The sequence below is a fragment of the Ancylobacter sp. genome (assembly GCF_965249975.1).
Taxonomy (GTDB): domain Bacteria; phylum Pseudomonadota; class Alphaproteobacteria; order Rhizobiales; family Xanthobacteraceae; genus Ancylobacter.
Map to the genome: position 1 here is coordinate 1 of NZ_CBDFNE010000015.1, position 226,070 is coordinate 226,070.

A 226,070-nucleotide genomic window follows, 5' to 3' on the forward strand; every position below is an offset into this window, starting at 1 on the left:
GCACCACCAGCTCGCTGCCGGCCGGCACGGCCATCGCGCTCGCTTCAAAGGTCGCGCCGGCGTCCGGCAGTGCGGCCGCCGTTCCCTGCGCCACCTCCTGCGAGCGCAGGCCCGGCAGCAGGATCGGCGCGCGGCCGGTATAGCCGGGCGGCGTCACCCAGGCGTCGACGCGGTAAGGCTTGGGCGGCACCAGCTCCGCCCAGTCGAAGGCGGAGGCGATGCGGCGCAGATGCTCGCCCGGCACCATGAAAAAGGTCGCGATCACCCCCAGCAGCACCAGGGCCCGCAGCGCCCGCCCATCGCGGGCGGCGACGCCCGGCGCGGGCATGCCGACGCGCAGGTTGCCGATCTGCGTCGCCATCCGCGCCAGATGCGCCCGCCACAGCGCGGCGCCGACGGGGTCGTCGGGCTTGGAGGCGAGATGGTCGGAAAGGGCGGTGGCCGGCCGGTGCGGCAGATGGCTCTCGCGGTCGAGCCGCGACAGCGCCTCGCCGGCGGAAGGCGGGCGAATACGGAAGGCCGGCACCAGCGCCAGGGCGAACAGGGCGGCGAAAAGAGCGAGGCCGATGATGCGGCCGAGCGGCGGAAGCGCAAGCCACAGGCCGAGCCAGGAGGCGATGAGGAACACGCCGAGCGCCGCCGCGAAGGCGACGATGGCCGGCCAGACCCGCTCCCACAGCAGCACGCCGCGCGCGCGCCGCAGCGCCGCGCCCATGCGCGCCTCGGCCGTGCCGGGCTCGGCTGGGCGAAATTCGTGCGGGCGAGGCTCGTGCGATCGAGTTTCCTGCAGCCGGGCGTCCGCCCGCGCCCGCTCGGCACGCGCGTTCACCTCCGCCGCCGGGCGGCCCTCGCCTTCCGTTCCATCCGGTGTTGCCGTCACGCGGCCGACCTCCGACGCTCTCAGGTCCACACCAGCCCCAAGGTCACCTTAACATGGCGAGGCGGGCGCGCCAGTCCTGCCGCCGGAACGGGCAGGCTCAAGCCATCATCACCTTGTGAGCGGTCGCGGCGGCGAAGGGGACGGGAGGCGCCCGCCGGCCTTCAGGCCAGCCAGCCGGGAATCCGGTCGAGCGCGATCAGCTCATCCACCTCGACACGCGGACGCACGACCGCGAATTCCCCGCCCCGCGCCAGCACTTCCGGCACCAGCGCGCGGGTATTGTAGGTGGAGGCCTGCACCGCGCCATAGGCGCCGGCGGTCATGACGGCGATGAGATCGCCCGCCTTCAGCCCCGGCAGGCGCCGCCCCAGCGCCAGAAAATCGCCGGATTCGCACACCGGACCGACCACATCCGCGACCATCTGCCCCTCGCCGGGCACCGCCTCGGCGCACGGGCAAGATTTCGTGATGCGCGTCATAGAGCGTCGGGCGGATGAGATCGTTCATCGCCGCGTCGACGATGACGAAGTGCTTGCCCTCGCCTTCCTTCACATAGAGCACGCGGGCGACGAGGATGCCGGCATTGGCCACCAGCATGCGCCCAACCTCGAAGACGAGGCCGAGGCCGAGATTATGCGTGTGCCGCTTCACAAGCGCCGCATAGGCCGACGGCAGCGGCGGCTCCGCCTCACCGGCGACATAGGGCACGCCGAGCCCGCCGCCGAGATCGAGATGGGTGAGCGGATGCCCCTCGGCCATCAGGTCGCGCGCGAGTTCCACCAGCAGCGCGGTGGCGTTGTCGAACGGGCCGAGATCGGTGATCTGGCTGCCGATATGCATGTCGACGCCGGTGATGCGCAGCCCCGGCAGGGCGGCGGCGTGGCGATAGACCTCGCGCGCCCGCGACACCGGAATGCCGAACTTGTTGTCGGACTTGCCGGTGGAGATCTTGTGGTGGGTCTTGGCGTCCACATCCGGGTTGACGCGGATCGAGATCGGCGCCGCCACCCCGTGGCTCACCGCGACTTCCGAGAGGGTGAGCAGTTCCGGCTCGCTCTCGACATTGAAGCACATTATGCCGGCATCGAGCGCCGCCGCCATTTCCTCGCGGGTCTTGCCGACGCCGGAGAACACAATCTTGTGCGGCTCCACGCCCGCCGCGAGCGCACGCTTCAATTCGCCGCCGGAGACGATGTCCGCCCCCGCGCCGAGCTTGGCGAAGGTGCGGATCACCGCCTGGTTGGAATTGGCCTTGACCGCGTAGCACAGCGTGGTGCGCATATCGGCGAAGGCGTCGGTGAACACGCGGTGGTGCCGTTCCAGCGTCGCCGTGGAATAGGCATAGAACGGCGTGCCGACCGCGCGGGCGATATCGACAAGGCTCACATCCTCCGCATGGAGGATGCCGTTACGATAGGCGAAATGGTGCATGGCGCTTCGGTGGTCAGAGCAGGCCGTCGAGGATGAAAGGCTGTTTCGGCTTCACCGGGCCGGTATCTTTCGGCACCTTGCCGTCCGGACCGGGCTGCGCCTGCGGCGAACCGGGCGGCGGCTCCAGCGGGCCTTTCACGCCGCAGCCGCCCAGCGCCAGCGCGCCACCGAGCGCGAGCGTAAGAGCGAAGGTGCGGCACAGGCGGGAGAGAGCGCGGGACAAGGAGGCTTCCTCGGCTGGGTCGGATCGGGTTCAGGCGCAACCTATAACGCCGCTTGCGGAAAGGCGAGGCCCGCCGCGCAGGCTCGTCGCCGCCGTCAGGCGTCGAAGGTGGCGATCACAGGCACATGGTCGGAAGGCCGCTCCCAGCCGCGCGCCTCGCGCAGCACGGTGAGCGCGCGGGCGGTCGGCGCCAGCGCCGGCGTCGCCCACACATGGTCGAGCCGCCGGCCGCGATTGGAAGCCGCCCAGTCGGCGGCGCGGTAGCTCCACCAGGTGAAGAGCTTTTCCTGCGGCGGTATGAAATTGCGCATCACATCCACCCAGTTCCCCGCCGCCTGAAGCTTCGCCAGTTTGTCGACCTCAATCGGCGTGTGGCTGACCACGTCGAGCAGCTGCTTGTGGCTCCACACATCCGCTTCCAGCGGGGCGATATTGAGATCGCCCACCAGCACCGAGCGCGCGGCGGGATCCTGCGGGTGCAGGTGCTCCCAGGCGGTCGCCTCATCAAGGAAGGCGAGCTTGTGGCGGAACTTCTCGTTCACGTCAGGGTTGGGAATATCGCCGCCGGCGGGGATGTAGAAATTATGGATGGTGAGCGGCGCGGAAAGACCGGCCTCGCGGCCGAGCACCACCGAAATATGCCGCGCATCGCCCATGTCGCAGAAGCCTTGCCGGCTCACATCCTCGAAGGGCCGCTTCGAGAGGATGGCGACGCCGTGATAGCCCTTCTGGCCATGGATGGCGGCGTGGGGATAGCCGAACTTTGCCGCCTCCTTCAGCGGAAAGCGGTCATCCGGCGTCTTGGTCTCCTGCAGGCAGATGACATCCGGCTGGTGTTCCTCGGCGAGCTTGGCGACGAGCCCGATGCGCAGGCGCACCGAATTGATGTTCCAGGTGGCGATGGAGAGCGTCAAAGCGAGGAAACCTGTCGAGGGGCGGGAATCGGGCGCGACACTAGAGCATGTTCCGCCGAAGGTGAACGGCGCCGCACCGTCATCGCCGCCGCGCACCCTTATCCCACGCCTCCTCATCCTCCACGTCCCTCATCCCCGGGCTTGACCAGGGGACCCAACCTTGCGGCGCGCCGTTGATCGCGAACACATGCCCGGCCTTCAGCCACCTGGGTGCCCGGGTCAAGCGCGGGCATGAGGGAGGCGCGTGCGGCTATCCCCGACCCCTGCCTCGGCTCCCCTCAATTCCGATTGATGACGAACATCATCGGGTCCGGGCGCTGGGAGGTGTCGAGGTTGGAAACCGCGACCGTGGTATCGTAGCCCTGCGGGTCGGTGACGGTCCACTGCTTCAGCTGCATGGTCTTGGCGTCGAACATGATCATCAGCCGGTAGGTGCCGACCATGGGCTGCTTCTCTTCGATGACCACGGTGGCGAAGATGTCGTCCTGATAGACGCCGGTCACATTGGCGTTGCGGGCGAGGTTGAAATTCTCCGACAGCAGAAAGCGCAGCGGCGTCGCCGAGAGCGGCGTGATGTCCTGCGTCTTCAGCCTTTTGTCGCGCACCGCCACCGAGCGCCCGTCGGCCACCAGCTCGATCCGGCTCGGCGCCTCATATTCGAACAGCACCCGGCCGGGCTTGAGGATGTAGAACTGGCCCTGCTGGCGCGTGCCGTCGGGATCGACCTGCACGAAGTCGCCGATCATCGTCTTGAAGCTGTTGAAATAGTCATTGATGCGCTGGACCGTCTCCGCCGCCGCGCGCTGGTTGGCCACCGCCGCGACCTGGATGCCGGCATCAGCCCCCGCCGCCGCAGTCGGGCCGGCCTGGGCGGTGCGCATCGACGCCGGCTTCTTCGGCGGCACCGGCGCGAAGGGCGGCGGCGGCACCTGCGCCAGGGCGAGGCCCGCCGGCAGGAGCAGCAGGGCGGCGGCGCAGATACGGATCATGGAGCGCATGGGGCACATCTCGCTGGAGCACGTCGGGCGCGGCACAAGGCGCGGGGGCCTCGTGCGCTTGTCGGTGTCGGGGCAGCGGGTAGCGCGCCGCTGTGGCGATCCTGTGGCCCGGACGCTGCGTCAGCGACGGGCGAAAACACAGGTGCGGGAGCGGCGGCCGTCATCGGCTCAATAGCCCTCCCCGCCGCCTTCGGTGAGGATTTCGCGCTTGCCGGCATGGTTGGCCGGGCCGACCAGCCCCTCGCGCTCCATGCGCTCGACCAGCGAAGCCGCGCGGTTATAGCCGATCTGCAGCCGGCGCTGGATGTAGGAGGTGGAGCACTTCTTGTCGCGCATCACCACCGCCACCGCCTGGGAATAGAGGTCGCCCCCTTCCTCCGCGCCCATGCCGCTCTTATCGAACACGGCACCGTCCTCGCCCTCGCCGTCGAAGTCGGTCGTCACCTCGTCGAGATAGTCGGGCGCGCCTTGCGCCTTCAGGTGCTCGACCACCCGCTCCACCTCCTGGTCGGAGACAAAGGGGCCGTGGACACGGGAAATGCGCCCGCCGCCGGCCATGTAGAGCATGTCGCCCTGGCCGAGCAGCTGTTCGGCGCCCATCTCGCCGAGAATGGTGCGTGAGTCGATCTTCGAGGTGACCTGGAAGGAGATGCGGGTCGGGAAATTCGCCTTGATCGTGCCGGTGATCACGTCGACGCTCGGGCGCTGCGTCGCCATGATGAGGTGGATGCCGGCGGCGCGGGCCATCTGGGCGAGCCGCTGGATGGCGCCCTCGATCTCCTTGCCGGCCACCATCATCAAATCGGCCATCTCGTCGACGACGACGACGATATAGGGGATGGGCGAGAGGTCCATTTCCTCGCGCTCATAGATGGCTTCGCCCGTCTCCTTGTCGAAGCCGGTCTGCACGGTGCGCACGATCTGCTCGCCCTTGGCCTGTGCCTCAGCGATGCGGGCGTTGAAGCCGTCAATGCTGCGCACGCCGACCTTCGACATCTTGCGGTAGCGCTCCTCCATCTCGCGCACCGCCCATTTCAGCGCCACCACCGCCTTTTTCGGGTCGGTGACGACAGGGGTGAGCAGATGGGGAATGCCGTCATAGATCGACAGCTCCAGCATCTTCGGGTCGATCATGATCAGCCGGCACTGCTCCGGCCGCATGCGGAAGAGCAGGCTGAGGATCATCGTGTTGATCGCCACCGACTTGCCCGAGCCGGTGGTGCCGGCGACGAGAAGATGCGGCATGCGGGCGAGATCGACGATGACCGGCTCGCCGCCAATGGTCTTGCCGAGCGCGATGGCGAGCTTGTGCGCGGCCTCGCCGAAATCGCGGGCGACGAGAATCTCGCGCAGCAGCACCTTGTCGCGCTTGGGGTTGGGCAGTTCGATGCCGATGGCGTTCTTGCCGGGAATGACAGCCACGCGGGCGGAGATCGCGCTCATCGAGCGGGCGATGTCGTCGGCGAGGCCGATGACGCGGCTCGATTTGATGCCCGGCGCCGGCTCCAGCTCGTACAGCGTCACCACAGGGCCGGGGCGCGCATTGACGATGGCGCCGCGCACGCCGAAATCGTCGAGCACACCTTCGAGATCGCGCGCGTTCTGGTCCAGCGCCTCGCGCGAGAGCGCGGGACCGCCGCGCGGCGGCGGCGGCGACAGCAGGTCGAGCCCCGGCATGGCGTAGCGCCGGCGCTGTTCCTCCAGCGCGGCACGCCCGCCCCGGATCGAGCGCAGCGGCGGCGGGCGCTTGGCCGCGCGCGGCACCGGCGGCGGGGGTGCGGCGAAGGCCTCGTCCAGCGCGTCGGGCAGGTCGTCATCGGCGCTTTCGAAGCCGGCGACATCCTCCTCCTCATCGAACGCCTCGCGCCGGCCGAAGCTCGGCTCATGCCGACCGGCGCGCAGGGCCGCGAAATCGTCCTCCTCCGCACCGCCGAAGCCGACGCTTTCGCGCAGCCGTTCCGCGAGGCCGCGCGCGGGGCGCGGGCGGCGGGCGGCGCCGGGGGCGAAGCGCGCCTTCAGCGACAGCACGCCATGGGTCATCATGCCGAGCAGGAAGGCGAGCCAGCCCGGCTCGTCATCCTCGAAGCTGGCGGGCGCGCGGCGCGGGTCGTCCAGCGCCTCCTCCGGCTCGGCCCGCAGCCCGAACCCGACCGCCAGCGGCAGGGTGAGCGCGGCGCCGATGAGGCAGACGACGCCGACCACGGCATAATCGGCGCTGGTCAGCCAGCTTGCGCGTAACGCCGCCGGCACGGCGAGCACGAATTCGCCCAGCACGCCGCCGAGCCCGCTCGGCAGCGGCCAGCCGCCGAAACGCGGCAGGCAGGCGGCGAAGCCGGAGGCGAACACGATGCCCGCCACCAGCGCGATCAACCGCGCCCGCAGCCGGCCGGGATGGCGATGGGTCAGCAGCAGCCAGCCCCATATGCCCATGGGCAGCACCACCGCCAGGGCGGCGACGCCGAAAAGCTGCATCATCACATCGGCGAAGATCGCGCCGGGAAGGCTCAGCAGATTGGACGGCGCGGCGGCGCTGGAGCGGCTGAGGCTGGGATCGTCGGCCGACCAGGTCGCCAGCGCCAGCAGCATCAGCGCGCACAGGCTCAGCCAGGCAAGGCCGACCAGTTCCGCCGTGCGGCGGGAAAGGGCGCCGCGCACCTCCTCGGGCAGGAAGCCGCCCGGCGCGCTCTGCCCGGCCCGGTGCGCGCGCGGGCTCGCCCCGCTCTTGCCAGCCCCCTCCGGCCGGGGCCGGGGCCGGGCGGCACGGGACGGAGCGGCCTCCAGCCGAGGCGTCCGCATCGTCGTCTGCGTCCCCATGTCCCGCCCCGTCTCTTTGCCCCGCCTCGCCAAACGCCTCGCCCCGCTCAGGACAGACCGGCCAGAAGGCGCGGCAGCGCCTCCCGCGTCGTCTCAAGGTCCTGCACCAGCGCGATGCGCAGATAGTCGGCACCGGGATTGCGCCCCTGCGCATCGCCACGGCAGAGATAGCCGCCCGGCACGGTGCGCAGCCCCTCGCGCTGCCACAGAAGCCGCGCCGCTTCCTCGCCGGCGCTGTGCTGCCCGGTGCGCAGCCCGGCGACGTTCAGCCAGAGGAAGAAGCCGCCATCGGGCCGCTGATAGTCGAAATGCCCGGCCAGCACCTCGTCGGCGATGTCGAACTTCGCCTTGTAGAGGTCGCGGCTCGCCGCCACATGCGCCTCGTCGGCCAGCGCCGCGATGCCGACCCATTGCAGCGGCTCGGGCACCTGCGGCGCGGCGACATTGCGGAAATCGGCGAAGGCCTCGATGAAGCGGGCCTCGCCAGCGCAGAAGCCGCAGCGCAGCCCCGGCAGGCTGGAGCGCTTGGACAGCGAATTGAAGGCGACGACGCCGGCGAAATCCGGCCCGGCCACTTCGAGAATGCCGGTGGGCGGGGCCGCACCGAGCCAGATCTCGGAATAGCACTCGTCGGCAAAAATCATCACCTCATGCGCCCGGCACAGCGCCACCAGCCGCTCCAGATAGGCGCGCGGCGCGATGGTGCCCTGCGGATTGGCGGGGGAGGCGAAATAGAGCGCGACCGAACGGTCGAGCAGCTCCGGGGTCAGCGCGTCGAGGTCCGGCAGCCAGCCGCCCCCCGGCGGCAAGGGCAGATCGACACTGGCGCAGCCGGCGGCTTCCGCCCCGGCGCCATAGGCAGCGTAGAACGGGTTGGGCAGCAGCACGGCGGGCTCGGCGGCGCCGATGCGGGCGCGCTTTTGCAGCGAGAGCAGCCGGCGCGCCATCAGCGCGGCGAAGAACAGACCCTCGCGCGAGCCGTTGAGCACCAGGACTTCGCGCTCCGGGTCGGGCGCGCGGGCCAGCGCGTAGCGGCGGGCGAACCAGTCGCCGGCGGCGCGGCGGAACTCGGGCAGCCCCTTGCCGGCGGGATAGCGGCCGAAGCCGTCGAGATGGCCGGCCAGCACCGCGCCGACGAAACCGGGCATGGCGTGGCGCGGCTCCCCGACCGCCAGGCTCAGCGCCGGCTTTCCCGGGGCGAGATCGGCGAGCAGCTCGGTCAGCCGCACGAAAGGCGAGCGCGCCGCCGGCCCCGGATCGGGGACAACGGCCGGTGTCGCGGCGGCAGCGGGGGAGAGGGCATCAGGCACGGGATCGGTCTCGCCTCGGCCACGGAATGCGGCCTCTGCCGGCACAATAGCCCGGCTGCGGTAAAGGCGTTCTTAACCATGCGCGCAGAAGCGCCAAGCCGCCGGCAAAGAAAAGGCCCCGGCGATGCCGGGGCCTTGCGCAGCAAAGAGACCTGGAAACGGCGCGCGGAACGCGCCGCCCGGCGGAGCCGGAGGCTCCGATCAGCTGTGATAGGCGCGCTCGCCGTGCTCGACGATGTCGAGACCCTCGCGCTCCTTCTCCACCGACGGACGCAGCCCGATGAGGACGTTGACCACGTAGTAGAGGATCGCCGAGACGATACCGCCCCACACGAGGGTCACCGCCACCGCCTGGAACTGCACCCACACCTGGTGGCCCATCGCGTAATCGGCGATGCCGGGGCCGCCGAGCGCCGGGGCGACGACGATGCCGGTGCCGATGGCGCCGACGATACCGCCCACGCCATGGACGCCGAACACGTCGAGGCTGTCATCGTAGCCGAGCGCGTTCTTCACCGTGGTGCAGAAGAAGAAGCAGACGATGGAGGCGACGAAGCCGAGCACGATCGCGCCGAGCGGACCGGAGAGGCCGGCAGCCGGGGTGATGGCGACGAGGCCCGCGACCATGCCGGAGATGGCGCCGAGCATGGAGGGCTTGCCCTTGGCCAGCCACTCGATGAGCGTCCAGCCGACGATCGCGCCGGCGGTGGCGACGAAGGTGTTGATCACGGCGAGCGTGGTGCCGGCATTGGCTTCAAGGTTGGAGCCGGCGTTGAAGCCGAACCAGCCCACCCACAGGACGCTGGCGCCGACCATGGCGAAGGGCAGCGAGTGGGGAGGCATCAGTTCCTTGCCGTAGCCGGTGCGCTTGCCGATGATGATGCAGCCGACGAGGCCCGCAATACCGGCATTGATGTGCACCACGGTGCCGCCGGCGAAGTCGAGCGCGCCCATGGCGAACAGGTAGCCTTCCGAGAACCACACCATGTGGGCGATCGGGTAGTAGACGAACGTCACCCAGAGGATGCTGAACAGCACGATGGCCGAGAACTTCATGCGCTCGGCGAAGGCACCGATGATCAGCGCGGGGGTGATGGCCGAGAAGGTCATCTGGAACACGATGAAGATGTATTCCGGAATCTTCACGCCCTTGGAGAAGGTGTCGGCCAGGCTTTCCGTGGTCACGCCGGCGAGGAAGGCCTTCTCGAAGCCGCCGATGAAGGCGTTGCCGGAGGTGAAGGCGAGCGAGTAGCCGTAGAACACCCAGAGCAGCATCATCACGGCGGCGATGACGGTGACCTGCATGAGGACCGAGAGCATGTTCTTGGCGCGCACGAGGCCGCCATAGAAAAGGGCGAGGCCCGGCACGGTCATGAACAGAACGAGGATGGAGGAGACCATCATCCAGGTGATGTCGCCCTTGTCCACGGTGACCGCGGCGGCGACCTCGGCGGTGGCTTCCGCGCCGGCGGCCGGGTTGTCCTGGGCGAAAGCGGCGGCCGCAAACAGCGCCGTCGTCGCCAGCGCAGGCAGGCCCGCGCGTATCCAATTCTTGGTCGTCATGGGTTCAATGCTCCGTCGCAATCGGAAAATGTCGGGATCGGTGACGCAGGCTCAGAGGGCGTCGGCGTCGGTTTCGCCGGTGCGGATGCGCACGGCCTGATCGATCGCGTAGACGAAGATCTTGCCGTCGCCGATCTGGCCGGTCTTGGCCGAGGTGGTAATCGCGTCGATGACCTTGGAAACATGATCGGACGCCACGGCGACCTCGATCTTGAGCTTGGGCAGGAAGCTCACTGCGTATTCCGCGCCGCGATAGATCTCGGTGTGGCCCTTCTGACGGCCATATCCCTTGACCTCCGTAACGGTCAGTCCGTGCACACCAATGCCAGTGAGCGCATCCCGGACTTCCTCAAGCTTGAAGGGCTTGATGATAGCCATGACGATCTTCATGGGTTCTGTCCCCGCTTGGCCCCGAACCGCTGGCGGGGTTCTGGGCGTTTCATGTCGGACTCGCCGAGGTTGTTTTCCGCAACCTGCCGATCCAGCCGGGGAGAGAGAATCAATTCGCGTGCCAACCGTTGCGGATCAACGCTTCCAGTGGAAATGCCGCAGGCAAGCGCCGGCCGATGCAAGGCTGGCAGCCATCGCCCCGCACCCACGCGGCGCCGCCGGATTGCTCAATTCTTGATCGGGACGCTGACCCTTCCCGAGTCACCGCCGCACATTCGCCATCAGTTGACTAAATTCTAGGCAGATGCCTGTGTGGCAGGCGCCCGCACCGGCCGGATCAGCCCTTCCTGGGCCACCGAGGCGACCAGCCGCCCGGCGCGATCATAGATCAGCCCGCGCGCCAGCCCGCGCGCGCCGGCGGCGCTGGGGCTGTCCTGGGCATAGAGCAGCCAGTCATCGGCACGGAAGGGACGGTGCAGCCACAGCGCGTGGTCGAGGCTGGCGACCTGCAGGCTCTCGCCCAGCACGCTGGTGCCGTGCAGCGTCGTTGTCGCTTCCAGGAGCGTCATGTCGGAGGCATAGGCGAGCACGGCCTGGTGCAGCCCTTCCGCGTCGGGCAGCGGGCCCGTGGTGCGGAACCACACCGCCCGGCGCGGCGCGACGCGCTTTTCCCCGAGGCCCACCGGCTTCAGCTCGATCGGGCGCGGGCGACGCCAATAGGCCAGCACCGGCGCCGGCAGGGTGGCCACCACCTCCGGGGGCAGGTCCCCGATGCCCGGCACCTCCTCCGGCGGCGGCACCGCCATGTCGAGGTCGAGCTGGTGTTCCAGCCCCGGCTCCTCGCGATGGAACGAGACCGACATGATGAAGATCGGCCGCCCGTGCTGGATCGCCACCGCCCGCCGCGTGGCGAAGCTGCGCCCGTCGCGCACCCGTTCCACATCGTAGATGATCGGCACCTTCGGATCGCCGGCGAGCAGGAAATAGGCGTGCATGGAATGGGCGGCGAGCCCTTCCACCGTGCGCTGCGCCGCCACCAGCGCCTGCGCCAGCACCTGCCCGCCAAAGACGCGTGTGCGCAACGGCCAGGATTCCGGCGGGTTGAGACCGCGGAAGAGATTGTCCTCCAGCCGCTCCAGATCGAGCAGGGTGACGAGTTCGGCGGCGCTTTGGGTCATGGGCGGGCTTTTCCTCATCGCGACGGAACGGCGGGCGGGGCAGAATGGGATAAGGCGGGGGCGGCACCCCGGCGCATTGTCCGGGGTGCCTAGCTAAGGCATAGGAGGGAGCGCGCACAATGCGCGGATGGTCGAGAGCGGAGGCGGCACGCCATGCAACAGGACCAGCGATATGATGCCGTGATGGCCGGTGGCGGGCTCGCCGGGCTCACCCTCGCGCTCGCGCTGCGGCAGGGACTGGGCGACAGTGCCCGCCTCGCCGTGGCCGACCCGGCCTTCGCCGCCGCGCGCCCGGCGAGTACCGATCTACGCGCCTCCGCCATCGCCGCCGGCGCCCGCCGCCTGTTCGAGGCGCTCGGCGTGTGGGAGCGGGTGGAAGCGCAGGCCCAGCCGATTCTGGCGATGGAAATCACCGATTCCAAGCTCGGCGATGCCGCCCGGCCGGTGTTCCTCTCCTTCGACGGCGAGGTGGAGCCGGGCGAGCCCTTCGCCCATATGCTGCCCAATGCGGTGCTGCAGGACGCGATGACCGACCTCGCCCGCGAACGCGGCGTCGCGCTGCTGCCCACCCGCATCGCCGGCTTCACCCCCGGCGCGGCGCGCGGCGCGCTGCGGCTCGCCGACGGCGCGGAAGCTTCCGCCTCCCTGCTCGCCGCCTGCGATGGCGGCCGCTCCAAGCTGCGGGCGCTGGCCGGCATCGGCGTCACCGGCTGGTCCTATCACCAGTCCGCCCTCGTGATGACGGTCGGCCATGAGCGCCCGCACGAGGGCAAGGCGATCGAGCATTTCCTGCCCGCCGGCCCCTTCGCCATGCTCCCCCTCACCGGCAATCGCTGCTCCATCGTCTGGACCGAGGCGACCGACACCGCCGCACGCCTGCTGAAGCTGCCGCGCGTGCTGCTGCTGGACGAGCTGGAACAGCGCTTCGGGCTGGAACTCGGCGAGATCGACATCCTGGATGAACCGAAGGCGTTCCCGCTCGGCTTCCAGATGGCGCGTTCCTTCATCGGCGAGCGCCTCGCTCTGGTCGGCGACGCCGCCCACACCATCCATCCCATCGCCGGCCAGGGCATCAATATGGGGCTGCGCGATGTGGCGGCGCTGGCGGAAGCCGCCACCGACGCCGCCCGGCTCGGCCTCGACATCGGCGGGCGGGACGTTTTGGAGCGTTACCAGCGCTGGCGGCGCTTCGACACGCTGGCCATGGGCGTGGCGACCGACGGGCTGAACCGGCTGTTCGGCCTGCGCTCGGACGCGGTGCGGCTGGCGCGCGATGTCGGGCTCGGGCTGGTGGAGCGCCTACCGGCGCTGAAGGGCTTCTTCATCCGCGACGCCGCCGGCATTGGCGGGCGCGCCCCGCGCCTTCTGCGCGGGGAAGCGCTGTAGAGCGTTTTCGAGCGACGTGGATACCGGTTCGCGTGAAGAAAACGCGACAACAAAAGGAATGGGATCAGCGCGCCGCCTCTTCCTCGGTCAGCTGCCGCGCCTCGTCGGCGAGCAGGATCGGAATGCCGTCGCGAATCGGGTAGGCGAGACGCGCGGCGCGCGACACCAGTTCCTGCGCCGCGCGGTCATAATCCAGCGGCCCCTTGGTGACCGGGCAAACCAGCAATTCCAGCAGTTTCGGGTCGATCTCATAGCCCGCGCGCGCGGGAATGGGGGATGCAGCGGCCATGGGCAGGAATCTCCCGATCTTCGGCAGGGTCACAAACGTATTCCGGCTATATAACGCAGCAAGCTGACATTCTCACGTCGCCACCTTCCCCGAAGCGCCACGGACCGATGGAATCTTCCCCGCTCGATCTCGCCCTGGAGCCCCGCCTTGATGGCGATACGCTGCAGCAATGGGTGTTCCGCCGCCTGCGCCGCTCGGTCATGGCCGGCCGCTTTCCGCCCGGCAAGGCGGTGACGATCCGCGGGCTGGCCGATGAGCTCGGCGTGTCCTCCATGCCGGTGCGCGAGGCGCTGCGGCGGCTGGTGGCCGAACGCGCGCTGGTGCTGCTCGACAATCGCCGCGTGCGCGTGCCGGAAATGACCGCGCGCCGCTTCGAGGAGCTGATGATGGCGCGCACGCTGCTGGAGACCGAAGCGGCGGCCCGCGCCCTCGCCGTGGCCGACGACGCCTTCATCGCAAGGCTCGACGCCCTCAACGCCGAATCCGACGCGGCGGTGGCCGCCGCCGATACCGAGGCGATGATCGAGACCAATCTCGCCTTCCACGGCGCGCTCTATGGCGGGCGGGCGGACAATGTGCTGCTGCCGCTGATCGAATCGGTGTGGCTGCAGATCGGCCCGTTCATGCGCATGGCGCTGGCGGACCTCGAGACCCACTACCCCGTCGACCGCCACGCCGAAGCGCTGGCCGCGCTGCGCACCGGCGACGAGGCGGCGCTGCGCCGCGCCATCGAGGCCGATATTCGCGACGGCATCGGCCATCTGCTGGCGCAGCTGGGGTAGGCCTACTCGCCCCACCCCAACACACCGTCATGCCCGGGGATGACGTTCCACTGGCCGTCATCCCGGCCGGAGGCAAAGCCGCAGCGCCGGGATCGCTCTCCGCCTGGTAATGATCCCGGATCGGCCTGCGGCCGTCCGGGATGACGCGAAAAGCCCTCAGCCCGCCGCCTTCAGCCGGCCGCCGGCGCGCCGGCGCTCGGCGGCGAGGCGTGCGGCGGCGCCAAAGGCGGTGAAGATGCCGCTGGACAGCTTGTCCTCCCAGAAGCGCCACTCCGGGTGCCACTGGATCGCCATGTTGAAGCCCGGCGCATCCGGCACGCGGAAGGCCTCAATGGTGCCGTCCCCGGCCGTCGCCTCCACCGCCACGCCCGGCGCCAGCGTCGCCACGCCCTGGCCGTGCAGCGAGTTCACCCGCCACGTCGTGTCACCGGCAAGGCTCGCCAGCAGGCCGCCTTCGGTCAGCGCCACCCCATGGGCGGGCGAGTACTGGCCTTCGATGTCGAGGCTGGAATCCTCGCGATGGTCGAAGCGGCCGGGCTGCTCATAAAGCTTCTGGAACAGCGTGCCGCCGAGCGCGACGTTCATTTCCTGGAAGCCGCGGCACACGCCGAACAGCGGCACGCCGCGTTCCAGCGCCTCGCGGATCAGCGGCAGCGAAATGTCGTCGCGGTGCGGGTCGGCCGGCAGCGGCGGGTCGTGCGGCAGGTCGCCATAATGATGCGGGCCGACATTGGACGGGCTGCCCGGCAGGAACAGCGCGTCGACGGCGGCGAGAATCTCGTCGACGACGATCCGCTCCGGCGCCATGGCGGAATCCACCGCCGAGATGGTGCCGGGAATGAGCACCGGCATCGCCTGGGCGCCGCGCGCCACCGCATAGATGTATTTTTCGGTGACGCCATGGACGACATGTCCGTCCCTGGCCTTCACATCGCTGATCACACCGATAACCGGACGCATAATATCTCCTGCGCTCACTGCCGCTGATGTGGCGCGCGCCCCCGGCGGCTGTCAACGGCGCAGCGACGCACGTCCGCCCCGCACGGCGCGCGGCCCTGCCGCTTGCGCCCGATCGCCGCTGCCCCACCGCGCTCCGTACCCAAATGTTTCCGGCGAAGAATCTTCGTGTATGAAGGGCCACCCCCTCGTCCGCAGGCGCCGCCGGAAGCCCATGGTTTTTTCGTCCGTCACCTTTCTGTTCTATTTCCTGCCGGCGTTCCTGATCTGCTATTTCGCGACGCCGGGGCTGCGCGCCCGCAACCTGGTGCTGCTCGCCTTCTCGCTGGTGTTCTATGCCTGGGGCGGGCTCGCCAATGTGGTGGTGCTGGCGGTCTCCATCATCGCCAATTACAGCCTCGCGCTGCTGATCGACACCCGCACCGGCCCGTGGCGGCTGCGCATGCTCGGGCTGGCGGTGGCGCTGAACCTGTCCGGCCTCATCGCCTTCAAATATGCCGGCTTCCTCGCCGAGAACCTCAATCACCTGCTGCCCGACGCCGCCCAGCTGCCGGTGGTGCATCTGCCGCTGCCGCTCGGCATCTCCTTCTTCACCTTCCACGCCATTTCCTATCTCGTCGACATCTATCGCGGGAAGGCGCGGGCCAATGGCCGCTTCGAGGAGATCGCGGTCTACATCACCATGTTCCCGCAGCTGGTGGCCGGCCCGATCGTGCGCTACTCCACCATCGCCCACCGCATCAGGGCGCGACGCACCACGCTCGGCCGTGTGTCGGCGGGGCTGCGCATCTTCGTCATCGGCCTGTCCTGGAAGGTGTTGATCGCCGACGAGGTGGCGCCGCTGGTGAGCGTGGTGTTCGACAACACCACCGCCCCGAACCTCGGCGAGGCGTGGATCGGCGTCTGCGCCTATGCGCTGCAGATCTATTTCGACTTCGGCGGCTATTCCAACATGGCGATCGGCCTCGCGCTGGCCATGGGGCTGAAATTCCCGCGCAATTTCAACCTGCCCTATGGCGCTCTGTCGATCACCGATTTCTGGCGCCGCTGGCATATGAGCCTGTCGAGCTGGTTCCGGGACTATGTCTACATCCCGCTCGGCGGCAACCGGCACGGCCATGTGCACACGGCGCTGAATCTCTGGACCGTGTTCCTGCTCTGCGGCCTGTGGCACGGGGCGAGCTGGACCTTCGTCATCTGGGGCGTGCATCACGGCACCTTCCTGGTGCTAGAGCGCACCCGCCTCGGCGCCGCCCTGCGCGCCGCGCCGCGTATGGTCGGCCATGCCTATGTGCTCCTCGTCGTGCTCACCGGCTGGGTCTGGTTCCGGGCGGAGAGCCTGCCGCAGGCGATGGACCTCTTCGCCGGCCTCGCCGGGCTGAACGGGGTGGGCCCGCTGTCGATCAATCTGCTGGCTGATCTGGAGCCGGTGACGATCGTCATCATGGTGCTGGCCTGGCCGCTCGCCATGTTCGGCCTGCCGCAGCCGGGCGCCAAGCGGCTGCCGGCACATCTGCGCCGCGCCCTGTATGGCGTGACCGACAGCGTCGTGGTGGCGGCGCTGTTCGTGCTGTGCATCCTGTCGGTGGGGGCGGCGACCTATTCGCCCTTCCTGTATTTCCGGTTCTGAGGGGAGCGCGACCATGCCCTTGCTCATGGCCTTCCGCCGCTGGTGGGCGGTGATCTTCGTGGCGCTGCTGTCGCTGCCGACCATTGGCCTGCTGCTCCCCGCCATGCCCGGCCCGATGCGTACCGTGCTGGCGCCGGAGGCGCGCTGGTGGGAACACGCCTCCGAGCGGCTCGACCCCTATATCAACAACGTCTTCGGCTTTCGTGGTCCCGTGCTCACCGCGCATCGCCGCTATCTGCGCTTCATCGGCTCCCCGCCTGGCACCCGTGTGGTGGACGGCACGGATGGCAGCCTGTTCCTGCGCGACAACAACGCGCTGGAACAGTCGATCGGCCAGCTGGTGCGGCTGCAGGGGGTGGAAAGGCTCGCCATCCTCGCCGAGGAACTGCAGCAGAAAATGGCGGCCAGCGGCGGCACCTTCGTGCTCACTCTGCCGCCCAACGCCGCCACCGCCCGCTTCGACAAGTTGCCCGACTATATCCGCGCCCAGCGCCACCAGCCGACCGAATATGACCTCGTCGCCGCGCGGATGAAGCGCGACGGCATCACCTTCGTCGATCTGCGCCCCATCGTCGATGAAAGCACGGCAAGCGACCCGCTCTATTATCGCTACGATACGCACTGGAACGCGCTCGCGGGGCTTCTGGCGTTCAACGCGGTCATGGATGCGGCGGGCCGGCCGGAACTCGCCATCCCGCCGTCGCTGGCGTTCAGCGGCACAAAGCGACGCCCGGGCGGCGACCTCCTGCGGGTGGCCGGCGTCCCCGACCGCGAGCCGGCGGATGTGGACTATGTGTGGAAACCGCCGGTGGGCGGGCCGCACGACACCACGCCGCTCGAGGGCATCGTCGGCCCGCCGCCGCGCGGCACCGAGAATTACGGATTCAACGCCTACACCACCGGCCACGCCGGCCCGCGCATCATGGTGATCGGCGATTCCTTCACCCAGGGCTTCTGGTCCAACCCGCTCGCCTACCGCGCCTCGGCGGTGATCTGGATCCACCATAATGCCTGCGAGTTCGACCGGGGCGTCATCGACCGCTTCAAGCCGGACATCCTGATCTACGCGCCGACGGAGCGCTTCCTCACCTGCAAGAACTGGAGCCGGACGCCCCTGCCGGCAGGGGGCGGCTGAGCCCCCTTCCCCGCCTTGCTCCCAAGCCTTGCTCCACCGCCCCGTGCCGCCCTACAACGCCCTCGTCTCTCTCCGCCGGATCCGCCCCATGCCCCTTTCCCGCGACGATCTCCTCGCCCGGCTCGCCGAGCTCGGGATTCCCACCACCACGGTCGAGCATCCGCCGCTGTTCACGGTGGAGGATTCGCAGGCGCTGCGCGGCGACATTGCCGGCGGGCACACCAAGAACCTGTTCCTCAAGGACAAGAAGGGGAACCTGTTCCTCGTCGTGGTGGAGGAGGAGGCGCGGGTCGATCTCAAGAACCTGCACGTTGCGCTCGGCGCGGCGAGCAAGCTCTCCTTCGGCAGCGCCGAGCTTCTGGAAGAGGTGCTGGGGGTGAAGCCTGGCGCCGTCACCGCCTTCGGCCCGGTCAACGATGTCGAGGGCCGCGTCACCGTGGTGCTCGACGCGGAGCTGATGGCGCATGAGACGGTGAATTGCCACCCGCTGGTGAACACCGCCACCACCAGCATCGCCAGCGCCGACCTCATCCGCTTCCTGCGCGCCACCGGCCATGAGCCGCGGGTGCTGGCGGTGCCCCGGCGCAGCGAGGCGGAGCAGCCCGCCACCACTGAGGTCTGATCGCCCCGTTGCATTCGCGGCGCGGCAGACCATTTTAGACGCCGAGCACGAGACCCGACAGCACCTGCCCTATTGCGAGGACGACCCATGTTGCTGAACCAGCCCTCCTCCCCCGCCGGCAAGGGCGACGCGCCGGGCGGCGACGATCTGGTGATGGACGTCACCACCAAGAGCTTCATGAAGGATGTGGTCGAGGAATCGCGCATCCGTCCGGTGCTGGTCGATTTCTGGGCGCCCTGGTGCGGCCCGTGCCGCCAGCTGACCCCTGTTATCGAGAAGGTGGTGCGCGGGGCCAAGGGCAAGGTGCGCCTCGCCAAGATGAACACGGACGAGCACCCCGCCGTCGCCCAGCAGCTCGGCATCCAGTCGCTGCCCACCGTCTATGCCTTCGTCAACGGCCAGCCGGTCGACGGCTTCATGGGCGCGCAGCCCGAGGCGCAGATCAAGGCGATCGTCGACAAGCTGATCGCCGCGTCGGGCGGCGGCAACGACATCGCCGACATTCTCGCCAGCGGCGAGGCGGCGCTCACGGAGGGGGATCTCGCCGGCGCGGCGGAAATCTTCGCCGCCGTTCTGGGCGAGGAGCCGGAAAACCTCGCCGCCATCGCCGGCCTCGCCCGCACCGAGCTGGCCGCCGGCAATCTCGAACAGGCCAAGGCGACGCTCGCCCTCGCGCCCGCCAGCGCCGCCAACGACGCCGCGCTCACCGCCGTGCGCGCCGCCATCGAGCTGGAAGAGGCCGCGAGCGCGCTGGGCGATGTGAAGGAGCTGGAGGCGAAGGTCGCCGCCAACCCGCTGGACCATCAGGCCCGCTTCGACCTTGCCGTGGCGCTGAGCGCGCGGGGACGGCGCGAGGAGGCGGTGGACCATCTGCTCGCCATCGTCCGCAAGGACCGCGCCTGGAACGAGGACGGCGCCCGCAAGCAGCTGGTGCAGTTCTTCGAGGCCTGGGGGCCGACGGACGAGCACACGCTCGCCGGCCGCCGCCGCCTGTCCTCGCTGCTCTTCGCCTGACGCCGGCGGGGGCGTCCCCCGTCACGGCCGGGATGCGGCACCGGCCTTTCGGGGCCGACACATCGCGCAAGGAACGCCATGGCGATCAACAAGCCCTATGCCGGCCCCTCCGAGCTGGCGCCCATCATCCCGCTGTTCCCGCTGGAGGGGGCGCTGCTGCTGCCGCGCTGCCAGCTGCCGCTCAACGTGTTCGAGCCGCGCTATGTCGCGATGATCGACGCGGCGCTGGCCAGCCACCGGCTGATCGGCATCATCCAGACCGCGCCGCAGCAGTCGGCGCTCACCGTGCCGGGTGCGCCGGACATTGTCGGCGTGGGCTGTGTCGGCCGCATCACCGAGATCGCCGAGAGCGGCGATGGCCGCTACCTGCTCAATCTCAGCGGCATTGCCCGCTTTCGCGTGGTGGCGGAGGTCGATTCCGGCACGCCGTTCCGCCAGGCCAAGGTCGATTACGCGCCCTATGGCGACGACTTCACCCCCAATGCCGGCGCCGAGGCGGTGGACCGCGCCACGCTGCTGCGCACGCTGGCGGATTATCTCGACGCCAACCAGCTGGAAGCGGACTGGAAGAGCATCAAGGACGCGCCGAATGAGGCGCTGGTGAATGCGCTTGCCATGATGGCCCCGTTCGGCCCGCGCGAGAAACAGGCGCTGCTGGAAGCCCCGACCCTCGCCTCCCGCGCCGAGATGCTCATCGCCGTCACCCAGATGACCATGGCCCGTACTGGCGGCGAAGGCGACGGCACGCTGCAATAGCGCGTCGCGCGCCCGCCCTCATGGCCGGGCTTGACCCGGCCACCCAGCCTTCCTGCCGGCGCGAAGCGCAGACGCTGGGTCCCCGGGTCAAGCCCGGGGATGAGGGACGATCGGACCCCTTTTACTCCGCCGCCAGCGGCGGGCGGGGGGTGGAGTGCGGGCCGGCGTCCACCGCGTGAAGCCCCGCGCGCGCCACCGGCGCGGCGGCGTGCTCGTCCGGCTCGTCGCGGGCGCCGATGAAGCGGCCGAAGATGCGCGCCATTAGGTGGCCGAGATCGTCCATCAGCGTGAACACGGCCGGCACGAAGATCAGCGACAGCAGGGTCGAGGCCAGCAGGCCGCCAATCACCGCGATCGCCATGGGCGAGCGGAAATCGCCGCCCTCGCCCAGCCCGAGCGCCGAGGGCATCATGCCCGCCGCCATGGCGATGGTGGTCATGATGATGGGCTGCGCCCGCTTGCGCCCGGCCTCGATCAGTGCCGTGGTCCGGTCCACCCCGGCATGCACCGCCTCGATGGCGAAATCCACCAGCAGGATCGCGTTCTTGGTGACGATGCCCATCAGCATCAGGAAGCCGATCACGACCGGCAGCGTCATCGCGTTGTTGGTGAGCAGCAGGGCGATGAAGGCGCCGCCCACCGACAGCGGCAGCGCGATCAGGATGGTGATCGGCTGCAGCACATTGGCGAACAGCAGCACCAGCACCGCCAGCACCATCATCACGCCCGCCATCATCGCGGTGGCGAAGCCGCCGAACACCTCGCCCATGATCTCGGCGTCGCCGGATTCCTTCAGCACGATGCTGGACGGCATGTTCTTGGCCGCCGGCAGGGCATAGACCTCCGCCAGCGCCTCGCCCAGCTGGGTGTTGCCCGCGAGGTCGGCCTCGATCGCCACGCGCCGCGCGCGGTCATAGCGGTCGAGGCTGGACGGGCCGGTGCCGAAGGAGATGTCGGCGACCGAGAGCAGCGGCACCGAGGCGCCGGCGGCGGTGCGCACCTTCAGCGTCTCGAAGGTGGAGAGGTCGCCGCGCGCCCGCTCGTCGAGCTGCACCCGGATCGGCACCTGGCGGTCGCCGGCGGAGAATTTGGCGAGGTTCTGCGACACGTCGCCAAGCGTGGCGATGCGCACCGTCTGGGCGATGTCCGACACGGAGACGCCGAGCGCCGCCGCTTCGGCGAGCTTGGGCACCACGCGCAGTTCCGGCCGCTCCAGCGCTGCCGAGGTCTGCACATTGGACAGGCCCTTCACCTTCTCGCGAATCTCGCGTTCCAGCTCCAGCGCCTTCGCCTCCACCTCGGCCCCGTCCGAGCCGGAGAGGATGATGGTGAATTCGCGCCCGCCAGGGCCGGCGCCGCCGGAGGCGCCAAAATTGAAGCGCAGGTCGGGAATGCGGGCGATGTCGTCGCGCAGCCGCATCTCGAACTGCTTCTGCGTCGCCGTGCGTTCGGCGCGCGGCACCAGGTTGACGATGATCGTCGCCTTGCGCACCTCGCCGCCGCCGCTGGCCGGCCCGTCGGTGGAGCCGGAGCCGGCGGTGGCGAATACGCTCGCCACTTCCGGCTGCGCCTTCAGCGTGTCGGTCACCTCATCCACCACGCGCCGCGTCGCTTCCAGCGTGGCTCCCGGCGGCAGTTCCAGCGCCAGAACGGAGCGGGACACGTCGGAATTGGGGATGAAGCCGGAGGGCAGCAGGGTGGAGAGCCACATCGAGCCGATGAACAGCAGTATGCCCGCCGTCACCGTGAGGAAACGGTGGCGGATGGAGCGGTGCAGCAGCCCGACATAGGCACGCATCACCCAGCTGTCCGGCGTCTCCCGGTGGCCGTGGTCGCGCATGAAATAGGCCGCGAGCATGGGGGTGAGCAGGCGCGCCACCAAGAGCGAGAACAGCACCGCCACTGCCACCGTGATGCCGAACTGGCGGAAATACTGGCCGGCAATGCCGCCCATGAAGCTGACGGGCAGGAACACCGCGACGATGGTGAGCGTGGTCGCCACCACGGCGAGGCCGATCTCGTCGGCGGCGTCGATCGCCGCGCGATAGGCGGATTTGCCCATGCGCATATGGCGCACGATGTTCTCGATCTCGACGATGGCGTCGTCGACGAGAATGCCGGTCACCAGCGTGACGGCGAGCAGGCTCACGCCGTTGAGCGAGAAGCCGAGCATGTCCATCACCCAGAAGGTGGGCAGGATGGAAAGCGGGATCGCCGTCGCGGTGATGATGGTGGCGCGCCAGTCGCGCAGGAAGACCATGACCACGATCACCGCCAGCACCGCGCCTTCCATCAGCGTGTGCATGGCCGAGGTGTAGTCGGCCTCGGTGTATTTTACCGTGGTGTCGATAAGGGTGATGTCGACTTCCGGATGGCGCTTTTCGAGATCCAGCAGCGCCTTTTCCGCGTTCTCGGCCACCACCACGTCGGAGAAGCCCTTGGCGCGGTAGATGCCGAAGGCGACCACCGGCTTGCCGTCGAGCCGGGCGAAGATGCGCGGTTCGGCGGCGCCGTCGGTCACGGTGGCGAGGTCGGCAAGGCGCACATAGCGCGTGCCCCCGCCGCCGGCGGCGGGCAGCGAGATGCGGGTCTCGGCGAGGTCCTCCACCGTGCTGGCGCCGCCCAGCGTGCGCACGGATTGTTCCTGCGTGCCGATCTCGCCGCGCCCGCCGGCAAGGTCGACATTGGTGGCGGCCAGCTCGCGGTTCACATCCGCCGCCGTCACGCCGAGCGCGGCCAGCTTGTCGGGGTCGAGCGAGATGCGGATCTCGCGCTCCACGCCGCCCTCGCGCTTCACCTGCGCCACGCCGCGCACGCCCTGTAGCGCGCGCACCAGCGTGTCGTCGACGAACCAGGACAGTTCCTCCGGCGTCATCGCCGGGGCGGAGGCGGCATAGGTGACGATGGCCATGCCTTCGACATCGACGCGCTGGACCAGCGGCTCCTCGATGTCCTGCGGCATTTCCGTGCGCACCTTGGTCACCGCGTCGCGCACGTCGTTCACCGCGCGGTCGACCTGCGTTTCCAGCTGGAACTCGACGACGGTGAGCGAGGTGCCCTCGGTGATGGTGGAGGAGATGTGCTTCACCCCCTGCACGCCGGCGATCGAGGTTTCGACCACCTTGGTCACCTGCGTTTCCAATTCGCTCGGCGCGGCGCCGGGCTGGGTGATGGTGACGGAAACGATCGGCACGTCGATGTTCGGCATGCGGGTGATCGGCAGCCGGTCGAAGGTGTAGAGGCCGATCGCGGTCAGCACCACGAACAGCACGATGGAGGGCACCGGCTTGCGGATCGCCCAGGCGGAGATGTTGAGAGCCATCACACACCGCCCTTCGCGGGAGCATCGGCCAGCGGCACGGGGCTCACCCGGTCGCCGTCGCGCAGGAAGCCGGCGGCGCGGGCGACGACGCTCTCGCCCTCGCGCACCCCGTCGGTGATTTCGATATAGCCGTCGCCCTTGAGCCCGATCGTCACCGGGCGCCGGCGCACCGTGTCGCCCTCGACCACGAGCACGAAGGCGCCTTCGGGGGCGAACTGCACCGCCGATTGCGGCAGGGCGACGCCGTCATGGCGGGCGATCTCGATCACGCCGCGCGCATAGGCGCCGGGGCGCAGGCGCGCATCGTCCGGCACCGCCACCGCGACGCGGGCGAGGCGGGTGGCCGGATCGACCTTGGCGCCGACCAGCCGCACCGTTCCTTCCAGCGGCGTGTGGATGCCGGCCGGCGTCACCGCCACCTTCAGGCCGGGCGTCACCCGCGGCAGGGCGGATTCGGGCACTTCGGCATCGAGATCGATGGCGCCGTCCTTGACGATGCGGAACAGCGGCTCGCTATTGGCGGAGAGCACGATGGCGCCGATGCGGGCGGAGCGCGACGAGACGATGCCGGCGAGCGGCGCCTTGATCTCGGTGCGGGCCAGCCGCACCTGGATTTCGTCGCGATTGGCCTTGATCTGGTCCGCTTCGGCGAGCGCCGCCGTCACCATTTCCTGCGCCGCCGTCACCTGCGCAGAGGCGACCTTGGCCGCGCGCTCGCGCTGGTCCAGCACTTCCTGCGAAGTGGCGCCGGTCTTGATCAGGGTGCGGGCGCGCTCCACGGCGGCATTGGCCTCGATCAGCTGCGCCTGCGCCTGTTCCAGCTGCGCCCGCTGCTGCGCGATGGCGGCCTGCGCCTTGGCGCTATTGGCGGTGTTCTGGGCGAGCAGCGTCTCCAGCATGTCGCGCGACAGCCGGGCGAGCACCTGGCCCACCTCCACCCGGTCGCCCTCCTCCACCAGGATCTCGGTGATCTGGTAGCCGTCGATCTCCGGCCCGACCATCACCTCCTCGCGCGCCACCAGCGTGCCGGTGACGGGGAGCTTCTCCACCACCTCGCGCCGCGTGGCCGGCACGACGGAAATGGTGATGCCCTTCACCTCGTTCGGCGCCGGCGCGGCGACCTCGGCCTGAGCCGGTTCGAACAGACCGAGCCCGGTGGCGATGCGGTCGCGGAAGGCGTAGCCGGCGACACCCACCACCACGGCGGTCATGGTGAGGGCAAGGGCGATGCGCCCGCGCAGGGATGGCGGCTTCACGGTCATGATGTGCGGTCCGGTGAAAGGATCGGCGCCGGGGCGGGCGCCAGCATGCGGGCAACGAGGCCGGAAAGGGCCGGCATCATCTTGTCGAGCGGCAGCGTCGGCTCGAAGCCGTGGCGCAGCACCAGCCCGTCGCCAATGGCGTTAATCATCACCATGGCGAGGTCGGGGTCGAGCGCGGGGTCGATCTCGCCGCGCGCCTGGGCGGCGACGAAGCAGGCGCGGATCGCCGCGTTCATCTCGTCCTCGGCGGCGTCGAAGGTCGGTTTCAGCGCCGCATTGCGCGCCGCCTCGGCGTAGATTTCCGGGCCGAGTTCCAGCGACACCATGCGCGTCTCACCGGAGAACAGCGCCGCGCCCATGCGGGCGAGGCCCTCAACGAAGCTGGGGGCGGTTTCCAGCATGTCGACGCAGCTCATCCGCAGCGCCCGCTCCTCGTCGACGATGGCGACGATGATCGATTCCTTGGACGGGAAATAACGGTAGAGCGCGCCCGGGCTCATGCCGGCCTCGGCGCAGATCTGCTGCATCGAGGTGCCGTGGAAGCCGGAGCGTCCGAAACAGGCGATGGCCGCCTCCAGCACCCGGCGACGCGGGTCCCGCCGCTCCTTTTCCGGGCGTGCGGCCGCCGACTTTCCGTCCGGCGTACGGGCCGCAGGGGCGGCGGTCGCGCGGGGAGCAAGGGTGTTCATGCACCGATCCGGGTTGGAGCGAACGTTCATTCGCATTTAGACAGACCCCTGCCCTGAGTCAAGAACGAACGTTCGTTCGCATTTTGCAACACCGGGAAATGACCTGCCGTGCCCTTGGCGGGGATACGCGACGACGGCGGGAACGGATGCAGGCGACGGCTTATCCCACCGCCGCCACCACCGGCTGGAAGGCACTCACCACCTGCTCATAGACCGGCCGCTTGAACGGCACGATCAGCCCCGGCGTGCGCTCCAGCTTCTCCCAGCGCCAGGCGACGAATTCCGGCTTGTGGTGCCCACCGCCGGGATTGAGCACGTCGATCTCGTCATCCGTGCCGGTGAAGCGCAGCGCGATCCATTTCTGCGTCTGGCCACGGTAGCGGCCCTTCCAGGCCTGCCGCGCCAGCGGCTCCGGCAGGTCGTAGGTGAACCACTCCGGCGCGACGGCGAGCGGTTCGACGGAGGAAACATTGGTTTCCTCGTAAAGCTCGCGCCGCGCCGCCTCTTCAGGGCTTTCGCCCTCGTCAATGCCGCCCTGCGGCATCTGCCAGGAATGCTGCGCGTCCACCTGTTCCGGCCCGCCCCGGCGCTCGCCGAGAAAGACGAGCCCGTCGCGATTGACGAGCACGACCCCGACGCAGGGGCGATAGGGAAGCTGGTCGAAAGGGATCATGGGGCCACCGCACAAGCTGGAAACACGCGCCGGCCGGGATCATAGGCAAGCGGCGGCGCGACACCAGAGGCCGCGCGGTGCCGCATGGTCACGGGGTTAACGTGGTGTCGCCAACGCCGCCGGCAAGCGGCCCGGGCCCGGTCAGCACTTCGCTGCGGCCGGTCGCGCCGTCGAACACGGTGATGCTCACGCCCTCATCGCCGCCCTGACTCGGCCGCAGCGCCGGCATGTCGGCGGCGACGCCCATGGTCGGGAAGCCGCTGTCCTCCAGCGTCAGCGGCAGGCCCTGCGGCGCGGCGCCCGCACCGGGCCGCAGCACATAGGCCGCCACCGCGACGCTGATCACCGCGAGGGCGGCGAGGCCGAACACGCCCACCGCCGCATAGTGCCGCGCATGGTCGCGGCTGGCGTCGCGGCCGGGCAGGCTGTCACCGGCGGGCAGCGTGTCCAGCGGGCGGGGCGGCAGGCGGAGAGGAGTCGCGCTGTTCATGCCGCCTTTGTCGCCCCCGACCAAGGCAGGATCGGGGCAGAATCGGGCATTCGTCGCGGCAGCGCAAAAAAGCGCCAGGGCGGCTTAAGGTACAGGGCCGCCAAAAGGAAAAGGCCCGCCTGGGGAAGCGGGCCTTGCTCTGTTTGAAACCGCCACCGGCACGGGGCCGGCGGCGTCCCATCCGGCGCGATCAGTTCGGCACGGCCGCCTTGGGGTCGGCGGGATAGGCGGCGTTCTTCTGCACGCCCTCGATCAGGTCGATCGCCAGCTTGAGCTGGGTGTCGTCCTTCGGGTCCGGCGGCACATAGGCCGGGGAGCCGGTCTGCTCGTCCTCGCCGTTCTTCAGATGGCCCTTGAGCGAGGCCTCGCCGCGCGTGGTCTCGACGCCGGCCGCCTCGGCCTTCGCCTTCACATCCTGCGGCACGTCCTGCACCAGCTCGATGTCGGGCTGGATGCCCTTGGCCTGGATCGAGCGGCCCGACGGCGTGTAGTAGCGCGCCGTGGTCAGCTTGATCGCGGCATTGCCGGAAACCGGGATCACCGTCTGCACCGAGCCCTTGCCGAAGGAGAGCGAGCCCAGCACCGTGGCGCGCTTGTGGTCCTGCAGCGCGCCGGCGACGATTTCCGAGGCCGAGGCCGAGCCGCCATTGACCAGCACGATGATCGGCTTGCCCTTGGCGAGGTCGCCGGGCCGCGCGTTGCGGCGCTCGGTCTGCTCGGGGTCGCGGCCACGGGTGGAGACGATCTCGCCACGGTCGAGGAAGGTGTCGGACACGTCGATCGCCTGGTCGAGCAACCCGCCCGGATTGTTGCGCAGGTCGATGATGAAGCCCTTGAGCTTGTCCTCGCCGATCTGCTTGGTCAGGTCGGCCACCGCCTTCTTCAGGCCCTCGCCGGTCTGCTCGCTGAAGGAGGTGATGCGGATATAGCCGATATCGTCGTTCTCGACCCGGGCGCGCACCGACTTGATGTTGATGATGTCGCGGGTGATCGACAGCTCGATCGGCTTGTCCTGGCCCTTGCGGACGATGGTCAGCTTGATCGGCGTGTTGACGGCGCCGCGCATCTTGTCGACCGCCTGGTTCAGGGTCATGCCCTTCACCTCTTCGCCGTCGAGCTTGGCGATCAGATCGCCGGCCTGCACGCCGGCCTTGGCCGCCGGGGTGTCGTCGATCGGGGCGACGACCTTGACGAGGCCATCCTCCATCGTCACCTCAATGCCGAGCCCGCCGAACTGGCCGCGGGTCTGCACCTGCATGTCGCGAAAATCCTTCGCGTCCATATAGGTGGAGTGCGGATCGAGTGAGGACAGCATGCCGTTGATGGCGGCCTCGATCAGCTTCGAGTCCTCCGGCTTTTCGACATAGTCGGCGCGCACGCGCTCGAACACGTCGCCGAACAGGTTCAGCTGGCGGTACGTGTCGGAAGCGGCCGCCATGGCCGCCGTCGGCTCAATCAGCAGCCGCGGCTGGGTGGCACCGACCGCGATCAGGGCGCCGGCCGCCGCACCGAAGAGAAATACAGACGTCCTACGCATCATCCGCGTACCTTCTCGCTTTCGCTCGTCGCCCACCATGGCGTTGGATCGATCGAGTTACCATCCTTGCGGAACTCGACGTAAAGAATGGGTTGGGCAGTTCCAAGGCCAGCCGACGAGACCAGTTGAGGACCGCGCCCCATGATCCCGACCGGCTCGCCCGACAGCACGAACTGACCCAATTCCACCGTGATCTTATCCATTCCGGCGAGCAGGATATGATAACCATTGCCGGCATTGATAATTAACAGTTGTCCATATGAGCGGAAAGGCCCGGCATAGACCACCCAGCCATCGCTGGGGGAAGCCACCTGGGCCTCGATCCGCGTGCCCAGCGACATTCCCTTTTCCTGCCCGCCATAGCCGTCATCGGCGCCGAAGGCCTTGAGCACCGCGCCGCCGACCGGCAGCTTCAGCAGGCCCTTGGCGTCCTCGAACGGCACGCCGGGGCTCAGCCGGCCAGGGTTCTGCAGCGCCGCCAGCCGGTCCGCCGCACTGCCCCCCGCGCCTTGCGCCGCCTCGCTTTGCGCGGCTTCCTGCGCCGCCTTGCGGGTGGCGGAAATCTCCGTCTCCATGCGCTCCATCAACTCGCGCACATTACCCGCCTCGGCGGCGAGCGCGGCGGCGCGGGTCTTCTCCTCGGCGAGGGCCGCCTCGCCCTGCTGCAGCGAGTTCTTCTTCTCCTCGATCAGCGCGGCGGTGCGGGCGCGCTCATCGGCGAGGGAGCGTTTCAATTCTGCGAGAGCGTCGCGCTCGCGGGCGGTATCCTGGCGCACCCGCTCCTGCGCGGCGAGTTCGCTGGCGAGCAGGTCCGTCTCCGCCTTGAGTTCCGGCAGCACGGCGCCGAGCATCATGGCGGAGCGGATCGATTCCAGCGCGTCGTCCGGGCGCACCATCAGCGCCGGCGGCGGACGGCGGCCGAGCCGCACCAGCCCGCCCAGCACTTCCGCCAGCACGGCGCGGCGCGCCTCCAGCGATTCCTTGATGTCGTCCGCCTCGCGGCTCAGCACCAGCAGGCGCTGCTCGCTGGCGTCGAGCTTGCCCTCGGTCTCGCGCACGCGGATCGCGGTGTCGAGCAGCGCCTCGTTCAGCTTGGCGCGGTCGCCCTCCAGCGCCGCCACCTCGGCGGCGAGCCGCTTCTGCACGGCGGAGGAATCCTTCAGCTCGGCATCGAGCCGCTCGATGCGCTGCTGCTGTTCCTGCTGTTTTTCCGGCGCGGCGGCGGGCGCAACCGCGGCCGGCTTGGTTCCGCCCTGCGTGGCGCCGCCCTGCGTGGCGCCGCCCTGCGCGTCGGCCGGCCTTGCCCACAGTCCGGCCAGCAGCGCCAGCGCGCACGCCGCCGCGACCGCCGCGCGCAAGGGCGGGCGAGATACGGGGGGCGAAGAGGAGCGGCGCGCGGGCATCGGAATAGGAGGGGCCGGCGTGGTTAAGAACGGGTTAGCGCCGCCGCCCGCTCAGGCCTTATGGTAGGGATGGCCTGCGAGGATGGTCGTCGCGCGGTAGATCTGTTCGGCCATCATGACGCGGACGAGCTGGTGGGGAAAGGTGGCGCGACCGAAGGCGATGAGCCGGTCCGCCCGCCCGCGCACCGCCTCGCTCAGCCCGTCCGCCCCGCCAATGACGAAGGTGAGGCTGCGCGAACCCCGGTCGCGCAACGCGGCGAGGTCGGCGGCGATCTGCTCGCTCGTCATCTCCAGCCCGCGCGGGTCGAGCGCCATGACCGCCCCGGCCTCGGGCAGCGCGGCGAGAAGGGCCGCGCCCTCCTCGGCCATGCGGTCCTCGGGGCGGCGCGCGGCGCTTTCCGCGATCTCGGTCACGTCAGGGCCGGAGAGGCCCAGCGCCCGCCCGCCCTTGGCCGAGCGGTCGAGATAGCGGGCGCACAACTCCCTTTCGGGCCCGGCCTTCAGCCGGCCGACCGCGAGAACAATGAGCCGCAAGACGCGCTCAGCCGCGCGTCAGCGTCGACGGCCCGCCGGGAATGGCGGCCGACCACATCTTCTCGATATTGTAAAACCCGCGCACTTCCGGCTGGAAGATGTGGACGATCACGTCGCTCGCATCGATCAGCACCCAGTCGCAGGCCGGCTGGCCCTCGACGCGCACGCCCTTGACGCCAAGGCCCTTGAGCGCCTCGACGAGGTGCTCGGCAATGGCGCCGACATGACGCTGGTTGCGGCCGGAAGCGACGACCATGTAATCGGCAATGGTCGTCTTGCCGCGCAGTTCGATGGAGACGACGTCCTCGGCCTGGTCATCATCGAGACGGGCGAGAACGAGGGCAAGAATCTCCTCAGCGTCTAAACGCGCGTCGGAGACAGGTGCAGACGCCGGGCTGATGTCGGCCGCTGCAAGCGCCATGATGGACAGGGGTCCTGATCCTCTCGTCTTTACCGCAAGCCACGGACGGACCTTCCGCACCGTGCCTGCCCTTCAAGAATAATGCGGATGCGGCCGATCTTCAACCGGGGGCGGTGGGAGCCGCTTGGCTGGGCCCCATCTTTGCCCGCAGCATGGCGGCGGCGTCCGCCTCGGGTGCCTCCAGGATCGACCGATAGAGCGCGATCACGGCGCCGCAGTACGCCTCATTATCGCGGCCCCGCGGGTCGTTCTCCTCGACAAGGGCGCGCTGCTCGCTCGTAAAGGCCGGCTGCACCCGATCCATAGCCTGTGCCAGCATCCGCTTGACCGCGCCTTCGTCATCCTCGCGAGGGGCGCCCGACGCCTCGATCAACCGCTGTCCAATCTTTCGGTATCGCTGCATCAGCTCGGAAGGAAACGAGGACTGAATATTGTAAACAGCTCCGCCCTTCGTGCCGAACCTGGCGCAACGGCTGACATTTTTCTCGCGCAACAGGGCCAGCTCATCGACGAAAAGTCGGCCGAGCTCCACGACCACCGCATCACTCGTCGACCGTATATGACGGTTCACCGCTCTGTATTCGTGATAATTCATTTCATCTTTATGGTCATCAACGGTGCCACCATCGAGATAATTTTTGAAAACGTCGTCGATCATATCAGAGAATTCGTCGGGATATTTCTTCTCAAGCAGTGCCAGAAGAGGACGATTCTCAACAATTCGCTCGGCAAATTCCTCCTTGGTTGCATGGCCGCCCTGTCCTGATATGGCGAACTGCGATCCGTCAGAGACATGCGTGACGACGCCCGCAGCCTGAAGTTCTGCCAGTTCGGGAACCCAGAGATCGTCGTTCGGCGTGGCCAACGCCTTCTCGACAAAAGCCTTGTCGAAGCCGGAGCGGACCAGAACCGCACTCTGGATCTCGTCCCCCGTCGCGCTCCCGACACTGGAGAAGCCCGGCGCCGCCGACGCATGGAACCCCAGCTTGGCATACTCCCCTATCCAGCGCTCGACTCCTCCCGCGAAGGCGATCGTGCACGCCGACGCGCACTTGTCAGACACATAGGTATTGAGGCCGGCGTCCCGGATCACCTTGTTCAACCTCAATCCTTCCGCGACCCGGCCGCCATCGCTGTTGAGGTGGATGGTCTTGATCCGGCGGGAGGCTTTCATCACGGTCAGCAGATCGTCGGTCAGGCCGTATTTGATGCCGCCGGTGATCTCGATCTCGGTGCCGTCACGCATGATCCGCAGGCTGTAATCGGGAAGTATGGGATCGCCCTTGAACGCGATTTGGTAGGTGTCGGCGAGGTCGGGAAGCCCCGAGGTGCCGAAATCGACGATCGAGAAGAAGGTGCTGAGGACAATGGTGAGCTTGGCAATGCCCGCCCAAAACGGCCGTCGGCCGATTGCCCGCCGCTCCTGAATGCGGCGGTTGGCGGAGCGCCAGATGCCGACACAGATCCAGACGGTCAGCGCCCACACGAAAAGCCACATGAAGGCGGTGGCCCAGAACATGAGAGCCGGCCAGTACTCGCTAAGCGCCAGCACGACATAGACCGCGACGATGACGACGAACATCACGATCGTCGCGAGCGTGCCGACCACCCAATAGGACACGCCGAGCGAATAGGCGCCGCGCCAGTGATTGGCGATGGGATTCCAGCCCTTCTTCGGTGGCGGCGGTGGCGGGGGTGGCGCCACAGGGGCAGCGGGCACAGGCGGAGCGGGTCGCGCGACCGCGAACTCAGGCAGCGGCAGGAAGAGCTGATCGGTCGGCTCTGGCGCCGCCGCCGCTGCGGCCCGTGCCTCCCGCACGGCGCGGCGGCGCGCGTCGATGCCAAAGACGATCAGGCACGCGATTTGCGGCGGCGCGTAATGCACCACGCCTTCGACAAAGCCGTCCCCAGAAACCAGTGCGCGCGTCAGCAATACGGCGACGCTGGCGACCACCACATCGAGATAGCGCGGCATATTTCCGCGCAGGCAGGCCAGCGAACCCCATGTGAGCAGGAAGGAGACTCCATAAAGGCCCAACCAGTATCCCACCACCCCGCCAATATACTCAGCCGTCATCCTTGCCCCCGACGCAACGGCAGCATCCTGCCATGGGGGGCACCTGAATGCCACCTCAGGACGCTGGCGGGCGACCTGCAACTGCGGCGTCCGGGCCGGGCATCCGGGGGATGACGGGAGCGAACGCGCTGCCCGCCCCCGGGGGCCTTCAGGCCGAGGCGGAAGCGGTCGCCACCGCCCGCGCCCGCCGCGCCTGCACCAGCCCCCAGCCGAGGCCGAGGCCGACGGCGGTGAGCGAGGCGACCAGCACGCCGAGCTTGGCGGCGCCGAGCAGCGCCGGGTCGGCGAAAGCCAGCGTCGCGATGAAGATCGACATGGTAAAGCCGATGCCGGCCAGCAGCCCCACCAGCAGCACCCCGCCCCAGGTGACGCCCGGCGGCAGGCTGCCCCAGCCGGCACGCACCACCAGCCAGCTGGCGGCGAACACCCCGAGCGGCTTGCCCACCACCAGCGCCACCACCACGCCCGCCATCACGGCGAAGGCATCCGCCCGGCCGAGATCGACCCCGTCGAGGCTCACCCCGGCATTGGCGAGGGCGAAGATCGGCATCACGCCATAGGCGACATAGGGGTGCAGCAGCATCTGCACCCGCGTCACCGGCGGGGTCATCTCGCGCTGGGCGAGGGCGAGGCGGCGCAGCGGCGGCAGCAGGCTGGCGGCCGCGTCCGGCGAACGGGCGGCCCTGGCGCGGATCTCGTCCAGCGCCCGCATGGCCGCATTCAGCGCCGGCTCGCGCCCGCGCGCCGGCAGCACCGGGGTCAGCATGCCGAGCATCACCCCGGCGAGGGTGGGGTGCGCGCCCGCCTGCAAAAGCCCGATCCACAGCACCGCGCCGGGCAGCACATAGGCCCAGGCCGAGCCGATGCCGGCCATTTGCAGCGCCACCACCAAAGCGAGGCCGCCGAGCCCGACCAGCAGCCCCGCCGGGTCGATGCCGCCGGAATAGAACAGGGCGATGATGAGGATCGCCGCAATGTCGTCGATGATCGCCAGCGCCAGCAGAAAGACGCGCAGATTGGGCGGGATGGAGCGCCCCAGCAGCGCCAGCACGCCGACGGCGAAGGCGATGTCGGTCGCGGTCGGCACCGCCCAGCCCTCGATCTGGCCAGGCACCGGGTTCAGCGCGACATAAATCAGCGCGGGAAGGGCGACGCCGCCCACCGCCGCCGCCATGGGCAGCACCGCCGCGCGCAGCTTGGAGAGCGCGCCTTCATGGATTTCCCGCCGGATTTCCATCCCCACCACGAGGAAGAACAGGGTCATGAGTGCGTCATTCACCCAGAAATGCAGCGAGTGCGACACGACGAAGCCGCCAATGCCAAAGCTGAGCGGCGCGTGCCAGAGGTCGTGATAGCTCTGCGCATAGGGCGAATTCGCCCAGATCAGCGCGATCGCCGCCGCGCCCAGCAGCACCAGGCCACTGACGGCTTCGATATGCAGGAAACGTTCGGCGGCGTGGAAAGCGCGCTCGGTGGCGAGGCGCGCACGCGCGCTGGTGCGACGATAAAGGCGTCCGGCCATGCAAACAGGTCCCGCGCGGCGGCCCGACCAGCGCATACCTGCCCCAGCTGCGGGATGCAGCCGACGACACCCGAAGGGGTATTTAGGGCATGACGCTGCGGAAGTCTAGGGGCTGGGGGGTGGGATGGCAGACGTAGGGTCTCTGGAAAGGCAGGTGTAACCATAGGCTGGTTCGAGACAGTCTATGGGTCATGCAACCAAGCCTACCCAGCATCAATCGCCTCAGAAATAGAGATAGAACTAATCGCCATAAATTCCGGTGGAATGGGATTATCCCAATAAGTCATCTGAAAATCCTTGAGGTGACCAGCGCCACCCTTTAACTCAAACCTGCGCTGACGGCTTGTGGTATGAGCAATTAAATCGGCCACTTCTAAGCCGGGCTCGGCGGAATTTTTATTCATAAAATATCCCTCAAAATTGACAGTCCGCCCGTATATATTTCTTAAGTTTGGCGCAGATTTTTCATAATCGCGTCTAACTAAGCCGTCACCACGCCGAGACCCTTCGAATATTAATGCGACGGTTTCTACGTCTAGATTCTCCACGAAACGTGCAAAATACGTATAAGTTACAAGCGAAATCGCTTTATGCGCATCCATCCCATTCGGCAGTATAGTCGTTTTGTCGAGCATCACTCCAAAGCGCCGAAAAGGACGACGCATAAACTCATTGATTCCGCCAATCTGCCGACGTGTCGGTTTTGAACGTTCAAATTCTACCGCATGAAACGGCTTCTGCGATCCGCCGAGCCTCTCGCGCTTAAGTCTCCTCCAGGGTCGCCTGATTATTTCGTCATACTCTGAATATCGGCATCCACATCCAGCCCTCCCAAAAGTTGGATTCCCTGGATCACTGAGATCTTCAACTCCTGTTTCATCTATAAAAACAATAAACGAGTTAACGGGAAGAACAAGATTATCATCCGTCATATCTTCCGCTCACATTTAATGTCCGAAGAGCCGCCTACGCTATATTGTCCAGTGATTATTTAGGAAGAACGGATGGGGCCACCCCTCCCGCCGTCGCCTTTCGCGCGGCGACGGCGGCGATGAGCGCCATCAGCGCCAGCAGCGGCAGGCTGGTGCGCACCGCTGCCAGCAGGCCGGGGCCATCCGCGGCAAGCGCCGCCACAGCGGCGGTCCCGGCGCCGCTTCCCGTTTCCACCCCGAGCCGCCAGGCCAGCATGCTCGCCCCGGCGGCGACGCCGAGGCTGGTGCCGAGCACGCGCATCAGATTGAGCAGCGACCCCGCCGCCCCGGCGAGGCCGGCCGGCGCGGCGGCGAGGGTGGCGTGGCTGTTGGGCGCCACGAACAGGCCGAGCCCGATGCCGATGAGCACGAAGGACACCGTGTCGAGCACATGGTGATAGGGCGAGAGGCCGAAGGTCGCGCCGAGGATCGCCAGCCCCGCCAGCACCAGCCCCATGCCAGCGGGCCCGATCCGGCGGGGGCCGAGCAAGCGGCTCGCATCATGGCTGAACGGCGCGGTGAGCCCCAGCGCCACCGGCACCAGCGCCAACCGCAGCCCGGCCGCGCCGGCCCTTTCGCCATAGCCATGGGCGAGGCCGAAGGACATGAGGAAGAACACGCCATAGAGCAGCCCATAGCCCAGAACCACCGCCAGCGCGCCCCAGCGGAAGGCGCCCACGGTGAACAGGCGCGGGTCGATCAGCGGCGCGGCGGTGCGCGTTTCGCGCCGCTGCAGAGCCCACAGCAGCAGCGCGGCGACGAGGAGGCTCGCCAGCGTCAGCGGCGAGGCGAGGCCCCAGCTGGAGACATGGTTGAGCGTCGCCACAACGAGGATCAGCGCCGGGCCGATCAGCAGCGCCCCGCCCCAGTCGAAGGCCGGCTTGTCGCCACCCGCCGCCCCACGCGGCAGAGCGAGCCAGCCGGCGAGAATCGCCAGCACGCCAAAGGGCACGGTGAGGCCGAAGATCCAGCGCCAGCCGAGCGCCTCGACGATGAAGCCGCCCAGCGCCGGGCCGGCGCTCATCCCCACCGCCTGCGCCGCCGCGAAATAGCCGAGCGCGCGGCCGCGCGCGCCCTCCGGCACCGCCTGCACCAGAATGGCGATGCTGTTGGCGCCGAGCAGCGCCCCGCCCATGCCCTGCAGGAAGCGGAAGGCGACGAGCTGGCCGAAACTCTCGGCCAGAGCGCAGAGTGCGCTCGCGGCAATGAAAAGTGCATAGCCGGCAATGTAGAGCGTCTTGCGGCCATGGATTTCGCACAGCCGGCCGAAGATCGGCAGGAAGGAAGCGAAGGCGAGGAGATAGGACAGCGCCACCCAGCTCACCTGCTGCAGCGGCACGTCGAAGGCCCGCCCCAGCGCGGGGAGCGCCAGCTGCACGATGGTGGCGTCGAGCTGGCCGACAAAGGCGCCGATGGAGACGAGGCCGACGACGAGCCAGGGATGCCAGCTCTGGCGCTCCAGTGCGGCGAGCGGCGCCGGCTCCTGGAGAAGCCGGTTCAGGGAGAACAGCATCAGGCACCGCGAGGCATGGCTGGGGGAGGCAGGGCGGGGGAGGAACGGTGGCGGAGGAACAGGGCACCAGTCTGCCACGCCCCGCCGCCCCTCGCCAGAGCACCGTCCCCGCGCGTCTACGCTTGCGCGCGCAGCTGGGTCGAGGACAGCGGCGATTTCAGCCCGTGCAGGAACACCCAGGCCGGCGGGCGCAGCAGCGGCAGCGCGGCGGCCTCGCTCTCGGGCACGCGCCAGCGCGCCAGCGCCTGCGCCGCCGGGCTCGCCATGGCGGGGAAGGTGCAGCCAGGCCGGTCGATGATGGCGATGGGTACCAGCGCCGCGATCTCCCGCCAGTGCTGCCAGCGGTGGAAGGCGGCGAGATTGTCCGCCCCCATCAGCCAGACGAAACGCACGCCGGGAAAGCGCCGCACCAGCGCCGCCACCGTGTCGAAGCTGAAGCGGGTGCCGAGCCCGGCCTCCAGCCCGGTCGGCACCAGCGCCGGATGGTCGGCCACCGCGCGCGCCTGCGCCAGCCGGGCACTGAGCGGGGGCAGCGCGCGGTTGTCCTTCAAGGGGTTGCCGGGCGTCACCAGCCACCACACGCGGTCGAGCCGCAGCCGCTTGATCGCCAGCAGGCTGACGGCGCGGTGCGCCTCATGCGCGGGGTTGAAGCTGCCGCCATAGAGCCCCACGCGCAGCCCCGGCGCCAGCGGGGGAATGCGGGCGAAGGGCGCCAGCGGGGCGGCGTCAAGGCCACTCACCCCAACCCTCTCCCCCACGGGGAGAGGGGGAGCGTCGTCGCTCTCGCTCACGGCCGGATCTGGCCGGTGCCGCGCACGCGGTATTTGAACGAGGTCAGCTGCTCCGCGCCCACCGGCCCGCGCGCATGCATGCGGCCCGTGGCGATGCCGATCTCGCCGCCGAAGCCGAACTCCCCGCCATCGGCGAACTGGGTGGAGGCGTTGTGCACCACGATGGCGGAATCGACCTCGCCGAGGAAGCGCTCGGCGGTGGCGGCGTCCTCAGTGAGGATGGCGTCGGTGTGGTGCGAGCCATAGGTCTCGATATGGTCGATGGCCTCTTCCACCCCGTCGACCAGCTTCACCGAAATGACGGCGTCGAGATATTCCGTGCGCCAGTCCTCGTCGCTGGCCTCGGTCACCCGCGGGTCCACCGCCCGGGCGGCTTCGTCGCCGCGCACCGCGCAGCCCTCATCGAGCAGCATGGTGACGAGCGGGGCGAGCAGGCGGGAGGCATCCGCACGGTCGACCAGCAGCGTCTCCGCCGCCCCGCACACGCTGGTGCGGCGCAGCTTGGCGTTCTTCACGATGGCGAGCGATTTTTCGAGATCGGCGGCCTTGTCGACATAGACATGCACCAGCCCTTCGAGATGGGCGAACACCGGCACGCGCGCCTCCGCCTGCACCCGGGCGACGAGGCTCTTGCCGCCGCGCGGCACGATCACGTCGAGGTTGCCGCCGAGCCCGGCCAGCATTTCGCCCACCGCCGCGCGGTCGCGGGTGGGCACCAGCTGGATGGCGTCCGCCGGCAGGCCGGCGCTGGTGAGCCCTTCCACCAGCGCTTCATGGATGGCGCGGGAGGAATGGAAGCTGTCCGAGCCGCCGCGCAGGATCACCGCATTGCCGGCCTTGAGGCACAGGCTGCCGGCATCCGCCGTCACATTGGGCCGGCTCTCATAGATCACCCCGATGACGCCGAGCGGCGTGCGCACGCGCTCCAGACGCAGGCCGTTCGGCCGCTCCCAGCTCTCGGTCACCTGCCCCACCGGGTCGGGCAGCGCGGCGATCTCCTCCACCGCACGGGCGATGGCCTCCAGCCGGGCCTCGTTCAGCACCAGCCTGTCCTGCAGCGCCGTGCTCATGCCGGCGGCGCGGGCGGCGGCGAGGTCCTGTTCATTGGCGGCGAGAATGGCGGGCGCCCGGTCGCGGATCGCCTGCGCGGCGGCGCGCAGCCCCGCCTCCTTCACCGCCGCCGGGGCCAGCGCCAGCGTGCGGGCGGCGGCGCGGGCGCGGGCGCCGATCCCGGCCATGACCGCCGCCACATCCTCGCCCTCCGGCCCGCGCGGCGCCGGCGCGCCGGCAACGGACGCGGAGACGGTGGCGGGGCGCAGGGCGGAGGAGGCGGTCATGATGTCACCCGTTCGAGTTCAGAGGGCGTTAAAAGCGGGCGCCCTCTCTACCACGAAGCGGCGGCGGGGCGCCAAAAGCAAATGGCCATCGGCACCGCTCTTTACCATATCGCGCCCGCAAGGCTTGCCATTTGGGCGCGGGCATCCGATGTCACGGCACAATGCCCGCCCCTTGAGGCGATCCGCGAGGAGACCGCCGCTCTTGTTTCGCGCCTTCGACATTGCCTGGGACGCCTTCTGGCGCTTCGTCGAGGATGATGGCTGGGCGATCGCCAGCCACATCGCGCTGTCGGCGCTGATGTCATTGTTCCCGTTCCTCATCTTCGTCACCGCGCTGGCGGCGTTCTTCGATTTCAAGAACCTCGCCGACGAGACGGTGCAATTGATGCTGGAAGCCTGGCCCTCGCAGGTGGCGGACCCGATCGGCCGCGAAATACGCAACGTGCTCACCCAGGTCCGCACCGATGTGCTGACCATCGGTGTGGTGCTGGCGATCTATTTCTCGTCCAACGGCATCGAGAGCCTGCGCATCGGCCTCAACCGGGCCTATGGCATGCGCGAGGCTCGCTCCTGGTACTGGCTGCGCCTCGAATCCATCGGCTATGTCGTGGTCGGCGCCGCCGGGCTGCTGGCGCTGTCCTTCCTCGTGGTGCTCGGCCCGGTGCTGTGGCTGGCGGCGGTGCGCTATGTGCCGGCACTGGAGCCCTTCGGCTGGGTCATCACCTTCCTGCGCTACGCCGCCACCTCGGTGATCCTGATCGTGGCGCTGGTCGTGGCGCATATGTGGCTGCCGGCGGGGCGCCGCACCCTGTCGCAGGTGCTGCCGGGCATATTGGTGACGCTGGCCCTGTGGCTCGCCGCCGGCGCCGCCTTCGGGCGCTATCTCGCCGAATTCGCCGGCAATTACGTCACCACCTATGCCGGCCTCGCATCGGTCATGATCGCGTTAGTCTTTCTCTACACCACCGCCTCGATCTTCGTGTATGGCGGCGAACTCAACGCCGCCATCCGCCGCGCCCGCGAAGGCCGGCTCTAGAGCCTGATCCGATCAGGTTGAATCAACCTGATCGGTGAATCGCCCTCTAACTCTAAGATAGAGAGCGCGTTATCCGATCAGCTTGCGATGCAAGCTGGTCGGCGCGTGCTCTGACGCCACGGCGGAACCTCCCCGCCCTCCTGCCGCTTGACCAAGGTCAAGGCTCCCGGCGCCGCCCGGGTGCCCAATGGCACGGTAAGTTGCGAAGGGAAGGAGGCTCGAATGAGCACCAGCTACGATAAGATCCGGATCGAGCAAGGCGCGTGGGTCGTCGTCTGCGACGGGCGCAAGGCGCTGATCCTGTGCAACAAGGGCGACGCCACCTTCCCCAATCTGCGCACCCACGAGGTGCATGAGCAGGAAAACCCGCCGACCCGCGAACAGGGCACTGACCAGCCGGGCCGCGTGCACCAGTCCGTCGGCTCGGCGCGCTCCTCGGTGGAGCCCACCGACTGGCAGGAAGAGGGCGAGCGCGCCTTCATGCGCGCGGTCGCCGGCCGGCTCGATGCGGCGGTGACGGCGGGCGAGGTGAAATCGCTCATCATCGTCGCCGCCCCGCGCGCGCTCGGCGCGCTGCGCCCGCACCTCACCAAGGCGGTCAGCGACATCGTCGCCGCCGAGGTCGACCGCGACATGGTCAAGCTGCCGGTCTACGAGATCGAGAAGCATCTGGCGGCCTGAGGCCGGCGGTTTCGCCGAAGCCCCGAAGAGGATTAACATTGCCCCGTCGCCGGCCTCCGGCGGCGGGGTTCTGCGTCCGGGGCCCTTGGGCAAGTGAACCCGGCGCCCGCCTCATCCGTAGTGCCTCCGCACGCACCGGCGACGGCGTGCCCGAGCCTTGCAGGAACCGCGATGAAAACCCTCTCCTTCTTCCGCCTCGTCCTCGCCGTCGGCCTGTGCCTGGGCGTCGGCGCGCTCGGCTCGCTCGCCACCACGCCGAAAATCCCCACCTGGTATGCCGGTCTGGTGAAGCCGTCCTGGACCCCGCCGGATTGGGCCTTCCCCATCGCCTGGACGACGCTCTATGTGCTGATGGCGGTGGCGCTGTGGCGGCTGTGGCAGCTGCACGCGCCCTCCCCGGAACGCCGCCGCGCCATCGGCCTGTGGCTCGCGCAGCTCGCGCTCAACGCCGCGTGGTCGCCGATCTTCTTCGGGCTGGAGGCGCCGGGCGCGGCGCTCATCGTGGTGGTGGCGCTGTGGCTCGCCATCGCCGCCACCATCTGGTCCTGCCTGCGGATCGACCGCATCGCCGCCGCGCTGCTGGTTCCCTATCTCGCCTGGGTGTCCTATGCCACCTCGCTGAACGCGGCCATCGTGGCCCTGAACTAACCGCCCTGCCGGCGGGCGCTAGCGGAGACTTTCGATGGATCTCGTCACCATCGCCAAATTCATCGTCCTGCCCATCGCGCTCGGCGCGGTGGCGGTCGTTCTGCTGCTCGGCCTCGCCAATATGGCGCGCGGCGGCTCGCCGCAGCGCTCGCAGAAGCTCATGCAGTGGCGTGTGCTGTTGCAGGCGGTGGCGCTGTGCTTCGTGCTCATCACCATCTTCCTGATGCATCAGGGCTGAGAGGGTTTTCATGGTCGTTCTCAACCGCATCTACACCCGCACCGGCGACGACGGCAGCACTGCGCTCGGCACCGGCGAGCGGCGGCCGAAATATGATCTGCGCGTCGCCGCCTATGGCACGGTGGACGAAACCAATGCGGTGATCGGCGTCGCCCGGCTGCACACCGGCGCGGACCCGGCGCTGGCCGACATCGACGCGGTGCTGGCCCGCATCCAGAACGACCTGTTCGACCTCGGCGCCGATCTCGCCACGCCCGAGACCGGCGAAGACCTCGGCTACACCCCGCTGCGCATCGTCGCCGCGCAGGTCGACAAGCTGGAGCGCGACATCGATACGCTCAATGCCGGCCTTAAACCCCTGCGCTCCTTCGTGCTGCCGGCCGGCACGCCGGCGGCGGCACATCTTCATGTCGCCCGCACCGTCTGCCGCCGGGCGGAGCGCATGGCGGTGGAACTTTCCGCGACGCTGGGCGAATTCGTCGGGCCGGAGGCGGTGAAATATCTCAACCGGCTGTCTGACCTGCTCTTCGTCATGAGCCGCCTCGCCAATGCCCGCGCCGCCGGCGAGGGCGAAGCCGGTGACGTGCTGTGGGTGCCCGCGGCGGGGCGGGAGTGAGCGGCCCGGCGGACGCGCCGTCCACGCGGCCTTGCGTCTTCGGCACGGCGGACAGCGTCTATGTCCGCATCGTCCGCCTGACGCTGATCGAGAAGGGCGTCGATCACGAGCTGGTGCCGGTCGATCCCTTCGCGCCGGAAGGCGTGCCGCCCGCCTACCGCACGCGCCACCCTTTCGGCCGGATTCCCGCCTTCGAGCATGACGGCTTCCGTCTCTTTGAGGCCGGCGCCATCACCCGCTATGTCGATGAGGCCTTCGAGGGCCCTGCCCTCCTGCCCGAAGACGTGAAGGCGCGGGCCCGCGCCAACCAGATCATCAGCCTCGCCGATTCCTACGCTTATCGGCCAATGGTCTGGGGGGTCTATGTCGAGCGGGTGGAAAAGCCGGCGCAGGGCGAGCGAACCGATGAGGCCCGCGTCGCCGCCGCGCTCGCCGAGGCGGATGTCTGTCTCGCCGCCCTTGCGGCGCTCATCGACGGCGGGCCGTTCCTCGCCGGTCCCCGGCTGAGCCTTGCCGATCTCCATCTCGCACCGATGGTCTCCTATTTCCACCAGGCGCCGGAAGGCGCGGCCCGGCTCGCCGCCCATCCCCGCCTTGCGGAGTGGTGGGTGCGCATGATCGCCCGCCCCTCGCTGCGGCAGCTCGGCCTTTCCGCCGGCTGAGTGCCCGTGCCCACCCGATGGCGTTTTCACACGCGAAGCGGCAATGTGGTGCCGCGTCGCGCCCGCGCCGCTTCCCGCGATTCGCTGCGCCGCGCCATGCTCATCCCGTTCAACGACGACAACCCGCTGGAAGGCATCACCCACGCCTATGTCACCTGGGCGCTGATCGCGGTGAATGTGCTGGTCTTCGTGCTGGTGCAGCATGGCTACCGGGCCGAGCTCGACATTCCTTCCGCCTTCGGCTTCGGCGCCATTCCCGCCGTGGTGACGCATGCGGCGGTGCTGCCGGAGGAATATGTCCGCCTGCCGGCCGAACTCACCCTCGTCACCTATATGTTCCTGCATGGCGGCTGGCTGCATCTCGCCGGCAACATGGCCTTCCTCTGGGTGTTCGGCGACAATGTCGAGGATGCGCTCGGCCATGCCCGCTTCCTGCTGTTCTATGTACTGTGCGGCGTCGCCGGCGGCCTCGCCCATTCCCTCGCCGTGCCTGATTCGGCGTCCCCTCTGGTGGGCGCCTCGGCGGGGATATCCGGGCTGGTCGGCGCCTATCTCATGCTGCACCCCAATGTGCGGATCTGGGTGCTGATGTTCCTGCGCGTGCCGCTGCGCGTGCCCGCCATCTGGCCGCTCGGGGCCTGGATCGTCTTCCAGCTGTGGAGCCTGTTCCAGTCCGGCGACGAGGAAACCGCATGGTGGGCGCATATTGCCGGGCTCGTCGCCGGGGCGGTGCTCATCGTCTTCCTGCGCCGGCCGGGCGTGCCGCTCTGGGTGATGACGCGCGATGGCACGCCGGACGGGCGCCCGCCGGTGTGATCGTCCCCCGCGCACGCCGCGCGCGGCGTTGACAGTGCGGGGGCCGAATCCTAGTTTGCCGGCGCTTTTCGCCGGCTGCTCCCGCTCCCCCCAGATCCCCGCCCCCAAGCCCCTTCTTCCGGCTTTCCGCGCGGCACTGGCAGGCGGTGCCGCCGGCGCCGATGGCTGCCAGAGGCGGGGTCGCTGCCCTGCCGGGGGAGACAGGTGATGAAGATCCTCGTGCCCGTGAAGCGGGTGGTCGACTACAACGTCAAGATCCGCGTCAAGGCCGACGGTTCCGGCGTCGAACTGACCAATATCAAGATGTCGATGAACCCGTTCGACGAGATCGCCGTCGAGGAGGCGCTGCGGCTCAAGGAGGCGGGCAAGGCGACCGAGGTGGTCGCCGTCTCCATCGGCCCGGTGAAGACCGACGAGACCATCCGCACCGCGCTCGCCATGGGTGCGGATCGCGGCATATGGGTGAAGACGGACGAGGCCGGCATCGAGCCGCTCACCGTCGCCAAGCTGCTCAAGGCCATCGTCGCCAGCGAGGGCCCGTCCCTCGTCATCCTCGGCAAGCAGGCGATCGACGATGATTGCAACCAGACCGGTCAGATGCTCGCCGCGTTGCTCGGCTGGCCGCAGGCGACCTTTGCCTCCAAGGTCGTGCTCGGCGAGGGCACGGTCCGATGTCACCCGCGAGATCGACGGCGGGCTGCAGACGCTGCGTCTCGCTCTGCCGGCGGTGCTGACCACCGATCTGCGCCTCAACGAGCCGCGCTACGCCTCGCTGCCCAACATCATGAAGGCGAAGAAGAAGCCGATCGAGGAAAAGACCGCCGCCGAGCTCGGCGTCGACCTCGCCCCCCGGCTGGAAATCCTCGCCACCACCGAGCCCGCCGGCCGCACCGGCGGCATCAAGGTGGCCTCCGCGGCCGAGTTGGTCGGCCATCTCAAGCAGGCCGGAGTACTCTGACCATGGCCACCCTGCTCTTCGCCGAACATGACGATGCCAGCCTGAACCCCCGTCACCGCGCGCGCACTCACCGCCGCGCTGGCGCTCGGCGCCCCGGTGCATGTGCTGGTGGCCGGCGTCAATGCCCGCCCCGCCGCCGAGGCTGCCGCGAAACTCGCCGGCGTCGCCGAGGTGCTGCTGGCGGACGATGCCGCCTATGCCCACCGCCTCGCCGAGCCGGTGGCAGCGCTGGGTGTCAGCCTCGCCAAGGAGTATGGCGCGATGGTCGCCCCCTCCACCGCCTTCGGCAAGAGCGTGATGCCGCGCATCGCCGCGCTGATCGACGTGATGCAGGTCTCCGACGTGATCGCCGTCGTCTCGTCCGACACGTTCGACCGGCCGATCTATGCCGGCAACGCCATCCAGCGCGTGCGCGCCACCGATGCGGTGAAGGTGCTCACCATCCGCACCGCCTCCTTCGCCGCCGCCGGCGAGGGCAACGCCGCGCCGATCCGCACCCTCGGGGCCGCCGAAGCCGCCGCCGGCTCCAGCTTCCTCGGCGAGGAAATCGCCGCCAGCGCCCGCCCGGACCTGTCCGCCGCGCGCATCATCGTCTCCGGCGGCCGCGCGCTCGGTTCGGCCGAGCAGTTCCACGCCATTGTCGAGCCGCTGGCCGACGAGCTCGGCGCGGCGGTCGGCGCCTCGCGCGCGGCGGTCGATGCCGGCTATGCCCCGAATGACTGGCAGGTCGGCCAGACCGGCAAGGTGGTGGCGCCCGATCTCTATGTCGCGCTCGGCATATCTGGCGCCATCCAGCACCTCGCCGGCATGAAGGATTCCAAGGTCATCGTCGCCGTCAACAAGGACGAGGACGCGCCGATCTTCCAGGTCGCGGATTACGGGCTGGTGGGTGACCTGTTCGAGATCGTGCCGCAGCTCAAGGCCGAAATAGCTAAGGCAAAAGCCTGACGGGACACTATACTGCCGCCTCCGCAGGGGCAGAACGGACGCAGCAATGGCTTTCGAGATCAAGCGTATCGGCATTATCGGCGCCGGCCAGATGGGCAACGGCATCGCGCATGTGTGCGCACTCGCCGGCTATGATGTCGTGCTGAACGACCTTGAGGCCGACCGCATCAAGTCCGGCCTCGCCACCATCAATGGCAACATGTCGCGCCAGGTGGCCAAGGGCCTCTATGGCGAGGACGAGAAGAAGGCGGCGCTCGCCCGCATCCACGGCACCGACCAGGCCCCCGACCTCGCCGAGGTCGACCTCGTCATCGAGGCGGCGGTGGAGAAGGAAGAGATCAAGCGCCGCATCTTCTCTTCCATCTGCCCGTTCCTGAAGCCGGAGGCGATCCTCGCCACCAACACCTCCTCCATCTCCATCACCCGGCTGGCCGCCTCCACCGACCGGCCGGAGCGCTTCATCGGCATTCACTTCATGAATCCGGTGCCGCTGATGCAGCTGGTGGAGCTGGTGCGCGGCATCGCCACCGAGGACGAGACCTTCGAGCTTTCCAAGGCCTTCATCACCCGACTGGGCAAGACCTATGCGGTGGCGGAGGATTTCCCCGCCTTCATGGTCAACCGCATCCTGCTGCCGATGATCAACGAGGCGATCTACACGCTCTATGAGGGCGTCGGCTCGGTGGACGCCATCGACACCGCCATGCGTCTCGGCGCCAACCACCCGATGGGCCCGCTGCAGCTGGCCGATTTCATCGGGCTGGATACGTGCCTCTCCATCATGCAGGTGCTGCATGAGGGGCTGGCCGATTCGAAGTACCGCCCCTGCCCGCTGCTGGTGAAATATGTCGAAGCCGGCTGGCTGGGCCGCAAGACCCAGCGCGGCTTCTACGACTATCGCGGCGAAAAGCCGGTGCCGACCCGCTAGAGGCGGGGCACGCCGATACGCTGAATGACGGCGGCCCCGCCCGCCTAGCCCCGTCATCCTGAGGTGCCCGGCAAAGCCGGGCCTCGAAGGACGCAGACGGGTGCAGCCCCCTACCCCATCTTCCCCCGCACCCACCGCGCCGGCCGCCCGTCGATCGCCGCCAGCCCCGCCGCGATGAGGGCGAAACCGGCGAATTCGCGCGGCTCCAGCGCCTCGCCCAGCACCAGAGCGCCGAGCAAGATGGCGCTCACCGGCACGAGGAAGGTCACCAGCGAGATGTTGGTGGCCCCATTTCGGGCGACGATGCGGAAATAGAGGATATAGGCGAGCCCGGTGGAGAGCACGCCGAGCCCGAGCAGCGCGCCGATCACCGGCAGCGAGGGCACCGGCAAATGCCAGGGGCGGTCGACCAGCACCGCCACCGGCAGCAGCAGCAGCGTCGAGGTGGTGAGCTGCGCCATGGCGACGCCGAGCGGCGGCAGATGGCGGAAGCGGCGGGAATAGACCGCCGCGAAACCATAGGACACGGTGGCGCCGATGGCGGCGAGCTGCGCCGGCAGATGGTGCCCGCCGAGCTGGCCAAGCAGCGCCGGGCCCATCATGACCGCCACGCCGACAAAGCCGAGGGCGACGCCGATCAGCTTGCCGAGGGTGAATTTCTCGTCATGGGTGAAGGCCTGCGCCACCAGCACGGTGAACAGCGGCGTCGCCGCGTTGAGAATGGAGGACAGCCCGCTCGGCAGATGCTGCTGCGACCAGGCGATCAGTCCGAAGGGAATGAGATTGGCGATCACCGCCAGCAGCAGGAACTCGCCCGCCAGCCGCCGGTTCAGCGGCAGATGTATGCCGCGCGCGCGGGCGATGATCCACAGCGCCAGCGCCCCGACAGCGACGCGGGTGAGCACCATGGTCAGCGGGGGAATCTCGGCGACCGCCACCTTGCCGAAAAAGAAGGAGCCACCCCAGATCAGCGCCAGCAGCGCCAGCGCGCCCCAATCGGCCGGCGCCATCGGCAGCGGCCCGGCAACGGCCGTGGCGAGCCCGGTGCGGTGAACGGGGCTCGACGCGGACATGGCACGCTCCTGCAAGGGGGTGCGGCCTTTTAGCCCTTCCTCGGGCGGCGCGCCACCCGGTTTCGACGCGAAGATGGCCGGTCGACCTGTGCACCCGGCCCGTCATCCTGAGGCGCCCGGCACCGCCGGGCCTCGAAGGACGCAGAAAGCTTCCGCCCCCAGGCCCGGCGAGACAGCGGCCCGGCCCCGCGTGCTTCGAGGCCGGCCTGCGGCCGGCACCTCAGCATGACGGAGCCTCCGGCGAAGGCGTCCTAGGGCGCCTTGCCCGTCTCGGCCAGCGCCGCCTTCACCAGCGCCACCGCATCCGGGCTCGCCCATTCCGCCGGGCCGGCGATGTGGCCAAGCTCGCAGCCCTGCGCATCGATCAGCATGGTGGTGGGCAGGCCGAAGCCGCGCCCGACCACGCGCAAATCCTGGAAGGCCTGCGCCTTCGGGTCGGTATAGAGCGCGAGGTGCTTCAGCCCCGTCTCGGCGAAGAAGGCTTTCGGCTTGGCCGCGTCACGGGTGTCGATGTTCACCGTGATCACCTCGAAGCCCGGCTGACCCTGCGCACCCTTGGTGCCGAGTTCGCCCTGAAGCTGGTCGAGCGCCGGCATCTCCTTGCGGCAGGGCACGCACCAGGTGGCCCAGATGTTGACGAGCTTCAGCCCGTCGCCGCCGACCTGCGACAGCCGGGTCGGCTTCCCCTCGGGGTCGAGGAAGGCGAGATCGGGGATGCGGGTCGGCTTTTCCGTCGGGGCGAAGGCGGCGAGCTCGCCGGTGGCAAACGTGGCCAGCCTTTTGCCGGCCGCACTGGCCGCACTGCACTGACTGTCCACCTCACCGGCCTCATCGGCCACGGCGATCGGCGCCGGCGCGGCCGGCCCGGTGGCAACGGCGTTGCGCGCCCCGCCCCCAATCCCGTATACGCCTGCCAGCCCGACAATGGCGCCCAGCACCAGCGCGGCCGCCAGCACGAGGGCGAAGCGGCCCGCGCGGCGCGGCGGAACCCCGCCCGCCGGTGCGGCGGCGTCCTCAGGTCGTTCGGTCATGGCCGTCCTCGCGGAGAAAAGTGAGCATGAGCAACAAGATGTGGGGCGGCCGGTTCGAGACCGGCCCCGACGCGATCATGGAGGAGATAAACGCCTCCATCGGTTTCGACCAGCGCCTGTACGCGCAGGATATCGCGGGTTCGAAGGCGCATGCCTCGATGCTGGCGGCCCAGGGGATCATCGACAAGGCTGATGCCGAAAAGATCGCGGCGGGTCTAGACACGATCCTGTCAGAGATCGAAGCGGGCGATTTCACCTTCCAGCGGGCGCTGGAAGACATCCATATGAACGTCGAATCGCGCCTCGCCACCCTGCTCGGCCCGGCCGCCGGCCGCCTCCACACCGCCCGCTCGCGCAACGACCAGGTGGCGACGGATTTCCGGCTCTACGTGCGCGACACAATCGACACGCTCGACGGACAGATTCGCGATCTCCAACAAGCACTTGTGGAGAAGGCGCTGATCCATTCCGGCACGGTGATGCCGGGCTTCACCCATTTGCAGACCGCCCAGCCGGTGACCTTCGGCCACCATCTTCTCGCCTATGTCGAGATGCTCGGGCGTGATCGCGGCCGCCTGCGCGACGCCCGCGCCCGGCTCAACGAGTGCCCGCTCGGCGCCGCTGCGCTGGCCGGCACCTCCTTTCCCATCGACCGCTTCGCCACCGCCAGCGCCCTCGGCTTCGACCGGCCGACGGCGAATTCGCTCGATTCCGTCTCCGACCGCGACTTCGTGCTGGAGACACTGGCGGCGGCGTCCATCGCGGCGATGCACCTCTCCCGCTTCGCCGAGGAGATCGTGATCTGGACCTCGCCGCTGGTGGGGCTGATGAAGCTCTCCGACCGCTTCACCTCCGGCTCCTCGATCATGCCGCAGAAGCGCAACCCCGACGCGGCCGAGCTGGTGCGGGCCAAGATCGGGCGAATCGCCGGTGCTTTCAATGGCTTGCTGATGGTGATGAAGGGCCTGGCGCTGGCCTATGCCAAGGATATGCAGGAAGACAAGGAAGGCGCCTTCGACGCGTTTTCCACCCTGTCGCTGATGATCGCCGCCACGGCCGGCATGGTGCGCGACATGGTGCCGGACGAGAAGCGGATGAAGGACACCGCAGGCTCCGGCTACTCCACCGCCACCGACCTCGCGGATTGGCTGGTGCGCGTGCTCGGCCTGCCCTTCCGCGAGGCGCATCACGTCACCGGCCGCATCGTCGCGCTCGCCTCCGCCAAGAACGCGCCGCTGCACAAGCTGACGCTGGCGGAGATGCAGAGCGTCGAGCCCCGCATCACGGCGGAAGTGTTCGGCGTGCTCTCGGTGGCGAAATCCGTGGCCAGCCGCGTTTCCTATGGCGGCACGGCGCCAAAGAATGTCCGCGCCCAGGCCAAGCGCTGGCTGAAGCAGCTGGCGAAGTAGGCGGTTCTTATGGCCACCGTCATCCCGGATCGGCCTTAAGCCGTCCGGGATGATGGCCGGGCGGCGTGCTACCCTTTCCGACCCAACAATCTCAAGGCGTTGGCCGTCACCAGCACGGTGGCACCGGTATCGGCGAGGATGGCCGGCCACAGGCCGGTGATGCCGGCGAGGGTGGTGACGACGAACACCGCCTTCAGCCCCAGCGCCAGCGTGATGTTCTGGTGGATGTTGCGCATGGTCGCGCGCGACAGAGCGATCATTCCCGCGACATCGCCGACCCGGCCGTGCAGCACGGCCGCGTCCGCCGTCTCCAGCGCCACATCCGTGCCGCCGCCCATGGCGATGCCGACCGTGGCGGCGGCGAGCGCGGGCGCGTCATTGATGCCGTCGCCAACCTTGGCGACCTTCAGCCCCTCGCGCTGCAACTCGTTGACGATGCGCTGCTTGTCGGCCGGCATCAGGCCGGCGCGCACCTCGATGCCGAGGGCGGCACCGATCGCCTGCGCGGTGCGCTCATTGTCGCCGGTCAGCATCAGCGTGCGGATGCCCTCGGCCTTGAGCGCGTCAAGCCCGACCTGGGCATCGGCCCGCGGCTCGTCGCGCAGCGCGATCAGCCCCTGCGCCCGCCCGTCCGCGACCAGCACCGCCACCGTCTTGCCAGCGGCGTTAAGCGCCCCGATTGTCGCCTCCTGGTCGGCGCTCAGCGTCGCCCGCGCGCCCGCCGCCTTGGGCGAGCCCAAAAACAGTGCCGCGCCCTCGACCGTGCCGCTCACCCCCTCGCCGCCCAGCGCGACCGCCGCCTGCACGGGCGGGATGGCAAGCCCACGCGCCGCCGCTTGCGCGAGAATCGCGCTGGCGAGCGGATGGGTCGAGCCCGCTTCCAGCGCCGCCGCGCGGGCCAGCAGCCCGGCGTCGTCCCCGGTAAAGGCCACGAGATCGGTGACGGCGGGCTTGCCCTCGGTCAGCGTGCCGGTCTTGTCGAAGGCCACGGCATTGATCGTGCGCAGTGCCTCCAGCACCGCACCGCCCTTGATGAGCAGGCCGCGCCGCGCGCCGACCGCCAGCCCGGCGGCGATGGCGGCGGGGGTGGAAATGACCAGCGCACAGGGGCAGCCGATCAGCAGCAAGGCCAGGCCCTTGTAGATCCATTCGTCCCAGGCCGCGCCGAAGACAAGCGGCGGCAGCACAGCCACCAGCGCGGCGACAACAACGACCAGCGGCGTGTACCAGCGGGCGAAACGGTCGATGAAGCGCTCGGTCGGTGCCTTGCTCTCCTGCGCCTCCTCGACGAGGCGCACCACGCGGGCAATGGTGTTGTCGGACGGTGCGGTGGTGGCGCGCAGGGTGAGCGCGGCCTCCCCGTTCACCGTGCCGGCGAAGACGGCGTCACCGGCCTGCTTGGCCACCGGCGCGCTTTCCCCCGTCACGGGCGCCTCATTCACTGTGCCAGCACCGTCCAGCACCTCACCATCCGCGGGCAGGCGCTCGCCAGGGCGGACCAGGATCACGTCGCCGATCCTGAGGCTCTCGACCGGCACCTCGCGCGTCGCGCCGCCTTCGACGAGGCACGCCGTCTTCGGCACCAGCGCGGTGAGGGCGCGGATGGAACTGCGGGCCCGGCCGGCAGCGACGCCCTCCAGCAACTCGCCGACGAGAAACAGGAACACCACCGCCGCCGCCTCTTCCGACGCACCGATGATGACGGCGCCGACGGCGGCGATGGTCATGAGCGTCTCGATGGAAAAGGGCGTGCCGGAAAGCCCGGCCATGACCGCGCGGCGGGCGATCGGCACCAGGCCGATCAGCAGCGCGGCGATGAAGATCCAGGGGTCAAGGCGTGGGAAGAAATGGCCGAGGCCGTAAGCCGACGCCAGCGCCGCGCCGCAGAGAAGCGTGAGCCGCGCCTTGCCGCTCTTCCACCAAGGCCCATCCAGCGCGAGATGCGCGTGGTCGTGGCCGCCCGCCCCCGGCTGGGCGGCCACGCTGCCGGCGGCGCGCGCAGGCGCGGCATGGGCGGCATGGTCATGTTCATGGTCATGCGCGTGGTCGTGATCGCAGTCGGGTCCGTGCGTGTGCGCATGAGCGTGACCGGAAGGCGCCGCCGCCGCTGTCGCCAGGGGTGAGATGCCGTAGCCAAGGCCAGCGACGCGGCGTTCCACCAGCGGCAGATCGGCGCCGCTGTGCTGCACCGTCATCGTGCCGGCGGTGACAGAGACCGCGACATCCGCGACGCCGTCGACGCGCCGCACCGCCGTTTCGATCTTCATCGCGCAGGAGGCGCAATCCATGCCCTCGATACGGTAACAGGTCTTCTCGGCCAGCATGCGCGTCACTCCTCCGTCCCGCCTTGCATCGGCGGCAGAGCCAACCTACTTCCTCTAGTGACTAGAGGAGCAAGCGGGAAATGATGGCCCAGTACACAATTGGCGACGCCGCGCGCGAGAGCGGCGTAAAGGTGCCCACCATCCGCTATTATGAGGAGATCGGCCTCCTCCCCGCCCCGCCGCGCACGGACGGGGGAAGGCGCGCCTATGGCGGAAAGGACCTGCGGCGGCTGGCCTTCATCCGCCATGCACGGGAGCTCGGCTTCGAGATCGACGCGATCCGCACGCTCCTGCATCTGCAGGACGCCCCGGACCAGTCCTGCGCCGCCGCCGATGCCATTGCCCGCGATCATCTCGCCAGCGTGGAACGCCGTATCGCCAGCCTCACCGCGTTGCGGGCCGAACTCCAGCGCATGGTGGAAGGCTGCGCCCATGGCCATGTCGCCACCTGCCGGGTGATCGAGATACTGGCCGATCACGGCGCCTGCGCCCACCACCAGCGTGCCGACGCCTGACTGGCAAAGCCGGCTCAGGCCTCCGCCGGCGCCTCCCCGTCCTGCGGCACCGCGACCGGCTCGCAGGTGAAGCCTGCCCGCGCCGTGCGCACCGCACCGGCGATGAAATCCTCAACCGTGCGGATGCGCCTGAGGTCGCGGATGTCTGCATGGGTGACAAGCCAGTAGGACCGGCGGAAGCTCAGTTCCGGCAGCAGCCGCACCAGTTCGGGATGCGCCAGCGCGGCATAGTCGTGCAGGATGCCGATGCCGCCGCCGGCCCGCACCGCCTCCATCTGCCCCACCACGCTGGCGCATTCCAGGCGGCGCGCCTCGACCTCGCGGAACACCTCGAAATAGTCGAGCGCCGGCGAGTAGACCAGATCGGGGACATAGGTGACGATTAGCCGCCCGGTAACATCGCGCAGGGTCCCTATGGGTCCGGTGCGGGCGAGATAATCCCGCGCCGCATAGACCCCGAGCGTGTAGTCGGTGAGCTTGCGCGCCACCAGCCGCCCCTCGCTCGGCCTTTGCAGCGTCACCGCGATATCCACTTCGCGCTTGGGCAGCGAGAAGCTGCGCGGCAGCGGCGCGAGCTGGATCGACAGGCCCGGATGATCCTCCGCGAGGCGCCCGAGGCGCGGGGCGAGAAAATAGGTGCCGAAGCCGTCCGGGGCGCCGATCCGCACCGTGCCAGCCAGAGCGAGATCGACATTGCCCAGCGCTGCCTGCGCCTGCAGCATCTCGGTCTCAATGCGCTCGGCATGCGCCAGCAGCCGCTCCCCCGCCGGGGTGAGTTCGCTCCCCGTGGTGCGCCGCTCCAAGAGCTTGGAACCGAGACTCGCTTCCAGCGCTCCCAGCCGGCGACCGACGGTGGCATGGTCCAGCCCGAGCTGACGCGCGGCGGCCAGCATCTGGCCGGCACGCGCCACGGCGAGGAAGATACGCAGATGGTCCCAATCCATGGCATGTTGCCTATCGCATTGTGCGCAGCCGCACAACGGATGCGAAAACATCGTCGTTGAAGTGACGACTTTCAACAAGCAAAACCGCAGCCAGGAAAACCAGAGGAGAGATCGCGATGGCGGTCATCGGGCATTACATCGGCGGCAAGGTGGTGACGACGACAGGGCGCACATCCCCGGTCTTCGACCCCTCCACCGGCGCGCAGACCGGCGAAGCGCTGCTCGCCTCCGTCGCCACGGTGGGCGAGGCGGTGGCCGCCGCTGCTGCCGCCTTCCCCGCCTGGGCCGACACGCCGCCGCTGACGCGCGCGCGCATCATGTTCAAGTTCAAGGCGCTGCTTGAGCGCGACATGGACGCGCTGGCGGAAGCGATCACCCGCGAGCACGGCAAGACCTTCGAGGACGCCAAGGGCGAAGTGACCCGCGGCATCGAGGTGGTGGAATTCGCCTGCGGCATCCCGCACCTGATGCGCGGCGACTTCACCGAGCAGGTGGCGCGCGGCGTCGACGTGTTCTCCGCCCGCCATCCCGTCGGCGTGGTCGCCGGCATCACCCCGTTCAACTTCCCCGTCATGGTGCCGATGTGGATGTTCCCGGTGGCGCTGGCCTGCGGCAACGCCTTCGTGCTCAAGCCCTCCGAGAAGGACCCGACCCCCTCGCTGATGCTGGCGGAACTGCTGGCCGAGGCCGGCCTGCCGGCGGGCGTGTTCAACGTCGTGCAGGGCGACAAGGAGGCGGTCGACGCCCTCCTCACCCATCCCGATGTCGCGGCGGTCAGCTTCGTCGGCTCCACCGCCATCGGCGAATATGTCTACAAGACCGCCGCCGCGCACGGTAAGCGGGCGCAGGCGCTGTGCGGCGCCAAGAACCACCTGGTGGTGATGCCCGATGCCGATCTCGACAAGACCGTCGACGCGCTGATGGGCGCCGGCTACGGCTCGGCCGGCGAGCGCTGCATGGCGGTGTCGGTCGCGGTGGCGGTCGGCGGCGTCGGCGATGCGCTGATGGAAAAGCTCGTGCCGAAGGTGCGCGCCCTCAAGGTCGGCCCCGGCCTCGACCGCGAAAGCGAGATGGGTCCGCTCGTCACCAAGGAACACCTCGCCAAGGTTTCCGGCTATGTCGATGACGGCGTCGCCGCCGGCGCCGAGCTGGTGGTCGACGGGCGCGGCCTGAAGCTGCAGGGCTATGAGAATGGCTATTTCATCGGCGGCTGCCTGTTCGACAAGGTGACGCCGGACATGAAGATCTACAAGGAAGAGATCTTTGGCCCGGTGCTCTCCGTCGTCCGCGTCGACCGCTATGACGAGGCGCTGAAGCTGGTCAACGAGCACGAATATGGCAATGGCGCCGCCATCTTCACCCGCGACGGCGACGCCGCCCGCGCCTTCGACCGCGACGCCAAGGCCGGCATGATCGGCATCAATGTGCCGATCCCGGTGCCGGTGGCGTTCCACTCCTTCGGCGGCTGGAAGCGCTCGGTGTTCGGCGACCGCAACGTGTATGGCATGGAAGGCGTCGGCTTCTACACCAAGATGAAGACCACCACCGCCCGCTGGCCGACCGGCATCCGCGAGGGCGCCCAGTTCGTCATGCCGACCAGCGGCTGACGGACGACACGAGGCAATAGGCAGCGCCGCACGGCGGAGACCCGTGCGGCGCTGCTGCCATTTTCAGGCAGTGGCGGATGCGACTAGTCTCGGCGCATGTCCCGCTCCGAGCGCCTGTTCGATCTGCTGCACGTCCTGCGCCGCCACCGCCAGCCGGTGAGCGGGCGCGTGCTCGCCGACGAGATCGGTGTGAGCCTGCGCACCCTCTACCGTGACATCGCCACGCTACAGGCCCAGGGCGCGACCATTGAGGGCGAGGCCGGGGTCGGCTATGTGCTGCGCCCGGGCTTCCTGCTGCCGCCGCTGATGTTTCCGCCCGAGGAAATCGAGGCGCTGGTGCTCGGCTCGCGCTGGGTGGCAGGGCGGGCGGATGGCCCGCTGGCCGAGGCGGCACTGTCGGCGCTCGCGCGCATCGGCGCCGTGCTGCCGGCGGAGCTGCGCGCCGAGATGGAAGCCTCGGCGCTGTTCGTGGCCCCCGGCGCCGCCATTCCGGCCGATTCCATCGACTCCGCTCTGCTGCGCAAGGCGATCCGCACCGAGAGCAAGCTCTCCCTCGCCTATCTCGACGCGGCCGGCACAGCGAGCGAGCGCATCGTCTGGCCCTTCGCGCTGGCCTTTTTCGACCAGGTGCGGCTGCTCATCGGCTGGTGCGAACTGCGCGGCGCCTTCCGCAGCTTCCGCACCGACCGCATCACGCGGGCGGACATCCGGGAAGCGCGCTACCCCGTGCGACGGGCGGAACTGATCCGGCAATGGAAGCTGGCGAAGCAGGCGGCCGCTTCGCAAAAGCCCGAATCCTGCTGACATAAATTGGCAGCAGTGCCGCCTATGCTTGCCCCTCGAATCTTCGGGGGACGACATGACCGACGCCAGCAATATTCTTCTTTATGTGAACGATGCGCCCGCCAGCGCCCGCTTCTACGGCGCGCTGCTGGACCGTGCGCCGGTGGAGCAGAGTGCGACCTTCGCCCTGCTGCCGCTGGCACCGGGCATGATGCTCGGCCTGTGGCAGCGCGATGGGGTGACGCCGCGGCCGCATCTGCGCGCGGGCGGCAATGAGATCGGCTTCAAGGTCGCCGATCCCGCCGCCGTCGACGCCGCCTATGAGAACTGGGCGACGAAGGGGGTAGCGATCGCCCTGCCGCCGACCGATCTCGATTTCGGCCGCAGCTTCGTCGCGCTCGATCCCGATGGCCACCGGCTGCGGGTCTACGCCCTCAATGACGCGCCATAGGCCCAGGCAGCCCTCGCGCCTCAGTCGTGGGAGCGGCCGAAATCCGGCGCGGCGGTTTCCTGACCGATCTCGATGATCGAGCGACGGATGGCGCGGGTGCGGGTGAACAGCTGGAACAGCTTGTCGCCCTCCGCCCAGCGGATCGCCCGCTGCAGCGCGATCAAATCCTCGGTGAAGCGGCCGAGCACCTCGATCACCGCCTCGCGGTTGTTGAGGAACACGTCGCGCCACATGGTCGGGTCGGAGGCGGCGATGCGGGTGAAGTCGCGGAAGCCGCCGGCCGAGTATTTGATCACCTCGGACTGCGTCACCGCCTCAAGGTCCGCCGCCGTGCCGACGATATTGTAGGCGATGAGATGCGGCACATGCGAGGTGATGGCCAGCACCAGATCATGGTGCTCCGGCGTCATCGTCTCGACATTGGCGCCCATGGCCGTCCACAGCCCGGACAGCGTTGCCACCGCCGCGGGGTCGGCGCCCTCGGGCGGGGTGAGGATCGACCAGCGATTCTTGAACAGGGTGGCGAAGCCGGCATCCGGACCGGAATATTCCGTGCCGGCCACGGGATGGCCGGGCACGATGTGAACATTGGCCGGCAGATGCGCGCGCAGCGCAGTCACCACGGCGCCCTTCACCGAGCCGACATCGGAGATGATGGCGCCCGGCTTCAGATGCGGGGCGATCGCCTCCGCCACCGCGCCCATGGCGCCGACCGGCACGCACAGGATGATGATGTCGGAGCCCGCCACCGCCTGCGCCGGCGTGGCGGCGACGAGATCGGCGATGCCCAGATCGAGAACGCGATCACGGACCGCCTCCGACCCATCATAGGCCACCAGCGTGCCGGCGAGCCCGCGCGCCTTGACCGCGCGCAGGATGGACGAACCGATCAGCCCGATGCCGATGACGGTCAGCCGGCCGATGAGCGGATGCGCCAGCGGCGGGTCAAGCACCATGGCCCGCCTCCCCGCCCATGAACGCCTTCAGCGCCTCCACCAGCAGGCGATTGGCCTCCTCGGTGCCGATGGTCACGCGCAGCGCGTCTGGCAGGCCGTAGGAATCCACCCGCCGCAGGATCAGCCCACGCTGGCTGAGGAAGGCGTCCGCCTCCTTCGCCGTGCGGCCGGGGGTCTGCGGGAAATGCACCAGCAGGAAGTTGGTGACGCTTGGCGTCACAGTCAGCCCGAGCGCGGTGAGTTCCTGCGCCAGCCAAGGCAGCCAGGTCTCATTATGCGCCACGGCGGTCTCCACATGGGCCGTGTCCTCGATGGCCGCGACGGCGGCGGCTAGGCCGGGGGCGGAAACGTTGAACGCCCCGCGAATGCGGTTGATCGCGTCCGCCACCTCGGCCGGCCCGTAGAGCCAGCCGACCCGCAGCGCCGCGAGGCCGTAAATCTTGGAGAAGGTGCGCAGCATGACAACGTTCGAACAGGTCGCCACCAGCTCGATACCCGCCTCATAGTCGTTGCGGCGGACATATTCGGCATAGGCGGCATCGAGCGCCAGCAGCACATGCGGCGGCAGGCCGCGCTGCAGCCGCTTCACCTCGTCGAAGGGCAGATAGGTGCCGGTCGGGTTGTTGGGGTTGGCGAGAAAGACCACGCGGGTCTTCTCGGTCACGGCCGCCAACAGTGCGTCGACATCGCTGCGATAGTCCTTCTCCGGCGCCACGACCGGCGTCGCCCCCGCCGCCAGCGCGGCGATGCGGTAGACGAGGAAGCCATGCTGCGAATACAGCACTTCGTCGCCCGGCCCGGCAAAGGCGGCGGCGGTCAGCATCAACAGCTCGTCCGAGCCGGTGCCGCAAACGATGCGCGTGGGATCAAGCCCATATTGGGCGGCGATGGCCTCGCGCAGCTTGGTCGACGAGCCGTCGGGATAAAGCTCCAGCGCGTTCGCCGACTGGAAGGCGGCAACCGCCTTCGGGCTGGGGCCGAGCGGATTCTCGTTCGCCGAGAGTTTATGCACCTTCACCCCCGGGCCGCCCTGCGACTTGCCCGGCACATAGGCCTCGATCGCCAGAACGCCGGCGCGCGGGACGGGACGGTTGGGACGGGGGGCGGTCGACATGACGGGGCTCCAAGGGAGACGGTCGGGGAGAGGGAAGTCGCGAGGAGAAGGAGCGGAAAGGCGCCGGGGTCAAGCCGTCGGCGCGTGGGTGACGGGCGCGTGCAGCGCCGGCGCATGGGTATAGCGGCTGGCATGGCTGCCGACGAGTGCCGCCGCGCGCACAGACGCGCCGCTTTCGCGCAGCGCCGCCAGCACCGTGTCGAGGCTGACCGCCCCGCCGACCGGAATCGAGGCGAGCAGCGCCGCGCCGTCGAGCCCGCGATCGGGCACGGCGATCACATCGGCCAGCGGCGCCAGCGCCCGGGCCGCCTGGGCATTCCAGCCGGAGACGTGCAGGCTCCACGCCTCCACCTCCGTCACCGCCCCGTCCGTCACCGGATGAGCGATGCAGAACACCGGCAGGCCGGCGGGATGGTCGGCGCGCTCGACAAAGGGCAGGCGGGCGATGATCTTCGGCGTGTGGGGGCCTTCCAGCGCCGTCCACCACGCGCCGGCGGAGGGCGAGGCGAAGGCCGGCACCAGGCCGAGATCGCCGCGCGAACGCGCCACGGCCGCCACCACGCCGGAGGCGCCCATATGGCCGATGAACGGAACGGTAAAGCCGAAATGGAAGCGCGAAGCGTCGCGCATCGCCGCCTCCCCGGAGGCGAGATCGGCATGCACCGCGTAAGGCGCCTGCACATAGGTGAAGGTGGAGATGATGACCCGCCAGATGCCTTCGACCGTGTCGAGCGGCAGAATCCCGCGGTGGCGGTCCACCAGCCGGCGCATCATGGAGGCCTCGCGCGCCGGGCGGAAGGCCGAGCCGCTCTCAGTGCCCTGCGCCCGCTTTACCGCCACCAGCCGGTCGATGATCTGGCTGCGCTCGATCAAAAGCGCGTGCATCTGTGCATCGATGCGGTCGATCTCCGCGCGCAGGCTGCCGAGATCCGGCGCGGCGGCGTCGGAAGCCGGAGAAACCGCCCTTTGCGGCGCGTCCTGAGTGTGGGCCTTCATGTCCATGGCGGCTTGTCGTAAACCTCACGCGGGCGCCGCGCAAAGCAAAATCTGACGCAGCGCTCTATTGACAAGTGCCGGCTGTGGGATCATCGCATCGTCCGGTATAACGAACTCTTCGTCCGGTATGACGGTTCCCATGTCCGACACAACGGCCCTGCGCGATCTTCCGGCCTATGAAGCCGCCCGCGGCGAAGCGGACCATCCGCATTCCGCCGTGGTGCGCTTCGGCGCCGACAAGCCGCTCGCCCTCGATGCCGGCGGCGTCCTGACCCCGTTCCAGATCGCCTACCAGACCTATGGCACGCTGAACGCGGCGCGCTCCAACGCCATCCTGCTCTGCCACGCGCTGTCGGGCGACCAGCACGCGGCCAATGTCCACCCGGTCACCGGCAAGCCGGGCTGGTGGGAGACGCTGGTCGGGCCGGGCAAGCCGATCGACACCGAACGCTGCTTCGTCATCGCCTCGAATGTGCTCGGTGGCTGTCTCGGCACCACCGGCCCCTCCTCCACCAATCCGGCCACCGGCCAGCCTTATGGGCTCGACCTGCCGGTGGTGACGATCCGCGACATGGTGCGGGCGCAGGCCATGCTCATTGACCATCTCGGCATCGACAAGCTGCTCGCGGTGGTGGGCGGCTCCATGGGCGGCATGCAGGTGCTGCAATGGGCGGCGAGCTATCCCGAGCGCGTCTTCGCCGCCATGCCCATCGCCACCGCCGCGCGCCACTCCGCGCAGAACATCGCGTTCCACGAGGTCGGCCGCCAAGCTGTCATGGCCGATCCGGAATGGCGCGGCGGACGCTATCTCACCGAGGGCACCAGCCCGCGCCGTGGCCTCGCTGTGGCGCGCATGGCCGCGCACATCACCTATATGTCGGATTCCTCGCTGCACCGGAAATTCGGCCGGCGGCTGCAGGACCGCGACGGGCACACGTTCTCGTTCGACGCCGACTTCCAGGTGGAGAGCTATCTGCGCCACCAGGGCGAGGCCTTCGTCGACCGGTTCGACGCCAATTCCTATCTCTATGTCACCCGCGCCATGGATTATTTCGACCTCGCCGGGGAGTATGGCGGCGTGCTGGCCAATGCCTTCCGGGGCACGACGACCCGCTTCTGCCTCGTCTCCTTCACCTCAGACTGGCTGTTCACCACGGCGGATTCGCGCGCCATCGTCCACGCGCTCAACGCGGCGGGCGCGCAGGTGTCTTTCGCCGAGATCGAGAGCGACAAGGGCCACGACTCCTTCCTGCTCGACGAGCCGGAATTCTTCGCCATCACGCGCGGCTTCATCGATTCCGCCGCGCGCGCCGTGGGAGTGTCCTGATGGCCGCGCGCGACCGCACCATGAGCGAAGCCGCGCGGGCGGCATCCGGCAAGCGCGTCGACCTGCTGCTCATCGCCGACATGGTGCGCCCGGGTTCGCGCGTGCTCGATGTCGGCTCGGGCGACGGCGAGCTGCTGGAACTGCTCGCCACCACGCGCGGCTGCGACGCGCGTGGCATCGAGCTGTCGCGCGAGGGGGTGAATGCCGGCGTGGCGCGCGGGCTTCCCATCATTCAGGGCGACGCCGATGTCGACCTCGCCGACTATCCCGACAATTCCTTCGACTATGTCATCCTCTCGCAGACCATCCAGGCGACGCGCCGTCCGAAATGGGTGCTGGAGCAGATGCTTCGGGTGGGCAGCCACGCCATCGTCTCCTTCCCCAATTTCGGCTTCTGGCGGATGCGGCTCGACCTGTTGCTGAACGGACGGATGCCGAGCACGGAAAATCTGCCCTACAGCTGGTACGACACGCCCAACATCCATTTCTGCACCATCCGCGATTTCGTCGCGCTGGTGGAAGAGGTGGGCGCCCGCATCGACCGCGCCGCCGCTCTCAACGGCTATGGCCACCCGGTGCGCTTCAACCTGCCCTGGGCGGTGTGGAACCTGCTCGGCGAACAGGCGGTGTTTCTGCTGTCGCGGAAGGGGTGAGGGCGGGATCCCGTCATTGGCTGCAGTTCCGGGCGTTCCAAGACAGGACCGGTGCCCGCGAAAGATCAGCGGGCTGCGTCGCCAAACCTGCTGACCATCCGCCGGAAGAACAGCTCGGCTTCGCGGCGGGGCTCTTCATTCGCACGGACCTGCTTCAGCGCCAGCCCCCGACGCGCCTCGTCAAATTCGGCGTCCATGAATGCCGCGATTTCCGGCGGCATCGTGCCATTGCCGAGTTCCCGCGTAACGGCCTTGCGGGACAGAAGATCGGCGATGATGGCCTCCAATCGGCCGGGAAGTTCTGCATCGCCGACCAGTGTCGGGAAGTGCATCGGTCCGAAGGCTTGGGCCGGGTGAAGGCGCATCCAGCGCAGCATGAGGGCCGGGCGCAGCGCATAGAACAGCTTCTTCAGCGGCACATCGGCTGGATCGGGCAGATCGGTACGCCGGATGCGCTCACCGAGGTGAAGATAGTGGCGGAGGATGAGCGTGCGGTCTGTGACGCGCTGGGCGAGCGCCAGCATTTCCGACCGAAACGCGTCATCCGCGCCATAAATGATCGGCGAGGTAAGCCACTCGACCACCACCGCATTGCCCTTCAGCAGCAGGGTCAACGCCTTCGCAAGGTCCCACCCGCCCACATCGAATATCCGATCCACCGGCGTTTCGATCACGTCGCGTTTAGGGAACAGCGCGAGATAGTCGTCCAGCGGACGGACATAGATGAAGCGGCAATCATAGTCGCTGTCCGGCGAGGGGAATCCCCACGCCCGACTTCCGCTCTCGATGGCGAGCGGGATCTGAACGCCATGGGTCACGCAAATGGCCGCAAGCCGGTCGTCGATGGCCGCAACGATATCGGCGTCCATCCCGGGCGAAAGACAGCGCAGGCGCGTCTCTTCACGCATTCTCACCCCCCCATCGGCTGCGGCGCCATCACGGGCTCGAACACGGCCAGGCGGGCGCGGCGCTTGGTGGGCACGGGCTTGTAAACCTGCTTCGTCGCCTCGACGACATGTACCCCGGCAAAGGGCAGCGCCAGCGTGGCGCCCACGCGCTCCCAGGCCACGGCTGAGCGCAGGAACCAGTTGCGCGGCACGGGGGGCATGTAGAGCGCCTCGTCCCAGCCCACGGGCGTGAACAGCGCGCCGCGCAACAGATCCGTGATTTGGGTGCGCGAGAACGGCCGCCCGTGGCCGAACGGGTTATTCTCGGTGCGCGCCCACACGCCGCGACGGCTCGGCACCACGCAGATCAGCCGTCCGCCCGGCGCCAGCACCCGCCACACCTCGCGCAGAACCTCGCCGGCATCGGGCGTCATCTCCAGAAGATGCACGGCGATGACCCGGTCGATCATGCCCGCGCGCAGCGGCAATTCGGTCTCGTCCACCAGCGCGGCGAGGGTCGGGGCTGCGGAGGGCCAGCGTGTCACCCCCTGCGCGCCCGGCATGAATGCGAGGGCGCGCTCGCATTCCTCGCGGAACATGCCGAGATAGGGCGTGGCGTAGCCCATACCGAGAACGGACAGCCCGCGCATATTGCCGGCGCGGGCACGAATGGCCCGGCCGACAAGGCGGCGTGTCACCACGCCGATGGGCTGGGCATAGAAGCTGCGAAGGCCGACAACGTCAGGATACATGGCCGAAGCTTATAGCCTGCGCGATGACGCCTTGAAATCACCACCCTTTTGCGCCACATAGGCGGGGCATGCGGTCGCTTCGTCCGCATCGGGGCCGCGTCGCTCGATGTCCGCTTCGGCTGGGAGCCGGATCCGGTCAGGTTTTCCTGGCCGCTTTTCCGCCTCCACTTCTGAGCCGCGGCAGTCTTCGGCCCCTCATCATCGGAAATCGCCGACGTCCCAGGCCACGCGGGGTGTCTCAACACCCCGTGATTCGCGGTTCGCGCTGCTCGTGCGCGCGGACGCAATCGCCCATGAAAGAACGCTACTTGACCACTTTCAACGAACTCGGCCTTGCCGAGCCGATCCTGAAGGCCCTCGCGGAAGCCAACCACACCACGCCCACCCCGATCCAGATTCAGGCCGTGCCGCAAGTTCTCGCGGGCCGCGATCTCATCGGCATCGCCCAGACCGGCACCGGCAAGACCGCCGCTTTCGCGCTGCCGATCCTGCAGCACCTCGTCACCCACCGCTTCCGTCCCGAGCGCCGCTCGGCCCGCGCGCTGGTGCTGAGCCCGACCCGCGAACTCTCCGGCCAGATCCTTGAGAGCTTCCGCCTCTATGGCAAGCATGTGCGCCCCTCCACCGCGCTCGCCATTGGCGGCGTGCCGATCGGCCGTCAGGCCCGCGCGCTCGCCAATGGCGTCGACGTGCTGGTGGCGACCCCCGGCCGCCTCGTCGACCTCCTGGAGAACAACGCGGTTCGGCTCGACATGGTCGAGGTGCTCGTTCTCGACGAGGCCGACCAGATGCTGGACATGGGCTTCATCCATGCCATCCGCGCCATCTGCGCCCGGCTGCCGGCCAAGCGTCGCAACCTGTTCTTCTCCGCCACCATGCCGCGCGAGATCGAGAAGCTGGCGGATTCGCTGCTGACCGATCCGGTGCGCGTCGCCGTGACGCCGGTCGCCAAGACCGCCGACCGCATCGAGCAGAAGGTGTTCTTCACCGACCGCGCCGGCAAGCCGAACCTGCTGGTCGAAGTGCTCTCCGAGCCCGATCTCGATCGCGCGCTGGTGTTCTCGCGCACCAAGCATGGCGCCGACCGCGTGGTGAAGGGGCTTGCCGGGGCCGGCATCGCCGCCGAGGCGATCCATGGCAACAAGTCGCAGCCGCAGCGTGAGCGGGCGCTCGCCGCCTTCCGCCAAGGTGTCGTCAAGGTGCTTGTCGCCACCGACATCGCCGCGCGTGGTATCGACGTGCCGGGCGTCAGCCATGTGATCAATTACGACCTGCCCAACGTGCCGGAAAGCTATGTCCACCGCATCGGCCGCACCGCGCGCGCCGGCCGCGAAGGCATCGCCATTTCGCTGTGTGACGGCGAGGAGCGCGCTTTCCTGCGCGACATCGAGCGGCTGATCAAGATCACCATCCCCTCGGTCGACCGCCGTGGCGAGAGCCGCCGCGAAGGCGCGCCGCGCCTAGAAGGCTTCCGCTCCGATGGCCCGCGCCCGGCGCGCGAGGAACGCGGGCCGCGTGGCCCGCGCAGCGACGCCCCGCGCGGCGCCCGCCCGTTCAATCGCGGCCCCCGTCCCGAGGGCGAGGCCCGCAAGGACGGTCCCCGCCATGATCGGCCGCACCATGACGGCCCGCGCCACGAAGGCCGCACCGACGGCGTTCGCCGCGAGGGTCCGCCGCGCGAGGGCCGCCGCCCGCCGCGCCGCAAGGCCTACAACGCCGCGCCCTGATCTATCGGGTCGCGAACACCCCGCGCACCGAAAGGAGCGCGGGGTCCTCTGGTGTTTGCTGCCGCGCAGCATTATCAGGACAAGACAAATGCCGGCCGGCAGGGTATTGGCCTAGCGGCAAGGCCGGCAGCAGCCTGTACGAGGAGAGCCATTAATGGCGAAAGAGGAACTGCTCGAGTTCGACGGCACCGTGACGGAAGTTCTGCCCGACGGCAATTTCCGCGTCGTGCTCGACAATGAACACGAGATACTCGCCTATGCGGCGGGCAAGATGAAGAAGAACCGCATCCGCACCATCGTCGGCGACCGCGTCGTCGTCGAGATGTCGCCTTATGACCTTGAGCGCGGACGTATCAATTTCCGTCACAAGACCGGTGGACCGACCCCGCCGATCGGCAGCGGCCAGCGCCGTCCGCCTCCGGGCCGTCGCCGCTGAGGCGCCGGGCGTTTCGCCCGGCCGCCCCGCCTGCCCTCGCCTCGCGCCCTTCGCCCCGCCGGTCAGACCGGCCAGTCGGCGAGGCGCCAGGCCGAATCCCAGAACATCCATTCAAGTTCCGTGGCCCGCTTATAGGTCGCATGCATGCGCGCGAGCACGGCCGGCGACGCGCCATGGGCCGCACGATCGGTGGTGGCGATCACCGCCCGCACCGCCTCGTGGAATTCCTCCCCGGCATAGGTGTCGATCCAGGCATCATAGGGGTTCGGCCGCACCGCGCGGCCCAGAATGTCTCGGCCGACCTCGGCATAGATCCAGAAGCAGGGCAGCAGCGCCGCCAGTGCCACTGGATAGGGCTCGGCATAGGCGGTGGCGATCAGGAAGTTGGAATAGTGGTGGCACACCGGCGACATCGGCGTGCGCGCGAACTCGTCCGCATCGACGCCGAAGCTGTTGAAGAAATCGGTGTGCAGCGAACGCTCCACCACCACCGCGACCTTCGCGGCTTCCGCGAACTGCACCAGTTCGTCCGGGTCCTCCGCCTTCGCCGCCGCAATCGCCAGCGCCCGGCCAAAGGCGATGAGATAATGCGCGTCCTGAATCATGTAATGGCGGAAGCGCTCGCCCGAGAGTGTGCCGTCCGCCAGCGCGGCGTTGAACGGCATGGTGCGGATCGCCTCATAGGTCGGCAGGTTACGGCCCCAGGCGTGCGCGCTGAAGGAATGGGCGCTGAGGGTCGAGCCGTCGCTCATGGCGTTTCCTCCTGACATGAAAAGGGCCGCTGGTGACAGCGGCCCGGATCATACTGGTCTGATTCCCCGGCGGCAAAACCGTGCCGGATGGTTCAGTGCGACGTGCGGGCGTCCGCCTCGATCGCCGCCGCCGCGGACTTCAGCTGTTCAAGGAACTGCTGGCGGCTGGCCCGGATATTCTCGTCGCGGGCGTCCTCGACATCTTCCTGCGCGTCGCGGATCATCTGCGCGAGATTTTCCGCCTTCAGCTCGGCGAGCGGGATGGCGGTCTCGGCCAGCACGGTGAGGCCCGCCGGGTTGGCTTCAGCGAAGCCGCCACGCACGAACAGCTTCTTCGGGCCGCCATCGCCCTTGATCGTCAGCACGCCAGGCTTCAGCGTCGACACGAAGGGCGCATGGCCGGCAAGGATGCCGAACTCGCCCTCGGCGCCAGGGACGATCACCTCGGTCACCGCGCCGGAATAGACGAGGCGCTCGGGCGAGACGAGTTCAAACGGGAAGGTGGCCATGGATCCTCCAGGGGATGCGTCAGCGTCAATGATCGACGCCCCGTGCCGTCAGGGCCGGGGCGCGCGGATCACGCGGCCTCGGCAGCCATCTTCTTGCCCTTCTCGATCGCCTCTTCAATGGTGCCGACCATGTAGAAGGCCTGCTCCGGGAGGTGATCATACTTGCCTTCCACCAGGCCCTTGAAGCCCTTGATGGTGTCGGCGAGGTCGACGAGCTTGCCGGGCGAGCCGGTGAAGACTTCGGCGACGTGGAAGGGCTGCGACAGGAAGCGCTCGATCTTGCGGGCGCGGGCGACGGTGAGCTTGTCCTCTTCCGAGAGCTCGTCCATGCCCAGGATTGCGATGATGTCCTGCAGCGACTTGTAGCGCTGCAGCGTCTGCTGCACCTGGCGCGCCACATTGTAGTGCTCCTCGCCGATGACGAGCGGCGAGAGAATGCGCGAGGTGGAGTCGAGCGGATCCACCGCCGGGTAGATGCCCTTTTCCGCGATCGAGCGCGACAGAACCGTGGTCGCGTCGAGATGGGCGAAGGAGGCGGCCGGCGCCGGGTCGGTCAGGTCGTCGGCGGGCACGTAAATGGCCTGCACCGAGGTGATCGAGCCCTTGGTCGTGGTGGTGATGCGCTCCTGCAGCGCGCCCATGTCGGTGGCCAGCGTCGGCTGATAGCCCACCGCCGAGGGAATACGGCCGAGCAGCGCCGACACTTCCGAACCCGCCTGGGTGAAGCGGAAGATGTTGTCGACGAAGAACAGCACGTCCTGGCCCTGGTCGCGGAAATGCTCGGCGACGGTGAGGCCGGTGAGCGCGACGCGGGCGCGGGCGCCCGGGGGCTCGTTCATCTGGCCATAGACCAGCGCGCACTTCGAGCCAGCCGACGAGCCATTGTGCTCGTGCGGATCGACGTTCACCTTGGACTCGATCATCTCGTGGTAGAGGTCGTTGCCCTCGCGGGTACGCTCGCCCACGCCGGCGAACACGGAGTAGCCACCGTGCGCCTTGGCGATGTTGTTGATGAGCTCCATGATGAGCACGGTCTTGCCGACGCCGGCGCCGCCGAACAGGCCGACCTTGCCGCCCTTGGAGTAGGGCGCCAGCAAATCCACCACCTTGATGCCAGTGACGAGGATTTCCGCCTCGGTCGACTGCTCGGCATAGGACGGGGCCGGCTGATGGATGCCGCGGGTGGTCTCGCCGACCAGCGGGCCGGCTTCGTCCACCGGCTCGCCGATGACGTTCATGATGCGGCCGAGGCACGCCTCGCCGACCGGCACGGAGATCGCGCCGCCGGTGTCCGTCACCTTGGTGCCGCGGACCAGACCTTCGGTCGAGTCCATGGCAATGGTGCGCACGGTGTTCTCACCGAGATGCTGGGCGACCTCGAGCACGAGGCGGTTGCCCTGATTGGTCGTCTCCAGCGCGTTCAGGATCTCCGGGAGGTGATCCTCGAACTGCACGTCCACGACGGCGCCGATGACCTGCGTGATGCGTCCGACATTAGCCATGTTCGTCGTCCTTCCGGGTCCTGCCTCACAGCGCCTCGGCGCCGGAGATGATCTCGATAAGTTCCTTCGTGATCATCGCCTGACGGGTGCGGTTGTAGGTCAAAGTCTGCTTCTTGATCATTTCACCCGCGTTGCGGGTGGCGTTGTCCATCGCGCTCATGCGCGCGCCCTGTTCGGACGCGCCGTTCTCGAGCAGCGCCTTGAAGATCTGCACCGCGAGATTGCGCGGCAGCAGGTCGGTGAGGATTTCGGCCTCGCCCGGCTCGTATTCATAGACCGCCTCGCTGCCCTTGGGCGCTTCGGCGGGGGCGGCGAAGGTCGCCGGGATGAGCTGCTGCGCGGTCGGGACCTGCGAGATCACCGACTGGAAGCGGCTGAAGAACTGCGTCGCCACGTCGAATTCGCCGGCGGCGAACATGGCACCGATCTTCTCCGCGATCTTCTGCGCGTCGGCGAAGGTGGCGCCCTTGTTGGCGCGCAACTCGACGGCCTCGACGATCTGCTTCTCGAACTGACGGCGCAGCGCGTCGTGGCCCTTGCGGCCGACACAGAAGATCTTGACCGTCTTGCCCTGCGCCATCAGCGACAAAGCGCGCTCACGGGCGAGACGGACGATCGAGGAGTTGAAGGCGCCGCACAGGCCGCGCTCGGCGGTCAGCACGATGAGCAGATGCGTCTCGTCCTTGCCGGTGCCGGTCAGCAGCAGCGGCGCGTCCGGCCCGCCGGAAATCGCGCTGGCGATGTTGCCGAGCACGCTCTCCATGCGCTGGGCATAGGGACGCGCGGCCTCGGCCGCCTGCTGGGCGCGCCGCAGCTTGGCGGCGGCGACCATCTGCATCGCCTTGGTGATCTTCTGCGTCGCCTTCACCGAAGCGATGCGATTGCGCAGATCCTTAAGGCTGGCCATCTACCCGATGCTCCGCTCTGCCGATCAGGCGAAAGTCTTCGAGAAGGCATCAAGCGCCTTCACGAGCTTGTCGGCGGTGTCCTTCGAAAGTTCCTTCGAGGTGCGGATGGTGTCGAGAATGTCGGCATGCTTGGAGCGGAGGAACAGCAGGAGGCCCTGCTCGAACTCGCGCACCTTCGACACCGGCAGGGCGTCGAGATAGCCATTGGTGCCGGCATAGATCACAACGACCTGCTCCTCGACCTTCAGCGGCGCAAACTGCGACTGCTTCAGGAGCTCAGTGAGGCGGGCACCGCGGTTGAGCAGCTTCTGGGTCGAGGCGTCGAGGTCCGAGCCGAACTGGGCGAAGGCCGCCAGCTCGCGATACTGGGCGAGCTCGCCCTTGATCTTGCCGGCAACCTGCTTCATCGCCTTGATCTGCGCCGAGGAGCCGACGCGCGACACGGAGAGGCCGACGTTCACCGCCGGGCGGATGCCCTGGAAGAACAGGTCGGACTCGAGGAAGATCTGGCCGTCGGTGATCGAGATCACGTTGGTCGGGATGTAGGCCGACACGTCGTTGGCCTGGGTCTCAATGACCGGGAGGGCGGTCAGCGAGCCGGCGCCGTTCTCATCATTGAGCTTGGCGGCGCGCTCGAGCAGGCGCGAGTGGAGATAGAACACGTCGCCGGGATAGGCTTCGCGGCCCGGCGGGCGGCGCAGCAGCAGCGACATCTGGCGGTACGCCACGGCCTGCTTGGACAGGTCATCATGGATGATGAGGGCGTGCATGCTGTTGTCGCGGAAGAACTCGCCCATGGCGGTGCCGGCGAACGGCGCCAGGAACTGCATCGGCGCGGCGTCGGACGCAGTGGCGGCGACGACGATGGAATATTCCAGCGCGCCCTGCTCTTCCAGCACCTTCACGAACTGGGCGACGGTGGAGCGCTTCTGGCCGACCGCGACATAGACGCAATACAGCTTCTGGCTCTCCGGCGCATCGCCGGCGTTCAGCGGCTTCTGGTTCAGGATCGCGTCGAGCGCCACGGCGGTCTTGCCGGTCTGGCGGTCGCCGATGATCAGCTCGCGCTGGCCACGGCCGATCGGGATCAGCGCGTCGATGGCCTTGAGGCCGGTCTGCATCGGCTCATGCACAGACTTGCGCGGAATGATGCCGGGGGCCTTCACGTCGACGCGGCGGCGCTCGGTGTATTCGATCGGACCCTTGCCATCGATCGGGTTGCCGAGGGCGTCGACGACGCGGCCGAGCAGACCCTTGCCGACCGGAACGTCGACGATGGCGCCGGTGCGCTTGACCGTCTGGCCTTCCATGATCTCGCGGTCGGAACCGAAGATGACGACGCCGACATTGTCGATTTCGAGGTTCAGCGCCATGCCGCGCGTGCCGTTCTCGAACTCGACCATCTCGCCCGCCTGGACGTTGTCGAGACCGTAGATACGGGCGATGCCGTCACCGACGGAGAGGACCTGACCGACCTCGGAGACTTCGGCTTCCTGGCCGAAATTCTTGATCTGCTCCTTGAGGATCGCGGAAATTTCAGCGGCGCGGATATCCATCAGCGAACCTCTTTCATCGCAGTGCGGATCGAATTGAGCTTGGTCTTGAGGGAAGCGTCGACGAGCTTCGAGCCGACCTTGACCTTCAGGCCGCCCAGGAGCGAGGGATCCACCTCGATGGCGAGCTTGACGTCCTTGCCGGTCAGCGTGTCGAGCGACTGCTTCAGCGTAGCGGCGTGGGCCTCCGACAGCGGCTGCGCCACGGTGACTTCCGCCGTCACCTCGCCCTTATAGGCGGCGACGAGCAGGCTGAAGTCGCGAATGATGGTCTCGACCGTGAACAGACGGCGGTTGGCCGCCACGGTCTTGAAGAAGTTGGCGGCGAGGCCGGTGATGCCCGCCTTGGCGAGCAGGGCGGCAACCGCCTTCTCCTGCTCTTCGGAGGAGAAGACCGGGCTACGCACGAGGCGCTTCAGGTCGGCGCTCTCGGCGATCATCGCGCTGAAACGGTCAAGGTCCGCCTTCACCGCATCGACGGCATGGGCGTCGCGGGCCAGCTCGAAGAGCGCCGTCGCGTAGCGTCCTGCCACTCCGGATACGTAGGTCTCGGCCACGTTGCCTCTCTCGGGGCTCGTCCGGAGAGCGCGCCGCCCGGGAGGGGACGCTTCTTCCGGACTGGAAGGATGTGAACTCAAGGCGGCGTAGGGGTTTCCCTTACCCGACAGCGAAGTCGGCGGTTCCCTAACACGGCTCTCCGCATGCTGCAACACGAGCGCGTGAGGGAAAAACCGGGGCAACTGACGCAGCAGCCACAGATTCCCCGCCGCCGCGCCATCTCATGATGCCACAAGGCTTTGCGGGCCCTGCGGCGCATTGTTGCACCGCGCCGCCCGCCCGTTGATGCACCGGCTTTTCCACCCCTGCGCGAGGATGTCGCGGGCTCTGGCATACCAGAGCCCGGTGCCGAGCCGTCGGCAGGCGACGCGGGATCAGTCGCGCGCCACCCGCAGCGCCGCCGCCGCCGCCACCGGGCCGAGCACAAGCGCCGCCAGTGACAGGCCAAGCAGGATCCGGAACGGCGTGCCGAAGGGCACGGTGCCGCCCAGCGCCGTGGCGGTCGTGGCGACGGCGAAAATCAGCACGGGGATGGTCAGCGGCATCACCAGCACCGCCACCAGCAGCCCGCCGCGCCGGAACACGGCGGCGAAGGCGGCTCCGATCAGGCCGAGAAAGGTGATGGCGGGCGTGCCCACCAGCAGGGTCAGCGTCAGCGCCCCGATGGAGGCGGGGGCGAGGTTGAGCAGCAGCGCCAGCACCGGCGCGGCCACCACCAGCGGCAGGCCAGTGGCGATCCAGTGCGCCAGCCCCTTAGCAGCCGCCACCAGTTCCAGCGGCAGCGGGGCCATGGCGAGCACATCGAGCGCGCCATCTTCCGCATCCGCCGCGAACAGGCGGTCGAGCCCGATCAGCGAGGCGAGCAGCGCGCCGATCCACAGAATCGCCGGGCCGATGCGGGCGAGAAGCGCGAGATCCGGCCCGATGGCGAAGGGCGTCACCACGACCACAGCAAGAAAGAAGACGACGCCGAGCCCCGCCCCGCCGCCGGCGCGGAAGGCGAGCCGCAGGTCACGGGCGAGCAGCGCCAGGAACGCCCGGCTCACAGCCCTTCCTCCTGAAGCAGGGTCCTCGCCGGCCGCCAGGCCCCGAGGTCGAGCGCGTCGCTGGGCCCGAAATCAAGCGGGGCATGGGTGGCGGCGACGATCAGCCCCCCCGCCGCCACATGCGCCCGCGCAAGCTCGCCGAAGCGCGCCTGAGCGGACACGTCCAGCGCCGTCGTCGGCTCGTCGAGCAGCCAAAGCGGGCGCTGCGCCACGAGGAGACGTGCCAGCGCCAGGCGGCGCTTCTGCCCGGCCGAGAGCACCGCCACCGGCAGCCGCTCCAGCCCGCCGAGCCCGACCCCCTCCAGCGCCGCGCCGACGGAAAGCGCGGGACGGCCGAGCATGGCGCGCCAGAAGGCGAGATTCTCCTGCGCGGAAAGCGAGGGCTTATGCGCGTCGAGATGGCCGAGATAATGCGTCTCCTCGGCGAAATCGTCCGGCTCCGGAGCGCCGTCGAGGCGCAGCGTGCCCGCCTCTGGCCGCGCCAGCCCGGCGAGAAGGCGCAGAAGCGAGGATTTGCCGGTCCCGTTCGGGCCGGTGACGATGAGCGCTCGTCCCGCCTCGAGGGTGAAGCCGAGCCCCTGAAAAAGCAGGCGCACGCCGCGTCGGCAGGCGAGATCAGCTACCACCAGCCGCATCAGAGGCCCCGCGCCCAGAAGCTGCCGACGCGCCGCACAAATTTCCAATGCATCGCGTCATGCCCTCTAGGATCGAAGTTTGAAATGGCTCTATATAGAAAACTGAACGATGCGCCCGGCGCCCTGCCAAAGCCCGCGCGAGCTGAGCTATAGCCCGCGAGCCCACTTCCTTCCAAGGCCCGGCGCATCCTGTCACTTTGTTAGCGGGGATCTGCCAGCCGTGACGTCGCTCGACAGCTTCAAATGCCGGAAAACTCTCACCGTCGGTTCCAAGACCTACGTCTATTACAGCCTGCCGGAGGCGGAGAAGAACGGCCTCGACGGCGTCTCGGCCCTGCCCTTCTCGATGAAGGTGCTGCTGGAGAACCTGCTGCGCTTCGAGGACGGGCGCTCCGTCTCGAAGAAGGACATCGTCTTCATCAAGGACTGGCTGGTCAATCGCGGCAAGGTCGAGAACGAGATCGCCTATCGCCCCGCCCGCGTGCTGATGCAGGACTTCACCGGCGTTCCCGCCGTGGTCGATCTCGCTGCCATGCGCGACGCCATGGTGCATCTGGGCGGTGATCCCAAGCGCATCAACCCGCTGGTTCCTGTCGACCTCGTCATCGACCATTCGGTGATCGTCAATTTCTTCGGCAACAACGCCGCCTTCGGCAAGAATGTCGAAGAGGAATACAAGCAGAACCAGGAGCGCTACCGCTTCCTGAAATGGGGCCAGTCGGCCTTCGACAATTTCCGCGTGGTGCCACCGGGCACCGGCATCTGCCACCAGGTCAACCTCGAATATCTCGCCCAGACCGTGTGGACGAAGGATGAGGACGGCGTCACCGTCGCCTATCCCGACACCTGCGTCGGCACCGACAGCCACACCACCATGGTCAACGGCCTCGGCGTGCTGGGCTGGGGCGTGGGTGGCATCGAGGCGGAGGCGGCCATGCTCGGCCAGCCGGTCTCCATGCTGATTCCCGAGGTGATCGGCTTCAAGCTCACCGGCGAGATGAAAGAGGGCATCACCGCCACCGATCTCGTGCTCACCGTCACCCAGATGCTGCGCAAGAAGGGCGTGGTCGGCAAGTTCGTCGAATTCTTCGGCCCGGGCCTCGACAACCTCTCGCTCGCCGACCGCGCCACCATCGGCAATATGGCGCCGGAATATGGCGCGACCTGCGGCTTCTTCCCCGTCGATTCGGAAACCATCGCCTATCTCGACGAGACCGGCCGCACCGACGATCGCATCGCGCTGGTCGAGGCCTATTCCAAGGCGCAGGGCATGTGGCGCACGGCGGGCACGGCCGATCCGGTCTTCACCGATGTGCTGGAGCTCGACATCTCCACCGTGCTGCCGTCGCTCGCCGGCCCCAAGCGCCCGCAGGACCGGGTGCTGCTCTCCGGCACCAAGCAGGGCTTCCTCGCGGCGCTGGAAGGCGAGTTCAAGAAGGCGGGCGAGACCGCCAAGCGCGTGCCGGTGGAAGGCACCGACTATGATCTCGGCCATGGTGATGTGACCATCGCCGCCATCACCTCCTGCACCAACACCTCGAACCCCAGCGTGCTGATCGCCGCCGGCCTGCTCGCCCGCAATGCGGTGGCGAAGGGCCTGAAGTCCAAGCCCTGGGTAAAGACCTCGCTCGCGCCCGGCTCGCAGGTCGTGGAAGGCTATCTCGCCTCCGCCGGCCTGCAGGACGACCTCGACGCGCTCGGCTTCAACCTGGTCGGCTTCGGCTGCACCACCTGCATCGGCAATTCCGGCCCGCTGCCGGAGGCGATCTCCGAGGCGATCAACAAGAACGACCTGATCGCCGGCGCCGTCATTTCGGGCAACCGCAATTTCGAAGGCCGCGTGAACCCGGACGTGAAGGCGAACTACCTCGCCTCCCCGCCGCTCGTCGTCGCCTACGCCATTGCCGGCTCGCTGCAGATCGACCTTTCCACCGAGCCGCTCGGCACCGGGTCGGACGGCCAGCCGGTCTATCTCAAGGACATCTGGCCCTCGAACCAGGAAATCGCGACCTTCATCCGCGAGAACGTCACCAAGAAGATGTTCCAGGAAAAGTACTCGGACGTGTTCAAGGGCGACGAGAACTGGCAGAAGATCGCCATTCCCGCCGGCGAGACCTATGCCTGGGACGACCGCTCCACCTATGTGCAGAATCCGCCCTATTTCGAGGGCATGCGGATGGAGCCGGAGCCGGTCACCGACATCATCAAGGCACGGGTGATCGGGCTGTTCCTCGATTCCATCACCACCGACCACATTTCCCCGGCCGGTTCGATCAAGGAAGCGAGCCCGGCAGGCGCCTATCTGCGCGACCATCAGGTCCGCCCGGCCGACTTCAACCAGTACGGCACACGGCGCGGCAACCATCAGGTGATGATGCGCGGCACCTTCGCCAATATCCGCATCAAGAACCAGATGCTGGCCGGCAAGGAAGGCGGGTTCACCCGCCACTGGCCGGATGGCACCGAGATGCCGATCTACGACGCCGCCATGCTCTATAAGCAGGAAGGCGTGCCCACCGTGGTCTTCGCCGGCAAGGAATATGGCACCGGCTCCTCGCGCGACTGGGCGGCCAAGGGCACGGCGCTGCTCGGCGTCCGCGCCGTCATCGCCCAGAGCTTCGAGCGCATCCACCGCTCGAACCTCGTCGGCATGGGCGTGGTGCCGCTGGTGTTCCAGAACGACGAATCCTGGCAGTCGCTCGGTATCAAGGGCGACGAGATCGTCACGCTGAAGGGCATTGAGGGCGACCTCAAGCCGCGCCAGACGCTGATCGCCGAGATCCTCTTCGCCGACGGCACGATCAAGAACGTCCCGCTCACCTGCCGCATCGATACGCTGGACGAGCTGGACTACTTCCGCAATGGCGGCATCCTGCCCTTCGTGCTGCGCAATCTCGCCGCCTGAACCGACCGCGTGTCTTGACATCGGGCCGGCACAGGATACCTCCTGTGCCGGCCCTTTCATGTCCGAACCCTCCGCCCAGCACACCTCGCCACGTCACGCCGGCGTCAACGGCGACACCCGAATGTGACTGGTGGCGCGCCCCGTGTCGTCCTATTGCCTTGGACGCAGGCCCGCTGGCGATCCCGGCACGTGCCCGCGTCGAACCCTGCGAGGGCGGCCTTTAGGCGGGCTGCCCGCTGCGTGCCCTGAGTCCCCGCGCCCAAGGACAAGCGCCCGACATGTCCCTGACCGCCGCTTCCGCTTTCGGCCCGCCCGTCCGCGCCTCTCTCTTCACCCGTGCGCTGTTTTGGGGCGTTACCCTCGCCCTGATGAGCCTGCTTTTCGCTCCTGCCACGGCCCATGCCGAGGACATGCCGGTCAAGGCCGAGCCGGTGAAGCCGATCACCGCGCCCAAGGCGGTGATCGAGCTGTTCACCAGCCAGGGCTGCTCCTCCTGCCCGCCGGCCGACAAGCTGATGGGCGAGCTCGCCGCCCGCTCCGATGTGCTCGCGCTCACCCTGGCGGTGGATTACTGGGACTATCTCGGCTGGAAGGACACGCTCGCCAAGCATGGGCATTCGCTGCGCCAGAAGGCCTATGCGCATATGCGCGGCGACGGCAAAATGTTCACCCCCCAGGCGGTGGTGAACGGACGCGCTATGACCATCGGCTCGGACCGGGCGGCGCTGGAGCGCGTGCTGGCCGCCAGCCCCGCCCCCGTCGTGCCGGTGTCGGTCGAATCCGTCGCGGGCAACGTCACGGTTCAGATCGGCGCCTTGCCCGGGGCGGCCAAGGCCGAGGTGTGGCTTTGCCCGGTGGCGAGCCGCATGGAGGTTGAGATCGGCCGGGGTGAGAATGAGGGCGCCCGCGTCGTCTACCACAATGTGGTGCGCGGCTGGGTGCGGCTCGGCAGCTGGGAAGGGATGCCCGCCCGTTTCGACGTCCCGGTCCACCGTGCGCCCGGCGAGGGCGTCGACGCGGTGGCGGTGTTCGTCCAGACGGGCTCGTCCACCGAGCCCGGCACCATGGTCGGGGCGGCACTGCAGCCGCTCGACTGAGCACGTGGACATCTGATGAGACGTACGACTGTGTCCGATGATACTTGGACAACCGAATCACGGCCTCGTTAACTGAAAACACAAGGCTGCCCGAATTCGGCCGTTGCGATGCCCCGAGCGCCCTCCATCCTGGCATCATAGCGTTGGGCCGGTTCGCGAGCGCATCGGTTTCCCAGCCCCCCAGCCCCCCGCGGTGTTTGTGGGCCGGCCTGACGCTACCTAGGTTCAATCCCCGAATTGCTCTTCAGGGCCGGCCATGTCGCCGGCCCTTTTTTCGTTCCCGCCCCTCTCATCGCCCGCGCCGCACCGCCGGCGTGCGTACGGGGGCTTGAAGCCGCGCGCCGGGCGTTGGATCATGACGGCGACATGACACGGTTCAGCCCACAGGCCCGCTCACGCCGGGCCGCACAGGCCGGAGGCGCCGCGTGGCGGACATCGAGCCCATAGCCTTGCCGGCCGGTGCGCGGGTTGACCGCGTCACCTTCGACCGGCGCGAACTCGACCGCATCCTCGATCTCTACGGCCGCATGGTCGCCCTGGGCGAATGGCGCGACTACGCCATCGATTTCACCCGCGACAAGGCGGTGTTCTCCATTTTCCGCCGCGCCACCGAGGTGCCCATCTACCGCATCGAAAAAGACCCGCGCCTCGCCCGCAAACAGGGCGCCTACACGGTGGTGTCGCAAACCGGCCTCATCCTCAAGCGCGGGCATGAGCTTGCGCGCGTCATCGCGGTGCTGGAAAAGCCGCTGCGCGCCGTCAACTGACCGGCCTTTCACATCGATTCGGAGATCTAAATGCGCAGCCTGACTGTCGCCGCCACTCAAATGCGCTGCGACTGGGATATCGAGGGCAATATTGCCCGCGCCGAAGCCCTGGTGCGCGAGGCCGCCGCGCGGGGCGCGAAACTCATCCTGCTGCAGGAACTGTTCGAGACCCCCTATTTCTGCCAGGACCAGCTGCACGAATTCCTCGACCTCGCCAGGCCCTTCGAGGGCAATCGGCTGGTGGCGCATTTCGCCCGTCTGGCGAAGGAGCTGGGCGTCGTGCTGCCGGTCTCCTTCTTCGAGCGTGCCGGGCCGGCGGCCTTCAACAGCGTCGCTATGGTCGACGCCGATGGCGAGGTGCTCGGCCTCTACCGCAAGAGCCATATTCCCGACGGGCCGGGCTACACCGAGAAGTTCTATTTCTCGCCCGGCGACACCGGCTTCCGGGTCTGGAACACCGCGGTCGGCCGCATCGGCGTCGGCATCTGCTGGGACCAGTGGTTCCCGGAATGCGCGCGCACCATGGCCCTCCTCGGCGCCGAAGTGCTGCTCTACCCCACCGCCATAGGCTCCGAGCCACATGATGCGAGCCTCGATTCGGCCGGCCACTGGCAGCGGGTGATGCAGGGCCATGCCGGCGCCAATCTGATGCCGGTCATCGCCTCCAACCGCATCGGCCGCGAAGAGGGCCGCAACGGCACCGCCATCACCTTCTACGGCTCCTCGTTCATCGCCGGGCCGACCGGCGAGAAGGTCGCGGAAGCCGGGCGGGAGGAAGAGACCGTGCTCACCGCGACCTTCGATCTCGACGGCATCGCCCGCCAGCGCCACAGCTGGGGCGTGTTCCGCGACCGCCGGCCGGAGCTTTACGCCCCGGTGCTCACCCTCGACGGGCGGGCGCCGACGCGGGCGATCGGGTGAGAGCATGAGCGAGACCCTCTCCACGCTTCCCGCCGCCGACGGCTTTCGCATGCCGGCGGAATGGGAGCCGCATGCCGGCACTTGGATGATCTGGCCGGAGCGGCCGGACAATTGGCGCGCCGATGCCGAGCCGGCGCAGGCCGCCTTCGTCGCGGTCGCCAGCGCCATCGCCCGTTTCGAGCCGGTCACCATGCTGGCGAGCCCGCGCCAGTGGCGCCACGCCCGTGCCGCCCTGCCGCCCACGGTGCGGGTGGTGGAAGCGACCTCGGACGATTCCTGGTGCCGCGACAGCGGGGCCACTTTCCTTACCGATGCGCGCGGCCGGCTGCGCGGGGTGGATTGGGGTTTCAACGCCTGGGGCGGGCTCTACACGCCCTGCGACCAGGATGAACTGATCGCCGCCAAGATGCTGGAGATCGAGCGCGCGCCGCGCTACGCCGCCCCGCTCGTTCTCGAAGGCGGCTCGATCCATGTCGACGGCGAAGGCACGGTGCTGACCACCGAGGAATGCCTGCTCAACCCGAACCGCAACCCGGACCTCACCCGCGAGGAAATCGAGCAGCATCTCAAGGATCATCTCGGCGTCTCCAAGGTGCTCTGGCTCGGTGCCGGCCTCGTCGATGACGAAACCTCGGGCCATATCGACAACCTCGCCTGCTTCGTCCGCCCCGGCGTGGTGGCGCTCACCGGCTGCGACGACCCGCTCGACCCGCAATACGCCATCTCCAAGGATGCGCATGAGCGCCTGTCGAGGATAACCGACGCGCGCGGGCGCGCCCTCGAGATCGTCACCCTGCCGCTGCCCGGCCCGCTGTTCCGCACGGGCGAGGAAGCGCTCGACCTCGGCACCGAGCCCGGCACGATGTCGCGGCGTCCCGGCGAGCGCCTCGGCGCCTCCTACGCCAATTTCTATCTCGGCAACGGCTTCGTGCTGATGCCGCTTCTGGATCCGGCGAAGGACGAGGAAGCGCGCACCGTTCTCGCCCGGCTGTTCCCGGACCGCGAGGTGGTGGGGGTGCCGACGCATGAGATCATTCTCGGCGGTGGCAATATCCATTGCATCACCCAGCAGCAGCCGCTGGGCACGCCGGGCTGAAGCTACGGCTTCACGAGCCCCAGCCGGATCAGGCTCTCGGCCGTCGCGAGGATCGCCTCTTCCGCTGGGCGCGGCAACCAGCCGAGCGTCTCCCGCGCCTTGGCGGGGGTGGCGCTGCGGCGGATGCCGAGCCGGGGGACGGCGAGCCGCGCCGTTGGCAGCACCAGCGCGGCGAGGCGCACGGCGAGGTCGGGCAGCTCAAAGCGCGGCACCCGCCGGGCCGCCGGGCCGAGCCCGTCGCGCAGCGTGCGCGCGATACCGGCGAATGACACCGCCGCGCCTGTCGTTGCCAGAAAGCGCTCGCCCGCCGCTTGTGGCGCGGTCATCGCCTTCACGTGCAGATCGGCGACATCGCGCACGTCAACCAGCCCGAGATAAATCCGGGGCAAGGCGGGCACCGCCCCGTCGAGCAGCGCGCGCACGAGATCGAGCGAGGCGGACATGTCCGATCCCAGCGCCGGGCCGAGCACCACCACGGGATTGACGGTCGCAAGCTCCATGCCCGCGCCGGCGCCGGCGATGAAGTCCCATGCCGCGCGTTCGGCCAGCGTCTTGGAGCGCGTATAGGCATCGACCCCTTCGCCATCCGGGTAGGTCCAGTCGCGCTCGTCATAAAAATCGGCCCGCGGCGCGCGTCCATAGCCCACCGCCGCGAAGGACGAGGTCACCACCACCCTCCGCACCCCGGCTGCCCGCGCCGCGCTCAGGACCCGCAGCGTCCCCTCGCGGGCGACGGCGATCAGCGCCGCCTCATCGCTCGCCGCCATGCCCGCCGGCACAGGGGAGGCGACGTGGAGCGCGTAATCGCAGCCTTCCATCGCGGCGGACCAGCCGTCATCGGCGAGCAGATCGGCGGCGTAAAAACTCAGTTGTGCCGGCGCCGGCTCGCCGCCCGCCGCCAGCTGGGCGCGGGCGTCGGCCTCTCGCCCCATGCCGCGCAGCGTCGCCCGCACCTCGTGCCCCTCGCGCAGCAAAGCGAGGATGACATGGGCGGCGATGAAGCCGGACCCACCGGTGACGAGCACCCGCGCCATCAGCCCTCCCCCCTTGCAGCGGCGCCGAGCATCTTCAACGCGGCGCAGGCAGCGCCGAAGCCATTGTCGATGTTCACCGCCACCACGCCGGGCGCGCAGCTGGCCAGTGCCGAGGTCATTGCCGCCTTGCCGCCCTCGGCGACGCCATAGCCGACGGAGGTCGGCACCGCGATGACCGGCGCCGCCACCAGCCCGCCGAGCACGCTGAACAGCGCCCCCTCCATCCCCGCCACCGCGATCACCACCCGGCAGGCACGGATCTCCTCGATCCGCTCCATCAGCCGCCACAGCCCGGCGACGCCGACATCGGCGACGAGGCTTGCGCCGTGCCCGTTGAATTCGAGGGTGCGCACCGCCTCGCGCGCCACGGGCAAATCCGACGTACCTGCCGCCACCACGGCGACGCGCGGCCCGGAGAGCGCGACCTCCCCGCCCAGCACGGCGGTGCGGGACAGCGGGTCATAATCCACCCCGGCGCGGGCCGGCTCGTCCAGCGCGGCGAAGGCCGCCGGCTCCAGCCGTGTCAACAGCAGCCGCGCGCCGCGCACGCGAGCGGCGGCGAGGATTTCCGCGATTTGTGCCGGCGACTTGGCGCTGCACAGCACCGCCTCGGGAAGACCCGTGCGCGCGGCGCGGCCCCAGTCAAAGGTGAAATCCATGGCTCAGGCTTCCATGGCCGGCGCGCCGACGAACATGGCACCACGGCGATAGGGCCGGCTTCCGGCATAGACCCGCCCGGCCCCGGCGCAAAGCTCCGTCATCAGCGCTTCGACGGCGCGCTCCCGGCCCGTCGCTCCCTCGCCCAGCTCCACAGCGACGCCCTGATGGATGATCCGGCAGCGCAGCGTGCCGCCACCGGTGAGCGCGGCGAGCCGGCGCTCCGCCAGCTCGACAAAGGCGAGGTCGCCCGCATCAATGGCGATCCCGGTCTCGACCCGGCTGGCGAGGCAGGGCTGCGCCGGCAGTTCCGCCACCGCGCCGAGGCCGAGCGCGCGGGCCAGCGCCCGGACATCCGCCTTGGTCATTCCCGCCTCGATGAAGGGATGCACCACGCGCCGCTCGGCGGCGGCGATCAGGCCGGGGCGATAATCGCCGAGATCGTCGAGATTGGCCCCCGAGGCGATGGGCCGGTCCGTGAGCCCGGCAATGCGATCATAGAGATTGGTCTTGCAGAAATAGCAGCGGTTCACCGGATTGTCGCGGTAGCGCGGATCGTCGAACTCGCCGGTGCCGGTGACGATCAGCTCCCAGCCCTGCGCCGCCGCCATCGCCCGCACCCGCGCCGTCGCCTCCGCCGGCACCGCCGGGGAAACGGCGTGGATCACGCTGAGCGGCAGGCCTTCGGAGTGCGCGAAGCTCGCGAGGGTGAGCGAATCCACCCCGCCGCTCACCGCCACCGCCAGAGCGGGGAAGCGACCGAGCACACGCGCCAGCCGCGCGGCCGGCAGCATGGCCGCCGCGTCACTCATCGCCGCGCTCCGCCCGCTGCTTCAGCGCCCGCCGCGCCGCCAGCGTGTCTCCGGTGAGCGCGTCGCTCTCGGCTTTCACCGTGTCGCCGCCCGGCCGCGCCGCCCGCTTCACCGCCACGCCCGCCACCTCGCCGGCCGCGCGTTTGAGGACCAGCCGCCGCTCCTCGCGCCGCCGCAGCCCCAGCGTCGAGGTCTGTGCGAAACAGGCTTGCGCCACCGCCTCCGCTCGGTCCGGCCGCACCAGCAGCCGCAGCGCCACCATGGGCCGCCCTTTCTTGCCGAAGCGCTGGCCGAGGCTGACATCGAGCACGCCCGACTCACCACGCAGAAGCTCCATCGCGGTGCCAATCTCCTCGCCGGTCATGTCGTCGATCTCGCATTCCAGAACGGTGACCACATCGCCCGCCAGCGTATCGCCTTCCGCCGCAACCGGCTCGAACACCAGCGCCCGCAGCACATTGGGCAGGCCAGGGAGGTCACGTGTGCCCGCCCCATTGCCGGAGGCGACGAGCCGCCCGCCGAGGGGAGCACCGGAGCGCGCCAGATGTTTGAGGATCGCCGCGCCGGTCGGCGTCACCCGCTCCCCGGACACACCGTCGTCGCGCCAGTCGAAACCTTGCAGCAGGGCGGCGGTGGCCGGCGCCGGCACCGGCAGCAGCCCGTGCTGCGTCTTCACCAGCCCACCGCCGAGCGGCAAAGGCGAAACCGTCCACACCGCACCTTCGAGCGCGGCCGCGAGGCTGCCGGCGGCGACCACATCGAGCAGCGAATCCCAATCCGCGATTTCGTGGAAATGCACCTCCTCCACCGGCACGCGGTGCAGAGCGGATTCGGCCTGGGCGATGAGGCTGAGGATCGCCAGCGCATGGCCGGAAGTCCCCGCGCCGAGCGGCACCGCCTCGATCCGCGCGACCATGTCGCGATAGGTGCCGGCACTGTGGCAGTGGGGATGATGAGCCGGCTCACCACTCCCACGCGCGCCCTCATCCCCGGGCTCGACCCGGGGACCCAGCGCTTCCACGAGGACCGCAGGCGAAGTCTGGGTGGCCGGGTCAGGCCCGGCCATGAGGGCTAAAGAAGGGTGAGCGCTGTGGGTGTGGGAATGGGAATGCCCGCCCTCCAGCCCGAAGCGCCGCACAGCGAGGCCTCCGCTCAGCCCTTCGCGCAAAAACGGCTCCCCCACCCCTTCCGGCAGCACGGCGCGGGCATCGGCCAGCACGCGCGGGGCGAGGTCGGGGAAGGCGTCGAGCAGCGCCGCGACGAACATGTCGCCGGCGACGCCGCCCACCGCATCGAGATGGATGCGTCTCACGCCGCTGGAGGTCACGCCGCCGCCTGCTGTTCCCGGCAGACCGGAATCACATAGGGCCCCTCGGGAATGATCGCGAGCGCGTTGTCGCCGGACCGCGCCAGGCTCGCCGCGATCGCCGCATTGAGATCGGGCACGAGCTCCACCGCGGTGATGCGCCGCTCCTCCTCGGAGAGCCCGGTCGTGTAGAGCTGGATGCGGCCGACGCGCATGGGTTTCAGCTGCATCTCGGTCTGCCATTCATCGACATCGGCCAGCGTCTTGGCGGTCAGCGTGGCGAGGAAGCGCTCCGGGCCCAGCTCCACCAGCCGCGCCTGTGCGGCGCGGAATTCCTCGCTGCCGAAGCCTTCCGAACATTCCGAGGCGATGATGAGCGTGCCGCCGGGCTCCAATATGTCGAGCGGCGTCACCATGCCCTTGACCGTCTGGTAATAGGTCTTGTCCAAGGGATAGCCGGCTGAGGATGTTACCACCGTGGCGTAACGGCGCGGCGTCTCGATGATGGTGGCCCCCTCGACGAAGTCCACCGCCGCGAGATGGCTGGCGATGATCTCGCCGAAAGAGACGAAGACAACGTCCCGCTCCTCATCCAGCACCGTGTTCAGCGCATAGACATCGCCGAGCTTGCGGACGATCTCCAATTGCTCCTCATGCAGCGGATTGCCAATGAGGTTGCACTGCACCGCCAGCGGGTCTTCCATGAAGCGGGCGGAATGGAAGGTGCGGATGGTCTGGTGCCCGGCGACGCCCGGCGCCACCACTTTGCGCCCGCCCGACCAGCCGGCCATGAAATGCGGCTCGACCAGCCCGGTGGCGATGCGCAGCTCGGCTTCCACGAAGCGGCGATCGATGAAGACAGGCGTGCCGCGCGTCGCGGTGGGGCCGAGATCGACATGAGCCGCCTCGTCGCGGGCAAAATGATTCTCGACCCTTACCGTCTCCAGCACCCAAGGGTCGCCGACGAGCTCGGCGAGCTCTTCGCCTTCATTCGGCCGGTGCAGGCCGGTCGCCACCAGCACGGTGATGCCGGCGGCGGGAATGCCGGCCGCCATCAGCGTCTCGATCATCGGCCGCAGGAACAGCCGGTTCGGCACCGGGCGGGTGATGTCGCAGATGAGGATGCAGGCGCTGGTGCGCCCCTCGGCGAGGGCGGCGAGCGGTGCCGAATCGATCGGGTTGTCGAGCGCATGGCGGATGGCCGCCGCATTGTCCGGCAGCTTGGGCAGCGTCGCCTTGCGCAGCACGGTCGGCTTCGCCCCCGGGGGAAGGCTGAGATGCAGCGCGCCGCGCCCGAAGGCGAGTTCGAGACCCGTGTCAGACATGGCCGATCCTTCAACTCCACGCGCGGCCACAGGTCCACCCTCCGACCGCTTCAGGGCTAAGGATATCCCGCCGCCACCTGCGCATAAACCCGCAAGTGGGTCACGAAGACGAAGGCGCGGCTCAGATCACGGTGACGGCCGGCGCCCCCTCCACCGCTCGGCCGATGAGGGCGGCGCGGGGGAAACCGGCGGCGCGGATTTCGGAAAGCACCCGCTCCGCCGCGTCCGGCGCCACCGCCACAAGGAGCCCGCCCGAGGTCTGCGGGTCGGTGAGCAGGTGCCGCTCCGCCTCCGGCAGCCCGTCGGGCAGGCGCACCCCCTCGCCATAGCTCGCCCAGTTGCGGTGCGAGGCTCCGGTGACGAATCCCGCCTGCGCCAGCGCGCGGGCGTCGCCAAGCAGAGGCAGCGCCGCCGCCTCGATCTCCAAGGCGAGTCCCGAGCCCCGCGCCACTTCCAGCCCATGGCCGAGGATGCCGAAGCCGGTCACGTCGGTCACCGCATGCACGGCCGCGTCCCGGCCGAGCGCGGTGCCGACGCGGTTCAGCGTCGTCATCGAAGCGATCATCTCGCCATAGGCGGCGGGGGAGAGCTTCTCCTTCTTGAAGGCGGCGGAATAGATGCCCACACCCAGCGCCTTCGTCAGGATCAGCGCGTCCCCGGCAAAGGCGGTGCTGTTCTTGCGGATCTGCTCCGGCCGCGCCGTGCCGATCACCGCCAGCCCATAGATCGGCTCCGGCGCGTCGATGGAATGGCCACCCGCCACGGGAATGCCGGCCTCCGCCGCGATGGCGGCGCCGCCCTTCAAGATCTCACGCACCATGGCCGGTTCCAGCTTGCCAAGCGGCATGCCGAGAATGGCGAGCGCCAGCAGCGGCTTGCCGCCCATGGCGTAGACATCGGAAATGGCGTTGGTGGCGGCGATGCGACCGAACTCGAAGGGCTCGTCCACCATCGGCATGAAGAAGTCGGTGGTGGCGATGAGGCAGGTGTCGTCGTCCAGCTGGTAGACCGCCGCGTCGTCGCCGGTCTCCGTGCCGACCAGCAGATTTGTGAAGCCCGTGCTGGCCGGCTGTTCGGCGAGCAATTCGCGCAGCACCGAGGGCGCCAGCTTGCAGCCGCAACCGCCGCCATGGGCGAGGCTGGTGAGGCGGAACGTGGCGGCGGAGGCCGGGGTGTCGAGCATGGCATGTCTTCCTTGTCGTCGGCACGGACGCGGCGGTCGCCTGCGTGCTTCGAGGCCCGGCTGTGCCGGGCACCTCAGGATGACGTGAGTTTGACGCCCGTCATGCTGAGGAGCGGGGCAACGCCCCGCATCTCGAAGCACGCAGGCCGCTCACGCCGCCACTTCGCTCGCCTTGATCACATAGGCGAAGGCGTCGGGGTCGAGGCAGTCATGGCGCAGGCTCGCCACTTCCGCCTGCGGGTACATGAGGAAGCCGAGTTTGGGCCCGGAAGAGCCCGGCAGGGCGATGTCGTGGCCGTAATTATAGGCGAGCCAGTTGCCCTCCCAGGAGCCGAACAGCACCTTGCGCGCCGCCACCACCTTGGCGTCGTCGAGCGCGTTCTTGCCCGGCGGTTCCTCCAGCACGACCTTGCGCACATCGGCGGGGTCGGCCGGCACCCAGCCGAACCCCTCCAGCCACACCTCGGCGCGGCAGTGCTGCGCCTTGGAGATGGTAGGCGAATTGGCCCCGAGGCTCTTATAGCCGAAGGCGGAAGGCGCCACGCGGATACCGTAGAGATCGCGGGCGGGAATGCCGGCGGCGCGGTTCAGCCCGACGAACAGCGCGTTGAGATCGGCGCATTTCCCGCCGAGATTGCCGCTCGCCAGCAGCGAGGCGGCATCGCCGGTGCCGCAGCCGCGCGTCGCCGCGTTACGATAGGTGTTCTCAACCACCCATTCATAGATGGCGCGGGATTTCTCAAGGTCCGAGGTCTTGCCGGCGATGATCTTGTCGGCGGTCGCCTTGACGATGCCGTCGGTGGGGATGAGGTCGGTGGGGGCGAGGAACAGCGCCCGCTCCTCCGCCGACAGCCCCGCCACCGCACCGGGCGCGGCGAAATCGGTGGCTCGGTCGCGGGTGGAAAAGCGCGAGGTGATTTCGACACTGGGCTTTTCCTCGCCCGGCGCCCAGGTCAGATGCAGCATCTGCGCGCCGTAATGCGGGTCCTTCACCACTTCCGCCGTGGCGGCGTTGGTCTTCCAGGTGCTCTCCCCCGGTTTCATCCAGTCGGAGGCGGTGTAGGAGGGCAGCGGCACCCAGGCTTGCGCCGGGCCGGCCTTACCCTCCACCGGCTTCACGTCCAGCACCGTCACCACCTCGAAATGGCGCCATTTGCCCGGCTTCGGCGCGAAAGCGGCGGCAGCGGCCGGGCCGGCGGCTTGTGCCAAGGCGGCGTGCGGCGCGGCGGCGACGGCGGCAAGGGCGACGCCGGTCTTGAGGAAGTCACGGCGAGTGGTCATGGCGCATTCTCCCGGGATTCATCCATATTGAGCGAGGGCAGCCGCGCGCCTTCCAGCGCGGCGGCGGGGTCGGCGAGCCTGTCGAGCAGGCGGTCGGCGGCGGGGTCGTCCCAATCCATCGGGCCGTCGGCGTAGAGGCGCAGCGTGTGCGAGGCGTCGAGCACGAAGGTCGCGGGCAGGCCGGCGACCTTCCACGCCTTCAGCGCGGCGCGGTCCTCGTCCAGCAGCACGGGGAAGGGCACAGGTTGTGTGGCGAAGAAGCGCCGCACCCGCACCGGCACCTCGCCCACATCGATGGCGAGAAGGACGAGCGGTCCCTCGCCGCGTCGGTCGGCAAGTCGCGCAAGGCCCGCCATTTCGTCGCGGCAGGGCGCGCACCAGGTCGCGAAGAAGTGAATCAGCACCGGCCGCCCGTGCAGCGCCGCGAGGCTCTGCGGCCCATGATCGAGTGAGGGCAACGCCAAGGGCGGCGGTACCGCGCCCAGCGGCAGCGGCGCGCCGGCATGAGCGGGTTGCCCTTCCGCCAGCGCCCATGACGCTAGGGAAGCAACAGCCGCCAGCAGGATGAGGTTCTTTCCGCCCCGACACGCGGGAGCCGCAGAAGCGAGCACGGGCGCAATGCTGCGCCGGGGGCGGGAAATCGTCAATCGGCCCTGGGGCGAAACCCGCATTGGTTGCAGCGCAACATGTCGGGATCGCACGGCAACATCACGAACGAACTGAAATCACACGACTTTTTGTCCCTCACCTCACCTTAAGTCTGTTTGACATTGGAGGAGCTAAAAAATAGCCTTGTGATTGGGAAAGCCTATCGGTCGATGGGCTTTGTGACGAGAAACGGGAGGGCCACGATGAATATGGAGCTCTCGCGCCGTACGTTCCTCAAAACGACGGGGGCCGGTCTTGCCGGTACCACGTTGGGTGCCTTCGGCTTCAGCGAGGCGGAGGCGGCCGTCGCCGCTGCCGTGAAGCCGTTCCACCTGGTGAACACCACGGAAGCGCGAAACACCTGCACCTACTGCTCCGTCGCCTGCGGCATCATCATCTATTCCAAGGGTGATTTGCGCAAAGGCGAGAAGGCCGACATCGTCCATATCGAGGGCGACGCCGACCATCCGACCAATCGCGGCACGCTCTGCCCCAAGGGCGCGGCGCTGCGCGACATCGTGAAATCGCCGACCCGGCTCACCCAGCCGATGATCCGCAAGGCCGGTTCTGACAAATTCGAAGCGATCTCCTGGGACGCCGCGCTCGACAAGATCGCCCGCGCGATGAAGGACGACCGCGACGCCAATTTCGTCGCCACCAACCAGGATGGCGTGACCGTCAATCGCTGGCTCACCACCGGCTTCCTCGCGGCTTCCGCGACCACCAACGAGACGGCGTTCGCGACCTACAAGGTCGTGCGCTCGACCGGCATATTGGCGTTCGATAACCAAGCGCGTGTCTGACACGGCCCGACGGTGGCGAGTCTCGCCCCAACTTTTGGCCGTGGAGCAATGACCAACGCCTGGACGGACATCAAGAACACCGACCTCGTGGTCATCATGGGCGGCAATGCCGCCGAAGCCCATCCGTGCGGATTCAAATGGGTCACCGAGGCGAAAGCCAACCGTGGCGCCAAGCTCATCGTTGTCGACCCGCGCTACAACCGTTCGGCGTCGGTGGCGGATTTCTACGCGCCGATCCGGCAGGGGTCGGACATCGTCTTCCTCATGGCCCTGATCAATCACTGCATCAGCAATGACAAGGTGCAGTGGGACTATGTGAAGCCCTTCACCAATGCCAGCTTCGTGGTCCGCGAGGGCTATGGCTACCAGGACGGGCTGTTCACCGGCTATGACGAGGAAAAGCGCGACTATAATCGCGACAGCTGGGAGTACGAGATCGGCCCGGACGGCTATGCCGTGGTCGACGAGACGCTGCAGAACCCGCGCTGCGTGTGGAATCTGCTGAAACAGCACGTCGCCATCTACACGCCAGAGTTGGTGGAGCGCGTCTGCGGCACACCGAAGGACGCCTTCCTTAAGGTGGCCGAGATGGTGGCGGAATGCTCGACGCCGACCAAGACCATGACGAGCATGTACGCGCTCGGCTGGACCCAGCATTCCAAGGGCGCGCAGAATATTCGCGGCATGGCGATGCTCCAGCTCATTCTGGGCAATATCGGCGTGCGCGGCGGGGGCATGAACGCCCTGCGCGGCCATTCCAACATCCAGGGGCTGACCGATCTCGGGCTGATGAGCAACCTCATCCCCGGTTATCTCAACATCCCCACGCAGAAGGAACCGGACTTCACCACCTACATGTCGACGCGGGCCTTCAAGCCGCTGCGGCCGAACCAGACCAGCTACTGGCAGAACTACCGCAAGTTCTTCGTCAGCTTCATGAAGTCGATGTACGGTCCGGCCGCGACGGCGCAGAACGACTGGGCCTACAACTACCTGCCCAAGCTCGATGTCGCCAGCTACGACGTGCTGCGCGTCTTCGACATGATGAAGCAGGGCAAGGTGAACCTCTATTTCTGCCAGGGGTTCAACCCGCTGCAGGCTTTCCCCGACAAGGGCAAGCTCGCCGCCGGCCTCGCCAAGCTGAAGATGCTGGTCATCATGGACCCGCTGGAAACCGAGACCGCCCGCTTCTGGGAGGATCACGGCACCTTCAACAAGGTGAGCCCGGCGGATATCAAGACGGAGGTGATCCAGCTTCCCACCACCTGCTTCGCCGAGGATGAGGGCTCGCTGGTCAGTTCCGGCCGCTGGCTGCAATGGCACTGGCCCGGCGGCTCGCCTCCGGGCCAGGCGAAGACCGACATCTGGATCATGGCGCAGATCCATCTGCGGCTGAAGGAGCTGTACAAGAAGGAGGGCGGCGCCTTCCCCGATCCGATCGTCAACCTCAACTGGTCCTACAAGGACCCCGGCGAGCCGACGCCGGAAGAGCTGGCGAAGGAGATGAACGGCTCGGTGCTGGTCGATGTCTACGACCCCGCCGATCCGACCAAGAAGATCCTTGAGGCCGGCAAGCAGCTTTCCGGCTTCGGCCAAATGCGCGACGACGGCACCACGGCGGGCGGCTGCTGGATTTTCTCCGGCTGCTGGACCGAGGCCGGCAACATGATGGCACGGCGGGACAATTCCGATCCCGGCGATGCCGGCATGTTCCTCAAATGGTCCTTCGCCTGGCCGGCGAACCGGCGCGTGCTCTACAACCGCGCCTCCTGCGACCTCGACGGCAAGCCGTGGGACCCCTCGCGCAAGCTCATCGAGTGGGACGGCGCCAAATGGACCGGCTACGACGTGCCGGACATCGCGCCCACCGCCAAGCCGCGGGATGTCGGCCCCTTCATCATGAACCCCGAGGGCACGTCACGCCTGTGGGTGCGCAAGATGATGCGGGACGGGCCGTTCCCGGTGCATTACGAGCCGTTCGAGAGCCCGGTTGCCAATGTCATCGCGCCGAAGATCAGGGGCAACCCGGTGGCGCGCGTGTTCAAGGAGGACTGGAAGAGCTTCGCCGATATCGGCGATCCCAATTTCCCCTATGCCGGCACCTCCTACCGTCTCACCGAGCATTTCCACTACTGGACCAAGAACAACCATGTGAACTCGGTCCTGCAGCCGGAACAGTTCGTGGAGATTTCCGAGGAACTGGCGAAGGAGAAGGGCATCGCGCTCGGCGGCTGGGTGCGGGTGTGGTCGAAGCGCGGCGAACTCTACGCCAAGGCGGTCGTCACCAAGCGCATCAAGCCGATGACCATCGACGGCAAGACCGTGCACATCGTCGGCGTGCCGATCCACTGGGGCTTCGTCGGCTCGGCCCGCAAGGGCTTCCCGGCCAACACGCTCACCCCCTTCGTGGGCGACGCGAACATCGAAACCCCGGAGTTCAAGGCGTTCATGGTCAACATCGAGCCCTCCACCGGGCCGGTGGTGGCATAGGGAGGCGGCATCATGTTTCCAGCGATCCCCAATCCCAACGTCGCCACCGACGCCGCCACGCCGCGCTTCGGCGAGAAGGACATTCTCCGCCGCAGCGCCTCCACGGTCACGCCGCCCGCTGAGCGGCTGACCGAGGTGGCCAAGCTGATCGATGTCTCCAAATGCATCGGCTGCAAGGCCTGCCAGGCCGCGTGCCTGGAATGGAACAACCTCACCGAGGAGGTCGGCTTCAACCACGGGATCTACACCAATCCCATGGACCTGACGCCGGACACCTTCACCCTTATGCGCTTCACCGAATGGGTGAATCCCGAGACCGAAAACCTGGAATGGCTCATCCGCAAGGATGGCTGCATGCATTGCGAGGATCCGGGCTGCCTCAAGGCCTGCCCGGCTCCCGGCGCCATCGTGCAATATTCCAACGGCATCGTGGACTTCCAGCACGACAACTGCATCGGCTGCGGCTACTGCATCAAGGGCTGCCCGTTCAACATTCCGCGCATCTCCAAGGTCGACCACACCGCCTATAAATGCACGCTCTGCTCCGACCGTGTCGCGGTCGGCCAGGGTCCGGCCTGCCAGAAGGCCTGCCCGACCCAGGCCATCGTCTTCGGCACCAAGGACGCGATGAAGGAGTGGGCGGATTTCCGCATCAAGGACCTGAAGTCGCGCGGCTTCGAGAATGCCGGCCTCTACGACCCGCCCGGCGTCGGCGGCACCCATGTGATGTATGTGCTGCACCACGCCGACACGCCGTCCATCTATGCCGGCCTGCCGGACAATCCGCGCATCTCGCCCATCGTCGACGCCTGGAAGGGCGTGACGAAATATGTCGGCCTCGCGGTGATGGGCTTCGCCGCCGCCGCCGGCTTCCTGCACTATGTCGTCGCCGGGCCGAACAAGGTCTCGGAGGAGGATGAGGAGAACGCCGAGCGGCTCGCCGACGGCACTCCGCCGCCGCCGACACCCGCCGGGCCTGCGGAGAGGAGGACGCCATGAGCGCCGGCAACCTCAAAATCCACGCAGCGGACGATGTGGAACCGGGCGACGCCGTGCGCCCGGGCCACCCGGTCGAGGTGTCGCGCTACACGGTCGGCGCGCGCATCAACCACTGGATCACCGCGCTGAGCCTGATCCTGCTGGCACTGTCGGGCCTTGCTCTGTTCACGCCGAGCCTGTTCTTCCTCACCGGCCTGTTCGGCGGCGGGCAGTGGACGCGGGCCATCCATCCCTGGATCGGCGTGGTGCTGTTCTTCTCCTTCGCCGGGCTTTTCCTGCGCTTCTGGCGGGCCAACCTTCCGGCGCGCGAGGACGGCACCTGGCTCGCCCGCATCAGCGATGTGCTGCGCGGGCGGGAGGAGCGTCTGCCGGAAATCGGCAAGTACAATGCCGGTCAGAAATTCGTCTTCTGGGGCATGTCGGCGCTGATCGTCATCCTCATTGCCAGCGGCGTGGTGATGTGGGACCAGTATTTCTACCCCTATACCAGCATCGAACAGAAACGCGTCGCCATCCTCGTCCATTCCATCGCGGCGGTGGCCATCATCTGCGTGTGGATCATCCACGTCTATGCCGCCATCTGGGTCAAGGGCACCATCGGCGCCATGACGCGGGGCAAGGTGACGGGCGGCTGGGCGTGGCGCCACCACCGCAAATGGCTGCGCGAGCTGGTCGGCACACGGCCGGGCAAGCGCCCGCCGACACCGGCGGAATAGGCGCCGCCCGCTTCGTCTCCGTCCCGGGCGCCTGCCTGTCCGGGGCGGAGCCCTTCCGTTCCACGTGGCCCGTGCGGTTCGTGAGGTGAGCATGTCGCAGAACCTTCAGCCCGATCCCAGCGTGATCGGCACCGTCTCCACCCCTCCCTTCGCGGTGCTGCCCGATCCCGCGCATCTGTTCGGCGTTCGGGCGAAGCGGCTGCGCACCTATGCAGCGGTGAGCCCGCTCAAGCCCTATCTCGATTTCGTCGCCGGCCTCATCGAGGCACAGCAGGCCATCGTGTCCGCCCTCCCCCCGGTCGAGCCGCCGGAGCCGGAGCATCTGGAGCGCGCCCGCGCCTTCGAGATGCCGGCGCTGGACCGCGCCACCACCCTGCTCGACGACACGCTGGAAGCGACGCTCGACCAGTTGTTCGACGCGGCCGCCCGTGTGGCGATGCCCGAGGAAGCCGCCGCCGCTCTCACCCGCGTGCGCCGTGCCGATGGCGCCGAGCGCGCGCAGATGGTGCGCGACGTGCTCGCGCATGACCTCCCCGTGGAACGCCTCGCCGAGCATGTCTATGTCGCGGGCGCCCTGCAGGTGCATTTCGCCCGCCTCGCCGCGACGCTCGACGCGAAAAAGCTGGTGCCGGTGGGCGATGGCGTCTGCCCCGCCTGCGGCGGCCCGCCTGTCGCTTCGCTCATCGTCGAATGGCCGAACGCGCATGGCAACCGTTTCTGCGCCTGCTCGCTCTGCTCCACCCTGTGGAACTATGTCCGCATCCGCTGCTGCGCCTGCGGCACCACCAAGGGCATCGGCTATCAGGAAATCGACGGCAGCCCCGGCACGGTGAAAGCCGAGACCTGCGACGAGTGCCGCACCTATGTGAAGGTGATGTACCAGAACAAGGATGTCACCATCGAGCCGGTCGCCGACGATATCGGCACGCTGGGTCTCGATCTGATGATGCGGCAGGGTCCTTATCGCCGCGCCGCCTTCAACCCGTTCCTGCTCGGCTATTGAGGGGGGCGGCCATGGACGCGCCCTCCCTCACCGCCGCCCCCTCCCCACGCGACCTGCCCTCGGTCGACCGCGTGCTCGCTACTCCCGCGGGCCAGGAAGCCGTGGAAGCGTTCGGCCGCGCCGCTGCCACCTCGGCCATCCGCGCCGCGCTGCTTGAGGTGCGCGCCTGCCTGCTGGCGGGCAAGCTCGCCGCCCTGCCCACGGCCGATCACGTCGCGCTGGCCGCAACGGAAGCGCTGGAGCTGGAGGCACGCACCCGCCTGCGCCCGGTGTTCAACCTCACCGGCACGGTGCTGCACACCAATCTCGGCCGCGCCCTGCTGGCGGAAGAGGCGGTGGAAGCCGCCACGAGCGCCATGCGCGCCGCCGTGGCGCTCGAATATGACCTCGCCACCGGCAAACGCGGCGAGCGCGACGACCATGTGCGCGATGTGCTGATCGAGCTCACCGGCGCGGAAGACGCCACCGTCGTCAACAACAATGCCGCCGGCGTGCTGCTGGTGCTCAACACGCTCGGCCTCGGCCGCGAGGCCATCGTCTCGCGCGGCGAACTGATCGAGATCGGCGGCGCCTTCCGCATGCCTGACATCATGGCCCGCGCCGGGGTGAAGCTGGTCGAGGTCGGCACCACCAACCGCACCCATCCCAAGGACTATGCCGGCGCGCTCAACGAGACCACCGGGCTAGTGCTGAAGGTTCACACCTCGAACTACCGCATCGAAGGTTTCACCAAGGAGGTGCCGGCGCGCGAACTGGCGGAGATCGCCCGCGCCAAGGGCGTGCCTCTGGTCAATGATCTTGGCTCCGGCACCCTGTTCGATCTCGCCCGGATCGGCCTCGCCCACGAGCCGACGGTGCGGGAAGCAGTGGCGGAAGGGGCGGATATCGTCACCTTCTCCGGCGACAAGTTGCTCGGCGGACCGCAGACCGGCTTCATCGTCGGCCGTGCCGACCTCATCGCCGCCATCAACAGAAACCCGATGAAGCGGGCGCTGCGGGTCGACAAGATCCGCCTCGCCGCGCTGGAGGCGACGCTAAGGCTCTATCGCAACCCGGAACGGCTGGCCGCCCGGCTGCCGACATTGCGGCTCTTGGCGCGCAGGCGGGCGGAGATCGCCGCCCAGGCCCATGCGCTCGCCGAGCCTTTCGCCGCCGCTTTGGGCGACGCTTTCGACATCGAGATCGTCGACTGTTCCAGCCAGATCGGCTCCGGCGCGCTGCCGCTGGAAACCCTGCCCAGTGCCGGCTTTGCCATCCGCCCGGCGGCGGAAGCCTCCGGCGGGCGGCTCATCGCCCTGGCGAAGGCGCTGCGGGACCTGCCGGTGCCGATCATCGGCCGCATCAGCGAAGGCGCGCTGATTCTCGACCTGCGCTGCCTGGAAGACGAGGCCGGCTTCCTCGCCAGCCTCGCCGACATAAGGGTGCCGGCATGATCATCGGCACCGCCGGCCATATCGACCATGGCAAGACCGCGCTGGTCGGCGCGCTCACCGGCGTCGATACCGACCGGCTGAAGGAGGAGAAGGCGCGCGGCATATCCATCGATCTCGGCTTCGCCTATCTGCCGACCGAGGCCGGCACGCTCGGCTTCATCGACGTGCCCGGCCATGAAAAGTTCATCCACACCATGCTGGCGGGGGCGAGCGGCATCGACTTCGCCCTGCTCATCGTCGCCTGCGATGACGGGGTGATGCCGCAGACACGCGAGCATCTCGCGCTCATCGACCTCCTCGGCATCAATCGGGGGCTGGTCGCCCTCACCAAGGCCGACCTTGCCGACGCGGCGCGCCGCGACGAAGTAGCCGGCGAGATCGCGGCGCTGCTGGAAGGCATGTCGCTCGCCGGTGCCGCCCTAATGCCGGTTTCCGCCCACACCGGCGAAGGGGTGGCGGCGCTGCGCGAGGCGCTGATCGCCGCCGCCCGCCGGTCCGAAGCCCGCACGGCGGAGGGGCGTTTTCGCCTCGCCGTGGACAGAAGCTTCACCCTCGCCGGTGCCGGCACCATCGTCACCGGCACCGTGCTCTCCGGCCGTGTCCGCGTGGGCGATCCGCTGATCGTCAGCCCGTCCGGCCTGCCCGCACGGCTGCGCTCACTGCATGCGCAGAACCGCAAGGCGGAGGAAGGCCGCGCCGGGGAGCGCTGCGCGCTCAACCTCGCCGGCGAGTCGATCCGCGCCGAGGCGATAAAGCGCGGCGATCTCGTGCTGGACCCGACGCTGCACGCCCCCACCGAGCGGATCGACGCGACGCTCACCGTGCTGGCGAGCGAGCCGAAACCGCTTGGTGCGTGGTTCCCGGTGCGCTTCCACCATGGCGCCAGCGAGATCGGGGCACGGCTAGTGCCGCTCTCCGCCGAAACAATCGCCCCCGGCACGACCGGCCTCGTGCAGATCGTGCTGGAACGGCCGATCGCCGCCGCTGTCGGCGACCGTTACGTCATTCGCGACACCTCGGCGCAGCGCAGCATCGGCGGCGGCCGCCTCATCGACCTGCGCGCCCCGGCCCGCAAGCGGCGCGCGCCCGAGCGCCTCGCCCAGCTCGCCGCGTTGCGCGAGGCCGACCCGGACGCGGCGGTGTCCGGGCTGCTCGAGGTCGCGCCGTTCCATCTCGACCTCGCCGCCTTCGCCCGCGACCGGGCGCTGGGGGCGCAAGCGCCGGAGGCCATTGCCGCCCGGCTGGGGCTGGAGATCCTCCATGAGGGCGAGACGCGCATCGCCCTCTCACCAGTGCGCTGGGCACTCTATGTAGAGGAGCTGCTCCGCGAAATCGGCGCCTTTCACGACGCCAATCCCGACCTCGCCGGCATGGGCGCGGAAAAACTGCGCCTTGCACTGCACCCGCGGCTGCCCAAGCCGGTGTTCACCGAGGCACTGCGCCGCCTCGGGGACAGCGGCGCGCTGGTGCGCGAGGGCGCCTGGGTGCGGCTTCCCGGCCATGAGGTGCGCCTCACCCCCCGGGACGAAGCGCTGTGGGAGCGGATCGCCCCCTCCCTTGCCGCCGACGCCCGCTTCCGCCCGCCCCGCGTGCGCGACCTCGCCGCGCAGACCGGCGAAGCGGAGGCAGATATGCGCCGGCTGATGAAATTGCTCGCGCGCATGGGCAAGGTGGACGAGGTGGCGCACGACCATTTCTTCCTGCGCGCCACCGTGGCGGAGATGGTGGCGTTCGCCCACGCCCTCGCCGAGGCCGCGCCGGGGCGGGAATTCGCCGCCAGCGCCTTCCGCGACCGGATAGAGCACGGCGGCCACGCCGTCGGCCGCAAGGTGGCGATCCAGATCCTGGAATTTCTCGACCGCCATGGCGTCACCCTGCGGCGCGGCGATCTGCGCCGCCTCAACCGCCACCGGCTGGACCTGTTCGGCGCGATCGACCACACTGATGCGCCCGCCCCCGCCCGGGGCGCGGACATGCCTTCTGGAAGAGCGTTACCTCCGGTGAGGTATCCGGACTTCAAATCCGGAAGGGGCCGCGAGCCGGTCCCTGGTGGGTTCGACTCCCACTCTCTTCCGCCATCCTCCCCACCCGGCCCCAATCCGCAACGTTAACCCGCGCCGCGCCGGCTGGCTTTTGCGCATCCGCCCGCTCACGTGCCGGATCGTGCACGCGCGCAAGATTACCCAGCTCGCTCCCCGCACAGTCCGGGCCGCACAGGAGGCCCGCCCCCCTGCCCCCCCGATCCCGTGAGGAGAGCGACAATGGAAGATCTGTCCCGGCGCACCCTGCTCGCGCTCAGCGCCCTTGGCGGCGTCGCCGTCGCCAGCGGCGCGGCGCAGGCCGCGAGCTTCGGCAATCCCGACCAGCCGCCGGAGGGCGCGATCAACTCGACGCCCGGCGCCCTGTCCAATCCCGGCCCACAGAATCCGGCGCTGGAAGCGCAAATCCCCGCCTTCCAGAACCCGCCCGCCACCGATGTCGGCAACATGCCGATGCTGTGGTCGTCGTTCAACATCATGCCCAAGCGCGTGCAGGCCGGCGGCTGGGCCCGGCAGATCACCGCCACGGAGTTCCCAGCCGCCAAGGAAGTCTCCGGCGTGAACATGCGCCTCGGGCCGGGCGGCATTCGTGAAATGCACTGGCATCTCGCCGGCGAATGGGCGCTGATGACCAATGGCCGCTGCCGCATCACCGTGCTGGACAAGGACGGCCACCCCTATGTGCGCGATGTCGGCGCCGGCGACCTGTGGTTCTTCCCCGCCGGCTATCCGCACTCGCTGCAGGGTCTCGGCCCGGAAGGCTGCGAGTTCATCATCGTCTTCGACGACGCCTTCCAGTCCGAATACAACACGCTGCTGCTCACCGACTGGTTCGCCCACACCCCGCCGAAGATTCTCGCGCAGAATTTCGGCGTGCCGGCGGACACGTTCAAGAACATCCCGCTGCAGGACCTGTGGATCTTCCAGGGCCAGGAGCCGCCGCCGCTGGCGGTGGATCAGGCGGCCGTCGCCGCCGGCGGGGCGCCGGCCGAGCCCTTCACCTTCTCGCTCACCGGCACGCCGCCGGTGAAGAAGAACGAGGCGGGCGAGGTACATCTGGCCGACAGCCGCAGCTTCAAGGCCTCCACCACCATCGCCGCCGCCATCGAAACCATCCGCCCCGGCGGCCTGCGGCGCTTGCACTGGCACCCCAATGCCGATGAATGGCAGTACTGGATCAAGGGTCGGGGCCGCTTGACGGTTTTCAACACCGGCCCGCGCGCCCAGACCATCGATTTTCAGGCCGGCGACCTCGGCGTGGTGCCCAAGAGCCAAGGCCATTACATCGAGAACACCGGCGATGAGGACGTGCAGGTGCTGGCCGTGTTCCGCACGGCGGAATATCAGGAGGTCGACCTTGCGGATTGGCTCACCCACGCCCCGCCGGAACTCGTCGCCGCGCATCTCAACATCGACCCGGCCGTGATTGCGCGCTTCCCACGCGGGCAGGTCGGCCTGCAGCCGCGGTGAAGCCGGGCGCCTGCCATGGCGAGGGGCGGGCGGACCTGTCGTCCGTTCGCCCCGCCTGGCCTCAGCCCATCGCCGGCGTCGGCGTGCCGGAAAGCTCGGCTTCCTCCGCCTCCAGCGCGGCGCGCTGGCGCCGCGCCGCGGCCGCATCCGCCCGCCGCTTGTAAATCTCGAAAGCGATGGCACCCACTACCGTCACCGCGACGATCACCACCGCCAGCGCCGAGATGGCGGGCGTCGAGCCCTGCCGCACCCGCCCGGCCAGCACCGTGGTCAGGGTCTTGTCGGAGAGGATGGCGAAGGTGGTGGTGTTGTAGTTCTCGAAGGAGGAGAGGAAGGCCAGCACCGCCGCCGAGGCCAGCGCCGGCTTGAGGAAGGGCAGCAAGATGTGGCGGAACACCTGCGGGTAGCTCGCGCCGAGATCGAGCGCCGCCTCTTCCTGCGAGCGGTCGAAGCGCTGCAGCCGGGCGAGGATGATCAGCATGCAATAGGCGGAAATGAAGCTCGCCTGCCCCAGCACGGTCAGCACCACGCCGTCATAAAGGAAGCGCGTGCCGGTCTGCCCGGTGAACTGGCGCCAGAACACCACGGTCGAAATGCCGATGATGATGCCCGGCGTCAGCACCGGCGAGACCACGACGAGATAATAGAGCGAGCGCACGCGCGGCTGAATCTGCGTCATGATGATGGCCCCCGCCAGCCCGATCGGCACGGAGATGCACACCACCAGCACGCCGATCCACAGGCTCATCTTCAGGCCCGTCATCATGTCCTGGTCGGCGAACAGCGCCGCGAACCAGTCCAGCGTCAGCCCGTCGATCGGCCATACCTGCGGGTATTGCGGGGTGTTGAAGGCGGAAACGCCCATCACCGCCAGCGGCCCCAGCAAATAAAGGAAGAAGATCACCGTATAGAGCGCGAACATCACCCGCTGGAACGGACCAGGAATCATCGCGTGTACTCCATCATCGCGTGATTTCTCCAAGGCTGAGCCGGAACGCCTTGAGCACCACCAGCACGAACAGAATGCAGCTCACCAGCAGGATGAAGGCATAGGCCGCGCCCTGCGGCCAGTTGAAGGCCTGATAGAAGCGGTCATAGACGATGGGGGTGAACCACAGCGTGCGCGGCCCGCCCAGCACCAGCGGCGCGGCCAGCGCGCCGGCCGTGAGCATGAACACCAGCGTGCAGCCGGAGGCGATGCCCGGCTTGGCGTGCGGCAGCACGATGAAGGCGTGGATGTGCCACCACGGCGCCCCGAGATCCCGCGCCGCTTCCACCTGGTTGCGATCGAGGCTCTCAATGGCGTTGTAGAGCGGGAAGATCATCATCAGGAGATAGGCGTAGGACAGGCCCATATAGAGCCCGACATCGGCGCCGAGGAAATCGATCGGCTCACTGGTGAGCCCGCTGCCCATCAGCAGCTGGTTGATGATGCCGCCGGAAGACAGCAGCACCCGGAAGGCGAAGGCGCGCAGGATCTCGTTCACCCAATAGGGCAGGATCAGCAGCAGCAGCAGCACCCTGAGCCGCGCCGCGCTCGCCGACTGCGCCATGTGGAAGGCCAAGGGGTAGCAGATGGCGAAATTGATCAGCGTGATGAGGATGCTCACCCCGATGGTGAGGAAGAAGGCCTTGATGTGCAGCCAGTTCCATTCGGCGGTCGAGGTGGTGGAACCGAACAGGAAGTAGCGGTAATTCTCCAGCGTGTAGAGGTCCTTCGGTCCGCCCATCTGCGCCGGCGGCAGCTTCGGGCGGAACGACATGTCCACCATAGCGAGCTGCGGCAGCAGGATGATGAAAAAGGCCCAGAAGCCGACGGCCAGCACCAGATAGAGGCCGACGGCAAGTCCATTGCGCTGGAAGAAGCCCGGCCCGGTGGCAATGCCCATGCGCCGCTCATAGGCGCTCAGCGCGAAGAACAGCACAACGACCGCCAGCGGCAGGCCGAAGACGAAGGCGAGGCTGCCATTCATCTCAGTGCCCTTCCGGCAGGGCCAGCAGCAGCCCATCCTCGGGGGTGAAGCCGAGATGCAGCTCCTCACCCGCCGCAGGCAGCGCCACGCCACCGCCGACGCTCGCCGTCACCTTCTGCCCGGTCTTCACCCGCAGCGTGATGTGGGAGACGCTGCCTTCATAGGCGACATCCAGCGTCTCGCCGGCAAAGCCGCTGGTGCCGCCATTGGCGCGCAGGCGCAGGACTTCCGGCCGCACGAACAGCAGTGCTTCCTGCCCCACGCCGAGCGCCACCGGGTTGCGCCCCTTGAGCGCGCCGAGCGGCGTGTCGAGCGTGGCGAAGCCATCTTCCACCGCACTCACCCGCCCGCGAATGCGGTTGTTCTCGCCGACGAAGGAGGCGACGAACGGTGTGCGCGGCTCCGCATAGACGGCGCGCCCGTCGCCCACCTGCTCGATCACGCCGGCATTCATGACCGCGATGCGGTCCGACATGGTCAGCGCCTCGCCCTGGTCATGGGTGATGTAGATGAAGGTGATGCCGACCCGCTTCTGGATGGCGCGCAGCTCTGCACGCATGTGCTGGCGCAGCTTGAGGTCGAGCGCCGAGAGCGGCTCGTCGAGCAGCAGCACGGAGGGCTCGACGGCGAGCGCGCGGGCGATGGCGACGCGCTGCTTCTGGCCGCCGGAAAGCTCCGACACCTTCTTGTGGCCGTGCTCGGAAAGCGCGACCTGCACCAGCAGGTTCTTCACCTTCTCGTCGCGCTCGTGCCGGGGCACGCCGCGCACCCGCAGGCCGTAGCCGATATTCTCCGCCACCGTCATCATCGGGAACAAGGCAAGGTTCTGGAAGATCAGCGCGGTCGGCCGCTTGTTGGGGCCGATGCCCTTCATGTCTTGGCCACCGATCTTCACCTGTCCCCGCGTGGGCTCGATGAAGCCGGAAATGGTGCGCAGCAGCGTGGTCTTGCCGCAGCCGGACGGGCCGAGGAAGGAGAAGAACTCGCCCGGCTCGATGGTGAGGTTCGCGTCCCTGACGGCGACAAAATCGCCGAAGGTGACATTGACGCCCTCAAGCTCGACGGCAGCGGCCATGCGGATTTCCTGTACTCGGGGAAGATGCGGGCCAAGGCACGGCCCGGACGCCCTCACGGCCGGGCGCGTCCAGCCGTGAGGGGTGTGTCAGTAGGCAGGGCTCACGCCGCCTTGAACTTCTCGGCGTACTGGGTGCGCAGTTCGGCGTACCAGGACGGCTCCGGCGGGCGGCTCCACAGGTTTTCCAGCGCGTTGCCGGGATAGGCCTCGGCGAAGTTCTTCTTGGCGACCTCAGAGAGATACTTGTCGGCGCCCTTCACAACCGGGTTGTAGCCCGAACCGTCGGCGACGGCGGCGGAGGCTTCCGGCGTGTGGATGTAGTTGAGGAACTCATAGGCCTGGGCGATGTTCTTGGCGCCCTTGGTCAGCGACCAGCCGTCCACCCAGGTGATGGCGCCTTCCTGCGGCGCCATATAGGTGACCGGTTTGCCCTGCTTCTTCAGCGACAGCGGCGGGCCGTCCCAGGTCTGGCCGATGACGCAGCCATTTTCCATAAAGCCGGACTTGGTGTTGTCGGCCGAATCCCAGAACTGCTTGACCTGCGCCTTGTTCTCGATGGCGAAGGCGAGGATGGGATCGTAGATCTTCTTCATCGTCGCCTCGTCCTTGAAGGCGTCGAGCATGCGGTTGGAGGTCAGTTTGCCGGTCTTGTCCCACCACAGGCCGATGCCGAGCAGCAGCGAGTGCGGGCGGCCCTGCATCTTGCCCTTGAATTCCGGGCTCCACAGCGTGCCGTAGCTCAGCTTGTCATAGGTCAGCGTGGCGAGGTCGGTGCGCCAGGCGATGGCCTCCGAACCCCAGCAATGCGGCACATGGTAGAGCTTGCCGTCCCAGGTCCACACGCTGGTCGAGGCTTCCAGCATGGAGGGCAGCAGATTGTCGAGCGCCAGCTTGGAGGTGTCGTAGGGCGCCAGCACGCCCAGCTCCTTGAACTGCGGCGCGCGGTCGCGCGTCGGCGCGCACAGGTCGAAGCCTTCGCCGTCGGTCGCCTGCAGCTTGTTGATCTGCTCCTCGTTCTGCGAGAACGGCGTGGTCTTTACCTTGATGCCGGTCTTCTTCTCGAAGTTCGGGATCACCGGCGCCGGCAGTTCGTCGTCCCAGTTGAGCAGGCTCAGCTCGCCGGAGGAGGAGAAGGCGTCGCGCACCAGATAGGGGCCGGCGGCGGCCATCGTGCCGGCGGCGAGCGCGCCCTTGAACAGCACGCGGCGGGTGAAGCTGCGGGCGGCGAGCAGCGTCTCGATGGACGAATTGGTCGGCTCTGTCTTCTTCGTCACGGCGTTCCCCTCGGGATGGCATGGACCGGGGGAGAGGAGAGCAGGAACTATGCCAGCAGCGCGCGCCCGTCGCCGCGTTGCACAAATCCGACCGCGCCCTTGTCGAATCCCGACGCCATGCCGCCACTGCCGCGCTTTTCAGCAGGCGATAATACCTCCCTGCACGCAAAACGGGCGCCGCCCGCCCCTTCACCCCAGCGCGGCCAGAAGGGCGCCGGCGAGCGCGTGCAGGTCGTCGCGATGGCCGGTGCGGCCGGAGGGCGCGTCTGTGGTGGAGGTCATCACCAGCGAGACGCCGCGCTGCGGCACCACATAGAGCATCTGCCCGCCATAGCCCCAGCCATAATGCGCGCGCGCCCCGTCGATCTCGCGCGTGAACCAGCCATAGCCATAGGCGTCGCCGGTGAAGCGCGAGGCCGTGCGCGCCTGCCAGCATTGGGCGATCCAGTCTTGCGGGATCACCTGTTCCCCCTTGCCGTTGCGCCCGCCGTTGCGGCAGCACTCGGCAAAGGCGAGCAGGGAGGTCGGGCGCATCGCCATCTGGTTGCCGCCGAAATACACCCCTTGAGGGTCGCGCTCCCAATCGGCGATGGCGAAGCCCTCGATGGGGCCGAGCCAGTCGCGCGCGAGGGCCAGCGTCGAGCGCCCGCTGGCCCGTGTCAAAATCGCCGAGACGAGGTGCGAGGACCCCGTGGAATAGAGCATCTGCCCGCCCGGCTGATCGACAAAGGGCCGCGCCAGCGCCGCGCGCACCCAGTTGGGGCTGGCGATCCACGCGCCATAAAAGGCGCCGGAAGTGCGCTCCAGCCCCGCCTGCATGGAGAGCAGATTGCCGAGCGTGATCTCATTAAGGCGCGGGTCGGGGTCGGCGGGCAGATCGGCCTTCAGCAGCGGGGCGATCTTCTGCTCCGGCCCTTCCAGCACGCCTTTATCGATGGCGATGCCGGCCAGCATGGCGAGGATGCTTTTCGAGGCGGATTTGATGTTGGTCGGCCGGTCCACCCGCCCGCCGCTATAGCCGCGCGCAGCCAGCGTTTCACCGTCCTTCATCACGAGCACGGTGCGCAGCGGCTCCAGTGCCCCGGCGCGGTCGAGCACCGCGTTAAGCGCGGGCAGCGGGGCGTCAGGCGCGGGCGCGCCTTGCGCGAGGCCAAGGCGCGGGGCGAGCAGAAGCAGCGGAGCGGCAATCAGGGAACGACGGTTCATGCCACAGAAGATAGGGCGGACGCGGGGGAAGGGTGGTCACGATGGGGGGAGAGGTCCGAATTAGCAGCCATCGACTGGGGAAGGCTGACGTGGTATTATTTCAGTCTAGGTTAATAATTCAGTCTATTGGAAATATGGACACACTTTATAAATATGTAGACCAAAATGGCGCGATTAAAATGATCGCGGATTGCACATTGAAATATACGGCACCGCATGCACTAAATGATCCTTTTGATTTATTTATTGATGACCTCATGAATTATGACGAAATAGATATTAAAAGGAGAAGATTGAAATTATATCTTGATTTTATTAAATCAAAGCCGTTTGATTATTTTCTTAATGTTCATTCAGGCATAGATAGCTGGTTTTTACAGAGCAATATAGGTCGTTTTTCGCAAACTCTTAATGAACTGAAAGATCATGAATATACGGATCTTATTGAAGGGATGTGTAGAGATTTAGATATTAAATTTCCGTTTAATATACCCAAGCAAGACAATTCAATAATTATTGATCCAATTGCTAATTGCGGCGTTTTTTGCGCAACAAAAAATATCCGAAGCATCTTAATGTGGTCGCATTACGCAGAAGGTCACAAAGGTGCGATCGTAGGAATTTCTAGAGACTGCGTGCACCAGGACGCGCCGCTAATGGATGTAATATATTCCAACAGTCGAGTATCATTCTATGATACGGTTACGGAACATACACTTAATAAAATAAATAATATAGATTCTACTGTCGACAAATTTACAGAGCGTGCTCTTTTGAGTAAGAGCAATGATTGGTCTTACGAACAGGAAGTACGTTCTGTAATACTTGATGTAAATCGCAAAGGAAATTCTTTTTACCTACACAATATCGATCCTTCTATGATAAAAGAATTGTATATTGGCGTTAAGTCGGACGATAAATTTACAAATTATATTACGTCATTAGCGAAAATAAGAAATCAAAACTGCCAAATATTCAAAGTCGGCATGGAAAGATATTCTTATGATCTGAATTTCACGCCTATCTAGCCCTTACCTCACCCACCCCCACCCAGCACCAGATCGTCCCGGTGCACCATCGCCGTGCGGCCTTCGAAGCCGGTGATGGTGGCGATCTCGTCCGATGAGCGGCCCTTGAGCCGTTCGGCGTGGTCGTGGTCATAGGCCACCAGCCCGCGCCCGACTTCGGCCCCGTCCGGCCCGCGCAGCACCACCGCGTCGCCGCGGGTGAATTCGCCCTCGATGCGCTTCACCCCCGCCGGCAGCAGCGAGGAGCCGCGGCGCAGCGCGGCCACGGCGCCGGCGTCGAGATGCAGCACGCCGCGCGGTTCCAGCGCGCCAGCGATCCAGCGCTTGCGCGAGGCCACCGGATTGGCCGGGGCGAGGAACCAGGTGCAGCGCGCCCCCGTCTCGATGGCGCGGATCGGGTTCTTCACCTTGCCGGAGGCGATGACCATATGCGCGCCCGCCGTGGTGGCGATTTTTCCGGCCTCGATCTTGGTCTTCATGCCGCCGCGCGACAGCTCCGTGCCGGCGCCGCCGGCCATCGCCTCGATCTCGGCGGTGATGCGCGGCACCACGGGGATGAGGCGGGCCTCCGGGTCCTCATTCGGCGGGGCGGTGTAGAGCCCGTCAATATCCGACAGCAGAATGAGCAGATCGGCGCTGGTCATGCCGGCGACGCGGGCGGCGAGCCGGTCATTGTCGCCATAGCGGATTTCCGAGGTCGCCACCGTGTCGTTCTCGTTGATAACAGGGACGACCTTCAGCTCCATGAGCTTGGCGATGGTGGAACGGGCGTTGAGATAGCGCCGCCGCTCCTCGGTATCGCCGAGGGTGATGAGGATCTGCCCGGCGGCGACACCCTCATGGGCGAGGGCTTCCGACCAGGCGCGGGCCAGCGCGATCTGCCCCACGGCGGCGGCGGCCTGGCTTTCCTCCAGCTTCAGCGCCCGGCGCGGCAGGCCCAGCACATTGCGCCCCAGCGCGATGGCGCCGGACGAGACCACCAGCACCTCCCGCCCCTCGCGGTGCAGCTGCGCCACATCTTCCGCCAGCGCCGCCAGCCAGGCATGGCGCAGCGCCCCGCGCGCCTGATCGACCAGCAGCGCCGAGCCCACCTTCACCACGATGCGGCGGAAGGCGGAAAGCTGGGGCGACGCCGGGGCGGCCTCCGGCAGGGAGACGGCGGTGTCGGCAGCGGGGTCGGTCGAGAGGGTCATCGCGGCGGGCTTCGATCAGAGGGAAGACGGCGCGCTACATACGCCGTTTCCGTCGCCGGCGCGCGGGAATTGTGGCGGCCCTCACCTCTCCCCGTGGGGGAGAGGGAGTGGCGTCACGGGCGCCAGGGTTCCGGCACCACCTTGTCGGCCTCTTCCGCGCGGCCCTCGTCGATGATGCCGAGCAGCGCGCGCAGCGCCTCGCGCACGCCATCGCCCGTGGCGGCGGACAGCGCCAGCGGCTTCTTCTTCGCCGCGCGCTTCAGCCGGTCCATCTGCGCCTTCAGCGTCTCGGCGTCGAGCGAATCGATCTTGGTGAGGGCGACGATCTCCGGCTTGTCCTCCAGGCCGGCGCCATAGGCGTCGAGCTCGGCGCGCACGGTCTTGTAGGCCTTGCCGGCATGCTCGCAGGTGCCGTCGACAAGGTGCAGCAGCACGCGGCAGCGCTCGATATGGGCGAGGAAGCGGTCGCCGAGCCCGACGCCCTCATGCGCGCCCTCGATCAGGCCGGGAATGTCGGCGAGGACGAATTCGCGCCCGTCGACCTTTACGACGCCCAGGCCGGGATGAAGGGTGGTGAACGGATAATCCGCCACCTTGGGCTTGGCGGCGGTGGTGGCGGCGAGGAAGGTGGACTTGCCGGCATTGGGCAGGCCGACGAGACCGGCATCGGCGATCAGCTTGAGGCGCAGGATGATCCAGCGCTCCTCGCCCTCCTGGCCGGGATTGGCGCGGCGCGGGGCCTGGTTGGTCGAGGTCTGGAAATGCGCGTTGCCGAAGCCGCCATTGCCGCCTTTGAGGAAGCGGATGCGCTGGCCGACCTCGGTCAGATCGGCCAGAACGGTCTCACCGTCCTCCTCAAGAACCTCAGTGCCCGCCGGCACTTTTAGCACAACATCGTCGCCTTTGGCCCCGGCGCGGTTCTTTCCCATGCCGTAGCCGCCTTTTTTGGCTTTGAAGTGCTGTTGGTAGCGGTAGTCGATGAGCGTGTTGAGCCCATCGACACACTCGATCCAAACATCCCCCCCCCTCCCCCCGTCGCCGCCGTCGGGGCCGCCGAACTCGATGAACTTCTCGCGCCGGAACGAGAGACAGCCCGCGCCGCCATCGCCGGCGCGGACATAGATCTTGGCCTGGTCAAGAAACTTCATCGGTACGGCTCAACGTTGCGGACGCCCACGGGGCGGGAGTCCTCCAAGACTAACAAAAGGCCGGCTCAATGCCGAACGGCATCGAGCTCGTGCAGCCGCGCCGGCTGGGTGGCGCCCCAGGCACGCAGCGAAGTCCACAGCCGCCGTTCCAACCGGAAGCGATCGACCGGCACCGAGGCGCCGATCACCCGCACCCGGGCGAGGCCGACGCCGGTCCACTGGAAGCCGCACTTCTCCAACACGCCGCGCGAGGCCGGATTGACGACCCGGGCGGAGGCGGTGAGTGCGGTCAGCCGGCGGTCGCCGAAGGCATGGTCGATCAGCGCCCGCACGGCCTCGGTGGCGATCCCGTGGTCCCAATAGGGCTCGCCGAGCCAGTAGCCGATTTCCGGCACGTCCTCGTCGCGGCGGTTGAAGCCGCACATGCCGACCGGAATGGCCGGCCCGAAGGCCGGCTGCCCCGGCAGACGAAGCGCCGCTTCGTTCTTCAGGAAGATGGCGAAGGTCGCCGCCTCCGGCCCGCCCGGCAGATTGGCGACGAAGGAGGCCGCGTCCGCCATGCCGTAGGGATGGGGGATATTCGCCGTCATCTCCGCCACCTTTCGGTTGTCGGCGAGCTCGGCAATCCACGTCATGTCCTCGATCCGGGGCACGCGCAGCAGGAGGCGGCCGGTTTCGAGGACGGCGGTACTGCTCTCGACGAGGGGTGACCCGAGGGTCGCTTCGACAATGGTCATCTGAGGGCTCCTGGGACCGGAACGACGAAGGGGAGGCGGTTTCCTCGCCTCCCCTGTCGGGTACCCCGGGTGTCCGTCACGGACGTTCGGGAAATCCTTCCGGTCGGGCGAGACCGGCGGGATTTCCAAGAACCCTCACCGGCTTTATTCGGCGGCCTCGGCGGCCGGAATGACGGATACGTAAGTGCGGGAATTAGCTTTGGCTCGGAACTCGACTCGGCCGTCAATCAGCGCAAAGAGGGTATGGTCTTTGCCCATGCCGACATTGGTGCCGGGATGCCAAGTGGTGCCGCGCTGACGCACGATGATGTTGCCGGCCACGACCTTCTCGCTGCCGAACTTCTTCACGCCAAGACGGCGACCGGCCGAGTCGCGACCGTTGCGGGAGGAACCGCCTGCCTTCTTATGAGCCATGTTGCTCTCCTATTTCCTAGCTGGCGGTCTCAGGCGCCGGTAATCGAGGTCACGCGGACGACGGTGAAGTCCTGCCGGTGGCCGATCTTGCGACGGGAATTCTGACGGCGACGCTTCTTGAAGGCAATGACCTTCGCGCCGCGGGTGTGCTTGACAACCTCGAGGGTCACGGAAGCGCCGTCCACGAGGGGAGCGCCGACCTTCGGGCTGTCACCGCCGAGCATGAGCACCGGCAGGGTCACGGAGGTGCCAGCCTCGGCTTCGATCTTGCCGACGGTGACGAGGGCGTCGGGGGCGACGCGATACTGCTTGCCACCCGTCTTGATGACCGCGAACATGTTTTGTCCTTTCGTTCGATGCCGGCCTCCGGCGTTGCCGCCTGGACCGGCTTCTTTCGGTCGGTTGAAGAAACGCAGAGGACACAGCATCCCACCACGCAGGCCGGCTCCTTACAAAGCGAGCCCTCTTCTGTCAAGGAAAAGCGCCGCCCGCCGGGTGGCGATAAGGCCTCCGTGCCCCTGCCGCCACAATGTCCGGAGGCCAGCAGGCTGATGGCGCAACCCCGGCCGCGCGGCTATCGTGCGCGCCCCGCGCCCAGCCCGAGGATGCTTGCATGACCGATGCCGCCGCCCCTTCGCCACCCGCTCAGGCCCTCTCCGGCATCCGCGTGCTCGATCTGTCCCGCGTCCTCGCCGGCCCATGGGCGACGCAAGCCCTGGGTGACCTCGGCGCCGAGGTGGTCAAGATCGAAAAGCCTGGCGAGGGCGACGACACGCGCGGCTGGGGTCCGCCCTGGCTGGCAGACGGTGAGGGCAACCCGACACGGGAGAGTGCCTATTTTCTCGCCGCCAACCGCAACAAGCGCTCGGTGACCATCGACATGGCGCGGCCCGAAGGTCAGGCACTGATCCACGCTCTGGCACGCGAGAGCGACGTGGTGGTCGAGAACTTCAAGGTCGGCGGCCTGAAGCGCTACGGGCTCGACTATGACAGCCTCGCCGCGCTGAACCCGCGCCTCATCTATTGCTCCATCACCGGCTTCGGGCAGGACGGGCCAGAGGCGGGACGGGCTGGCTACGACTTCATGATCCAGGGCATGTCCGGCCTGATGTCGGTGACCGGCAGCCCGGAAACCGAGCCGCAAAAGGTCGGCGTCGCCCTGGTCGACATCCTCACCGGCCTGAACGCAACCATCGCCATACTCGCAGCGCTGGAGCAGCGCCACCGGAGTGGGCGCGGGCAGAGGATCGACATCGCGTTGTTCGATGTCGCGGTGGCGAGCCTCGCCAACCAGGCGCTGAACTTCCTTGTCGGCGGCTCCGCGCCGCGCCGGCTGGGCAATGCCCACCCGAACATCGTGCCCTATCAGGCTTTCGAGACGGCTGACGGCCACATCATCCTCGCCGTCGGCAACGACGCGCAATTCGCTCGCTTCTGCCGCCTCGCCGACCTCGCTCCACTGGCGGAGGACCCACGCTATGCCACCAATCGCGAACGCGTGGCGCATCGCGACACCCTCGTGCCGCTGATCGCGGCGGCGCTGAAGCGGCAGACCACGGCCGAATGGCTGGCCATGCTGGACACCGCCGGCATTCCCGCCGGACCGATCAACACCATCGCTCAGGCCTTCGCCGAACCGCAGGCGCTGGCGCGGGGGCTCGCGATGAACCTGCCCCATCCGCTCGGCGGCACCGCATCGGGGGTGCGCAGCCCGTTGCGGCTGGCAGACTCTCCGATGGACGGCGCTACCGCCCCGCCCTTGCTCGGCCAACACACCGACGAGGTGTTGGAAACAAGGCTCGGACTGTCGGCGGCCGAGCGGCAGGCGCTGCGCGCAGCCGGAATCATCTGACGCTGTGTGCGACTTCTCCACGTAGCCCGTCAATTGGGCCGCGCGGCGACCATCCGCGACATGGCAGAGGGCCGGCCGGCATATGAGACCGCTAGCGCTCGTTCACGCTCCTCATTGCGGGGGCGTCTCCAGCGGCGCTCCAAGATGCGCCGGCACAGGGTGGAGGTCACCGCTGCGGCCCGCCTTGGCGACCTGGCCGGGAATGTCGTGACCCAGAAGGGCCGGCAGGCTTCGCGCCAGGGCCAGCAGGCCGGCGAGGTCGACTTCCGTCGCCACGCCCATCTCGCCCAGCATATGGGCGAGGTCTTCGGTCGAGATGTTGCCGGTCGCCCCGGGGGCGAAGGGGCAGCCGCCAATGCCGCCGAGCGAGGCATCGAAACGGTCCGCGCCCGCCTCCAGCGCGGCGAGCACATTGGCGAGGCCCATGCCGCGCGTATTGTGAAAATGCAGCGTCAGCGGCACGCCGGGGAAGCGCGCGCGGAAGGCCGAGACCAGCGCGCCGACTTGGCGGGGATTGGCCATGCCCGTGGTATCGGCCAGCGTCACCGAATGCAGGCCCGCCGCGAGCAGCGCCTCCGAGAGATCGAGCACCTTCTCAGCGGACTGCCGCCCCTCGAACGGGCAGCCGAAGGCGGTGGCGATGGAGCCGTTGAGCGTCGCCCTGGTGCCGGTCGCCGCAGCGACGATGCGGCGGAAGCCTTCCAGCGACTGCGCCGGCGTCATGCGCATATTGGCGAGGTTGTGCGTTTCGCTCACGGAAAGCACGAGGTTCAGCTCGTCCATTCCCGCCTCCAGTGCCGCCGCCGCACCACGCAGATTGGGCACCAGCGCGACGTAGGTCACATCGGGCCTGCGGGTGATCGCGCGCGCGACCTCGGCCGCATCGGCAAGGTTCGGCACGGCCTTGGGCGAAACGAAGGATGTCACCTCGATCTTGGCGACGCCCGTCTGCGACAAGGCGTCAATCAGAGCCACCTTATCCTCGGTGGGCAGGAAGCGGGGTTCGATCTGCAACCCGTCGCGGGTCACCACTTCCTGAATGTGAACACGCGGCGGAAAGCCGGGGCCGGTCATGCCGGCTCTCCCCCAGCAGGCTCCGCCGCCGCTACGGCCCCGCTCGCGACCAGCGCCGTGATCTCCGCCTCGCCATAACCCAGCGCCGCCAGCACCGGCACGGTGTGCTCGCCGAGTTGCGGCCCGAGCCAGTTCACTGCCCCCGGCGTGGCCGAGAGCTTCGGCACGATGCCGGGCATCTTCACCTTCAGCCCGTCCGGCAAGGTGGAGGGCAGGATCATGTCGCGGGCGAGATATTGCGGGTCGCTCACAATGTCGGCGACCGAATAGATGCGCCCGTTCGGCACCTCGGCGGCATCGAGCGCGGCGGTCACCTCGTCGAGCGAGTGCCGGCTGGTCCAGGAAGTAATCGCGCCGTCGATCTCCTCGACATGGCGCACGCGCCCGTCATTGGAGGCGAGGCGCGGGTCGCCGGCGAGATCGTCGCGACCGATCGCGCCCATCAGCCGGCGGAAGATGCCGTCGCCATTGCCGGCGACGATCACATAAGTGCCCTCGGCGGTGGGATAGGAGTTCGAGGGCGCGATGCCCGGCAGCGCGCCGCCCGAGCGGGTGCGCACGAAATCGAACGCGTCGAATTCCGGGACCAGGCTCTCCATCATGTTGAAGACGCTCTCGAACAGAGACACGTCCACGACCTGCCCCGTGCCGCGCCCGGACTTGATGTGGAGCAGTGCCATCAGCGTCCCCATCACCGCGTGCAGCGCGGCCAGCGAGTCACCGATGCTGATGCCGGTGCGGGCCGGCGGGCGGTCCGGCTCGCCTGTCGTAAAGCGCATACCGCCCATCGCCTCGCCGACCGCGCCGAAGCCGGGCCGCTCGCGATAGGGACCATCCTGGCCGAAGCCGGAGATGCGCACCATGACGAGGTTCGGGTTGATCGCTTTCAGCGCATCCCAGCCGAGACCCCAGCGCTCCAGCGTGCCGGGACGAAAATTCTCGATCAAAACATCCGCCTCGCGCACCAGGCGGCGCACCACTTCCTGCCCTTCCGGCAGGCGCATATTGATGGCGACGGATTTCTTGTTGCGCGACTGCAGGTACCACCAGAGCGAGGTGCCCTCATGCAGCTTGCGCCATTTGCGCAAGGGGTCGCCCTCGCCGGGCGCCTCGACCTTGATCACCTCGGCGCCGAACTCCGCCATCAGTCGGGCGGCGAAGGGCGCGGCGATCAGATTGCCGAGCTCGATCACCCGGATCCCGCTCAGCGGACCTTCGGTGGCACCGGGTTGCGACGCTTCCATGGTAAGTGCTTCCTCACACGCCGTTTTTTCGATCTATCGACCGAAAGGACCGATGCCGGGCGGCGCGTTGCCACCCGGCACGGAGTGTCACGCCGCGTCGTAGAGCCGGCGCTCGAAAAGCGGCGTGCCGCGCAGGCTGCTGAGCGCCTTGGCGGCGGCCAGAACGGCGAGATCGACCAGAGGTTCCACAATGATAACAAGCATATAGGCCGCGCCGAAGGAGACGATCGACGACGCGTTTTCCACCGTGAAACCGTGGCCGTAAAAGGCCCAGAACGCCACCCAGACCACGATTCCCGCCTGATAGGTGGTGGAGAGCGCCAGCGCCTGCCGGTACTTCAGCTCCACATAGGGCGTGTTCGGGGCGACCAGTCGGGTGGACAGTGAGGCCAGCGCGAACAGTGGGACCAGCAGCGTGGTGACGTTCATGCCGTATTGCGGCAGGTCGAACGGCGCGAAGAAGACTCCCTGTATGGCGAGCCCCGCCGCCAGCCCGATCGCCGCCGGCGCCACGCCGAAAATAAGGAAAAGCGTCGAGCCGAGGATGAGATGCACCTCGGACACGCCCACCGGATGGTGCGGCAGCACTTCGAAGAAGCAGAAGACGAGCGCCGTGGTGGCGAGGCTGCGGAGAGCGAGCGAAACGAGGCCGCGCTCGGCCACCGCCTCGGCGGCGAGCTTCAGCGTATAGGCGCCCACGCCGGCCGCCGTCACATAGCTGAGCCAGATCTTTCCTTCGGCCACGAGGCCGGGTTCGATATGCATGATGTTCTCCTGTGCCGTCTCACCCGACGGCGCGCATGGACTCCATCCTCCTGGCCGGTCTCCTGACTCGCGGGTCACGGCATGCCTTCCGCCTTCCCGGACAGGCCCGAAGGCGCGTTCCAGTGGCTCGATGGAAGGCCGCTCGCCGCTCACAGTCGCGGGGGCGGTCGGGGCTTCGGGCGCGGCACCTTGCGGCGCAACGCCCTTCCCCGTTCCCGTTTCATCCGCGAGGGTTCGCCTCGCGGACACCATGAGGAATCGATGGGTGCATCGACCCGCGCATAGAACAGCCCGCGCTCACGGCGCGCAAGTCGCGGCGTTGGCGCAAGCCGAGACATTGGTGGAAGCCGCGACATTGGCGGGAGCTTCCTGCCGCGCGGCCCGGCGGCCCGGCGGGCGGGCGTCGGCCGGGCGCCCCTTGGTGGCATAGAGCGCTTCCACCTTGCGCGTGCCGAGCGCGACGCGCGCAAGCGCGGCGGGGTCTTCCAGCACCAGCCACCCTTCCCGGCCGAAGCTGATCAGCCCCTCTTCGCGCAGGCGGCTCATGCAGCGGCTCACCGTCTCCAGCGTCAGGCCGAGCCAGTCGGCAAGGTCGCCCCGGCCGAGATGCAAGGGAAACCCGACCGCCGGCCCGCGCGCCGCGCCGGCTGGCGCGAACTGGGCCGCGAGGTCCAGCAGCGCCGCCGCCACGCGCTCGCCGGCGCTCTGCCGGCCCAGCCGCGTGACATGGCCGAGCGCCCGCACCAGCAGCAGTTCCTGGTTTTCCGCCCTCAGCCGGCGGCACAGCTCGGCAGGCGCTTCCACCTTCGCCAGTTCCGTGGGCGCCAGCGTCACCGCCGTCCCCTCCAGCCGGGCGAGCATCGCCGCATCGAGAAGACGGCCGGGACCGAGAATGTCGAGAATCTGCCGCCGCTCGGCGTCGAGCCGGCGGATCAGCGCCAGGCAGCCCTTGCCGACCCGGTAGAGCGGGGCCGCCTCCGCCGCCGGGGCGGGAAGGCGGACGGTGAGGCCCGTCGCCCAGCAAAGCGCGGGGCTGGGGGCAAGCGCGGGGCTGCGGTCAAGCAGGCCGGCAGGCAATGGCAGCCGCGCCTCGAAAGCGAACGCCGCCGGCTCTCCGGCTGGAAGGGGGCTGAGCGGCGACGCATCGATCGGCAACGGGCCGAGAGGCCGGGAGTCGGCGGGAAGGGGGCTCATATACATGGAGGCAATCCGGCAAGGCGCCGGCAGCCCCTCAGACGGGCCGCTCCGGCAGCATTACAGCACTGGCAGGCGCCCGCCTGCCGCGAACAGGGCGGCATGGCCGGGCGCCGGCGGCCCGCGCGAGGAGAGGCGGAAAAGCGGCGCCGGCGTCCCGCGCCGGGGGTCGGGCGCGATCGCCTGCACCAGCCGCCGGTAGAAAGCGCGGACGAACTGATCCTCCGCCGGCCCGGGCAGGGCGGCGATGGCGTGGAGGCGGCAGGCCTCACAGCTGGGGCGGTGCAGGGCGGCGAGCGGCGTGCCGTCCTCGCCCGTCCCGGTGAGGCAGAGATCGGGCACCGTGCCATCGGGCAGGGTGTACTGCGCGAGGTCGATCCCCGGCCCGGCCGGGCTCGCCACCGGCGGGCGGTGCAGGGCGAGCGCCAGCATCAGCGCCAGCGCGCACAGCAGCCGCAGCGCCATCCCGCCGCCGCGCGTGACCGAGGACCGCGCGGGCAGGCCGGCGATCAGGCGGTCGAGGCGGAAGAGCGGCTGTGCCATGGCGGCCCACACGAGAGCAGGAAGGCGCGACGGCACAGGCCCGGCGCGCGCGGCGAAGTCTAAAGCACGCGTTATCCGATCAGCTTGCATCGCAAGCTGATCGGATAACGCGTGCTCTATCTTAGAGTTAGAGGGCGATTTACTGATCAGATTGGTTCAATCTGATCGGATCGCACACTAGGTCACATACCCATAAACGGGATTCCCTGCGGGCTGGTGTTCTGATTCACTTATCTCAGCCTTGGAGGTTGAGATGGCCCGCTTTGATCTGACGGATTTCGAGTGGTCGGTGATCGAGCCGCTTCTGCCGACGAAGGTGCGTGGGGTCGCGCGGGTAGATGACCGGCGCGTTCTGAATGGCATTTTCTGGCGCCTGCGCACTGGGGCGCCTTGGGCCGATATCCCGGCGCGCTATGGCCCGCATACGACGTGCGTCAACCGCTTCAACCGATGGCGCAAGGCGGGCCATTGGGCGCGCATTCTGCAAGCCGTCTCAGCCGCTTACGATGGCGATATCCAGATGATCGACGCCTCGTCGATCCGCGTTCACCAGCATGCCGCCAACGGCCAAAAAAAGATGGGCGATCCCGTTGCATGGGTCGCTCGCGTGGCGGCCTGACCACCAAGATCCACGCCCTTGTCGATGCTGAAGGCCGACCGATCCGCCTCAAGCTGACCGAAGGCCAGGCTCACGACGGGCGCTCGGCCGCCGACATGCTGGGCACGCTCGAGCCGGGAAACATCCTTCTCGCCGATAGGGCTTACGACAGCGACGCCTTGCGCAAAGAGATGAACCGGCGCGGAGCATGGGCCAATGTCCGCGCCATGCCCAACAGGGTCAAAACCTTCGCCTTCAGCGCCTGGGTCTACCGCCAACGCAACGCCGTCGAGCGGTTCTTCAACAAACTCAAACATTTCAGGGCCGTCGCCACCCGCTACGACAAGCGAGATGACAACTTTCTCGCGTCAGTCCAACTCGCTTCAATCCGCATATGGCTGCGAAGTTATGAGTCGGTCACCTAGCACCCGGCCATGGCGCCGACAGTGGACAAGACGTCCTATGGCCGGCTGTCAGCTCAGGCACAGCGCCTGCCACGCCGCCTCCGGCAGCAGCGCGCTGACCGTGGCGAGGATGAGAAGGCCGGTGCCGGCCATCACCCGCAGGCGCGGCGCCCGCGCGCTCTGGCGCAGGCTGGCGACACCGAAGGCGGTGGCGGTGACGGCCGGCAGCGTGCCCAGCCCGAAGCCGGCCATGACCAGCGCCCCGCCCGCGCCGCTGCCGGCGAGCATGGCATAGAACAGCGCGCCATAGACCATGCCGCAGGGCAGCAGCCCCCAGGCGAGCCCGGAGAAAAAGGGACGCGCCGTCGCCGGGCCAGCCCCCGGCGCGCCCCGGAGCCACCGGGCGAGCGGCGCGGCGAGCCGGTCCACCGCCGTCAGCGGCGGGGCGAGGCCGAGCAGTGACAGGCCGATCCAGCCCAGCGCCACCGATGCCGCCCAGCGCAGCACGAGATGGGCGGCGCCGTGGTCGAAGGCACCGTAGAAGGCCGAGCCGACCACGCCGAGAAACCCGCCGGCCGCGACATAGGCGGTGATGCGGCCGGCCTGTGCGACCAGCAACACGCGGGCGCGGGCGCCCACGCCGCGCCCCGGCTCGAAGGCAAGCAGCAGGCCGGAGGCGATGCCCCCGCACATGCCGGCACAGTGCAGGCTGGAAGCGAGGCCCAGCAGCAGGCCGCCGAGAAAGCTGAGATCGACCATCGCCGCCTCAGCCCGTCGCCGCCGTGATGGGCTCCATGGCGGGGGCGTTGGTCGGCCGGGTTTCCGCGCCGACGGCTTCCCTCCCGGGGGAAACCGCCGCGAGGGCAGGGGCGGCGACGGATGGCGGGGAAACAGGTGCCGACACGGGCACTGAGGCGGGCCCGTCCTCGGGTTCGCGGCTCGATTCCACCGCCAGCATCATCAGCGCGCAGATCAGCACGGGCACGGCGGCGAGCGCGACATAGAAAGCCACCTGAATGCCGCCGAGGACGCAGCCGAGCACGAGGAGCAGCAGGGCATTGACGGCCGTCATCGGCAGATTGTCCGCCGCCAGCAGCCCGCCGAGCAGTTTCCGCAAGGCGTCGATACGCCGCTGCAGCGCCGCGATGACCGACAGTTGCGGCGGGTTCAGCCGCCCCAGCGTGCGCTGCCACACCAGCAGCAGCAGGCTGGCGCCGATCGTCACCAGCGCGGCCGGCGGCAGCAGCACGAGGCCGAGCAGCGGACGCAGCACCGCCCCCAGAGGCGCGGCGGCGCGGGCGAGCCGTGCCGAGAGCGGCGGCATGTGTCGCGCCAGTTGTCGCGCCACGTGTCGCGCCAGCGCCGGCGCCAGCACGAAGGCCGCCAGCAGCGCCAGCAGCACCGCCCCGGCCAGTGCCCCGGCCCCGCCGCCGAGGAAGCCGCCCAGCGCGGCGGCGAGCGCCATGTTGAGCAGAAACGGCACGGCGTGCGGCATCGGCGCCGGACGGAGCGGCGCGGCGTCACGCAGGCAAGCAGGCGGAACGGGACGGGTCATGGAGCGGCCTCCGGGGAATCATCGTCGAGCAGGACACGGGCGGCGGCGCCGTCGAGATCGTCATACTGGCCGGCGCGCAGGGTCCAGAAGAACGCGGCGAGGCCGAGCGTGCCGAGCGCGAGGGCGATGGGGACGAGAAACAGCAGCACGTCCATCAGCTTCGCTCCCCGGCGGGCGCGCCGGCCCGCAGCGCGTTGAGCGTGACGGTGAGCGAACTCGCCGCCATGGCGATGGCGGCGCCGAGCGGCGTCACCAGCCCCAGCACCGCGACGGGGATCAGCGCCATGTTGTAGAGCGCGGCGAGGATGAGGTTCTGAACGATGAGGCGCCGGGCGCGCCGCGCCACCCGCCAGGCCACCGGCAGCGCCGCGAGATCGTCCGCGGGCAGCACCAGATCGGCGGCGCTCTGGCTGGCGGGGGCGCCATGGGCGAAGCTGGCGGAGACGAAGGCGCCGGCCAGCGCCGGGGCGTCGTTCAGCCCGTCGCCGGCCATCAGCACGCGGCGTCCCTGTGCCCGCAACGCCTCCAGCCGCGCCAGCTTGTCGCCGGGGCGCAGATCGGCCTGCCAGTCACCGATGCCGACTGCCCCGGCGAGACGGGCCACGGCGCCGGGGCGATCGCCGGAGAGCAAGGTGGCCGGCACGCCGGCGGCGGCGAAGGCCGCCACCACCCGCGCCGCCTCCGGGCGGGGGGTATCCTCGATGAGGAAGCGCGCCGGCGCGTGAAGGGGGCGCGTGAGCCAGACCTCACCGCCCGCCGTCTCGCCGGGTGCCGCGTCCATCGGGACGACGCCGCAAAAGGCGGCACGGCCGAGACGGATCTCGCCGCCCGCGCACGGCGCCCGCAGACCCTCGCCTGGAATCTCCTCCACGCCCGCGAGCGGGCGCGCCAGCGGATGGCCCGCGTGCAGCGCACGCGCCACCGGATGCCGGCTCGCCGTCGCCAGCCCGGCGGCGAGGCGGATCGCCTCCGCGTCGTCCGGCCAGCTTGTGACGCCTGGCGCGCCGGAGGTCAGCGTGCCGGTCTTGTCGAAGGCGACCTGGTCGATGCGGGCGAGCCGCTCCAGCGCATCCCCCGCGCGCAGCAGGATTCCGCGCTTCAGCAGGGCGCCGGTCGCCACCACCTGCACCGCCGGCACGGCGAGGCCGATGGCGCAGGGGCAGGCGATGATGAGCACGCTGACCGCGTGCAGCAGCGCGGCGGGCACGCCGGCGTCGGTGAACAGCCACCAGACGGCAAGCGTCGCCAGCGCGACACCATGGATCACCGGCGTCCAGATGCGCGCCACCCGGTCGGCCAGCGCCACGGCCGGGCCGCGTGTGCGCTCCGCCCGCTCGACCAGCCGGACGATATCGGCGAGATGGCTGTCCGCGACAGCGGCGCTGGCCCGGATGCGCAGCGGCGCGGTGAGGGCGACGCTGCCGGCCAGAACCAGCGCCCCCGGCGCCACCGGGCGCGGCTGGCTCTCGCCGGTGACGATGCCGACATCGAGATCGGTGTCGCCTTCCAGCACGGTGCCGTCCACCGGCAGCCGCTCGCCCGCCCGCACCAGCACCACCATGCCGGGGCGGATCGCGGAGGCCGGCAGCACCTCGACCGTGCCGTCGTCCCCGCACACCGCAGCGCCCTCGGCTTTCAGCATCAGCAGCCGCTCCACCGCGCCACGGGAACGGGCGCGGACGTGGAAATCGAGAGTGCGGCCGAGAAGCAGCACAAAGAGCAGCGCGGTGGCGCTGTCGAAATAGACATCGCGGCCCTGGCGGGCGAGTTCGATCAGGCTGATGAGGACGGTGAGGAGGAGGCTGAGGGCGATGGGAACATCGATATTGCCGTGCCCCGCCCGCAGCGCCCGCAGCGCCGAGCGGAAGAACGGGCGCCCGGCGACCGCCACCGCCGGCACGGTGACGAGGGCGGCGAGCCACTGGAACAGCGCCTGCGTGCCCGGCGCCATGTCCTGCGCCTGCCCGGCCCAGACGGCGAGCGAGAGCATCATCACATTCGACGAGGCGAAGGCGGCGATGGCGAGGGCACGCAACCATTCGCGCCCCGTATCGGCGTCGAGCCGGGCGAGATGGGTGGGATCGAAGGGCGCCACCCGGTAGCCCAGCGCCTCCACCGCCCCCGCCAGCACATCCGCATGCCGCGCGTCGCCCTGCCATTCGACGCTGAGGCGACGCAAAGCGAGGTTGAGACGCGCGCCGGTGACGCAGGGGTCCGCCCTTAGCCGGCTCTCGATCGTGCCGATACAGGCGGCACAATGGGCGCCGTCGACCAGGAGATGCAGCCGCCGCGTCATGCCTTCGCTCTCGACGAAGCCGTGGACGGAGCGCGGGCCCGCCGCCGCCTCGAACGCGGCACCGGGGGCGTAGGCGAGGCTCACGGCGCCACCTCCAGCGTCTCGATGCGCTCGGAGGTGGCGCCGGCCTGCGTCAGGGTAAGGCGGATCGCCCAATCGCCGGCCAGCGGCAGGCGCAGCGGCGCCTCGAAGCGGCCGGGCCCGACCTCGTGCAAGGCGATGGGCAGGAGCTGGGGAAAGCGCGTGGCGCGCTCGGCGGTGGCGGCCAGCCGGTCCGGCGTCATCGGCACGCCGTTCGCCCCGGCAATCTCCACCGCGAGGGTGCCGGCGAGGGCTTCGCTCGGCACGAAGGCGAGCCGCGCCGTCCAGTCCGGCGCCCGCGCCGCCGCGTGCACGCCGGCGGCCGGGCGCGGATCGGTGACGAGACCGGAAAAGCTGCGATTGGCCAGCAGCACGAACCAGAGCTGCAACCCGGCCAGCGCCACGAAGAACAGCACGAAGCCGGCCGGAATCCACAAATCCCGGCGCGGGCTCGGCGAGGTGTCGGGGCGGCTCACCGCTCCGGCCCCCAGAAATAGCTCGGCAGCCGGGCGAGTTCGGCCCCACTCGCGGGATCGCTCAGCACGATAATGATGGCGTGGCGCCCGGACGGCACGGCGGCGCGCGGCAGTTGCACCAGCAGGCGCTCGTCGAGGCTGCGGTCAGGGCCGATGGCGATATGCAACAAGGGCGCGGGGGCGCCTTCCTGTGTGCCGAGCCGCAGCTGCGCACCCTCCAGCCCTTCGACCCGTAGCGCCACCTCCGCCAGCCCGGCGCGGCGATGGGCGAGGCGCAGCGCGTAATCATTGCGCACGCTGCCATCCGAGAGCTGGACGAAGGGCGGGTTGCGCTGCGGCTCGGCATGGGCGCTCACCGGCGGCAGCGTCGCCATGCCATAGCCGGAAAAGCCCAGCGCCAGCAGCGCGGCGAGGCCGAAGGCCAGCGCCTTGGGCCGCAGCCAATCCACGCGCGGCGCCGCGCGGGTGGGCAGCCCCGGGGCCACCTCGCCATCGAAACGGATCAGCCCTTCCGGCCGGTCGAGCCTCACCATCACCTCGTTGCAGGCGTCGATGCACAGCCCGCAGCCGATGCAGCCCATTTGCAGGCCGCGCCTTATGTCGACCCCGGTGGGACAGACGGTGACGCAGCGCGTGCAGTCGATGCAGTCGCCGCGTAGCCCGGCGACAGGCGCGGAAACGGCATCGGAAGCGGAGAAGGCGGTCGCGGAAAAGGCGGTCGCGGAAAAAGCGGTCGCCTGGCACAACAGCGCCATCAGGCCGGGCGTCGCAGGCGCCGGCCCGGCGAGATCGGGGCGCAGCGGCATGCGCCGGCGCCCGCGCGGCTCGCCGCGCCCGTGCTGATAGGTGACGACGAGGCTCTGCCGGTCGAGCAGCGCCGCCTGGAAGCGCGGCCAGGGGCACATGTGCAGGCACACCCGTTCGCGCGCATAGGCGGCGAGCAGCCAGGTGGTGCCGGTGAGAACCAGCACCGTGGCATAGGCGATGGCGGGCGCCTGCCCGGCCAGCAGCAGCGCCGGCAAGCTGGGCGCGTCGATGAAATAGGCGGTGAAACCGACCCCGGTCGCCACCGCGATCAGAATCCACGCCATGGTGCGCAGCCACCGCTCCGCCGCCCCCTTGCCGACGAGGCGGACGATCAGCCGGTCGACAGCGAAGAACAGGTCCGACCACACGGTCTGCGGGCAGGCGAAGCCGCACCAGACCCGCCCGGCCAGCGTGGTGGCGAAGAACAGCGCCATGGCGCCGAACACCATCATCCCCACCGCGATCGGCAAATCCTGCGGCCAGAATTCCAGGCCGAACACCATGAGCCGCCGCCCCGGCAGATCGAACAGCACCGCCTGCCCCGGCAGCCCCTCGCCGCGCTCCCAGCGCAGCCAGGGCGTGAGGAAGAAGAAGCCGAGCAGGACCACGGTGAGCGCGGTCTTGATGCGGCGGAAGCGGCCGCGCACGGCATGGGGAATGTCCGGGCGGACAATGGCGCGGGCGGGGGCGGGCCCCTGGAGAGCGGTGGCCGGCATCAGCGTTCCCCTCCCCCCAGCGAATGGACATAGAGCGCCAGCATGCGCAGCGTTTCCGCGTCCAGCTTGCCGGTGAAGGCCGGCATCACGCCCATGCGCGGCGAGGCGATCTGGTGGCGGATCGCCTCCTTGGTGCCGCCATAGAGCCAGATCGCGTCATTGAGCCGGGGGGCGCCCATGTCGCGATTGCCCTCGCCCCTGAGCCCGTGGCAGGCGGCGCAGTTCTGCTGGAACAGGGTGGCGCCGGGCAGCGCGGCGCGGCGCGCCTCGGCGCCTGGGTCTCCAAGCGCCAGCACATAATCGGCGATGGCGTCGATCTCCGCCGGGGTGAGCATCTCGCCAAAGGCCGGCATCAGGCTCTGGCGTGTCTCGTCATGGCCGGAGCGGATGCCGTAGCGCACGGTCTGGTGAATGTCGGCCAGCGTGCCGCCCCACAGCCAGTCATCGTCCACCAGTGCCGGAAACTGGCCGATCTGCCCGCCCGCGCCGACGCCATGACAGGGGGCGCAGTTCTCGTTGAAGGCGGCGCGCCCGCCGGCAATGGCGAAGCGGCGCAGATCGGCGTTCGCCTCCACCTGTTCCAGCGGCGTATCGGTGAGCAGGCGGCGCCACTCTGCCTGCGCCGCGCGGCCCTGCGCCATTTCTTCCGCCAGCTGGCCGTGGCTGGTCCAGCCCAGCCGGCCCTTGAAGATGCCGGTCGTGGTCGCGAAGGAGGGGTACAGCCACATGTAGAGCAGCGCGACGAGGCAGGAGCCGAGGAACACCGTCACCCACCAGGTGGGGATGGGGGTGTTCAGCTCCTTGATCCCGTCCCACTCATGGCCTGTTGTTTGGTAGCCGGTGAGGGAATCGCGTTCAGGTGCGGCCATCTGTGTCCTCCCCGCCAGCGAAGGGAATGCGGGCGTGGCGGTCCATCGCGGCGCGGGCGCCGGGGCGAAACACCTGCCAGAGCAAAGCGACGAACAGCGCGAAGGCGGCGACCAGCCAGTATTTCAGCGCGAAGACGATAAGGGCCTCGCTCATGGCTGGCCGCTCCCCGTCACCGTGCCGGCGGGGAATTCCGCCAGCGTGCCAAGCACCTGCAGATAGGCGATCAGCGCGTCCATCTCGGTGATGCGGCCGGGCTGACCATCGAAATCGCCGAGCCGGGCCTTGGGGTAGCGGGCAAGCAGCCCTTCCGCCTCCTCCCCGCTCGCCTGGGCGCGTATATCGGCGGCGGCGCGGACGATCATTTCCGGCGTGTAGGGCACGCCGACCGCGCGCAGCGCCCGCATATGCGCGCCGAAGCCCTCCACATCGATGTCGCGGTCTTTCAGGAAGGCATAGGCCGGCATGATCGACACCGGCACCACGCTGCGCGGGTCGACCATATGGGCGAGGTGCCAGGCGTTGGAATATTTCGAGCCGACGCGGGCGAGGTCCGGCCCGGTGCGCTTGGAACCCCAGAGGAAGGGGTGGTCATACATGCTCTCGGCGGCGACCGAGTAATGGCCGTAGCGCTCCACCTCGTCGCGGAACGGGCGGATCTGCTGGCTGTGGCAGGTGTAGCAGCCCTCGCGCGTGTAGACGTTGCGGCCGATCTGTTCGAGCGGCGAATAGGGCCGCATGCCGGGGACGGGCTGCACCGTGGTCTCCAGCTTGAACAGCGGCACGATCTCCACCAACCCGCCGATCAGCACGACGAGCAGGGTCAGCACGAAGAGCAGCGTGGTGGAGCGCTCGATGATGGCGTGGCCGGTGGGGTTCTCAGCGTTCATGGCCATGTCCGCCTCCCTCACGACGCCGGCGCCGGCGCGGCCTGCGGCGCGCGGGCGGGGACGGGCTGGCGGATGGGCTGTCGCAGCGTCATGGCGAAGTTGAGCGCCATCAGCACGCCGCCGGCGAGGTAGAGCACGCCGCCGATGAGGCGGATCACATAATAGGGGTGCAGCATGGCGACGCTGTCGGCGAAGGAATACTGCAGGAAGCCGAAGGCGTCATAGGCGCGCCACATCAGCCCCTGGGCGATGCCGGCGACCCACATGGCGGTGATGTAGAGAACGATGGCGATGGAGGCGATCCAGAAGTGCCATTCCACCAGCCGGTGCGACCAGAGCGGCCGCCGCCACAGCCGCGGCACCATGTAGTACAGCGCGCCGAAACAGATGAAGGCGACCCAGCCCAGCGCGCCGGAATGGACATGGCCCACCGTCCAGTCGGTGTAGTGGCTGAGCGAGTTGACCGACTTCAGCGCCATCAGCGGCCCCTCGAAGGTCGCCATGCCGTAGAAGGCGACGGCGACGACGAGGAAGCGCAGGATCGGATCGGTGCGCAGTTTCCCCCACGCGCCGGAGAGCGTCATGATGCCGTTGATCATGCCGCCCCAGGACGGCATCCACAGCATGATCGAGAACGCCATGCCCAGCGTCTGCGTCCAGTCCGGCAGCGAGGTGTAGTGCAGGTGATGCGGGCCGGCCCAGATATAGAGGAAGATGAGCGCCCAGAAATGCACGATGGACAGCCGGTAGGAATAGATCGGCCGCTCCGCCTGCTTGGGCACGAAGTAATACATGATGCCGATGAAGCCGGCGGTGAGGAAGAAGCCGACAATGTTGTGGCCGTACCACCACTGCACCATCGCGTCCTGCACGCCTGAGAAGGCGGAATAGCTCTTGGTGCCGACGAAGGACACCGGCATCGCCAGATTGTTGACGAGGTGCAGCACCGCGACGGTGATGATGAAGGCAAGGAAGAACCAGTTGGCGACATAGATGTGCGGCTCGCGCCGGCGCATCAGCGTGCCGACGAAAATGGCGAGATAGGCGAGCCACACCACGGTCAGCCAGAGGTCGGCATACCATTCCGGCTCGGCATATTCCCGGCTCTGGGTGATGCCCAGGACATAGCCGGACAGCGCGATGACCAGGAACGCCTGGTAGCCCCAGAACAGGAAATTGGCGAGGCGGGGCCCGCCCCACAGCCCGACCTGGCAGGTGCGCTGCACCACATAGAGCGAGGTGGCGATCAGCGCGTTGCCGCCGAAGGCGAAGACCACGCCCGACGTATGCACCGGGCGCAGCCGTCCGAAGGTGAAATACTCCCCGAGATTGAGCTGGGGATTGGCGAGCTGCGCCGCCACGATCACCCCGGCGGAAAAGCCGAACAGCGCCCACAGCACCGTCGCCACGGTGAAGCGGCGGATGATGGCGTCGTTGTAACCGGGAATGGCGCGCGTGCCGGCCACCGGAGCAAAGATGAGAGCCGCATCCATGTCAGACACGCGCCCCGTGGCCGGTATTATTTGATCTCTTCAAGTAAAATTGTGCAGTTGTTAAATATGAATATTGACTAATCGAAAAATAATCGAAAATCATGGCGCCGTTTCTAGGTATTCCGGGAGAGCCGATATGACGAATGGCCATTTCATCCTGCTGGCCGCCACCCTCATCGCCGGCGCCTATGCCGCGCTGGGTCCGCGCGGGGAGCCGGTGGGCTGGGCGATCGGTCTCGGCCATGGCGCGCTCGCCCTCCTCGCGCTGGCGGGATTCGCGGCGGCGGCAGACCGTGGCTTCGCGGTTTTCACCGCGCTGCTCGCGGTCTATGCTGGCGGCATATGCACGGCCGAAGCCATCGGGCTGATGCGCCGGCCGGCGCGTTCCTGAACGGGGAAACACCCCATGCCCCTGCTCGTGCGCTTCCTGCTCCGTCACGCGCTGATCGGCGTCGGCCTCGGCGCGCTGTTCGTCGGCGCGCTGGTGCTGCTCGATATCGGCCGGCTCGGCACGCTGGCCGGCCAGTCCGCCTCCGGCCTCATCGCGCTGACCGTGCTCACCTGTGCCGTCGGCATCACCTTCGGCAGCGTGCAGATGGGATTCGCCATCATGCTGATGAGCGAGGATGAGGGCACGCCGCGCAAGGGCCGCCCGGCGCGCACCGGAAATCGGCTGATGAAGGCGGCAGCGGTGCGCGTGTCCGCCCGCAGCGGGGGCGACACGCACAGGTCGATCCGCTTCCCCGTCGCGTGACGCGCGTGTGTTTTGCGTGCCGCGAAGGTTTTCCGCGTCCGCCGAGAACAGGCAATACATCCGCATTCCTCAGACTTGCGCCGTTTGAGCGCACGAGGTCTTTGCCGCGCCGCCATCGAGACCGGCGCGTCCATGGGTTTCGTAGAACTACTTAACAGTGACCCGCCGCCTGCGCCCTTGGACAGAATGCCCAATCGGCCTCAAGGCGCACTCGCTCTAGAAGCCGCAGAAGGGTAATTCTGTGCCCGCGTCGCGCGCCGGCGGCGGGGCGTGCCGCGGACCGGCAAGGCGCAGGCACGGCAGGAGGCGTGAGGATTGGTTTCCGACACGAGCGGCGATGCCAGCGACAGGAAGAACCTGCTGCTGCTGATCCAGCTGCGCTGGATCGCGGCCATCGGGCAGCTTGCCACCATCTGGTACGTCCATGCCGAACTCGGCATTGCCCTGCCGCTGGCGGAGATGCTGGCCGTGGTCGCCTTTCTCGTCGGGCTCAATCTCGTCAGCCTGCTGCGCTACCGCCACCGCGACCGGGTGACCAATACCGAACTGTTCCTCGAACTGCTGCTCGATGTCGGCGCGCTCACCGTGCAGCTCTCTCTCAGCGGCGGGGCGCTGAACCCGTTCATCTCGCTGTTCCTGCTGCAGGTCATTCTCGGCGCCATCCTGCTGGAGGCGTGGTCGGTGTGGACGCTGGTGGCGATCACCAGCGCCTGTTTCGTCGGCCTCACCGCCTTCCACCGCGACATCAACATGCCGCACAGCCATATGGGTGGGTTCTGGAACCTGCACATACAGGGCATGTTCATCTGCTTCCTGCTCTCCGCCTGCCTGCTGGTGGCGTTCATCACCCGCATCACCGCCAATCTGCGCCGCCGCGACGCCAGGCTGGCCGAGTTGCGGCAGCAATCAGCGGAGGAGGAGCATGTGGTGCGCATGGGCCTGCTCGCCTCCGGCGCGGCGCATGAGCTGGGCACGCCGCTCTCCACGCTTTCGGTCATTCTCAATGACTGGGAGAAGATGCCGGCGCTCGCGCGCGACCGCGAGCTGGCGCAGGATCTCGCGGACATGCAGGCGCAGCTCGCGCGCTGCAAGGCGATCGTCACCGGCATCCTGCTCTCCTCCGGCGAGGCGCGCGGCGAAGGCACGATCCGCACCGGCGTGCGGGCCTTTCTCGACGAGACGGTGGCGGACTGGCAGGCGCTGCGCGCGCCGGCCGCCTTCGCCTATGACAATGGCTTCGCCCCGGACGAGCCTGTCATTTCCGATCTCGCGCTGAAGCAGGTGATCGTCAATGTGCTGGACAATGCGCTGGAAGCCTCGCCCGGCTGGGTGGGCGTGGTGGCGCGCCGGCAGGGCGAAACCTTGTGCCTCGAAGTGACCGATCGCGGCCCGGGCTTTCCCGTCGATATCGCGGCGGCGCCCGGCAAGCCCTACCGCTCGACCAAGGGGCGGGCCGGCGCCGGACTCGGCCTGTTCCTCGTCGTCAATGTGCTGCGCCGGCTGGGCGGCGCGCTGGACATCGCCGCGCCCAGCGGCGGCGGCGCGCAGGTGCGGCTGACCCTGCCGCTGGCCGGGCTCTCGGGAGGCCGGCCATGAGCGCGGCGCGGCCCACCCGGCCGCTGCTGATCGTGGAGGATGACGCCACCTTCGCCCGCACGCTCAAGCGCTCCTTCGAACGGCGCGGCTATGAGGTGGCGAGCTGCGCCGGGCTGGACGAGATGGCGCCCCTGCTGATCGCGGCCCGGCCGGCTTTTGCCGTGGTCGATCTCAAGCTCGCCGGCGAATCCGGGCTGGACTGCGTGAAAGCGCTGCACGCCCATGACCCCGGCATGCGGATCGTCGTGCTCACCGGTTTCGCCAGCATCGCCACGGCGGTGGAGGCGATCAAGCTCGGCGCCTGTCACTATCTGCCCAAGCCCGCCAATGCCGACGACATCGAGAAGGCGTTCGAGCGCACCGAGGGCGACGTGTCAGTGCCGCTGGACGGGCGCCCGACCTCGCTGAAAAGTCTCGAATGGGAACGGATCCACGAGACGCTGGTGGAGACGGATTTCAACATTTCCGAGACCGCGCGGCGGCTCGGCATGCACCGGCGCACGCTGGCGCGCAAGCTGGAGAAGCGACCGGTGCGGTGAGGTCGCGGGCCGAGCCGGGCCGCGCGGCGCCGCGCGCGTCGTAGTCCGTCAGCCCTTCAGCCGGTACAGACCGACATCGATGGCGCCGGCGCGGAAGCCGCCTTCGCAATAGGCGAGGTAATAGTCCCACAGCCGCCGGAACGGTTCGTCGAAGCCCAGCGGCTCGATGCGCGGCCAGGCGTCGAGGAAGCGTGAGCGCCATTCGGCGAGCGTCTGCGCATAGCCGAGGCCGAAGCACTGGGTTTCCAACAGCTCCAGCCCGGCACGCGCGGCCTCGTCAGCGATATGCGCCTTGGTCGGCAGCATGCCGCCGGGGAAAATGTGGCGCTGGATGAAATCGGTGTTGCGGCGATAGGATTCGAAACGGTCCTCGGCGATGGTGATGACCTGCAGCACCGCCGTGCCGCCCTCATTCAGGCAGGAACGCAGCTTGGCGAAATAGGTCGGCCAGTACGCCTCGCCCACCGCCTCCAGCATTTCGATGGAGACGATGCGGTCATAGCGCGCGCTCACATCGCGGTAGTCCTGCAGCCTGAGATCGGTGCGCCCGTCGAGTGCCGGGTCGGCGGCAATCGTCGCCTGCGCATAGGCGAGCTGTTCGCGCGACAGGGTGATGCCGGTGACGCGCGCGCCCGTGCGCGCCAGCGCGGCGGCCAGCGCCCCCCAGCCGCAGCCGATTTCCAGCACGCTCTGGCCGGGCCGCACCTCCAGCATCTCGACGATGCGGGCGAGGCGCTGCTGCTGCGCCTCCTCCAGCGTCTGGCCGGGGGCGACGCGAAGGGCGGAGGAATAGCTCATGCCCGCATCGAGCCATTCCCGGTAGAATTCATTGCCGAGATCGTAATGGAACGAGATGTTGCGGCGGCTGCCGGTGCGGGAATTGCGGCGCAGCCCATGGCGCAGCCGGTTCCACAGCCGCACAGGGGCGAGCGCGTCGATGCGCCCGGCGAGAACGGGGAGATTATGGGCGGCGAGTTCGATCAGCGCCGGCAGGTCCGGGCTCGACCAGTCGCCGGCGATGAAGGCGTCGGAAAAGGCGATGTCGCCCCCCGTCACCAGCCGGCGCACCGCCCGCCAGCGGTGCAGCACCAGCGTCGCCTCCGGCCCCGGACGGGCGCCACGCCCCACCAGCCGGCGCCCTTCCGGCGTCACCACGGTCAGCGTGCCGATTGCAAGCTCGCCGATGAGACGCGCCAGCGCCGCCTCGCGCCAGCCGGTGCGGCCGGCCCGTGCGGCCGGCGTCTCGGAGGCGTGGGAGAGTTCGGTGGACGGATCGGCGAAGATGTCGGCGTCACGCGGCATACAGCTCTTTCCTCAGTGTCGGTGCGCAGGCGAAACGGTGACCGGCGCGTCGGGCGCCTTGGGGCGCGGGCGCAGACCGATTCCCTTGGCCCAGATGAACAGCGCTTCCCAATGGATGCCGGCGATCACCTTCAGCGTCAGCAGCGGATAGCTCAGCGCCGCGCGCAGCAGTTCGCCATCGTTCAGCGGGCGGCGGGTGGCGCTGTGCACCGCGCTCAGCACCGGCCCTTCGGCGTCGCTGGCGAGAATGGCGATGCGCAGATCCTCGCCCGGCGGGTTGATACGGAAGGCATAGGTCAGGCCCATATCCATGAAGGGCGAGACATAGAAGCGCTTCTCCGCCTTCTGCCGCAACGGCGTCCCCTCCCCCGGCCCGACCGGGATGAGATAGGAATGACGCTGGCCGAAGGTGTTGTTGACCTCATAGAGCAGCGCCAGCAGCGCGCCGTCGCGGCGGTGGCAGAAATACACGCTCAGCGGGTTGAAGGCGTAGCCGGCGAGGCGCGGCAAGGTGAGCAGGCGGATCGGCCCGCCATCGGGCTCCAGCCCGGCCGCGATAAGCAGGCGCTCCACCTGCGCCTTCAACGGGCCGGCGGCGGGGTCGGCATAGTCGCGGTCATGGAAGCTGAACAGGTTGAAACGCCCGCGCGAGAAAAGGCGCAGCCGGCGATCGAGGCCGTCGATCTCGTCGAGATCGAGCAGCAGCGAGAACAGGCGATAGGCCAGCCGGTGCCGGCGCGGCTTCAGCCGCACATGCATCACCTCGCCGGCATAAAGCGCCGAGGCCCCGTCCATCACACCAGCTCCGCCAGGGTCGGCGGTGCATAGCCGGGCGGAAGGGCGATGCGGCCGGATTCGTCCGCCACCGTCCAGGGGCGCCGTATCCCGCCCAGCGCTTCCGCCACCGCCAGCCCCGCCTGCAACCCGTCCTCGTGAAATCCCGCGCCGAAATAAGCCCCACAATACCATACACCGCCCTCGCCCTGCAGCGACCACAGGCGCTTCTGCGCCGCCATGGCCCCGGTGTCGAACAACGGGTGCTCATAGGAGGCGCGGTAGTGGACCAAGGCTTCGGCCGGCGGCTCCACCGGGTTGAGCGTGACGAAGAGCGGGCGGTCGGCGGGCAGGTTCTGCAGGCAGTTCATCCAATAGGTGACGCAGAGCTTGGGGTCGGCCCGGCGGTCGGCGAGGTAGTTCCACGCCGCCCATGCCGCCCGGCGGCGCGGCATCAGATTGGCATCGGCGTGCAGGATGGCTTCGTTGCGGCTGTAATGGAACGCGCCGAGCACATCCCGCTCGCGCTCCGTCGGCCCGTCGAGCAGCGCCAGCGCCTGGTCGGCATGGGTGGCGATGACCACATGGTCGAAGCGCCGCACCTGGCCCGAGGCGTCGGTGACGCTCACCCCCGTGGCGCCGCGCGTCACCGCCCGCACCGGGCCGCCCGTCACCACCGCGCCGCCGAAATCCGCGCGCAGGCGGGCGACATAGCGCCGGCTGCCGCCAGCCACGGTGCGCCAGATCGGCCGGTCGGCCAGCTGGAGCAGGCCGTGATTGGCGCAGAAGCGGACAAAGGCCGCTACGGGATAGCGCCCGACCTCGGCCGCCGGGGTCGACCAGATCGCCGCCGCCATCGGGTAGAGATGGTCGTCGCGGAACGCCGCGCCATAGCGGTGGGCGTCGAGATAGGCGTCGAGGCTTTCCTCGCCCATAGTGGCGAGATCGCGCGGCGCGTTGCGGTAGAAGCGCAGCAGATCGGCGAGCATGGAGGCGAAGCGGGGCGAGGCGAGATTGCGCGGCTGGGCGAACAAGCCGCGCAGATTGGCGCCGGAATATTCCAGCCGCCCGCCGTCCAGCGACACGGCGAAGGACATGTCGGTGGCCTGCGTCGCCACGCCGAGATGGGCGAACAGGGCGGTGAGATTTGGATAGGTTCGCTCGTTATAGACGATGAAGCCGGTATCCACCGCGAGGCCCGCCGCCTCCACCGTGTTGGAATGGCCGCCGAGCCGGGCCTCGGCCTCGAACAGGGTGACATCGTGCCGCTTGCCCAGCAGCCACGCCGCCGACAGGCCGGAAATGCCGGCGCCGATGACGGCGACGGACAGCGCCGAGCCGGGCGCGAAGTCCTGACGAATGTTCATGGCGCGGAAACCTGAGGCTGTGGAGCGGCGTACGAAGGTTGTCTAGTGTACGGGGGCGGTTCGGCGGTGGATCACTCGCGGGCGGAATGATCCAGCCGCCGCGCCGGCGCGTAGAAGGGAACATGAATGCCTCGCTCGACCATTTTCGCTCCACGGAGCCCGGCGCAGCCTCCCCCCCTCGGCGGAGGTCCGCGGTGACTCGGCTGATGAAGGATGACGGCGTGCCGGATGGCGACGAGCTGGCGCGGCTGATCGGCCGGGTCGCCACCGAGCGCGACCGGCAGGCCTATGCGCGCCTCTACAGCTATTTCGCGCCGCGGCTGAACGCCTTTCTGCGGCGCTCCGGCCTGCCGCCCAACACGGCGGAGGAGATCGCCCAGGAGGTGATGCTCTCGGTCTGGCGCAAGGCGTCCTATTTCGACCCCGCCCGCGCCGGGGCGGCGACCTGGATCTTCACCATCGCCCGCAATTTGCGGATCGACCATTTGCGCCGGCTGCGCACCGCGACAGCGGGCGAAGAGGAACCGGTCGAAGTTGAAACCGCCCCCTCGGGCGAGACCCTGTTGCTGACGGCGGAGCGTGAGGCGCGGGTGCGCGAAGCGCTGAAGACACTTTCCGACGAGCAGGCGACCGTGCTGCGCCTCTCCTTCTTCAGCGAGAAGGCGCATTCGGAAATCGCTCGCGAACTTGGGCTGCCGCTCGGCACCGTCAAATCCCGCGTGCGCCTCGCTCTAGGGCGGCTGCGCGTTCTTCTGGAAGGCCACTCATGACGATCCGCCACCACGCGAGCGACGAATCGCTGCTGCGCTACGCCGCCGGTCAGTTGCCGGCGGGGCCGGCGCGGGTGCTCGCGGTTCATCTCGCCACCTGTGCGTGCTGCCGGGAGCGCCTCGCCGCCTTCGAGGCGGTGGGCGGCGCGCTGCTGGAAGCGACCACGCCCGCCCCCATGGCGCCCGATGCCTTCGCCGCCGCCCTGCGCGCCATCGACCGCGAGGAGGGCGCCGGCGCGCCGACGGCAACCGCCGCACCGACGCATCTGGAAGCACGCGCCACGCCCCGTGCGCCGGCGACGCTGCCGGGCGGCATTCCCCTGCCGGCGCCGCTGCAGGACTGCGAAATCGGCCCCTGGCGCTGGATCGGCCTTGGCGTGCGCGCCAGCACGGTGCGGCTGCCGGAAGACCCACAGGCGCGGCTGACGCTGCTGCGCGTCGGACCGGGGCGCAAGCTGCCGGAGCACGGCCATGTCGGCACCGAGTTCACCCAGGTGATTTCCGGCTCCTTCTCCGATGGCTTCGGCCGTTATGGGCCGGGCGATCTTAGCGAGATGGACCAGGAGATCGAGCACCAGCCGATCGTCGACCGCGACGGCGAGTGCTATTGCCTGGCGGCGCTGGAAGGCAGCATGCGGCTGAACGGCTTCTTCGGCCGGCTGGTGCAGCCTTTCGTCCGGATCTAGGCATGCGCGCGGCGCTGCTGCTCGCCCTCGCCTTGCTGATGATGGCCCCCGCCCGCGCCGCCGAAAGCCCCATCGCCCTGCTCAATGCGCTGTCACGGCTGGACGCGGCGCGGGTGAGTACGGACCTCGCCTATGCCGTCGGTCCCCGCCATCGGCTTGATGTCTACGCACCGACCGCCGGCGCGCGGCAGGGCCTTCCCGTCGTGGTATTTTTCTACGGCGGCAGCTGGGATTCGGGCGCACGGGCCATGTACCGGTTTGTCGGCGCCGCGCTGGCGAGCCGGGGGATGGTCGTCGTCATTCCCGACTACCGGGTCTATCCGCAGGTACGCTTTCCCGCCTTTGTCGAGGACGGCGCGCGCGCCGTGCGCTGGGCCAGTGCCCACGCGGCCGCGTATGGCGGCGATCCGGGGCGCCTCGTTCTGATGGGCCATTCCGCCGGCGCGCAAATCGCGGCGCTGCTGGCCTTCGATCCGCAATGGCTGGGGGCGGTCGGGCTCGACCCGGCGCGCGACGTGGCCGGGCTGGTCGGCCTCGCCGGCCCCTATGATTTCCTGCCCCTGCGCAGCGAAAGGCTGAAGGCGATCTTCGGCCCGAAGGCGGAGCGCTGGCGCAGCCAGCCGATCAACTTCGTCACCGGCGCGGCGCCGCCCGCCTTTCTCGCCAGCGGGGCCCGCGACACCACAGTCGATCCCGGCAACAGCACGCGGCTTGCCGAACGCCTGCGCGCCGCAGGCGGCACGGTGGAACTGAAAAGCTACAAGAACCTCGATCACCGGCTGATCGTCGGCGCCTTCGCGCCGCCGCTGCGCCTCATCGCCCCGGTGCTCGGCGATGTCAGCGGCTTTATTGCGCGCCTGCCAGCACGAGGAGCGACGCGGTGACCCTGATCCTCTCGCTTGCCGCCGTCACCCTGTTCCTCAGCCTCGCCATGACAGGGGCCTGGTGGGCGGCGGAGCGCAGCGGCAATCATGGCTGGGTGGACACGATCTGGTCTTATGCGTCAGGCGTCGCCGGCGTCGCCGCCGCGCTGCTGCCACTCGGCGGCGAGCCCTGGCTGCCGCGCCAGCTGCTTGTCGCGGGGATGGTGGGGCTGTGGTCGGCCCGGCTCGGCACGCATATCCTGCAGCGAACCCTGCGCGGCCATGACGACCCGCGCTATGCTGATCTGCGCCGGCAATGGGGCGCGGCGGCCTCGCGCCGTCTGTTCCAGTTCCTGCAGGTGCAGGCGCTGGCCGGGCTGGTGCTCGCGGTGGCGGTGGGCGCGGCGGCGCACAATCCAGCACCGTTCTGGCGGCTGGGCGACGGGCTCGGCATCGCGCTGTTTCTCGGCGCGCTTCTCGGCGCCGCCCTCGCCGATCGCCAGCTGGCGCGCTTTCGTGCCGATCCCGCCAATCGCGGGCGTGTGTGCGATGCCGGGCTGTGGGGGGTGACGCGCCACCCGAACTATTTCTTCGAATGGCTGGGCTGGACCGCCTATCCCGCCATCGCCCTTTCGCTGGCCTATCTGCCGGGCGCCGCCGCGCTGCTCGCGCCCGCCCTGATGTATGTTCTGCTGGTCTACGCTTCCGGCATCCCACCGAATGAGGCGCACATGCTGCGCTCGCGTGGCGACGCGTTCCGCGCCTATCAGCGGCGCGTCAACGCCTTCTGGCCCGGCCCGGCGCGGCGCGATCCTAGGCCGTGAAGGCGCGGGTGATCAGCAGGCCGGCGGTGGCGGCCACGGCGGTGGCGAACGTGCCCCAGGCGAGATCGATCGCCGTCATCGCCGCCGGCCAGTTGCGCAGCGTGGCGTGGTTGGTGAGGTCATACGTGCCGTAAGCGAGCAGGCCGAGAAAGGCCCCGAGCATCAGCGCCGTGGTCCAGCGGCCGGAGGCCAGGGCCGGCTGCACCGCGAAGAACACCACGCCGGCGATATAGAGCAGATAGAACAGCACCGCCGGCGGCCAGTTCGGCTGGTCGGCCATCAGGTCACCGATCAGCGGCCGGTAGACGCGGCTCGCCATGAAGCCGAGCCAGAGCGCGTCAAGGGCGAGGAAGACCAGCCCTGTCGAGAGATAAGCGACGATGAACGGCATGAGCGCGCCTCTGCAGCGGTGACGGATGTGCCAGCGGGTACGGCGCGCCGCGCCGCGCGGATCAGTCGGGCCTTCCGCCGGCAAAATGACCCGCCGGCCGCAGGGAACGAAGCACGACAGGCTTTGTTGTCGGCCCGAGGCTTGGGGACATCACGCGACGGAGACCGACATGGCCGAAAAGAACCTCGAAACCCTGTTTCACGAGACGCTGAAAGACATTTACTACGCCGAGCGCAAGATTCTGAAGGCGCTGCCGAAAATGGCGCGCGGCGCGCAGTCGCCGGAGCTGAAGGCGGCGTTCGAGAAGCACCGCGACGAGACCGAGGGCCAGATCGAGCGCCTGCAGCAGGTGTTCGAGCTGATCGGCAAGCGTCCGCAGGGCAAGACCTGCGCCGCCATCGAGGGCATTCTTGAGGAAGGCGAGGAAATCCTCGACGAGTTCAAGGGCCAGCCCGCGCTCGACGCCGGCCTCGCCGCCGCCGCGCAGGCGGTGGAGCATTACGAGATCGCGCGCTACGGCACACTGAAGCGCTGGGCGCAGGTGCTCGGCATGAAGGACGCGGTGACGCTGCTCGACGCCACGCTGAAGGAAGAGTCGATGACCGACGACGCCCTCACCAAGCTGGCCGACAAGGTCGCCAACCAGAAGGCCCTCAAGGCCGCGTGACGCGACGCGGGCAGGAGGCGCCGGCTCGCCCGGCGCCTCGTGACCTCCGCGCCGGCCAGGATGATTTATTGCCGGCAAATTACCCGCCTGTCCGGGAGGCGGGAAAGCATGCTTCTTCGTGCTGGAAGACGAAAATCCGCGCAGCGGCCTGAGCCTGCCACAGCCTGCCTTCAACCGGATCGCCGCGCTTGAGCCAGCGGACGGCGGCCGACGGCCTAGCCCAGGCGGGAACGCATCGCCCGCTCGCCCGTTAGCCCGGCATCCGCGCCGCTCCGGCAGCGCGGCCCCGTCGCGATGAGCGACGGCTCGGGTCGGTCTCGCCGTCCAGGGTCGGGCGCCTCGCACCCTCTCCCGGACCCGGAAGGCTGGCCGATGCGCATTTCCTCCTCCTCCCTCGTCACCGCCCTCCTTCTGGGGCTGATCGGCCTGTTTCTGGCCGGGGGCGGAGGCTGGCTCGTGACGCTCGGCGGCAGCCCATTCTACGCCGCACTCGGGCTCGGACTGATCCTCTGCGCCGTGCTGGTCTGGCGGCAACGGACAAGCGCGCGGCTGGTCTACGCGTTTTTGCTCGCGGCCACGCTCGGCTGGGCTTTCTGGGAAGTTGGGCTCGACTGGTGGCCGCTCGCAACGCGCGGCGGGCTGCTCGTCCTGCTCGGCCTGTGGCTGCTCACGCCCTGGGCCGTGGGCCGGCGCGGGTGGAATACCGGCCGCACCGTGCTGGCGCTGGTCGTCATCGGCTGCGTCGGTGTCGCCGGCGCGGCGCTGCTGCGCGACCCGCAGATAATCGAGGGCCGCTGGCAGGCGCAGGCCGCCGCGCCGGTGCCCGGAGCGAGCGTGAACGCCGACGTGCCTGCAGGCGAGTGGCACCATTACGGCCGCACCCTCGCCGGCCAGCGCTACACGCCGCTCGGTGAGGTGACACCGGCCAATGTGGAGGCTCTGGAAGTCGCCTGGACCTACCGCACCGGCGATGTGCGCGGCCCGGACGATGTCGACGAGACCACCTATCAGGTGACGCCGCTGAAGATCGGCAACCTGCTCTATCTCTGCACCCCGCACCATATCGCCATCGCCCTCGACGCCGAGACCGGCGCGGAACGCTGGCGCTTCGACGCGAAGGACGGGCTCGACCCCAATCGTCAGCACCAGACCTGTCGCGGGCTTTCCTATTACCGCGACAGCACCGTGGCCGAGGCCGATCTCGCGAGGGCCCCCGCCTGCACCGCGCGCGTGTTCCTGCCCACCTCCGACGCGCGGCTGATCGCGCTCGACGCGCTCACCGGCGCGACCTGCCCCGGTTTCGGCGCCAACGGCACGGTGAATCTGTGGGCGAACATGCCCAACCAGAAGAGCGGCTTCTATTATTCCACCTCGCCGCCGACCGTGGTGAACGACCTCGTGATCATCGGCGGCTCGGTGAACGACAATTACGACGTGGAATCTCCCTCCGGCGTCATCCGCGCCTATGACGCGCGGAGCGGCACGCTGGTCTGGGCGTGGGATTCCGGCAATCCCGAGCGCACCACCCCTCTGGGGCCGGACGAGACCTACACCGCCAACTCGCCCAATAGCTGGACCGTGTTCAGTGCCGACCCCACGCTCGGCCTCGTCTATATTCCGCTTGGCAATGCGACCCCCGACCAGCTCGGTGCGCATCGCAGCCCGGCGGTGGAGCGCTTCTCCTCCTCCGTCGTCGCGCTCGACATCGCCAGCGGCGCGGTGCGCTGGGTGTTCCAGACCGTGCATCACGACCTCTGGGACATGGATGTGCCGGCGCAGCCGGTGCTGATCGACCTCGCCACGGCCGAGGGTACCACGCCGGCGCTGGTTCAGCCGACCAAGCAGGGCGACATCTATGTGCTCGACCGGCGCAACGGCACGCCGATCGTGCCCGTGAGCGAGGTGCCGGCACCCGGCGGGGCGATCAAGGGCGAATGGACCGCCCCGACCCAGCCAGTCTCGGCGCTGAGCTTTGCCCCCGAGCCGCTGCGTGAGGCCGATATGTGGGGCGCGAGCCTGCTCGACCAGCTCGTCTGCCGCATCAAGTTCCGCCAGCTGCGCTATGAAGGCCGCTACACGCCGCCGACGCTTGAGGGCACGCTGGTCTACCCCGGCAATTTCGGCACCTTCAACTGGGGCTCGGTCGCGGTCGATCCGGTACGGCAAGTGATGTTCGGCATGCCGACCTATCTCGCCTTCACCTCCCAGCTCGTGCCCTCCGACGAGATTTCCGCCGATGAGCAGGTGAATGCCGGCGAGGCGGGGCTGAACGTCAATGCCGGCGGGGAGTATGGCGTGCGCATGGGGCCCTTCGTCTCGCCGCTCGGCCTGCCCTGCCAGGCGCCGCCCTGGGGCTATGTCGCCGGCGTCGACCTCAGAACCGGCGCCAAGATCTGGATGCACAAGAACGGCACGGTGCGCGACGCCGCCCCCGTGCCGCTGCCGCCGATCCCCATGGGCGTCCCCGGCATTGGCGGGCCGCTGCTCACCGCCTCCGGCGTCGCCTTCCTCGCCGCCAGCATCGACGACTATATCCGCGCCTATGATGTGACCACCGGCGCCCAGCTCTGGCAGCAGCGCCTGCCGGCCGGCGGTCAGGCGACGCCGATGAGCTATGAGGCGGGCGGGCGCCAGTTCATCGTGCAGGTGGCGGGCGGCCACGGCTCGATCGGGACAAAGGCGGGCGATTACGTGATCGCCTATACTCTGCCGCGCTAAAAGAGGCCGGGGTATCAAGCCGGAGGTGCTGCGTGAGCGATCCTGAGACCCGTGAGGCGACCGCGCGCCCGCATGTCGTCATCGTCGGCGCCGGGTTCGGCGGGCTGGAGGCCGCGCGCGGGCTGGCCAAGGCGCCGGTGAACGTGACGCTGATCGACCGACACAATTACCATTGCTTCCAGCCGCTGCTTTACCAGGTGGCGACCGCCACCCTCTCCCCTGCGGACATCGCCTGGCCGATCCGCCATATCCTCTCGCGCCAGCCCAACATCACCATGCTGATGGCGCGAGCGGAGGGGGTGGACCGCGCGCGCCGCGAACTGCTGACGAGTGAAGGCCCGCTCCGCTTCGATTTCCTCGTCCTGGCCACCGGGGCGACGCATTCCTATTTCGGCCACCCGGAATGGGCGCGCTTCGCGCCGGGGCTGAAAGATATCGAGGACGCCACCCAGCTGCGCCGGCGCATCCTGCTCGCCTTCGAGCGGGCGGAGGTCGCCACCGCGCCGGAGACAAGGCGGCGCCTGCTCACCTTCGCCATCATCGGCGGCGGGCCGACGGGCGTGGAGCTCGCCGGCTCCATCGCCGAGATTTCCCGCCACGCGCTGGCGCCGGACTTCAAGCGGGTCGATCCGCGCACCGCACGCATCCTGCTGATCGAGGCGGGGCCGCGGCTGCTCCCCACCCTGCCGGAGCGGCTTTCCGCTCATGCGCGCGAGCGACTGGAGGCGATGGGGGTCGAGGTGATGACCGGGCGCCCGGTGGTCGATATGGGCGCCGACCATGTGACGCTGGAAGGCGGCGAGACCATTGCGGCCGCGACCAAGATCTGGGCGGCCGGGGTGCGGGCCTCACCGGCGGCGGAATGGCTCGGCGTCGCCGCCGACCGGGCCGGGCGCTGCCGGGTCGCGCCCGATCTCAGCGTGCCGGGCGCGCCCGATATCTTCGTCATCGGCGATGCGGCGGCGGTCACCGATTCCGAGGGGCGGCCGGTGCCGGGCATCGCCCCCGCTGCGAAGCAGATGGGCGACCATGTCGCCGCCGTCATTGCGGCGCGGCTTTCCGGCGACCCCGCGCCGGGCTTTCGCTACCGCCATGCCGGCGACCTCGCCACGATCGGGCGCAATGCGGCAGTGGTGAAGCTCGGGCGGATTGAGTTGACCGGCTTTCTCGGCTGGATGTTCTGGGGGCTCGTCCACGTCTATTTTCTGGTCGGCGCGCGTAACCGCATCACCGTCGCCCTGTCCTGGCTTTGGAACTACCTCACCTATCAGCGCGCGGCCCGGCTGATCACCGGCGATGCCGAACCCGCGCCGGTGCGGGAGATCGGGCCGGAGCCGGAACATCTGCACCCGCCGGGGTGAGGCCGCCGGCCTCAGGCGAAACAGCGGTTGAGCGTCGCCTCATCATCCAGCACCCGGAAGGTCAGACGGCTGCCGGTCATGTCCAGCGGGCGGATGGCGATCCACCGGCCGGCTTCCGTCACCAGATTGGCGCGTCCCGCCGCCTTGGCCTCGGTGAGGACGGCGAGTTCCGACCGCACCTCACCGACGGCGCCGTCGCTTTCGAAGCGGATCTCGAAGCTGGCCGTCGCCGAGCCGAAGTCGCTGGCGCGCAGCCACCCCTTCGCCTGGATCGTCCTGACCATCGTCACGCCTCGCTCGGTGAACGTTTACGCACTTCAAGCAAAACACTACGCGCGAGGCATTGATGCGGATCACATTCGCGCGTGACATTGGCGGGCCGCCGGGCGGCGGAGCGCAACGCCTCCTCTCTTACGGCCGGAACGGGCGAAGGTTCCCGCATGAATCGAAAGGCGTTAGCGGAAGGGGGATGGCCGCGCCTGCCCGTCACCCTGCCCGGCGCACCCGTGGCCGAACGCGGCGCGATGGTATCCCTCGCCCGCCGGCGGGGACGGAGCCGTGTTACAGTGAGACATCGTCGGTGATCACCAGCACGCCGGCGACTGGGAGAGTTCGGGCCTGTCTCGTCGCGCTTTCGCTGAACTCCCCTCTTCAAGGAGACGGCGCATGGCGTTCGAAATGTCCGCGACCGGCAGCCGCTTCGCCATCGACGAGGCCTTGGCCGGGGCCGCCTATGAGCCCGAGGATGTGGCGCTGCTCGACGCCGCCTTCACCCGGGCCTGCAACGAGGCGTCCCAGCGCCTCGCCCTCGGTGAGGGCATTCGCAGCCTGCTGGCCTTCGCCGTCCTCGAAGGGGCGAAATCCGGGCTGCGCGATCCCGAACACCTGACCTCCTTCGCCCTGCGCGCTTTGCCGAGCTTCCGCGCGCAGGAAGCAGGCCGCTAGCTCGTTCCCTTTGCACGAGGCACAGAAAAAGGGCCGCTTGCGCGGCCCTTTCAATGTACGCCCGAGGAGAAGAGCGCTCAGAACTTGTAGTTCAGGCCGGCCTTGACGGTGTGGAAGGTGGTCTTGGCATCCAGCGCGCCATAGACGCCCGGGGCCAGGAAGCCGGCAATCGCCGTGTTCTCGCCGAGATCGACGTAGAGATATTCGGTCTTCAGCGTCCAGTTGTTGTTGATGGCGTATTCGAAGCCACCACCAACGGTCCAGCCCCAATTGGTGTCGTCAGCGGATTCGCTGAACAGCAGGCCCGGAGCGGTGACGCCGATGCTGTGCTTCACCTTGCCATAGGCCGCGCCGCCGGTGCCGTAGACCAGCAGATGGTCGAAGGCGTAGCCGAGACGGGCGCGAATGGTGCCGAACCACTCGATTTCCGAACCGGCCGAGGCCGACAGGTTGGCCGGGATCAGCGGGACGGAAAGGCCGGCATTCGCCTTGCCTTCAATGCCCGACCACTGGAAATCGGCCTCGACGCCGAGCACCACATTGTTGGTGAACTGATAGTTGTAGCCGATCTGCGCGCCGCCGAAGAAGCCGCTCGAATCCACCGTCGCCGAACCGCTGGCGATGGGCAGGCCGTCGGCCGTGACCGAGAACGGGTAGTCGAAATCATTGCCGCCAAAGCCGACATTGGCGCCGAGATAGAAGCCGGTCCACGAGAACATGGGCTCGGCGACGATGACCTGGGCCTTGGTCGGATAGGGCAGATCCGCCGCCATCGCCGCCACCGGCATGGCGGCGCTCATCAGGACGGCTCCCAGCAGTACATTCTTCATTTCGCTTCCCCCAGTGTGATTACGTAGCGGCAAATGTACCGATTTGGCGGGATTCGCGTAGTGCAAATGAGCAACACTCGCTTAGATTGAAATGAAAATCGGAGCGATGCCGTACCATGTTACGTGAAACACTACGATTACACCGCACATTTTGGCTTCGAATCCTGCATAAAGACTCAAATAAGGTATTATGATCATTACTTGATGTAGGACTATTTTACCTTCCTCAGCGGAATCCTCGCAGGATAGGTTGCGCCTCTGCCGGCTCGGCAGCATCACCCTGGCACTGGTTTTGCTAGCTTTGGCGTCCCGCCCGGCGCATGAAGGCCGGACGTCCTTACCAGCGTGAACAGGCCATCATGGGACCCCAGGTCGTACCCGTTGCCTCCGACAGCTCCTGCCCGACCCATGCCGACGTGGTGATCGTCGGCGGCGGCATTATCGGCGCCACCAGCGCGCTCTATCTCGCCGAACGCGGCCTCAAGGTGGTTCTGTGCGAGAAGGGCCATATCGCCGGCGAGCAATCGAGCCGCAATTGGGGCTGGTGCCGCCAGGCCAAGCGCGACCCGCGCGAATTCGAACTGATCCGCGAGGCGCTGCGGCTCTGGCGCGGCATGGACGCGCATATCGGCGCGGCCACCGGCTTCACCACGACCGGCATCCTGTTCGCCGCCAATGACGCGAAGAAGGAAGCCTCCTTCGCCGACTGGGTGAAGGAGGCCGCCGGCGCCGGCATTCATGCCGAGATGGTCAGCGGTTCCCGGCTGGCGGAGCATATGCCCGGCGATACAAAGCCGCCGCCCGCCGCGCTCTGGTGCGCGTCCGACGGGCGGGCCGAACCGCAGAAGGCCGCGCCCGCCATCGCCGAGGCGGCGCGAAAGCGCGGCGCCATCATCCTCACCGATTGTGCGGTGCGCGGCGTGGAGACCGGCGGCGGAAGGGTGATCGCCGCCGTGACCGAGCGCGGCCGCATCGCCACCTCGACCGTCGTCGTCGCCGGCGGCGCCTGGACGCGGCGGGTGCTGCGCGATGTCGGCATCGACCTGCCGCAATTGAAGGTGCGCGCCAGCGTGCTGCGCACCTCGCCGGTAGAGGGCGGCCCCACGCCGGCGCTGTGGGACCATGATTTCGCCTTCCGGCGCCGGGAGGATGGCGGCTACACCATCGCCAATGGCCATGTGAACGTGGTGCCGATCGTGCCGGACAGTTTCCGTTTCGCCCTGCCCTTCCTCCCTGCGCTGCAGATGGAATTCGCCTCGCTGCGGCTGCGGCTCGGGCCGCGCTTCATCACCGAATGGCGCGAGAGCGCGCGGCGCCCCTTCGACGAACCCTCGGTCTATGAAGCGGCGCGGGTGCTCGACCCGACGCCGGACCAGGGCTATCTCGACCAGGCCTTCGCCGCGCTGAAGCGGCGCTTTCCGGCCTTCGCGCAGGCGCGGATCGTGCAGAGCTGGGCCGGCTTCATCGACGCGACGCCGGACGCGGTGCCGGTGATTTCGCCGGCCGACACGGTGTCCGGCCTCATCGTCGCCACCGGCTTTTCCGGCCATGGCTTCGGCATCGGCCCGGGCGCCGGCCATCTCGTCGCCGATCTCGTCACCGGCGCCACGCCGATAGCCGATCCCCTGCCCTACCGTCTGTCGCGCTTCTTCGACGGCTCGCGGCCGCGCCCGATGGCGGGGCTCTGACCCGCCACCCGTCGATCCGCCCACCCGCCGATCCGTCACCCCCCGAGCGGAACACGCCCATGGTCCAGACCCTCGCCCGCCGCCCCCTGCCCCGCTCGCTCTACCGGGAGACGGCCCCGCCCGCGCCGGAAACCGCCGCGCTGGCGGGCGACACGCGCGCGCGGGTGGCGATCATCGGCGGCGGCTATACCGGCCTTTCCGCCGCGCTGCACCTCGCCGAGGCCGGCGTCGATACGCTGGTGCTGGAAGCGAGCCAGATCGGCTGGGGCGCCTCCGGCCGCAATGGCGGGCAGGTCAATCCCGGGCTGAAATGGGACCCGGAGGAGTTGGAGCGCGGCTTCGGCGCCGAGCTCGGCGGTCGGATGGTGCGGCTCGGCGATGAGGCCCCCGGCCTCGTCTTCGACCTTATCGCCCGCCACCGCATCGACTGTGCGCCCAAGCGCGGCGGCACGCTGCGCGCCGCGCTGTCGGAACGCGCCGCCAAAGGCGTGCGTGAATTCCAACGGCAATGGGCGGCGCGCAGCGCCGATGTGGTGATCGCCGAGGGCAAGGAGATGGCGCGCCTCACCGGCACCGGCTTCTATCCTCTCGGCGCGCATGACCGGCGCGGCGGGCAGGTGAACCCGCTCGCCTATTGCCGCGGCCTTGGCCGCGCGGCGCTGAAGGCCGGCGCCCGCCTGTTCACCGACACCCCGGCGCTGCGTCTGGCGAAGGCGGGCAGCGGCTGGCTCATCGACACGCCGGGCGGCCGGGTGACGGCCGAGCGCGTCATTCTCGCCACCAATGGCTATAGCGACGACCTCTGGCCCGGCCTGCGGCGCAGCGTGATCCCGGTCTATTCCTCGATCACCGCCACCGAGCCACTGCCGCCGGAACTCGCCGCGCCGATCATGCCGAACGGCGTGGTGCTGTACGAGATGTCGGCCTCCTACGCCTATTACCGGCTGGACGATGCCGGCCGCTTCGTCATGGGCGGGCGCAGCGTGCTGCGGCCGGCCACCGCTCAGCAGGATTTCCGCGCGCTTGTCGAACAGGCGACGCGGCTGTTCCCGGTGCTGAAAGCGGTGGAATGGACGCATCGCTGGAACGGACAGGTGGCGGTGACCTGGGATCACCTGCCGCATCTGCATGAGCCGGAGCCGGGGCTCACCATCGGGCTCGGCTATAATGGGCGCGGCGTCGCCATGGCCACCGCCACCGGGCGCATGCTCGCCCGCCACGCCGCCGGGGGCGGGGCCGAGGCGCTCGACCTGCCCGTCACCCGCATCCGGCCGATTCTTGGCCATGCCGCCTGGCCGCTGGCGGTGAAGGCGCGGCTGAAATGGGACCGTCTGCGCGAGACCTTCGGCGGCTGAGGAAAGGCGGCCCGCCGCCTTTCCGCTCGGTTGCCTCTTCTCAGCCGCCGGTGCCGCGCAGCCGCTCGGAGCGGCGGCGCAGCAGTTCCAGCGTCAGCATCAGCAGTGCCGCGAACAGCACCAGCAGCGTCGCGGCGGCGGTGATGGTGGGCGAGATCTGCTCGCGTATGCCGGAGAACATCTGGCGCGGCAGGGTGCGCTGGTCCGGGCTGGCGAGGAACAGCGCCACCACCACCTCGTCCCAGGAGGTGACGAAGGCGAACAGCGCCCCCGACGTGACCCCCGGCGCGATCAAGGGCAGCGTCACCGTGCGGAAGGTTGTCCAGGGCGAGGCGCCGAGCGAGGCGGCGGCGCGGGTGAGCGAGCGGTCAAAGCCGGTCAGCGTCGCCGTCACGGTGATGACGACGAAGGGCGTGCCGAGAATGGCGTGGGCGAGAACGAGCCCGAGATAGGTGTTGTTCAACCCCACCGCCGCGAAGCCGAAGAACATCGCCACCGCGACGATGACCACCGGCACGATCATCGGCGAGATCAGGATCGACAGGATAAGCCCGGCGAAGGGCACATTGCCGCGCGACAGGCCAAGCGCGGCGAGTGTGCCAAGCCCGGTGGCGATGAGCGTCGAGAACACCGCGACGATGCCACTGTTCTGCAGCGCGATACGCCAGCGCTCATCGGTGAAGAAATCGATGTACCAGCGCAGGCTGAGCCCCGGCAGCGGATAGGTGAACCAGGGCTCGCTGGAGAAGGAGAGCGGCATGATCACCAGGATCGGGCCGACGAGGAACAGGAACACCAGCGTGCAGAACACGGCGAAGAAGAAATAGGTCAGTTTCTCGCGCGGGGTGGCGTAGGACGGTGCCAGCATGTCGATCAACCCAGCTTTACCTTGTCGATGCCGACCACGCGGTTGAACACCGCATAGAGCACCAGCGTGATCATCAGCAGGATGCCGCCGAGCGCCGAGGCCTGGCCCCAGTTCATCTCGCGGTTGGTGTAGAGCGCGACGAAATAGCTGACCATCTGGTCCTGCGGCCCGCCGACCAGCGCCGGGGTGATGTAGTAGCCGAGCGACAGGATGAAGGTGAGCAGGCAGCCGGCGCCGACGCCCGGCAGGGTCTGCGGCACATAGACCGAGACGAAGGCGGTGAGCGGCCCGGCGCCCAACGAGCGCGCCGCCCGCAGATGCGAGGGCGGGATCGACTTCATCACCGAATAGATCGGCAGGATGGTGAAGGGCAGCTGGATATGGGTCATCGCCAGCACCGTGCCGAAACGGTTGAAGATCAGCTGCACCCGTTCCGTGGTCAGGTGCAGCGCCAGCAGAATGTCGTTGAGCACGCCATTGCTCTGCAACAGCACGATCCACGCCGTGGTGCGCACGAGAATGGAGGTGGTGAAGGGCAGCAGCACCAGGATCATCAGCACATTGGCGTGGCGAGGCGGCAGGATCGCCAGCAGATGCGCCACGGGATAGCCGAGCACGAGCGTTGCCAGCGTCACCACGAGGCTGATGGAAAGGGTGCGGATGAAGATGTCGATGAAGATGGACTGGTCGGCGAAATTCGTCGTCACCGCCCCGCCGGCGTCCTGCCGCAGGTCGACCGAGGTGAGCAGATAATAGGGGGTGAGCGTCTGCCCCGCCCGCTTCATGATCGCCCAGAACTCGACCGAGCCCCATTCGGCGTCGCTGGCGAGGAACTTCTCCTTCCACGGCCCGCCGCCGCCGGCATCCATGAGACGACCAGCTTTGAGGAAGCGCGAGCGGGCACCCGGCACCTCATAATTGATGCGCTTGCCCACCAGCGCGGTGGTGCGGTCCTTCTGCGTCTGCACGAGATCGGTGGCGAAGGCGGCGAACACCTCTTCGCCGGGCGTCTCCCGCCCGTCCCACCCATTGAGCGCGGCAATGGTGCGCGGCATGGTCTCGCGCACCTCGGTGTTCTCCACCGCCCGCAGCAGCATCAGCCCGATCGGCAGCGCGAAGACCGCCAGCACAAACAGCAGCAGCGGGGCGACGAGCGAGAAGGAGCGCAGGCGGTTCACCCGCTCGGCGCGCCGGAGCTTGGTCTTGAGCGAGGTGCGGTCCACAGCGGGTCCGGCCTCGCCCGGAAGGGCGGCCACGGCCATGTCGAGAAATCCCCCTCGGTTGCTGCCGCGGCCTTGCCCCGGAGGGCGGCGCGGTCGGTGAGCGGCCGAGGCACCGAGAGCCCCGGCCCGCCTTCCGCCCGCCCCCAAAAGGAGCGGGCGCGTGTTCAGGACGCGCGGCGGCTAGCCGCCGGCGCGCCTGGGGTCACTGGGCGATCCAGGTGTTGAAGCGCTTCAAGAGCTCTTCCTTGTTGTCGCCCCAGAACACCGGATCGTTGGCGAGCGCGGTCTTGGCGTTCTCCGGCGCGGTCGGCAGGTCCTTCAGGATGTCGGGCGCGACCAGCGGCGTGGCGGCGAGCAGCGCCGGACCATAGGAGATGTACTTGGTCTGCGCCGCCTGCGCCTCCGGGCTGGAGGCGAACTGGACGAATTTGTAGACCGCGTCGAGGTCCTTCACGCCCTTGGGGATCGCCCACAGGTCATAGTCGAGCAGCTGGCCGTCCCAGACGATCTTGAAGTTCTTCTTGTCCACCTTGTTGGCGTTGAAGATACGGCCGTTCCAGGCGGTCGTCATCACCACTTCACCGGACGCGAGCAGCTGCGGCGGCTGGGCGCCGGCCTCCCACCACACGATGTCCTTCTTGATGGTGTCGAGCTTCTTGAAGGCGCGGTCGACGCCTTCCTTGGTCTTCAGCGTCTCATAAACCTTGTCGGCCGGCACGCCATCCGCCATCAGCGCGAATTCGAGATTGCCGAAGGGGGTCTTCTGCAGCGCGCGCTTGCCCGGCCAGGTCTTGGTGTCGAACAGGCCGGCAATGGTCTTCGGACCGTCCTTCAGCTTGTCGGCGTCATAGGCGTAGATGGTGGAATAGATGATGGTCGGGATGCCGCATTCGAAGGTGGAGCCCTTCACGAACGCCGCCTCGCCGCCGAATTTGGAATAGTCGATCGGGAGGAGGAAGCCCTCGTCGCAGCCCTGCTGCGCGGTGGCGGCGTCAACGTCGACGGCATCCCAGGTGGTGTTGCCGGATTCGACCATGGCGCGGATGCGCGCCGCCTCGCCATTATATTCTTCCTGGGTGATCTTGGTGCCGGTCTTGGCGGTGTAGGGCTTGAAATAGGCCTCGTCCTGGCTGGTCTGATAGGCGCCGCCCCAGGAGGTGATGGTGAGGCCGTCCGCCGCGAAGGCGGTGCCGCAGGTCGCCGCGAGGGCGAGCGCGGAGAGGGTCATCGTCAGCGACTTCAACTGCATGGTCATTCCCTTTGGGTCTAGGGGGCGAAGGTCTGGGGGCGGAGGTCTCAGGCCGCGTCGAGGGCGCGGCAATCCTGCGCGCGCCATGCCAGCGGGATGCGGGAGCCGACGGCGAGGACCGGGCGGTCCTCGACATTGCCGACCTTGACGACCATTTCGGCGCCGCTATCGAGCACGCAGCGCACGCGCACATGGTCGCCGAGATAGATCGTCTCGGCGATGACGGCCTCGAAATGGTTGTCGAGCGAACCACCGGGCGGGGCGATCTGCACCCGCTCGGGCCGGATGGAGAGCAGGCAGTTCTCCCCCACCCCGGCCGCCTCGGTCAGTGTGGCAGTGACGACATCGCCATTGGCGAGCACCACCGAGCACAGCGCGCCATTGGCCGCCTCGATGCGGCCGGGCAGCCGGTTGTTCTCGCCGATGAACTGGGCGACGAAGGAATTGGCGGGGTATTCATAGAGTTCGGACGGCGGCGCCACCTGCTGGATGATGCCGGCATTGAACACGGCGACGCGGTCCGACATGGTCAGCGCCTCGCTCTGGTCGTGGGTGACATAGACCACGGTGATGCCGAGCCGCTCATGCAGATGGCGGATTTCCATCTGCATGTGTTCGCGCAGCTGCTTGTCGAGCGCGCCGAGAGGCTCGTCCATCAGCACCAGCTTGGGCTCGAACACCAGCGCCCGTGCCAGCGCGACGCGCTGCTGCTGGCCGCCGGAAAGCTGACCCGGCATGCGTGCGGCGAAGCTGCCGAGATGCACCATGTCGAGCGCCTTGGCGACGCGGTCGGCGATCTCCGCCTTCGGCCGGCCCCGCACCTTCAAGGGATAGCCGACATTCTGCGCCACGCTCATGTGAGGAAAGAGCGCGTAGTTCTGGAACACCATGCCGATATTGCGCTTTTCCGGCGGCAGCGCGTCGATGCGGGCGCCGTCGAGCATGATGTCCCCGGAGGTCGGCGTCTCGAAGCCGGCGAGCATCATCAGCGTCGTCGTCTTGCCTGAGCCGGAAGGGCCCAGCATGGTGAGAAACTCGCCGCGGCGAATGCGCAGGCTGAGGTCCTTCACCACAAGCGTTTCGCCGTCATAGCTCTTCTGCACGCCGGCGAACTCGACGAAACTGTCATTGGCGCTGACCGCAAGCTTCATGCTTCCTCCTCGGACGAGCCGCGCGGAACGCCCCGGAACGGCAACCTTCCATCGCCGACCCGAGCTTCCGCCTGCCCCTGCCTCCGCAAAGGTCGTGCCAAGCGGAACGGGAAGGACACCGGAGCAGGCGAAGCCGATTTCTTGCTGCGTTCTCCGTTGCTTAGCGTGACTTGGCCATGATTGACGCAGCGGCAGCCAGCTGGGGCGGCGCCCCCACGGCAGCGCGCCGCATGGCCGCCGGTGCCGGGATGGGGAAGGGGCACTCACGCGGCGGGGCAGCGCGCGAACGCTTTGATTGATGCGCAATTAGGCACGCCTCTTTTGCAGCCTTCGTGTCACGCGGCAGGCGGCGAAAGGTCGGCCTTTGAACAGCTTCCGCCCCCGCGGGCGAAGCTCCTGGCATGGAATGCCGGGGGTATGAGCGGGGCAGCGCGCATGCCCGATTCGTCATGCGGACTGAACGTAGGCGACCTTCGCCTAAGGCGGCGGCGGACCGCGATGAAGAATGAGCCTTTTCCTGCCGCAGGCGCGTTGCCCCATGGCGCGAAGGGCACCGCAGTGGCGGGCGGGCGAAACACCCTGCGCCAAAAGGCCCGCGTCCACTCTCGTCTCGCATCTCATGTATACAACGTCGCCTGATCTGCTTACCGACTTGGCGGTTCGAAACGGCCTGCCTACTATGTCGCCCTGTCGCTTCCGGGAGCCAGCCTATGCCGCGTGATCTTGCCTTCACCCTTGCCGGGCTCCGCGCTGCCTATGGGCGGGGGCTGCAACCGGAAGCGGTGATCGCGGAAGCGTTCCGCCGGCTCGACGCGCTGGGCGATCCCGGAATCTTCCTGCACGAGGCCCGCGCGCAGGCGCTGGCCGAGGCAAGGGCGCTGGGCGCGCCCGACGGGCGGCCGCTCTGGGGCATTCCCTATGCGGTGAAGGACAATATCGACGTGGCCGGCATGCCGACCACCGCCGCCTGCCCCGACTTCGCCTATGAGGCGACGGCCGACGCCTTCGTGGTGGCACGGCTGCGCGCCGCCGGCGCGATCTGCCTCGGCAAGACCAATCTCGACCAGTTCGCCACCGGGCTCGTGGGGGTCCGCACGCCCTATCCGGTGCCGCGCAACGCCATCGACCCGGCGCTGGTGCCGGGCGGCTCCTCCTCCGGCTCGGCGGTGGCGGTGGCGCAGAGTCTGGTGGCGTTCAGCCTCGGCACCGATACCGCCGGCTCCGGCCGCGTACCGGCGGCGCTGAACGATATTGTCGGGCTGAAGCCGAGCCTCGGCGCGCTGTCCTCCGCCGGCATGGTGCCGGCCTGCCGCACGCTCGACACCATCTCGGTCTTTGCCGGCAGCGTCGCCGACGCGTGGGAGGTGTTCGCGCTCACCGCCGGCTTCGATCCTGCCGATGCCTTTTCCCGCCCCCTGCCGCCGCCGCGCCTCGCATCGCTGCCAGAGGCGGTCACCGTGGCGGTGCCCGATGCGGCCAGTCTGCGCACCTTTGGCGACGAAGCGCAGGCCGCGCATTTCCACGCCACGGTCGAGCGGCTGCGCGCCCAGGGGGCGCAGGTGCGCGAGATCGATCTCTCGCCCTTCTACGCGGTGGCGGAGCTGCTCTATTCCGGCCCTTGGGTCGCCGAGCGGGTTGCAGCAGTGGGAAGCCGGCTCGTCACTGCGCCGGAAACCCTGCACGAGGTCACGCGTGCCATCCTCACCCCGGGGCTTTCTCTCTCCGCCGTCGATGCCTTCAACGGCCTATACCGGCTGCAGGAACTGCGGCGGGTCTGCGCGCAGGCGCTGGAGGGCGCGGATTTCCTCTGCGTGCCGACCATTCCCTGCTTCGTGACGCGGGATGAGATCGCCGCCGACCCGTTCGGGCCCAACAGCCGGCTCGGCACCTACACCAATTTCGTCAATCTGCTCGATCTCTGCGGCATCGCCGTGCCGACCGGGCCACGTGCCGACGGCCGGCCGGGGAGCCTTACCCTGTTGGCACGCAAGGGCGAGGACGGGCGCGCCGCTGCCCTGGCGCTTCGGGTCGAGCGCGCAGGCGCGGCGGTGACGCTCCCGACCGATGCCCACGGCCATGCGCCGGCGAGCGACGAGATCGCCCTTGCCGTCTGCGGCGCGCACATGGCCGGCCTGCCGCTCAATGGCGAACTCACCGCGCGCGGCGGCCGCCTGCTTCGCCCGGCGCGCACGGCGCCGCATTACCGGCTCTTCTCCCTGCCCGGCGGCCCGCCGGCGCGGCCGGGGCTGCTGCGCGCCACCGAAGGCGGCGCGGCGATCGCGCTGGAAGTGTGGGCGCTGCCGCGCGCCGCGGTGGGCGAGTTTCTCGCCGGAATCCCCGCCCCGCTCGTCATCGGCACGGTGGAGCTGGAAGATGGGCGCACGGTGAAGGGCTTCCTGTGCGAGCCGCACGGGCTCAAGGGCGCGCGCGACATCACCGCCAGCGGCGGCTGGCGCGCCGCGCTGGCGGAGGAATAAGCGGGGCTACCCCTTGGCCCCCTGGCCGCGGGCATAGACATCCTCATAGCGGATGATGTCGTCCTCGCCGAGATAGGTGCCGGTCTGCACCTCGATCAGCACCATCGGCACCTTGCCGGGGTTCTCCATGCGGTGGACCGCGCCCAATGGGATGTAGACCGACTGGTTCTCGGTGAGCAGCTGCGGCGTGCCGTCAATGGTGACGCGGGCGGTGCCGGAGACGACGATCCAGTGCTCGGAGCGGTGATAATGGCTCTGCAGCGACAGCGCCGCGCCGGGATGGACGACGATGCGCTTGACCTGAAAACGGTCGCCCAGCGCGAGCGTCTCGAACCAGCCCCAGGGCCGGTGATCCCTGGGGAAATGCTCGGCCTGCCGCGCGCCGCGCGCTTTCAGCGCCGTCACCGCCTGCTTCACCTCCTGCGAGCGCGAGCGGTCGGCCACCAGCACCGCGTCCGGCATGGCGACGACGAGCATGTCCTTCAGCCCGATGCCGACCAGCTCCAGCCCTTCCGCCTCGGAGCGCAGCAGCGAATCGGCGCAGTCGATGGCGGTGACAGGTCCATGGGCGACCACGTTGGCGGCATCCGCCTCGCCCTCGCGCATGACAGAGGCCCAGTCGCCGAGGTCCGACCAGTCGCCGGCGAAGGGCACCACGTCGAGATTGTCCGAGCGTTCCATGATGGCATAGTCGATGGAGATGTCTTCCGCCTTCTGCCATGGCTCCGGGGCGAGGCGGAGGAAATCGAGGTCGCTCGCCGCCTCGTCCAGCGCTTGCCGCACCGGGGCAAGCATGGCGGGGGCATGGGCCTCGAACGCCTTCAGCGCGGTCTTCACCGAGAACAGGAAGATGCCGGCGTTCCAGAGATAGTGCCCGTCCGCGAGCAGGGCGGCGGCGCGCGCCGCGTCGGGCTTCTCCACGAAGCGGCGCAGCGGCACCGGCGCAGGCGTGGCACCTTCCGGGGCATGGGCGAGTTCCAGCCAGCCATAGCCGGTTTCCGGCCGGGTCGGGCGGATGCCGAAAGTGACGATGCGCCCCGCTTGCGCCGCCGGCAGGCCGGCGCGCACCGCCTCGGAAAAGGCGGCGCTGTCCGGCACCACCTGGTCGGACGGCATGACGAGGAGCAGTGCCTGCGGGTCGCGTGCGGCGAGATACTGCACGGCGGCGAGAATGGCCGGTGCGGTGTTGCGCGCGCTCGGCTCGATCAGCACGGCACCGGCCGGAATGCCGGCCTCGGCCAGCTGTTCGGTGACGATGAAGCGGAAATCGGCATTGGTAACGATGACCGGCGGGCGCACATCCGGCCCGGAAAGGCGCCGGGCGGCGGCCTGAAACAGGGTCTCGCCTTCGCCAAGGGTGACGAACTGCTTGGGAAAACTCTTGCGCGACAGCGGCCACAGGCGCGTGCCGGAGCCGCCGCAGAGAAGAACGGGATAGAGATGAGCCATGGAGCCTTGGATGTCGCAGTGCGCCCTGTGGGCGCGGTGGGCCGTGCCGAGGCGCGAAGTGTGGGCGGGGCACGGCGGAAAGGCAAGGCGGCGCAAGCGCCTTGATCTCTTCTCCCAGAATCCGTATCGCCGCGCGGACGCGCTCCGCTCTCCGCGCCCGTGCTCAGGAAAGGCCCGGCCATGCTCACCTGCTTCAAGGCATACGACATTCGCGGCCGGCTCGGGGAGGAACTGAACGAGGCCATCGCCCGCCGCATCGGCCGCGCCTTCGCCGAGGGGCTCGGGGCGAAGCGGGTGGTGATCGGGCGCGACTGCCGCGCCTCTTCAGAAGCGCTAGCGGCCGCGTGCATCGAAGGATTGGTGGCTGGCGGCGTCGAGGTGCTCGATCTCGGCCTGTGCGGCACCGAGGAGATGTACGCCGCCGTGACCGATCTCAATGCCGATGGCGGCATCGAGGTGACGGCCTCGCACAACCCGATGGACTATAACGGCATGAAGCTGGTGCGCGCCGGCTCCGCCCCGCTCGACACCGCGACGGGGCTGGCGGCGATCCAGGCGCTGGCAGAGGGACCCGACCTGCCGGACCTGCCGGGTGGTCGGGTGGTCTCGGCGGAAGGCGCCCGCGCGGCCTATGTCGCGCGCGTGCTCTCCTTTGTCGACACGCGCGCGCTGCGCCCGCTCACCCTTCTCGTCAATGCCGGCAATGGCGCGGCGGGGCCGACCTTCGACGCCTTGGCGGACGCTCTTGAGGCGCGCGGGGCGCCGCTTCGCTTCATCCGCCTGCACCATGAGCCCGACGGGCGCTTTCCCAATGGCATTCCCAACCCGCTGCTCACCGAGAACCAGCCGGTGACCTCGGAGGCGGTGCTCGCCGCCGGGGCCGATATGGGGGTCGCCTGGGACGGGGATTTCGACCGCTGCTTCCTGTTCGACGAGACCGGCCGCTTCATCCCCGGCGAGTATATCGTCGGCCTGCTGGCGCAGGTGTTTCTCGCCAAGGAAGCGGGCGCCACCATCGTCCACGACCCACGCGTGATCTGGAACACGCAGGACCAGGTGGCCCGCGCCGGAGGGCGGGCGGTGCAGGCGCGCACCGGCCACGCCTTCCTCAAACAGGCGCTGCGCGACACCGGCGCCGTCTATGGCGGGGAAATGTCGGCGCATCACTATTTCCGCGACTTCATGTGCTGCGATTCCGGCATGATTCCCTGGCTGCTGGTCGCCGAGCTGATGGGGCGCAGCGGGCAAAAGCTGAGCGACCTCGTCTCGGCGCGCATGGCCGCCTTTCCCTCCTCCGGCGAGATCAATTTCCGCCTCGCTGATCCCGCCGGCGCGGTGGCGCGGGTGGAAGCGGCCTTCGCCGGGCAGAACCCGGCGCGTGACGAGACCGACGGTCTCTCGCTCGATTTCGGCGGCTGGCGGCTCAATCTTCGCCGTTCCAATACCGAGCCGCTGCTGCGGCTGAATGTGGAGGCCAAGGGCGATCCGGAGAAGGTGACGCGGCGGGTGGCCGAGATCACCGCCCTGATCGACGGCGGCTGACGCTCACCCCGGCGGCAGGGCAGCCACCACCTTGTCCGGCCAGGGATTGCGCCCCTCGCGCAGGAAGGCGAGCGTATCGCGCCAGAAGCCTTCGGCATGGCTGTCATGGAACAGGCTGAAATGACCGATCGCCTCCCTTCCGTAATCGGCGGGGGCAAGGCGCACCAGAGTGCGGCTTGCGCCGGTGTAGTAGCCGAGCGTGCGGGAGAGCGCCGGGACGGTGCCGAGCGGATCGTCGCTCATGGCCACGGCGAGGATATCGGCGCGCACCGCCGCCATGCGGGCCCGCACCGCCGCGCGCGCGGGCCCGGGATGGCTGGTCTCGAAACGCGGCCCGCGAAAGCTCCATTCATGGGCGACGCCGGCCGGCAAATCCTCCAGCCAGCCCAGCCGCTTGCCGGGAAAATAGCCGCACAGGGCGGTGAGCGCCGGCATGGCGACGTGCCATTTCAGGAACAGGCTGGCGCGCTGGCGCAGCGCGTAATCGCCCCACCACGCATATTGCGCCCCCATGGTGAGCAGCCGCGCGATCCGCGCGCCATTTTCGGCCAGACCGGGCAGGAATCCGCCGATGGAATGGCCGACGACCATGAGCGGCGCCGCCGTGCGCGCCGCCAGAAAGCCCAGCGCCGCATCGACATCACGCTCGCCCCAGTCCCGCCAGCGATAGCGGCAGCCGCGCAGCCGGGTCGGCCGCGAGAGGCCGATGCCGCGATAGTCGAAGGTGAGAACCTCGAAGCCATGGCCGGCGAGGAAGCGGGCATAGCGGTGATAATAACGCGCGGCCACCCCGGTGGCGGGGTTGATGACCACCGCGCCGTGGGCGGGGCCAGGCGCCGCCGCCCAGATGAGCCCGCCGAGTGAAACCCCATCCTGGCAGGGGATCGCCACCGCCTGCGGCGCGCCAAAGCCCATGCTGTCGTCTCCCGTCACCCCCTCGATATCGGGTCGACGGTCAGTTGCCGCTCCCACATTTTGGCAGACTATAGCGGCCCGAGGCGGGCCAAAGGCAAGCGTGTGACGCGCGCGGCGGGAGACTGAACAAGCGTTCGGCCCGGTCAGGGACCGGGCCGACGGCATAAGCAGCGTTGCGGCGCGCTCAGTTGGCGGCGCGCAAATTGGCTTCCACCTGCTCGCGGATCGCGGCGGCGCCGTTGCGGGCGGCGAAGCTCTCGGTCATGTTGCGGCCTTCGACCACCGTCTGGGCGGAAGTGGCCGGACGGGTCGCCGCCGCTTCCGCCGAGACGGCGCCGAGCACGAGCGTGGTGGACAGGACAGCGAGGGTGAGGAACTTGGTCATGGCGGTTCTCCTGATTTCCGGCCCGCTCCATGCGGTGCCGATGACCAGGAAAGGGTAGGCCCGCGCGAGGGCGGCCTCTATCACGCCTGCGCTTAGCCGGATCACCATTGCATGTGGCCGACCCCATCCCTTGGGATGATCTTCCCCATCCTCAGCGCCACAGCCGCGCCAGCGAACGCCTCACCTCGCGCACGCGGCGGCGCAGCGCGGTCTTGAGCCGGTCGAGCCGCAGCGCCGCCACCACGCGATCGCGAAGGGTGGTAAGCGTCACGATCACCCACGCCATCCACGGCACGGTCATCAGCTTCGAGCGGCCGGCGGAATAGATGCGCTCGATGATGACGAAGCTGATGAGATAGGCGAGCAGGAAGAGTACGCTTCCCGCCTTCGGCCAGCCATCGGCGATCCAGACCAGCGCAACGAGTTTCAGCGGTTCGATGGTGACATAGGCAACGACCAGCAGCACCAGGATCGTCGTCACCGAGCGCGCCGCGATCCAGTGCTCGAAGGTGCGCATGATCCTGAGCGCGGCGAGGCGGGCGATGAGCGGCCGGTAGAGCGGGCGCACCAGCTCGTCGAGCAGGATCAGCGGCGTGCAGAGAAGGCGGAACAGAATACCGAGGGCCCGCAACAGCGGCGGGGTGCGGCGCGCAGCGCTGTCACGGGCACTGCGGCGGGGCGGTGGGGAAGACGGCGCGGCGGGCGGGACGGGGGGCACCATTCCCTCCATATCGGCGCCCCGCAGGGCGATGGCTAGAGCTTTTGCCGACCTCGGGCGGGGCGGAGGCGCTAGAGGTCGAGCAGAAAGCGCTGGCGCGCCCGTCCGCGCAGCTGGAAGCCGATGCCCTTGGCGCGCATTTCGGTAATGATGTCGGCCGTGTGGCCTTCCGCGCCGACGATGTTCAGCAAGCTCTCGATCTCATGCAGCTGGTACTGCAGGCGAAACAGAAGATCGCGCTTGATCAGCGGCGCCCGAAGGAAGCGGCGGTAGAGAAACCCACCAGTGTGAATCTGCGAACGGACGACGACCGCGTCCGTCAGCTGGCGCAGCACCCTTTCCTGACGCGTCCTCGGACCTTCCTGAGCCGGACGCAGGTCGATCGGCAGATGGCCGAAGAGATCCTGCAGACCCATGGAATCAATGCCGGCCAGTGCCTCGCGCAGCTTGGCCGGTGTGAACAGAACCTCGGTGGAGCGGGCTAGGCGGAGCATGCGGCGCGAGCTGCCGACCTCGCCCTTGCTGATGGCCCAGGGCCGGGCATTCACCGGAAGATAGTCGCGCCAGAACTGCTGAAACGCCGGCTTCTCCAGCATGTAACGCGAGATCGAGTAGCAGAAGGACTGGAAATGGTGATGATACTCCCAGTTCTCATACGTCGCACAGACATCGCAGGGGGAGGTGGCGAGTCTGTGCACCATCTCGGCCAGACCGGTGCGGAAGTAATAGACACTGTCGTTCATCAGCAGCAGCCGCTCCGGCTCCCGCCCGGCAAATGACAGGATGGCGTCGCGGTAGCCGCCCATGTCGCGGCCGGAATTGTCCCGCAGCATGATCCGGTCGGCGAAGGGCCGCAGCTCGGCCAATCGCGCCTCGCTGAGCGGGTGATTGACCACCAGGGTCACATTGATCCCCGCCTCGGCCAGCGCTTCCAGCGCGTTGGTCACATACCAGGCGGTTGCCTGCGGCTGCCAGATGAGGAAAACAGCATGGACATGGCCGGGATGATGCCGCTCGCCGGGCACAATGACCGGTGTGGATTCGAGACCAAGCCTGCGGGCGAGGCGGGCGCGCAGGATCGGCATCCGGTATTCAGCCAGGTACACATAGGTCTTGCCAAACCGGATTTTCATGAATCTTCCGTCTTGGTGCTCACGCCAGCGTCCTTCACCCAGGATAGGCCAGCGGACAGAGGGCTTGGCAAGCCTATTGGGCCGAAGAATGTCCGCCTCTCTTGCGCACTACGCTCTTACCGTCAAGAAGCCACGCGGTCGCTGCGCACACTCATCCGCCGATTGTGCCGGCGTGCGGCGCGCCAACCTCACCGTCCCGTAGTCGCCTGCTCCGCCTCAAGGCAGGTGAGGCTCGTCGTGGGAAACACCTCTTCAGGCGTGGCGCACAGGCCGCTTCGCCCCAGCCACCGGCCGAGCGCCGGCTCGGCGGTAAGCACCGCGAAGGGCACGGCGGCGAGCAGGGCGACGAGCACGGGCAGCGCCCAGGGCAGCGCACCCGGCGCGAAGCCCGCGAGCAGTGCGGCCAGCGACGCACCGAACAGGAATTGCGGCCACAGGCCGGCAAGGGCGGTGCGCCAGGACAGGCGCTCGGCATCGCGCGCCTGCGCCTCCCAGGTCACGGTGCGGCCGAAGGCGAGGCCGATCATGAACAGCGCGATACGGAAGGCCACGACCGGCCCCAGCAGCACGGAAAAGACGAACTCCGCCAGCGCGCCCCCCGCCAGCCGGGCGGTGCCACCATAGCGCGCACGCTCGCCGGCCCGCAGCAGCACGTCGAGCAGACCCGCGACCTTCGGCGCGAGGCTCATCGCGAACATGGTGGCGAACAGGGTGAGCCCCAGCGCGGCGGGAAAGGGCGCGTCCGCCCGCTCGGTGTCGAAAACTTTAAGCGCGGCGAGGGCGACGAAGGCCATCCAGGCGAAGGCGCCGAGATACATCAGGATCGCCCAGGCGATCTGGAACCGGCTCATCGGCCGGAGGCCGGGCAAGGCCAGCAGGCGCCAATACTGCATGTTGCCCTGGCACCAGCGCAGATCGCGCCGGGTGAATTCGGTGAGGTGCGGCGGGTTTTCCTCGAAACTGTCCATTTCCTCCGGCAGCACCCTCACCTCATAACCGGCGCGGCGCATGAGCACCGCCTCGATCTGGTCGTGCGAGAGCACATGGCCGGCGAGCGGCCCCTTGCCCGGCAGGACGGGGAGCTGGCAATACGCCTTGAACGGGGCGATGCGGATGACGGCGTTGTGCCCCCAATAGGGCCCGCAATCGCCCGCCCACCAGGATGCACCCATGGTGTAGGAGCGCATGCCGTGGCGCATGCCGAACTGGAAGATGCGGGCGAAGGGCGAGCGGGAGGGCAGGCCGACGACGAGGCTCTGCAGGATGCCGAGGCGCGGATGCGCCTGCATGATGCGCACGAGGCGCAGCGTTGCCTCGGCGCCGAGGAAGCTGTCGGCGTCCAGCACCAGCATGAAGTCGTGCGCGTCGCCCCAGCGTTCGAGAAAGTCCCGTATGTTGCCAGCCTTGAAGCCTTCATTGCTGGTGCGGCGGCGGTAGTGCAGCGCAGCCCCTTCGCCGCGTTCCACCTGCCAGGTGGCGAACAGCGCTTCCTCCTGCGCCGCGATCTCCGGCCGGGTGGTGTCCGACAACACGAACCAGGCGAAGGCCTCGCCTGCACCGCTGGCGACGAGCGCGCGCTCCATGGCGCGCAGCCGCGCGAAAGCCCGGGCGGGATCCTCGTTGCGCAGCGTCATGACCATGGCGACGCGGGCGGTGATCGGCGCCTCCTCCGCCGCCCGCGTGGCATAGGGATAGACCGAGCGGCGCGCGTCGCCGGGCCCGTGCAGGAGCCACAGGCCGATGAGGGCGTTCCAGAAGCCGAGAATGGTCCAGGGCGTGGAGAGGCAGAAGGCCGCCAGCAGCAGCCCATCCAGCAGGGTGAACCCGCCATGGGCGAGGAGATGGGCGAACAGCGCCACGAGGGCGGCATAGGTCGCCGCGATGAGGGTGAAGACAACCACGCGGCGCTGGGTGAGTTGCCGGGCGGACTGCACGCCGGTGGGGGTGCGGCGCTCGGCGCGGCCTGCGGAAATGAAGCGTCCTTCGGCGAGATTCTCGTCCAGACTCATGCGATCCTCGGCTCGGCGCGGGCGCGCGGCCACCATGGCCGCACCCGGGGCTTGTACGCGCCCCGTCGTGGGCGGTTCACGTGCATGTGGGATCTAACCGCACCGTGATGCTGTTATGCACGCGAATAAGGGCAGGGGGTGACGGTTGATGGGCGGCACGGCGGAGATGGCCACACAGCTCTGGTGCGTGGCGCCGGGGCGGTACGAACTGCGCCACGCACCGCTGCCCCCGCCGGTCGAGGACGGGCTTCTCATTCGCAGCCTTGTCTCGGCGGTGAGCCGGGGCACCGAGCGACTGGTGCTGGAAGGCGCTGTGCCGCCAAGCGAACATGAGCGCATGCGCGGCCCGTTCCAGAACGGGGATTTCCCGTTTCCGGTGCAGTATGGCTATCAGAGCGTCGGCGTGGTCGAGGCCGGACCGGCGGCATGGCGCGGCCGCATCGTCTTCGCGCTTTTCCCCCATCAGGACCGCTACCGCCTGCCCGTGACGGCGGCGATGGAGGTGCCCGAGGGCCTGCCGCCGGAGCGCGCCGCGCTCGCCGCCAATATGGAGACGGCGCTGAATGCGCTGTGGGATTCCGGCGCCGGGCCAGGAGACCGGATCACCATTGTCGGCGGCGGTGTCGTCGGCCTGCTGGTGACCGCGCTCGCCGCGCGCTTGCCCGGCGCCGAGGTGACTCTGGTGGATGTGAACCCGGCCCGGGCCGACATGGCGCGCGCGCTCGGCGCCGCTTTCGCCCTGCCCGACGCCGTTACCGACGAGGCCGATGTCGTGTTCCATACCAGCGCCACCGCCAGCGGCCTCGCCACCGCTCTGGCGGCGGCGGCGTTCGAGGCGAAGGTGGTGGAGGTGAGCTGGTATGGCGGCCACGCGCCCGCCGTGCCGCTGGGCGAGGCTTTCCACAGCCGGCGCCTGCAACTGATCGGCTCGCAGGTGGGTTCCGTATCTGCGTCACGGCGGCCGCGCTGGCCGCATGCGCGCCGGCTGGCCAAGGCGCTCACCCTGCTCGACGACGCGCGGCTCGACCCGCTGGTCACGCATGTCGTCGCTTTCGATACGGCGCCGCAACGGCTGCCGCCACTTCTGACCGGGGGCGAGGACGCGCTGGCGATCCTGCTCGATTACCGATGAGGGATGCCATGTACAGTGTCGAAGTCCGCGATCGCATCATGATCGCCCATTCCCTGCCCGACCCGTTCTTCGGCCCGGCGCAGGGCCTGCACGGCGCGACCTTCGTGGTCGATGTCGCCTTCTTCCGCGAGACGCTGACGGCGCAGAATGTCGTCGTCGACATCGGCGCCGCGCTCGACGTGCTGAAAAAGACGCTGGCGCCGCTCGCCTACCAGAATCTCGATACGCTGCCGCAATTCGCCGGCATCCTCACCACCACGGAATATCTCGCCCGGCATATCTTCGATGCCATGGCGGCGGCGGCCAAGGCCGGCGCGCTGGGGGCGGACGGGCAGGGGCTGACCAAGATTCGCGTGACCCTGCATGAGACCGACCTTGCGCGCGCCAGCTTCGAATCCGGCCTCGGCTGAGGCGCGGGCGTGAACGACTTCGCCTTTGCCATACCCGGCGACCTCGACCTGCCGACCGGCGGCTATGCCTATGACCGCCGGGTGATCGCCGAAGCGCCGCGCGCCGGCGGAACGCTGACCCATGTCGCGCTACCCCGGGGTTTTCCCTTCCCCTCGCTGGCGGAGCTGGAGGCCAGCGCCGCCCTGCTGCGCGCGTTGCCACCGGGCCAACCCGTGCTGATCGACGGTCTCGCCCTCGGCGCCCTGCCGGCATCGCTCTTGCGCGGGCTTGAACGGCCGGTGGCGGCACTGGTGCATCATCCGCTGGCGCTGGAAGCCGGGCTGAGCGACCACCAGCGGGCGCAGCTTCACGCCAGTGAAAAGGCGGCGCTGGCAGAGGCAGCGGCGGTGATCACCACCAGCCCCGCCACGGCGCGCGACCTGATGCGCGATTACGGCGTGCCGGAAAGCCGGCTGCACGTTGCCGTGCCGGGAACAGACCCCGCCCCGCGCGCCATCGGCACGGCCCGGCCGCTGCGGCTGCTCGCCGTCGGCTCGGTGATCCCGCGCAAGGCGCATGGGCTGCTGGTGGAGGCGCTGGCGGAGCTGGCGGAGCTGGACTGGCAGTGCCACATCGTCGGCGCCACCGACCGCGACCCCGCCGAGGCCGCACGGGTGGCGGCGCTCATCGCCGCCCATGGGCTCGGCGCCCGTGTCCGGCTGACGGGCGCGCTGTCGACCGAGGCGCTGGCCGGCGAATTCGACGCCGCCGACCTTTTCGTCACCGCCTCGCTGTTCGAAGGCTATGGTATGGGGCTGACCGAGGCGCTGGCGCGCGGCTTGCCCATCCTTGCCACCCGCGCCGGGGCCATTCCTGATACTGTGCCGGCGGAGGCCGCTCTGCTGGTGGAGCCCGGCGATGCGCGGAGCCTGCGCGACGGGCTGCGTGTTCTGCTCGAGGATACCCCCCGGCGCAGGCAGCTCGCCGATGCGGCGTGGCGCCACGCCCAAACCCTGCCCAGCTGGACCGAGACCGCCGCGGCGCTGCTCGCCGCGCTGAAGGAGATGCCCCGATGAGCGGCTTCGCTGCCGACTGGCTCGCTTTGCGCGAGAAGGTGGACCACGCCTCCCGCAATCCCACGCTCGCCGCGCGGGTGCGGGCGCATTTCGCCGGGCGTGACGCGCTCACCATTGTCGATCTCGGCTGCGGCACTGGCTCCAATCTGCGCGGCCTCGCCCCCGATCTGCCGCCCCGCCAGCACTGGCACCTGATCGACGGCGACGCGGCGCTGCTGCAGCGGGCGCGTGAAACCCTCGCCGACTGGGCGGAAGAGGCGCAAGCCGACGGCGAGCGGCTGCGGCTGCGGCGCGACGGGCGGGAAATCGTGGTGAGCTTCGAACGCGCCGACCTCACCCGCCGCGAGCTCGACTTCAGCGCAGTAGGTGCGGAGCTTGTGACCGCCGCCGCGCTGCTCGATCTCGTGTCGGAGAGCTGGCTGGAGCGCCTCGTCGCGGCGCTGGCGGCGGTCAAGCTGCCGCTTTATGCCGTGCTGAATTACGATGGCGAGGCGGAATGGCAGCCCGCCGACCCGCTGGACGGGCGGGTGATCGCCGCCTTCAACCGCCATCAGCGCGGCGACAAGGGGTTCGGGCCGGCGCTCGGCCCGGCCTCAAGCGAGGCTTTGGCGCAACTGCTGCGCCAGCACGGCTACCGCTATGGCTCGCTCACCAGCCCCTGGGTGCTCGGTCCCAGTGAGGCCGAACTCATCCGCGCGCTGACCGATGGCTTTGCCCAGGCGGCGGGCGAGATCGAGCCTGAACGGCAACCCGCCTTCGCCGCCTGGGCGAAGGCGCAGGCGGGGGCGCAGAAGGTGCGGATCGGCCATCGCGACGTGTTCGGCCATCTCTAGGTCATTTCACTGTTTCATGGAAACGGTGAAATGATCTAATTCTTTGTTTTGTCGCGTTTTCTTCACGCGAACCGGAATCCACTTCGCTCGAAAACGCTCCGACGGCGCGGCGCCGCTCAGAAGGGCGGCCACATCCGCGCCATCACCCCGTCGCGCTTGAGGAAGCGGTGGTAGAGCGCGGCGGCGATGTGCGCGAGCGCCAACACGCCCAGAAGCTGCGCCAGCAGGCCGTGCAGGCCGAGAATACGCTTGGCCAGCGCCTCGTCGGGCCCGATGAGCGCCGGCAGGTCGAAAAGGCCGAAGACGTTCAGCGCGGGATAGGCCGACACGCCCGCCCAGCCGAGCAGCGGCACGACGAGCAACAGCAGATAGAGCGCGGCATGCACGGCGGCGGAGGCGAGCCGCTCGAACGGAGTCAGCGGCGCCACCCGTGCCGGCTCCCCCCGGCGCAGCCGCACCAGCACCCGCAGCACCACCAGCCACAGGACGAGGAAGCCGACGAATTTGTGCAGGCTGTAAAGCGAGCCGGTCAGCGCATCGAAGCCGGTCGCTTCCCCGCGCGCCACCATATAGAGCCCGAGCGGGATGAGGCCGATCACCAGAACGCCGATCACCCAGTGCAAAGCGCGGGCGGTGGGGCCGTAGCGAAAGCGCGCCTCAGGCAGGTTCCGATCCGAAGCCGACATACGTCCCTCCCTCGCCGGTTCCGCGCAGATCACAGTCGCAGAGAATATTGCCGTCGTCGAGAAGATAGGTATCGACGCGCGGGCGCAGCGCCCCTTCCAGACCGTCAATGGGCCGCAACGCCAGGCCCGGCCGGCCGGAGCCGAGAATGATCGGCGCCACGCACACATGCAGCCGGTCGACCACCCCGGCATCGATGAAGCGCGAGACGGTCGAGGCCCCGCCCTCGACCAGAATGGTGCGATGGCCACGCGCCGCCAGCGCGGCGATGAGCTTAGCCGGCTTGAAAATGTCGGGCTCGTCCGGCGGGCCGATGCGCTCGACCGCCTCCGGCCAGCCGGCGTCATTATGGGTGAACACGATTCTGTGACAGCCGTCCGGGGCGAGCCATTTGGCGTCGCGCGGCGAGCGGCCGCTGCGGTCGATCACCGCCCGCGCCGGGCTGCGGCCGGGCACGCGGCGGGTGGTGAGGCGGGGGTTGTCGGCCACCACCGTGCCGACCCCGACCACCACCACATCGACAAGCGCGCGCAGTCGGTGAAGATGGTCGAGGCCACTCAGGCCGTTGATATCGCGTGATTTTCCTGTCGGCGTTGCGATCCGTCCGTCCAGCGACTGGCCGAGCTGGGCGATGACATAGGGCGCGGCGCGCGGCCGCAGCAGCGGTTCATAAAGTGCCGCCAGCGGGTCGATCGGTGTTTCGCGACGATTCACGCAAGGCCCCCCGCTTTGTGCATCTCGATCCTCTGAACGATCAAGGGCCGCCGGCGTTGCTGGTCCGTTGGCGCCCTATATCCGTAGCTACTACGTGCAAGACACGGAAATGGTGCAGCGGGAGAGATTTCAATGAGCAGCAGCGCGACGACCGCCGGCACGATTGCGAGCCTCTTCGGCGACGCCACCCTGACAGAGGCGGAGCGCGCCATCGCCGAAATGCGCGCCGGGCGGCCCGTCATCCTCGCCGAAGGCGGCCGGCTCTTCCTGGCGGCGAGCGCCGAATTCGCCGATGCAGAGCGGCTCGCGGCGCTGGACGCGCTTGTGGGCGGCGCGCTGCAACTGGTGCTCACCCCCGCCCGGCTACGGGCGCTGGGCCGGCCGGACGAAGCGCGGCCCATGGCGCTGCCGGTCTCGGAACTGGGGTCCGCGCGGGTGCGGGCCTTGAGCGCGCAGGATCTGGCTGGCGCCAAGGGGGAGGCGCTCGGCGCCGAACTTGTCGAGGCGCACGCGGCCGGTGCGGCGGCGCTGCATCTTGCCACCCTCGCTTTGATGTTGCCCGCCGTGCTCGTCGGCCCGCTCGCCCCGGCGGCGTTGACCCTGCCGGCGCTGACCGTGCGTGCCGAGGCGATCACCCGCTATGGCGAGGACCGGGCGACGCGGGTGGAGATCGTCTCCCGCGCCCCGGTGCCGCTGCTTACCGCGCGCAATTGCGAATTCGTCGTGTTCCGCGGCGGCGAGGGCATGCGCGAGCAGGTGGCGGTGGTGGTCGGCACGCCGGACCCGGCGCGGCCGGTGCTGGTGCGGCTGCATTCCGCCTGCCTCACCGGCGACCTCTTCGGCTCGCTGCGCTGCGACTGCGGGGACCAGCTGCGCACCACCGTCGCTACCATGGCGCAGGCGGGCGGCGGCGTGCTGCTCTATCTCGACCAGGAAGGGCGCGGCAACGGCATCTCCAACAAGATGCGCGCCTACCGGCTGCAGAGCGACGGGCTCGACACCTATGAGGCGGACGAGACGCTCGGCTTCGGCCTCGACGCCCGCCGGTTCGACTTTGCCGCCGCCATGCTGCGCCAGCTCGGCTATGAGCATGTGGTGCTGATGACCAACAACCCCGAGAAGATCGCGGCGCTGAGCCGTGCCGGACTGCAGGTCTCGGGCGTCGAGCGGCTCTATGGGCGGCGCGGTGCGGACAATATCCGCTACCTCGCCGCCAAGCGCGACCGCGCCGGGCATTTCCTCGATCTCGAGGCGCTCGACCATCACGCCCCCGCCTCCTGCGGCTAAGGCCGCACCCGGTTCCCCAAGGCCTTCGGCCCCGAAGGCCTCCCCTCGACCCCGGCACCTGCGCCGGGGTCTTTTTTTGCGCGCGGAGTCGGGAATATGTCGAATGCAATATGGCGACATTAAATTGTTGACACTTTGAACGAGAGGCGTAGGCTCTGCTCATGACCTCTTCCGCCGCCCATGATGTCAGCTTCCTGCGCCTCACCTCGCTGCCCATGCTGCTGGAGCGCGAGATCGAGAGCATGATCCTCGATGGTCGGCTGAGCGAGGGCGGACGGATCAACGAGAACCAGCTCGCCGCCACCTTCGGCGTCAGCCGCGGCCCGGTGCGCGAGGCGCTGCGCTCGCTGGAGGCGCTGGGCCTCGTCGAATTGCTGCCCAATCGCGGCGTGTTCATCCGCAGCCTCGACATCACCCAGGTGGTCGAGATGTATGGCGTGCGCGCCGCGCTGTTCGGCTATGCCGCGCAACTTCTCGCCGCGCGCGCCGAGCCGGAAGTGATCGCCCGGCTGCGCGGCATGCTGAATGAGATGGCCGACGCCGCGCAGGCGCATGATTTCGACCGCTACTACCCGCTCAACTTCGCCTTTCACGATTTCATCGTCGAGCGCGCCGGCAATGGCGTGCTCACCGCGCAGTATCGCGGGCTGGTGAAGCAGCTGCGGCTCTACCGCGCCGGCAATCTGATGACCGGCAACACGCTGGAGCTTTCCAACGAGGAACATGCGCGCATCGTCGCGGCCATTGAGGGCCGTGACGCCGCCAGCGCCTACCAGACGAGCTTCGACCATGTCGAGCGCGGCAAGGAGCGGCTTCTCGCCCGCTCCGTCCCCGCCGGCCTGGCCGAGGAACAAAGCGCCTGACCTGAAGCGTTCAAGGAGAGGCGCCCGGCCAAGGGCGCCCGACATCCGGCGACGCACGCCCGCGCCAAGGGGCGCGTGCCGCCGCAACCGTCACATCATCATCGGGAGATCGCCCGGCAGAGGCGGCCCCGCACTCCTGGGAGGAAGTCCATGCGAAAGACCCTGACCGGCTTTCTGAGCGCCGTGCTGGCCGTGGGGCTCGGTACGTTCAGCCTCAAGGCCGAACCCCTCGCCTATCCGCACAAGGTCGTCACCCTCGTCACCCATTCGAGCCCCGGCGGCGGCAGCGACGTGTTCCTGCGCGAATTGTCGAAATATCTCGGCAAGTATATCGGCGCCACCTTCATCGTCGAGAACGTGCAGGGCGGCAGCGGCGCCAAGGCGGTGGCGCGCGTCGCCGCCGCGCCGGCCGATGGCAGCGTGTTCTACGCCACCACGCCGACCTATATCTACACCTCGCTGCTCTCCAAGCCCTCCGCGACCTATAAGGACCTGGAGCCTCTGGTGAATCTGTTCGCCGACAGCGAGGTGATCTACACCCGCGCCGACGGGCCGTTCAAAACGCTGCAGGACGTGATCGACAAGGCCAAGAAGGAGCGCGGCCGCTGGGGCGCCGCCAACCCGGCCTCGCTGGAGCGCCAGGCCGCCGAGCAGCTCAAGCGCGCCGCCGGCGTGAACGCCGCCATCGTCACCCATGAGGGGGGCGGCGACATGATGCTGAACGTGCTCAACGGCACGCTCGACATCGGCATCGGCGAAATCCAGGAACTGCGTTCGCAGATCGACGCCGGGAAGATCCGCCTGCTCGCCACCTTCAACCCCGCGCGCATTCCGGAAAAGCCCGACGTGCCGACGGTGAAGGAAAGCGGCTTCGACGTGACGCTGGTGAAGTTCCGCGGCCTTGCCGGCCCCAAGGGCCTGCCGGACAATGTCACCAAGGTGTGGGACGAGGCGATCAAGAACGTGCTCGCCGACCCCGAGTACAAGGCGCGCTACACCGAAGAAGTTCTGGTGCCGAACTATATCCCGCACGCGCAGTACCAGGCGTTCATCACCAATTTCGCCGACACGACCGAGGCGTTCCTGAAGGAAACCGGCGCGGTGAAGTAGCCGCCGAGGCGACGCCGGCAGCCCCCGCCGGCGTCGCCGCTTGCCGCAATGCCCGCCCTGCGCGCCCCCACCCGGGCCGGGGCCGGCGGCACCTTCCGCCCTCCGAGGAACGGATCATGAGACAGGATTATCTCAGCGGCGGCGTGCTTCTCGCCCTCGCCGCGGCCTATTACGCCGCCACTGGCACCATCGCCGAGAGCACGCTGTCGGACGAGATCGGCGCCACCGGCCTGCCCCGGCTGCTGGCAATGCTGCTCGCCTTCATCGGGCTGGCGCTGCTGGTGCGCACCGCCCTCGCCGACCTTGCCGCCCGCCGCACGCGCGTGCCCCCGCTCGCGGCCGAGGAAGAGGAAGGTGCCTCGCTGCCGCGCGCCGTCGGCCTGCTGCTGATCGGCGGGGCCTATGTGCTGCTGCTGCCGTTCCTCGGCTATTTCCTTTCCGTCGCGATGCTGATCGGCGCGGTGGCCTTCTATGAGGGCGCCGCCCGCAGCTGGGTGCTGCCGACGGCCGCGCTGGGCGGGGCGACGCTGTACTGGGCGATCTTCGTCAAGCTGCTGGGGGTGCACCAGCCCGCCGGCTCCCTCTTTCAGGGATGGCTGTCGTGACCACCTTCTGGGATATCCTGCATCTTCTCACCGCCACACCGCTGGTGCTGGTCGCCATACTCGGGCTGACCTGGGGCATTCTCGGCGGCGCGCTGCCGGGCATTTCCGCCTCGATCACCATGGCGCTCGTGCTGCCCTTCACCTACACGATGGACCCGGCGATGGCGATCGCGCTGCTCGCCTGCGTCTATATCGGGGCGGAATATGGCGGCTCGATCCCGGCGATCCTGATCCGCACCCCCGGCACCAATTCCTCCGCCGCCACGGTCATCGATGGCTATGAGATGAACCGCCAGGGGCGGGCCGGCGAAGCGCTTGGCATCTCGCTGATGTCGGGCGTCGTCGGCAGCCTGTTCGGCCTCGCCATGCTGGCGCTGCTGACCGAGCCGCTGTCCTGGCTGGCGCTGGCCTTCCGCCCCACCTCCTATTTCGCGCTCGGCATTCTCGGCCTCAGCGTCATCGCCTCGATGAGCGGGGAATCGCTGCTCAAGGGCCTCGCCTCGGCGGTGATCGGGCTGATGATCGCCACCGTCGGCACCGACCCGATTTCCGGCGTCACCCGCTTCACCTTCGATGTGGCGGACCTCTTGAGCGGCGTCGAACCCGTGGTGGTGATGGTCGGGCTGTTCGCGCTGACTGAATTGATGAGCCAGTCCGGCTCCACCTCGGTCACCCAGCTCGGCAATTCGATCCGCATCCGGCTGCCTAGCTGGGACATGATGGCCCGGCTGCGCCGTTCGCAGATCATCGGCTGCATTCTCGGCCTGTTCGAGGGACTGACGCCGGGCGGAGGAGGCTCGGTCGCCGCGTTCATGTCCTATAATGAGGCGCGGCGCTGGTCGAAGACGCCGGAGAAGTTCGGCAAGGGCTCGGAAGAGGGCATCGCCGCGCCGGAGGCCGCCAACAACACGGTCGCCTCCACCGCGCTGATCCCGCTGCTCAGCTTCGGCATCCCCAGCTCCAACTCCACCGCGGTGCTGCTGGGCGGGCTGTTGATGCACGGGTTGCTGCCCGGCCCGCGCCTGTTCGAGCAGAACCCGCAGGTGATCGACAGCCTCTATGTCGGCTCGTTCATCGCCATCATCGCCCAGATCGGCGTCGGCGTGCTGATCCTGCCGGCCTGCGTGTGGCTGGTGAACCGGCCGCGCCCCTACCGCGCCGGCTTCATCCTCGCCCTCATCCTCTCCGGCCTGTTCACGCTCAACAACAGCCCGTTCGATCTCGGCCTTGCCCTCGCACTCGGGCTGGTCGGCTATCTCATGCGCATCGCCCGCTTCCCGGTGCTGCCGATGATTCTCGGCGTGGTGCTCGGCCATATGGTGGAATCGAGCTATCGCCGCTCGCTGGTGCTCTCCGGCGGTGATTTCCACATCTTCATCGAGGACCCGATCGCGGTGGGCCTGCTCGGCGCCGCCCTGTTCTTCATCGTCTTCTCGCTGGCGCGCGAATACCGCGATGCGCGCCGGACCCAGCTGCAGGAAACCCATTCGTGAACCAGCACCGCGCGCTCTCCGAGGATACCGTCGCCGGCCGTCTGGCACGCTTTGCCGCCAGCGCTGCCCCGCCCCCGGCCGCCGAGGCGGTGAGCCGGCGCCTGCTGCTCGATATCTGCGGCCTCGCCTTCGCCGCCCGGCACGAGCCTTACACAAGCGCCGCGCTGGCGAGCGCCGCCGGGACCGGGCCCTGCACCGCCATCGGCCATGCGCAGGGGCTGAACCTCTATGACGCCGCGCTGGTCAACGGCACGGCGGCGCATGGCGAGGATTATGACGACACGTTCGAGGGCGGCCCGGTGCATGCCGGCGTGGTGGTGGTGCCGGCCGCGCTCGCCCTCGCCCAGCATCGCGGCCTCGACGGCGCGGCGGTCATGCGCGCCATCGCCATCGGCGCCGAACTGATGAGCCGACTCAGCCTCGTGGCGCCGCAGGCGATCCACAAGGCCGGCTTCCACCCCACCGCGGTGATCGGCGCCATGGCGGCGGCGGCGGCAGCGGGGGCGGCGATCGGGCTCGACCGGGCGCGGCTCGCCCATGCGCTGGGCATAGCGGGCAGCCTCGCCTCCGGCATCATCGAATATCTCGCCGACGGTTCATGGACCAAGCGGCTGCACCCCGGCGCGGCGGCGCAGGCGGGGCTGCGCGCGGCGCTGCTGGCGGAAGGCGGCTTCAAGGGCCCAGCCAGCGTGTTCGAGGGTGACCACGGCTTCTTCCGCGCCTTCGCTCCCTCGAAGACGGCGAATTTCGCCCCGTTGCTGGAGGGGCTGGGCGACGAGTGGATCATGCCCACCATCGCCTTCAAGCCCTATGCCTGCGGAACCATGACCCAACCCTTCATCGACTGCGCCATCGCGCTCGCCGGCCAGGGGGTGCGGGCGGAGGAGATCGTCAGCCTCGTGTGCAAGGTCGGCGAGGGCACGGTGCACCGGCTCTGGGAACCGCTCGCCGCCAAGCAGGCGGTGCCGAATGGCTATGCCGCCAAATTCTCCACCCCCTTCTGCATGGCCGTCGGCTTTCTCGACGGCGCGGCCGGGCTGGTGCAGTTCACCGACGCGCAGACCGCACGTGCCGACGTGCGGGCGCTGGCGGCGAAGATTTCCTACGTCATCGACCCCGCGGACGAATATCCACGCAACTTCACCGGCCATCTGCGGGCGACGCTGACCGACGGTTCGGTGCGCGAAATCCGCCAGCCGCACATGCGCGGCGGCGCGCGCGAGCCGCTCTCGGACGCCGAGCTGCTGGCCAAGTTCAACGCCAACATCGCCTATGGCGGCGGCGACGCAGCCGCGGCGGAAGCCCTGCACGCCGCCATCGACGCCCTCGCCGCCGGCGGTAAGATAGCGCTGGGAGAGAGCGCATGAACGGATCAACCGCTGAGGTCGCTTCCCGCCCCGTCGCCATCGTCACCGGTGGTTCGCGCAATATCGGCCGCGCCATTGCTTTGGCGCTGGGGGCAGCGGGCATGGCGGTGGTCATCGTCGCGCGCTCGGACCGGAACGCGGCCGAGAAGGTGGTGCACGAGCTGGAGGCCATGGGCACGCCGGCGACGTCGGTGCTGGCCGATGTCGCCGGCGAGGCCGCTGCCGACCTCATCGTCGGCCACGCGCTGGAGCGCTTCGGCCGGCTCGATGTCCTCGTCAACAACGCCGCCGTCCGCCGCGAGAAGCCGGTGGAGGCGATGAGCCTGGCGGAATGGCGGGAGATCATCGGCATCTGCCTGGATGGAGCCTTCCTGCTCAGCCGCGCCGCCATTCCGCACCTCGCCGACTCGCCCGCCGGCGCCATCGTCAATATTGGCGGGCTCACCGCCTATACCGGCGCCCCGAACCGCGCCCATGTCGTCGCCGCCAAGGCGGGGCTGGACGGGCTGACCAAGGCGCTGGCGGTGGAGCTGGCGCCGCGCGGCATCACCGTCAATCTCGTCTCGCCCGGCCGCATCGGCACCGACCGCAGCCACGCCTCGGCGGAGAAGAACCCGGCGCACCATGCCCGCAACCAGACACTGCTGGGCCGCGAGGGCACGGCCGAGGAGGTGGCGGCGATGGTCGCCTATCTCGCCGGGCCGCAGGCACGCTTCGTCACCGGCCAGACGGTCCACGTCAATGGCGGCGCCTTCCTGCCGTGATCCGCGTCGGCCTCCCCCAACCGACTGAGCGCCGTCATGTTCGGTGATGTGAGCCTGTGGCATTACGCGCTGGTCGCCGCCGTCGCCTTTGTCGCCGGGGTGGCGGGCGGCGTCACCGGCTATGGGCCGGGGCTTTTGATGCCGCCGATCCTGCTGCCGATCATCGGCGCCGAAGCGGTGGTGCCGGTCATCGCGGTCTCCTCCATGCTGTCCAACACCAGCCGGCTCATCGCCTTCCGCCGCGCCTTCGACCCGCGCCGCGCCGCGCTCCTCGTCGCCTCGTCGCTGCCGACGGCGGCGCTGGGCGCCTATGGCTATACGCGCCTTTCAGGCGCCGGCGTGTCGGTGGTGATCGGCATGGTGCTGATGCTGGCGATCCCCACCCGCCACGGGCTGGCGCGGGTAAAGGGCCATCTCGCCGGCTCCGGCCTGGCCGTCGCGGGTGCCGGCTTCGGCCTCTTGATGGGCGGCACGGCGGGAACCGGCGTCGTGCTGCTCTCCATCCTGCTGGCGGCGGGGCTGAACGGGGCGGCCGTCATCGCCACCGATGCCGGCATCTCGCTGGTGCTCGGCGCGGTGAAAGTGGGGGTGTTCCAGGCGGCGGGGACTCTTCCCCTCGCCTCCTGGGTGTTGGCGGTGCTGATCGGGGTGGCGGCGACGCCGGGCGTGTTCCTGGCCAAGCGGCTGGTCGGCACCCTGTCCGAGGGCGCGCATCTGCGCGTGCTCGACGGCGTGGTAATCCTCGGCGGGCTGGCGCTCATCGTGCAGGGCGTGCGCGCGCTGATGGCGTGACGCTCCCGTGTGGCGTCAGTCCGCCGCCGGCTCGCCAAGAATTTGGCGGATCAGCGGAGCGGTCTGCGCCTCGGCGTTCATCTCATCCCGGTGATAGCGAAGCGCCGCCGCTCGCGCGCCCTTCAGCCAGTCTGCGTCGTGCAGGCGGGCGGCAAGCTGGTCCGCCCCCTGTTCCGGATCGGTCGGGTCGAAGGCTACCGATAGGGATTCAGGAAGGTAGCGCAGGCCCGGATTGCCCGCATAGGCGACGGCAAGGCCCGCAGCGATGTACTCGCCGACCTTGTTGGAGGCAGCGGAGAGAAAATACCTCTGCCAGAAGGGGCTCGCGTTCTCTGCTTCCGCCATCGGCGCCCAGTGAAGGCCGACATCGTAAGAGGGAAGCCGGCCAAGCAGCTCTGCCTTGGGCAGTTGCGCAAACACACGGTAACGCGGATGGGAAAGCAGCGCCCGTGCCTGCTCGCGCACCCCGGCCTGTCCGAAGAAATACCAATCGATATTGATGCCCTGCTCGCAAAGCCGCGCGAAGAACCGCCCCAGCCGGGTACGGTCCATTGCGAGGAGGGCATAGTAGGAGGAGCTGAAAACGATGCGCGGGCCGGCGGCTTCCATTTCCACCGGGATGGCATCGGCATGCGCCGTCACCGCCGAATCCTTCAGCGGCGCAGGACGTATCACGAAACCCTCTGCTTTCGATCGCCGCCAGTCGCGCTGGCGCCACTCCAGGCGAAGACTGCAGTCGCTGACGATGGCGTCGATCCCCGACGCCATCGCCCCCACCACCTTCATCTGGCGGTTGAGGTAGTAATCGGTCGAGTAGCTGACTACCTTTACCCGCCGCAACGGGTGCGCGCCCTTGTAGAGCAGCGCAGGAAAAGCCAGCTCCTGATCGGCAACGATCCAGTCCGGCCGGAATTTCGACAGCGTCCTGAACGCCCTGATGTGCCACTCGATGGTATTTGGCAGGCCCTTGAACCTGCCGGAGGTCGCCAGCGAGGCGAGAGAGATGCGCTCGTCCAGCAGCGCGTTTGGCGGCACCGGTCCCCCGAGCAGCACCTCGCCGCCCCGCTCGGCGAGCCCCTTCGCCAGGAAATGAAGCGCGGGAAAGGTGTTGACCTCGTAATAGGCGAGGACGGCGATCCGTGTCATGCCGCGACAGTTCCGGGTTGGGCGGCCGCGGGGCCTAGCCGCCCGCGCCTCTATCGGCTATCCGGCTGGCAGTCGACGCCTCGGTGATCCACTGAATACTGTACTATGGCACGCACGAACCATCTCCAACAACCCGCCACCGTTCCGCTTCACCGCGCCCGCCCGCGCGACTGGGTGGCGCTGGGCGTCATCGCCCTGCCCTGCGCGGTCTATGCGATGGACCTCACGGTGCTCAATCTCGCCGTGCCGCATCTCGCGCTCGATCTCGCGCCCTCGGCGGCGCAGCTTTTGTGGATCATCGATATTTACGGCTTCATGGTCGCCGGCGCGCTGATGCTGATGGGCACGCTGGGCGACCGCATCGGCCGGCGCAAGCTGCTGCTGATCGGCGCGGCGGCCTTCGCGCTCGCCTCGATCGTCGCCGCCATGGCGCGCAGCGCCGAGCAGCTCATCCTCGCCCGCGCCCTGCTTGGCCTTGCCGGGGCGACGCTGGCGCCCTCGACGCTCTCGCTCATCCGCAACATCTTCCTCGACGACCGCGAGCGCACCTTCGCCATCGGCGTGTGGATCGCCTGCTTCTCCGCAGGCGCGGCACTGGGGCCGCTGGTGGGCGGGGTGATCCTGACCTATTTCGGCTGGGGTGCGGTATTCCTCGCCGCCGTTCCCGTCATGCTCGCCCTTTTGGTCGCCGGGCCGCTGCTGCTGCCGGAATATCGTGACGAGAAGGCGGGCCGGCTCGACATTCTCAGCGCCGCCCAATCGGTCATCGCCGTGCTGGCGCTGGTCTATGGCATGAAGCGCGTCGCCGAGCATGGGCCGGGGCTGGAAGCGGCTGCGGCGCTGGCGCTGGGGCTTGTCGTCGCCGGCTTCTTTCTCGGCCGGCAGAAGCGCCTCGCTGACCCGATGATCGACCTCGCGCTGTTCGCCCATCCCGGCATCGGCGCGGCGCTGGCGATCAATGTGCTGGCGATGATGGGGGTGATGGGCATCTTCGTGTTCATCTCGCAATATCTGCAATTCGTGCTCGGCATGAGCCCGCTGGAGGCGGGGCTTTGGACCGCGCCTTCCGGCCTGTGCTTCGCCCTCGGCTCCATGGCGACGCCGCGCCTGGTGCGGCGCTGGCGGCCGGTGGACGTGCTCTCGGTAGGCCTCGTCTGCGCCATTGCCGGCTTCCTACTGCTCACCCAGCTGCGCGCGGAGCCCTCCATGGGGCTGCTGATGGGGGCCATCGTGCTGATGTGCCTCGGCCTGTCGCCGGCCGGCACCCTCACCACCGATCTGGTGATGCGCCTCGCCCCGCCCGAGCGCGCGGGGGCGGCCTCCGGCATCTCGGAAACCAGCTTCGAGTTCGGCGGCGCCATGGGCATCGCCGTGCTCGGCAGCCTGGTGGCGGCAAGCTACCGGCTGGGCATGGAGGCCGCGCCCCTGCCGGAAGGCATTCCCCCGGCGCTGCTGGAGCCGGCGCAGCGCACGCTGGACGCTGCCGTGTTCGGCGCGGCCAAGCTGCCCGAGCCGTTGGCAACGGCTTTGCTTCATGCTGCTTTCGGCGCCTTCTCCCACGCCGTCGACCTCGCGGCGCTCACCTGCGCCGCCTCGGCCGTGCTGGCGCTCATCGTCGCCCGCGCCCGGCTGACGCGGGTGCGGTAGGCGTCAGGCGCTGATCGCGTCGACAAGCCGGGCCAACATCACCCCGCAGCGGGCGAGCTGGTCGCGGCTGACATATTCGTCCGGCTTGTGCGCGTCGCGAATGTCGCCGGGGCCGCACACCACGGTGGGGATGCCGAGCTTCTCCCGGAACAGGCCGCCCTCGGTGCCGAAGGCGATCTTGCGCAGCGGGCCGGGACCGTTGAGCCGGCGCAGCAGCGCCACCACCTCGGCCTCCGGCGGCGTTTCCAGCCCAGGATAGGCGTTGACGATGTCGATGGAGACACCCGTGCCGGGAAAGCGCGCCTCGGCTGCCCGCGTCAGCTCGGCCGCCTTGTCGAACAGCCGGTCCATCAGCCGCGCCGGATCGTCGGTCGGCAGATTGCGGATCTCGAACTCCATCGTGCAGGCGTTGGGCACGATGTTGAGCGCGGTGCCGCCCTGGATGGTGCCGGCATGGACGGTGGTGAAGGGCACGGCATAGGCGTCGTCCTGCGGGCCCGCTGTGAGTTCGTCCTGCAGCGCCCGCATCTCGCCCAGCATGTCGGCGGCAAGGTGGATGGCATTCAGCCCTTCCGGGGCATGGCTGGAATGGCATTCCCGCCCCCGGCAGGTGAGCCGGGCCGCCAGCTTGCCCTTATGCGCGACCACGGTTTCCAGCATCGTCGGCTCGCCGATGATGCACAGTGCCGGCAGGTCGGGCGCGCCGACGAGCTGCTCGATCAGGCCGCGCACGCCGACGCAGCCGATCTCCTCGTCATAGCTGAAGGCAAGGTGCAACGGCCGTTCGAGCCGCCGCGTCGCTGCCAGTTCCGCCGCCGCGAGCGCGCAGGCCAGAAAGCCCTTCATGTCGCAGCTGCCGCGCCCGAGCAGTTGATCGCCCCGCGCGGTGAGCCGGAACGGATCGGTGCTCCACGCCTGCCCCTCGACGGGAACCACATCGGTATGGCCGGACAGCAGCACCCCGCCGCCGCCGGAGGGGCCGAGCACGGCGTGAAGATTGGCCTTGGTGCCGGCCGCATTGTGCACGAGCGTCAGCCGGGCGCCGAGCGGCGCCAGCAGCGCGCGGACAAAGTCGATGAGCGCGAGATTGGACTCGCGGCTGATGGTGGGAAAGGCGATCAGCCGTTCCAGAATGTCGATCGGGCGTGAAGTGTTCATCGGCGGCCGGCGCAAGCAAGACGGGACGCCCGCAGGGTGACGCCTCGGAGCGGCGCGGCAAAGCAGGAATTTCCAAGCCGCTGGATAGGAAAAACCGAAGCCAGCGCCGTCACGCGGCCGTGCGGGCGAAGGCGCGCTCGAAGCCGGCGGTGCGCGCCGCGATGTACTGCATGAAATCGTAGATCGGCCGTTCCAGATAGGAAAGATGGCCGGCACGGGCGCGGTCCGCCTTCATGCCGCGAAACACCTTCTCCGTGCAGCCGCGGTCCTCGACATTCACCTCGTCGAGCAGACCCTTCAACGTCGCGACATACTCGTCCGCCCGGGGATCGGCCATGAATTCCGGCGAGAGCCCGCCGCCGAACAGCAGCGACACCTTGTCGGGCCCCTGCGGGTGCAGCGACAGATACCAGAAATAGCCCGGCGTCAGGGTGATGAGGTGGCTGGGATAGAGCGCCAGCAGCGCCGTGGTCTTGCGCCAGCGTCCCTCCAGCCGCGTATTGGTGGGGTGAGCATTGCCGATCGGCAGCGAGGCTTCCTTGGTGATCCAGTGATAGTTGAACGCCGGCAGGCCCGGCGGACACTCCATCTCCTCCAGCTTGGAATGGCCGCCCACAGTGGCGGCGTGGCAGACCGGCAGGTGGTAGCTTTCCATGAAATTCTCGGCGAGCACCTTCCAGTTCGTGTCCCATACATGGGTCTCGCGAAAGCACTCGACATAGTTCTGCATCTGGTAGGGCGCGATCATCTCTTCCAGCGCCCCGAGGCTTTCCGCGACGCCGGGTCGGCCTTCGTCCAGCGTGACATAGATCCAGCCAAGCCATTCCTCGCAGCGAATGGAGGGGAGAGAATAGTCCTCCTTACAGAAGCCGCTGGTCTGCGCCATGAACGGCGCCCCGCGCAGCCGGCCGTCGAGACCGTAGGTCCAGGCGTGATAGGGGCAGACGATGGCACGCCGGCTGCCGGTCCCCTCCAGCAGGGTCGACATGCGGTGCAGGCAGACATTGGAGAAGGCGCGCAGCTGCCCTTCGCCGTCGCGCAGCACCATCACCGGCTGGCCGGCCAGCTCATAGGTCAGATAGTCGCCGGGATTTGCCAGCGAACTCGCCCGCCCGACGCACATCCATTCGCGGGCGAAGATGGTCTCCAGCTCGCGGGCGAGAAAATCCACGCTGGTATAGACGCCCGGCGGCATGGCGACCGCGTCCTCGAACGGACGGGCGGCGGCGGCAAGCAGCACGGCGGCGGGTGATAGGGCAGAGGGCGGCGGAAGGCTCATGCGTGTCATCCTCGGCGGGTATCCGGCCGCGCTCCGCCGGGAGGCGGCGGCCGGCTGCGTCAAAGGCTTGAACCCGAGGGTGCAACGCTCCTAACATAGATAAAAGCTCAATTATCCGAGCATCGAGACAGCTAGAATATGGTCCGCTACACGCTCCGCCAAATCGCCTATTTCCGCGCGGTGGCCGAGCAGGGAGGCATCGCCCAGGCGGCGCGGGTGCTCAACATCGCCCAACCCTCCATCGCCCAGGCGCTGGCAAAGCTGGAGCAGGCGCTCGGCCTCACCCTGTTCGAGCGCCACCATGCCCGCGGACTGACGCTGACCCTGCAGGGGCGGAGTTTTCTCGGCCATGCCACAGCGCTGGCGCTGGCCGCCGAGCAGGTGGAGCGCGAGGCGCGGGCGCTGGCGGCCGAGACCACGGGAGAGATCCGGCTCGGCGTGTTCTGGACGCTGGCGCCGTTCTATGCCGCCGACCTGATGCGGGATTTCGCGCGGCAGTCCCCGGGCGTCGTCATCCGGCAAAAGGAAATGGCGCTGACCCGCTTGCCGAAGCATTGCGCAGCGGCGAGATCGACCTCGCGCTCACCTATGATCGCGGCGCCGATCTCTCCGACCTTCCCCGGCTCGAACTCGCCGCGCTCCAACCCAGCGTGGTGGTGGCGGCCGACCACAGGCTGGCGCGGCGCCGCGCGGTCTCCTGGCACGAGCTGGCGGACGAACCCTATGTGATGCTCGACGGTCCGGGCAGCCGGGCCTATTTCGAGGAATTGCTGGCGGAAGGCGGCATCGCTCCGCCCATCGCCTATGTCTCGACCTCGCTGGAAGCGGTGCGCAGCGCGGTGGCGGCGGGCTTCGGCTTCACCCTGCTGGTGATGCGCCCGCCCTCCGCCACCACCTATGACGGGCGCCGGGTGAAGACGTTGCGGATTGCCGGGCCGGTGCGGCCGCTGCGCATCGTACTCGCCTCGCGCTACGGCGCCCGCGACGGCCTGCTGCGGCGTTTCGCCGATCATGCCGCCGCCTATTTTCACCGCGCCAATGGGCGCGAAGCCGGCTATGAGCCAGACGACGGACCGCATCCGCGCAACGGGAGACCACCAGCATGAACCAGCAGACCGGCAATATGCGCGTCGATGGCGGGCGGCTGTGGGAAAGCCTCATGGCGATGGCGCAGATCGGCCCCGGCATCGCTGGCGGCAACAACCGGCAGGCGCTGACCGACGCCGACCGCGAGGGGCGCCTGCTGTTCCAGCGCTGGTGCGAGGAGGCCGGAATGGTGGTCGGCATCGACGCCATGGGCTCGATGTTCGCCCGCCGCGAGGGCACGGATGCGCAGGCGCTTCCAATCCTCATCGGCTCGCATCTCGACACCCAGCCGACAGGCGGCAAGTTCGACGGCGTGCTCGGCGTGCTCGCCGCGCTGGAAGTGGTGCGCACGCTGAACGATCTCGGCATCCGCACCCGCCGGCCGGTGGAGGTGGTGAACTGGACCAATGAGGAAGGCTCGCGCTTTCCTCCCGCCATGGTCGCCTCCGGCGTCTATGCCGGCGTCCACACGCTGGACTGGGCCTATGATCGCACGGATGCCCAGGGACTGCGCTTCGGCGATGAACTGGAGCGCATCGGCTTCAAGGGCGAGGAACCGGTCGGCCAGCGCAAGGGCCACGCCTATTTCGAGCTGCATATCGAGCAGGGGCCGATCCTGGAAGAAGAAGGCGTCGATATCGGCATCGTCACCCATGGCCAGGGGCTGCGCTGGGTGGAGGTGACGCTCACCGGGCGCGAGGCCCATACCGGCACCACGCCGATGGACCGCCGGCTCAACGCCAGCCTCGGCGCGGCGCGCATCATCGACCGCATCGAAGCGATCACCCGCGCGCACGGGCCGAAGGCGGTCGGCGGGGTGGGTCAGCTGGTCTTCGCGCCGAACTCGCGCAACATCCTGCCGGGCAAGGTGGTGTTCACCGCCGATCTGCGCCATCCCGAGCTGGCGGCGCTTAACTCCATGGGGGAGCAGGTGAAAGAGGCGGCGCGCGCCATTGGCGCGGAACTCGGCGTCGGGGTGGCGATCGCGGAGGTCGGCGCCTTCGACCCCACCGCCTTCGACGAGGATTTGCTGGCCGACCTGCGCGCGGCGGCCGAGCGGCTCGGCTATTCCCACCGCGACATGGTCTCGGGTGCCGGGCACGACGCGTGCTGGGTGGCGAAGACGATGCCCTCGGCCATGATCTTCTGTCCCTGCGTCGACGGGCTCAGCCACAACGAGGCAGAGGACATCACGCCGGCATGGGCCGGCGCCGGCACCGATGTGCTGCTGCAGGCCGTGCTGCAAGCGGCGGAAGTGGTGGAATAGGGGGCGCGCTCCGCCCTCATGCCCGGGTGTGACCCGGGGATGAGGGCGTGTGAGAGGGATAGGCCCCCCGCTCACCCCTTGCGCCAGAGCGCGGCGCCGCCGGTGAGGCCGGCATCGTTGCTGGCGAGGCTGACATTGGCCGGCAGCTCGATCTCGACATGCTTGGCATTGCCGCCGCCGAGATAGAGATGGTCGTAGTGCAGCAGCACATAGAGCAGCTCGATCACCCGCTTCACATGGTGATTCCAGTGGTGTTTGCCGTGTGATTCATAGGCGGCCACGCCGAGATATTCGTCATAGGTCAGGTTGTCGTGCACCGGATGGTGCGCCAGCTCCATATGCGGCATGAGATCGCCGTCGCGGAACAGCGCCGTGCCGCAGCCGGTGCCGAGCGTCATCACCAGTTCCAGCCCCTTGCCGGAAATGATGCCATAGCCCTGCATCTCGGCATCGTTGATCAGCCTTGCCGGCGCCTTGAGGCGCGCCGCCATCGCATCCGCCAGCGCGAAGCCCGCCCACAGCTCGGTGCCGAGGTTCGGCGCGGTCAGTACCCGGCCGTTGCGCACCACGCCGGGAAAACCGATGGAGATGCGGTCAAAGGCCGGCAGCTTGGCCGCCATGCCGACATAGGCATCGAGCAGCGCCTCCGGGTGGCAGGGATGGGGCGTGTCGACCTTCTCGCGCTCGGACAGCATGGTGCCGTGATCGTCGATGACCGCGCATTTCAGCCCGGTGCCGCCGACATCCGCCGCCAGAATGCCGGGTTTTGCCGCCGCGCCTGCGGTGCTCGTTGCGTCCGTCATGCCTGCCCTCCCTCGACATCGCTACGCGCGGGCTCCGCGACCCGCCGGCTCACTTCCGGCTCATCCGCCGCCGCGTGGAACAGCGTTCCGTCGCCGTCGACGACGACGCTGTAATCCTCGCCTTCCCATTTGTCCGCTTCAGGCCAGAAGAAGGTGAAGCGCAGATGACGGCCGTGGTGGCGCAGCGTGGTCGGCAGATCGACGATGTGCAGGCCGAAGCTGGTGGGCTGGGTCGGCGTGTCCTGGCTGGTCGTCCAGCCGTCGAGCGACCAGTGGATGACGGCGGGCGCCGGCAGCTCGATGCGCAGGGAAAGGCCGGCGGGCAGCGAGCGGAGCTTCTGGTTGAAGTGCCAGAGCCGGCGCGGCGAGGTGACCTTGTCGACGAGATAGCGCTGCACCGTCTGCGGTGGTGTGTCGAACACCTTGCCGTCATGCAGCGAGCGCATCAGCTTGATGTGCTCGGCATGGGCCCAGACCAGCGGCATGGCGCTGCCCGACGGCCGGCCCTTGTAGAGCTCGCGCTCGGGAATGTCGTCCTGGTCCCACACCTGTTCGGGCAGCAGGCCGCCCGGCCCAGCGCAATCCTCCAGCGTGACCAGAAGCTGGCCAGCGCGCACCAGATTGCCGGCGGCGATCTCGTAATGCGCCCGCTCGCCGGTGAGCAGCGGCCAGGCGCGGCCGATGCCGGTGCCGTCGAAGGGCGAGCCGTCCTCATGCTCGCCATAGCCGTCGCCATTGTAGCGGTACCAGACCGGCCCCTGCGGCAGTTCCACCTTGAGAACGGCGTCGATGGCCTTGATGGTGTCGAGGATGCGCGGATCATTCGGTGCGCGTAGGCCGAAGCGCACCAGCGCCAGCGCGTCCGGCGAGATCAGCTGCGCCGCCGGCCGGTCGGTATCGGCGGGCGGGCGGTTCTTCACCGGCACGAAGCCGTCGAGCGGGGAAGCCGCGTCCGCCGTCTCCGGCGGGGCGATGCGCACATAATAGCCCTCGACGCCGAGCCGGTCGGCGAGGTCGGTGCCGGTGGCGAAGGTCCAGTGCTCGATGGAGTCGTTCCACGCATCGGCCTTCTCGCGCAGATAGCGCGCATCCGCGCTCCGGCCGGCGATATCCATCATGTCGGCGGCGGCAAGCAGCGCGGAGATTTCCGCCGCCAAGGTAAAGGGCGAATAGCCGGCATCCTCCTCCCAGCGGTCTTGGCCGGTGACGGGGCCGTTGAGGACGATGAAGCGCGCGGCGCGCGTGATCATGTCCATGTAGCTGTCGAGTTCGCCATGGGCGAAATGGCCGCTGCGGCGGATCATGTCGGCGAGCAGGATCGGGAAGGCGCATTCGTCCATCTGCACGCCGCCCCAATAGGGTACGCCGTCCAGCCAGACATTCTGCGACCAGTGGCCGTCCGCCTCCTGTATAGCGCGGAGATAGCCGAGCACGGACTTTGCCTCGTCATAGGCGCCCGCTGCCAGCAGGCCGCCGGCATTCTCGACGAGATCGCGCGGCCAGACGAGGTGATAGCCGCCGAGATCCTCGTCGCCCTTGTTGAAGCCCCAGGGGATGGAGAGGCTGGCGATGATGGCGCCCGGCATCGAATAGGGCTGGTGGGTGGCGAGCACGATGGTGCTGGCGCGGTAGGCATTGATGTTGGAGCGGCCCTGCGGATGGTCGAGCGGCATGAGCGTGCTCTGCCAGTTGCGCCAGCCCTGCACATAGGTGCGGCGCAGTTCCTCGAAGCCTTCCTGCAGGCTGCACACGGCCCGGAAGCCCGCTTCCTCCGGCCGGGCGCCGAAGCCGAGCGCCACCAGCATCTCGCCATTGCAGGCGGCAAGGTCGATCTCGGCGCTGAGCGCGACATTTCCGGACTCGGCGCGGCGATAGCGCTCTTCCAGTTGACCGTGGCGGCTGAGCTGCTGCCAGCCGTCGGAGGTGCCGACATAGCCCACCGAACGCGCCTTCCACGGCACCGAGCAGGCGAGCGCCAGCGACTGGCCCCGCCGGCCGGAGGCGAACAGCATCGGCGTGCCCTTGTAGTCGCCGACCCAGCCGGTGTTGTCCGCCCCGGCATTGATGAGGTGCGGCGCCAGCAGCGCGAACAGGCGATAATCCGAGATGTCGCCGATCAGCGCCTCGAAGGTCACCTTCTGGATCAGCACCTCGCGGCGCGGATCGGTGAGAATCTGCTTCTGGATGCGCCAGCGCCCGTCATGGGCGGTGTTGAGCAGGTGATAGGCGGGCACGCCATGTTCGAGCACGCCGACCTCATGGTCGGCATCGCGCTTCTCCTCGGCGAAATAGCCGTCCGGCCCGGTGACGAGGAAGCCGAAATCGCGGGTGCAGGCGGTGTCGACGCGGGGATAGTAGATCTCGTTGAGAATGCCGTGGCTGAGGGTGAACCACAGCCGGCTCGCCGCCGTGCGCGCCGTGCCGACGCCCACCTTGGCGCTCGAGGTCCAGCGTGCCGGGCCGCCGGGGCCGCCGGGCGGTACAAGTTCTCCATCGTCACTCATGGCGTTACCCCCAACTCACGTCCCTTGAGGGACGATCTTGCCAACGGACGTACCGGATCGGTCCGGCGCGCCTGTCTCCCTGTGGCCCCAGCGGGGAACCTGCGGGGAATTTCCGGTGCGGTCAATCGCCATGGCCGGCGTGGGCACGGGCCGCCGCCTAGAAGCGCAACCGCAGGCTGGCCTGAAAGCCGTTGTCGCGCAGCCCGTCGCCGAACTGGCCGGTGTAGCGCAAGCCGAGCTGCAGGTCGGTGCCGGCCTGGGCGACCAGCCCGGTCTCCAGCAGCGCCGTGTCCTGGGCCGGCGGTGCCCCGGTGACGACGAAAGCCGGCCCGCCGGCGAGGCCGCCGGACGGCGGCCCGGCAAAGGCGACGGCGAGCGTCGGGGTGCCGCCCCACACATGCTGCCAGGCGGCAGAGGCGTCCATCCGCAGCCTCACCCCCGCCGGCGCGGCGAGCGGCAGCGAGAGGCGCGCGCCGAGGGTGCCGAAGCTGGCCTCGGCATCCGCCCCGGACATCGCCAGCGCCGCCGCGCCGCCCGTCTCGTGAAAGCGGCCGCCCTCCAGCGCGACATAGGCGAGACCGGCGAAAGGCTCCAGCCGCGCCTCGGCGAGCGCGAACTCATAGCCGATCTCGCCAAAAAGCTGCGCCGCGCCGGTGCTGAATTCGGCGGTGAGCGTCTGCGGGAGGCCGGGCAGGGCAAGGCTGCGGCTGGCGGATACATCGTTCCAGCCATAGGCGCCGCCCAGGCTGAGCGCGAGCGGCCCCCAGCGGCGCCCGCCATAGAGCCCGAGCGTGTAGGTATCGAGCCCCCAGGAGTCGGCAGAGCCCCCGGCGCTGAGCGCGCTGTGGCTGTAACCGCCAAAGGCGCCGAGCCGCCAATCCTGGAAGAACAGCCGGTCAAGCCCGGCATAAAAGCCGCCAATGTCGCGCGACAGGCCGGCGCCGGCGCTTTCGAGCCTGCCGAAGGCACCGAAACCCTGCAGCCACAGCGACGTCCCCGTGCCCGATGCCGCATCGGCGAGCCGCGTGCCGTCATCGGCATAGCTTGCCACCTGCGCGCCCGACCCGCCACCTCCGGCGCCGGAGGCTGCCCGCAGCCGGTCGAGCGCTGCCGCGCGGGCGAAGCGGGTATCCTGCAGCAGCAGCGTTTCCAGCGAGGCATAGCTCTGGCCCGACAGCCCGTCGAAAGCCTCGCGCGCGGCGGCGAGGCTCGGCAGCCAGGCGGCGGAGGCGACCAAGGGCGCGGCGGGATCGAGCGCGTCGAGCGCGGCGCCGAGCGCGCGCTGATTAGCGGTGAGGCCGGCGGAAGCGAAGGAACGGGACTGGGTGACCGCCAACCGGAGTTCATGCGCCCCGGCCACCGCGCTGACGGCGGCGAAGGCCGAGGCCGGTCCCTCCAGCGTGGCGAAGGCTCCCTCGATCCCCTCGCCAGCGGTGAGCACGGTGTAGCTGCCGAAGGGCGCGGGATCGAACAGGCGATAGGCGAGCGTCCCGCCAAGGCTGGCCGTGCCGCTCACCGCCAGCCGGTCGGCGCCCGCCGCGCCGAGCCGCACGTCGAGCCGCGCGGCTGCATCCGCCGCATAGTCGCCGGTGAGGGCCAGCGTGCCGAGCGCACCCGAAGCACCCGGCGCCAGCGTGCCGCCGGTCTGGACATAGCCGCCAGCCGCGCCGAGCGTTCCGGTGCCGGAGACCACGCCGCCGGCCTGCAGCAGGCAGGCCGTCGTCAGCGTACCGTCAATAAGCAGCCCTCCGCCGGCGAGCACTGTGTCGAGCAGCACGTCCAGCCGATACCCCGCCGCGATATCGAGGCTGGCACCGGCATGGGCGACGGTCAGCCGGTCAAGAGTCGGCGACATGTCGAGGCGGATCTGCGAAGGCTGCGCGAGAGTCACCTCATAATAGCGGCCGAGCGTTCCGTAGCCGGCGAAGTCGCCATCCGCATTGTCCGGCGTCTCGTGGCGGCCAAGCGTGTCGGTCCAGCGGGCCGCCTCGCTCCATGCGAAGGCGCCAGCGGCGGCGGCGGTGGTGCGCAGCGGGTTTGCGGCGGCGAGCCAGTCCGCATGGTCGGCGACGGCGCCGTAATACGAGGGCGAGCCGTAGATGAAGAGGTATTCGCCGGGCCTGTCGGGGTCGGAAAAGCCGGCGGTGAAGCTGATCCCGACCTGGAAAAGCTCCCCCTCCGGACCGATCATGAACAGCGGTCCGCCGCTGTCGCCGAAGGAGGTTCCGCCCTGCCAGGCGGGCACCGGGGTGTCGACGCCGAATTCATTCGGATCGTTCGGGCTCAACGGGTCGCGAAACTGAACGCTGATCTCAAGTCGGTCGTCAGGCAGAACCTTGACCTGCCCCAGCGTGCTGGTGACGGCGCGGCGCCGGTCGTCATAGCCGAGATCGCTTACCGTGCCGGTGCCGATCTGACCATAGCCGGCAAGCCAGACCACGTCGCCAAGGCCCGGCATCTGGTCCCGCGAGGTGGCGAGGGTCACCGGCGCGACGCCGGTCACCGGCTGCGCCAGCGAGACGAGGGCCAGATCGCTGGAAGAGAACCCTTCCGTCACATAGGCGGGATTGACCGCGACGCCGCTGAGGGCGCGGTCATTCGGGCTGGCGAGGGTCGAGTCCGGGGAAAAGCGGACCTCCACGTCGTTGAACCAACTGAGCACCACGCCCGTCTCGTCGCTCAGCGCGCAATGAGCGGCGGTGAGCACGGTGCGGGAGTTGATCAGCGTGCCGGAACAATGCGCGAGGCCGTCAATCGAGACCGCGACGACATTGGAAAACTGGTTTTCGCTGTCGTACCAGTTCTGTACCCCTCCGACGGCGGCGGCATCGACATCGTTGAGGTAGATCGCACCCGCCGGCGCGGCGACGAGCGAGGCACAGCCCAAGGTGAGCAGAGCCGCAAGGCGCCTCCCGGTCCGTCCCGTCCGGCCACCAGCGCGCCGCCGGAAGCGGGTTTTCGCCGCCGATCGCCCGCCTTTTGTCCCCACGTCGCCTTCCCTCGCCGTGACACCTTCCGCAGCGATAGCCCGGATTCCGCCACACTCACAAGCGCGCCGGGCCCGCCTCGTGGCTCTTTATGGCAGGGGTGGTAACGGGTGGGGCGGTGCTGGCGCGCAGCACCAGTTCCGTCGGCAGGACGATATCGCCCTCCGGCGCCGCGCCGCCGATCATCGCCAGCAGGCACTGCGCCGCCCGCCGGCCGATCGCCTCGCGCGGCTGGCGGATGGTGGAGAGGGCCGGCGTCATGTGGGAGACCAGCTCGATATCGTCGAACCCCATCACCGACACGTCGCGCGGCACGGCGAGGCCGCGATGCTGCACCTCGCCGATGAAGCCGCAGGCCATGGCGTCGCTGGCGAGGAACATCGCCGTGGGGCGTTCCTCTGCGGGCAAAGCGAGCCACATCGCACCGGCCCGACGGCCGGAGTCGAGGCTGAAATCGCCGGGCAGCACGCGGGGCGCCGGTAGGCCGTGGGCGGCGAGCGCCTGCTCGGTGCCGGCAAGGCGCGCCTCGCTCAGCACATTGCCGGGCGGGCCCGCGACATGGCCGATGCGGCGATGGCCAAGGCCGATGAGATGTTCCACCGCCACCCGCGCCGCCGCGCGATTGTCGATCTTCACCCGCGGCGCCTGGATGCCCGGTATCCATTCGCAGGCGAGCACCACGGGGACGCGGCGCTTCAGCCCTTCGGCGGGAAGCGAGCCATCGAGCACGATCAGCCCGTCGGCGCGGCTCGGTTCGGCATAGGCCAGCAGCGCCTCCCCGCCCATGACGCAGCTATCAGCGATGAGCAGATTATAGCCCGCCCCCGCCAGCACCGCCGCCATGCCGGCGAGGATTTGCGAGAAGAACGGGTTGGAAAGGTTCGGCACCAGCGCCACCACGCCGCCGGTGCGCCGGTGGCGGAGGTTCCGCGCCGCGTGGTTGAGGCGGTAGCCGGTCTGGCGGATGGCTTCCTCAACGCTGCGGCGCGTCTCGGCGCTCACCACGTCGGGGTTGGAGAGCACGCGGCTGACCGTGGCGGTGGAAACGCCGGCGAGCCGCGCCACGTCCACGATCTTCGGTCTCTGGTGCTGCATGGCCACTCCATAGACGCGCCGGCCCCCCGCTGGCAATCGCCTCGCGATGCCGTTACGGAAACCCTTCTCGACCCCCCTTGCAATCGATTACAGGCCTCCGTTAGGCTGAATGCAACCGATTACAAAAACCAACGGTTGGCCGGCATGCCGGTCGGGAGGAAACCATGCGGACCATCAAGGGACCGGGCCTGTTTCTGGCCCAGTTCATCGGCACAGACGCGCCCTTCGACAGCTGGCACAACATCACCCGCTGGGCCGCCGACTGCGGCTATGCCGGCGTGCAGGTGCCGACGAACGACCCGCGCATCCTCGATCTCGACCAGGCGGCCGCCTCGCGCGACTGGTGTTCGGAATGGGCGGGAAAAGGCTCGCAGAACGGCGTCATCGTCACCGAGCTGTCCACCCATCTGCAGGGCCAGCTGGTGGCGGTGCATCCCGCCTATGACGCCATGTTCGACGGTTTCGCCGCGCCTCAGGTGCGCGGCAACCCCAAGGCGCGGCAGGAATGGGCCGTAGACCAGATGAGGAAGGCGCTCACCGCCTCCAAGCATCTCGGCCTCACCGCCATGGTGACGTTCTCCGGCGCACTCGCCTGGCCCTATGTCTACCCTTGGCCGCAGCGCCCCGCCGGGCTGGTGGAAGAGGCGTTCGACGAGCTGGCCCGCCGCTGGCGCCCGCTGCTGGACTATGCGGATGAGTGCGGCGTCGATCTGTGCTTCGAGATCCATCCCGGCGAGGACCTGCACGACGGCGACACGTTCGAGATGTTCCTGGAGCGGGTGGACAACCACCCCCGCGCCAAGATGCTCTACGACCCCTCGCACTATGTGCTGCAGCAGCTCGACTATCTCGACCATCTCGACATCTATGCCGAGCGCATCGGCATGTTTCACGTCAAGGACGCCGAGTTCAACCCGACCGGGCGCAAGGGCGTGTATGGCGGCTACCAGCCCTGGCTGAAACGCGCCGGGCGCTTCCGCAGTCCCGGCGACGGGCAGGTGGATTTCGGCGCCATCTTCTCGAAATTCGCCGCGATGGATTTCGACGGCTGGGCGGTGGTCGAGTGGGAATGCTGCCTCAAGCACCCCGAGGATGGGGCGCGCGAGGGCGCGCAATTTGTGAAGAACCACATCATCCGCGTCACCGAGAAGGCGTTTGACGATTTCGCCGCCGGTGCCACCGACCGCGCCGCCAACCGCGCCTTGCTGGGGCTGGAGCGATGAGCGCCGCCTCCGCACACGCCCCGCTGCGGCTCGGCATGGTCGGCGGCGGCTCCGGCGCCTTCATCGGCGCCGTGCACCGCATCGCCGCCCGGCTCGACGGCGAATACACGCTCATCGCCGGCGCCCTCTCCTCCACGCCGGAGAAATCCCGCGCCTCCGGCGAGGCGCTCGGCCTCTCCCGCGTCTATGACGACTACCTCGCCATGGCGAAGGGTGAGGCCCGGCGCAAGGACGGCATCGAGGCGGTGGCGATCGTCACGCCCAACCACATGCATGCCGGCCCGGCGATCGAATTCCTCAAGCGCGGCATCCATGTCATCTGCGACAAGCCGCTGACCGCGACCATGGCGGAAGCGAAGAAGCTCGCCGCAGCGGCCGCGAAGGCCGACGCCCTGTTCGTGCTGACCCACAACTATACCGGCTACCCCATGATCCGGCAGGCCCGTGCCATGGTCGCGGCGGGCGAGATCGGCCGCGTCCGGCTCGTGCAGGTGGAATATGTGCAGGACTGGCTGACGGAGGCGGCGGAGAAATCCGGCTCCAAGCAGGCGGAATGGCGCACCGACCCGGAGCGCTCCGGTGCCGGCGGGGCGACGGGCGACATCGGGACCCATGCCTACAACCTCGCCTGCTTCGTCTCTGGCCTGACGCCGGAAGCCCTGGCGGCGGACCTCTCCATCTTCGTACCGGGCCGGGCGCTGGACGACAACGCTCATGTGCTGCTGCGCTTCGAGGGCGGGGCGCGGGGCATGCTGTGGGCAAGCCAGGTCGCGCCGGGCAACGAGAACGGCTTGCGCCTGCGCGTCTATGGCGACAAGGGCGGGCTCGAATGGGCGCAGGAGGACCCGAATTATCTCTGGTTCACCCCCTTCGGCGAGCCGCGCCGCCGCATCACCCGCAATGGCGCGGGGGCGGGGCCGGAGGCGGGCCGCGTCTCGCGCATCCCGCCCGGCCACCCCGAGGGTTATCTGGAAGGCTTCGCCAATATCTATGCCGAGGCAGCACTCGCCATTCGTGCGCACAAGGCGGGCGAAAAGGTGCCCGACGGCGTGCTCTATCCGACCCTGGCCGACGGGCTGGCGGGGATGCGCTTCGTCGAGGCCTGCGTGCAGTCCTCCCGCCGCAATGCCGGCTGGGTAAACCTATGAGCGCCGCCCCGGAGCGTGCGACCGCCCCGGTGCTCGAACTGGTCGATGTCCGCAAGAGTTTCGGCCCGATCGAAATCCTGCACGGCATCGACTTCGCGCTCCATCAAGGCGAGGTCCACGCGCTGATCGGCGAGAACGGCGCCGGCAAATCGACGATCATGAAGATCCTCGGCGGCTTCCTCGCGCCCTCCTCGGGCGCGGTGCGGCTGGACGGGGCGCCGGCGCCCTATACCAGCGGCGCGCAGGCGGAAGCGGCCGGCGTGGTGGTGATCCACCAGGAGTTCAACCTCGCTCCCGACCTCACCGTCACCGAGAACATCTGGCTCGGGCGCGAGAAGGGCGGGCTGTTTCTCGACCACCGCGCCATGCGCGCGGGCACGCAAGCACTGCTCGACGAACTCGGGAGCGCCATCCGCCCGGAGGCGCGCATCCGCGACCTGCCCGTCTCCGACCGGCAGATGGTGGAGATCGCCAAGGCCCTCTCCCGCAAGGCGCGGGTGCTGATCATGGACGAGCCCTCCGCCGTGCTCACCCATAAGGAGGTGGAGGTCCTGTTCCGGCAGATCGAGCGGCTGCGGGCACAGGGCGTGGCGCTGCTCTACACCTCGCACCGGCTGGAGGAGATCACCCGCCTCGCCGATCGCGTCACGGTGCTGCGCGACGGCGCGGTGGTGCGCCGAGCCATACGCGGCGAACTGACCGAGGACGGCATGGCCACCGCCATGGTCGGGCGCAAGCTGGAGGATATCTATCCGCAGAAGCGCCACCATGCCGGCACGGTGGCGCTGGAGGTGCGCGGCTTCTGTGTGCCGCCGCTGGTGAAGGATATTTCCTTCACCCTGCGGCGCGGCGAGGTGCTGGGTATTTCCGGCCTGGTCGGCTCCGGCCGCACCGAACTGGCCGAAGGGCTCGTCGGGCTGCGCCCGGCGACCGGCGAGATTTTGCGCCACGGCATACCGGTCGCCATCGGCTCGGTGCGCGACGCCGCGACGAGCGGCATCGCCTACCTCACCGAGGACCGGAAGGAGCGCGGGCTGCTGCTCGACAAGAGCCTGACCGAGAACCTCACCCTCTCCACCCTCGCCCGTTTCGGCGCGCTGTTCATCGATAGCCGGCGCGAGGAGGCAGCGCTCTCCCGCGCCATCACCGAGTTCGACATCCGCGCCCCGCGCCGCGACATGAAGGTGGGCAATCTCTCCGGCGGCAACCAGCAGAAGCTGCTGCTGGCCAAGACCATGCTCGGCGACCCGGAGATCGTCATCATCGACGAGCCGACGCGCGGCATCGATGTCGGCACCAAGAGCCAGATCTACGCCTTCATCGACACGCTCGCGGCCGAGGGGCGCAGCGTCATCGTCATCTCCTCCGACATGCCGGAAATCCTCGGCCTGTCCGACCGCGTGCTGGTGATGCGCCATGGCCGCCTCGCCGGCGAGCTGGAAGGCGCGCGGGTGACCGAGACCGACGTGGTGCGCCTCGTCATGGGCACGAATGAACAGCCGACAGGGAGCGCCTCGCATGTCTGACCTCACGCGCCCTGACCTCGCACGCCCCGCCCATGCGGCCCCCGCCGGCCGCGCGCGCCTGCCCGGCCTGTCGGCACTCGGCCCGCTGCTGGCCCTGATCCTGCTGGTGGCGCTGGGCGCCTATCTCAACGAGAATTTCCTCTCCGCCGGCAACATCACCAATGTGCTCGCCCGCTCCGCCTTCATCGGCATGATCGCGGTGGGCATGACCTTCGTCATCACGTCCGGCGGGCTCGACCTCTCGGTCGGCTCGATGGCGGCGTTCATCGCCGGGGTGATGATCCTTGGCATGAACGCGCTGCTGCCCTCCATGGGCGTCGGCCTGCCTCTGGTGCTGGCCGGCATGGGCATCGCGCTCGGCGTCGGGCTGCTGGCCGGGCTTGGCAACGGGCTTCTGGTGACGAAAGCGCGGATCGAGCCCTTCATCGTCACGCTCGGCACCATGGGCATTTTCCGCTCGCTGGTGACCTGGCTCGCCGATGGCGGCACGATCAGCCTCGATTTCGGCGTCCGCCAGTTCTACCGGCCGGTCTATTATTCCGGCCTGTTCGGCATCGCCTGGCCGATCATCGTCTTCGCCATCGTGGCGGTCGCCGGGCAGATCGCCATGCGCCACACGCGCTTCGGCCGCTACTGCGAGGCCATCGGCTCCAACGACAAGGTGGCGCTGTACTCGGCGGTGAACGTCGAGCGAATCCGGCTGATGACCTATGTGCTGCTCGGCCTGCTCGTCGGCCTCGCCACCATCATGTACGTCCCGCGGCTCGGCTCGGCCTCCGGCTCCACCGGCATGCTGTGGGAACTGGAGGCGATTGCCGCCGTCATCATCGGCGGCACGGCGCTGAAGGGCGGCTATGGCCGCGTCTGGGGCACGGTGGTCGGCGTGCTCATCCTCAGCCTGATCGACAACATCCTCATCCTGGCGGACCTCGTCTCTCCCTATCTCAACGGGACGATCCAGGGCGTCATCATCGTGCTCGCGGTGGTTCTCCAGCGCGGCAAATCATCATCCGCCTGAGAGCGGAGACCATGGGAGAAACGACAATGGAACGCAGGACCTTCCTCACCACCGCCGCCATCGGCGCCGCCACGGCTGCCGCAGGCGTCTCCATGCCCGCGCACGCGCAGGGCAAGAAGGCGGTGATCGGTGTCTCGATCCCCTCCGCCACCCATGGCTTCATGGGCGGGCTGAACTGGCACGCGCAGGAAACCATCAAGCGCCTGAAGACCACCTATCCGAACCTTGAATTCGTGCTCGCCACCGCCGGCGCGGTGGGCAAGCAGGTGAACGACATCGAGGACATGGTGGCGACGCGCAACATCGACGCGCTTGTCGTGCTGCCCTTCGAATCCGAACCGCTGACCAGCCCGGTCAAGGCGGTGAAGGATGCCGGCAAATGGGTGACCGTGGTCGACCGCGGCCTCTCCCAGCCTGGCATCGAAGACCTGTATGTCGCCGGCGACAACACCGCCTTCGGCCGCGTCTCCGGCGAATACTTCAAGGCCAACCTCAAGCCCGGCGCCAAGATCGTGGTGCTGCGCGGCATCCCCACCACGCTCGACAATGAGCGGGTCGACGCCTTCCAGGCCGCCATTGCCGGCTCCGGCATCGAAATCCTCGACATGCAGCACGGCAACTGGAACCGCGACAAGGCGTTCCAGGTGATGCAGGACTACCTGTCCAAGCACAAGAAGATCGACGCCGTGTGGGCGGCGGACGACGACATGGCGATCGGCGTGATGGAGGCCATCTCCCAGGCCGGGCGGCAGAAGGAGATGTGGATCGTCGGCGGCGCCGGCATGAAGGAGATCATAAAGCGCGTGATGGACAAGGACCCGCAGATCCCGGTGGACGTGTCCTACACCCCGGCGCAGATTTCCACCGCGCTGGAAGTCACCGCGCTGCGCTTCGTTTCCAACACGCCGGTCTATGGCCGCTTCATCATCGGCTCGACGCTGATCACGGCAGAGAATGCGGCGCAGTTCTACTTCCCCGACAGCCCGTTCTGATCCGTCGACGCCGGCGGGGGCCGTGCGCCCCCTCCGGTGCATGGCTCATGCTATCCTCGCGGCATGATTCAGTTTGAAGGCGACGCGCTCGCCCTCGCCCCTCGACTGATTGGCGTGACACTATTGGTCGACGGCGTCGGCGGCCTCATCGTCGAGACCGAGGCCTATCGGCGCGACGACCCGGCTTCGCACAGCTTCACCGGACCCACGCCGCGCAACGCGGCCATGTTCGGCCCGCCCTTCCATGCCTATGTCTACCGCTCCTATGGCCTGCACTGGTGCTTCAACATCGTCGCGCAAGACCACGGGGCGGTGCTCATACGGGCTCTGGCGCCGCTCGTCGGGCTGGAGCGGATGGCGGCCCGCCGGGGCGGCCCGGCCTTCCTCTGCGCGGGTCCCGGCCGGCTCACCCAGGCGCTCGCCATAACAGGCGCCCTCGATGGCGCCCCGCTCGGCCTTCCGCCCTTCGACTGGCGCGAGCGCGAGGGCACGCCCGATATCGTCAGCGGGCCGCGCATCGGCATTACCAAGGCGATGGACGAACCCTGGCGCTTCGGCCTGCGCGGTTCGCCCTTCCTCAGCCGCCGCTTCCCCTGAACCGCCCACGGAATACCCCTGGCCGGTAGCCGGCGAAGCGCGGCGAACGGCGCAGACGAATCCGCGCCGTGAATGCGCCCTCGCCGGCAACGAAACCCCTGCCCTGCGGTTAGTGACGCAATGGCCGATCACCGATCGCACGCCCAGGGAGCGCAGACACATGGCACGCAAGACCAAGGGGGCCGCAGGGGCAACCGCGACGATTCACGACCAGACGCTGACGCGCGGCGCTGGCGGCGAGCTGCACCAGTTCGCAGAGGGCGACACGCCTGCGCTGACGACCGCCCAAGGCGGACCGGTGGCGGACGACCAGAACACGCTGAAGGTGGGCGCGCGCGGCCCGGCGCTGATCGAGGACTTCCACTTCCGCGAGAAGATGTTCCATTTCGATCATGAGCGCATTCCCGAGCGCGTGGTGCATGCCCGCGGCTATGGCGCCCATGGCTATTTCGAGACCTATGAATCGCTCGCCGAATATACCCGCGCCGATCTGTTCCAGCGCCCCGGCGAGAAGACGCCGGCCTTTGTGCGCTTTTCCACCGTGGCCGGTTCCAAGGGCTCCTTCGACCTCGCCCGCGACGTGCGCGGCTTCGCGGTAAAGATCTACACCAAGGAAGGCAACTGGGACCTCGTCGGCAACAACATCCCGGTGTTCTTCATCCAGGACGCCATCAAGTTTCCCGACATCATCCACGCGGTAAAGCCGGAGCCGGACCGCGCCTTTCCGCAGGCGCAGTCGGCGCATGACAATTTCTGGGACTTCATCTCGCTAACCCCGGAATCCATGCACATGATCATGTGGGTGATGTCCGACCGGGCGATTCCGCGCTCCTTCCGCTTCATGGAAGGTTTCGGCGTCCACACTTTCCGCCTGCTGAACGCCAAGGACGAATCCACCTTCGTCAAATTCATCTGGAAGCCCAAGCTCGGGCTGCAATCCGTGGTGTGGAACGAGGCGGTGAAGATCAACGGCGCCGACCCCGATTTCCATCGCCGCGATCTTTGGGAGGCGATCCAGTCCGGCGATTTCCCGGAATGGGAATTGTGCGTGCAGCTGTTCGACGAGGATTTCGCCGACAGCTTCGACTTCGACGTTCTCGATCCGACCAAGCTGATCCCGGAAGAAATCATCAAGCCGGTGCCGGTCGGCCGGCTGGTGCTGGACCGGATGCCGGACAATTTCTTCGCCGAGACCGAGCAGGTGGCGTTCATGACCCAGAACGTGCCGCCGGGCATCGATTTCTCTAACGACCCGCTGCTGCAGGGCCGCAACTTCTCCTATCTCGACACCCAGCTGAAGCGGCTGGGCAGCCCCAACTTCACCCATATCCCGATCAACGCGCCGAAATGCCCCTTCGCGCATTTCCAGCAGGACGGGCACATGGCGATGCGCAACCCGGTGGGGCGCACCAATTACCAGCCCAATTCACGCGGCGAGGGCCCCCGCCCCGATCCGGCGCGTGGCTTCCGTTCGTTCCGTGAGGAAATCGACGCGCCGAAGGTGCGGCTGCGCCCCGAGAGTTTCGCCGACCATTACAGCCAGGCGCGGCAGTTCTTCAACAGCCAGACCGGGCCGGAGCAGAAGCACATCGCCATGGCGCTGACCTTCGAGCTCAGCAAGGTGGAAGAGGTGGTTATCCGCGAGCGCATGGTGGCGCATCTGCTGAACATCGACGAGGCTTTGGGCGCGACCGTTGCCGACAAGCTTGGCATCGACACGCTGCCTAAACCCGCCGATGCGGCGGTAACCCCTCGCGACGACCTGCCCGCCTCGCCGGCACTCAGCATCATCGAAAACTGCCCGAAGAGCTTTAGGGGTCGCAAGGTGGGCGTGCTGGTCAGCAATGGCTGCGACGGCACGCTGCTGACGGCGCTTCAGACGGCGCTGGCGGCAGAAGGCGCGACGATGGAGCTGATCGCGCCGAAGGTGGGCGGGGTCGAGACTGCCGCCGGCACCAAGCTTCCTGCCCATCACATGATCGATGGCGGGCCCTCGGTGCTGTTCGACGCGGTGGCGCTGCTGCTGTCGGAGGAAGGCGCGGAACGGCTCGCCGGCGAGGCGGCGGCGCGCGATTTCGTGGCGGACGCCTTCGCCCATTGCAAGTTCATCGCTTTCACCCCCGGTGCCCTGCCGCTGTTGGCCAGGGCCGGCGTCGCCCCGGACGCCGATGAGGGGCTGATCGCGCTGGAGGATGCCGCCTCGGTGGACGCCTTCATCGAGAGCTGCCGCGCGCTGCGCCTGTGGGCGCGGGAAGCGGCGGTCAAGCTCTGATGCCACGGCGGGGCGGCACATAACAGCGCCGCCCCGCCTTTTGCACGCACCGCGCCGATGAAGATCGCCACCTTCAACGTCAACGGCGTCAATGGGCGCCTCCCCGTGCTGCTGCGCTGGTTGGAGCAGGCACGCCCGGATGTGGTGTGCCTGCAGGAACTCAAGGCAGCCGACATCCGCTTTCCCGCCCGCGACATCGAGCAGGCGGGCTATGGCGCCATCTGGCACGGCCAGAAGAGCTGGAACGGCGTCGCCATCCTCGCCCGCGGCCGCGAGCCGATCGAGACAAGGCGCGGCCTGCCGGGCGAGGCGGAGGACACGCAGGCGCGTTACATCGAGGCAGCGGTCGACGGCCTGCTGATCGGCTGCCTCTATCTGCCGAACGGCAATCCCGTGCCGGGGCCGAAATTCGACTACAAGCGGCGCTGGTTCGCGCGGCTGCTGGCGCACGCGGCGGAGTTGCGGGCGCTCGACGTGCCTGTCGTGCTCGCCGGCGATTATAACGTCATTCCAACCGAACTCGACGTGTACAAGCCGGAGCGCTGGACCGACGACGCGCTGTTCCGGCCCGAGATGCGCGCGGCCTTTCACACTCTCACCGCACAGGGTTGGACGGACGCGCTGCGGACGCTGCATCCCGATGAGCGCCTCTACACCTTCTGGGATTATCTCCGCCACGCCTTCGCGCGCGATGCCGGGCTGCGGCTCGACCATCTGCTGCTCAGCCCGGCGCTGGCGCCGCGCCTCGCCGCCGCCGGGGTCGATCGCGCGGTGCGCGGCTGGGACAAGGCAAGCGACCATGCCCCGGCCTGGATCGAGCTCGGCCCCGCCCGCCCCGCACGGCGAGGGAATCCGAAAGCGTAACAACCCTTCATTTCAGCCCGTCGAGATGGCTGCGTATATGCGCGGCCTCGGCCGGCGTGGTGGCGAGGCTGATCGCCGTCATGAAGCCTTCGCGTGCCTCGCCGGTGCGGCCGAGCTGCATCAGCAGCGCGCCGCGCAGGCCGTGATAATGGAAATAGCCGGAAAGCCGGTCGCCCAGCGGCTCCACCATGGCCAGCGCGACTTCCGGCCCACGCAGTTTGGAGATGGCCACCGCCCGGTTCAGCGTCACCACGGGCGAAGGGGTCAGGATTTCCAGCGTGCCGTAGAGCAGATCGATCTGCGCCCAATCGGTCTCTTCAGGGGTAGAGGCGCGCGCATGCAGAGCGGCGATAGCCGCCTGCACCTGATAGGCGCCGGGCCGGCGGTGGCGCATCGCCTTGTCGAGCAATGCCAGTCCTTCAGCGATGAAGGCACGATTCCAAAGGGTCCGGTCCTGATGCTCCAGCAGGATCACCGTGCCGTCGGCAGCGAAACGGGCCGGGGCGCGGGCATGCTGCAGCAGCATCAGCGCGGCAAGGCCCATGATTTCCGGCTCGGCCGGAAACAGCCGCAGCAGCAGCCGGGCGAGGCGGATCGCCTCCTCGCACAGCGGCGCACGCGCCGCTGCCGCGTCGCCCGCCGTGGAATAGCCCTCGTTGAAGACGAGATAGAGCATGGCGGCGACGGTGCCGAGCCGCTCCGTCCGCTCCAGCGCGCCGGGCGGCTCGAAGGGCACGCCGCCCTCCCCCACCTGCGCGCGGGCGATGCGCGCCTTGGCGCGGGTGAGCCGTTGTTCCATCGCCGTCTCGCTGACGAGAAAAGCGCGGGCGATCTGGCCGACGGAGAGGCCGGAGACGATGCGCAAGGCGAGCGCGACCTGCTGCGTCGCCGGCAGTTCGGGGTGGCAGCAGATGAAAAGCAGGCGGAGCACGTCATCGCGGTAATGCGCGCCATCCATGCGCGCGGCGATCTCCGCCTCGGCGTCCTCGGTGTCGGAAAAGACTTCCTCGGGCGGCAGCGCCACCTGCCTCGCCCGGCGCCGCACGCTGTCGAGTGCCACATTGCGGCCGACGAAGATGAGCCAGGCGGGGGGGTCGCGCGGCGGACCGTTCTGCGGCCAGCTCTTCAGCGCCCGCAGGCACGCCTCCTGAAACGCTTCTTCGGCGAGGTCGAGGTCACGGAAATAGCGCAGCAGCGCCGCGACCGCCTGCGGGCGCGCCGCCGTGAGCGTGGTGCCGATCGTGCGCGCCTCGTCCATCAGGGTCGCGCGCCGCCGTCGACGAACAGCCCGACCGGGCGCACCTCATAGCAACCGCCGGGATTGGCCGCACCGAGCTCGCGGGCGATGCCGATCGCCTCTTCGAGGTCGGCGCAGTTAAGAATGTAGAAGCCGAGCAGCTGCTCCTTGGTCTCGGCGAACGGACCATCCAGCACCAGCGGCGGGTCCTGGTCCTTGCGCAGCGTGGTGGCGGCGGTGGTGGGCAGAAGGCGCGCCGCCGGGCCGAGCTTGCCGGCGGCCTCCAGCCGCTCATGGACGATACCGAGCCGCACCATCACGGCGTCGTCCTCTTCCTTGGTCCAGCCGCAGACGACGTCTTCCTGATGATAGCAAAGCAGCGCGTAAAACATGGGGCACCTTTCGTGAGGCAGGGATCAGCCGCCGCTGATCGCAGTGATGACGAAGACATCCGCCCCGGGGGCGAGCGGGGTGGTGAGACGGGCGCGGCGCCCTCCGACGAAGACGTTGATATGGCGCCTTATCGCCGGCGTCTCGTCGCAGATGCGCTCGCGCATGCCGGGCCAGAGCGCGTCGAGCCCTTCGACCATCTCGGCGACGCTGGCGGCTTCCAGCGGCACGAGCCGATCCGCGCCGGGAAACAGCACCACGAGATGCGGCGGCAGGCGCACGAGGACGGGGGCGGCGGCGGGCGCCACTTCCATCGTCTTGCCCGCCTCCTCCATGGTCGTCACCGCTCCCACACCAGCGTTTCGACGGACGTGATGGTCGGCAGATAGGGCGCGATGCAGTCCCAGCTTTCGCCCTCGTCGGCGCTGGCATAAAGCCCGCCGGCATTGCTGCCGAAATAGACCCCGGCCGGTTCCAGCGTGTCGGTGGCCATCGCCTGGCGCAGCACGTTGAAATAGGCGCCGCCCTGCGGCAGGCCGGAGCGCTGTGCCCTCCAGCTCACACCCGCGTCTCCCGTGCGCCAGACGGCCGCGTTGCCCTCCGGCATGAAGCGGCCCTTGATGTCACCGTTCAGTGGGATGAGGTAGAGCCCGTCCGGGTCGCGCGGATGCACCGCCGCCGGGAAGCCGAAGGAGGAGGGCAGGCCCTTCTCGATGCTCTCCCAGCTGCGACCGCCATCATCCGAACGGTACATGCCGCAATGGTTCTGCTGGTAGAGCCGCCCGCGCCCGCCCGGCGCCATGACGAGGCAATGCACGCACTGGCCGAATTCGGGATAGTTCTGCCCTTCCGGCATGAAGTCGGCGCGGGTGCCGCGGTTGCGGGTCTCCCAGGTGAGCCCGCCATCCTCGCTGGCAAACACGCCGGCCGCCGAGATGCCGACCCAGATCTTCTTGGGGTCGGCAGGATCCAGCACCAGCGAATGCAGGATCAGCCCGGCGCCACCGGGGTGCCATTCCGGCCGGGTCGGGTGCTTCTGCAGTCCGTCAAGATGGGTCCAGCTGACCCCGCCATCGGTGCTGCGAAACAGGCCCGCCGGCTCGACGCCGGCATAGAGCGTGCCGTCGCCGGCCACCGCCAAACTCCAGACGGACTTCACCGGGTCCTGCCCGGCCTCATAAGCGAGGCCCTGGCTCGAATGGGTCCAGCTGGCGCCGAAATCGGTCGATTTCCACACCGCCGGCCCGAACCATTCATTGCCGCCGCCGGCATAGAGCGTGCCGCTCAACGGATCGGCGACCACATGGTTGGTCGGCCATGTCTCGCAGAACGGGCCGCGCAACTGCCAGGAGCGGCGCGCCGCATCGCTTTCCGCGAGAAAGGCGCCCTTACGGGTGCCGACGAGAACGAAAACCTGCTGTGCCATCACGCCCTCCCCTCAACTCGCCACGACCACGACCAGCCAGGACACGCCGAAACGATCGACCAGCGAGCCGAAGGCGGGAGCAAAGAAAGTGGGGCCGAGCGGCATCGTCACCTGCCCGCCCTCCACCAGGGCGGCGAACCGCGTCTCGGCCTCTTCCTTGGTCGCGACCGACAGCGCCAGCGAAATGCCGGCAAAGCCCGCCTCGCCAGACTGGCAGCCATCCGACGCCATGAGCTCGGCGGCGCCAATACGGAAGCTGGAATGCATGACCTTGTCATCCCAACCTTCCGGGATCATCCCGGGCGGCGGCGGCTCCGGCGCGTCGCCAAAGCGCATCAGCGCCGTCACCTCTGCCCCGACCGCCTGCGTGTAGAACGCCAGCGCTTCTTCGGTCCGGCCGTTGAACATCAGATAGGCCTGCACGTTCATCGCGGTTCTCCCTCTGGTCGCCTCGATCCCGCAAGGACGAAAAGCGAGGCGCAGAACCGACAGGGAGCGGAAACTTTTTTCGCGGCCCTGTCGGCAGGGGGCCGGGTCGCACGTCCTTGGGGCAGCACCGGCACATCAGGAGGCTCACGCGCCATGCCCAGCACGATACGCCTGCACCGCGTCCTCGCAACCCGCCCGGAGAAGGTCTATCGCGCCTTCATCGAGGCGGATGCGCTGGCGAAATGGATTCCCCCACACGGCTTTACCTGCACCGTGGACCATCTCGATGCCCGCGTCGGCGGGTCGTTCCGCATGTCCTTCCGCAACTTCACCACCGGCGAGAGCCATTCCTTCGGCGGCGCCTATCAGGAGCTGATCCCGGGCAGCAGCCTGCGCTACACCGACCGCTTCGACGACCCCGCTTTGCCCGGCGAGATCGTGGTGAGCGTGAGCCTGCGGGCGGTGTCGCTCGGCACCGAGTTGGAGATCGTGCAGGCGGGCATACCCGACGCCATCCCGCCTGAAGCCTGCACCATTGGCTGGCAGCAATCGCTGGAGAATCTGGCCCGACTGGTGGAGCCGGAGATCGCGGGATAGCGGCGCCCGCCTACCAGCGCGCCACGCGCGGGGCGAGTATCGCCCCCGCCACCGCCAGCCCGGCAATGGCGAGGCTGTACCAAGTGGCGACGAAGAGTGGGGAATCGTCGGGGCAATGCGCGGCATAGAACGCCGCCGCCAGCCCGCCGGCCAGCAGCCCCGCCACCGCGCCCGCGAGCGCTGGCCGCGTGGGGGCGCCATGGCGCAGCACGGCAAGGAAGAGGACGAGCGGCGCCGCGCCGATCAGCGGAATGAAGGTGAGGCAGACCCTCGCATTGACGCCGACCAGCCGGCCCCACCAGTCGGCGGCGGGGACGGCGAGCAGTTCCAGTCCCACACCGGCGAGCAGCAGCGCCGGCCCGGCCAGCAGCCAGCCGAGCGGGGCGCGCGCCTCCTCCCCCGGCCGCGCCAGCCGGCGCAGCAGCAGCAAGGCGCTGCCGGCCAGCGCCAGCGTCACCACGAATTTGAACAGGAAGCGCAGCGTTTCCAGCGCCGCCAGAGCATCGGGGCGCGGGCCCAGAGCGAGCGCGAACACCACCCCAGCCGCCAGAACAGCCAGAGCCAGCGCGGCGCGCCAGGCGGTGCGCAGCGGCAGGGCGCGACGGCCTGTATCGGCCGCCATGGCGCGGATGAGGTCCTGCGTGTCCATGTCACTCACATCGTCACTCACGTCCAAAGCGCCGCGCGATGGCGGCGAGGCCCCGGTGCAGCGCCACCCGCACCGCGCTTTCCGTCATATCCAGCGTGCGCGCCGTCTCCTCGACCGAGCGGCCCTCGACCGAAATCGCTGCCACCACGGAGCGCTGGCCGGGGGCGAGCCCTTCCAGCGCCCGGCCGATGTCGCGCGCGCTCACCGTCTCGGCTTCCGGCTGGGGAATCGTCTCGGCGATATCGTCCAATTCCACTTCCGCCCGCCGTCCGCGGCGACGGAACGCGTCGATCAGCTTGAAGCGGGCAATGGCATAGACCCAGGGCAGCACGGGAGCGTCGGGCAGCCATGTATGCCGCTTCAGGTGAATCGCCAGCAGCACCTCCTGCACCACATCCTCCGGGTCCACCCCGCCATGGCTGATCTTGCTGCGCGCATAGGCACGGACAAGACCGGCGACACGGTCGAGAAACAGCGCATAGCTGCGCCCGTCGCCAGCGATGGCCGCCCGGAGCAGATCGGCAAGTTCGCGCTCGTTCCGGCCGCTCAACGTCGGCTTCTCCTGTTCGCACGCCAGAGGCGACTTGTTACGGGAGGGCGCAAAGAACGGCCAAGACCCGTCGCGCACCGATCACGACTTCGTGTCGGGCAGCAACGTAACACCTTCCCCGTAGCGGTCGAATGGACAATCGCACGGCCGAGCTGGGCCGCGCCATGCCACAGGAGACGACCCATGAACCGCTCGACCCTTGCTCTCGCCCTCGCCGGCTCGCTCACCGCTGCTCTTGCCGGCGCCGCCTTTGCCGCGCCGCTGGCGCCGGAAAAGATGGCCGGCAATGAGAAGTGCTACGGCATCGCCCTGAAGGGGCAGAATGACTGCGCCGCCGGCCCCGGCACCAGCTGCGCCGGCACCTCGACCATGGACTATCAGGGCAATGCCTGGAAGGCGGTGCCCAAGGGCACCTGCGTAACCATGAAGGGTGGCAGCCATATGGGCTCGCTGACCCCGATCAAGAGCTGAGCCGGCTCAGGGAGGCCCGCTATGCGGGCCTCCTCTTCGGCGCCCTGCCCGAGCCCTTTGTCTGACGCGAGATGTCCCATGTCTCTCACTCCCGACCGCCTGCCGGCCCGTGCCGGGCTCGGCCTGAAGCCCGAGCATTACCGTGATGTGCTGGAAACCCGGCCCGATATCGGCTTCTTCGAGGTCCATGCCGAGAACTATATGGGCGCGGGCGGGCCGCCACACGCCTATCTCGAAGCGGTGGCCGGCCTCTACCCACTGTCGCTGCACGGTGTCGGCCTGTCCATCGGCGGGTCGGGACCGCTCGACACCGCGCATCTACACCGGCTGCGGGCGCTGATCGACCGCTACCGGCCGCAGAGCTTTTCCGAACATCTCGCCTGGTCCACCCATGACACCGGCTTTCTCAACGATTTGCTGCCTCTGCCCTACACGGCGGAGACGCTGGCGCGGGTGAGCGCGCATGTCGAGGAGACGCAGCAGGCGATCGGGCGGCAGCTGCTGCTGGAGAATCCCTCCACCTATCTCATCTTCGCGGAGAGCACGATCGACGAGATCGATTTTCTGGAGGCGGTCGCCTCCCGCACCGGCTGCGGCCTGCTGCTCGACGTGAACAATGTGATGGTTTCCTGCGTCAATCACAGGCTGGACCCTCACCTCTATATCGACCGGTTCCCGGTCGAGCACGTCGGCGAAATCCACCTCGCCGGCTATGACGAGACGACGGACGGCGCCGGCGACCGGCTGCTGATCGACGCCCATGGCTCACCGGTCCGCGCCGATGTGATGGCGCTCTACGACCATGCGCTCTCCCGCACCGGCCCAGTACCGACGTTGATCGAATGGGACAATGACGTGCCGGACTTCGCCACCCTGCACGCCGAGGCGGTGCGGGTGGAGGCACGGATCGCGGCCGAGGCGGCGCGATGCGCCCCGTTGCGGCGGGTGGGGTGAGCCATGGACAGCGCCACCCGCCAACACGGTTTCGCACAAGCCCTTCTCCATCCTGGCGCCCAGGTACCGCCTGGCCTCACCGGCGCGCGCGGCACGGCGGATGCCGCTCGCTTCGCCGTCTATCGCAACAATGTCCATGTGGGGCTGACGCGGGCGCTGGCGCAGCGTTTCACCGTCACCGAGCGGCTGGTGGGGGCGGAATTCTTCGCCGGCATGGCTCGCGCCTATGTCGGTGGATGCAAGCCCGTCTCACCCTTGCTCATGCACTATGGCGACGATTTCCCGGAGTTCATAGCCGGCTTCGCGCCTGCCGCGACCCTGCCCTATCTCGCCGATGTCGCCCGGCTTGAGGCGGCGTGGACGCGGGCCTATCACGCCCCCGACGCGGCACCGCTGGAGCTCCAGCGGCTCGCCGGCCTGCCGCCGGAGGAGATGGCGGGCCTCGCCCTGCGTCCGCATCCTTCCGCGACATTGCTGCGCTCCGCCTATCCCGTCGGCGCGATCTGGGCGGCGCATCAGGGCGCCACTGTCACCCCGGTCGAAAGCTGGAACGCGGAGACGGTACTGGTGGTGCGGCCGGACATGACGGTGAGCGTGCATGTCCTGCCGCCCGGCGACGAGCCCTTCGCCGCGCGGCTCTTCGCCGGCCACACGCTGGGCGCGGCGGCGGAGGCGGCCCTTGCCGCCAACCCCGGCTTTGACTTCGGCACCGCGCTCGTCGGGCTTCTCACTCTTGGCGCCTTCACCGACATGCAACAGGGAGACGTGCCATGACGTTCGACATAAGGGGCGCTGCGCGCGGGGGGCAGCAGCGTCGGCCTCTTTCGCTGCTGGCCGCAATTGCCCGGGCGGAGGCACTGCTGGCGGCGATTCCGCCGCCCCTGCCGCTGCTCGCGCTGCGCGTGGCGCTGGCGGTGCCGTTCTTCCTGTCGGGCCTCACCAAATGGGATGGCTTCCTCACCCTCTCGGCCGGAGCGCATTTCCTGTTCGAGGAGGAGTTCCGACTGCACCTTTTTGGCGCCGCCTACCCCTACCCCTTCCCGACGCTGATGGCGGCGGCGGCGGGAACCGGGGAGATCGTGCTGCCGCTGCTTTTGCTGCTCGGCCTCGGCACCCGCTTTGCCGCGCTCGGCCTGCTGATCATGACGGCCATCATCCAGCTTACGATTCCCGAGGGCTGGGCGAATTTTCATCTGCCCTGGGCGGCCATGGCCTTCGCGCTGGTGGTGTTCGGCGGCGGATCGCTGGGGCTGGAAGGGCTGTGGCGGAAGCTCTTTCCCGCGCCACAGCCCTGAACCCGCCGCCGCTCAGGTGAAGGCGATCAGCGTGTCGAGATCGTCCTGGCTGAGGGCAAGCCCGGCGAAGTCGCTCGGCGAATAGCGCCGGGCCGACTGGGCCGCGACCACGCGGCAGGCTTCGGCCTCGGCGCGCACGGCATCGAGCAGGCGCTCAATGGTCGCGGCGTCATGGCCGGCGCCGAACTCGCAGCGCAGCACGAGCGCGCCGCCCTCCTGCCAGCAATTGAAGGCGAGCCGGTGCGGACGGGCCGCCTGCGCCGCCCGCTCGCGCCCCGCGCCGAGCCGCACAAGCGCTAGGCCGGCATGGCCGAAACGGCTGATATCGCCGAGGAAGTTGAACGACACTTGCGGTCGCGCCCCGGTGAGCGGCGGGGTGGCGGCGCGCAGCAGCCCATAGCCCATGGACCGGCCAGCGGCGGCGCGCGCGCGTTCCTTCACCGCCAGCAGCCAGGCCGGTAGGTCGCCCGTCTCCCCCGGCAGCGCCACGGGATAGCGGGTGGTGAACCAGCCTATGGTCCGCGACAGGTCGATGGCGCCATCGCCGGTGTCGCGGCCATGGCCTTCCAGCTCCAGCTGCAGCGCACCGCCGGTCCAGGCGATGAGCGGGCGGGCGATGAGAGCGAGCGCGCTCTCCTGCGGCTGGTGGCCGAAACGCTCGGCGAGGTCGGCGAGCAGCGGCTGCGACAACGCTGCCTCCAGCCGCAGATCACGGGTGCGGGCGCTGCCTTCCACATCCGGCGCGGCGGGATGGTCGAGCGGCACGGTGGTGGGCGCGAGCGCCACCGATTGCCAATAGGGCCGGTCGGCCTCGAAGGCGGCACCGGCCCCGGCCTGGTGGCGGCACCACCACGACCAGGCGGTGGGCGGCGCCAGCACCGGCTGCGGCGGATCGGACAGCGCCTTGGCGAGATCGTCGGCGAGGATCGCCCAGGACACCATGTCGAAGACGAGGTGATGCACCGCCACGACAAGGCGCAGCACCGCGCCCGCCTCGATCATGCCGGCGGCGAGGGCACGTCCGGCCAGCGGGTCGATTGTCGCCACAAGGCGGTCGGCCATGCGGTCTTCGCGCGGGGAGACATCCTGACCGACGGCCACCTTGTCGCGCAGCAGCGCCGGCAGCCGCGGCGCCTCCGCCACTTCCTGCCGCGGCGGCGGACCTTCCTGCAGCCGCACCCGCAGCCCGTCGTGACGAGCAACGGCCGCCGCCAGCGCCGCCTCCACCGCCGCGGGCGCGGTGCCGGGCGGCAGATCGAACACAGCGGTGAGCGCCCAATGCCGGCGGTCGGGCATGGCGAGCCCCATGAACCAGTTCTGGATCGGGGTCAGCGGCACCGGCTCGGCCACCGGCCCGCGTGCCTCCACAGCGTTGGCGGCGGCCGGCTTCATGAGCGCCGCCAGGGCGCGCGGGGTCGGCGCGGTGAAGATCTGCGCCGGGGAGAGCAGCCACCCCGCCGCCCGCGCCTTGCCCGCGAGCTGGATTGCCATGATCGAATCGCCGCCGAGCGCGAAGAAATCATCGTCCGGGCCAAGGCTGGCCGCCGTGCCGAGCGCGGCGAAAAGCTCGCGCCACAGCGCAAGGACCGTGGCGAGCGGATCGCCCGTGCCGGAAGCCTCGGCAACGAGGACGGCGTTGCCGGCCACTGGGGCAGCGAACAGCGCGCGCAGCGCCGTACGGTCCAGCTTGCCATTGGCGTTGAGCGGCAGCGCCTCGACGAGGATGAGGCGCGAGAGGCGCTGCGCCTCGGGCAGCCTGTCCTTGAGCTGAGCGTCGAGACGCGCCGCGTCCTGTCCCGGCGCCACCGCGGCGCCGACGAGGCGCACCGTGCCGTCCTCCTCGCGCAGCGCCAGAACCGCCGCGTCGCGCACCCCGGCGCAGGCACGCAGCTGCGCCGCGACACCGTTGGGATCAACCCTGTGGCCGCGCACCTTCACCATATCGTCTTTGCGGCCAAGGAAGCGAATGAGTCCATCGGCGTCGCGGCTGCCGAGATCGCCGGTGAGATAGGCACGCGTGCCGTCGCCGAGCTGGATAAAGCCGCTGGCAGCCTCGCCGGACGGCATCGGCTCCGCCTCGGCATCGCCGACATAGCCGAGCGCCACACCCGCCCCGCTCACCCGGATTTCCCCGGTCTCGCCGGCGGGCAGCACCGCGCCATCGGCGTCGACAATGTCGATCTGCGCCCCGTCGAGCGGATAGCCCACGGGAACACGGTCCTGCGCCTGCGCCCCGGCGGCCAGCGCCGGCGTTACCTTCACCATGGTGCAGCCGATGGTGGTTTCGGTCGGGCCGTAATGGTTGAACAGGCGCAGCTCCGGCCGCAGCGCCCGCAGCCTGCTGACGAGGCCGAAGGTCAGCACATCGCCCCCGCACACCAGCGCCCGGCGGGGCAGCAGCGCCGCCGCTTCCGGATGCGCCGTGAGCGCGGCGAGATGGGTGGGAACGATCTTGAGCACATCCGCCGGGTGGCGGGTCATCCAGTCGATGAAGGCGGCGGGGTCACGGGCGGTCGCCGCGTCCAGCACGTTGAGCGTGCCGCCGGAGGCCACGGCGCCGACCACGCTGGTATAGCCGAGATCGGCGGCGAAGGAGGTGGCGATGGCGAAGACCTGCGGGCCGGGAAGGTCCAGCCGGCGCAGCAACGCCCGCGCATAGGCATCGAGCCCGCCGCAGGACACCCGCACGCCCTTCGGACGGCCGGTGGAACCGGACGTGAACAGGACATAGGCGAGATCGTCGGCAGCGGATTCCGCGCGCGGCGGGGTCTCACCCGGCTGCGGGTCGCGGCTCCAGCCCAACACCGGCACAGAGACAGGTTCGCCGGCGGTGGCGGCGTCGGCAACCACCACGCGCGCGCCACACGCCGCCAGCAGCGTGGCGCGATAGGTGGCGGGATAGTCGGGATCGAGCGGCACGAAGGCCGCGCCGAGATGGCTCGCCGCCGCCATCGCCACCAGCGGGCCGGCCCCCCGCGCGAGGCAGAAGGCAACGCGGTCGCCGCGCCCCACACCCTGCGCCGCCAGACGAGCGGCAAGATCGCCGCTCGCTCGGGCGAGCTCCGCCCAGCTGAGCGTGCCGTCGCGGTCGATCACCGCGGTTGCCTCCGGGGTGGTGGCTGCCCAATGCGCGACATGATCGGCGAGGCTGGTGGGCAAAGGCTCGGATTCCGGCTGCGCCGGGACCACCGGCGCCTCCGGCTCGGCCGCCGCCGTGCCAATCGCTTCCAGCAAGGCGCGGTAGCGGGCGACCCAGGCTTCGACACGGGCGGCGTCGAACAGGTCGGTGTTGAAATTGGCCTCGATCGCGAGGCCTTCTTCGCTGGATTCGAGGTTCCAGTTAAGGTCCCAGCGCACGCGCCCATGAGCGTTGGCGCGCGGTGTCGGAGCCAGGTCGGCAAAGGCGGCGAGCGGCTCAACTTTGTCGAGATTGAACGACACGCTCGCCAGCGGCGGGCGGGACGGGTCGCGGCGCACGCCGCTGGCCTTGACGATGGCGGAGAGCGGATAGGCGGGATAGGCCATGGCCTGCGCCATGGCGGCACGGGTCGCGGCGAGGGCATCGCCCTGGAGACCGGCAAGCCGCACCGGCACGGTGGAGATGCAATAGCCGGTCAGGCCCGGTTCGCCCACCAGCGGTTGCCCGGCGGCGAAGATCGCCACGACGAGATCGTCCTGGCTGGAAAGCTCCGCCAGCAATTGGCCATAGGCGGCGAGGCACAGGGTGAAAAGCGAGCAGTCGAGCGCCCGCGCCCGCGCGCCAAGTTCAGCGGCGAAGGTGGGAGGCAGCAGCGCCCGCACCGTGCCGCCTTCGTAGGTCTGGAGCGGCGGGCGCGGCCGGTCGGTGGGAAGCGCCAGCGGCGCCGGCGGCTGGGCGAACACGCTCTGCCAATGCGCCGCCGCTTCCGCATCGGCCGCGGCGTCGCGGGCGAAGTCGGCGAAGCGCTCATAGGCGGCCGGGGCCGGCAGCGCCGGCCCAGTGCCAGCGAAGCGGGCGGTGTAGAGCGCGCCGAGTTCGTTGGCCAGCACCTGCAGCGACCAGCCATCGGTGACGATATGCGGCTGGATCAGGACCAGCGCCGTCTCCGTGCCGCCGCTCAGCAGCGCCACGCGCAACATGCCGGCGCGCGCTAGGTCGAAGGGCCGCGCCGCCATCTCCCGCACGAGGCGATCCAGCTCCGCCGCGTCGGTGAACGCGGCCTGTTCCAGCGCCACCCGGGCCTCCGGCTCGATGACCGCCGTGGCGCCATCGTTCTCGAAGCGCATGCGCAGGCTGTCATGGCGGGCGACGAGATCGGCCAGCGCCGCGCTCAGCGCCGGCGCATCGAGCGAACCGGGCAGGCGCAGCACCAGCGACTGGTTATAGGCCGCCGCGCTTTCCGGGCTAAAGGCGGCGAGCGTCCATAGGGCCTGCTGGCCCGGCGCGGTGGCGAAGCTGTGGGGCTCCGCCGAGGCTGCCGGCAGCGCCGCGCCGCCCATCAGGCCGACGCTGGCGAGGGCACGGGCACTCTCCCGCACTGCGCGGGCGACATGGGCGAGGTCGTCCTCGCTATGGGCGGTGGAGAGGAAGCAGGTCCGCCCCTCCCACACATAAACACCGCGCGAGATCAGCTGGCTGTAGAACAAGTCGCTGGCGCCGGAAAAACGCAGCACGGAAGAGAAGTGCTCCACCCGCAGCGGGCTTCCGTCTTCCTCCAGCCCGGCATTCAGCGTGGCGCAAAGCGCCTGCGTGCGGGCGTTCAGCTGCTCCTGCAGTGCCGGGCCAGACGCGTCGAGATGGCCGAGCATGGCGGTGGCCGCCGCCATGGCGAGCGGATTCTTGTTGAAGGTGCCGGCGAAGAAGGTCCGCTCGGCCTTGGGGCCGCCGGCGCCGTCGAGCGGCCAGACGCCGCCGTCGATACCGTCGAGAAAGGCGCTGCGGCCGGAGACGACGCCGATGGGCAGGCCGCCGCCGACGATCTTGCCATAGGTGACGAGATCAGCCCGCACCCCGGCCCAGTCCTGCGCCCCGCCGGCGGCGACACGGAAGCCGAGCAGCACCTCATCGAAGATCAGCGCCGCGCCGGCGCGGGCGGTGAAGCCGCGCAGCCAGTGGAGGAAATCGCGCGGCTGCAGGCCCGGGCGTCGGCTCTGCACCGGCTCGACAATGACCGCCGCCAGCCGATCGCCCAGCGCTTCCAGCGCCATCTGGCTGCCTTCCGGGTCTGCATAGTCCAGCACCACCACATCCGCCAGCATGCCGGGCGGGGTGCCGCTGGCGAGCGGCAGGCTGGCGCCATCGCTGCCGGAACGCGCGAGCGTGCCGTCGAAATGGCCGTGATAGGAACCGGCGAACATCGCCACCAGCGAACGGCCGGTGGCGTGACGGGCGAGGCGCAGCGCGGTCATCACCGCTTCAGTGCCGGTGTTGCAGAACAGCGACCGCTCATTGCCGGTGAGCCGGGCGATGAGCGCAGCGGCCTCGCCGGCCTTTTCCGCCTGCGGGCCGAGGAACAGCCCCTGCTCGGCGATCTGGCGCTGGATCGCCTCCACCACCATGGGCGGGTTGTGGCCAAGCAGCTGCACGCCGAAACCCATGGTGAGGTCGACATAGTCATTGCCGTCGGCATCGACGACATGGCTGCCCTGCCCCTTCACACCGATGATCGGGTAGAGCAGCGATTTGGTCTCGGGTCGGAATCCCGCCACCGCCCGGCTATCGGCCAGCACCGGCCCGAAAGCTTCGCGCTGGTGGCGGGAGGCGCCGTGGGCCGCGCCGTAGCGGGCGGCGAAATCGGCGATGAAGCCCGCCGCCTCCAGGCTCAGCGCCTCGGTCGGCGCGGCGGGCGAGGGGCTGGCAGGCGGGAGAGCAGGGCTAGACACGCGAGCCTCCGTCGCCGCCGTGCGGGCGGCCATGGTCGGAATGGCGGGAAGCGGGGCGATGGCGGCAGCTGCAGCGGTGGGGTCGGCGGCTTTCGCCTCCACCTCGCGCAGCACCCGCTCCAGCAGCGCCCGCGGCGTGGTGAGGGTGGTGAAAAGTTCGCGCCGGGGGATCGCCACCTTCCACCGCCGCTCCAGCGTGGAAAGCGCCTCAGCCAGCGCCAGCGAATCCACACCCAGCGTGAAGAAGCCGGCGTCCCCCGCCAGCGCCGCCTCGCTCAGCTGCAGGCTGCGCCGCAGGCTGGTGGCGAGGGCGGCGCGAATGTCCTCGCGGCTCAAGGCCGGTGCGGCGGGCACGGTCGCCACCGCGTGAGAGACCGCCTCGCTTGCCGTGGCCAGCGGCACGGCGGGGCGGCGGGGCGGCGCCTCGACCCAGTGGCGGTCGCGCGTGAAGGGATAGGGCGGCAGACGCACCGGGACGGCGCCGCTCGCCGGCCATGTCACATCAAGGCCGGCGACGAACAGGCGGCACAGCGCCAGCGCCAGCGTTTCGCCCGCCGCCCGGTTGCGGCGCATGGTGGGGATGAAGCGGGTGTCGCGTCCCTCGAAGCCGGCGGCGCGCTGGGCGAAGCCGACCAGTGTGGCGGCCGGGCCGATTTCCACCACGACATTCACGCCCTCGCGCGCCAGGGTGTCGAGCCCCGCGCCGAAGCGCACGGGCTGGCGGATCTGCCGGCCCCAATAGGTGGGGTCGCGGAGATCGGCGGAGAGGTCGCCGGTGACGTTGGAGACGACCGGCACGCGTGGGGCGGCGAGAACCGCTTCACGCACCCGCTGCTCGAACGGTCCGACGACGGCGTCCATCAGATGGGAATGGAAAGCGTGACTGGTGACGATGCGCTGGCTGCGGATGCCTTCGGCGTCGAGCGCGGCGAGCACTTGCGCGATCGCCTCGCCCGGGCCGGACAGCACCACTTCCTCCGGCGCGTTCAGCGCGGCGATGTCGAGGCGACCCTCGAAAGCGGGCAGCACGGGTCCGAGCTGTTCCAGCGGCGCGAACACCGCCACCATCTCGCCGCCCGGCGGCAGCGCCCCCATCAGCGCACCGCGCGCGGCGACGATATCGAGCGCCGCCTCGAACGGCGCCACGCCGGCGAGGCAGGCGGCCGACCATTCGCCGAGACTGTGGCCGGCGACGAGGTCCGGCGTGATGCCGCAGGCGGCGAGCCGTTCGGCCAGCGCCATTTCCAACGCGAACAGCGCCGGCTGCACCTCGGCGGTGTCGGTCAGCGGCGGGGCTTCCCTGTCGAACATGCGCGCGGCGAGGTCGAGCCCCATCTGCGCCCCGGCCGCGTCGATATGGGTGCGAAAGGCGGAATCTGCGGCGTAGAGATCCGCCGCCATGCCCGGCCACTGGCTGCCCTGCCCGGAAAACAGGAAGGCAACCTTCGGGGTGTCCGCCAGAGCCTGCCCGACGGCGCCGACCTGCGGCGCCTCTCCGGCGGCAATGGCGCGCAGGCCCGCCAGCGCTTCCTCATGGCTGCGGGCGAGACAGGCGGCGCGATGGGCAAAGCGTCCGCGCCCCCGGTTCAGCGCCGCGGCGATGCCGGCGAGCGGGACCTGCGGGTCAGCGGCGAGATGATCGGCGAGCCCCGCCGCCACGCGACGCAGCGCCTCGGCATCGGGCGCGGAAAAGGCGAAGACGATAGGCAGCGGCAGGGCGACCGGCGACTCCGGCGCAGGCGGGGCTTCTTCCAGAATGAGATGGGCGTTGGTGCCTGAAAAGCCGAAGCTGCTGACCGCGGCCCGGCGCCGCTCGCCGGCCGGCCATTCCATCGCCTCGGCGACGACGCGCACGGGAAGTTCGTCCCAGGCGATGCGCGGGTTTGGCTGGGTCTGGTGCAGCGTCGCCGGCAGCCGGCCGGCTTCCAGCGCCAGCACCATCTTGATCAGCCCGGCAATGCCGGCGGCGGCTTCCAGATGGCCGATATTGGTCTTCACCGAGCCCAGCAGCAGCGGCTCGGTGCGCAGCAGGCCGTAAGCGGCGGCAAGCGCCTGCACCTCGATGGGATCGCCCAGCGGCGTGCCGGTGCCATGGCATTCCACCGCCTGCACCTCGGCCGCCGACAGGCCGGCATCGGCGAGAGCACTCGCGATCACCGCCCGCTGTGCCGCGCCATTGGGCGCGGTGAGCGCGCTGGAATGGCCGTCATGATTGAGCGCCGAACCACGAATGACCGCACGGATGGTATCGCCGTCGCGCAGGGCATCGGCGAGTCGTTTCAGCACCACCAGCCCGCCGCCCTCGCCGCGCACATAGCCATCGGCGGCGGCGTCGAAAGTGCGGCAGGCATGGCTGGGGCCGAGCATGCCGGCGGCGGCCAGGGCGGCGGTCACATCGGCGTCGAGCGTCAGGTTCACGCCGCCCGCCAAAGCGAGGTCGCATTCGGCGCTGCGCAGCGCGCGGCAGGCCGCATGCACGGCGACCAACGAGGAGGAACAGGCGGTGTCGAGCACCAGCGCCGGGCCGGTGACATCGAGCCAATGGGCGATGCGGCCGGCGGCGATGGAGCCGGCATTGCCGAGAATGGCGGCGGGGGAGAGCGAATCGGTTGCCTGAAACCGGGCCTCATACTCATTGGCGCCGAGGCCGAGAAAAACGCCGGTCGCGCGGGGACGCCGCGCCCCATCCGCATAGCCGGCATCTTCCAGCGCCTGCCAGGCCAGCATCAGCGCCAGGCGATGCTGTGGGTCCATGGCGTCGGCCTCGAGCGGGCGCAGCCCGAAGAAGCCGGGGTCGAAAGTCTCCACGCCCTCGACATAGCCGCCGGGCGGCAGGCCGTCGTGTTCGGGGCGGTCGGCGGGAGCGGGGCGCACGGCGTCGCGGCCCTCGAACAACAAGCGGCCATAAGCCTGCGCCGAGTCGACATCCGCGAAGCGGGCGGCGAGGCCGATCACAGCCACGGGCGCACGGGCACGGGCGGTCTCGGCCCGCAGCGCGTCGATGCGCCCTTCCAGCGCCAGCATCAGATCGGTGACCTGTTCGGGGTGCAGCCGGCTCAGCCGGGCGAGCAGGCCCGCGCGCCGCTCCTCACTGCTCGCCACGGCCGCCCCCCTCAATCATCGACAGAAGTTCTTCAAGGTCGCCACCCGCGCCGGGCGACGGAGCCGGTATCGACGGCGAGGCTTGCGCCGGCATTACCTGAGGTTGTCCCGTAAGATGCGCCACGAGCGCATTGACGGTCGGATGGTCGAAGGCCAGCGTCTGCGGCAGGGCACGACCGAGATGGCTGCCGAGGGCGCCGGCGAGATCGACCGCGTCGATCGAGGTAAGGCCGAGTTCGCCGAGCCCGCGATCCACGGCGACGGCGGAGACCGGCAGGCCGAGCCGGCCCGCCAGCCAATCGCGAATCCAGCGCTCCAGGGCCGGCACAGCAAGGGGCGTGGCCGACGCGTGCGCCGCCGCCCGCGCTGAATCAACAGCCGCGTCCAGCATCTCCTGCCGCGCGCTCCGCCATTCCGCGATGACCGGCAGTTCGCCCGCGCGCCAGGCCTGACGGTTGGCGGCACGCTGGATCTTGCCGCTGGAGGTGCGCAGCACGGCACCGGGTTCGACCAGCACGATACGCGAGAGCTGAAGCTCCAGCATCTGCCACACCGAAGCGCTGATGGCGCTGAACAGCGGCGCGGGATCGGTGCGCCGCTGCGCGCGCTCCAGCTCCTGCACCAGCACCACCTGTTCGCCGCCGGCTTCGCCGATGAGGCCGAACGCCGCGCCGCCGCCCGCGCGCAACGCCGGATGCGCCGCCTGCGCCACGCGCTCAATATCCTGCGGGTAGTGGTTCGAGCCGGAGAGAATGATGAGGTCCTTGATGCGGCCGGTGACGCAGAGTTCGTCGCCGATCATCGCCCCGAGATCGCCGGTGCGCAGATAGCCCGTCGGCTCGTCCTCGCCCTCGATGCGTACGCCGAAGGTGGCCGCGCTTTCCTCCGGCCGGCGCCAATAGCCGCGCGCGATGGTCGGTCCGCCGAGCCAGATCTCGCCGACGCGATCGGCCGGCTGGCGGCGCCCGGTGGCGGGATCGACGATGGCGATGCGCACATCCTCCAGCGGCGTGCCGCAGCCGGGAATGAGGTTCGTGCGCACCGATGCGCCGGCCTCGACAATGCGGCCCTGTTCCAGCGCCGCGGCATCGAGCGAGAACAGCCGGGGCGCCGCACCCACGGGGCTGGCGGTGACGGCCAGGGTCGATTCCGCCAGACCATAGGCCGGGGCGAAGGTCTCGCGGCGAAAACCGTGCGGGGCGAAGGCGGCGATGAAATCCTCCATCACCTGCGGGTCGATCGGCTCGGCGGCGTTCATCGCCATGACGAGGGAGGAGAGGTCGAGACCCGCCCGCGCCTCGGCCGGAATGCGCCGGGCGCACAGATCATAGGCGAAGCTCGGCGCCGCCGTGTGGGTGCCGCCAAAGCGGCTGATCGCCTCCAGCCACAGCACCGGGCGCTGCAGGAAGCTGTTCGGCGCCATCTGCACCACCGGGCAGCCGGAGTACAGCGTCTGCAACAGGCCGAAAATCAGGCCGAGATCGTGGAAGGCCGGAAGCCAGGTCACCATCGTGCTCGCCGGCGAGAGGCCCCAGGCCGCTTCCATCCGCACCATATCGGCCATGAGATTGGCGTGGCTGACCTCCACACCCTTGGGCAGGGCGGTGGAACCCGACGTGTACTGGATGAAGCAGGTCGCCTCTGGATCGACGGTGCGTAGTGGCGTGGGCGGAATGGCCTGCGCGCCGAGATCGCCGACATCCTGCCAGCGCAGCGCCGCCAGCTCCGCGCTGTCGGCCTGCCAGAGGGTCGATTGTTCGGCGACACCGCCGCCGGTCAGGGCGAGAGCGGCGCCGCTGTCGACCGCCACCGCCTGCAGGCGCTGGATCAGCCGGTGCCGGCGCGGCGGGTTGATCGGCACGGCGAGGCGGCCCGACCACTGGCAGGCGAGAAACGCGACGAGAAAGTCGACGCAGGGCTGAAACACCAGCAGCACCGGCGCGCCGGGCATGCTGGCCTGTTCGAGGAAGCCGGCGACGCGGGCGGCCCGCGCGGCCAGCTCGGCCGCGTCGCAGCGCTCGGCCACCGCGCCGGAACTGTCGAGGAAGGTGATGGTCCAGCGCGCGTCCGAGTTTTCCGCCAGCGCGGCGAGGCGGGTGGCGACGGTGCCGGTCGGGAAAACGGGGCTCATTGAGAGGGCACCTGCAGCTTCAGCCAGGCATAGTGCTTCATCATCGCCTCGTAGCGCGGGGCGAAGGTGGAGACGATCTTCTGCTCGACCTCGGGATTCGCGGCGAGGAGCCCGCGCAGCGTCGCCCGGTCGATGGTCAGCAAATGGCAGGGCTTGCGCGTCACCACACGGGTGAACTCCTCCGCATGTTCCAGCACCGTATTCTCGCCCAGCGCGTCGCCGGCTTCCAGTACCTCCACCGACATGAAGGTGCCATCGGGCAGCCGCACGCTCTGCTGGGCTTCGCCCTGGGTGATGAAGATCAGCCGGTTGGCGGGCTGGCCGTCCTCGATCAGCACGGTGTCCGGCCCCACCGTCTCGACGCTCATGCGGGCGAGCAGGTTTTCAAGGAAGCCCGGCGCCAGTCCCTGCAGCAGCGGGCGCTTGCGCAGCCGTTCCAGAAGCTGCTCGCGCGGCACCACGCCCTCGGCACCGGCGATGACGCTGCGCTCCCACAGATCGGCATAGACGCCCTCGGCTTCCAGCAGCGCGGCATGGGTACCGCTCTCCACCACCCGGCCGGCTTTGACGACATAGACGAGATCGGCATGCTCGCACTGGGTGAGGTCATGGGTGACGGCGACCACGGTGCGCCCCTGCGTGACCTTGCGCAGCGTCTCCTCCACCGCGACGCGGCTCGCCGGGTCGAGCGCCGAGGTGGCTTCGTCCAGCAGCATGATCTGAGGATCGTGGAGAATGGCGCGGGCGATGGCGATGCGCTGGCGCTGCCCGCCCGAGAGCTTGTTGCCGGCCTCGCCGACATCGGTGTCGTAGCCGTCGGGCAGCGCCATGATGATCGGGTGAATGTCGGCCGCCTTGGCGGCCGCCTCCACCTCGGCATCGCTGGCACCCAGCTTGCCCATGCGGATGTTTTCACGCACCGAACCTTGGAACAGGATGGTCTCCTGCGGCACCAGCGAGATGAGGGAGCGCAGCTGCGCCTCCCCCAGCATCCGGATATCCACCCCATTCACCCGGACATGGCCGCTGCGGGGCGAGAACTGGTTCTCGATCAGCCGCAAGAGGGTCGATTTGCCGGAGCCGGACGGACCCACCACCATCACCCGGCGCGGGCAGTCGATGGCCAGCGACACCTTGTCGAGCGTCGCGGCCGTGCCGTCATAGCTGAAGCTCACCTCGTCGAAGGTCAGCGAGTGCACCTTGCCGCCAATATCCTCCGGCCGTTCCGGGTCGGGGGCCGCGTCCGGCTTGCCGAGCAGGGCCTGCACCCGCTCCAGCCCGCCGACGCCCTGGATGAGCAACGGCAGCTGGGCGCCGATGAAGCCGGCGGCGCCGCCAATGGTGAGCAGCAGGGTGATGAAGGCGACGATCGTGCCCGAGGACACGTCGCCATGCACGGATTGCAGGGCGCCGAGGCCGATGACAAGCAGCTGCGCCGCGCTGACGCCGAAGCTGGTCATGCGGCCGACGAGACCGGAAGAGAAATACTGGTGGTAGCTCGCCTTGAACAGGCGGGCGAGCTGGGTGGTGAACAGCTTCGACTGCAGTTCGTGCAGGCCGAAAATGCGGATCACCCGCTGCATGAGCAGCGTTTCCTTCACCACATGGGCGATCTTGGCGTCCTCCGCCCCGCGCTCATAATTGTAGCGCACCGCGCGCTTGCTGAAGCCTCGCGGCAGCCAGAAGGCGATCATCAGCGACACCAGCGTGGCGATGGCGAGCTGGGTGTCGAGCGTGAACGCCACCGCCACCGAACCGATCAGCATCAGCCCCTTTGAGAACAGGCCCGGCACCGCCCAGATGACCGCCTTCTCCACCACGGTGAGGTCATTGGAGAAATCCGCGATGATGGCGTCGGTGTCGGAGCTGGCGAGTTCGCGCGCGTCCATCCGGTTGATTTTGGCGAACATGCGCGCGCGCAGATCATTGAGGATGCGCGGGCCGAGCTTGGCGACGGAATAGTCGAGGATGACGCCGAAGAAGGAGGCGGCGAGGAAACCCCAGGTGAGATAGCCGATATAGGTGCGGATGACATCGACATTGCTGGGCTTGATACCGTCGTCGAACAGCGTCTGCAGCCAGAGCGGGACATAGACGGCGTAGAGAATCTGCACCGCATTGGCGATGAGGAACCAGAACAGCAGCATCTTGTGCCGTGCCGCCGCCTTCGCCACCCACATGACCAGATGGGTTGGCCCTCTCTCTGGGGTGCCGGCACGGATTTCGTCCTGCCATTTCAGTTCGAGCGCCCCGGTGGAGGCGCCGGCCACCGCCTCGCAGGCGGCGTCGACATTGCCATTGGCGCTCATCTTGCGCCCGAATTTCAGGAAGCCCCGCGGCCCCTTGCTCTTCAGCAGATATTCGACGAACGCCGCGGCCCGGCGCACATCCTTCTGGTCCACCTCCGGCATGAGCAGGCGACCCGCCAGCCCGTTAAGGTCATGCGCGTCGGTGCGCGCGATGCGCACGGGCGCTGGCTTCTTGCCGTCCTCGCGCGCCACTTCCAGCAGCACCGAATGCAAAAGACCGAGCCCGAGCAGCCCCCAGGCACCGCTCGGCATCGCCAGCTTGTAGGTGAACAGATGATGCGCAACGCGCCGCACCGGATCGCGACGCGCCTCATCCGGATTGGCGGCCATGGCGGCGGCGATGAAGCCCTTGTCCGGCTTTATCGCCAGCCGCTCGCAGGCCAGCGCATAGAGGCGCTGCAGCTTGTGCTGCACCTCATCCTCGGTTTCGTGCTTCTTGAACCAGTCGAAATGCCGGTTGGACATGGCGGCTCTTTATGATTCGCGGAAAGTCGGGAACGGGTGACGCTCGGCGGAGGCTTGCCGACGCGCAATGAGATCGCCGATCAGGGCGGCGAAGGCGGCCGTCGCGCCGCTCCAGGGAAAATGTCCGGCCGAAAGCATGTGGAATCCGACCGGCCCGGCGCCTACCTCGCGCCATGCCGCACTCTCTTCAGCGGAAACCGAGGGGTCGGCGGTGAGGCGGATGACGGAAAGCGCGCAGCGCAGCGGCGTGGCATCAATGAGCCGATAGGTCTCGCAGGCGGCCAGATCGGCGCGCAGCGCCGCTTCCTCGCACGGCCCGAGAAGGTCGCCGACGTCCGGACCGGCGGCCCCGAAGCACTCGCGCAGTTCTGCCAGCAATTGCGCGCGGGGTAGCCGGTGCAGCGGCGCCTCCTGCGGCGGCCGGCTCGGCGAGCGGAAGCCGGAGACGACGAGATGCAGCCCGCCTGCCCGGGCCGGGTCGTCCCGCTCCAGCGCCCGCGCCGTCTCGAAGGCGAGCAGCGCGCCGAAGCTGTTGCCGAGCAGCGTCACACCCAGCCCCTCCGGTGCCAGGGCGGCACCGAGTTCGTCGGCGATCGCGGACGCCAAGGCCCGGCCAAGAAGGCGGACATCGGCGAGCGGCGGGGCCTCATCCACCGACAGGTCGGGAACCGGGGCGTCATGGCCCGGCAGCGCGACCGTGGCGATGGCAATGTGCGGCGACAGAGCGGCGGCGAGCCCGAGGCAGGACAGCACGCTGCCGCCAGCATGCGGCAGGCAGATGAGTACCGGCGCACCCGCTGGGCGGCGCACCCAGCGCAGCAGGTCGCGGGGCGCTGCCGGCGGCGGCTCCAGCGAATTGATGCGGGCCTCGGATCGTCGCGAGATCATGACAAAATTCGCCAATGGACAGCGCCCACCGATGTGCCACACCGTGCAGCCGCGGTGCCGAGGAACCGTCCCGCCGCCGAACGCGTCTCACGCGGCGCCGTCGCCGTTCGGGGCGACAGCGTCCGGGACCAGCCCGCGTGCCGCAGCCGAATCCAGGAGGATCCATGCCGAACGACACCTCTCCCATCGACGAGGCGATGATCGAGACCCTCGACCGCGACGGCGCCATCTGCCTCAGAGGCGCTTTCGGCCCGGAATGGGTCAATCTCGCCGCGGAGGGCATCCGCCGCAACCTCGAGAGCCCCGGCGCGCTGTTCCAGAGTTTCTCGCCCAATGACAAGGGCGCCTTCTATTCCGACATCTGGTCGCGCCGGCACATCTCCGAGCTTGAAACCTTCGCGCTCCAATCGCCCTCGGCCGCCATCGCCGCGCGCTGCCTGCGTACACCCTCCGTGCGGCTGCTGCAGGACACCTGGTTCTACAAGAGTCCCGGCACGCAGGCACGCACGCCCTGGCATCACGACAATGTGGTGCTCGGCCCGTTCTGCTCCATCTGGGTGGCGCTCGATCCCATTCCGCGTGCGGCGGCGCTGGAATTCGTGCGGGGCTCGCATCGCTGGAACAAGCTGTTCATGCCGGCAAACTTCTTCGAGAGCGAAGAGGCAGCGCTGCCGGCGGTGGAGGAATTCTATGCCCGCTATCACGGCGAATTCGACATCGCCGCGCGGGACACTTTCTCGCGTGTGCCGGACATCCAGGCCCATCGTGAAGACTACGACATTCTGAGCTGGGACATGGAGCCGGGCGATTGCCTCGTCTTCCACGCCCGCACCCTGCACGGCTCGCCCGGCAACACGCTGGACCACGACACGCGGCGCATGGTGACGCGCTGGGTGGACGAGACCGCCGTGCTGGCGCCGCATGGCCGCACCGTGGTCGACCGGCTGGTGGCGGAAGGCTTCGAGGTTGACCTCGCAGTCGGCGCGCCGATCCGGGGCAAGCTCTTCCCGGTGCTCACGCCCCTTGCCTGAGAAGCGTTGGGCGGCGCGGCCGGCAAGGGCACGCGCCGCCACACCCGGCGTGCCCGTGTGGGGGCGCCGAAGACTGGGGGGCAACCTTTCCTTTAGGGAAGGCATCAGCAGCAATCCATCAGCAATGGCCGGAGACACTCGTCCTTCGCCGCCCTCGCCACATCCCGCCGACCGGCGGGGCGTATAACACGCCTTCCCCGCCGCACGCGGGGGTTGACGTGCAGAGACGGACGAACCCGAAGTCTATGGAGCCGATCATGCTAACGCAGCCATGTGAAACGCGCATGAATTGCTAGAACCTTATTGCACGGCTTGCGAGAGAATACTGAGAACGGGTCAAAAATAGACAGTTGCCCAGACGAGCGACCCGCGCTAAGCCATCATCCGCAACTCTGGCTGGAGAAGTCCTGTGGCAAGTATGTTTATGACGATCTCTCGTTGTCACGTTAAGGCGGGTAGCGAGCAGGATGCACGCGCGCTTCTCGAAAAAGAAATGCTCCCCAACGACGGCAAGAAGCCGGGCGATGTCATTGAAGGGCTGGTCGGTTTTGGACTCATGAAGTCCAAGAAGGACCCGTCCATGTATGGCATCTGCACTGTGTGGGAAAGCGAAGCTGCTTTCGACAAGATGTCTTCCAACCCGCGCGCCAAGGACGGTGGCGGCATCGTCGAGAAGCTCCAGAAGCTTTGCGACGGCGAGATCAAGGGCGAAGGCTTCTACATCGAAAGCCTCTGAAGACTTCCGGCGGCAGTTACGATTGCCGCCGGTTTTCTTTCGGCCGGCAGGGTCGATTTCTACTTTAGGTTGCCGTCCCCCATGCCCTTGGGTGCAGACAGGGCGTGGGCGGTCCGGCTCTTACCCGTCAGCCATTAGGCGGCAAGGAAAGCGCACGCCGGCAGGAAGAATGGCGCGGCGATTACATGCCGGCACGAAGTGCAGCACGACGTTTTGCTGCAGAAGGTAGTGACGTGGCCCGCGGTCCCATCGAAGATATTCACGGCCTGACCGATCTGCAGCGCGCCATGCTGATACGCTGCGCGAGCTATCCCGATCAGCCCCTCTTCATGGGCCAGTGGTGGGCCCTCCTCGGCGGCACGCTCGATGAAGACGGCTTCGCGGCCGCCTGGGCCGCGGTCGTCCAGCGCCATACCGTGCTGCGCTCGGGCTTTCACTGGGAACTGAAGGGCGATCCCGCTCAGGTGGTGGTCGCCGCGCCCAGCTTCGCGGTCGAGCGGCTCGACTGGAGTTCTCTCGCGGAGTGGCGCGCCGCGCTTGATGCGCTGTTGCAGGAAGACCGCGCCCAGCCCTTCGATGTGCGCCGTCCGCCGCTCATGCGGGTGCGCCTCGTCACGCTCGCCGAGGAGGGCGCGGGGCCGCGTCACCTCCTGATTTGGACGCGCCATCACCTCGCCGTCGATGGCTGGTCGCTCGGCGAGATTCTGGACGAGGTGCTCACCCTCTATCGCGGCGGCACGGTGCCACCGGCGCTTCCCTTCCGCCGCTATGTCGAGTGGTGGCAGGGCCGCGATGCTGCCGCCGGGCGGGCATACTGGGGCGCCATGCTTGCCGGGCATCAGCCAGGCGCGACCCCGCGCGTTTCGACCGCCGCCGCGCCCCGCATCGGCGAGGTCCTGCGGAATCTCTCGCCCGCCGTCGCCGACCGCCTCGCCGCACTGGCGCGCAGCGAGCGTCTGACCCTGAGCACGCTGGTCGAAGGCGCCTGGGCGCTGGTGCTCGCCCGCGCGGACGGGACCGACGATGTGGTGATGGGCTGTATCGAGACGGTGCGCCCGCCCGAACTGCTGGGCGACCAAAGCCATCATCTGGTGGGGCCGCAGGTCGGGGTGCTGCCCAGCCGGCTGCGCCGCGACGCGACGCCGCTGCGCCATTGGCTGGCTGAACTGCAGCAGGCGCGGGCACGCGGACGCGACGCCGGGCCGCTGGGGCTCGATACCATGCGCGACCTGCTCGGCCTGCCGAGCGACGCGCTGCCGCTGCGCAGCCTGATCGCGGTGCAGACCTATCCGCTGGCGCTGGCACCCGCCTTCCGCGCCGCCGGGCTTGAGCTGCTGGCGAGCGGCGACGTTACGCTGCCCGACCTGCCGCTCAATCTGATGGTCGAGATTGGCGAGGCCTTCGAACTGCGGCTGATGGTCGACGAGCTTCATGTGCCGCTGCCGCAGGCCCGGCAGCTGCTCGCCATGCTCGCCACCGCGCTGGAGCGCCTGCCTTTCCATCTCGACGCGCCGGCCGCCGCCTTCGACGTGATGCCGGAAGCGCTGCTCGCCGAGATCGCCGCCGCCCTGACGGGCAAGCCCCTGCCCCGGCCGGCCGGGACAGTGGTCGACCTGATCCTGGCGCAGATGCGTGCCCGTCCCGAAGCGCCCGCGCTCATCGCCGAGGGTCGCCCGCTGTCCTATGGCGAACTCGGCGCCCAGGCGATCGACCTTGCCGGCCGGCTGATAGCGTCCGGGGTGAAGCCGGGCGCGCGGGTCGCGGTCATGGTCGACCAGGGACCGGAGGCGGTCGCCGCCATTCTCGGCATTCTTTTCGCCGGCGCCGCCTATGTGCCGCTCGACCCCGAGGCGCCAGCCGAGCGCCGGGCGATGATCCTCGCCAGCGCCGGCGTCGCCGCCCTCGTGACGCGCCACGACCGCGCCGGCGAGGCGCCCGGTCTGCCGGTGCTGACGGTGGGGGACGCGTCCCCGGAGCCCGTCGATCTCGACGCGGTGGTGCGGCCGGCCGCAGGGGACGAGGCCTATGTCATCTTCACCTCCGGCTCCACCGGCCAGCCGAAGGGCGTGAGCGTCGGCCACGACAATCTGCGCACCCATGTCGCCGCCAGCGCGGCAGAAAATGCCGACCTGCCGATCGGCCGCTTCATGCTGACCTTCCCGCTGTTCTTCGACGGCTCCGTCACCGGCCTGTTCTGCACGCTGTGCGAAGGCGGCACGTTGGTGCTGCCCGATGCCGGCGCGGCGCGCGACGCCGATCGGCTGGTCGCGCTCATCCGCGGCGCCGGCGTGACCCATGTGTGCCTCACCCCTTCCTTCTGGGGCGTTCTGCTGGAGGCTGCCGGCGCGGAGGGCCTGCCCACCCTGCGCATGGCCAAGGTGGCGGCCGAGCCCTGCCCGCCGGCTCTGGTCGCCGCCCATGCTGCCCGCGTGCCCCACGCGGTGTTGTGTAACGAGTACGGCCCCACCGAGGCGACGGTGTGGGTTTGCGTCGAGCGCTGCCGGCCGGAAACTACCGGCGCGAGCGTCGCCATCGGTCACCCCATCCCCGGCACGGTTCTCCACGTGGTGGATGGCGAGGACCGCCCCTGCCCTTACGGCACCATTGGCGAACTTGTCATCTCTGGGCCGTCGGTGGCCCGCTTCTACATCGGCGCAGAGCCGGGCGTGAGCCTGCGCACCTCCCTGGCCGGCACCGCTGCCCCCGCCTACCGCACCGGCGATCGCGTGTCGCTCGCCAGCGATGGCCGGTTGTACTTTCATGGCCGCCGGGACCGGCAGGTGAAGATAGCCGGCTATAGGATTGAGCCGGGTGAGGTCGAAGCGGCGCTGCTCGCGCAGACCGGCATCCGCGAAGCCGCGCTCGTGGTCGAGGAAGGGGACGGCCGACCCGCCCGCCTCGTCGCCCATCTCGCGCCCGACACCGGCCCGGATGAGGCGGAACTGCGCCGGCTCCTGGCCGCGCGGTTGCCGGCCTATATGATCCCGCAGGCCATCCTTCGGCATCAGCAGCTTCCGCGCACAGCCAATGGCAAGGTGGATACCGCCGCCCTTCCCCGCGCGCCGCTCGCCGCGACGGCTGTCGGCGCGGAGCCCCCGCAGGGACCGCTGGAAACCGCCCTCGCCACATTGTGGGCGGAGGTGCTGGGTCTTCCCACGGTTGGCCGAAACGCCCATTTCTTTGCGCTTGGTGGTAGTTCGCTGCTGGCGATGCAGATGATCGCCCGCCTGCGCCGGGAGCTGGCGCTTCCCGCCACGCTGGCGGACCTATTCGAGGCCCCGGAACTCGCCGCGCTGGCGCAGCGGCTCGGGACCGCGCCGGCCGCGGACCCAGCCCCGGCCCCCGTGGCACGTGCCCGCGCCCGGGTGGAGCTGCCTTCATGAGCGCGCGACCGGCGCCGGGGCCGCGCTGATGGCCAGCGGCTATGTTGCCGGCCTCTCCTTTGGCCAGCGCCAGATAAGGATGGCGGAATTGCTGCGGCCCGGCCGCACGCTGTTCGCCATGCCCCTGCTTGTGCGCATCGAGGGGCCGATCGATCCGGACGCGCTGCGTGCTGCCTTGGCGATGGTGGCACGACGGCACGATAGTCTGCGGGC

198 protein-coding genes, 1 tRNA gene, 5 pseudogenes and 1 riboswitch (1 of these 205 running past the window's edge) are annotated in these 226,070 nt (G+C 68.8%); of the genes and pseudogenes, 91 read left to right on the top strand and 113 right to left on the bottom strand.

Annotated elements, in window-relative coordinates; genetic code table 11:
* The 10 genes and pseudogenes from ACP2AH_RS10840 to ACP2AH_RS10885 form a co-directional block, all read right to left on the bottom strand.
* Positions 1–880, bottom strand: an 880-nt coding sequence (locus ACP2AH_RS10840) for a DUF4175 family protein (protein WP_425105813.1), incomplete at its 3' end; no start/stop codon positions are given.
* Positions 881–1,041: 161 nt separating this feature from the next.
* Positions 1,042–2,311 (bottom strand): annotated as a pseudogene (gene lysA / locus ACP2AH_RS10845) (diaminopimelate decarboxylase).
* A 13-nt stretch (positions 2,312–2,324) separates the two neighbouring features.
* Positions 2,325–2,534, bottom strand: a complete 210-nt coding sequence (gene lptM, locus ACP2AH_RS10850) for an LPS translocon maturation chaperone LptM (protein ID WP_244450247.1) — start codon at positions 2,532–2,534, stop codon at positions 2,325–2,327.
* Positions 2,535–2,629: 95 nt separating this feature from the next.
* A complete protein-coding gene (locus ACP2AH_RS10855; RefSeq protein ID WP_425106154.1) occupies positions 2,630–3,448 on the bottom strand; it encodes an exodeoxyribonuclease III in 819 nt (272 codons plus the stop codon).
* Between the two features lie 278 nt (positions 3,449–3,726).
* Positions 3,727–4,446, bottom strand: coding sequence for an outer-membrane lipoprotein carrier protein LolA (locus ACP2AH_RS10860; protein ID WP_425105814.1), 720 nt, complete (start codon positions 4,444–4,446; stop codon positions 3,727–3,729).
* A gap of 168 nt (positions 4,447–4,614) precedes the next feature.
* Entirely contained in the window at positions 4,615–7,242 is a 2,628-nt protein-coding gene (locus ACP2AH_RS10865) for a DNA translocase FtsK (RefSeq protein WP_425105815.1), read from the bottom strand.
* Positions 7,243–7,307: 65 nt separating this feature from the next.
* Positions 7,308–8,570, bottom strand: a complete 1,263-nt coding sequence (locus ACP2AH_RS10870) for an aminotransferase class I/II-fold pyridoxal phosphate-dependent enzyme (RefSeq protein ID WP_425105816.1) — start codon at positions 8,568–8,570, stop codon at positions 7,308–7,310.
* A 201-nt stretch (positions 8,571–8,771) separates the two neighbouring features.
* Complete coding sequence (locus tag ACP2AH_RS10875) at positions 8,772–10,133, bottom strand: ammonium transporter (RefSeq protein ID WP_425105817.1); 1,362 nt, start codon at positions 10,131–10,133, stop codon at positions 8,772–8,774.
* A gap of 51 nt (positions 10,134–10,184) precedes the next feature.
* Entirely contained in the window at positions 10,185–10,523 is a 339-nt protein-coding gene (locus ACP2AH_RS10880; RefSeq protein WP_244450241.1) for a P-II family nitrogen regulator, read from the bottom strand.
* 296 nt (positions 10,524–10,819) lie between these two features.
* Positions 10,820–11,701: an acyl-CoA thioesterase gene (locus ACP2AH_RS10885; RefSeq protein ID WP_425105818.1), complete on the bottom strand. Its 882-nt coding sequence runs from the start codon at positions 11,699–11,701 to the stop codon at positions 10,820–10,822.
* A 153-nt stretch (positions 11,702–11,854) separates the two neighbouring features.
* Between ACP2AH_RS10885 and ACP2AH_RS10890 the strand changes: the two genes are divergently transcribed.
* Positions 11,855–13,087, top strand: coding sequence for a ubiquinone biosynthesis hydroxylase (locus ACP2AH_RS10890; RefSeq protein ID WP_425105819.1), 1,233 nt, complete (start codon positions 11,855–11,857; stop codon positions 13,085–13,087).
* 64 nt (positions 13,088–13,151) lie between these two features.
* Here ACP2AH_RS10890 and ACP2AH_RS10895 read toward each other — a convergent pair whose 3' ends face one another.
* On the bottom strand, positions 13,152–13,376 hold the full coding sequence (locus ACP2AH_RS10895) for a Trm112 family protein (protein ID WP_421699276.1): 225 nt from the start codon (positions 13,374–13,376) through the stop codon (positions 13,152–13,154).
* Positions 13,377–13,483: 107 nt separating this feature from the next.
* Here ACP2AH_RS10895 and ACP2AH_RS10900 point away from each other — a divergent pair, with 107 nt between their 5' ends.
* Positions 13,484–14,158, top strand: coding sequence for a GntR family transcriptional regulator (locus tag ACP2AH_RS10900; protein WP_425105820.1), 675 nt, complete (start codon positions 13,484–13,486; stop codon positions 14,156–14,158).
* Positions 14,159–14,314: 156 nt separating this feature from the next.
* Here ACP2AH_RS10900 and ACP2AH_RS10905 read toward each other — a convergent pair whose 3' ends face one another.
* A complete protein-coding gene (locus ACP2AH_RS10905; RefSeq protein ID WP_425105821.1) occupies positions 14,315–15,118 on the bottom strand; it encodes a gamma-glutamyl-gamma-aminobutyrate hydrolase family protein in 804 nt (267 codons plus the stop codon).
* 211 nt (positions 15,119–15,329) lie between these two features.
* Here ACP2AH_RS10905 and ACP2AH_RS10910 point away from each other — a divergent pair, with 211 nt between their 5' ends.
* The 5 genes from ACP2AH_RS10910 (at position 15,330) to ACP2AH_RS10930 (ending at position 20,272) form a co-directional block, all read left to right on the top strand.
* A complete protein-coding gene (locus ACP2AH_RS10910) occupies positions 15,330–16,745 on the top strand; it encodes an MBOAT family O-acyltransferase (RefSeq protein ID WP_425105822.1) in 1,416 nt (471 codons plus the stop codon).
* A 13-nt stretch (positions 16,746–16,758) separates the two neighbouring features.
* Entirely contained in the window at positions 16,759–17,880 is a 1,122-nt protein-coding gene (locus ACP2AH_RS10915) for an alginate O-acetyltransferase AlgX-related protein (RefSeq protein WP_425105823.1), read from the top strand.
* A gap of 88 nt (positions 17,881–17,968) precedes the next feature.
* On the top strand, positions 17,969–18,502 hold the full coding sequence (locus ACP2AH_RS10920; RefSeq protein ID WP_425105824.1) for a prolyl-tRNA synthetase associated domain-containing protein: 534 nt from the start codon (positions 17,969–17,971) through the stop codon (positions 18,500–18,502).
* Positions 18,503–18,589: 87 nt separating this feature from the next.
* On the top strand, positions 18,590–19,516 hold the full coding sequence (gene trxA / locus ACP2AH_RS10925) for a thioredoxin (protein WP_425105825.1): 927 nt from the start codon (positions 18,590–18,592) through the stop codon (positions 19,514–19,516).
* A 78-nt stretch (positions 19,517–19,594) separates the two neighbouring features.
* The gene (locus ACP2AH_RS10930; protein ID WP_421699269.1) at positions 19,595–20,272 is read left to right on the top strand and encodes an LON peptidase substrate-binding domain-containing protein; all 678 of its coding nucleotides are present in this window, start codon (positions 19,595–19,597) and stop codon (positions 20,270–20,272) included.
* A gap of 121 nt (positions 20,273–20,393) precedes the next feature.
* Here the strand turns inward: ACP2AH_RS10930 and ACP2AH_RS10935 are convergent, their stop codons facing one another.
* The 15 genes from ACP2AH_RS10935 to ACP2AH_RS11005 all read right to left on the bottom strand — a co-directional run bounded on the left by ACP2AH_RS10935 (position 20,394) and on the right by ACP2AH_RS11005 (position 38,715).
* Positions 20,394–23,594, bottom strand: a complete 3,201-nt coding sequence (locus ACP2AH_RS10935) for an efflux RND transporter permease subunit (RefSeq protein WP_425105826.1) — start codon at positions 23,592–23,594, stop codon at positions 20,394–20,396.
* A complete protein-coding gene (locus ACP2AH_RS10940; protein WP_425105827.1) occupies positions 23,594–24,856 on the bottom strand; it encodes an efflux RND transporter periplasmic adaptor subunit in 1,263 nt (420 codons plus the stop codon). Before ACP2AH_RS10940 ends, ACP2AH_RS10935 begins: the two co-directional genes overlap by 1 nt.
* On the bottom strand, positions 24,853–25,545 hold the full coding sequence (locus ACP2AH_RS10945; RefSeq protein ID WP_425105828.1) for a TetR/AcrR family transcriptional regulator: 693 nt from the start codon (positions 25,543–25,545) through the stop codon (positions 24,853–24,855). Before ACP2AH_RS10945 ends, ACP2AH_RS10940 begins: the two co-directional genes overlap by 4 nt.
* 160 nt (positions 25,546–25,705) lie before the next feature.
* The gene (locus ACP2AH_RS10950) at positions 25,706–26,218 is read right to left on the bottom strand and encodes an RNA pyrophosphohydrolase (protein ID WP_425105829.1); all 513 of its coding nucleotides are present in this window, start codon (positions 26,216–26,218) and stop codon (positions 25,706–25,708) included.
* 88 nt (positions 26,219–26,306) lie between these two features.
* Positions 26,307–26,708 carry a hypothetical protein gene (locus ACP2AH_RS10955; RefSeq protein WP_425105830.1) on the bottom strand — a complete coding sequence of 134 codons (402 nt, stop codon included), beginning with the start codon at positions 26,706–26,708 and terminating at the stop codon, positions 26,307–26,309.
* Positions 26,709–26,898: 190 nt separating this feature from the next.
* Complete coding sequence (locus tag ACP2AH_RS10960) at positions 26,899–28,248, bottom strand: S41 family peptidase (protein WP_425105831.1); 1,350 nt, start codon at positions 28,246–28,248, stop codon at positions 26,899–26,901.
* Complete coding sequence (locus ACP2AH_RS10965; RefSeq protein WP_425105832.1) at positions 28,245–29,603, bottom strand: murein hydrolase activator EnvC family protein; 1,359 nt, start codon at positions 29,601–29,603, stop codon at positions 28,245–28,247. Before ACP2AH_RS10965 ends, ACP2AH_RS10960 begins: the two co-directional genes overlap by 4 nt.
* A gap of 96 nt (positions 29,604–29,699) precedes the next feature.
* On the bottom strand, positions 29,700–30,182 hold the full coding sequence (rlmH, locus tag ACP2AH_RS10970) for a 23S rRNA (pseudouridine(1915)-N(3))-methyltransferase RlmH (RefSeq protein ID WP_425105833.1): 483 nt from the start codon (positions 30,180–30,182) through the stop codon (positions 29,700–29,702).
* A 7-nt stretch (positions 30,183–30,189) separates the two neighbouring features.
* A complete protein-coding gene (gene rsfS / locus ACP2AH_RS10975; RefSeq protein ID WP_425105834.1) occupies positions 30,190–30,603 on the bottom strand; it encodes a ribosome silencing factor in 414 nt (137 codons plus the stop codon).
* A 100-nt stretch (positions 30,604–30,703) separates the two neighbouring features.
* Positions 30,704–32,680 (bottom strand): hypothetical protein, encoded by a 1,977-nt coding sequence (locus ACP2AH_RS10980; RefSeq protein ID WP_425105835.1) that lies wholly within the window; start codon positions 32,678–32,680, stop codon positions 30,704–30,706.
* Positions 32,681–32,828: 148 nt separating this feature from the next.
* Positions 32,829–34,202: a Na+/H+ antiporter NhaA gene (gene nhaA / locus ACP2AH_RS10985; RefSeq protein WP_425105836.1), complete on the bottom strand. Its 1,374-nt coding sequence runs from the start codon at positions 34,200–34,202 to the stop codon at positions 32,829–32,831.
* A 203-nt stretch (positions 34,203–34,405) separates the two neighbouring features.
* Positions 34,406–35,134: a DUF3800 domain-containing protein gene (locus ACP2AH_RS10990; protein ID WP_425105837.1), complete on the bottom strand. Its 729-nt coding sequence runs from the start codon at positions 35,132–35,134 to the stop codon at positions 34,406–34,408.
* A 55-nt stretch (positions 35,135–35,189) separates the two neighbouring features.
* Positions 35,190–36,686: an MFS transporter gene (locus tag ACP2AH_RS10995; protein ID WP_425105838.1), complete on the bottom strand. Its 1,497-nt coding sequence runs from the start codon at positions 36,684–36,686 to the stop codon at positions 35,190–35,192.
* 116 nt (positions 36,687–36,802) lie between these two features.
* Positions 36,803–37,426 (bottom strand): nicotinate-nucleotide adenylyltransferase, encoded by a 624-nt coding sequence (locus ACP2AH_RS11000; RefSeq protein ID WP_425105839.1) that lies wholly within the window; start codon positions 37,424–37,426, stop codon positions 36,803–36,805.
* 47 nt (positions 37,427–37,473) lie between these two features.
* On the bottom strand, positions 37,474–38,715 hold the full coding sequence (locus tag ACP2AH_RS11005) for a glutamate-5-semialdehyde dehydrogenase (RefSeq protein WP_425106155.1): 1,242 nt from the start codon (positions 38,713–38,715) through the stop codon (positions 37,474–37,476).
* A 301-nt stretch (positions 38,716–39,016) separates the two neighbouring features.
* On the opposite strand from ACP2AH_RS11005, the gene ACP2AH_RS11010 reads away from it, so the two are divergent.
* The 10 genes and pseudogenes from ACP2AH_RS11010 (at position 39,017) to ACP2AH_RS11055 (ending at position 46,345) form a co-directional block, all read left to right on the top strand.
* Entirely contained in the window at positions 39,017–39,850 is an 834-nt protein-coding gene (locus ACP2AH_RS11010; protein ID WP_425105840.1) for a YihY/virulence factor BrkB family protein, read from the top strand.
* A 222-nt stretch (positions 39,851–40,072) separates the two neighbouring features.
* Entirely contained in the window at positions 40,073–40,531 is a 459-nt protein-coding gene (locus ACP2AH_RS11015) for a host attachment protein (RefSeq protein WP_425105841.1), read from the top strand.
* Between the two features lie 171 nt (positions 40,532–40,702).
* Positions 40,703–41,179 carry a TspO/MBR family protein gene (locus ACP2AH_RS11020; protein WP_425105842.1) on the top strand — a complete coding sequence of 159 codons (477 nt, stop codon included), beginning with the start codon at positions 40,703–40,705 and terminating at the stop codon, positions 41,177–41,179.
* A 34-nt stretch (positions 41,180–41,213) separates the two neighbouring features.
* The gene (locus ACP2AH_RS11025; RefSeq protein ID WP_244450214.1) at positions 41,214–41,417 is read left to right on the top strand and encodes a twin transmembrane helix small protein; all 204 of its coding nucleotides are present in this window, start codon (positions 41,214–41,216) and stop codon (positions 41,415–41,417) included.
* A 10-nt stretch (positions 41,418–41,427) separates the two neighbouring features.
* The gene (locus tag ACP2AH_RS11030) at positions 41,428–42,033 is read left to right on the top strand and encodes a cob(I)yrinic acid a,c-diamide adenosyltransferase (protein WP_244450213.1); all 606 of its coding nucleotides are present in this window, start codon (positions 41,428–41,430) and stop codon (positions 42,031–42,033) included.
* Entirely contained in the window at positions 42,030–42,695 is a 666-nt protein-coding gene (locus ACP2AH_RS11035; RefSeq protein ID WP_425105843.1) for a glutathione S-transferase family protein, read from the top strand. Before ACP2AH_RS11030 ends, ACP2AH_RS11035 begins: the two co-directional genes overlap by 4 nt.
* Before the next feature lie 6 nt (positions 42,696–42,701).
* A complete protein-coding gene (locus ACP2AH_RS11040) occupies positions 42,702–43,511 on the top strand; it encodes a rhomboid family intramembrane serine protease (RefSeq protein WP_425105844.1) in 810 nt (269 codons plus the stop codon).
* Between the two features lie 207 nt (positions 43,512–43,718).
* Positions 43,719–44,469 (top strand): annotated as a pseudogene (locus ACP2AH_RS11045) (electron transfer flavoprotein subunit beta/FixA family protein).
* A gap of 2 nt (positions 44,470–44,471) precedes the next feature.
* Positions 44,472–45,417 (top strand): annotated as a pseudogene (locus ACP2AH_RS11050) (electron transfer flavoprotein subunit alpha/FixB family protein).
* A 46-nt stretch (positions 45,418–45,463) separates the two neighbouring features.
* Positions 45,464–46,345, top strand: coding sequence for a 3-hydroxybutyryl-CoA dehydrogenase (locus ACP2AH_RS11055; protein ID WP_244450208.1), 882 nt, complete (start codon positions 45,464–45,466; stop codon positions 46,343–46,345).
* A gap of 110 nt (positions 46,346–46,455) precedes the next feature.
* Here the strand turns inward: ACP2AH_RS11055 and ACP2AH_RS11060 are convergent, their stop codons facing one another.
* Together ACP2AH_RS11060 and tlpA are read right to left on the bottom strand one after the other, a co-directional pair.
* Positions 46,456–47,418 carry a DMT family transporter gene (locus ACP2AH_RS11060; protein WP_425105845.1) on the bottom strand — a complete coding sequence of 321 codons (963 nt, stop codon included), beginning with the start codon at positions 47,416–47,418 and terminating at the stop codon, positions 46,456–46,458.
* Positions 47,419–47,669: 251 nt separating this feature from the next.
* Complete coding sequence (tlpA, locus tag ACP2AH_RS11065; protein ID WP_425105846.1) at positions 47,670–48,449, bottom strand: thiol:disulfide interchange protein TlpA; 780 nt, start codon at positions 48,447–48,449, stop codon at positions 47,670–47,672.
* A gap of 26 nt (positions 48,450–48,475) precedes the next feature.
* On the opposite strand from tlpA, the gene argH reads away from it, so the two are divergent.
* On the top strand, positions 48,476–49,858 hold the full coding sequence (argH, locus tag ACP2AH_RS11070; protein ID WP_425105847.1) for an argininosuccinate lyase: 1,383 nt from the start codon (positions 48,476–48,478) through the stop codon (positions 49,856–49,858).
* Between the two features lie 68 nt (positions 49,859–49,926).
* Here argH and ACP2AH_RS11075 read toward each other — a convergent pair whose 3' ends face one another.
* Entirely contained in the window at positions 49,927–52,182 is a 2,256-nt protein-coding gene (locus ACP2AH_RS11075) for a heavy metal translocating P-type ATPase (protein WP_425105848.1), read from the bottom strand.
* Between the two features lie 83 nt (positions 52,183–52,265).
* On the opposite strand from ACP2AH_RS11075, the gene ACP2AH_RS11080 reads away from it, so the two are divergent.
* Complete coding sequence (locus ACP2AH_RS11080; protein WP_425105849.1) at positions 52,266–52,697, top strand: MerR family transcriptional regulator; 432 nt, start codon at positions 52,266–52,268, stop codon at positions 52,695–52,697.
* Between the two features lie 14 nt (positions 52,698–52,711).
* On the opposite strand, the gene ACP2AH_RS11085 is transcribed toward ACP2AH_RS11080, so the two are convergent.
* Entirely contained in the window at positions 52,712–53,641 is a 930-nt protein-coding gene (locus ACP2AH_RS11085) for a LysR family transcriptional regulator (protein ID WP_425105850.1), read from the bottom strand.
* 116 nt (positions 53,642–53,757) lie between these two features.
* On the opposite strand from ACP2AH_RS11085, the gene ACP2AH_RS11090 reads away from it, so the two are divergent.
* The 3 genes from ACP2AH_RS11090 to ACP2AH_RS11100 all read left to right on the top strand — a co-directional run bounded on the left by ACP2AH_RS11090 (position 53,758) and on the right by ACP2AH_RS11100 (position 56,482).
* The gene (locus tag ACP2AH_RS11090; RefSeq protein WP_425105851.1) at positions 53,758–55,248 is read left to right on the top strand and encodes a CoA-acylating methylmalonate-semialdehyde dehydrogenase; all 1,491 of its coding nucleotides are present in this window, start codon (positions 53,758–53,760) and stop codon (positions 55,246–55,248) included.
* A 96-nt stretch (positions 55,249–55,344) separates the two neighbouring features.
* A complete protein-coding gene (locus tag ACP2AH_RS11095; RefSeq protein ID WP_425105852.1) occupies positions 55,345–56,052 on the top strand; it encodes a helix-turn-helix transcriptional regulator in 708 nt (235 codons plus the stop codon).
* Between the two features lie 55 nt (positions 56,053–56,107).
* Positions 56,108–56,482, top strand: a complete 375-nt coding sequence (locus ACP2AH_RS11100; RefSeq protein WP_425105853.1) for a VOC family protein — start codon at positions 56,108–56,110, stop codon at positions 56,480–56,482.
* A 20-nt stretch (positions 56,483–56,502) separates the two neighbouring features.
* On the opposite strand, the gene ACP2AH_RS11105 is transcribed toward ACP2AH_RS11100, so the two are convergent.
* From ACP2AH_RS11105 to ACP2AH_RS11115, 3 genes are all read right to left on the bottom strand, one after another.
* Positions 56,503–57,438: a prephenate/arogenate dehydrogenase family protein gene (locus ACP2AH_RS11105; protein WP_425105854.1), complete on the bottom strand. Its 936-nt coding sequence runs from the start codon at positions 57,436–57,438 to the stop codon at positions 56,503–56,505.
* A complete protein-coding gene (gene hisC, locus ACP2AH_RS11110) occupies positions 57,428–58,552 on the bottom strand; it encodes a histidinol-phosphate transaminase (RefSeq protein ID WP_425105855.1) in 1,125 nt (374 codons plus the stop codon). The genes ACP2AH_RS11105 and hisC overlap by 11 nt, the downstream gene beginning before the upstream one ends.
* Before the next feature lie 69 nt (positions 58,553–58,621).
* On the bottom strand, positions 58,622–59,554 hold the full coding sequence (locus ACP2AH_RS11115) for a chorismate mutase (protein WP_425105856.1): 933 nt from the start codon (positions 59,552–59,554) through the stop codon (positions 58,622–58,624).
* A gap of 133 nt (positions 59,555–59,687) precedes the next feature.
* Between ACP2AH_RS11115 and metX the strand changes: the two genes are divergently transcribed.
* Positions 59,688–60,875, top strand: coding sequence for a homoserine O-acetyltransferase MetX (gene metX, locus ACP2AH_RS11120; protein WP_425105857.1), 1,188 nt, complete (start codon positions 59,688–59,690; stop codon positions 60,873–60,875).
* Positions 60,875–61,528 carry a methionine biosynthesis protein MetW gene (gene metW / locus ACP2AH_RS11125; RefSeq protein ID WP_425105858.1) on the top strand — a complete coding sequence of 218 codons (654 nt, stop codon included), beginning with the start codon at positions 60,875–60,877 and terminating at the stop codon, positions 61,526–61,528. Before metX ends, metW begins: the two co-directional genes overlap by 1 nt.
* Before the next feature lie 65 nt (positions 61,529–61,593).
* Here metW and ACP2AH_RS11130 read toward each other — a convergent pair whose 3' ends face one another.
* Both ACP2AH_RS11130 and ACP2AH_RS11135 read right to left on the bottom strand, forming a co-directional pair.
* Complete coding sequence (locus ACP2AH_RS11130) at positions 61,594–62,436, bottom strand: nucleotidyltransferase domain-containing protein (protein ID WP_425105859.1); 843 nt, start codon at positions 62,434–62,436, stop codon at positions 61,594–61,596.
* A 2-nt stretch (positions 62,437–62,438) separates the two neighbouring features.
* Positions 62,439–63,167, bottom strand: coding sequence for a class I SAM-dependent methyltransferase (locus ACP2AH_RS11135; protein ID WP_421699233.1), 729 nt, complete (start codon positions 63,165–63,167; stop codon positions 62,439–62,441).
* Positions 63,168–63,460: 293 nt separating this feature from the next.
* On the opposite strand from ACP2AH_RS11135, the gene ACP2AH_RS11140 reads away from it, so the two are divergent.
* Positions 63,461–64,894: a DEAD/DEAH box helicase gene (locus tag ACP2AH_RS11140; protein ID WP_244450191.1), complete on the top strand. Its 1,434-nt coding sequence runs from the start codon at positions 63,461–63,463 to the stop codon at positions 64,892–64,894.
* A gap of 154 nt (positions 64,895–65,048) precedes the next feature.
* Entirely contained in the window at positions 65,049–65,330 is a 282-nt protein-coding gene (gene infA, locus ACP2AH_RS11145; protein ID WP_013168254.1) for a translation initiation factor IF-1, read from the top strand.
* A gap of 62 nt (positions 65,331–65,392) precedes the next feature.
* Here infA and tenA read toward each other — a convergent pair whose 3' ends face one another.
* From tenA to ccmA, 8 genes are all read right to left on the bottom strand, one after another.
* On the bottom strand, positions 65,393–66,082 hold the full coding sequence (gene tenA, locus ACP2AH_RS11150; protein ID WP_425105860.1) for a thiaminase II: 690 nt from the start codon (positions 66,080–66,082) through the stop codon (positions 65,393–65,395).
* A 92-nt stretch (positions 66,083–66,174) separates the two neighbouring features.
* A complete protein-coding gene (locus tag ACP2AH_RS11155; RefSeq protein ID WP_425105861.1) occupies positions 66,175–66,591 on the bottom strand; it encodes a F0F1 ATP synthase subunit epsilon in 417 nt (138 codons plus the stop codon).
* A gap of 68 nt (positions 66,592–66,659) precedes the next feature.
* A complete protein-coding gene (gene atpD, locus ACP2AH_RS11160) occupies positions 66,660–68,093 on the bottom strand; it encodes a F0F1 ATP synthase subunit beta (RefSeq protein WP_425105862.1) in 1,434 nt (477 codons plus the stop codon).
* A 25-nt stretch (positions 68,094–68,118) separates the two neighbouring features.
* A complete protein-coding gene (locus ACP2AH_RS11165; RefSeq protein ID WP_425105863.1) occupies positions 68,119–69,000 on the bottom strand; it encodes a F0F1 ATP synthase subunit gamma in 882 nt (293 codons plus the stop codon).
* A 24-nt stretch (positions 69,001–69,024) separates the two neighbouring features.
* A complete protein-coding gene (gene atpA / locus ACP2AH_RS11170; RefSeq protein WP_244450186.1) occupies positions 69,025–70,557 on the bottom strand; it encodes a F0F1 ATP synthase subunit alpha in 1,533 nt (510 codons plus the stop codon).
* On the bottom strand, positions 70,557–71,111 hold the full coding sequence (locus ACP2AH_RS11175) for a F0F1 ATP synthase subunit delta (RefSeq protein ID WP_425105864.1): 555 nt from the start codon (positions 71,109–71,111) through the stop codon (positions 70,557–70,559). The genes atpA and ACP2AH_RS11175 overlap by 1 nt, the downstream gene beginning before the upstream one ends.
* 375 nt (positions 71,112–71,486) lie before the next feature.
* Positions 71,487–72,158 (bottom strand): heme exporter protein CcmB, encoded by a 672-nt coding sequence (ccmB, locus tag ACP2AH_RS11180; RefSeq protein ID WP_425105865.1) that lies wholly within the window; start codon positions 72,156–72,158, stop codon positions 71,487–71,489.
* A complete protein-coding gene (gene ccmA, locus ACP2AH_RS11185) occupies positions 72,155–72,793 on the bottom strand; it encodes a heme ABC exporter ATP-binding protein CcmA (protein WP_425105866.1) in 639 nt (212 codons plus the stop codon). Before ccmA ends, ccmB begins: the two co-directional genes overlap by 4 nt.
* Before the next feature lie 220 nt (positions 72,794–73,013).
* Between ccmA and acnA the strand changes: the two genes are divergently transcribed.
* From acnA to aguA, 5 genes are all read left to right on the top strand, one after another.
* Positions 73,014–75,698: an aconitate hydratase AcnA gene (gene acnA / locus ACP2AH_RS11190; protein ID WP_425105867.1), complete on the top strand. Its 2,685-nt coding sequence runs from the start codon at positions 73,014–73,016 to the stop codon at positions 75,696–75,698.
* Positions 75,699–75,976: 278 nt separating this feature from the next.
* Positions 75,977–76,795 carry a DUF1223 domain-containing protein gene (locus ACP2AH_RS11195; protein ID WP_425105868.1) on the top strand — a complete coding sequence of 273 codons (819 nt, stop codon included), beginning with the start codon at positions 75,977–75,979 and terminating at the stop codon, positions 76,793–76,795.
* Between the two features lie 425 nt (positions 76,796–77,220).
* Positions 77,221–77,562, top strand: a complete 342-nt coding sequence (locus ACP2AH_RS11200) for a DUF2794 domain-containing protein (RefSeq protein ID WP_244450180.1) — start codon at positions 77,221–77,223, stop codon at positions 77,560–77,562.
* 30 nt (positions 77,563–77,592) lie between these two features.
* The gene (aguB, locus tag ACP2AH_RS11205) at positions 77,593–78,483 is read left to right on the top strand and encodes an N-carbamoylputrescine amidase (protein WP_425105869.1); all 891 of its coding nucleotides are present in this window, start codon (positions 77,593–77,595) and stop codon (positions 78,481–78,483) included.
* Between the two features lie 4 nt (positions 78,484–78,487).
* Positions 78,488–79,579 (top strand): agmatine deiminase, encoded by a 1,092-nt coding sequence (gene aguA / locus ACP2AH_RS11210; RefSeq protein ID WP_425105870.1) that lies wholly within the window; start codon positions 78,488–78,490, stop codon positions 79,577–79,579.
* A gap of 2 nt (positions 79,580–79,581) precedes the next feature.
* On the opposite strand, the gene ACP2AH_RS11215 is transcribed toward aguA, so the two are convergent.
* From ACP2AH_RS11215 to ACP2AH_RS11250, 8 genes are all read right to left on the bottom strand, one after another.
* A complete protein-coding gene (locus tag ACP2AH_RS11215) occupies positions 79,582–80,613 on the bottom strand; it encodes an SDR family oxidoreductase (RefSeq protein ID WP_425105871.1) in 1,032 nt (343 codons plus the stop codon).
* A complete protein-coding gene (larB, locus tag ACP2AH_RS11220; protein WP_425105872.1) occupies positions 80,613–81,272 on the bottom strand; it encodes a nickel pincer cofactor biosynthesis protein LarB in 660 nt (219 codons plus the stop codon). Before larB ends, ACP2AH_RS11215 begins: the two co-directional genes overlap by 1 nt.
* 3 nt (positions 81,273–81,275) lie before the next feature.
* Positions 81,276–82,082, bottom strand: coding sequence for an adenine nucleotide alpha hydrolase (locus ACP2AH_RS11225; protein ID WP_425105873.1), 807 nt, complete (start codon positions 82,080–82,082; stop codon positions 81,276–81,278).
* Entirely contained in the window at positions 82,075–83,409 is a 1,335-nt protein-coding gene (locus ACP2AH_RS11230) for a LarC family nickel insertion protein (RefSeq protein ID WP_425105874.1), read from the bottom strand. The genes ACP2AH_RS11225 and ACP2AH_RS11230 overlap by 8 nt, the downstream gene beginning before the upstream one ends.
* Positions 83,406–84,713 carry a nickel-dependent lactate racemase gene (gene larA / locus ACP2AH_RS11235; protein WP_425105875.1) on the bottom strand — a complete coding sequence of 436 codons (1,308 nt, stop codon included), beginning with the start codon at positions 84,711–84,713 and terminating at the stop codon, positions 83,406–83,408. Before larA ends, ACP2AH_RS11230 begins: the two co-directional genes overlap by 4 nt.
* Positions 84,714–84,834: 121 nt before the next feature.
* Positions 84,835–85,896 carry a selenide, water dikinase SelD gene (gene selD / locus ACP2AH_RS11240; RefSeq protein WP_425105876.1) on the bottom strand — a complete coding sequence of 354 codons (1,062 nt, stop codon included), beginning with the start codon at positions 85,894–85,896 and terminating at the stop codon, positions 84,835–84,837.
* A gap of 150 nt (positions 85,897–86,046) precedes the next feature.
* Complete coding sequence (locus ACP2AH_RS11245; RefSeq protein WP_425105878.1) at positions 86,047–87,177, bottom strand: transglutaminase-like domain-containing protein; 1,131 nt, start codon at positions 87,175–87,177, stop codon at positions 86,047–86,049.
* Positions 87,174–87,641 (bottom strand): TlpA disulfide reductase family protein, encoded by a 468-nt coding sequence (locus ACP2AH_RS11250; protein ID WP_425105879.1) that lies wholly within the window; start codon positions 87,639–87,641, stop codon positions 87,174–87,176. Before ACP2AH_RS11250 ends, ACP2AH_RS11245 begins: the two co-directional genes overlap by 4 nt.
* A gap of 387 nt (positions 87,642–88,028) precedes the next feature.
* Between ACP2AH_RS11250 and fdnG the strand changes: the two genes are divergently transcribed.
* The 8 genes and pseudogenes from fdnG to ACP2AH_RS11290 all read left to right on the top strand — a co-directional run bounded on the left by fdnG (position 88,029) and on the right by ACP2AH_RS11290 (position 98,778).
* Positions 88,029–91,118 (top strand): formate dehydrogenase-N subunit alpha, encoded by a 3,090-nt coding sequence (gene fdnG, locus ACP2AH_RS11255; protein WP_425105880.1) that lies wholly within the window; start codon positions 88,029–88,031, stop codon positions 91,116–91,118.
* A gap of 12 nt (positions 91,119–91,130) precedes the next feature.
* Positions 91,131–92,117 carry a formate dehydrogenase subunit beta gene (gene fdxH / locus ACP2AH_RS11260; RefSeq protein WP_425105881.1) on the top strand — a complete coding sequence of 329 codons (987 nt, stop codon included), beginning with the start codon at positions 91,131–91,133 and terminating at the stop codon, positions 92,115–92,117.
* Positions 92,114–92,833, top strand: a complete 720-nt coding sequence (locus ACP2AH_RS11265) for a formate dehydrogenase subunit gamma (protein ID WP_425105883.1) — start codon at positions 92,114–92,116, stop codon at positions 92,831–92,833. The genes fdxH and ACP2AH_RS11265 overlap by 4 nt, the downstream gene beginning before the upstream one ends.
* A 91-nt stretch (positions 92,834–92,924) precedes the next feature.
* On the top strand, positions 92,925–93,836 hold the full coding sequence (gene fdhE, locus ACP2AH_RS11270) for a formate dehydrogenase accessory protein FdhE (RefSeq protein WP_425105884.1): 912 nt from the start codon (positions 92,925–92,927) through the stop codon (positions 93,834–93,836).
* An 11-nt stretch (positions 93,837–93,847) separates the two neighbouring features.
* Positions 93,848–95,269 carry an L-seryl-tRNA(Sec) selenium transferase gene (gene selA / locus ACP2AH_RS11275; protein WP_425105885.1) on the top strand — a complete coding sequence of 474 codons (1,422 nt, stop codon included), beginning with the start codon at positions 93,848–93,850 and terminating at the stop codon, positions 95,267–95,269.
* Positions 95,266–97,113 (top strand): annotated as a pseudogene (gene selB, locus ACP2AH_RS11280) (selenocysteine-specific translation elongation factor); the annotation flags it as partial. The gene selA and the pseudogene selB, both read left to right, overlap by 4 nt.
* 138 nt (positions 97,114–97,251) lie before the next feature.
* Positions 97,252–97,347, top strand: a tRNA-Sec gene (locus tag ACP2AH_RS11285).
* Positions 97,348–97,530: 183 nt separating this feature from the next.
* Positions 97,531–98,778: a cupin domain-containing protein gene (locus ACP2AH_RS11290; RefSeq protein ID WP_425105886.1), complete on the top strand. Its 1,248-nt coding sequence runs from the start codon at positions 97,531–97,533 to the stop codon at positions 98,776–98,778.
* Between the two features lie 61 nt (positions 98,779–98,839).
* Here ACP2AH_RS11290 and ACP2AH_RS11295 read toward each other — a convergent pair whose 3' ends face one another.
* The 5 genes from ACP2AH_RS11295 to ACP2AH_RS11315 all read right to left on the bottom strand — a co-directional run bounded on the left by ACP2AH_RS11295 (position 98,840) and on the right by ACP2AH_RS11315 (position 104,306).
* Positions 98,840–99,727: an ABC transporter permease gene (locus ACP2AH_RS11295; RefSeq protein ID WP_425105887.1), complete on the bottom strand. Its 888-nt coding sequence runs from the start codon at positions 99,725–99,727 to the stop codon at positions 98,840–98,842.
* A 13-nt stretch (positions 99,728–99,740) separates the two neighbouring features.
* On the bottom strand, positions 99,741–100,751 hold the full coding sequence (locus tag ACP2AH_RS11300) for an ABC transporter permease (protein ID WP_425105888.1): 1,011 nt from the start codon (positions 100,749–100,751) through the stop codon (positions 99,741–99,743).
* Between the two features lies 1 nt (position 100,752).
* Positions 100,753–101,826 (bottom strand): ABC transporter ATP-binding protein, encoded by a 1,074-nt coding sequence (locus ACP2AH_RS11305; protein WP_425105889.1) that lies wholly within the window; start codon positions 101,824–101,826, stop codon positions 100,753–100,755.
* 101 nt (positions 101,827–101,927) lie between these two features.
* Positions 101,928–103,100, bottom strand: a complete 1,173-nt coding sequence (locus ACP2AH_RS11310; RefSeq protein ID WP_425105890.1) for an extracellular solute-binding protein — start codon at positions 103,098–103,100, stop codon at positions 101,928–101,930.
* Between the two features lie 189 nt (positions 103,101–103,289).
* Positions 103,290–104,306, bottom strand: a complete 1,017-nt coding sequence (locus tag ACP2AH_RS11315; protein WP_425105891.1) for a serine hydrolase domain-containing protein — start codon at positions 104,304–104,306, stop codon at positions 103,290–103,292.
* An 89-nt stretch (positions 104,307–104,395) separates the two neighbouring features.
* On the opposite strand from ACP2AH_RS11315, the gene ACP2AH_RS11320 reads away from it, so the two are divergent.
* Positions 104,396–105,334, top strand: coding sequence for a DUF2971 domain-containing protein (locus ACP2AH_RS11320; RefSeq protein WP_425105892.1), 939 nt, complete (start codon positions 104,396–104,398; stop codon positions 105,332–105,334).
* 8 nt (positions 105,335–105,342) lie between these two features.
* Here the strand turns inward: ACP2AH_RS11320 and proB are convergent, their stop codons facing one another.
* From proB to rplU, 5 genes are all read right to left on the bottom strand, one after another.
* Positions 105,343–106,527 (bottom strand): glutamate 5-kinase, encoded by a 1,185-nt coding sequence (gene proB, locus ACP2AH_RS11325; RefSeq protein WP_425105893.1) that lies wholly within the window; start codon positions 106,525–106,527, stop codon positions 105,343–105,345.
* A gap of 113 nt (positions 106,528–106,640) precedes the next feature.
* Positions 106,641–107,675, bottom strand: a complete 1,035-nt coding sequence (obgE, locus tag ACP2AH_RS11330) for a GTPase ObgE (RefSeq protein ID WP_425105894.1) — start codon at positions 107,673–107,675, stop codon at positions 106,641–106,643.
* A gap of 65 nt (positions 107,676–107,740) precedes the next feature.
* A complete protein-coding gene (locus ACP2AH_RS11335) occupies positions 107,741–108,412 on the bottom strand; it encodes a GNAT family N-acetyltransferase (protein ID WP_425105895.1) in 672 nt (223 codons plus the stop codon).
* Between the two features lie 144 nt (positions 108,413–108,556).
* Positions 108,557–108,826 (bottom strand): 50S ribosomal protein L27, encoded by a 270-nt coding sequence (gene rpmA / locus ACP2AH_RS11340; RefSeq protein WP_244450154.1) that lies wholly within the window; start codon positions 108,824–108,826, stop codon positions 108,557–108,559.
* Between the two features lie 29 nt (positions 108,827–108,855).
* Positions 108,856–109,164 carry a 50S ribosomal protein L21 gene (gene rplU / locus ACP2AH_RS11345; RefSeq protein WP_425105896.1) on the bottom strand — a complete coding sequence of 103 codons (309 nt, stop codon included), beginning with the start codon at positions 109,162–109,164 and terminating at the stop codon, positions 108,856–108,858.
* Between the two features lie 275 nt (positions 109,165–109,439).
* Here rplU and ACP2AH_RS11350 point away from each other — a divergent pair, with 275 nt between their 5' ends.
* Positions 109,440–110,678 carry a CaiB/BaiF CoA transferase family protein gene (locus ACP2AH_RS11350; RefSeq protein ID WP_425105897.1) on the top strand — a complete coding sequence of 413 codons (1,239 nt, stop codon included), beginning with the start codon at positions 109,440–109,442 and terminating at the stop codon, positions 110,676–110,678.
* Positions 110,679–110,789: 111 nt separating this feature from the next.
* Here ACP2AH_RS11350 and ACP2AH_RS11355 read toward each other — a convergent pair whose 3' ends face one another.
* The 5 genes from ACP2AH_RS11355 to ACP2AH_RS11375 form a co-directional block, all read right to left on the bottom strand.
* Positions 110,790–111,752: a hydroxymethylglutaryl-CoA lyase gene (locus ACP2AH_RS11355; RefSeq protein WP_425105898.1), complete on the bottom strand. Its 963-nt coding sequence runs from the start codon at positions 111,750–111,752 to the stop codon at positions 110,790–110,792.
* On the bottom strand, positions 111,749–112,996 hold the full coding sequence (locus tag ACP2AH_RS11360; RefSeq protein ID WP_425105899.1) for a CaiB/BaiF CoA transferase family protein: 1,248 nt from the start codon (positions 112,994–112,996) through the stop codon (positions 111,749–111,751). Before ACP2AH_RS11360 ends, ACP2AH_RS11355 begins: the two co-directional genes overlap by 4 nt.
* Before the next feature lie 87 nt (positions 112,997–113,083).
* A complete protein-coding gene (locus tag ACP2AH_RS11365) occupies positions 113,084–113,761 on the bottom strand; it encodes an energy-coupling factor ABC transporter permease (protein ID WP_425105900.1) in 678 nt (225 codons plus the stop codon).
* A 35-nt stretch (positions 113,762–113,796) separates the two neighbouring features.
* A riboswitch (cobalamin riboswitch) is annotated at positions 113,797–114,029 on the bottom strand.
* Between the two features lie 29 nt (positions 114,030–114,058).
* On the bottom strand, positions 114,059–114,961 hold the full coding sequence (locus ACP2AH_RS11370) for a Crp/Fnr family transcriptional regulator (protein ID WP_425105901.1): 903 nt from the start codon (positions 114,959–114,961) through the stop codon (positions 114,059–114,061).
* Between the two features lie 54 nt (positions 114,962–115,015).
* Positions 115,016–115,498: a hypothetical protein gene (locus ACP2AH_RS11375; protein WP_425105902.1), complete on the bottom strand. Its 483-nt coding sequence runs from the start codon at positions 115,496–115,498 to the stop codon at positions 115,016–115,018.
* A gap of 253 nt (positions 115,499–115,751) precedes the next feature.
* Between ACP2AH_RS11375 and ACP2AH_RS11380 the strand changes: the two genes are divergently transcribed.
* Positions 115,752–116,521, top strand: a protein-coding gene (locus ACP2AH_RS11380) for an IS5 family transposase (RefSeq protein ID WP_425104587.1) whose coding sequence is annotated in 2 segments (ribosomal slippage) — positions 115,752–116,066 and positions 116,069–116,521 — 768 coding nt in all. Because the reading frame shifts where the segments join, the coding sequence is not laid out codon by codon here.
* 48 nt (positions 116,522–116,569) lie between these two features.
* On the opposite strand, the gene ACP2AH_RS11385 is transcribed toward ACP2AH_RS11380, so the two are convergent.
* From ACP2AH_RS11385 to ccoN, 10 genes are read right to left on the bottom strand one after another with little or no spacing between them, the layout of a single operon-like run.
* On the bottom strand, positions 116,570–117,259 hold the full coding sequence (locus ACP2AH_RS11385; protein ID WP_425105903.1) for a sulfite exporter TauE/SafE family protein: 690 nt from the start codon (positions 117,257–117,259) through the stop codon (positions 116,570–116,572).
* 7 nt (positions 117,260–117,266) lie between these two features.
* Positions 117,267–118,055: a hypothetical protein gene (locus tag ACP2AH_RS11390; protein ID WP_425105904.1), complete on the bottom strand. Its 789-nt coding sequence runs from the start codon at positions 118,053–118,055 to the stop codon at positions 117,267–117,269.
* A complete protein-coding gene (gene ccoS / locus ACP2AH_RS11395) occupies positions 118,052–118,210 on the bottom strand; it encodes a cbb3-type cytochrome oxidase assembly protein CcoS (protein ID WP_018388272.1) in 159 nt (52 codons plus the stop codon). The genes ACP2AH_RS11390 and ccoS overlap by 4 nt, the downstream gene beginning before the upstream one ends.
* Positions 118,210–120,435 (bottom strand): heavy metal translocating P-type ATPase, encoded by a 2,226-nt coding sequence (locus ACP2AH_RS11400; RefSeq protein ID WP_425105905.1) that lies wholly within the window; start codon positions 120,433–120,435, stop codon positions 118,210–118,212. Before ACP2AH_RS11400 ends, ccoS begins: the two co-directional genes overlap by 1 nt.
* Positions 120,432–120,908: a FixH family protein gene (locus ACP2AH_RS11405; RefSeq protein WP_425105906.1), complete on the bottom strand. Its 477-nt coding sequence runs from the start codon at positions 120,906–120,908 to the stop codon at positions 120,432–120,434. The genes ACP2AH_RS11400 and ACP2AH_RS11405 overlap by 4 nt, the downstream gene beginning before the upstream one ends.
* Positions 120,905–122,431 (bottom strand): 4Fe-4S dicluster domain-containing protein, encoded by a 1,527-nt coding sequence (locus tag ACP2AH_RS11410; RefSeq protein ID WP_425105907.1) that lies wholly within the window; start codon positions 122,429–122,431, stop codon positions 120,905–120,907. Before ACP2AH_RS11410 ends, ACP2AH_RS11405 begins: the two co-directional genes overlap by 4 nt.
* Complete coding sequence (gene ccoP, locus ACP2AH_RS11415) at positions 122,431–123,300, bottom strand: cytochrome-c oxidase, cbb3-type subunit III (RefSeq protein ID WP_425105908.1); 870 nt, start codon at positions 123,298–123,300, stop codon at positions 122,431–122,433. Before ccoP ends, ACP2AH_RS11410 begins: the two co-directional genes overlap by 1 nt.
* Positions 123,287–123,454 (bottom strand): cbb3-type cytochrome c oxidase subunit 3, encoded by a 168-nt coding sequence (locus ACP2AH_RS11420; RefSeq protein ID WP_425105909.1) that lies wholly within the window; start codon positions 123,452–123,454, stop codon positions 123,287–123,289. The genes ccoP and ACP2AH_RS11420 overlap by 14 nt, the downstream gene beginning before the upstream one ends.
* Complete coding sequence (ccoO, locus tag ACP2AH_RS11425; protein WP_425105910.1) at positions 123,451–124,194, bottom strand: cytochrome-c oxidase, cbb3-type subunit II; 744 nt, start codon at positions 124,192–124,194, stop codon at positions 123,451–123,453. Before ccoO ends, ACP2AH_RS11420 begins: the two co-directional genes overlap by 4 nt.
* Before the next feature lie 11 nt (positions 124,195–124,205).
* Positions 124,206–125,681 carry a cytochrome-c oxidase, cbb3-type subunit I gene (gene ccoN, locus ACP2AH_RS11430; protein WP_425105911.1) on the bottom strand — a complete coding sequence of 492 codons (1,476 nt, stop codon included), beginning with the start codon at positions 125,679–125,681 and terminating at the stop codon, positions 124,206–124,208.
* Between the two features lie 136 nt (positions 125,682–125,817).
* On the opposite strand from ccoN, the gene ACP2AH_RS11435 reads away from it, so the two are divergent.
* The 4 genes from ACP2AH_RS11435 (at position 125,818) to ACP2AH_RS11450 (ending at position 128,570) form a co-directional block, all read left to right on the top strand.
* Positions 125,818–126,072: a hypothetical protein gene (locus ACP2AH_RS11435; RefSeq protein ID WP_425105912.1), complete on the top strand. Its 255-nt coding sequence runs from the start codon at positions 125,818–125,820 to the stop codon at positions 126,070–126,072.
* A 15-nt stretch (positions 126,073–126,087) separates the two neighbouring features.
* Positions 126,088–126,435, top strand: a complete 348-nt coding sequence (locus tag ACP2AH_RS11440) for a hypothetical protein (protein ID WP_425105913.1) — start codon at positions 126,088–126,090, stop codon at positions 126,433–126,435.
* 315 nt (positions 126,436–126,750) lie between these two features.
* A complete protein-coding gene (locus tag ACP2AH_RS11445) occupies positions 126,751–128,031 on the top strand; it encodes an ATP-binding protein (RefSeq protein ID WP_425105914.1) in 1,281 nt (426 codons plus the stop codon).
* Positions 128,028–128,570, top strand: a complete 543-nt coding sequence (locus ACP2AH_RS11450; RefSeq protein WP_425105915.1) for a response regulator transcription factor — start codon at positions 128,028–128,030, stop codon at positions 128,568–128,570. The genes ACP2AH_RS11445 and ACP2AH_RS11450 overlap by 4 nt, the downstream gene beginning before the upstream one ends.
* 48 nt (positions 128,571–128,618) lie before the next feature.
* Here the strand turns inward: ACP2AH_RS11450 and ACP2AH_RS11455 are convergent, their stop codons facing one another.
* The 3 genes from ACP2AH_RS11455 to ACP2AH_RS11465 are packed head-to-tail and all read right to left on the bottom strand — an operon-like array spanning position 128,619 to position 132,013.
* The gene (locus ACP2AH_RS11455) at positions 128,619–129,872 is read right to left on the bottom strand and encodes a class I SAM-dependent methyltransferase (RefSeq protein WP_425105916.1); all 1,254 of its coding nucleotides are present in this window, start codon (positions 129,870–129,872) and stop codon (positions 128,619–128,621) included.
* Positions 129,873–129,884: 12 nt separating this feature from the next.
* A complete protein-coding gene (locus ACP2AH_RS11460) occupies positions 129,885–130,667 on the bottom strand; it encodes a DUF1365 domain-containing protein (protein WP_425105917.1) in 783 nt (260 codons plus the stop codon).
* Complete coding sequence (locus ACP2AH_RS11465) at positions 130,667–132,013, bottom strand: NAD(P)/FAD-dependent oxidoreductase (RefSeq protein WP_425105918.1); 1,347 nt, start codon at positions 132,011–132,013, stop codon at positions 130,667–130,669. The genes ACP2AH_RS11460 and ACP2AH_RS11465 overlap by 1 nt, the downstream gene beginning before the upstream one ends.
* A 206-nt stretch (positions 132,014–132,219) precedes the next feature.
* Between ACP2AH_RS11465 and ACP2AH_RS11470 the strand changes: the two genes are divergently transcribed.
* The 4 genes from ACP2AH_RS11470 to ACP2AH_RS11485 are packed head-to-tail and all read left to right on the top strand — an operon-like array spanning position 132,220 to position 135,156.
* Entirely contained in the window at positions 132,220–132,783 is a 564-nt protein-coding gene (locus tag ACP2AH_RS11470; protein ID WP_425106156.1) for a sigma-70 family RNA polymerase sigma factor, read from the top strand.
* Positions 132,780–133,469 carry a ChrR family anti-sigma-E factor gene (locus ACP2AH_RS11475; protein ID WP_425105919.1) on the top strand — a complete coding sequence of 230 codons (690 nt, stop codon included), beginning with the start codon at positions 132,780–132,782 and terminating at the stop codon, positions 133,467–133,469. The genes ACP2AH_RS11470 and ACP2AH_RS11475 overlap by 4 nt, the downstream gene beginning before the upstream one ends.
* 2 nt (positions 133,470–133,471) lie before the next feature.
* Positions 133,472–134,353 (top strand): alpha/beta hydrolase, encoded by an 882-nt coding sequence (locus ACP2AH_RS11480; protein WP_425105920.1) that lies wholly within the window; start codon positions 133,472–133,474, stop codon positions 134,351–134,353.
* Positions 134,350–135,156, top strand: a complete 807-nt coding sequence (locus ACP2AH_RS11485) for a DUF1295 domain-containing protein (RefSeq protein ID WP_425105921.1) — start codon at positions 134,350–134,352, stop codon at positions 135,154–135,156. The genes ACP2AH_RS11480 and ACP2AH_RS11485 overlap by 4 nt, the downstream gene beginning before the upstream one ends.
* Here the strand turns inward: ACP2AH_RS11485 and ACP2AH_RS11490 are convergent.
* Positions 135,146–135,547: a DUF2177 family protein gene (locus tag ACP2AH_RS11490; RefSeq protein ID WP_425105922.1), complete on the bottom strand. Its 402-nt coding sequence runs from the start codon at positions 135,545–135,547 to the stop codon at positions 135,146–135,148. The two genes, ACP2AH_RS11485 and ACP2AH_RS11490, sit on opposite strands and share 11 nt — an antisense overlap.
* Before the next feature lie 169 nt (positions 135,548–135,716).
* Between ACP2AH_RS11490 and ACP2AH_RS11495 the strand changes: the two genes are divergently transcribed.
* The 3 genes from ACP2AH_RS11495 (at position 135,717) to ACP2AH_RS11505 (ending at position 140,293) form a co-directional block, all read left to right on the top strand.
* Positions 135,717–136,214: a ferritin-like domain-containing protein gene (locus ACP2AH_RS11495; RefSeq protein WP_425105923.1), complete on the top strand. Its 498-nt coding sequence runs from the start codon at positions 135,717–135,719 to the stop codon at positions 136,212–136,214.
* 372 nt (positions 136,215–136,586) lie between these two features.
* Complete coding sequence (locus ACP2AH_RS11500) at positions 136,587–138,932, top strand: glucose/quinate/shikimate family membrane-bound PQQ-dependent dehydrogenase (protein WP_425105924.1); 2,346 nt, start codon at positions 136,587–136,589, stop codon at positions 138,930–138,932.
* Positions 138,933–138,964: 32 nt separating this feature from the next.
* Positions 138,965–140,293 carry an NAD(P)/FAD-dependent oxidoreductase gene (locus tag ACP2AH_RS11505; RefSeq protein ID WP_425105925.1) on the top strand — a complete coding sequence of 443 codons (1,329 nt, stop codon included), beginning with the start codon at positions 138,965–138,967 and terminating at the stop codon, positions 140,291–140,293.
* Between the two features lie 11 nt (positions 140,294–140,304).
* On the opposite strand, the gene ACP2AH_RS11510 is transcribed toward ACP2AH_RS11505, so the two are convergent.
* Complete coding sequence (locus ACP2AH_RS11510) at positions 140,305–140,577, bottom strand: hypothetical protein (RefSeq protein ID WP_425106157.1); 273 nt, start codon at positions 140,575–140,577, stop codon at positions 140,305–140,307.
* A 382-nt stretch (positions 140,578–140,959) separates the two neighbouring features.
* Here ACP2AH_RS11510 and ACP2AH_RS11515 point away from each other — a divergent pair, with 382 nt between their 5' ends.
* On the top strand, positions 140,960–141,238 hold the full coding sequence (locus ACP2AH_RS11515; protein WP_425105926.1) for a hypothetical protein: 279 nt from the start codon (positions 140,960–140,962) through the stop codon (positions 141,236–141,238).
* 77 nt (positions 141,239–141,315) lie between these two features.
* Here the strand turns inward: ACP2AH_RS11515 and ACP2AH_RS11520 are convergent, their stop codons facing one another.
* Complete coding sequence (locus ACP2AH_RS11520) at positions 141,316–142,068, bottom strand: outer membrane protein (protein WP_425105927.1); 753 nt, start codon at positions 142,066–142,068, stop codon at positions 141,316–141,318.
* A 356-nt stretch (positions 142,069–142,424) separates the two neighbouring features.
* On the opposite strand from ACP2AH_RS11520, the gene ACP2AH_RS11525 reads away from it, so the two are divergent.
* Both ACP2AH_RS11525 and ACP2AH_RS11530 read left to right on the top strand, forming a co-directional pair.
* Positions 142,425–143,756: an NAD(P)/FAD-dependent oxidoreductase gene (locus ACP2AH_RS11525; protein WP_425106158.1), complete on the top strand. Its 1,332-nt coding sequence runs from the start codon at positions 142,425–142,427 to the stop codon at positions 143,754–143,756.
* A gap of 59 nt (positions 143,757–143,815) precedes the next feature.
* Positions 143,816–145,111 carry an NAD(P)/FAD-dependent oxidoreductase gene (locus ACP2AH_RS11530; RefSeq protein ID WP_425105928.1) on the top strand — a complete coding sequence of 432 codons (1,296 nt, stop codon included), beginning with the start codon at positions 143,816–143,818 and terminating at the stop codon, positions 145,109–145,111.
* A 40-nt stretch (positions 145,112–145,151) separates the two neighbouring features.
* Here ACP2AH_RS11530 and ACP2AH_RS11535 read toward each other — a convergent pair whose 3' ends face one another.
* The 4 genes from ACP2AH_RS11535 to ACP2AH_RS11550 all read right to left on the bottom strand — a co-directional run bounded on the left by ACP2AH_RS11535 (position 145,152) and on the right by ACP2AH_RS11550 (position 149,602).
* On the bottom strand, positions 145,152–145,979 hold the full coding sequence (locus ACP2AH_RS11535; RefSeq protein ID WP_425106159.1) for an ABC transporter permease: 828 nt from the start codon (positions 145,977–145,979) through the stop codon (positions 145,152–145,154).
* A gap of 5 nt (positions 145,980–145,984) precedes the next feature.
* Positions 145,985–147,241 (bottom strand): ABC transporter permease, encoded by a 1,257-nt coding sequence (locus ACP2AH_RS11540; RefSeq protein ID WP_425105929.1) that lies wholly within the window; start codon positions 147,239–147,241, stop codon positions 145,985–145,987.
* Positions 147,242–147,404: 163 nt separating this feature from the next.
* A complete protein-coding gene (locus ACP2AH_RS11545; RefSeq protein WP_425105930.1) occupies positions 147,405–148,451 on the bottom strand; it encodes an ABC transporter substrate-binding protein in 1,047 nt (348 codons plus the stop codon).
* Between the two features lie 47 nt (positions 148,452–148,498).
* Positions 148,499–149,602, bottom strand: a complete 1,104-nt coding sequence (locus ACP2AH_RS11550; RefSeq protein ID WP_421699164.1) for an ABC transporter ATP-binding protein — start codon at positions 149,600–149,602, stop codon at positions 148,499–148,501.
* Positions 149,603–150,312: 710 nt separating this feature from the next.
* Here ACP2AH_RS11550 and atzF point away from each other — a divergent pair.
* The gene (gene atzF, locus ACP2AH_RS11555; protein ID WP_425105931.1) at positions 150,313–152,079 is read left to right on the top strand and encodes an allophanate hydrolase; all 1,767 of its coding nucleotides are present in this window, start codon (positions 150,313–150,315) and stop codon (positions 152,077–152,079) included.
* A gap of 6 nt (positions 152,080–152,085) precedes the next feature.
* Here the strand turns inward: atzF and ACP2AH_RS11560 are convergent, their stop codons facing one another.
* The gene (locus tag ACP2AH_RS11560; RefSeq protein WP_425105932.1) at positions 152,086–153,528 is read right to left on the bottom strand and encodes a mannose-1-phosphate guanylyltransferase/mannose-6-phosphate isomerase; all 1,443 of its coding nucleotides are present in this window, start codon (positions 153,526–153,528) and stop codon (positions 152,086–152,088) included.
* A gap of 180 nt (positions 153,529–153,708) precedes the next feature.
* Here ACP2AH_RS11560 and ACP2AH_RS11565 point away from each other — a divergent pair, with 180 nt between their 5' ends.
* The gene (locus ACP2AH_RS11565; RefSeq protein WP_425105933.1) at positions 153,709–155,070 is read left to right on the top strand and encodes a phosphomannomutase; all 1,362 of its coding nucleotides are present in this window, start codon (positions 153,709–153,711) and stop codon (positions 155,068–155,070) included.
* A gap of 3 nt (positions 155,071–155,073) precedes the next feature.
* Here ACP2AH_RS11565 and ACP2AH_RS11570 read toward each other — a convergent pair whose 3' ends face one another.
* The 5 genes from ACP2AH_RS11570 to mdoH all read right to left on the bottom strand — a co-directional run bounded on the left by ACP2AH_RS11570 (position 155,074) and on the right by mdoH (position 160,230).
* A complete protein-coding gene (locus tag ACP2AH_RS11570) occupies positions 155,074–155,985 on the bottom strand; it encodes an alpha/beta fold hydrolase (protein ID WP_425105934.1) in 912 nt (303 codons plus the stop codon).
* A 184-nt stretch (positions 155,986–156,169) separates the two neighbouring features.
* Complete coding sequence (locus tag ACP2AH_RS11575; protein ID WP_425105935.1) at positions 156,170–156,370, bottom strand: hypothetical protein; 201 nt, start codon at positions 156,368–156,370, stop codon at positions 156,170–156,172.
* Positions 156,371–156,521: 151 nt separating this feature from the next.
* Entirely contained in the window at positions 156,522–157,091 is a 570-nt protein-coding gene (locus ACP2AH_RS11580; protein ID WP_425105936.1) for a hypothetical protein, read from the bottom strand.
* A gap of 68 nt (positions 157,092–157,159) precedes the next feature.
* Complete coding sequence (locus ACP2AH_RS11585; RefSeq protein ID WP_425105937.1) at positions 157,160–158,221, bottom strand: rhamnan synthesis F family protein; 1,062 nt, start codon at positions 158,219–158,221, stop codon at positions 157,160–157,162.
* Between the two features lie 188 nt (positions 158,222–158,409).
* Positions 158,410–160,230, bottom strand: coding sequence for a glucans biosynthesis glucosyltransferase MdoH (gene mdoH, locus ACP2AH_RS11590; RefSeq protein WP_425105938.1), 1,821 nt, complete (start codon positions 160,228–160,230; stop codon positions 158,410–158,412).
* Between the two features lie 148 nt (positions 160,231–160,378).
* On the opposite strand from mdoH, the gene ACP2AH_RS11595 reads away from it, so the two are divergent.
* The 4 genes from ACP2AH_RS11595 to ACP2AH_RS11610 are packed head-to-tail and all read left to right on the top strand — an operon-like array spanning position 160,379 to position 163,661.
* Positions 160,379–161,362: a zinc-dependent alcohol dehydrogenase gene (locus ACP2AH_RS11595; protein ID WP_425105939.1), complete on the top strand. Its 984-nt coding sequence runs from the start codon at positions 160,379–160,381 to the stop codon at positions 161,360–161,362.
* Positions 161,363–161,370: 8 nt separating this feature from the next.
* Positions 161,371–161,772, top strand: coding sequence for a 6-pyruvoyl trahydropterin synthase family protein (locus ACP2AH_RS11600; RefSeq protein WP_425105940.1), 402 nt, complete (start codon positions 161,371–161,373; stop codon positions 161,770–161,772).
* Positions 161,773–161,781: 9 nt separating this feature from the next.
* Positions 161,782–162,828 carry a glycosyltransferase family 4 protein gene (locus tag ACP2AH_RS11605; protein WP_425105941.1) on the top strand — a complete coding sequence of 349 codons (1,047 nt, stop codon included), beginning with the start codon at positions 161,782–161,784 and terminating at the stop codon, positions 162,826–162,828.
* Positions 162,825–163,661, top strand: coding sequence for a class I SAM-dependent methyltransferase (locus ACP2AH_RS11610; RefSeq protein ID WP_425105942.1), 837 nt, complete (start codon positions 162,825–162,827; stop codon positions 163,659–163,661). The genes ACP2AH_RS11605 and ACP2AH_RS11610 overlap by 4 nt, the downstream gene beginning before the upstream one ends.
* 116 nt (positions 163,662–163,777) lie before the next feature.
* Here ACP2AH_RS11610 and ACP2AH_RS11615 read toward each other — a convergent pair whose 3' ends face one another.
* Together ACP2AH_RS11615 and ACP2AH_RS11620 are read right to left on the bottom strand one after the other, a co-directional pair.
* Positions 163,778–164,347, bottom strand: coding sequence for a cytochrome b (locus ACP2AH_RS11615; protein ID WP_425105943.1), 570 nt, complete (start codon positions 164,345–164,347; stop codon positions 163,778–163,780).
* Positions 164,319–165,059, bottom strand: a complete 741-nt coding sequence (locus ACP2AH_RS11620) for a RibD family protein (protein ID WP_425105944.1) — start codon at positions 165,057–165,059, stop codon at positions 164,319–164,321. The genes ACP2AH_RS11615 and ACP2AH_RS11620 overlap by 29 nt, the downstream gene beginning before the upstream one ends.
* A 132-nt stretch (positions 165,060–165,191) precedes the next feature.
* Here ACP2AH_RS11620 and ribA point away from each other — a divergent pair, with 132 nt between their 5' ends.
* The 8 genes from ribA to ACP2AH_RS11660 all read left to right on the top strand — a co-directional run bounded on the left by ribA (position 165,192) and on the right by ACP2AH_RS11660 (position 173,340).
* A complete protein-coding gene (ribA, locus tag ACP2AH_RS11625; RefSeq protein ID WP_425105945.1) occupies positions 165,192–166,346 on the top strand; it encodes a GTP cyclohydrolase II RibA in 1,155 nt (384 codons plus the stop codon).
* Between the two features lie 161 nt (positions 166,347–166,507).
* Positions 166,508–167,209: an FCD domain-containing protein gene (locus tag ACP2AH_RS11630; RefSeq protein WP_425105946.1), complete on the top strand. Its 702-nt coding sequence runs from the start codon at positions 166,508–166,510 to the stop codon at positions 167,207–167,209.
* Positions 167,210–167,359: 150 nt separating this feature from the next.
* A complete protein-coding gene (locus ACP2AH_RS11635) occupies positions 167,360–168,319 on the top strand; it encodes a tripartite tricarboxylate transporter substrate binding protein (protein WP_425105948.1) in 960 nt (319 codons plus the stop codon).
* Positions 168,320–168,435: 116 nt separating this feature from the next.
* Positions 168,436–168,924 (top strand): tripartite tricarboxylate transporter TctB family protein, encoded by a 489-nt coding sequence (locus ACP2AH_RS11640; protein ID WP_425105949.1) that lies wholly within the window; start codon positions 168,436–168,438, stop codon positions 168,922–168,924.
* Positions 168,912–170,417 (top strand): tripartite tricarboxylate transporter permease, encoded by a 1,506-nt coding sequence (locus ACP2AH_RS11645; RefSeq protein ID WP_425105950.1) that lies wholly within the window; start codon positions 168,912–168,914, stop codon positions 170,415–170,417. Before ACP2AH_RS11640 ends, ACP2AH_RS11645 begins: the two co-directional genes overlap by 13 nt.
* Positions 170,414–171,784 carry an MmgE/PrpD family protein gene (locus tag ACP2AH_RS11650; protein ID WP_425105951.1) on the top strand — a complete coding sequence of 457 codons (1,371 nt, stop codon included), beginning with the start codon at positions 170,414–170,416 and terminating at the stop codon, positions 171,782–171,784. Before ACP2AH_RS11645 ends, ACP2AH_RS11650 begins: the two co-directional genes overlap by 4 nt.
* Complete coding sequence (locus tag ACP2AH_RS11655; protein WP_425105952.1) at positions 171,781–172,548, top strand: SDR family NAD(P)-dependent oxidoreductase; 768 nt, start codon at positions 171,781–171,783, stop codon at positions 172,546–172,548. Before ACP2AH_RS11650 ends, ACP2AH_RS11655 begins: the two co-directional genes overlap by 4 nt.
* Before the next feature lie 36 nt (positions 172,549–172,584).
* On the top strand, positions 172,585–173,340 hold the full coding sequence (locus ACP2AH_RS11660) for a sulfite exporter TauE/SafE family protein (protein ID WP_425105954.1): 756 nt from the start codon (positions 172,585–172,587) through the stop codon (positions 173,338–173,340).
* A gap of 15 nt (positions 173,341–173,355) precedes the next feature.
* Here the strand turns inward: ACP2AH_RS11660 and ACP2AH_RS11665 are convergent, their stop codons facing one another.
* Positions 173,356–174,486 carry a hypothetical protein gene (locus ACP2AH_RS11665; RefSeq protein ID WP_425105955.1) on the bottom strand — a complete coding sequence of 377 codons (1,131 nt, stop codon included), beginning with the start codon at positions 174,484–174,486 and terminating at the stop codon, positions 173,356–173,358.
* Positions 174,487–174,591: 105 nt separating this feature from the next.
* Here ACP2AH_RS11665 and ACP2AH_RS11670 point away from each other — a divergent pair, with 105 nt between their 5' ends.
* Complete coding sequence (locus ACP2AH_RS11670; RefSeq protein ID WP_425105956.1) at positions 174,592–176,133, top strand: MFS transporter; 1,542 nt, start codon at positions 174,592–174,594, stop codon at positions 176,131–176,133.
* Between the two features lie 3 nt (positions 176,134–176,136).
* Here the strand turns inward: ACP2AH_RS11670 and argE are convergent, their stop codons facing one another.
* Together argE and ACP2AH_RS11680 are read right to left on the bottom strand one after the other, a co-directional pair.
* Positions 176,137–177,291, bottom strand: coding sequence for an acetylornithine deacetylase (argE, locus tag ACP2AH_RS11675; protein ID WP_425105957.1), 1,155 nt, complete (start codon positions 177,289–177,291; stop codon positions 176,137–176,139).
* Positions 177,292–177,400: 109 nt separating this feature from the next.
* Complete coding sequence (locus tag ACP2AH_RS11680; protein WP_425105958.1) at positions 177,401–178,570, bottom strand: aromatic ring-hydroxylating oxygenase subunit alpha; 1,170 nt, start codon at positions 178,568–178,570, stop codon at positions 177,401–177,403.
* 138 nt (positions 178,571–178,708) lie between these two features.
* On the opposite strand from ACP2AH_RS11680, the pseudogene ACP2AH_RS11685 reads away from it, so the two are divergent.
* From ACP2AH_RS11685 to ACP2AH_RS11695, 3 genes and pseudogenes are all read left to right on the top strand, one after another.
* A pseudogene (locus ACP2AH_RS11685) lies at positions 178,709–178,894 on the top strand (helix-turn-helix domain-containing protein); the annotation flags it as partial.
* A gap of 230 nt (positions 178,895–179,124) precedes the next feature.
* Positions 179,125–179,676: a LysR substrate-binding domain-containing protein gene (locus ACP2AH_RS11690; protein ID WP_425105959.1), complete on the top strand. Its 552-nt coding sequence runs from the start codon at positions 179,125–179,127 to the stop codon at positions 179,674–179,676.
* The gene (locus tag ACP2AH_RS11695; RefSeq protein ID WP_425105960.1) at positions 179,673–180,923 is read left to right on the top strand and encodes a Zn-dependent hydrolase; all 1,251 of its coding nucleotides are present in this window, start codon (positions 179,673–179,675) and stop codon (positions 180,921–180,923) included. Before ACP2AH_RS11690 ends, ACP2AH_RS11695 begins: the two co-directional genes overlap by 4 nt.
* A gap of 71 nt (positions 180,924–180,994) precedes the next feature.
* On the opposite strand, the gene ACP2AH_RS11700 is transcribed toward ACP2AH_RS11695, so the two are convergent.
* From ACP2AH_RS11700 to ACP2AH_RS11715, 4 genes are all read right to left on the bottom strand, one after another.
* The gene (locus ACP2AH_RS11700; protein WP_425105961.1) at positions 180,995–181,726 is read right to left on the bottom strand and encodes an ROK family protein; all 732 of its coding nucleotides are present in this window, start codon (positions 181,724–181,726) and stop codon (positions 180,995–180,997) included.
* Positions 181,723–184,230 (bottom strand): glucan 1,4-alpha-glucosidase, encoded by a 2,508-nt coding sequence (locus ACP2AH_RS11705; RefSeq protein WP_425105962.1) that lies wholly within the window; start codon positions 184,228–184,230, stop codon positions 181,723–181,725. The genes ACP2AH_RS11700 and ACP2AH_RS11705 overlap by 4 nt, the downstream gene beginning before the upstream one ends.
* A gap of 157 nt (positions 184,231–184,387) precedes the next feature.
* On the bottom strand, positions 184,388–187,117 hold the full coding sequence (locus ACP2AH_RS11710; RefSeq protein ID WP_425105963.1) for an autotransporter domain-containing protein: 2,730 nt from the start codon (positions 187,115–187,117) through the stop codon (positions 184,388–184,390).
* Between the two features lie 157 nt (positions 187,118–187,274).
* Positions 187,275–188,312: a LacI family DNA-binding transcriptional regulator gene (locus tag ACP2AH_RS11715; protein ID WP_425105964.1), complete on the bottom strand. Its 1,038-nt coding sequence runs from the start codon at positions 188,310–188,312 to the stop codon at positions 187,275–187,277.
* Positions 188,313–188,476: 164 nt separating this feature from the next.
* Here ACP2AH_RS11715 and ACP2AH_RS11720 point away from each other — a divergent pair, with 164 nt between their 5' ends.
* From ACP2AH_RS11720 to xth, 8 genes are all read left to right on the top strand, one after another.
* The gene (locus ACP2AH_RS11720) at positions 188,477–189,535 is read left to right on the top strand and encodes a sugar phosphate isomerase/epimerase family protein (RefSeq protein WP_425105965.1); all 1,059 of its coding nucleotides are present in this window, start codon (positions 188,477–188,479) and stop codon (positions 189,533–189,535) included.
* Entirely contained in the window at positions 189,532–190,683 is a 1,152-nt protein-coding gene (locus tag ACP2AH_RS11725; protein WP_425105966.1) for a Gfo/Idh/MocA family protein, read from the top strand. The genes ACP2AH_RS11720 and ACP2AH_RS11725 overlap by 4 nt, the downstream gene beginning before the upstream one ends.
* Positions 190,680–192,209 carry a sugar ABC transporter ATP-binding protein gene (locus ACP2AH_RS11730; RefSeq protein ID WP_425105967.1) on the top strand — a complete coding sequence of 510 codons (1,530 nt, stop codon included), beginning with the start codon at positions 190,680–190,682 and terminating at the stop codon, positions 192,207–192,209. The genes ACP2AH_RS11725 and ACP2AH_RS11730 overlap by 4 nt, the downstream gene beginning before the upstream one ends.
* Positions 192,202–193,227: an ABC transporter permease gene (locus tag ACP2AH_RS11735; RefSeq protein ID WP_425105968.1), complete on the top strand. Its 1,026-nt coding sequence runs from the start codon at positions 192,202–192,204 to the stop codon at positions 193,225–193,227. Before ACP2AH_RS11730 ends, ACP2AH_RS11735 begins: the two co-directional genes overlap by 8 nt.
* A gap of 26 nt (positions 193,228–193,253) precedes the next feature.
* Positions 193,254–194,219 (top strand): ABC transporter substrate-binding protein, encoded by a 966-nt coding sequence (locus ACP2AH_RS11740; protein ID WP_425105969.1) that lies wholly within the window; start codon positions 193,254–193,256, stop codon positions 194,217–194,219.
* A 63-nt stretch (positions 194,220–194,282) separates the two neighbouring features.
* A complete protein-coding gene (locus ACP2AH_RS11745; protein ID WP_425105970.1) occupies positions 194,283–194,816 on the top strand; it encodes a DNA-3-methyladenine glycosylase in 534 nt (177 codons plus the stop codon).
* A gap of 160 nt (positions 194,817–194,976) precedes the next feature.
* Complete coding sequence (locus ACP2AH_RS11750; protein WP_425105971.1) at positions 194,977–197,088, top strand: catalase; 2,112 nt, start codon at positions 194,977–194,979, stop codon at positions 197,086–197,088.
* Positions 197,089–197,145: 57 nt separating this feature from the next.
* Complete coding sequence (xth, locus tag ACP2AH_RS11755) at positions 197,146–197,952, top strand: exodeoxyribonuclease III (protein WP_425105972.1); 807 nt, start codon at positions 197,146–197,148, stop codon at positions 197,950–197,952.
* Positions 197,953–197,959: 7 nt separating this feature from the next.
* On the opposite strand, the gene ACP2AH_RS11760 is transcribed toward xth, so the two are convergent.
* From ACP2AH_RS11760 to ACP2AH_RS11780, 5 genes are read right to left on the bottom strand one after another with little or no spacing between them, the layout of a single operon-like run.
* Positions 197,960–199,210 (bottom strand): RNA polymerase sigma factor, encoded by a 1,251-nt coding sequence (locus tag ACP2AH_RS11760; protein ID WP_425105973.1) that lies wholly within the window; start codon positions 199,208–199,210, stop codon positions 197,960–197,962.
* Positions 199,210–199,581 (bottom strand): YciI family protein, encoded by a 372-nt coding sequence (locus ACP2AH_RS11765; RefSeq protein WP_425105974.1) that lies wholly within the window; start codon positions 199,579–199,581, stop codon positions 199,210–199,212. The genes ACP2AH_RS11760 and ACP2AH_RS11765 overlap by 1 nt, the downstream gene beginning before the upstream one ends.
* 24 nt (positions 199,582–199,605) lie before the next feature.
* Positions 199,606–199,914, bottom strand: coding sequence for a MoaD/ThiS family protein (locus ACP2AH_RS11770; RefSeq protein WP_425106160.1), 309 nt, complete (start codon positions 199,912–199,914; stop codon positions 199,606–199,608).
* Positions 199,915–199,919: 5 nt separating this feature from the next.
* The gene (locus ACP2AH_RS11775) at positions 199,920–201,005 is read right to left on the bottom strand and encodes a WD40/YVTN/BNR-like repeat-containing protein (protein WP_425105975.1); all 1,086 of its coding nucleotides are present in this window, start codon (positions 201,003–201,005) and stop codon (positions 199,920–199,922) included.
* 12 nt (positions 201,006–201,017) lie between these two features.
* Positions 201,018–201,434 (bottom strand): VOC family protein, encoded by a 417-nt coding sequence (locus tag ACP2AH_RS11780; RefSeq protein ID WP_425105976.1) that lies wholly within the window; start codon positions 201,432–201,434, stop codon positions 201,018–201,020.
* Positions 201,435–201,587: 153 nt separating this feature from the next.
* On the opposite strand from ACP2AH_RS11780, the gene ACP2AH_RS11785 reads away from it, so the two are divergent.
* Positions 201,588–202,031 (top strand): SRPBCC family protein, encoded by a 444-nt coding sequence (locus tag ACP2AH_RS11785; RefSeq protein ID WP_425105977.1) that lies wholly within the window; start codon positions 201,588–201,590, stop codon positions 202,029–202,031.
* A gap of 10 nt (positions 202,032–202,041) precedes the next feature.
* Here the strand turns inward: ACP2AH_RS11785 and ACP2AH_RS11790 are convergent, their stop codons facing one another.
* Positions 202,042–202,680: an NrsF family protein gene (locus ACP2AH_RS11790; RefSeq protein WP_425106161.1), complete on the bottom strand. Its 639-nt coding sequence runs from the start codon at positions 202,678–202,680 to the stop codon at positions 202,042–202,044.
* Positions 202,681–202,693: 13 nt separating this feature from the next.
* Positions 202,694–203,230, bottom strand: a complete 537-nt coding sequence (locus ACP2AH_RS11795; protein WP_425105978.1) for a sigma-70 family RNA polymerase sigma factor — start codon at positions 203,228–203,230, stop codon at positions 202,694–202,696.
* A 183-nt stretch (positions 203,231–203,413) separates the two neighbouring features.
* On the opposite strand from ACP2AH_RS11795, the gene ACP2AH_RS11800 reads away from it, so the two are divergent.
* From ACP2AH_RS11800 to ACP2AH_RS11815, 4 genes are all read left to right on the top strand, one after another.
* A complete protein-coding gene (locus ACP2AH_RS11800) occupies positions 203,414–203,701 on the top strand; it encodes a DUF2282 domain-containing protein (protein ID WP_244450065.1) in 288 nt (95 codons plus the stop codon).
* 78 nt (positions 203,702–203,779) lie between these two features.
* Positions 203,780–204,655 carry a DUF692 domain-containing protein gene (locus ACP2AH_RS11805; protein WP_425105979.1) on the top strand — a complete coding sequence of 292 codons (876 nt, stop codon included), beginning with the start codon at positions 203,780–203,782 and terminating at the stop codon, positions 204,653–204,655.
* A 3-nt stretch (positions 204,656–204,658) separates the two neighbouring features.
* Positions 204,659–205,429: a DNA-binding domain-containing protein gene (locus tag ACP2AH_RS11810; protein ID WP_425105980.1), complete on the top strand. Its 771-nt coding sequence runs from the start codon at positions 204,659–204,661 to the stop codon at positions 205,427–205,429.
* The gene (locus ACP2AH_RS11815) at positions 205,426–205,950 is read left to right on the top strand and encodes a DoxX family membrane protein (protein ID WP_425105981.1); all 525 of its coding nucleotides are present in this window, start codon (positions 205,426–205,428) and stop codon (positions 205,948–205,950) included. The genes ACP2AH_RS11810 and ACP2AH_RS11815 overlap by 4 nt, the downstream gene beginning before the upstream one ends.
* A gap of 12 nt (positions 205,951–205,962) precedes the next feature.
* Here ACP2AH_RS11815 and ACP2AH_RS11820 read toward each other — a convergent pair whose 3' ends face one another.
* The 4 genes from ACP2AH_RS11820 to ACP2AH_RS11835 are packed head-to-tail and all read right to left on the bottom strand — an operon-like array spanning position 205,963 to position 220,707.
* Positions 205,963–214,914, bottom strand: coding sequence for an aminotransferase class III-fold pyridoxal phosphate-dependent enzyme (locus ACP2AH_RS11820; protein WP_425105982.1), 8,952 nt, complete (start codon positions 214,912–214,914; stop codon positions 205,963–205,965).
* On the bottom strand, positions 214,901–217,045 hold the full coding sequence (locus ACP2AH_RS11825; RefSeq protein WP_425105983.1) for an AMP-binding protein: 2,145 nt from the start codon (positions 217,043–217,045) through the stop codon (positions 214,901–214,903). The genes ACP2AH_RS11820 and ACP2AH_RS11825 overlap by 14 nt, the downstream gene beginning before the upstream one ends.
* Positions 217,042–219,819 (bottom strand): ATP-binding cassette domain-containing protein, encoded by a 2,778-nt coding sequence (locus tag ACP2AH_RS11830; protein WP_425105984.1) that lies wholly within the window; start codon positions 219,817–219,819, stop codon positions 217,042–217,044. The genes ACP2AH_RS11825 and ACP2AH_RS11830 overlap by 4 nt, the downstream gene beginning before the upstream one ends.
* A 9-nt stretch (positions 219,820–219,828) precedes the next feature.
* Positions 219,829–220,707, bottom strand: a complete 879-nt coding sequence (locus tag ACP2AH_RS11835) for a thioesterase II family protein (protein WP_425105985.1) — start codon at positions 220,705–220,707, stop codon at positions 219,829–219,831.
* A gap of 164 nt (positions 220,708–220,871) precedes the next feature.
* On the opposite strand from ACP2AH_RS11835, the gene ACP2AH_RS11840 reads away from it, so the two are divergent.
* The 4 genes from ACP2AH_RS11840 to ACP2AH_RS11855 form a co-directional block, all read left to right on the top strand.
* Positions 220,872–221,738: a phytanoyl-CoA dioxygenase family protein gene (locus ACP2AH_RS11840; protein WP_425105986.1), complete on the top strand. Its 867-nt coding sequence runs from the start codon at positions 220,872–220,874 to the stop codon at positions 221,736–221,738.
* Positions 221,739–222,156: 418 nt separating this feature from the next.
* On the top strand, positions 222,157–222,474 hold the full coding sequence (locus ACP2AH_RS11845; protein WP_378283469.1) for an antibiotic biosynthesis monooxygenase family protein: 318 nt from the start codon (positions 222,157–222,159) through the stop codon (positions 222,472–222,474).
* Positions 222,475–222,707: 233 nt separating this feature from the next.
* Entirely contained in the window at positions 222,708–225,857 is a 3,150-nt protein-coding gene (locus ACP2AH_RS11850) for a non-ribosomal peptide synthetase (protein ID WP_425105987.1), read from the top strand.
* A gap of 28 nt (positions 225,858–225,885) precedes the next feature.
* On the top strand, positions 225,886–226,070 hold the start of the coding sequence (locus ACP2AH_RS11855; protein ID WP_425105988.1) for an amino acid adenylation domain-containing protein. It continues 6,757 nt past the right edge of the window; only the first 185 of its 6,942 coding nucleotides appear in the window; the start codon lies at positions 225,886–225,888; its stop codon lies beyond the right edge, outside the window.

Excerpts from the sequence above, each read along its gene's own strand:
- ACP2AH_RS10860 (WP_425105814.1), bottom strand. The coding sequence starts at position 4,446 with ATGCGCTCCATGATCCGTATCTGCGCCGCCGCCCTGCTGCTCCTGCCG.
- ACP2AH_RS10865 (WP_425105815.1), bottom strand. The coding sequence starts at position 7,242 with ATGCGGACGCCTCGGCTGGAGGCCGCTCCGTCCCGTGCCGCCCGGCCC.
- ACP2AH_RS10875 (WP_425105817.1), bottom strand. The coding sequence starts at position 10,133 with ATGACGACCAAGAATTGGATACGCGCGGGCCTGCCTGCGCTGGCGACG.
- ACP2AH_RS10880 (WP_244450241.1), bottom strand. The coding sequence starts at position 10,523 with ATGAAGATCGTCATGGCTATCATCAAGCCCTTCAAGCTTGAGGAAGTC.
- ACP2AH_RS10885 (WP_425105818.1), bottom strand. The coding sequence starts at position 11,701 with ATGACCCAAAGCGCCGCCGAACTCGTCACCCTGCTCGATCTGGAGCGG.
- ACP2AH_RS10890 (WP_425105819.1), top strand. The coding sequence starts at position 11,855 with ATGCAACAGGACCAGCGATATGATGCCGTGATGGCCGGTGGCGGGCTC.
- ACP2AH_RS10895 (WP_421699276.1), bottom strand. The coding sequence starts at position 13,376 with ATGGCCGCTGCATCCCCCATTCCCGCGCGCGCGGGCTATGAGATCGAC.
- ACP2AH_RS10900 (WP_425105820.1), top strand. The coding sequence starts at position 13,484 with ATGGAATCTTCCCCGCTCGATCTCGCCCTGGAGCCCCGCCTTGATGGC.
- ACP2AH_RS10905 (WP_425105821.1), bottom strand. The coding sequence starts at position 15,118 with ATGCGTCCGGTTATCGGTGTGATCAGCGATGTGAAGGCCAGGGACGGA.
- ACP2AH_RS10910 (WP_425105822.1), top strand. The coding sequence starts at position 15,330 with ATGGTTTTTTCGTCCGTCACCTTTCTGTTCTATTTCCTGCCGGCGTTC.
- ACP2AH_RS10915 (WP_425105823.1), top strand. The coding sequence starts at position 16,759 with ATGCCCTTGCTCATGGCCTTCCGCCGCTGGTGGGCGGTGATCTTCGTG.
- ACP2AH_RS10920 (WP_425105824.1), top strand. The coding sequence starts at position 17,969 with ATGCCCCTTTCCCGCGACGATCTCCTCGCCCGGCTCGCCGAGCTCGGG.
- trxA (WP_425105825.1), top strand. The coding sequence starts at position 18,590 with ATGTTGCTGAACCAGCCCTCCTCCCCCGCCGGCAAGGGCGACGCGCCG.
- ACP2AH_RS10930 (WP_421699269.1), top strand. The coding sequence starts at position 19,595 with ATGGCGATCAACAAGCCCTATGCCGGCCCCTCCGAGCTGGCGCCCATC.
- ACP2AH_RS10935 (WP_425105826.1), bottom strand. The coding sequence starts at position 23,594 with ATGGCTCTCAACATCTCCGCCTGGGCGATCCGCAAGCCGGTGCCCTCC.
- ACP2AH_RS10940 (WP_425105827.1), bottom strand. The coding sequence starts at position 24,856 with ATGACCGTGAAGCCGCCATCCCTGCGCGGGCGCATCGCCCTTGCCCTC.
- ACP2AH_RS10945 (WP_425105828.1), bottom strand. The coding sequence starts at position 25,545 with ATGAACACCCTTGCTCCCCGCGCGACCGCCGCCCCTGCGGCCCGTACG.
- ACP2AH_RS10950 (WP_425105829.1), bottom strand. The coding sequence starts at position 26,218 with ATGATCCCTTTCGACCAGCTTCCCTATCGCCCCTGCGTCGGGGTCGTG.
- ACP2AH_RS10955 (WP_425105830.1), bottom strand. The coding sequence starts at position 26,708 with ATGAACAGCGCGACTCCTCTCCGCCTGCCGCCCCGCCCGCTGGACACG.
- ACP2AH_RS10960 (WP_425105831.1), bottom strand. The coding sequence starts at position 28,248 with ATGATGCGTAGGACGTCTGTATTTCTCTTCGGTGCGGCGGCCGGCGCC.
- rsfS (WP_425105834.1), bottom strand. The coding sequence starts at position 30,603 with ATGGCGCTTGCAGCGGCCGACATCAGCCCGGCGTCTGCACCTGTCTCC.
- ACP2AH_RS10980 (WP_425105835.1), bottom strand. The coding sequence starts at position 32,680 with ATGACGGCTGAGTATATTGGCGGGGTGGTGGGATACTGGTTGGGCCTT.
- nhaA (WP_425105836.1), bottom strand. The coding sequence starts at position 34,202 with ATGGCCGGACGCCTTTATCGTCGCACCAGCGCGCGTGCGCGCCTCGCC.
- ACP2AH_RS10990 (WP_425105837.1), bottom strand. The coding sequence starts at position 35,134 with ATGACGGATGATAATCTTGTTCTTCCCGTTAACTCGTTTATTGTTTTT.
- ACP2AH_RS10995 (WP_425105838.1), bottom strand. The coding sequence starts at position 36,686 with ATGCTGTTCTCCCTGAACCGGCTTCTCCAGGAGCCGGCGCCGCTCGCC.
- ACP2AH_RS11005 (WP_425106155.1), bottom strand. The coding sequence starts at position 38,715 with ATGGCCGGGATCGGCGCCCGCGCCCGCGCCGCCGCCCGCACGCTGGCG.
- ACP2AH_RS11015 (WP_425105841.1), top strand. The coding sequence starts at position 40,073 with ATGAGCACCAGCTACGATAAGATCCGGATCGAGCAAGGCGCGTGGGTC.
- ACP2AH_RS11020 (WP_425105842.1), top strand. The coding sequence starts at position 40,703 with ATGAAAACCCTCTCCTTCTTCCGCCTCGTCCTCGCCGTCGGCCTGTGC.
- ACP2AH_RS11025 (WP_244450214.1), top strand. The coding sequence starts at position 41,214 with ATGGATCTCGTCACCATCGCCAAATTCATCGTCCTGCCCATCGCGCTC.
- ACP2AH_RS11030 (WP_244450213.1), top strand. The coding sequence starts at position 41,428 with ATGGTCGTTCTCAACCGCATCTACACCCGCACCGGCGACGACGGCAGC.
- ACP2AH_RS11055 (WP_244450208.1), top strand. The coding sequence starts at position 45,464 with ATGGCTTTCGAGATCAAGCGTATCGGCATTATCGGCGCCGGCCAGATG.
- ACP2AH_RS11060 (WP_425105845.1), bottom strand. The coding sequence starts at position 47,418 with ATGTCCGCGTCGAGCCCCGTTCACCGCACCGGGCTCGCCACGGCCGTT.
- tlpA (WP_425105846.1), bottom strand. The coding sequence starts at position 48,449 with ATGACCGAACGACCTGAGGACGCCGCCGCACCGGCGGGCGGGGTTCCG.
- argH (WP_425105847.1), top strand. The coding sequence starts at position 48,476 with ATGAGCAACAAGATGTGGGGCGGCCGGTTCGAGACCGGCCCCGACGCG.
- ACP2AH_RS11075 (WP_425105848.1), bottom strand. The coding sequence starts at position 52,182 with ATGCTGGCCGAGAAGACCTGTTACCGTATCGAGGGCATGGATTGCGCC.
- ACP2AH_RS11080 (WP_425105849.1), top strand. The coding sequence starts at position 52,266 with ATGGCCCAGTACACAATTGGCGACGCCGCGCGCGAGAGCGGCGTAAAG.
- ACP2AH_RS11085 (WP_425105850.1), bottom strand. The coding sequence starts at position 53,641 with ATGGATTGGGACCATCTGCGTATCTTCCTCGCCGTGGCGCGTGCCGGC.
- ACP2AH_RS11090 (WP_425105851.1), top strand. The coding sequence starts at position 53,758 with ATGGCGGTCATCGGGCATTACATCGGCGGCAAGGTGGTGACGACGACA.
- ACP2AH_RS11095 (WP_425105852.1), top strand. The coding sequence starts at position 55,345 with ATGTCCCGCTCCGAGCGCCTGTTCGATCTGCTGCACGTCCTGCGCCGC.
- ACP2AH_RS11100 (WP_425105853.1), top strand. The coding sequence starts at position 56,108 with ATGACCGACGCCAGCAATATTCTTCTTTATGTGAACGATGCGCCCGCC.
- ACP2AH_RS11105 (WP_425105854.1), bottom strand. The coding sequence starts at position 57,438 with ATGGTGCTTGACCCGCCGCTGGCGCATCCGCTCATCGGCCGGCTGACC.
- hisC (WP_425105855.1), bottom strand. The coding sequence starts at position 58,552 with ATGTCGACCGCCCCCCGTCCCAACCGTCCCGTCCCGCGCGCCGGCGTT.
- ACP2AH_RS11115 (WP_425105856.1), bottom strand. The coding sequence starts at position 59,554 with ATGGACATGAAGGCCCACACTCAGGACGCGCCGCAAAGGGCGGTTTCT.
- metX (WP_425105857.1), top strand. The coding sequence starts at position 59,688 with ATGTCCGACACAACGGCCCTGCGCGATCTTCCGGCCTATGAAGCCGCC.
- metW (WP_425105858.1), top strand. The coding sequence starts at position 60,875 with ATGGCCGCGCGCGACCGCACCATGAGCGAAGCCGCGCGGGCGGCATCC.
- ACP2AH_RS11130 (WP_425105859.1), bottom strand. The coding sequence starts at position 62,436 with ATGCGTGAAGAGACGCGCCTGCGCTGTCTTTCGCCCGGGATGGACGCC.
- ACP2AH_RS11135 (WP_421699233.1), bottom strand. The coding sequence starts at position 63,167 with ATGTATCCTGACGTTGTCGGCCTTCGCAGCTTCTATGCCCAGCCCATC.
- ACP2AH_RS11140 (WP_244450191.1), top strand. The coding sequence starts at position 63,461 with ATGAAAGAACGCTACTTGACCACTTTCAACGAACTCGGCCTTGCCGAG.
- infA (WP_013168254.1), top strand. The coding sequence starts at position 65,049 with ATGGCGAAAGAGGAACTGCTCGAGTTCGACGGCACCGTGACGGAAGTT.
- tenA (WP_425105860.1), bottom strand. The coding sequence starts at position 66,082 with ATGAGCGACGGCTCGACCCTCAGCGCCCATTCCTTCAGCGCGCACGCC.
- ACP2AH_RS11155 (WP_425105861.1), bottom strand. The coding sequence starts at position 66,591 with ATGGCCACCTTCCCGTTTGAACTCGTCTCGCCCGAGCGCCTCGTCTAT.
- atpD (WP_425105862.1), bottom strand. The coding sequence starts at position 68,093 with ATGGCTAATGTCGGACGCATCACGCAGGTCATCGGCGCCGTCGTGGAC.
- ACP2AH_RS11165 (WP_425105863.1), bottom strand. The coding sequence starts at position 69,000 with ATGGCCAGCCTTAAGGATCTGCGCAATCGCATCGCTTCGGTGAAGGCG.
- atpA (WP_244450186.1), bottom strand. The coding sequence starts at position 70,557 with ATGGATATCCGCGCCGCTGAAATTTCCGCGATCCTCAAGGAGCAGATC.
- ccmA (WP_425105866.1), bottom strand. The coding sequence starts at position 72,793 with ATGCGGCTGGTGGTAGCTGATCTCGCCTGCCGACGCGGCGTGCGCCTG.
- ACP2AH_RS11195 (WP_425105868.1), top strand. The coding sequence starts at position 75,977 with ATGTCCCTGACCGCCGCTTCCGCTTTCGGCCCGCCCGTCCGCGCCTCT.
- aguB (WP_425105869.1), top strand. The coding sequence starts at position 77,593 with ATGCGCAGCCTGACTGTCGCCGCCACTCAAATGCGCTGCGACTGGGAT.
- aguA (WP_425105870.1), top strand. The coding sequence starts at position 78,488 with ATGAGCGAGACCCTCTCCACGCTTCCCGCCGCCGACGGCTTTCGCATG.
- ACP2AH_RS11215 (WP_425105871.1), bottom strand. The coding sequence starts at position 80,613 with ATGGCGCGGGTGCTCGTCACCGGTGGGTCCGGCTTCATCGCCGCCCAT.
- larB (WP_425105872.1), bottom strand. The coding sequence starts at position 81,272 with ATGGATTTCACCTTTGACTGGGGCCGCGCCGCGCGCACGGGTCTTCCC.
- ACP2AH_RS11225 (WP_425105873.1), bottom strand. The coding sequence starts at position 82,082 with ATGAGTGACGCGGCGGCCATGCTGCCGGCCGCGCGGCTGGCGCGTGTG.
- larA (WP_425105875.1), bottom strand. The coding sequence starts at position 84,713 with ATGTCTGACACGGGTCTCGAACTCGCCTTCGGGCGCGGCGCGCTGCAT.
- selD (WP_425105876.1), bottom strand. The coding sequence starts at position 85,896 with ATGCTCGACACCCCGGCCTCCGCCGCCACGTTCCGCCTCACCAGCCTC.
- ACP2AH_RS11245 (WP_425105878.1), bottom strand. The coding sequence starts at position 87,177 with ATGACCACTCGCCGTGACTTCCTCAAGACCGGCGTCGCCCTTGCCGCC.
- fdxH (WP_425105881.1), top strand. The coding sequence starts at position 91,131 with ATGTTTCCAGCGATCCCCAATCCCAACGTCGCCACCGACGCCGCCACG.
- ACP2AH_RS11265 (WP_425105883.1), top strand. The coding sequence starts at position 92,114 with ATGAGCGCCGGCAACCTCAAAATCCACGCAGCGGACGATGTGGAACCG.
- fdhE (WP_425105884.1), top strand. The coding sequence starts at position 92,925 with ATGTCGCAGAACCTTCAGCCCGATCCCAGCGTGATCGGCACCGTCTCC.
- selA (WP_425105885.1), top strand. The coding sequence starts at position 93,848 with ATGGACGCGCCCTCCCTCACCGCCGCCCCCTCCCCACGCGACCTGCCC.
- ACP2AH_RS11290 (WP_425105886.1), top strand. The coding sequence starts at position 97,531 with ATGGAAGATCTGTCCCGGCGCACCCTGCTCGCGCTCAGCGCCCTTGGC.
- ACP2AH_RS11295 (WP_425105887.1), bottom strand. The coding sequence starts at position 99,727 with ATGATTCCTGGTCCGTTCCAGCGGGTGATGTTCGCGCTCTATACGGTG.
- ACP2AH_RS11300 (WP_425105888.1), bottom strand. The coding sequence starts at position 100,751 with ATGAATGGCAGCCTCGCCTTCGTCTTCGGCCTGCCGCTGGCGGTCGTT.
- ACP2AH_RS11305 (WP_425105889.1), bottom strand. The coding sequence starts at position 101,826 with ATGGCCGCTGCCGTCGAGCTTGAGGGCGTCAATGTCACCTTCGGCGAT.
- ACP2AH_RS11315 (WP_425105891.1), bottom strand. The coding sequence starts at position 104,306 with ATGAACCGTCGTTCCCTGATTGCCGCTCCGCTGCTTCTGCTCGCCCCG.
- proB (WP_425105893.1), bottom strand. The coding sequence starts at position 106,527 with ATGACCCTCTCGACCGACCCCGCTGCCGACACCGCCGTCTCCCTGCCG.
- obgE (WP_425105894.1), bottom strand. The coding sequence starts at position 107,675 with ATGAAGTTTCTTGACCAGGCCAAGATCTATGTCCGCGCCGGCGATGGC.
- ACP2AH_RS11335 (WP_425105895.1), bottom strand. The coding sequence starts at position 108,412 with ATGACCATTGTCGAAGCGACCCTCGGGTCACCCCTCGTCGAGAGCAGT.
- rpmA (WP_244450154.1), bottom strand. The coding sequence starts at position 108,826 with ATGGCTCATAAGAAGGCAGGCGGTTCCTCCCGCAACGGTCGCGACTCG.
- rplU (WP_425105896.1), bottom strand. The coding sequence starts at position 109,164 with ATGTTCGCGGTCATCAAGACGGGTGGCAAGCAGTATCGCGTCGCCCCC.
- ACP2AH_RS11350 (WP_425105897.1), top strand. The coding sequence starts at position 109,440 with ATGACCGATGCCGCCGCCCCTTCGCCACCCGCTCAGGCCCTCTCCGGC.
- ACP2AH_RS11355 (WP_425105898.1), bottom strand. The coding sequence starts at position 111,752 with ATGACCGGCCCCGGCTTTCCGCCGCGTGTTCACATTCAGGAAGTGGTG.
- ACP2AH_RS11360 (WP_425105899.1), bottom strand. The coding sequence starts at position 112,996 with ATGGAAGCGTCGCAACCCGGTGCCACCGAAGGTCCGCTGAGCGGGATC.
- ACP2AH_RS11365 (WP_425105900.1), bottom strand. The coding sequence starts at position 113,761 with ATGCATATCGAACCCGGCCTCGTGGCCGAAGGAAAGATCTGGCTCAGC.
- ACP2AH_RS11370 (WP_425105901.1), bottom strand. The coding sequence starts at position 114,961 with ATGTATATGAGCCCCCTTCCCGCCGACTCCCGGCCTCTCGGCCCGTTG.
- ACP2AH_RS11375 (WP_425105902.1), bottom strand. The coding sequence starts at position 115,498 with ATGGCACAGCCGCTCTTCCGCCTCGACCGCCTGATCGCCGGCCTGCCC.
- ACP2AH_RS11385 (WP_425105903.1), bottom strand. The coding sequence starts at position 117,259 with ATGGTCGATCTCAGCTTTCTCGGCGGCCTGCTGCTGGGCCTCGCTTCC.
- ACP2AH_RS11390 (WP_425105904.1), bottom strand. The coding sequence starts at position 118,055 with ATGACCCGTCCCGTTCCGCCTGCTTGCCTGCGTGACGCCGCGCCGCTC.
- ccoS (WP_018388272.1), bottom strand. The coding sequence starts at position 118,210 with ATGGACGTGCTGCTGTTTCTCGTCCCCATCGCCCTCGCGCTCGGCACG.
- ACP2AH_RS11410 (WP_425105907.1), bottom strand. The coding sequence starts at position 122,431 with ATGCCGGCCACCGCTCTCCAGGGGCCCGCCCCCGCCCGCGCCATTGTC.
- ccoP (WP_425105908.1), bottom strand. The coding sequence starts at position 123,300 with ATGGCCGCACCTGAACGCGATTCCCTCACCGGCTACCAAACAACAGGC.
- ACP2AH_RS11420 (WP_425105909.1), bottom strand. The coding sequence starts at position 123,454 with ATGAGCGAGGCCCTTATCGTCTTCGCGCTGAAATACTGGCTGGTCGCC.
- ccoO (WP_425105910.1), bottom strand. The coding sequence starts at position 124,194 with ATGGCCATGAACGCTGAGAACCCCACCGGCCACGCCATCATCGAGCGC.
- ccoN (WP_425105911.1), bottom strand. The coding sequence starts at position 125,681 with ATGGATGCGGCTCTCATCTTTGCTCCGGTGGCCGGCACGCGCGCCATT.
- ACP2AH_RS11435 (WP_425105912.1), top strand. The coding sequence starts at position 125,818 with ATGACGAATGGCCATTTCATCCTGCTGGCCGCCACCCTCATCGCCGGC.
- ACP2AH_RS11440 (WP_425105913.1), top strand. The coding sequence starts at position 126,088 with ATGCCCCTGCTCGTGCGCTTCCTGCTCCGTCACGCGCTGATCGGCGTC.
- ACP2AH_RS11450 (WP_425105915.1), top strand. The coding sequence starts at position 128,028 with ATGAGCGCGGCGCGGCCCACCCGGCCGCTGCTGATCGTGGAGGATGAC.
- ACP2AH_RS11455 (WP_425105916.1), bottom strand. The coding sequence starts at position 129,872 with ATGCCGCGTGACGCCGACATCTTCGCCGATCCGTCCACCGAACTCTCC.
- ACP2AH_RS11460 (WP_425105917.1), bottom strand. The coding sequence starts at position 130,667 with ATGGACGGGGCCTCGGCGCTTTATGCCGGCGAGGTGATGCATGTGCGG.
- ACP2AH_RS11465 (WP_425105918.1), bottom strand. The coding sequence starts at position 132,013 with ATGAACATTCGTCAGGACTTCGCGCCCGGCTCGGCGCTGTCCGTCGCC.
- ACP2AH_RS11470 (WP_425106156.1), top strand. The coding sequence starts at position 132,220 with ATGAAGGATGACGGCGTGCCGGATGGCGACGAGCTGGCGCGGCTGATC.
- ACP2AH_RS11475 (WP_425105919.1), top strand. The coding sequence starts at position 132,780 with ATGACGATCCGCCACCACGCGAGCGACGAATCGCTGCTGCGCTACGCC.
- ACP2AH_RS11480 (WP_425105920.1), top strand. The coding sequence starts at position 133,472 with ATGCGCGCGGCGCTGCTGCTCGCCCTCGCCTTGCTGATGATGGCCCCC.
- ACP2AH_RS11490 (WP_425105922.1), bottom strand. The coding sequence starts at position 135,547 with ATGCCGTTCATCGTCGCTTATCTCTCGACAGGGCTGGTCTTCCTCGCC.
- ACP2AH_RS11495 (WP_425105923.1), top strand. The coding sequence starts at position 135,717 with ATGGCCGAAAAGAACCTCGAAACCCTGTTTCACGAGACGCTGAAAGAC.
- ACP2AH_RS11500 (WP_425105924.1), top strand. The coding sequence starts at position 136,587 with ATGCGCATTTCCTCCTCCTCCCTCGTCACCGCCCTCCTTCTGGGGCTG.
- ACP2AH_RS11510 (WP_425106157.1), bottom strand. The coding sequence starts at position 140,577 with ATGGTCAGGACGATCCAGGCGAAGGGGTGGCTGCGCGCCAGCGACTTC.
- ACP2AH_RS11515 (WP_425105926.1), top strand. The coding sequence starts at position 140,960 with ATGGCGTTCGAAATGTCCGCGACCGGCAGCCGCTTCGCCATCGACGAG.
- ACP2AH_RS11520 (WP_425105927.1), bottom strand. The coding sequence starts at position 142,068 with ATGAAGAATGTACTGCTGGGAGCCGTCCTGATGAGCGCCGCCATGCCG.
- ACP2AH_RS11530 (WP_425105928.1), top strand. The coding sequence starts at position 143,816 with ATGGTCCAGACCCTCGCCCGCCGCCCCCTGCCCCGCTCGCTCTACCGG.
- ACP2AH_RS11535 (WP_425106159.1), bottom strand. The coding sequence starts at position 145,979 with ATGCTGGCACCGTCCTACGCCACCCCGCGCGAGAAACTGACCTATTTC.
- ACP2AH_RS11540 (WP_425105929.1), bottom strand. The coding sequence starts at position 147,241 with ATGGCCGTGGCCGCCCTTCCGGGCGAGGCCGGACCCGCTGTGGACCGC.
- ACP2AH_RS11545 (WP_425105930.1), bottom strand. The coding sequence starts at position 148,451 with ATGCAGTTGAAGTCGCTGACGATGACCCTCTCCGCGCTCGCCCTCGCG.
- ACP2AH_RS11550 (WP_421699164.1), bottom strand. The coding sequence starts at position 149,602 with ATGAAGCTTGCGGTCAGCGCCAATGACAGTTTCGTCGAGTTCGCCGGC.
- atzF (WP_425105931.1), top strand. The coding sequence starts at position 150,313 with ATGCCGCGTGATCTTGCCTTCACCCTTGCCGGGCTCCGCGCTGCCTAT.
- ACP2AH_RS11560 (WP_425105932.1), bottom strand. The coding sequence starts at position 153,528 with ATGGCTCATCTCTATCCCGTTCTTCTCTGCGGCGGCTCCGGCACGCGC.
- ACP2AH_RS11565 (WP_425105933.1), top strand. The coding sequence starts at position 153,709 with ATGCTCACCTGCTTCAAGGCATACGACATTCGCGGCCGGCTCGGGGAG.
- ACP2AH_RS11570 (WP_425105934.1), bottom strand. The coding sequence starts at position 155,985 with ATGGGCTTTGGCGCGCCGCAGGCGGTGGCGATCCCCTGCCAGGATGGG.
- ACP2AH_RS11575 (WP_425105935.1), bottom strand. The coding sequence starts at position 156,370 with ATGACCAAGTTCCTCACCCTCGCTGTCCTGTCCACCACGCTCGTGCTC.
- ACP2AH_RS11580 (WP_425105936.1), bottom strand. The coding sequence starts at position 157,091 with ATGGTGCCCCCCGTCCCGCCCGCCGCGCCGTCTTCCCCACCGCCCCGC.
- ACP2AH_RS11585 (WP_425105937.1), bottom strand. The coding sequence starts at position 158,221 with ATGAAAATCCGGTTTGGCAAGACCTATGTGTACCTGGCTGAATACCGG.
- mdoH (WP_425105938.1), bottom strand. The coding sequence starts at position 160,230 with ATGAGTCTGGACGAGAATCTCGCCGAAGGACGCTTCATTTCCGCAGGC.
- ACP2AH_RS11595 (WP_425105939.1), top strand. The coding sequence starts at position 160,379 with ATGGGCGGCACGGCGGAGATGGCCACACAGCTCTGGTGCGTGGCGCCG.
- ACP2AH_RS11600 (WP_425105940.1), top strand. The coding sequence starts at position 161,371 with ATGTACAGTGTCGAAGTCCGCGATCGCATCATGATCGCCCATTCCCTG.
- ACP2AH_RS11610 (WP_425105942.1), top strand. The coding sequence starts at position 162,825 with ATGAGCGGCTTCGCTGCCGACTGGCTCGCTTTGCGCGAGAAGGTGGAC.
- ACP2AH_RS11615 (WP_425105943.1), bottom strand. The coding sequence starts at position 164,347 with ATGTCGGCTTCGGATCGGAACCTGCCTGAGGCGCGCTTTCGCTACGGC.
- ribA (WP_425105945.1), top strand. The coding sequence starts at position 165,192 with ATGAGCAGCAGCGCGACGACCGCCGGCACGATTGCGAGCCTCTTCGGC.
- ACP2AH_RS11630 (WP_425105946.1), top strand. The coding sequence starts at position 166,508 with ATGACCTCTTCCGCCGCCCATGATGTCAGCTTCCTGCGCCTCACCTCG.
- ACP2AH_RS11635 (WP_425105948.1), top strand. The coding sequence starts at position 167,360 with ATGCGAAAGACCCTGACCGGCTTTCTGAGCGCCGTGCTGGCCGTGGGG.
- ACP2AH_RS11640 (WP_425105949.1), top strand. The coding sequence starts at position 168,436 with ATGAGACAGGATTATCTCAGCGGCGGCGTGCTTCTCGCCCTCGCCGCG.
- ACP2AH_RS11645 (WP_425105950.1), top strand. The coding sequence starts at position 168,912 with ATGGCTGTCGTGACCACCTTCTGGGATATCCTGCATCTTCTCACCGCC.
- ACP2AH_RS11655 (WP_425105952.1), top strand. The coding sequence starts at position 171,781 with ATGAACGGATCAACCGCTGAGGTCGCTTCCCGCCCCGTCGCCATCGTC.
- ACP2AH_RS11660 (WP_425105954.1), top strand. The coding sequence starts at position 172,585 with ATGTTCGGTGATGTGAGCCTGTGGCATTACGCGCTGGTCGCCGCCGTC.
- ACP2AH_RS11665 (WP_425105955.1), bottom strand. The coding sequence starts at position 174,486 with ATGACACGGATCGCCGTCCTCGCCTATTACGAGGTCAACACCTTTCCC.
- ACP2AH_RS11670 (WP_425105956.1), top strand. The coding sequence starts at position 174,592 with ATGGCACGCACGAACCATCTCCAACAACCCGCCACCGTTCCGCTTCAC.
- argE (WP_425105957.1), bottom strand. The coding sequence starts at position 177,291 with ATGAACACTTCACGCCCGATCGACATTCTGGAACGGCTGATCGCCTTT.
- ACP2AH_RS11680 (WP_425105958.1), bottom strand. The coding sequence starts at position 178,570 with ATGAGCCTTCCGCCGCCCTCTGCCCTATCACCCGCCGCCGTGCTGCTT.
- ACP2AH_RS11695 (WP_425105960.1), top strand. The coding sequence starts at position 179,673 with ATGAACCAGCAGACCGGCAATATGCGCGTCGATGGCGGGCGGCTGTGG.
- ACP2AH_RS11700 (WP_425105961.1), bottom strand. The coding sequence starts at position 181,726 with ATGACGGACGCAACGAGCACCGCAGGCGCGGCGGCAAAACCCGGCATT.
- ACP2AH_RS11705 (WP_425105962.1), bottom strand. The coding sequence starts at position 184,230 with ATGAGTGACGATGGAGAACTTGTACCGCCCGGCGGCCCCGGCGGCCCG.
- ACP2AH_RS11715 (WP_425105964.1), bottom strand. The coding sequence starts at position 188,312 with ATGCAGCACCAGAGACCGAAGATCGTGGACGTGGCGCGGCTCGCCGGC.
- ACP2AH_RS11720 (WP_425105965.1), top strand. The coding sequence starts at position 188,477 with ATGCGGACCATCAAGGGACCGGGCCTGTTTCTGGCCCAGTTCATCGGC.
- ACP2AH_RS11725 (WP_425105966.1), top strand. The coding sequence starts at position 189,532 with ATGAGCGCCGCCTCCGCACACGCCCCGCTGCGGCTCGGCATGGTCGGC.
- ACP2AH_RS11730 (WP_425105967.1), top strand. The coding sequence starts at position 190,680 with ATGAGCGCCGCCCCGGAGCGTGCGACCGCCCCGGTGCTCGAACTGGTC.
- ACP2AH_RS11735 (WP_425105968.1), top strand. The coding sequence starts at position 192,202 with ATGTCTGACCTCACGCGCCCTGACCTCGCACGCCCCGCCCATGCGGCC.
- ACP2AH_RS11740 (WP_425105969.1), top strand. The coding sequence starts at position 193,254 with ATGGAACGCAGGACCTTCCTCACCACCGCCGCCATCGGCGCCGCCACG.
- ACP2AH_RS11745 (WP_425105970.1), top strand. The coding sequence starts at position 194,283 with ATGATTCAGTTTGAAGGCGACGCGCTCGCCCTCGCCCCTCGACTGATT.
- ACP2AH_RS11750 (WP_425105971.1), top strand. The coding sequence starts at position 194,977 with ATGGCACGCAAGACCAAGGGGGCCGCAGGGGCAACCGCGACGATTCAC.
- xth (WP_425105972.1), top strand. The coding sequence starts at position 197,146 with ATGAAGATCGCCACCTTCAACGTCAACGGCGTCAATGGGCGCCTCCCC.
- ACP2AH_RS11760 (WP_425105973.1), bottom strand. The coding sequence starts at position 199,210 with ATGGACGAGGCGCGCACGATCGGCACCACGCTCACGGCGGCGCGCCCG.
- ACP2AH_RS11765 (WP_425105974.1), bottom strand. The coding sequence starts at position 199,581 with ATGTTTTACGCGCTGCTTTGCTATCATCAGGAAGACGTCGTCTGCGGC.
- ACP2AH_RS11770 (WP_425106160.1), bottom strand. The coding sequence starts at position 199,914 with ATGGAGGAGGCGGGCAAGACGATGGAAGTGGCGCCCGCCGCCGCCCCC.
- ACP2AH_RS11775 (WP_425105975.1), bottom strand. The coding sequence starts at position 201,005 with ATGGCACAGCAGGTTTTCGTTCTCGTCGGCACCCGTAAGGGCGCCTTT.
- ACP2AH_RS11780 (WP_425105976.1), bottom strand. The coding sequence starts at position 201,434 with ATGAACGTGCAGGCCTATCTGATGTTCAACGGCCGGACCGAAGAAGCG.
- ACP2AH_RS11785 (WP_425105977.1), top strand. The coding sequence starts at position 201,588 with ATGCCCAGCACGATACGCCTGCACCGCGTCCTCGCAACCCGCCCGGAG.
- ACP2AH_RS11790 (WP_425106161.1), bottom strand. The coding sequence starts at position 202,680 with ATGGACACGCAGGACCTCATCCGCGCCATGGCGGCCGATACAGGCCGT.
- ACP2AH_RS11800 (WP_244450065.1), top strand. The coding sequence starts at position 203,414 with ATGAACCGCTCGACCCTTGCTCTCGCCCTCGCCGGCTCGCTCACCGCT.
- ACP2AH_RS11805 (WP_425105979.1), top strand. The coding sequence starts at position 203,780 with ATGTCTCTCACTCCCGACCGCCTGCCGGCCCGTGCCGGGCTCGGCCTG.
- ACP2AH_RS11810 (WP_425105980.1), top strand. The coding sequence starts at position 204,659 with ATGGACAGCGCCACCCGCCAACACGGTTTCGCACAAGCCCTTCTCCAT.
- ACP2AH_RS11815 (WP_425105981.1), top strand. The coding sequence starts at position 205,426 with ATGACGTTCGACATAAGGGGCGCTGCGCGCGGGGGGCAGCAGCGTCGG.
- ACP2AH_RS11825 (WP_425105983.1), bottom strand. The coding sequence starts at position 217,045 with ATGAGCCCCGTTTTCCCGACCGGCACCGTCGCCACCCGCCTCGCCGCG.
- ACP2AH_RS11830 (WP_425105984.1), bottom strand. The coding sequence starts at position 219,819 with ATGTCCAACCGGCATTTCGACTGGTTCAAGAAGCACGAAACCGAGGAT.
- ACP2AH_RS11835 (WP_425105985.1), bottom strand. The coding sequence starts at position 220,707 with ATGATCTCGCGACGATCCGAGGCCCGCATCAATTCGCTGGAGCCGCCG.
- ACP2AH_RS11840 (WP_425105986.1), top strand. The coding sequence starts at position 220,872 with ATGCCGAACGACACCTCTCCCATCGACGAGGCGATGATCGAGACCCTC.
- ACP2AH_RS11845 (WP_378283469.1), top strand. The coding sequence starts at position 222,157 with ATGTTTATGACGATCTCTCGTTGTCACGTTAAGGCGGGTAGCGAGCAG.